At 65.2% G+C, this 226,636-nt stretch carries 214 protein-coding genes, 4 tRNA genes, 3 rRNA genes, 5 pseudogenes and 1 other annotated feature (2 of these 227 only partly in view); of the genes and pseudogenes, 141 read left to right on the forward strand and 85 right to left on the reverse strand.

The features are described from left to right. The 4 genes from R4823_RS07780 to R4823_RS07795 all read left to right on the forward strand — a co-directional run. Positions 1-523: the end of an FAD-dependent oxidoreductase gene (locus tag R4823_RS07780; RefSeq protein ID WP_087839837.1), read on the forward strand. 1,229 nt of this gene lie to the left of the window's left edge; the window shows 523 of its 1,752 coding nt (coding positions 1,230-1,752); the start codon falls outside the window, past its left edge; the stop codon is at positions 521-523. 102 nt (positions 524-625) lie between these two features. Next, positions 626-1,948, forward strand: a complete 1,323-nt coding sequence (serS, locus tag R4823_RS07785; RefSeq protein WP_338618159.1) for a serine--tRNA ligase — start codon at positions 626-628, stop codon at positions 1,946-1,948. Between the two features lie 69 nt (positions 1,949-2,017). Next, positions 2,018-2,194, forward strand: a complete 177-nt coding sequence (locus R4823_RS07790) for a DUF1328 family protein (protein WP_087783244.1) — start codon at positions 2,018-2,020, stop codon at positions 2,192-2,194. Positions 2,195-2,287: 93 nt separating this feature from the next. Then, positions 2,288-2,378 (forward strand) — tRNA-Ser (locus tag R4823_RS07795). Between the two features lie 15 nt (positions 2,379-2,393). On the opposite strand, the gene R4823_RS07800 is transcribed toward R4823_RS07795, so the two are convergent. From R4823_RS07800 to R4823_RS07825, 6 genes are all read right to left on the reverse strand, one after another. Beyond that, positions 2,394-3,464, reverse strand: coding sequence for a site-specific integrase (locus R4823_RS07800; RefSeq protein WP_338618160.1), 1,071 nt, complete (start codon positions 3,462-3,464; stop codon positions 2,394-2,396). A 219-nt stretch (positions 3,465-3,683) separates the two neighbouring features. Further along, positions 3,684-3,848 (reverse strand): hypothetical protein, encoded by a 165-nt coding sequence (locus tag R4823_RS07805; protein WP_338618161.1) that lies wholly within the window; start codon positions 3,846-3,848, stop codon positions 3,684-3,686. Then, positions 3,848-4,036 (reverse strand): hypothetical protein, encoded by a 189-nt coding sequence (locus R4823_RS07810; protein ID WP_338618162.1) that lies wholly within the window; start codon positions 4,034-4,036, stop codon positions 3,848-3,850. Before R4823_RS07810 ends, R4823_RS07805 begins: the two co-directional genes overlap by 1 nt. Further along, on the reverse strand, positions 4,033-4,263 hold the full coding sequence (locus R4823_RS07815; RefSeq protein WP_338618163.1) for a hypothetical protein: 231 nt from the start codon (positions 4,261-4,263) through the stop codon (positions 4,033-4,035). The genes R4823_RS07810 and R4823_RS07815 overlap by 4 nt, the downstream gene beginning before the upstream one ends. Further along, on the reverse strand, positions 4,260-4,757 hold the full coding sequence (locus R4823_RS07820; RefSeq protein WP_338618164.1) for a hypothetical protein: 498 nt from the start codon (positions 4,755-4,757) through the stop codon (positions 4,260-4,262). Before R4823_RS07820 ends, R4823_RS07815 begins: the two co-directional genes overlap by 4 nt. Next, the gene (locus R4823_RS07825; RefSeq protein WP_338618165.1) at positions 4,754-5,278 is read right to left on the reverse strand and encodes a hypothetical protein; all 525 of its coding nucleotides are present in this window, start codon (positions 5,276-5,278) and stop codon (positions 4,754-4,756) included. The genes R4823_RS07820 and R4823_RS07825 overlap by 4 nt, the downstream gene beginning before the upstream one ends. Positions 5,279-5,399: 121 nt before the next feature. On the opposite strand from R4823_RS07825, the gene R4823_RS07830 reads away from it, so the two are divergent. Genes R4823_RS07830 through R4823_RS07840 form a run of 3 tightly spaced genes read left to right on the forward strand, consistent with a single transcriptional unit; the run spans position 5,400 to position 6,719 of the window. Next, positions 5,400-5,744: a hypothetical protein gene (locus tag R4823_RS07830; protein WP_338618166.1), complete on the forward strand. Its 345-nt coding sequence runs from the start codon at positions 5,400-5,402 to the stop codon at positions 5,742-5,744. Next, a complete protein-coding gene (locus tag R4823_RS07835) occupies positions 5,725-6,438 on the forward strand; it encodes a hypothetical protein (RefSeq protein ID WP_338618167.1) in 714 nt (237 codons plus the stop codon). Before R4823_RS07830 ends, R4823_RS07835 begins: the two co-directional genes overlap by 20 nt. A gap of 8 nt (positions 6,439-6,446) precedes the next feature. After that, positions 6,447-6,719, forward strand: coding sequence for a DUF1064 domain-containing protein (locus tag R4823_RS07840; RefSeq protein ID WP_338618168.1), 273 nt, complete (start codon positions 6,447-6,449; stop codon positions 6,717-6,719). Positions 6,720-7,295: 576 nt separating this feature from the next. Here R4823_RS07840 and R4823_RS07845 read toward each other — a convergent pair. Together R4823_RS07845 and R4823_RS07850 are read right to left on the reverse strand one after the other, a co-directional pair. Next, positions 7,296-8,117 carry an IS3 family transposase gene (locus R4823_RS07845; protein ID WP_338616397.1) on the reverse strand — a complete coding sequence of 274 codons (822 nt, stop codon included), beginning with the start codon at positions 8,115-8,117 and terminating at the stop codon, positions 7,296-7,298. Beyond that, positions 8,114-8,428, reverse strand: a complete 315-nt coding sequence (locus R4823_RS07850) for a DUF1153 domain-containing protein (RefSeq protein WP_338616399.1) — start codon at positions 8,426-8,428, stop codon at positions 8,114-8,116. Before R4823_RS07850 ends, R4823_RS07845 begins: the two co-directional genes overlap by 4 nt. A gap of 137 nt (positions 8,429-8,565) precedes the next feature. Between R4823_RS07850 and R4823_RS07855 the strand changes: the two genes are divergently transcribed. Beyond that, positions 8,566-8,946 (forward strand): hypothetical protein, encoded by a 381-nt coding sequence (locus tag R4823_RS07855; RefSeq protein ID WP_338618169.1) that lies wholly within the window; start codon positions 8,566-8,568, stop codon positions 8,944-8,946. A gap of 577 nt (positions 8,947-9,523) precedes the next feature. Here the strand turns inward: R4823_RS07855 and R4823_RS07860 are convergent. Genes R4823_RS07860 through R4823_RS07870 form a run of 3 tightly spaced genes read right to left on the reverse strand, consistent with a single transcriptional unit; the run spans position 9,524 to position 10,524 of the window. Next, positions 9,524-9,907 (reverse strand): hypothetical protein, encoded by a 384-nt coding sequence (locus R4823_RS07860; RefSeq protein ID WP_338618170.1) that lies wholly within the window; start codon positions 9,905-9,907, stop codon positions 9,524-9,526. A gap of 16 nt (positions 9,908-9,923) precedes the next feature. Beyond that, positions 9,924-10,313 (reverse strand): type II toxin-antitoxin system HicB family antitoxin, encoded by a 390-nt coding sequence (locus tag R4823_RS07865; RefSeq protein WP_338618171.1) that lies wholly within the window; start codon positions 10,311-10,313, stop codon positions 9,924-9,926. A gap of 28 nt (positions 10,314-10,341) precedes the next feature. Continuing rightward, on the reverse strand, positions 10,342-10,524 hold the full coding sequence (locus R4823_RS07870; RefSeq protein WP_338618172.1) for a type II toxin-antitoxin system HicA family toxin: 183 nt from the start codon (positions 10,522-10,524) through the stop codon (positions 10,342-10,344). Between the two features lie 56 nt (positions 10,525-10,580). On the opposite strand from R4823_RS07870, the gene R4823_RS07875 reads away from it, so the two are divergent. The 15 genes from R4823_RS07875 to R4823_RS07945 all read left to right on the forward strand — a co-directional run bounded on the left by R4823_RS07875 (position 10,581) and on the right by R4823_RS07945 (position 23,244). Beyond that, positions 10,581-10,961 (forward strand): hypothetical protein, encoded by a 381-nt coding sequence (locus R4823_RS07875; RefSeq protein ID WP_338618173.1) that lies wholly within the window; start codon positions 10,581-10,583, stop codon positions 10,959-10,961. A gap of 75 nt (positions 10,962-11,036) precedes the next feature. Further along, on the forward strand, positions 11,037-11,825 hold the full coding sequence (locus tag R4823_RS07880) for a hypothetical protein (protein ID WP_338618174.1): 789 nt from the start codon (positions 11,037-11,039) through the stop codon (positions 11,823-11,825). Continuing rightward, entirely contained in the window at positions 11,822-12,313 is a 492-nt protein-coding gene (locus tag R4823_RS07885; RefSeq protein WP_338618175.1) for a terminase small subunit, read from the forward strand. The genes R4823_RS07880 and R4823_RS07885 overlap by 4 nt, the downstream gene beginning before the upstream one ends. After that, the gene (locus R4823_RS07890) at positions 12,313-13,911 is read left to right on the forward strand and encodes a phage terminase large subunit family protein (RefSeq protein ID WP_338618176.1); all 1,599 of its coding nucleotides are present in this window, start codon (positions 12,313-12,315) and stop codon (positions 13,909-13,911) included. Before R4823_RS07885 ends, R4823_RS07890 begins: the two co-directional genes overlap by 1 nt. A gap of 32 nt (positions 13,912-13,943) precedes the next feature. Next, positions 13,944-14,357 (forward strand): hypothetical protein, encoded by a 414-nt coding sequence (locus tag R4823_RS07895; protein ID WP_338618177.1) that lies wholly within the window; start codon positions 13,944-13,946, stop codon positions 14,355-14,357. Positions 14,358-14,425: 68 nt separating this feature from the next. Further along, complete coding sequence (locus R4823_RS07900) at positions 14,426-14,746, forward strand: DUF1799 domain-containing protein (RefSeq protein ID WP_338618178.1); 321 nt, start codon at positions 14,426-14,428, stop codon at positions 14,744-14,746. 19 nt (positions 14,747-14,765) lie between these two features. Next, the gene (locus tag R4823_RS07905; protein ID WP_338618179.1) at positions 14,766-17,153 is read left to right on the forward strand and encodes a phage tail length tape measure family protein; all 2,388 of its coding nucleotides are present in this window, start codon (positions 14,766-14,768) and stop codon (positions 17,151-17,153) included. 45 nt (positions 17,154-17,198) lie between these two features. Next, entirely contained in the window at positions 17,199-18,440 is a 1,242-nt protein-coding gene (locus tag R4823_RS07910) for a hypothetical protein (RefSeq protein ID WP_338618181.1), read from the forward strand. A 71-nt stretch (positions 18,441-18,511) separates the two neighbouring features. Next, positions 18,512-18,790, forward strand: coding sequence for a hypothetical protein (locus R4823_RS07915; protein WP_338618182.1), 279 nt, complete (start codon positions 18,512-18,514; stop codon positions 18,788-18,790). A gap of 63 nt (positions 18,791-18,853) precedes the next feature. Further along, positions 18,854-19,204, forward strand: coding sequence for a putative holin (locus R4823_RS07920; RefSeq protein ID WP_338618184.1), 351 nt, complete (start codon positions 18,854-18,856; stop codon positions 19,202-19,204). Between the two features lies 1 nt (position 19,205). Next, positions 19,206-19,475 (forward strand): phage holin family protein, encoded by a 270-nt coding sequence (locus R4823_RS07925; RefSeq protein WP_338618185.1) that lies wholly within the window; start codon positions 19,206-19,208, stop codon positions 19,473-19,475. Further along, positions 19,472-20,005: a hypothetical protein gene (locus tag R4823_RS07930; RefSeq protein WP_338618187.1), complete on the forward strand. Its 534-nt coding sequence runs from the start codon at positions 19,472-19,474 to the stop codon at positions 20,003-20,005. The genes R4823_RS07925 and R4823_RS07930 overlap by 4 nt, the downstream gene beginning before the upstream one ends. Beyond that, the gene (locus tag R4823_RS07935; RefSeq protein ID WP_338618188.1) at positions 20,002-20,517 is read left to right on the forward strand and encodes a hypothetical protein; all 516 of its coding nucleotides are present in this window, start codon (positions 20,002-20,004) and stop codon (positions 20,515-20,517) included. The genes R4823_RS07930 and R4823_RS07935 overlap by 4 nt, the downstream gene beginning before the upstream one ends. Positions 20,518-20,777: 260 nt before the next feature. Then, the gene (gene nhaA, locus R4823_RS07940) at positions 20,778-22,106 is read left to right on the forward strand and encodes a Na+/H+ antiporter NhaA (RefSeq protein ID WP_338618189.1); all 1,329 of its coding nucleotides are present in this window, start codon (positions 20,778-20,780) and stop codon (positions 22,104-22,106) included. Between the two features lie 13 nt (positions 22,107-22,119). Continuing rightward, entirely contained in the window at positions 22,120-23,244 is a 1,125-nt protein-coding gene (locus R4823_RS07945; RefSeq protein ID WP_338618190.1) for a HAMP domain-containing sensor histidine kinase, read from the forward strand. Positions 23,245-23,563: 319 nt separating this feature from the next. Here R4823_RS07945 and R4823_RS07950 read toward each other — a convergent pair whose 3' ends face one another. Together R4823_RS07950 and R4823_RS07955 are read right to left on the reverse strand one after the other, a co-directional pair. Then, positions 23,564-23,782, reverse strand: coding sequence for a hypothetical protein (locus R4823_RS07950; protein WP_338618191.1), 219 nt, complete (start codon positions 23,780-23,782; stop codon positions 23,564-23,566). A gap of 589 nt (positions 23,783-24,371) precedes the next feature. Beyond that, on the reverse strand, positions 24,372-25,925 hold the full coding sequence (locus R4823_RS07955) for a UbiD family decarboxylase (protein ID WP_338618192.1): 1,554 nt from the start codon (positions 25,923-25,925) through the stop codon (positions 24,372-24,374). Between the two features lie 159 nt (positions 25,926-26,084). Between R4823_RS07955 and R4823_RS07960 the strand changes: the two genes are divergently transcribed. Together R4823_RS07960 and R4823_RS07965 are read left to right on the forward strand one after the other, a co-directional pair. After that, the gene (locus tag R4823_RS07960) at positions 26,085-27,077 is read left to right on the forward strand and encodes a tripartite tricarboxylate transporter substrate binding protein (protein WP_338618193.1); all 993 of its coding nucleotides are present in this window, start codon (positions 26,085-26,087) and stop codon (positions 27,075-27,077) included. 92 nt (positions 27,078-27,169) lie between these two features. Further along, on the forward strand, positions 27,170-28,237 hold the full coding sequence (locus R4823_RS07965; protein ID WP_338618194.1) for a linear amide C-N hydrolase: 1,068 nt from the start codon (positions 27,170-27,172) through the stop codon (positions 28,235-28,237). A gap of 100 nt (positions 28,238-28,337) precedes the next feature. Here R4823_RS07965 and R4823_RS07970 read toward each other — a convergent pair whose 3' ends face one another. Further along, positions 28,338-28,541 carry a cold-shock protein gene (locus R4823_RS07970; protein WP_087836835.1) on the reverse strand — a complete coding sequence of 68 codons (204 nt, stop codon included), beginning with the start codon at positions 28,539-28,541 and terminating at the stop codon, positions 28,338-28,340. A gap of 239 nt (positions 28,542-28,780) precedes the next feature. Between R4823_RS07970 and R4823_RS07975 the strand changes: the two genes are divergently transcribed. The 17 genes from R4823_RS07975 (at position 28,781) to R4823_RS08055 (ending at position 46,239) form a co-directional block, all read left to right on the forward strand. Next, on the forward strand, positions 28,781-29,677 hold the full coding sequence (locus R4823_RS07975; RefSeq protein WP_338618195.1) for a LysR family transcriptional regulator: 897 nt from the start codon (positions 28,781-28,783) through the stop codon (positions 29,675-29,677). A gap of 115 nt (positions 29,678-29,792) precedes the next feature. Beyond that, positions 29,793-31,247, forward strand: coding sequence for an aldehyde dehydrogenase family protein (locus tag R4823_RS07980; protein ID WP_087836837.1), 1,455 nt, complete (start codon positions 29,793-29,795; stop codon positions 31,245-31,247). A 36-nt stretch (positions 31,248-31,283) separates the two neighbouring features. After that, positions 31,284-32,240, forward strand: a complete 957-nt coding sequence (locus R4823_RS07985) for a tripartite tricarboxylate transporter substrate binding protein (RefSeq protein ID WP_087836838.1) — start codon at positions 31,284-31,286, stop codon at positions 32,238-32,240. A gap of 32 nt (positions 32,241-32,272) precedes the next feature. Beyond that, positions 32,273-33,235, forward strand: coding sequence for an ABC transporter substrate-binding protein (locus R4823_RS07990; protein WP_087836839.1), 963 nt, complete (start codon positions 32,273-32,275; stop codon positions 33,233-33,235). Positions 33,236-33,398: 163 nt separating this feature from the next. Then, a complete protein-coding gene (locus R4823_RS07995) occupies positions 33,399-34,199 on the forward strand; it encodes a citryl-CoA lyase (RefSeq protein ID WP_087836840.1) in 801 nt (266 codons plus the stop codon). A 1-nt stretch (position 34,200) separates the two neighbouring features. Then, positions 34,201-35,178 (forward strand): tripartite tricarboxylate transporter substrate binding protein, encoded by a 978-nt coding sequence (locus R4823_RS08000; RefSeq protein ID WP_165963369.1) that lies wholly within the window; start codon positions 34,201-34,203, stop codon positions 35,176-35,178. Positions 35,179-35,183: 5 nt separating this feature from the next. Beyond that, positions 35,184-36,326: an acyl-CoA dehydrogenase family protein gene (locus tag R4823_RS08005; protein WP_165963370.1), complete on the forward strand. Its 1,143-nt coding sequence runs from the start codon at positions 35,184-35,186 to the stop codon at positions 36,324-36,326. 21 nt (positions 36,327-36,347) lie between these two features. Then, on the forward strand, positions 36,348-37,049 hold the full coding sequence (locus tag R4823_RS08010) for a dienelactone hydrolase family protein (RefSeq protein ID WP_165963371.1): 702 nt from the start codon (positions 36,348-36,350) through the stop codon (positions 37,047-37,049). Then, entirely contained in the window at positions 37,046-38,212 is a 1,167-nt protein-coding gene (locus R4823_RS08015) for a CaiB/BaiF CoA-transferase family protein (RefSeq protein WP_087836843.1), read from the forward strand. Before R4823_RS08010 ends, R4823_RS08015 begins: the two co-directional genes overlap by 4 nt. Before the next feature lie 30 nt (positions 38,213-38,242). Then, the gene (locus tag R4823_RS08020; RefSeq protein WP_165963372.1) at positions 38,243-39,217 is read left to right on the forward strand and encodes a tripartite tricarboxylate transporter substrate binding protein; all 975 of its coding nucleotides are present in this window, start codon (positions 38,243-38,245) and stop codon (positions 39,215-39,217) included. After that, a complete protein-coding gene (locus tag R4823_RS08025; protein WP_087836845.1) occupies positions 39,217-40,329 on the forward strand; it encodes an enolase C-terminal domain-like protein in 1,113 nt (370 codons plus the stop codon). The genes R4823_RS08020 and R4823_RS08025 overlap by 1 nt, the downstream gene beginning before the upstream one ends. Then, positions 40,326-40,808, forward strand: coding sequence for a MaoC/PaaZ C-terminal domain-containing protein (locus tag R4823_RS08030; RefSeq protein WP_087836846.1), 483 nt, complete (start codon positions 40,326-40,328; stop codon positions 40,806-40,808). The genes R4823_RS08025 and R4823_RS08030 overlap by 4 nt, the downstream gene beginning before the upstream one ends. Beyond that, a complete protein-coding gene (locus R4823_RS08035) occupies positions 40,805-42,358 on the forward strand; it encodes a long-chain-fatty-acid--CoA ligase (protein WP_087836847.1) in 1,554 nt (517 codons plus the stop codon). The genes R4823_RS08030 and R4823_RS08035 overlap by 4 nt, the downstream gene beginning before the upstream one ends. Positions 42,359-42,383: 25 nt before the next feature. Next, positions 42,384-43,361, forward strand: a complete 978-nt coding sequence (locus R4823_RS08040; protein ID WP_087836848.1) for a tripartite tricarboxylate transporter substrate binding protein — start codon at positions 42,384-42,386, stop codon at positions 43,359-43,361. A gap of 13 nt (positions 43,362-43,374) precedes the next feature. Continuing rightward, a complete protein-coding gene (locus R4823_RS08045; RefSeq protein WP_087836849.1) occupies positions 43,375-44,547 on the forward strand; it encodes an acyl-CoA dehydrogenase family protein in 1,173 nt (390 codons plus the stop codon). A 53-nt stretch (positions 44,548-44,600) separates the two neighbouring features. Then, entirely contained in the window at positions 44,601-45,560 is a 960-nt protein-coding gene (locus tag R4823_RS08050; protein WP_087836850.1) for a LysR family transcriptional regulator, read from the forward strand. A gap of 79 nt (positions 45,561-45,639) precedes the next feature. Further along, positions 45,640-46,239 (forward strand): aldolase/citrate lyase family protein, encoded by a 600-nt coding sequence (locus R4823_RS08055; protein WP_243724700.1) that lies wholly within the window; start codon positions 45,640-45,642, stop codon positions 46,237-46,239. Positions 46,240-46,281: 42 nt separating this feature from the next. Here R4823_RS08055 and R4823_RS08060 read toward each other — a convergent pair whose 3' ends face one another. After that, a complete protein-coding gene (locus tag R4823_RS08060) occupies positions 46,282-47,358 on the reverse strand; it encodes a permease (RefSeq protein ID WP_087836852.1) in 1,077 nt (358 codons plus the stop codon). A gap of 309 nt (positions 47,359-47,667) precedes the next feature. Here R4823_RS08060 and R4823_RS08065 point away from each other — a divergent pair, with 309 nt between their 5' ends. From R4823_RS08065 to R4823_RS08085, 5 genes and pseudogenes are all read left to right on the forward strand, one after another. After that, on the forward strand, positions 47,668-48,162 hold the full coding sequence (locus tag R4823_RS08065) for an MHYT domain-containing protein (RefSeq protein ID WP_243724701.1): 495 nt from the start codon (positions 47,668-47,670) through the stop codon (positions 48,160-48,162). Next, complete coding sequence (locus tag R4823_RS08070) at positions 48,050-49,708, forward strand: EAL domain-containing protein (RefSeq protein WP_338618200.1); 1,659 nt, start codon at positions 48,050-48,052, stop codon at positions 49,706-49,708. Before R4823_RS08065 ends, R4823_RS08070 begins: the two co-directional genes overlap by 113 nt. 111 nt (positions 49,709-49,819) lie before the next feature. Beyond that, positions 49,820-50,542, forward strand: a pseudogene (locus R4823_RS08075) (MFS transporter); the annotation flags it as partial. Positions 50,543-50,592: 50 nt separating this feature from the next. After that, a protein-coding gene (locus R4823_RS08080) for an IS5 family transposase (RefSeq protein ID WP_132980470.1) occupies positions 50,593-51,365 on the forward strand; the annotation gives its coding sequence in 2 pieces (ribosomal slippage) (positions 50,593-50,917 and positions 50,917-51,365; 774 coding nt in all). Beyond that, positions 51,362-51,862: pseudogene (locus tag R4823_RS08085) on the forward strand (IS630 family transposase); the annotation flags it as partial. The gene R4823_RS08080 and the pseudogene R4823_RS08085, both read left to right, overlap by 4 nt. Here the strand turns inward: R4823_RS08085 and R4823_RS08090 are convergent. Then, positions 51,843-52,622: a porin gene (locus R4823_RS08090; protein ID WP_087836656.1), complete on the reverse strand. Its 780-nt coding sequence runs from the start codon at positions 52,620-52,622 to the stop codon at positions 51,843-51,845. The pseudogene R4823_RS08085 and the gene R4823_RS08090 overlap by 20 nt on opposite strands. A gap of 41 nt (positions 52,623-52,663) precedes the next feature. Here R4823_RS08090 and R4823_RS08095 point away from each other — a divergent pair, with 41 nt between their 5' ends. Next, positions 52,664-52,846: a hypothetical protein gene (locus R4823_RS08095; RefSeq protein WP_132980755.1), complete on the forward strand. Its 183-nt coding sequence runs from the start codon at positions 52,664-52,666 to the stop codon at positions 52,844-52,846. 82 nt (positions 52,847-52,928) lie between these two features. Here the strand turns inward: R4823_RS08095 and R4823_RS08100 are convergent, their stop codons facing one another. The 3 genes from R4823_RS08100 to R4823_RS08110 all read right to left on the reverse strand — a co-directional run bounded on the left by R4823_RS08100 (position 52,929) and on the right by R4823_RS08110 (position 56,152). Beyond that, the gene (locus tag R4823_RS08100; protein ID WP_087836657.1) at positions 52,929-54,116 is read right to left on the reverse strand and encodes an alpha/beta hydrolase; all 1,188 of its coding nucleotides are present in this window, start codon (positions 54,114-54,116) and stop codon (positions 52,929-52,931) included. 254 nt (positions 54,117-54,370) lie between these two features. Then, positions 54,371-55,663, reverse strand: coding sequence for a citrate/2-methylcitrate synthase (locus R4823_RS08105; protein WP_165963383.1), 1,293 nt, complete (start codon positions 55,661-55,663; stop codon positions 54,371-54,373). A 327-nt stretch (positions 55,664-55,990) separates the two neighbouring features. Next, complete coding sequence (locus R4823_RS08110; RefSeq protein WP_165963384.1) at positions 55,991-56,152, reverse strand: hypothetical protein; 162 nt, start codon at positions 56,150-56,152, stop codon at positions 55,991-55,993. 80 nt (positions 56,153-56,232) lie between these two features. Here R4823_RS08110 and R4823_RS08115 point away from each other — a divergent pair, with 80 nt between their 5' ends. The 5 genes from R4823_RS08115 (at position 56,233) to R4823_RS08135 (ending at position 62,740) form a co-directional block, all read left to right on the forward strand. After that, positions 56,233-57,306 (forward strand): fumarylacetoacetate hydrolase family protein, encoded by a 1,074-nt coding sequence (locus tag R4823_RS08115; RefSeq protein ID WP_087836659.1) that lies wholly within the window; start codon positions 56,233-56,235, stop codon positions 57,304-57,306. A gap of 110 nt (positions 57,307-57,416) precedes the next feature. Continuing rightward, on the forward strand, positions 57,417-58,781 hold the full coding sequence (gene hmgA / locus R4823_RS08120; RefSeq protein WP_087836660.1) for a homogentisate 1,2-dioxygenase: 1,365 nt from the start codon (positions 57,417-57,419) through the stop codon (positions 58,779-58,781). A 20-nt stretch (positions 58,782-58,801) separates the two neighbouring features. Beyond that, positions 58,802-59,977: an aromatic ring-hydroxylating dioxygenase subunit alpha gene (locus tag R4823_RS08125; protein WP_087836661.1), complete on the forward strand. Its 1,176-nt coding sequence runs from the start codon at positions 58,802-58,804 to the stop codon at positions 59,975-59,977. Beyond that, the gene (locus tag R4823_RS08130; protein ID WP_087836662.1) at positions 59,974-61,698 is read left to right on the forward strand and encodes an FAD-dependent monooxygenase; all 1,725 of its coding nucleotides are present in this window, start codon (positions 59,974-59,976) and stop codon (positions 61,696-61,698) included. Before R4823_RS08125 ends, R4823_RS08130 begins: the two co-directional genes overlap by 4 nt. A gap of 61 nt (positions 61,699-61,759) precedes the next feature. Then, positions 61,760-62,740, forward strand: coding sequence for a tripartite tricarboxylate transporter substrate binding protein (locus R4823_RS08135; RefSeq protein ID WP_165963385.1), 981 nt, complete (start codon positions 61,760-61,762; stop codon positions 62,738-62,740). A 150-nt stretch (positions 62,741-62,890) separates the two neighbouring features. Here R4823_RS08135 and R4823_RS08140 read toward each other — a convergent pair whose 3' ends face one another. The 3 genes from R4823_RS08140 to R4823_RS08150 are packed head-to-tail and all read right to left on the reverse strand — an operon-like array spanning position 62,891 to position 64,352. Beyond that, a complete protein-coding gene (locus R4823_RS08140; protein WP_087836664.1) occupies positions 62,891-63,301 on the reverse strand; it encodes a PIN domain-containing protein in 411 nt (136 codons plus the stop codon). Beyond that, a complete protein-coding gene (locus tag R4823_RS08145; protein WP_087836678.1) occupies positions 63,288-63,521 on the reverse strand; it encodes an AbrB/MazE/SpoVT family DNA-binding domain-containing protein in 234 nt (77 codons plus the stop codon). The genes R4823_RS08140 and R4823_RS08145 overlap by 14 nt, the downstream gene beginning before the upstream one ends. Before the next feature lie 57 nt (positions 63,522-63,578). Continuing rightward, positions 63,579-64,352 (reverse strand): IclR family transcriptional regulator, encoded by a 774-nt coding sequence (locus R4823_RS08150; protein ID WP_087836665.1) that lies wholly within the window; start codon positions 64,350-64,352, stop codon positions 63,579-63,581. A gap of 170 nt (positions 64,353-64,522) precedes the next feature. Between R4823_RS08150 and R4823_RS08155 the strand changes: the two genes are divergently transcribed. The 13 genes from R4823_RS08155 to R4823_RS08215 all read left to right on the forward strand — a co-directional run bounded on the left by R4823_RS08155 (position 64,523) and on the right by R4823_RS08215 (position 78,214). Continuing rightward, positions 64,523-65,491 carry a tripartite tricarboxylate transporter substrate binding protein gene (locus tag R4823_RS08155; protein ID WP_087836666.1) on the forward strand — a complete coding sequence of 323 codons (969 nt, stop codon included), beginning with the start codon at positions 64,523-64,525 and terminating at the stop codon, positions 65,489-65,491. Positions 65,492-65,502: 11 nt separating this feature from the next. Then, positions 65,503-66,693, forward strand: coding sequence for a CoA transferase (locus tag R4823_RS08160; RefSeq protein ID WP_243724706.1), 1,191 nt, complete (start codon positions 65,503-65,505; stop codon positions 66,691-66,693). Next, complete coding sequence (locus R4823_RS08165) at positions 66,690-69,047, forward strand: acyl-CoA dehydrogenase (RefSeq protein ID WP_087836667.1); 2,358 nt, start codon at positions 66,690-66,692, stop codon at positions 69,045-69,047. The genes R4823_RS08160 and R4823_RS08165 overlap by 4 nt, the downstream gene beginning before the upstream one ends. After that, entirely contained in the window at positions 69,040-69,819 is a 780-nt protein-coding gene (locus tag R4823_RS08170) for an enoyl-CoA hydratase/isomerase family protein (RefSeq protein ID WP_087836668.1), read from the forward strand. Before R4823_RS08165 ends, R4823_RS08170 begins: the two co-directional genes overlap by 8 nt. Positions 69,820-69,936: 117 nt before the next feature. Then, a complete protein-coding gene (locus tag R4823_RS08175; protein WP_207958702.1) occupies positions 69,937-70,794 on the forward strand; it encodes a transporter substrate-binding domain-containing protein in 858 nt (285 codons plus the stop codon). A gap of 19 nt (positions 70,795-70,813) precedes the next feature. Next, the gene (locus R4823_RS08180) at positions 70,814-71,467 is read left to right on the forward strand and encodes an amino acid ABC transporter permease (protein WP_087836669.1); all 654 of its coding nucleotides are present in this window, start codon (positions 70,814-70,816) and stop codon (positions 71,465-71,467) included. 8 nt (positions 71,468-71,475) lie between these two features. Further along, a complete protein-coding gene (locus R4823_RS08185; protein ID WP_087836670.1) occupies positions 71,476-72,231 on the forward strand; it encodes an amino acid ABC transporter ATP-binding protein in 756 nt (251 codons plus the stop codon). Then, complete coding sequence (locus R4823_RS08190) at positions 72,228-72,905, forward strand: amino acid ABC transporter permease (RefSeq protein WP_087836671.1); 678 nt, start codon at positions 72,228-72,230, stop codon at positions 72,903-72,905. The genes R4823_RS08185 and R4823_RS08190 overlap by 4 nt, the downstream gene beginning before the upstream one ends. Before the next feature lie 404 nt (positions 72,906-73,309). Beyond that, complete coding sequence (locus R4823_RS08195; RefSeq protein ID WP_087836672.1) at positions 73,310-74,170, forward strand: SDR family NAD(P)-dependent oxidoreductase; 861 nt, start codon at positions 73,310-73,312, stop codon at positions 74,168-74,170. Positions 74,171-74,429: 259 nt separating this feature from the next. Further along, positions 74,430-75,125, forward strand: coding sequence for a class I SAM-dependent methyltransferase (locus tag R4823_RS08200; protein WP_087836673.1), 696 nt, complete (start codon positions 74,430-74,432; stop codon positions 75,123-75,125). Positions 75,126-75,909: 784 nt separating this feature from the next. Continuing rightward, positions 75,910-76,248, forward strand: coding sequence for a transposase (locus R4823_RS08205; protein WP_132980624.1), 339 nt, complete (start codon positions 75,910-75,912; stop codon positions 76,246-76,248). Next, entirely contained in the window at positions 76,245-76,580 is a 336-nt protein-coding gene (tnpB, locus tag R4823_RS08210; RefSeq protein ID WP_165963348.1) for an IS66 family insertion sequence element accessory protein TnpB, read from the forward strand. Before R4823_RS08205 ends, tnpB (R4823_RS08210) begins: the two co-directional genes overlap by 4 nt. Before the next feature lie 62 nt (positions 76,581-76,642). Next, the gene (locus R4823_RS08215; RefSeq protein WP_087836530.1) at positions 76,643-78,214 is read left to right on the forward strand and encodes an IS66 family transposase; all 1,572 of its coding nucleotides are present in this window, start codon (positions 76,643-76,645) and stop codon (positions 78,212-78,214) included. A gap of 31 nt (positions 78,215-78,245) precedes the next feature. On the opposite strand, the gene R4823_RS08220 is transcribed toward R4823_RS08215, so the two are convergent. The 3 genes from R4823_RS08220 to tnpB (R4823_RS08230) all read right to left on the reverse strand — a co-directional run bounded on the left by R4823_RS08220 (position 78,246) and on the right by tnpB (R4823_RS08230) (position 80,504). After that, on the reverse strand, positions 78,246-78,509 hold the full coding sequence (locus R4823_RS08220; protein ID WP_338618207.1) for a putative toxin-antitoxin system toxin component, PIN family: 264 nt from the start codon (positions 78,507-78,509) through the stop codon (positions 78,246-78,248). A gap of 20 nt (positions 78,510-78,529) precedes the next feature. Further along, positions 78,530-80,086 (reverse strand): IS66 family transposase, encoded by a 1,557-nt coding sequence (locus tag R4823_RS08225; RefSeq protein ID WP_087836675.1) that lies wholly within the window; start codon positions 80,084-80,086, stop codon positions 78,530-78,532. Between the two features lie 82 nt (positions 80,087-80,168). Continuing rightward, positions 80,169-80,504 (reverse strand): IS66 family insertion sequence element accessory protein TnpB, encoded by a 336-nt coding sequence (tnpB, locus tag R4823_RS08230; RefSeq protein ID WP_087836676.1) that lies wholly within the window; start codon positions 80,502-80,504, stop codon positions 80,169-80,171. Positions 80,505-80,646: 142 nt separating this feature from the next. Here tnpB (R4823_RS08230) and R4823_RS08235 point away from each other — a divergent pair, with 142 nt between their 5' ends. From R4823_RS08235 to R4823_RS08260, 6 genes and pseudogenes are all read left to right on the forward strand, one after another. Beyond that, on the forward strand, positions 80,647-80,970 hold the full coding sequence (locus R4823_RS08235) for an IS66 family insertion sequence element accessory protein TnpB (RefSeq protein WP_132979295.1): 324 nt from the start codon (positions 80,647-80,649) through the stop codon (positions 80,968-80,970). A 3-nt stretch (positions 80,971-80,973) separates the two neighbouring features. Continuing rightward, complete coding sequence (gene tnpB / locus R4823_RS08240) at positions 80,974-81,345, forward strand: IS66 family insertion sequence element accessory protein TnpB (protein WP_132979296.1); 372 nt, start codon at positions 80,974-80,976, stop codon at positions 81,343-81,345. Beyond that, positions 81,342-82,931, forward strand: a complete 1,590-nt coding sequence (locus R4823_RS08245) for an IS66 family transposase (protein WP_087836677.1) — start codon at positions 81,342-81,344, stop codon at positions 82,929-82,931. Before tnpB (R4823_RS08240) ends, R4823_RS08245 begins: the two co-directional genes overlap by 4 nt. Positions 82,932-83,528: 597 nt before the next feature. Then, positions 83,529-84,128 (forward strand): annotated as a pseudogene (locus R4823_RS08250) (IS630 family transposase); the annotation flags it as partial. A 50-nt stretch (positions 84,129-84,178) separates the two neighbouring features. After that, positions 84,179-84,951, forward strand: a protein-coding gene (locus R4823_RS08255) for an IS5 family transposase (protein WP_132980470.1) whose coding sequence is annotated in 2 segments (ribosomal slippage) — positions 84,179-84,503 and positions 84,503-84,951 — 774 coding nt in all. Because the reading frame shifts where the segments join, the coding sequence is not laid out codon by codon here. After that, positions 84,945-85,502, forward strand: a pseudogene (locus tag R4823_RS08260) (MFS transporter); the annotation flags it as partial. The gene R4823_RS08255 and the pseudogene R4823_RS08260, both read left to right, overlap by 7 nt. 21 nt (positions 85,503-85,523) lie before the next feature. On the opposite strand, the gene R4823_RS08265 reads toward R4823_RS08260, so the two are convergent. The 3 genes from R4823_RS08265 to R4823_RS08275 form a co-directional block, all read right to left on the reverse strand. Next, on the reverse strand, positions 85,524-86,492 hold the full coding sequence (locus tag R4823_RS08265; RefSeq protein ID WP_338618208.1) for a tripartite tricarboxylate transporter substrate binding protein: 969 nt from the start codon (positions 86,490-86,492) through the stop codon (positions 85,524-85,526). A 71-nt stretch (positions 86,493-86,563) separates the two neighbouring features. Further along, positions 86,564-87,589: an LLM class flavin-dependent oxidoreductase gene (locus R4823_RS08270; protein ID WP_338618209.1), complete on the reverse strand. Its 1,026-nt coding sequence runs from the start codon at positions 87,587-87,589 to the stop codon at positions 86,564-86,566. A gap of 43 nt (positions 87,590-87,632) precedes the next feature. Then, complete coding sequence (locus R4823_RS08275) at positions 87,633-88,109, reverse strand: flavin reductase family protein (protein ID WP_087836856.1); 477 nt, start codon at positions 88,107-88,109, stop codon at positions 87,633-87,635. Between the two features lie 145 nt (positions 88,110-88,254). On the opposite strand from R4823_RS08275, the gene R4823_RS08280 reads away from it, so the two are divergent. Beyond that, the gene (locus R4823_RS08280) at positions 88,255-89,067 is read left to right on the forward strand and encodes a helix-turn-helix domain-containing protein (RefSeq protein ID WP_338618211.1); all 813 of its coding nucleotides are present in this window, start codon (positions 88,255-88,257) and stop codon (positions 89,065-89,067) included. 48 nt (positions 89,068-89,115) lie between these two features. Here the strand turns inward: R4823_RS08280 and R4823_RS08285 are convergent, their stop codons facing one another. The 8 genes from R4823_RS08285 to kdpF form a co-directional block, all read right to left on the reverse strand. Further along, positions 89,116-89,439, reverse strand: a complete 324-nt coding sequence (locus R4823_RS08285) for a DUF4148 domain-containing protein (RefSeq protein ID WP_176400637.1) — start codon at positions 89,437-89,439, stop codon at positions 89,116-89,118. A gap of 160 nt (positions 89,440-89,599) precedes the next feature. Further along, positions 89,600-90,814 carry a GGDEF domain-containing protein gene (locus R4823_RS08290; protein ID WP_279820039.1) on the reverse strand — a complete coding sequence of 405 codons (1,215 nt, stop codon included), beginning with the start codon at positions 90,812-90,814 and terminating at the stop codon, positions 89,600-89,602. A 133-nt stretch (positions 90,815-90,947) separates the two neighbouring features. Beyond that, complete coding sequence (kdpE, locus tag R4823_RS08295; protein WP_338618212.1) at positions 90,948-91,640, reverse strand: two-component system response regulator KdpE; 693 nt, start codon at positions 91,638-91,640, stop codon at positions 90,948-90,950. Further along, positions 91,613-94,399: a sensor histidine kinase KdpD gene (locus R4823_RS08300; RefSeq protein WP_087836861.1), complete on the reverse strand. Its 2,787-nt coding sequence runs from the start codon at positions 94,397-94,399 to the stop codon at positions 91,613-91,615. Before R4823_RS08300 ends, kdpE begins: the two co-directional genes overlap by 28 nt. 27 nt (positions 94,400-94,426) lie before the next feature. After that, positions 94,427-95,029 carry a potassium-transporting ATPase subunit KdpC gene (gene kdpC / locus R4823_RS08305; RefSeq protein ID WP_087836862.1) on the reverse strand — a complete coding sequence of 201 codons (603 nt, stop codon included), beginning with the start codon at positions 95,027-95,029 and terminating at the stop codon, positions 94,427-94,429. A 23-nt stretch (positions 95,030-95,052) separates the two neighbouring features. After that, complete coding sequence (gene kdpB / locus R4823_RS08310; protein WP_087836863.1) at positions 95,053-97,179, reverse strand: potassium-transporting ATPase subunit KdpB; 2,127 nt, start codon at positions 97,177-97,179, stop codon at positions 95,053-95,055. 20 nt (positions 97,180-97,199) lie between these two features. Beyond that, positions 97,200-98,909: a potassium-transporting ATPase subunit KdpA gene (kdpA, locus tag R4823_RS08315; protein ID WP_338618215.1), complete on the reverse strand. Its 1,710-nt coding sequence runs from the start codon at positions 98,907-98,909 to the stop codon at positions 97,200-97,202. Beyond that, positions 98,909-98,998 carry a K(+)-transporting ATPase subunit F gene (gene kdpF / locus R4823_RS08320; protein WP_132980717.1) on the reverse strand — a complete coding sequence of 30 codons (90 nt, stop codon included), beginning with the start codon at positions 98,996-98,998 and terminating at the stop codon, positions 98,909-98,911. The genes kdpA and kdpF overlap by 1 nt, the downstream gene beginning before the upstream one ends. A 316-nt stretch (positions 98,999-99,314) precedes the next feature. Between kdpF and R4823_RS08325 the strand changes: the two genes are divergently transcribed. From R4823_RS08325 to rrf, 12 genes are all read left to right on the forward strand, one after another. Further along, positions 99,315-100,019, forward strand: a complete 705-nt coding sequence (locus tag R4823_RS08325) for a riboflavin synthase subunit alpha (protein ID WP_087836866.1) — start codon at positions 99,315-99,317, stop codon at positions 100,017-100,019. A gap of 88 nt (positions 100,020-100,107) precedes the next feature. Continuing rightward, positions 100,108-100,749, forward strand: coding sequence for a TetR/AcrR family transcriptional regulator (locus R4823_RS08330; RefSeq protein ID WP_087836867.1), 642 nt, complete (start codon positions 100,108-100,110; stop codon positions 100,747-100,749). An 11-nt stretch (positions 100,750-100,760) separates the two neighbouring features. Next, the gene (locus R4823_RS08335) at positions 100,761-101,912 is read left to right on the forward strand and encodes an acyl-CoA dehydrogenase family protein (protein ID WP_087836868.1); all 1,152 of its coding nucleotides are present in this window, start codon (positions 100,761-100,763) and stop codon (positions 101,910-101,912) included. A 25-nt stretch (positions 101,913-101,937) separates the two neighbouring features. Continuing rightward, the gene (locus R4823_RS08340; RefSeq protein WP_087836869.1) at positions 101,938-103,452 is read left to right on the forward strand and encodes a 3-hydroxyacyl-CoA dehydrogenase; all 1,515 of its coding nucleotides are present in this window, start codon (positions 101,938-101,940) and stop codon (positions 103,450-103,452) included. Positions 103,453-103,545: 93 nt separating this feature from the next. After that, positions 103,546-103,767, forward strand: a complete 222-nt coding sequence (locus tag R4823_RS08345; protein WP_087836870.1) for a hypothetical protein — start codon at positions 103,546-103,548, stop codon at positions 103,765-103,767. A gap of 7 nt (positions 103,768-103,774) precedes the next feature. After that, on the forward strand, positions 103,775-104,704 hold the full coding sequence (locus tag R4823_RS08350; RefSeq protein WP_087836871.1) for a hypothetical protein: 930 nt from the start codon (positions 103,775-103,777) through the stop codon (positions 104,702-104,704). Positions 104,705-104,863: 159 nt separating this feature from the next. Beyond that, positions 104,864-105,766, forward strand: a complete 903-nt coding sequence (gene nadC, locus R4823_RS08355; protein ID WP_087836872.1) for a carboxylating nicotinate-nucleotide diphosphorylase — start codon at positions 104,864-104,866, stop codon at positions 105,764-105,766. A gap of 586 nt (positions 105,767-106,352) precedes the next feature. Continuing rightward, positions 106,353-107,883 (forward strand): 16S ribosomal RNA (locus R4823_RS08360). Positions 107,884-108,010: 127 nt separating this feature from the next. Beyond that, positions 108,011-108,087: transfer RNA gene (locus tag R4823_RS08365), tRNA-Ile, on the forward strand. 24 nt (positions 108,088-108,111) lie between these two features. Then, a tRNA-Ala gene (locus tag R4823_RS08370) sits at positions 108,112-108,187 on the forward strand. Positions 108,188-108,460: 273 nt separating this feature from the next. Then, positions 108,461-111,339 (forward strand): 23S ribosomal RNA (locus R4823_RS08375). Between the two features lie 148 nt (positions 111,340-111,487). Then, a 5S ribosomal RNA gene (gene rrf, locus R4823_RS08380) occupies positions 111,488-111,600 on the forward strand. The 16S, 23S and 5S rRNA genes sit together here with 2 tRNA genes alongside, the layout of an rRNA operon. A gap of 67 nt (positions 111,601-111,667) precedes the next feature. Here the strand turns inward: rrf and R4823_RS08385 are convergent. The 3 genes from R4823_RS08385 to R4823_RS08395 form a co-directional block, all read right to left on the reverse strand. Continuing rightward, a complete protein-coding gene (locus R4823_RS08385; RefSeq protein WP_279820974.1) occupies positions 111,668-112,276 on the reverse strand; it encodes a hypothetical protein in 609 nt (202 codons plus the stop codon). A 78-nt stretch (positions 112,277-112,354) separates the two neighbouring features. Then, positions 112,355-113,383 carry an ABC transporter substrate-binding protein gene (locus R4823_RS08390; RefSeq protein WP_087838160.1) on the reverse strand — a complete coding sequence of 343 codons (1,029 nt, stop codon included), beginning with the start codon at positions 113,381-113,383 and terminating at the stop codon, positions 112,355-112,357. Between the two features lie 27 nt (positions 113,384-113,410). Further along, on the reverse strand, positions 113,411-114,439 hold the full coding sequence (locus R4823_RS08395) for an ABC transporter substrate-binding protein (RefSeq protein WP_338618222.1): 1,029 nt from the start codon (positions 114,437-114,439) through the stop codon (positions 113,411-113,413). Positions 114,440-115,048: 609 nt separating this feature from the next. Here R4823_RS08395 and R4823_RS08400 point away from each other — a divergent pair. The 14 genes from R4823_RS08400 (at position 115,049) to R4823_RS08465 (ending at position 129,384) form a co-directional block, all read left to right on the forward strand. Then, positions 115,049-116,023: a hypothetical protein gene (locus tag R4823_RS08400; RefSeq protein ID WP_338618223.1), complete on the forward strand. Its 975-nt coding sequence runs from the start codon at positions 115,049-115,051 to the stop codon at positions 116,021-116,023. Positions 116,024-116,142: 119 nt separating this feature from the next. Then, complete coding sequence (locus tag R4823_RS08405) at positions 116,143-117,354, forward strand: ABC transporter substrate-binding protein (RefSeq protein WP_338618224.1); 1,212 nt, start codon at positions 116,143-116,145, stop codon at positions 117,352-117,354. Between the two features lie 3 nt (positions 117,355-117,357). Continuing rightward, positions 117,358-119,301 (forward strand): ABC transporter permease, encoded by a 1,944-nt coding sequence (locus R4823_RS08410; protein WP_338618225.1) that lies wholly within the window; start codon positions 117,358-117,360, stop codon positions 119,299-119,301. Next, positions 119,298-120,053 (forward strand): ABC transporter ATP-binding protein, encoded by a 756-nt coding sequence (locus R4823_RS08415; RefSeq protein ID WP_338618226.1) that lies wholly within the window; start codon positions 119,298-119,300, stop codon positions 120,051-120,053. The genes R4823_RS08410 and R4823_RS08415 overlap by 4 nt, the downstream gene beginning before the upstream one ends. Then, positions 120,050-120,718: an ABC transporter ATP-binding protein gene (locus tag R4823_RS08420; RefSeq protein WP_338618228.1), complete on the forward strand. Its 669-nt coding sequence runs from the start codon at positions 120,050-120,052 to the stop codon at positions 120,716-120,718. Before R4823_RS08415 ends, R4823_RS08420 begins: the two co-directional genes overlap by 4 nt. Before the next feature lie 111 nt (positions 120,719-120,829). Next, entirely contained in the window at positions 120,830-121,597 is a 768-nt protein-coding gene (locus R4823_RS08425) for an enoyl-CoA hydratase/isomerase family protein (RefSeq protein WP_132980369.1), read from the forward strand. After that, positions 121,590-123,233: an AMP-binding protein gene (locus R4823_RS08430; RefSeq protein ID WP_132980370.1), complete on the forward strand. Its 1,644-nt coding sequence runs from the start codon at positions 121,590-121,592 to the stop codon at positions 123,231-123,233. Before R4823_RS08425 ends, R4823_RS08430 begins: the two co-directional genes overlap by 8 nt. A gap of 4 nt (positions 123,234-123,237) precedes the next feature. Then, complete coding sequence (locus tag R4823_RS08435) at positions 123,238-124,176, forward strand: hydroxymethylglutaryl-CoA lyase (protein WP_087838169.1); 939 nt, start codon at positions 123,238-123,240, stop codon at positions 124,174-124,176. Then, on the forward strand, positions 124,169-124,633 hold the full coding sequence (locus R4823_RS08440) for a PaaI family thioesterase (RefSeq protein WP_132980371.1): 465 nt from the start codon (positions 124,169-124,171) through the stop codon (positions 124,631-124,633). Before R4823_RS08435 ends, R4823_RS08440 begins: the two co-directional genes overlap by 8 nt. A 35-nt stretch (positions 124,634-124,668) precedes the next feature. Continuing rightward, the gene (locus tag R4823_RS08445; RefSeq protein ID WP_087838171.1) at positions 124,669-125,145 is read left to right on the forward strand and encodes a MarR family winged helix-turn-helix transcriptional regulator; all 477 of its coding nucleotides are present in this window, start codon (positions 124,669-124,671) and stop codon (positions 125,143-125,145) included. Between the two features lie 175 nt (positions 125,146-125,320). Continuing rightward, complete coding sequence (locus R4823_RS08450; protein WP_243724620.1) at positions 125,321-126,058, forward strand: enoyl-CoA hydratase/isomerase family protein; 738 nt, start codon at positions 125,321-125,323, stop codon at positions 126,056-126,058. Continuing rightward, positions 126,055-127,254, forward strand: a complete 1,200-nt coding sequence (locus R4823_RS08455) for a CaiB/BaiF CoA-transferase family protein (RefSeq protein WP_087838172.1) — start codon at positions 126,055-126,057, stop codon at positions 127,252-127,254. The genes R4823_RS08450 and R4823_RS08455 overlap by 4 nt, the downstream gene beginning before the upstream one ends. A gap of 31 nt (positions 127,255-127,285) precedes the next feature. After that, on the forward strand, positions 127,286-128,251 hold the full coding sequence (locus R4823_RS08460) for a tripartite tricarboxylate transporter substrate binding protein (protein ID WP_087838173.1): 966 nt from the start codon (positions 127,286-127,288) through the stop codon (positions 128,249-128,251). A 2-nt stretch (positions 128,252-128,253) separates the two neighbouring features. Beyond that, positions 128,254-129,384 (forward strand): enolase C-terminal domain-like protein, encoded by a 1,131-nt coding sequence (locus tag R4823_RS08465; protein ID WP_338618230.1) that lies wholly within the window; start codon positions 128,254-128,256, stop codon positions 129,382-129,384. Between the two features lies 1 nt (position 129,385). On the opposite strand, the gene R4823_RS08470 is transcribed toward R4823_RS08465, so the two are convergent. From R4823_RS08470 to R4823_RS08480, 3 genes are all read right to left on the reverse strand, one after another. Further along, the gene (locus R4823_RS08470; RefSeq protein ID WP_338618231.1) at positions 129,386-130,426 is read right to left on the reverse strand and encodes a nitronate monooxygenase; all 1,041 of its coding nucleotides are present in this window, start codon (positions 130,424-130,426) and stop codon (positions 129,386-129,388) included. After that, entirely contained in the window at positions 130,380-131,111 is a 732-nt protein-coding gene (locus R4823_RS08475) for an enoyl-CoA hydratase/isomerase family protein (protein WP_338618233.1), read from the reverse strand. The genes R4823_RS08470 and R4823_RS08475 overlap by 47 nt, the downstream gene beginning before the upstream one ends. A 69-nt stretch (positions 131,112-131,180) precedes the next feature. After that, entirely contained in the window at positions 131,181-132,080 is a 900-nt protein-coding gene (locus tag R4823_RS08480; RefSeq protein WP_087838177.1) for a helix-turn-helix domain-containing protein, read from the reverse strand. Between the two features lie 109 nt (positions 132,081-132,189). Here R4823_RS08480 and R4823_RS08485 point away from each other — a divergent pair, with 109 nt between their 5' ends. Beyond that, on the forward strand, positions 132,190-133,167 hold the full coding sequence (locus R4823_RS08485; protein ID WP_132980373.1) for a tripartite tricarboxylate transporter substrate-binding protein: 978 nt from the start codon (positions 132,190-132,192) through the stop codon (positions 133,165-133,167). A gap of 3 nt (positions 133,168-133,170) precedes the next feature. Then, positions 133,171-134,919 (forward strand): thiamine pyrophosphate-binding protein, encoded by a 1,749-nt coding sequence (locus R4823_RS08490; protein ID WP_087838179.1) that lies wholly within the window; start codon positions 133,171-133,173, stop codon positions 134,917-134,919. A 16-nt stretch (positions 134,920-134,935) separates the two neighbouring features. Here R4823_RS08490 and R4823_RS08495 read toward each other — a convergent pair whose 3' ends face one another. Then, positions 134,936-135,805 carry an alpha/beta hydrolase gene (locus R4823_RS08495; protein WP_087838180.1) on the reverse strand — a complete coding sequence of 290 codons (870 nt, stop codon included), beginning with the start codon at positions 135,803-135,805 and terminating at the stop codon, positions 134,936-134,938. A 63-nt stretch (positions 135,806-135,868) separates the two neighbouring features. Continuing rightward, positions 135,869-136,282 carry a YchJ family metal-binding protein gene (locus R4823_RS08500; RefSeq protein ID WP_087838181.1) on the reverse strand — a complete coding sequence of 138 codons (414 nt, stop codon included), beginning with the start codon at positions 136,280-136,282 and terminating at the stop codon, positions 135,869-135,871. 17 nt (positions 136,283-136,299) lie between these two features. Between R4823_RS08500 and yaaA the strand changes: the two genes are divergently transcribed. Next, positions 136,300-137,073 (forward strand): peroxide stress protein YaaA, encoded by a 774-nt coding sequence (gene yaaA, locus R4823_RS08505; protein WP_087838182.1) that lies wholly within the window; start codon positions 136,300-136,302, stop codon positions 137,071-137,073. On the opposite strand, the gene R4823_RS08510 is transcribed toward yaaA, so the two are convergent. Then, positions 137,016-139,280: a heavy metal translocating P-type ATPase gene (locus R4823_RS08510; protein WP_087838183.1), complete on the reverse strand. Its 2,265-nt coding sequence runs from the start codon at positions 139,278-139,280 to the stop codon at positions 137,016-137,018. The genes yaaA and R4823_RS08510 overlap by 58 nt on opposite strands. 109 nt (positions 139,281-139,389) lie before the next feature. Here R4823_RS08510 and cadR point away from each other — a divergent pair, with 109 nt between their 5' ends. Then, positions 139,390-139,842 (forward strand): Cd(II)/Pb(II)-responsive transcriptional regulator, encoded by a 453-nt coding sequence (gene cadR, locus R4823_RS08515; RefSeq protein ID WP_087838184.1) that lies wholly within the window; start codon positions 139,390-139,392, stop codon positions 139,840-139,842. Between the two features lie 42 nt (positions 139,843-139,884). On the opposite strand, the gene R4823_RS08520 is transcribed toward cadR, so the two are convergent. The 3 genes from R4823_RS08520 to R4823_RS08530 all read right to left on the reverse strand — a co-directional run bounded on the left by R4823_RS08520 (position 139,885) and on the right by R4823_RS08530 (position 145,097). Then, complete coding sequence (locus R4823_RS08520) at positions 139,885-142,104, reverse strand: FUSC family membrane protein (protein ID WP_338618237.1); 2,220 nt, start codon at positions 142,102-142,104, stop codon at positions 139,885-139,887. Positions 142,105-142,176: 72 nt separating this feature from the next. Further along, the gene (locus R4823_RS08525) at positions 142,177-143,775 is read right to left on the reverse strand and encodes a glucan biosynthesis protein D (RefSeq protein WP_338618238.1); all 1,599 of its coding nucleotides are present in this window, start codon (positions 143,773-143,775) and stop codon (positions 142,177-142,179) included. A gap of 155 nt (positions 143,776-143,930) precedes the next feature. Beyond that, on the reverse strand, positions 143,931-145,097 hold the full coding sequence (locus tag R4823_RS08530; protein WP_132980376.1) for an MFS transporter: 1,167 nt from the start codon (positions 145,095-145,097) through the stop codon (positions 143,931-143,933). Between the two features lie 284 nt (positions 145,098-145,381). Between R4823_RS08530 and R4823_RS08535 the strand changes: the two genes are divergently transcribed. Continuing rightward, positions 145,382-145,930 carry a DNA starvation/stationary phase protection protein gene (locus tag R4823_RS08535; RefSeq protein WP_087838189.1) on the forward strand — a complete coding sequence of 183 codons (549 nt, stop codon included), beginning with the start codon at positions 145,382-145,384 and terminating at the stop codon, positions 145,928-145,930. 18 nt (positions 145,931-145,948) lie between these two features. On the opposite strand, the pseudogene R4823_RS08540 reads toward R4823_RS08535, so the two are convergent. Then, a pseudogene (locus tag R4823_RS08540) lies at positions 145,949-146,950 on the reverse strand (phospholipase D-like domain-containing protein); the annotation flags it as partial. Between the two features lie 120 nt (positions 146,951-147,070). On the opposite strand from R4823_RS08540, the gene R4823_RS08545 reads away from it, so the two are divergent. From R4823_RS08545 to R4823_RS08565, 5 genes are all read left to right on the forward strand, one after another. Further along, on the forward strand, positions 147,071-148,039 hold the full coding sequence (locus tag R4823_RS08545) for a tripartite tricarboxylate transporter substrate binding protein (protein WP_087838191.1): 969 nt from the start codon (positions 147,071-147,073) through the stop codon (positions 148,037-148,039). Positions 148,040-148,049: 10 nt separating this feature from the next. Beyond that, positions 148,050-149,225: an alpha-hydroxy acid oxidase gene (locus tag R4823_RS08550; RefSeq protein ID WP_087838192.1), complete on the forward strand. Its 1,176-nt coding sequence runs from the start codon at positions 148,050-148,052 to the stop codon at positions 149,223-149,225. Between the two features lie 15 nt (positions 149,226-149,240). After that, a tRNA-Ala gene (locus R4823_RS08555) sits at positions 149,241-149,316 on the forward strand. Positions 149,317-149,528: 212 nt separating this feature from the next. Further along, complete coding sequence (locus R4823_RS08560) at positions 149,529-149,852, forward strand: helix-turn-helix transcriptional regulator (protein WP_087838193.1); 324 nt, start codon at positions 149,529-149,531, stop codon at positions 149,850-149,852. Continuing rightward, positions 149,849-151,075: a type II toxin-antitoxin system HipA family toxin gene (locus R4823_RS08565; protein WP_130360014.1), complete on the forward strand. Its 1,227-nt coding sequence runs from the start codon at positions 149,849-149,851 to the stop codon at positions 151,073-151,075. The genes R4823_RS08560 and R4823_RS08565 overlap by 4 nt, the downstream gene beginning before the upstream one ends. Here R4823_RS08565 and R4823_RS08570 read toward each other — a convergent pair. After that, complete coding sequence (locus R4823_RS08570) at positions 151,062-152,162, reverse strand: NAD(P)-dependent alcohol dehydrogenase (protein ID WP_338618244.1); 1,101 nt, start codon at positions 152,160-152,162, stop codon at positions 151,062-151,064. The two genes, R4823_RS08565 and R4823_RS08570, sit on opposite strands and share 14 nt — an antisense overlap. A 266-nt stretch (positions 152,163-152,428) precedes the next feature. Here R4823_RS08570 and R4823_RS08575 point away from each other — a divergent pair, with 266 nt between their 5' ends. Beyond that, positions 152,429-153,205: a ferredoxin--NADP reductase gene (locus R4823_RS08575; RefSeq protein ID WP_087838207.1), complete on the forward strand. Its 777-nt coding sequence runs from the start codon at positions 152,429-152,431 to the stop codon at positions 153,203-153,205. 6 nt (positions 153,206-153,211) lie between these two features. Here the strand turns inward: R4823_RS08575 and R4823_RS08580 are convergent, their stop codons facing one another. Together R4823_RS08580 and R4823_RS08585 are read right to left on the reverse strand one after the other, a co-directional pair. Continuing rightward, positions 153,212-153,700 carry an SRPBCC family protein gene (locus R4823_RS08580; protein ID WP_087838208.1) on the reverse strand — a complete coding sequence of 163 codons (489 nt, stop codon included), beginning with the start codon at positions 153,698-153,700 and terminating at the stop codon, positions 153,212-153,214. Between the two features lie 59 nt (positions 153,701-153,759). Continuing rightward, positions 153,760-155,730, reverse strand: a complete 1,971-nt coding sequence (locus tag R4823_RS08585; protein ID WP_338618245.1) for an APC family permease — start codon at positions 155,728-155,730, stop codon at positions 153,760-153,762. Positions 155,731-155,937: 207 nt separating this feature from the next. Between R4823_RS08585 and R4823_RS08590 the strand changes: the two genes are divergently transcribed. The 5 genes from R4823_RS08590 (at position 155,938) to R4823_RS08610 (ending at position 161,818) form a co-directional block, all read left to right on the forward strand. Continuing rightward, complete coding sequence (locus tag R4823_RS08590) at positions 155,938-156,327, forward strand: Rid family detoxifying hydrolase (protein WP_338618247.1); 390 nt, start codon at positions 155,938-155,940, stop codon at positions 156,325-156,327. Between the two features lie 70 nt (positions 156,328-156,397). After that, positions 156,398-158,404 (forward strand): ATP-dependent DNA helicase RecG, encoded by a 2,007-nt coding sequence (gene recG, locus R4823_RS08595; protein WP_338619142.1) that lies wholly within the window; start codon positions 156,398-156,400, stop codon positions 158,402-158,404. 13 nt (positions 158,405-158,417) lie between these two features. Further along, a complete protein-coding gene (locus R4823_RS08600) occupies positions 158,418-159,362 on the forward strand; it encodes a LysR substrate-binding domain-containing protein (protein WP_338618249.1) in 945 nt (314 codons plus the stop codon). An 82-nt stretch (positions 159,363-159,444) separates the two neighbouring features. Continuing rightward, the gene (locus R4823_RS08605; protein ID WP_279813579.1) at positions 159,445-159,981 is read left to right on the forward strand and encodes a Dps family protein; all 537 of its coding nucleotides are present in this window, start codon (positions 159,445-159,447) and stop codon (positions 159,979-159,981) included. 199 nt (positions 159,982-160,180) lie between these two features. Beyond that, a complete protein-coding gene (locus R4823_RS08610) occupies positions 160,181-161,818 on the forward strand; it encodes an AMP-binding protein (protein ID WP_087838213.1) in 1,638 nt (545 codons plus the stop codon). Between the two features lie 33 nt (positions 161,819-161,851). Here the strand turns inward: R4823_RS08610 and R4823_RS08615 are convergent, their stop codons facing one another. Continuing rightward, positions 161,852-163,711, reverse strand: coding sequence for a hypothetical protein (locus tag R4823_RS08615; RefSeq protein ID WP_087838214.1), 1,860 nt, complete (start codon positions 163,709-163,711; stop codon positions 161,852-161,854). A gap of 72 nt (positions 163,712-163,783) precedes the next feature. On the opposite strand from R4823_RS08615, the gene ubiA reads away from it, so the two are divergent. The 5 genes from ubiA (at position 163,784) to edd (ending at position 169,420) form a co-directional block, all read left to right on the forward strand. After that, positions 163,784-164,668, forward strand: a complete 885-nt coding sequence (ubiA, locus tag R4823_RS08620) for a 4-hydroxybenzoate octaprenyltransferase (RefSeq protein ID WP_087838215.1) — start codon at positions 163,784-163,786, stop codon at positions 164,666-164,668. A gap of 57 nt (positions 164,669-164,725) precedes the next feature. Next, positions 164,726-165,424 carry a YggS family pyridoxal phosphate-dependent enzyme gene (locus R4823_RS08625; RefSeq protein WP_087838216.1) on the forward strand — a complete coding sequence of 233 codons (699 nt, stop codon included), beginning with the start codon at positions 164,726-164,728 and terminating at the stop codon, positions 165,422-165,424. 34 nt (positions 165,425-165,458) lie between these two features. Continuing rightward, positions 165,459-166,289: a pyrroline-5-carboxylate reductase gene (gene proC, locus R4823_RS08630; RefSeq protein WP_087838217.1), complete on the forward strand. Its 831-nt coding sequence runs from the start codon at positions 165,459-165,461 to the stop codon at positions 166,287-166,289. Then, a complete protein-coding gene (locus tag R4823_RS08635) occupies positions 166,273-167,502 on the forward strand; it encodes an MFS transporter (protein ID WP_087838218.1) in 1,230 nt (409 codons plus the stop codon). Before proC ends, R4823_RS08635 begins: the two co-directional genes overlap by 17 nt. Before the next feature lie 97 nt (positions 167,503-167,599). Then, positions 167,600-169,420: a phosphogluconate dehydratase gene (gene edd, locus R4823_RS08640; protein WP_087838219.1), complete on the forward strand. Its 1,821-nt coding sequence runs from the start codon at positions 167,600-167,602 to the stop codon at positions 169,418-169,420. A gap of 14 nt (positions 169,421-169,434) precedes the next feature. On the opposite strand, the gene R4823_RS08645 is transcribed toward edd, so the two are convergent. Together R4823_RS08645 and R4823_RS08650 are read right to left on the reverse strand one after the other, a co-directional pair. Continuing rightward, positions 169,435-170,724 carry an NCS2 family permease gene (locus R4823_RS08645; RefSeq protein WP_087838220.1) on the reverse strand — a complete coding sequence of 430 codons (1,290 nt, stop codon included), beginning with the start codon at positions 170,722-170,724 and terminating at the stop codon, positions 169,435-169,437. Positions 170,725-170,952: 228 nt separating this feature from the next. Continuing rightward, positions 170,953-171,291, reverse strand: a complete 339-nt coding sequence (locus R4823_RS08650) for a BON domain-containing protein (RefSeq protein WP_165963278.1) — start codon at positions 171,289-171,291, stop codon at positions 170,953-170,955. A 245-nt stretch (positions 171,292-171,536) separates the two neighbouring features. On the opposite strand from R4823_RS08650, the gene rlmJ reads away from it, so the two are divergent. The 3 genes from rlmJ to R4823_RS08665 all read left to right on the forward strand — a co-directional run bounded on the left by rlmJ (position 171,537) and on the right by R4823_RS08665 (position 174,546). Next, complete coding sequence (rlmJ, locus tag R4823_RS08655; RefSeq protein WP_279813604.1) at positions 171,537-172,394, forward strand: 23S rRNA (adenine(2030)-N(6))-methyltransferase RlmJ; 858 nt, start codon at positions 171,537-171,539, stop codon at positions 172,392-172,394. A 187-nt stretch (positions 172,395-172,581) separates the two neighbouring features. Further along, positions 172,582-173,529, forward strand: coding sequence for a fumarylacetoacetate hydrolase family protein (locus R4823_RS08660; RefSeq protein ID WP_087838223.1), 948 nt, complete (start codon positions 172,582-172,584; stop codon positions 173,527-173,529). A 60-nt stretch (positions 173,530-173,589) separates the two neighbouring features. Further along, a complete protein-coding gene (locus tag R4823_RS08665; RefSeq protein WP_087838224.1) occupies positions 173,590-174,546 on the forward strand; it encodes a tripartite tricarboxylate transporter substrate binding protein in 957 nt (318 codons plus the stop codon). A 21-nt stretch (positions 174,547-174,567) separates the two neighbouring features. On the opposite strand, the gene R4823_RS08670 is transcribed toward R4823_RS08665, so the two are convergent. The 3 genes from R4823_RS08670 to R4823_RS08680 form a co-directional block, all read right to left on the reverse strand. Then, the gene (locus R4823_RS08670; RefSeq protein ID WP_087838225.1) at positions 174,568-175,233 is read right to left on the reverse strand and encodes a GntR family transcriptional regulator; all 666 of its coding nucleotides are present in this window, start codon (positions 175,231-175,233) and stop codon (positions 174,568-174,570) included. Positions 175,234-175,357: 124 nt separating this feature from the next. After that, on the reverse strand, positions 175,358-176,353 hold the full coding sequence (locus tag R4823_RS08675; RefSeq protein WP_338618259.1) for a tripartite tricarboxylate transporter substrate binding protein: 996 nt from the start codon (positions 176,351-176,353) through the stop codon (positions 175,358-175,360). A 66-nt stretch (positions 176,354-176,419) separates the two neighbouring features. Beyond that, a complete protein-coding gene (locus R4823_RS08680; RefSeq protein WP_087838227.1) occupies positions 176,420-176,869 on the reverse strand; it encodes a carboxymuconolactone decarboxylase in 450 nt (149 codons plus the stop codon). Between the two features lie 88 nt (positions 176,870-176,957). Between R4823_RS08680 and R4823_RS08685 the strand changes: the two genes are divergently transcribed. Next, positions 176,958-177,638 carry a GntR family transcriptional regulator gene (locus tag R4823_RS08685; RefSeq protein ID WP_087838228.1) on the forward strand — a complete coding sequence of 227 codons (681 nt, stop codon included), beginning with the start codon at positions 176,958-176,960 and terminating at the stop codon, positions 177,636-177,638. Between the two features lie 43 nt (positions 177,639-177,681). Then, positions 177,682-178,221: an AAA family ATPase gene (locus R4823_RS08690; protein WP_243724621.1), complete on the forward strand. Its 540-nt coding sequence runs from the start codon at positions 177,682-177,684 to the stop codon at positions 178,219-178,221. Positions 178,222-178,276: 55 nt separating this feature from the next. Here the strand turns inward: R4823_RS08690 and ahpF are convergent, their stop codons facing one another. From ahpF to R4823_RS08705, 3 genes are all read right to left on the reverse strand, one after another. Beyond that, positions 178,277-179,866, reverse strand: coding sequence for an alkyl hydroperoxide reductase subunit F (gene ahpF, locus R4823_RS08695; protein WP_087838230.1), 1,590 nt, complete (start codon positions 179,864-179,866; stop codon positions 178,277-178,279). Positions 179,867-180,021: 155 nt separating this feature from the next. Further along, complete coding sequence (ahpC, locus tag R4823_RS08700; RefSeq protein ID WP_087838231.1) at positions 180,022-180,585, reverse strand: alkyl hydroperoxide reductase subunit C; 564 nt, start codon at positions 180,583-180,585, stop codon at positions 180,022-180,024. Positions 180,586-180,828: 243 nt separating this feature from the next. Then, entirely contained in the window at positions 180,829-181,524 is a 696-nt protein-coding gene (locus R4823_RS08705; RefSeq protein ID WP_338618264.1) for a glutathione S-transferase family protein, read from the reverse strand. A 105-nt stretch (positions 181,525-181,629) separates the two neighbouring features. Between R4823_RS08705 and R4823_RS08710 the strand changes: the two genes are divergently transcribed. Beyond that, on the forward strand, positions 181,630-181,875 hold the full coding sequence (locus tag R4823_RS08710) for a hypothetical protein (RefSeq protein WP_132980378.1): 246 nt from the start codon (positions 181,630-181,632) through the stop codon (positions 181,873-181,875). 79 nt (positions 181,876-181,954) lie between these two features. After that, positions 181,955-182,494, forward strand: a complete 540-nt coding sequence (locus R4823_RS08715; protein ID WP_087838234.1) for a DUF4142 domain-containing protein — start codon at positions 181,955-181,957, stop codon at positions 182,492-182,494. A gap of 34 nt (positions 182,495-182,528) precedes the next feature. Here the strand turns inward: R4823_RS08715 and ogt are convergent, their stop codons facing one another. From ogt to R4823_RS08730, 3 genes are read right to left on the reverse strand one after another with little or no spacing between them, the layout of a single operon-like run. After that, positions 182,529-183,083, reverse strand: a complete 555-nt coding sequence (gene ogt, locus R4823_RS08720) for a methylated-DNA--[protein]-cysteine S-methyltransferase (protein ID WP_176400689.1) — start codon at positions 183,081-183,083, stop codon at positions 182,529-182,531. Beyond that, positions 183,080-183,457 carry a DUF488 family protein gene (locus R4823_RS08725; RefSeq protein WP_087838235.1) on the reverse strand — a complete coding sequence of 126 codons (378 nt, stop codon included), beginning with the start codon at positions 183,455-183,457 and terminating at the stop codon, positions 183,080-183,082. Before R4823_RS08725 ends, ogt begins: the two co-directional genes overlap by 4 nt. An 11-nt stretch (positions 183,458-183,468) precedes the next feature. Continuing rightward, positions 183,469-184,344, reverse strand: coding sequence for a pirin family protein (locus R4823_RS08730; protein ID WP_087838248.1), 876 nt, complete (start codon positions 184,342-184,344; stop codon positions 183,469-183,471). 182 nt (positions 184,345-184,526) lie between these two features. Between R4823_RS08730 and R4823_RS08735 the strand changes: the two genes are divergently transcribed. Beyond that, positions 184,527-186,299 carry an alpha/beta hydrolase gene (locus tag R4823_RS08735; protein WP_338618266.1) on the forward strand — a complete coding sequence of 591 codons (1,773 nt, stop codon included), beginning with the start codon at positions 184,527-184,529 and terminating at the stop codon, positions 186,297-186,299. Positions 186,300-186,366: 67 nt separating this feature from the next. Here the strand turns inward: R4823_RS08735 and R4823_RS08740 are convergent, their stop codons facing one another. Together R4823_RS08740 and R4823_RS08745 are read right to left on the reverse strand one after the other, a co-directional pair. Then, the gene (locus tag R4823_RS08740; protein ID WP_338618268.1) at positions 186,367-186,714 is read right to left on the reverse strand and encodes a Rap1a/Tai family immunity protein; all 348 of its coding nucleotides are present in this window, start codon (positions 186,712-186,714) and stop codon (positions 186,367-186,369) included. A gap of 68 nt (positions 186,715-186,782) precedes the next feature. Then, on the reverse strand, positions 186,783-187,106 hold the full coding sequence (locus tag R4823_RS08745) for a hypothetical protein (RefSeq protein WP_087838238.1): 324 nt from the start codon (positions 187,104-187,106) through the stop codon (positions 186,783-186,785). A gap of 125 nt (positions 187,107-187,231) precedes the next feature. Between R4823_RS08745 and R4823_RS08750 the strand changes: the two genes are divergently transcribed. The 5 genes from R4823_RS08750 to R4823_RS08770 all read left to right on the forward strand — a co-directional run bounded on the left by R4823_RS08750 (position 187,232) and on the right by R4823_RS08770 (position 192,722). Further along, positions 187,232-187,651, forward strand: a complete 420-nt coding sequence (locus R4823_RS08750; protein ID WP_087838239.1) for a GNAT family acetyltransferase — start codon at positions 187,232-187,234, stop codon at positions 187,649-187,651. A 358-nt stretch (positions 187,652-188,009) separates the two neighbouring features. After that, positions 188,010-190,247 (forward strand): phospholipase C, phosphocholine-specific, encoded by a 2,238-nt coding sequence (locus R4823_RS08755; RefSeq protein ID WP_338618272.1) that lies wholly within the window; start codon positions 188,010-188,012, stop codon positions 190,245-190,247. 446 nt (positions 190,248-190,693) lie between these two features. Beyond that, on the forward strand, positions 190,694-191,815 hold the full coding sequence (locus R4823_RS08760) for a Fic family protein (protein WP_029577187.1): 1,122 nt from the start codon (positions 190,694-190,696) through the stop codon (positions 191,813-191,815). 87 nt (positions 191,816-191,902) lie between these two features. Then, positions 191,903-192,121, forward strand: coding sequence for a DNA-binding protein (locus R4823_RS08765; protein WP_125076807.1), 219 nt, complete (start codon positions 191,903-191,905; stop codon positions 192,119-192,121). Then, on the forward strand, positions 192,105-192,722 hold the full coding sequence (locus R4823_RS08770; protein ID WP_147653767.1) for a DUF6088 family protein: 618 nt from the start codon (positions 192,105-192,107) through the stop codon (positions 192,720-192,722). The genes R4823_RS08765 and R4823_RS08770 overlap by 17 nt, the downstream gene beginning before the upstream one ends. A gap of 419 nt (positions 192,723-193,141) precedes the next feature. On the opposite strand, the gene R4823_RS08775 is transcribed toward R4823_RS08770, so the two are convergent. Next, positions 193,142-193,903 carry a hypothetical protein gene (locus tag R4823_RS08775; protein WP_338618277.1) on the reverse strand — a complete coding sequence of 254 codons (762 nt, stop codon included), beginning with the start codon at positions 193,901-193,903 and terminating at the stop codon, positions 193,142-193,144. Positions 193,904-193,949: 46 nt separating this feature from the next. After that, on the reverse strand, positions 193,950-194,405 hold the full coding sequence (locus R4823_RS08780; RefSeq protein WP_338618279.1) for a hypothetical protein: 456 nt from the start codon (positions 194,403-194,405) through the stop codon (positions 193,950-193,952). Between the two features lie 219 nt (positions 194,406-194,624). Between R4823_RS08780 and R4823_RS08785 the strand changes: the two genes are divergently transcribed. Genes R4823_RS08785 through R4823_RS08810 form a run of 6 tightly spaced genes read left to right on the forward strand, consistent with a single transcriptional unit; the run spans position 194,625 to position 204,809 of the window. Continuing rightward, positions 194,625-195,518: a WYL domain-containing protein gene (locus R4823_RS08785; protein WP_338618280.1), complete on the forward strand. Its 894-nt coding sequence runs from the start codon at positions 194,625-194,627 to the stop codon at positions 195,516-195,518. A 13-nt stretch (positions 195,519-195,531) separates the two neighbouring features. Further along, the gene (locus R4823_RS08790) at positions 195,532-197,028 is read left to right on the forward strand and encodes a class I SAM-dependent DNA methyltransferase (RefSeq protein ID WP_338618281.1); all 1,497 of its coding nucleotides are present in this window, start codon (positions 195,532-195,534) and stop codon (positions 197,026-197,028) included. Further along, positions 197,025-198,542, forward strand: a complete 1,518-nt coding sequence (locus R4823_RS08795; RefSeq protein WP_338618282.1) for a class I SAM-dependent DNA methyltransferase — start codon at positions 197,025-197,027, stop codon at positions 198,540-198,542. Before R4823_RS08790 ends, R4823_RS08795 begins: the two co-directional genes overlap by 4 nt. Next, positions 198,535-199,719: a restriction endonuclease subunit S gene (locus tag R4823_RS08800; protein WP_338618283.1), complete on the forward strand. Its 1,185-nt coding sequence runs from the start codon at positions 198,535-198,537 to the stop codon at positions 199,717-199,719. The genes R4823_RS08795 and R4823_RS08800 overlap by 8 nt, the downstream gene beginning before the upstream one ends. 8 nt (positions 199,720-199,727) lie before the next feature. Next, a complete protein-coding gene (locus R4823_RS08805; protein ID WP_338618284.1) occupies positions 199,728-202,700 on the forward strand; it encodes an HsdR family type I site-specific deoxyribonuclease in 2,973 nt (990 codons plus the stop codon). 9 nt (positions 202,701-202,709) lie between these two features. Beyond that, positions 202,710-204,809: a DUF262 and DUF1524 domain-containing protein gene (locus tag R4823_RS08810; protein ID WP_338618285.1), complete on the forward strand. Its 2,100-nt coding sequence runs from the start codon at positions 202,710-202,712 to the stop codon at positions 204,807-204,809. Positions 204,810-204,848: 39 nt separating this feature from the next. Here the strand turns inward: R4823_RS08810 and R4823_RS08815 are convergent, their stop codons facing one another. The 5 genes from R4823_RS08815 to R4823_RS08835 form a co-directional block, all read right to left on the reverse strand. Then, positions 204,849-207,842 carry a hypothetical protein gene (locus R4823_RS08815; protein ID WP_338618286.1) on the reverse strand — a complete coding sequence of 998 codons (2,994 nt, stop codon included), beginning with the start codon at positions 207,840-207,842 and terminating at the stop codon, positions 204,849-204,851. Between the two features lie 146 nt (positions 207,843-207,988). Then, positions 207,989-209,223, reverse strand: a protein-coding gene (locus tag R4823_RS08820; RefSeq protein ID WP_338618288.1) for an IS3 family transposase whose coding sequence is annotated in 2 segments (ribosomal slippage) — positions 207,989-208,932 and positions 208,932-209,223 — 1,236 coding nt in all. Because the reading frame shifts where the segments join, the coding sequence is not laid out codon by codon here. Continuing rightward, positions 208,829-208,945 (reverse strand) — a sequence feature (AL1L pseudoknot). It overlaps the preceding gene by 117 nt. Before the next feature lie 47 nt (positions 209,224-209,270). Next, positions 209,271-209,915 (reverse strand): hypothetical protein, encoded by a 645-nt coding sequence (locus R4823_RS08825; protein ID WP_338618290.1) that lies wholly within the window; start codon positions 209,913-209,915, stop codon positions 209,271-209,273. Beyond that, positions 209,908-211,134 (reverse strand): hypothetical protein, encoded by a 1,227-nt coding sequence (locus R4823_RS08830; protein WP_338618291.1) that lies wholly within the window; start codon positions 211,132-211,134, stop codon positions 209,908-209,910. The genes R4823_RS08825 and R4823_RS08830 overlap by 8 nt, the downstream gene beginning before the upstream one ends. Before the next feature lie 10 nt (positions 211,135-211,144). Beyond that, complete coding sequence (locus R4823_RS08835) at positions 211,145-212,191, reverse strand: DNA cytosine methyltransferase (protein ID WP_338618293.1); 1,047 nt, start codon at positions 212,189-212,191, stop codon at positions 211,145-211,147. Positions 212,192-212,537: 346 nt separating this feature from the next. Between R4823_RS08835 and R4823_RS08840 the strand changes: the two genes are divergently transcribed. Both R4823_RS08840 and R4823_RS08845 read left to right on the forward strand, forming a co-directional pair. Beyond that, a complete protein-coding gene (locus tag R4823_RS08840; protein ID WP_338618294.1) occupies positions 212,538-213,011 on the forward strand; it encodes a very short patch repair endonuclease in 474 nt (157 codons plus the stop codon). A 12-nt stretch (positions 213,012-213,023) separates the two neighbouring features. Next, the gene (locus R4823_RS08845; protein ID WP_338618297.1) at positions 213,024-216,179 is read left to right on the forward strand and encodes an ATP-dependent DNA helicase; all 3,156 of its coding nucleotides are present in this window, start codon (positions 213,024-213,026) and stop codon (positions 216,177-216,179) included. Positions 216,180-216,181: 2 nt separating this feature from the next. Here the strand turns inward: R4823_RS08845 and R4823_RS08850 are convergent, their stop codons facing one another. The 12 genes from R4823_RS08850 to R4823_RS08905 all read right to left on the reverse strand — a co-directional run. Next, entirely contained in the window at positions 216,182-216,646 is a 465-nt protein-coding gene (locus R4823_RS08850) for a lysozyme (protein ID WP_338618299.1), read from the reverse strand. Beyond that, the gene (locus R4823_RS08855; protein ID WP_338618301.1) at positions 216,643-217,119 is read right to left on the reverse strand and encodes a hypothetical protein; all 477 of its coding nucleotides are present in this window, start codon (positions 217,117-217,119) and stop codon (positions 216,643-216,645) included. The genes R4823_RS08850 and R4823_RS08855 overlap by 4 nt, the downstream gene beginning before the upstream one ends. After that, complete coding sequence (locus R4823_RS08860) at positions 217,116-217,415, reverse strand: DUF6127 family protein (RefSeq protein WP_338618303.1); 300 nt, start codon at positions 217,413-217,415, stop codon at positions 217,116-217,118. The genes R4823_RS08855 and R4823_RS08860 overlap by 4 nt, the downstream gene beginning before the upstream one ends. Before the next feature lie 66 nt (positions 217,416-217,481). Beyond that, positions 217,482-217,835 (reverse strand): DUF2793 domain-containing protein, encoded by a 354-nt coding sequence (locus tag R4823_RS08865; protein ID WP_338618306.1) that lies wholly within the window; start codon positions 217,833-217,835, stop codon positions 217,482-217,484. Position 217,836: 1 nt separating this feature from the next. Next, positions 217,837-220,059, reverse strand: coding sequence for a phage tail protein (locus tag R4823_RS08870; RefSeq protein WP_338618308.1), 2,223 nt, complete (start codon positions 220,057-220,059; stop codon positions 217,837-217,839). Then, positions 220,056-220,256 carry a hypothetical protein gene (locus R4823_RS08875; RefSeq protein ID WP_338618310.1) on the reverse strand — a complete coding sequence of 67 codons (201 nt, stop codon included), beginning with the start codon at positions 220,254-220,256 and terminating at the stop codon, positions 220,056-220,058. Before R4823_RS08875 ends, R4823_RS08870 begins: the two co-directional genes overlap by 4 nt. Next, a complete protein-coding gene (locus R4823_RS08880) occupies positions 220,253-220,483 on the reverse strand; it encodes a hypothetical protein (RefSeq protein ID WP_338618311.1) in 231 nt (76 codons plus the stop codon). The genes R4823_RS08875 and R4823_RS08880 overlap by 4 nt, the downstream gene beginning before the upstream one ends. Before the next feature lie 9 nt (positions 220,484-220,492). Next, positions 220,493-221,290: a DUF2163 domain-containing protein gene (locus R4823_RS08885; RefSeq protein WP_338618313.1), complete on the reverse strand. Its 798-nt coding sequence runs from the start codon at positions 221,288-221,290 to the stop codon at positions 220,493-220,495. Further along, positions 221,287-222,951 carry a hypothetical protein gene (locus R4823_RS08890; protein WP_338618314.1) on the reverse strand — a complete coding sequence of 555 codons (1,665 nt, stop codon included), beginning with the start codon at positions 222,949-222,951 and terminating at the stop codon, positions 221,287-221,289. Before R4823_RS08890 ends, R4823_RS08885 begins: the two co-directional genes overlap by 4 nt. A gap of 18 nt (positions 222,952-222,969) precedes the next feature. Beyond that, positions 222,970-224,109, reverse strand: a complete 1,140-nt coding sequence (locus R4823_RS08895; protein WP_338618316.1) for a hypothetical protein — start codon at positions 224,107-224,109, stop codon at positions 222,970-222,972. An 11-nt stretch (positions 224,110-224,120) separates the two neighbouring features. After that, on the reverse strand, positions 224,121-225,095 hold the full coding sequence (locus tag R4823_RS08900; protein WP_338618318.1) for a hypothetical protein: 975 nt from the start codon (positions 225,093-225,095) through the stop codon (positions 224,121-224,123). A 2-nt stretch (positions 225,096-225,097) separates the two neighbouring features. Continuing rightward, positions 225,098-226,636, reverse strand: the end of a protein-coding gene (locus R4823_RS08905) for a tape measure protein (RefSeq protein ID WP_338618320.1). The gene runs 1,851 nt beyond the window's last position; 1,539 of the gene's 3,390 nt are visible here — the last part of the coding sequence; its start codon lies off the right edge, out of view — the gene reads right to left on this strand; its stop codon occupies positions 225,098-225,100.

The raw sequence follows: 226,636 nt of genomic DNA on the forward strand, positions 1-226,636 counted from the left end.
CGTGCTGCATACCGGCTTCCAGCTCGGCACGGTCTACGATTCCGCCGCCGTGATCCGCGACGGCGACCAGCCGCCGCGCGCCACCCTGGAGCACTACGAGGAAAGCACCGTGCCCGGCGTGCGCGCCCCCCACGTCTGGCTGTACGACTCCGCCGGCCGGCGGCTGTCCACCGTCGACCTGTGGGGCACCGCCTTCTCGCTGGTCGTGCAGCGCGATGTCCAGGCCTGGACCCAGGCCGCCCGCGCCGTGGGCCGGGAATTGGGCGTGGCCCTGCGCGTCGTGCATATCGGCCCCGAGGGCCACTACCGGGCCGACGAACCCAAGTTCGGCCGGCTGTATCCGGTGGCGGACGGCGGCGCCGTGCTGGTGCGGCCCGACGGATTCGTCGCGCGCCGCCTGCCGGCGCAGGCCGAGGGCGCCGCCGGGCCGGCGCTGCGCGACACCCTCCGGCGCCTGCTGACCCTGGAACCGGACACCCGGGCGGCAGCAAGCCTGCCCGGACAAGAGGCCCCCTTGGGGTGAAGGCCGGCCGGGGAGGCTAAAATCGGAATACCCCGGCCGGGCCGCCTCGCGCGCCGCCCGCCGGGGCGACCTTTTTTCCTCCTCCCAACACGGCTTTTTCCCATGCTCGATATCGCTCTGCTGCGCAAAGACACCCAGGCGGTGGCCGCCCGGCTCAAGGACCGGGGCTACACGCTAGACCTCGACGGCTTCAACTCGCTCGAGTCGCGGCGCAAGTCGGTGCAGACGGAGACCGAAACCCTGCAGGCCCGCCGCAACGCGCTGGCCAAGCAGATCGGCATGCTCAAGGCCAAGGGCGAGGATGCCTCCGCCGTGCTGGCCGAATCCCAGGCCATCCCGGCCCGCCTGAAGGCGCTCGAGGAAGACCTGGCCGGCATCCAGCGCGACCTGCAGGACCTGCTGCTGGCCGTGCCCAACCTGCCGCACGCCAGCGTCCCCAACGGCGCCTCCAGCGACGACAACGTCGAGGTGCGCCGCTGGAGCCGCGACGGCAACGACCCCGCGCCGCTGCCCTTCGAGGCCAGGGACCACGTCGCCCTGGGCGAACCGCTGGGCCTGGACTTCGAGACCGCCGTCAAACTGTCCGGCTCGCGCTTCACCCTGATGCGCGGCCCCATCGCCCGCCTGCACCGCGCCCTGGCGCAGTTCATGCTGGACGTCCAGACCGGCGAGCACGGCTACACCGAGTGCTACACGCCCTACATCGTCAACACCGCCACCCTGATCGGCACCGGCCAGCTGCCCAAGTTCAAGGACGACATGTTCTGGGTCACCAAGGGCGGCGAATCGGTCGACGAGAACGGCAACGCCGTGCCGCGCGAAGACCTCTACCTGATCTCCACCTCCGAGATCACCCTGACCAACACCGTGCGCGGCGAGATCGTCAACGCCGAATCGCTGCCCATCAAGCTGACCGCCCACACCCCGTGCTTCCGCTCCGAGGCGGGCAGCGCCGGCCGCGACACCCGCGGCATGATCCGCCAGCACCAGTTCGACAAGGTCGAGATGGTGCAGATCGTCCATCCCGAGCGCTCGTACGACGCCCTGGAAGAAATGGTCGGCCATGCCGAAGCCGTGCTGCGCAAGCTGGAACTGCCGTACCGCGTCGTCCTGCTCTGCACCGGCGACATGGGCTTCGGCGCCGCCAAGACCTACGACCTGGAAGTCTGGCTGCCGGCCCAGGGCGCGTATCGCGAGATTTCTTCGGTGTCCAATTGTGAGGCCTTCCAGGCCCGGCGCCTGCAGGCGCGTTTCCGCAATGCCCAGGGGAAGCCGGAATTGCTGCATACCCTCAACGGTTCCGGCCTGGCCGTGGGGCGGGCGCTGGTTGCGGTACTGGAGAACTACCAGCAGGCCGATGGCAGCATCGTCGTGCCTCGGGCGCTGCGGCCCTACATGGGCGGCGTGGAGCGACTCACTCCGTAACACTCGCGGCATGCCGCGGCCTCCGGGGTGCGCTAGGGTGGAAGGACGTGCATCCCGGAGGAGCCAGCCATGCTGAAGTGGGCACTGATCTTTTTCGTGATTTCCATCATCGCGGCGCTGTTCGGATTCACCGGCATCGCCGCCGGCGCGGCCGCCATCGCCAAGTTCCTGTTCTTCCTGTTCCTGATCCTGTTCGTGATCTTCCTGGTGCTGGGCTTGACCGTATACAAGAAGATCACCGATTAGCGGATGGCCAAGACAGACGGCCGAATTTCATGCTATAGTAATGGGCTGTTGTCTGGTTCCGGCCACGGGCCAGGCAAGCACTGAAAGGTGCACGGAGAGGTGGCAGAGTGGTCGAATGTACCTGACTCGAAATCAGGCGTACGGTAACCCCGTACCGTGGGTTCGAATCCCACCCTCTCCGCCAGTTTGTACTGCTAGATCAAGCACTTAGCGCCGCCCTGCCAGGCGGCGTTTTTATTTCCAGCGTGCCTTCTTCGGCCTGCTGTGACCAAAACGTGACCGCATCGGCGTGCGCGGCCAGGTGGCTTTTGCCGAGGTGGGCATACTTCTGCACCATCTCGATGGTTTCCCATCCACCCAACTCCTTCAACACCATCAGCGGAGTGCCGCGCTGGACGTGCCAGCTTGCCCACGTGTGGCGCAGGTCATGGAACTTGAAGTTCGTGATGCCTGCCACTTCGCATGCCCGCTGAAACATCCTTCGGTCCACCTCGTTGATGACGTTTCCGCCGCGCGTGAATACGTGGGTCTGGTGCTGGCCGAGGCGCCGCCGGATCACGGCCATTGCATCGCCAGAAAGCGGAATCGACCGTGCCCGCGCCGACTTTGTTTCGTCAGCTTCGAGCCAGGCGGTACGCTCTGGTGCATTCACCTGGGACCACTGCAAACCCAGGATCTCGCTCATGCGCGCACCCGTGGCCAGCGCGAACGCCACCACATCCCGCAGCCAGTCCTGCGTCACGGCCGCAATCAGGTCCGTGGCCTGGTCCTGCGTTATCCACCTGATCCGCTTTTTCGGCTCGTGCAGGTCGGCCAATTTCGGCGCCCTGGCGAGCCACTTCCATCCCTCGCACATATTCAACATGGTGCGCAGCGTAGCCACGTACCGATTGACCGTCGCCGGTGTCAGCGGGGCGGGCGCGCCTCCCTTGCCTACCTTGTGGGTGGGCAGGTTGTCTGCGACAGCATCCGCTGTGATGTTCACCAGCGGCCAGCCGCCGAACTTCGTACGCCAGTAGGCGATGTATCGGGCCTTGGAATCGAAGTCGGCTTGGCCGGCGTAATGCTTGAGGAAGCGCACCGCGGCTTCCTCATAAACCCGTTCTGGCGCTTCGCCCAGCTTGGCCTGGGCCCACATCTGGGCCTTCAACCGGTCGTGGTATTCCTGCGCTTTGCGCCGGTCCGAGGTTTCAGTAGATCGTCTAATTCGCTCGCCGCCTGGCGTGCGGATATCGATCCACCAAGTATTGCCGCGTTGTCTGATCGGCATGATTTCTCCATGTCAGACCGCAGCGTCAGCCGGGTCACTTTGTACTGCCTCTCGGAGAGGCTGGCAAGGCGGGACGGCCAGACCCGCCAGATTCGGGAGCCCGGCAGCCGGAATGCAATGTCCCCGCGCCTTTGCCAGACCGTTTGATAGGACACACCCAGCCGGCGGGCGGCGTCTTGCAGGGAAATGGCGGTCTCGGCGGTTTCCTGGGGAGCGGCGTCAGCTTCCATGCCCAGGGTCTCCGGAGGCGGCCAAGATCGCGTCCCGGACCAGCTCCTTGATGGCGGCCAGGTGCTGGTCATGGCCGCCGGGCATTGCAATGGGGTCCAGGCTCTTGATTTCGCGGGCCACGTCGAGCGCGATCGCGTCGATGTCTGTCGTCATCACAGGAGTCCTTTCGTTGCATCCAGAACCGCAGCGCCGTGGGTGGACTCGGTTCCATCCCGGACATCGGCAACAGATGCGATATCGGTTCCCAGTCCGCTCCATCCGCCGCCGTCAGGGTGTTCGACCAGCACACTCCAGTGAGCGGGGAACCTCTGTAGTTCGTTGATCAACTCGGCGACGGTCATCGGTGCCCTCCAGCAGCGAATTTGCACCGACACCCGGCGCAGATGTCGGTGGGATCGCACTCTGGCGAAGGGTCGCCGAGGGGCACGCCGCACGTGACGCCGAGGCCCGACATATCCAGCATGCCGTCCTCGCTGAACGCGTGGTCGTAGCCGGCGGCCCGCAGCTCGGCGGCAATCTCGCCGTATGCGATCGGGGACAGCTCCAGGATTGCGAGCGTGTGGGTCATGGCTGCGCCCTCGCTGGGCGCCCGCCGCGGCCGGCGTTGTACTCTGCCCAAGCCTCGTCTTCGGCTTTCTGGGCTTTCGAGTAGGGGCCTGGCGGCGGCAGGGTGCTGAGCCGGCCTGCGGTGTGACATTTCCGGCCGTATGCCTCCATGTCGGCGGCGGTGTAGATCAACGGCTCGCGGCCAACCTGCGTTTCTGCTGACCCGATGGCCTTCCTGGCTCGGGGGAGGATTGGCAGCCTGGCAGCCGGCCCATCGCCCCGCGGTTCTTTCTCAACATCGACGCCAATGGCGCGCAGGTCGTCGTCAATGGCATCGATGCGGGACTCCAGCACCGCGACGACGTGCTCGCGGACGGCGTCCAGAATTTCGTCATCCTGGTAGTTGCCCTGAATTGTGACGCCGAGGCCATTCCCACGCACTAGGGTAATTTTGAACGCCAGTTCGCGCCGACGGTCGTCGAGCAACTTTGCTTGTTGAATGTCTTCGAGCTTCATGCGCCCTCCGTCTTGCTTGCAGGGATGGGACCGGAGGCGTCGATGTGTCTCTGAACCCATGCCCGCATGTGCGCCCAGCGGGCTTCTTCCGCATCCTTGCGGGGTTGGCGCACCGTCACGTAATGCCTGCCGTACTCTGGGTACCAAGGCCTCACGGGGCCGAAAACCGGCACGTCGACATATTCGTCGGCGCTGAAGGCTTCGTCGTTCTCGAAGACGATTTCCTGGACCATGCACGCGGCGAGGCCGAAGGCGTTCGCCACTTGGTCATAGTCCTCGGGGTCGATATTCGCCATGTCGATGCCACGCGCGGAGCCGACAACGCCCAGTGCGCAAAACTCGCCGTCGAATTGCAGTTCATCGGCGATCAGTCGCTTCTCCGGCATGGCGTCCATCGCGGCCGCAAGCTCTCTCAGGAAAGCTTGGCCGCGCTTACCGCGCAGGGCACTCGCTACCATGCCGCGCCAACGGCCGAGCGCCAAATAATCATCGCAATCGTCGTTGTATCCGCTTCGGCTCATCACTCTCCCCCTTCCGGCAAATCCGACACTAACAAGTACTGAAGTTAAACAAGAACTGAATAGAACAAGTACTGAAAAGACCAAGGCGCGCAAGCGCGCACCGGATCCGGGGTTCGACCCGTTGGACGTGGTGCTGCCGGACTGGCTTGGCGCCGACGACTGGGCACGCTGGTGCAGGCACCGGAAAGCCCTCCGCCGGCCGCTCACCGAGGATGCGGTCCGCTTGCAACTTCTGGAGCTGGACAAGCTGCGTCAACGCGGGGTGTCACCTGCCTCCGTGATCGACCACAGCATCGGCAACGGCTGGACGGGGCTGTTCGCTCCAAAGGGGGCCGTGGTGCCGCAGAGCCGTGCCGACCGTAACGCCGAGTGGAGCCGAGGCATGGACGAAGCAATCGCCTCGGCGCGCGCCGGTGGTCGACCGATGAAGGACATGGGAGTAGCGGATGTCACTCGAAATCACTGACCGGGCGGTCGCGTCGCCTCAAGCCTTGGCCGCTGCCGCGGAAATCGTGGACTACATGCGCTGCGAGTACGGCGGCAAGTTCGTCCAGCTTTGGGGCGACATCAGCAATGCCAAGCTGCTGGAGCACTTGGCGCTTCGTTTGGCCGGATACACCGCCGGCGAGGTCCGCCGTGGCATCCAAGCCTGCGCTACCAGGCCGTTTCCGCCGACCATTCCCGAGTTCCTGGTGCTCTGCCGTCCGCCAGTCGAGCCCGAGGCCGCGTTCCACGAAGCGGTGACGGGCATGCAGGCCCGCAAACACGGCGAACTGGGCTACTGGTCGCACCCGGCCATCTATTGGGCTGCCGTCCGTATTGGCATGCACGACCTGCTCGCGAACGGTTACCCGGCACTCAAGGGGCGCTGGGAGAACGCGCTGCGGGACATCCTGGGAAAGGGCCGGTGGCCGGAGATCCCCATGCCCGCGGTGGCGCTGCCGGCACCTGGCGCAGCGGTGACCTCGGATGAGGAGGCTCGCCGCCGAATCGCGCAGCTCGGCGCCAGCGGCGTGCTGCGCAGCCTGCCAAATGAGCGTGACATCAGCTGGGCGCAGCGAATCCTCGACCGCGAGGCGGCAGGCAAGGATAAGCCCTCGCTGGCAGCGCTGCGGATGGCGCGCCGGGCGATGGGAATCGCCGAGGAAGTGCAGGCATGAGCGCGGGCATGCACAAGAGAATCCAGGCGTTGGGTCGCCTCAAGGCTGGCGCGATGAACAAGACCGAGGCTGCCTACGCCGCCCACCTCGAGGGGCGTCGCCAAGCAGGGGAGGTCGCTTGGTGCAAGTTTGAAGGGGTCAAGTTGCGGCTGGCCGACAACACCTTCTACACGGCCGATTTCGCCGTAATGCTGGCCGACGGCCAGATCGAACTGCACGAGGTAAAGGGCTACTGGCTTGACGACGCCAGGGCAAAGATCAAGATCGCGGCCGACATGTAGTCAAGAGCCCCGAGAGCGGTCTAATAAAGATCGGAAAATCCATCTCACCTGCGCTCAGGATTCGGGCGCTGGAAACGGCGGCAGGGTGTCAATTGCTCGTTCTCGCAATCATTGATAGGGACATTGAACGTCAGCTTCACGAACAGTTTGAATGTCTCCGTGTGCGAGGTGAATGGTTTCGCGACGATGGCAGCATCGCGCGGTTTGCTAGGGAAAACGCATGAAGCGCGTGAAACCTCGGCTACGGATGGAGCGTGGCGTCTGGAGCTGCGCCGGTGGCGGCTGCACGCGTTACGGCATCACGTTCATGCAGGCGCACTCCCGGTGGCTCATGGCGACCGCGCCGCGGGCGGAGCCGTGCGCGCGCCGGGCAGTCAGCGAGCCGCTGGACCGTGTTCCCGCGCGCGTCCTGAATGCCATTGCGGCCAATGCCGCGAGAGCCAAGCCGCCAGCCCCGCCGTGTCCCGCATATCCAGAATCCATGGTTCAGCGCGTGGTGGGAACGGAGGCGGGGAAGCGCGGAACGGCATCCCCGGAAATGGACTGGCTGTAATGACCCAGCAGAACCTGCTCAGGTTAAGCGGCTAAAGCAAATGTCTCAGCCGGAGTCTTCATGCCGAGCGCTTGGTGCGGTCGTCGGTCGTTGTAAAAGCGTATCCAGTCGCCGATGACGCGGCTGGCATGTTGGATCGTCTCGAAGCGGTGCCGATGCACGCATTGTTCCTTGAGCGTGCGGATCACCCGTTCGATCATGCCGTTCTGCTGCGGGCAGTGCGGCGTAATGAACTCCTGGCGCAAGCCGTAGCTGCGCACGAGGGCAGTGTAGCTGCGCGAGGTGAAAACCAAGCCGTTGTCCGAGCGCAGGAGAAACGGCATCGGCACGCGCCCCAGCGTTCCGAAGCGAGCGATCAGAGCGTGTTCGAGTGCAGCACCCGCCGTGCAGGCCCTACCGCTTCGCGACAGATGCCAGCCAAGCAACTCACGTGTGTGGCAGTCGATCACCAGCGCCAGCGTTGCCCAGCCGTCCCGTCCGGCCCACACGCGACACAGGTCCGTAGACCAACGTTCATTGGGCATCGTCGCTACCGAAGGCAGAGCCTGGATCCGAGGCCTGAACCCGATCGGCCGCTTGCGAACCTGCCAGCCCATCAACTGGAACACGCGCTGCACGGTGTTCTTGTTGAACCCCAGCAGGTGCGCCACCGTTCGGTACCCGAACGACGGCGATTCCTCGATCATTGCCTTGATCGGCACGGCGAACTTGGGATCGACCTTGGGCGCGGACTTCACCGGCTTGTAATACACCGTGCGGCGCGGCACACCGAACCAGCGGCACAACTTGGCGATCGAGACGGTGATGCCGTCGGCTTGCAGTCCCTGGCGGATCGTCTCGATCACTTCTCGTCCTCGCCCAGCAGGGACTGCAATTTTTTTCTGGCGCGTAACTCCAGCATCGCCTCGCCATAGGCCTCTTGCAGGTCCTTGAGCTGGCGTTCGTACTGTTCGCGCACGTCCTGCGGATTGGCGCGCAGGGCGTTCTCCATGCCCCGCTTGCCGTCATCCACCCACTGTTCCACCTCCGACGGCGACAGGTCGTACTGACGGCTTGCCCCAGCCACGGTGGTCTTGCCCTGAATAATGTCCAGCACCAGCGCGCTTTTGCGCTTGGCTGTCCAGCGTTTGATGTCTTCTTCCATCTTCGTGCTCAACGTCGTTTCCTCGATTATGACGTGAGCAGGATTTCACTGGGTCAATACATGGCAACGTAGGGCGCTCGCGATCAACCAATCGCGCGCATCGGCGGTTCAGCCGAGCGTGCCGGGAATCATGGGCAAGGGAGGCGCGCTTGGCCGTTGAAGAGCGGGAGAACCGATCCCTGTCTGTCGATGACGTCATGTGGAGCTGGGCCCGCTGGTGCTGGTCCGGCGAGACCCCTGGGAATCTGCTGCGGTACTACGCCGACGAGATCGATGCGCGGCCCATCGTCATGGAGCACGCACACGGCGTGGACGCCTTGCACCGTGCGCTTCCCCATCACGAGCGCATGGTCATCATCGCCGAGTATCCCCAGCGCAATGTGCGCTTCTGGGACCTGGAGCACGATGCCCGCCGCAGTGCCGCCCGACGCTGGATCTCCAGCGTTACGGGGGTGTCGCTGACCGACCACCAGTACAGGCTCTATCTGGGCCTCTTCATCGATGCAGTAAAGCGGAGGTTTTATCTGTGAAGTACGCACCTCAAGTGATTGAGCTGCTGGCGGCATACCCGGGGCGGGGGTTCCGCATGGCTGACATCGTTCGGCACGTCTCTCGCGGACGCGGCCTATCCCCCATCGAGCGCAACGCAGTGCGGCAGGCGCTGTTGCGCGTGCTGTCGCACCTGGTTGCGTCGGGCCAGGTCGAGAAAGAAGAGAGCGCGGCCAACTCGTGCAGCTATGCGTGGTGTCGCAAAGTGCGACACGGAGTTCTGGAAAAGTGCGACGTGAATTGCGACAATACGTGCGGGAACTTGCGCCCATAGCGAACGAAGCCCGCCAGTCATACAGACGGCGGGCTTTTTTATCCTGGGAAAGCTCGTGACGCAACCACTAGTAGTGCGGCAGCGCCTGCCGCATATGGCGCCAGTACCTCAAAGGCGCCCTCGCTGAACAGAATTCTAAGAAGCCATGCTCTTGTTCCGATCCAGAATCGAGGCCACCAAGGCAACGAGTAGTGTGGTCCAGAATACTCGCTCGGGTCGAACCCATCTGTTTCGCGATTGGCGTAGTGGGGCTCATCGTACCAGACTGATTCGTAATAGCCTGACTAGGTGGCGTTTTCGGAAAGTTTGATCCAAATCTCGCTTCGTTCGAACGTAACTTCGCTGCCGCTTTTTCTCGCGATGCGATTGCGTTTTGCGAGTTCTTGATCGGCAATCCAGTTTTTCACGTCCTTCTGAATCTGGCGCAAATATTCGGCCTTGCTATCCTGATATTGCTTACGTCTTCCCTCGCTAAAGTGATACCTCATGCCGCAATAGAGAATCGCGACGCCAGCGGCTGTCCAGAGCCTATCTCGATCGTGTGAGGCGAGTGTGGTTCCTAGGATAGACAGAGTTCCGGACGGCTCGGCCCGCAACCACCATGCTGCGAGCGTTAGCGCGGAAACGAAGATGAGGTTTCGGCGAAGTTTGTCCGGAGTGTCGTCCATGCTGGTTTAGCGCTCTTCAGGCTTCCGACATTTCATGTTCAGCAGCCAGGGCCAGGAACGCGGAACGTGACAGCCGCCGTTGTTTGGCTGCTGCATCGATACGCTGCACTAAGCCCTCGGGGAGGCTGATGTTAAGCCGCACCGCTCGGGACCGGACCTGCGCAAGGTCGATATCCACCAACATCCAGAATCCCCCCTGATAGTCGGGATCATCAGACCATGCGTCAGGGGTGCTGGGGGCGGGTACAGGATCTTCATCCGCGCCGAAGTGGGCCTCGACCGCTTCCTGAGCGGCGCCGGGGAGATCCTTCAGTTTGTCGGCGGCTGCAAAGCAGCCGGGAAAGTCAGGGAAGGCCGCGCCGTACGCGCTGTCGTCTTCCTTGTGGACATAGATGGGATAGAGCATTTGGTTCTCCTTTTCTGGGCGGGTCGGCTTACCTCAGGCCGGCCTGCTTGAGAATGCTGCGCACTGTCGGTAACGGCAGATCCTTCTTCGGATGCGGCACTGTGACCTTGCCGGGTTTGGTCTGGTGCTTGAACTGGTGATGCGATCCAACCGTGTGCACCAAGTACCAGCCGTCGGCTTTCAATCGTTTGATGAGGTCTGCGCTGTTCATGTGTGTAATTCTACACAATACACACAAATACACAACCCTATTTTGAAGAGAACGTCATGACCCAACCGAACCGTCCGATGCTGAGGCGCGCCACCGGTTATCTGTGCGCGTATGCAACGTCGCACCAGGTCAGCAACCTGGAGAACCAGAACTCCACCAATATCGCGCTCCACCTGCATGGCGGCGAAGTGGCGCCCAACGAGGACGGTGGGTACACCGTCGAAACGCTGGCACTTGCGACGGTGGTAATGACGCCTGCCCTGGCCCGCGAGATCATCGCATCGCTGAGCGCGGCCGTCGACCGCGCGGATGGGCGCGGCACCCCCGAGCCCGAGGCGGCAGCCGGGCCCGTGGCCCAGGCCGGGGCGGCGCAATCGGGCGCGGCGGCCGGGCGGGCAGGGAAAACCCGGGGGCCCCTGGGAAAAACGGCCGGGTAAGGGGAGTTCGAACCCCGAGCGCGCGCTAGTCACGAGTTGCGGCATAGGGGGTAATAATTTTCTGGTGGGGCTGGGATGCGGGTCGGCTACAAAACCGATTTGCCGAAGGCGGTCGATTACATCGATCGAGCCGGCAGGCAGGTACCGTATGCGACCGCGCTGGCCCTGACCCGGACGGCTGCGGCGATCGGCGAGGCGATCAGCGCCGATATCGCCCGCGTGTTCGACCGGCCGACGCCGTACACCATGAGCGCGGTGCGGGTCATCCGGGCCACGAAGGAAAGCCTTTCGGCTCGTGTCGACTTCAAGGATGTGTCCGGCAAGGGCATCCCGGCGGATCGATATCTGTGGCCGCAGGTGTTCGGCGGCGAGCGTGGATTGAAGCGCTCCGAGAAGGCTCTGGCGAGGGTGGGCCTGCCGACGGGCTCCTTCGCCATTCCGGCGGCTGGCGCCGAAATGGATGCGTACGGGAACATGTCCCGCGGACAGATCGTGCGCCTGCTGTCTTATCTCCAGGCGTTCGGCGAGCAGGGCTACCGAGCGAACTCGACCGCGAAGTCTCGGGCCCGGACGGCAAAGGTCGGAACGTCCCAGGATGGGTATCGCCGAATCAACGGCGTCGTGTATTTCGTGTCGCGTGGCCGCGGGTCCATGTCGGGCAATCGCCGGCAAACCCTCCCTGCGGGCGTCTGGGCGAAATCCGGAACGCATGGCGTCGATGTGAAGCCCGTCCTGATCGCGGTCAGGGATGTCGAGTATCGCCCCTTGCTGGAGTTCTTCGAGACGGCTGACCGGGTGGCGAACGAGCGGTTCGAGGCTGAATACGCAACGGCACTGGATCTGGCGCTGGCAACTGCACGATGAACGTCGATCTGGACAAGAAGATCACGCAGGCGCGCTTCGCTCAGCTCGTGGGTGTGACGCAGCCGGTGATAAGCGGCTTGCTCTTGCGCGGGGTTCTGCGGTCGAACGATACCGCCGGAAACTGGCTGCTGGCCTACTGCGCCAGCCTGCGTGAGGTCGCCTCTGGTCGACAGCCGACCGGCGAGAAGCTGGACCTGGACGTGCAGCGTGCGCGTCTGGCAGCGGCCCAGGCTGAGCGGATCGAGCTGGAGAACGGGGTGAAGCGTGGCGATCTGGCGCCGGCGACGATCCTGGAGCAGGTGTTGGCGGCGGCTGGGTCGAAGGTTGCAGCCGCTCTGGATGCCATCCCATCGGTGCTGAAGCTGCGTTTACCCATGCTGAGCGCCGCAGATATTGCCGTCGTGCGAACCGAGATCGCAAAAGCCCGCAACGCGGTTGCAGCGCTGTCGCTTGAGGAAATTGAGGACGAGTCGTCCGAGGAGCCGTAATGCAGGTGCCGGCCCAATATCGGGCCGTGATTGCCCAGAATCTGCGGCGAGGCCTGGCGTCGTTCAAGGTTCCGGAGCCCATGACGCTCCGGCAGCATGCGGAGCTGCACTTCTACCTGTCGGCGGAATCGTCGTACGTCGAAAAGAGGTGGGAGGCCTGGCCGTTCCAGCGAGCAATCCTCGCCTGCGTCGGAAACGACGACATCCAAGAGGTCGATGTCCAGAAGTCGGCGCGCGTCGGCTACACGAAGATCCTGCTGGCCGCGATTGCATATTTTGCGGAGCATCGGCGCCGCAACCAAGTGCTGTGGCAGCCAACCGACTCGGCGCGCGACGAATTCGTCAAGACCGAATTGGAGCCGATGCTGCGGGACGTGAGGGTCATGCACCCGATATTCCCGACTCGGCTGGCGCGGCACAAAGACAATACGCTGCTGGTGAAGAAGTTCATCGGCAGCATGCTCCACCTTCGGGGCGGGCGCTCGGCGGACAACTATCGGCGCCTCTCGCCGAGCGTCGGGTACCTGGACGAGTTCAGTTCGTTCGACTCGAACATCGACGGCGAAGGCGATCCTGGCGACCTGGCTGCCAAGCGATTGGAGGGGGCGACGTTTCCCAAGCTGGTGGTCGGATCGACGCCGAAGATTGCCGGGGTGTGCCTCATGGAAAAGCGGGCGAATGGGGCGGTCGCGCGGTACGACTACCACATCAACTGCCCGCACTGCGCCGGCCACCATGCGCTGACCTGGGGCGGCAAGGATGAGCCGCACGGCTTCAAATGGGTCGACCGCGATCCCGATTCGGTTCGCCACCTGTGCCCGCACTGTGGCGCGCAGATCACGCAGGCGGAGTACCTGGACGCCGCGGAATCCGGCTTCTGGTATGGGGACGACGGTACAACCATCGATCACGATGGCGTGTTTCGCAACGCCGTCGGCGAGGTCATTCCACCGCACCGGCGTATTGCATTCAGGGTATGGACCGGGTACACGCCTATCTCCGACGACGTGAAGGCGCTCACGCTCCACTACTACCTGGACGGTCTTTTCCACAAGATCATGGACGCCAGGGGTACCGTCAGCTTTGACATCACCGCCAAGGGCATCCCCTTCATGCGGTACCGCTTCATGGGGGCATACTCGCCCATCGCCGACGGCGCGAACCCGTCGAACGTCGATTACGCGGCGTTCATGAAGCCGCTGGGGGTCAACAAGGCCAACACGCCGACCTGGGCTCTGGGCGCCTATACCGGTTGCCTGCAACAGCTGACGTTCGACGTTGCCAACCAGCTCGTCTGGAGGTCGCTGGTCAGCTGCGAGGGCGCCGAAATTACCGAGCGACAGCCGACCGGCAACATCCTGCTGGAGCTGCCGCGTATCGCCCAGCTCAACTGGCCCCAGATGGTGCTGGACGCGCAGGAGCAGGCCGTATCCATCACGCACGGGAAGGTGGCAGGCAACATCATCGACGTTCGTCTGCCGAAGGCGCAGTTGACCAATCCCGCGTACTCCGACCAGGACGGTACCGCGATGCTGGGCCTGAACCTCAACGTCAACCCGGACCAAGGCAACGACGAAATCGAGATCGTCGTCCGCTGATTCGTACTCTCTATTCAGTTTCGGAGCACTTCATGCCCTTCGTTCGCGCAAAGCGGCCCGTGGCCGCCGCACCCATTTCCTTTTCCATCTACGACGAGTTCGGTCAGGTTCAGAAAGTCGAGTTCGTCGCGCAATATCTCCGCCACGACCACGGCCAGGTCGCCGACCTCCAGGACTCCGTGACGAACCACGCGCGCAAGGCGACCGGCCAGCCGCCGATCGTGCGCGGCGACGGTACGCCAATCCCCGAATGGGGGTTCCCGAGCGACATGGCGTTCATCAGGGCGAAGCTCGCGGGCTGGCGTGAGATGGTGGGCCCTGATGGTCAGCCGGTCGCCTTCTCCATCGAAGAGCTCGACGCGCTGGTCGAGGAAGTTCCGGAGGCGATTGTGCCTCTGTTCAACGGCTTCTTTGCAGCCCACCAGCAGGCCCGAGAAAAAAACTGATCGAGGCGGCGCGCTGGTGGGCGCGCGATAGCGCCAGCGGAGCGCGGGACTTTGCTGCGGATGACCTGGTGCTGGAGGCGCTCAAGGCCGCCGGCGCGCCGCCTGAGGTCATCGCGGCCGCGTCGTCCACCACTGATTCCGAGGTTGATGACTTCGAGGTGTGGCCGGAGAACTGGCTGGCGGTCCGCATATTCGTGGACCTGGAGACCAGTTGGACGCTGGTTGTGCCCGGATTCGGCGCTGGGCCGCGCCGGGTTGGGTTGCCGGCTACGGAGATCCACGCCGCCGTGAGCCTATGCGGCGTTCGGAAGCGCGACCGCCCGAATCTTTACCGAGACCTACGCACGATGGAGCGCGCCGCCATCGAGGCCATGGTCAATGCTCGATAGATCCCACTGAAGGTTGGAAATGGACGAAAAGCGTATCGCCTATGTGCTGACGGGCGATCCGTCGGGATTGGTGCGCGCATTTTCTTCGAGTTCGAGCGCAGCGGCGCAGCTTGGTACGACTGTCCAGACGGAACTGGGGCGCGCGAGTTCGGCATCGTCGGCGTTCGTCAGTCAGACGGGGCGAGTGACCGCCAGCCTAAACCAGGCTGCGACTGCCGAGCGGGCGCGGGAGGCCGCGGCATCGAGGTTCATCCAGACGCTTGAGCGACGCATCGCGATAGCCGGAAAATCCGAGACCGAACTGCTCAAGATGCAGGCGGCCGAGCTGGGTGTCTCCGAAAAGGTGAAGGGCCTGATCCAGCAGCTCGAAGCCGGTTCGAGGGGGTTTAACGCCTACGGGATGAGCGCTGCCCAGACCGCGGCCGCGCTGCGTGGCGTGCCCGCGCAGATCACCGACATCGTTGTCGGTCTACAGGGCGGACAGAACGTTATTACGGTTATGTTGCAGCAGGGTGGTCAACTGCGCGACATGTTCGGCGGTCTCCGGCCCGCGCTCGCCGCGCTGGCAACAACCGCGCTGTCCCTGGTCACGCCGTTTACCCTCGGGGCTACCGCCTTGGCGGCGGTCGGCTTTGCTGCCGCAGGCGTGGAATCGAAGCTGCGCGGCCTGCAATCCCTCTACGTCCAGTTCCTGGCGACTGATCGGCAGATCTCCACGGTGGGGATCGACAACCTGATCAGTTCCATATCGAAGCTGCCGGGCGTCTCGCGCGACGCCGCCAAAGCCATGGTGCAGGAGTTCGCCCGGCTGCGGGACATCGCGCCTGCGGACATGACCGGCTTCGCGTCCCTGGCGACCAACCTGGCGGCCGCGCTCGGGGAGGTGCCGGAGGATGGTGCGGAGCGGCTGGCCGCGGCCCTGGAGGAGCCCACGCGCGGGGCCAAGGCGCTTGATGAAGCGCTAGGGATCCTGTCGGCCGAGCAGCTGCTCTCCATCCAGCTGATGGAACGCCATGGCGACAAAGCGGGCGCGCAGAAGGTCCTGTTCGACGCTTTGCGGGCATCCGTCGGGGGATTGGCAGATCGGGGAATGACCCCGTTGCAGCGCGCTACGCACGATTTTGGCCTTGCCTGGGACGAAACCATGGGCAAGATCGGCGGCAGCTCGGTCCTGCGCGGCATGAATGAATGGCTCGCCGAGGGCATACGGAACGTTGCATCGTTCGTCCGGTGGCTCGATAGGTTGACGGATTCGCCGGTGTGGCGGTACGCGCTGACGCCCGGCGGCCCGTTCGGCTGGGCGATGCGAGCAGCAAACGAAGCAAAGGCCGCGGGTGGTGGTGGCGGTGGGGGCAACACCGGCGGCGCGTCAGGGTCGTGGGGGCCGCCAAATGGGGGTGCTTCAGCGTCTTGGGGCGCTTCAGCTGCCGCAGCGGCCGCGAACGAGGACGATGACCGTCGGAAGAAGGTTCTGGAGCGGACCGAGTCCTACAAGTCGCAGTCCGCAGAGGTGCGCCGGCTGACGTTGGATCTTGGCGACCTTCGCAAGATGCTCGGGGAATTGCAGCGCACCGGGCAGGGCGAATCGCCCCTCGCGAAGGAGCTGGAAGACCGGATTGGCGGGATATCGGAGAAGCTGGAATCGCTCCGGCAGAAAGCCGAGCGGTCGGTCCGCGACGACGCGGGCCAGCGCATGCTCCAGAACATCCGCGAGCAGAACGCGGCCCTTGAGGCGCAGCTGCTGGAACGGGACAAACTTGGCGCGGCTGCGCGGGCGCAGGCGGCGTTTGAGCAGCAGTTGGCAGACCTGCGTGGTAAGGCAAACCTGACTGTCGACCAGAGGGCGATCCTGGCGAAAGCGGACCAGATCCGCCTTGAGCTGGAATGGGGCGTCGCGCTGGAGAAGGCGAGGGCGATTCAGGAAGACCTCGCGAAGGCGGAGAAGGAACGGCTCAAGAACGTTGAGCAGTTTCAGCAGCGGCGCGATCAGTTGCAGTCGTCGATGAGGTCGGCTGCGGAACTTCGTGCTGAGCAGTACAACCGTCGACTCTCTGCCTTCACGATGGGGGATCTGGCGTTTCAACGGAACCAGGAAAGCGAATCGCTGTATCGCGAGTATCGGAGGTTCCAGGAACAGCAAGACAAGGGAACATCGAAGGGCCTGCTCAACAGCAACGAATACAAGCGGGCTTCAGTTGTTCGGCTCCGGAGCATTCTCCATGCACATGAGGAACGTCAGGTTCTACGGGAGCAGGAAGAGCATCACCACGATGACTTCACGCTGAGATCCAAGGGAGCCGCATCGGGCGGCCTTTATACAGGCGCTGCATTGAGCAGGCCTATTTCTGAGGTTCCTATGAAAAAAATCGTCTTCGTTTCGTACGTAAAACGCGGGGGGGGGGGGTAGCCTACCTGCCTACCTGAGTCAAGCATTTTTTCAAGGGGCGTAACCATGTCGCTCCTTGGACCTATCTCGACGCTGGGCCGCTGGCGCGAAGAGGCATTCAACGTCGATTTCCTGGGGGGGCGGTTGCCCGTTGGCGCGACGCTCTCCCGAGCGGGGTCGGCCCTGTACTGGGATGCGGACGGGCGGCTGCGCACCGCCGGCGAGAACGAACCGCAGTTTGAATATGACGCGAATGGCCGCCCTTGTGGTCTGCTGCTCGAGCCGCAGTCGACCAACATGGTGAACTATTCCAACGACGCGCTGCATAGCAGCTGGGTCGTTTCCGGTGCTACCAAGACCGGCGGGTACGAGGCCCCCGACGGCACGCCAACGGGGGTGCGAATCGATCCTGTGGGTGGCAGCGTGGCGGGCCTGTATAAGGGATTCACCCTGTCGCCGCTGGCGGCTTCGATCACATTGAGCGTTTACATCAAACCCATCCCAGGGCAGCTCGGCCAGTTGGCGTTCACGATGCGCAACGACACGCGCTCAACGACCATTTCGCCATACGGATACTTCAGCACCGAAACCATGAGCGTGTCTGGAGGCGCCGAGTACTGGAGCGTCCAGCGTTGCCCTCGCGGCTGGTATCGAATGATCGGCGTCTTTCCGACCACGAACTATCAGGCCGGTGACCAGCTCAGGTTCTACTGGGGAAGCACGAGCGCTTCGCCACGGCCGGCGTTCATCGTCCACGGGATGCAAGCCGAGGCGCGCGCGAACGCAACATCATTGATCCCCACGGCGGACGTGGGCGGGGTGTCTCGTGCGCTATCGATGGTGTCCATTCCTACGCCGTTGTTCTACCGGCCCGATGTGGGTGGCGCCTTGCTCATCGAGGCTGTTCCTCTCGGGCCTCCGGCAGCCGATGGGGATCTCGGCTACCTGGCGGTGATGAATGATGGCACCAACGGCAACCGGGTCGGCATCTATACCCGGCGAGATTCTGGCGGGGTGTTCAAGGTTCAGGCGGTGGTTACTACTGGCGGTTCCACCATCATCAGCACCACGTCGCCCACTATGGCCAATCTCTACGATGGCCGCCCTCTGAAAATGGGGGTGAACTTCGGCGCGAGCGGTGCCGAGTCCTGGGTGAACGGGACCGCGATCGCGTCGTCCTCCTCGTCGGCGTTGCCCGTGGCGCCGACCGTCCTAGAGCTGCGGAAGACGGGCCAGACCGGCTTCTATTACCGCACGCTGCGCTACTACGACAAGGCCGTCGACATGGCCACCCTGACCGCTCGCTAATTTTTCATCGCCGCCTCGCGGCTTTCCACCATGCCCGCTTCAAGCGGGCATTTTCATTTCAAGGACTACACATGACCTTCACGCCCATCGACAAACTCGCCGCCTTCCGCCTGGAATCCCTGGCGATCAACGCCGACGACAACACCCGCCTGGTGTGCCGCTACACCGTGGGCATCGTCGACGACAACAACAACTACGTCCCGAAGGCCGAACGCAGCTACGTGCTGCCAGCGGCGGAGGCGGACCCGCTGCTGAATGCCGCGGTGGACGCGGACGGGCCCGGCTTGCTCGATCAGATGCAGGCCGCCATCTCTGAGCATTTGAGCCTGCGGCCGGACTGGGTCGCATAGCCAGTCGGCACGCAACCATCCGCCCGCATTGCGCGGGCTTTTTTTCGCCCATAGGAGGGGCAAATGGCAGAGCCTACGAGTACCGCCACGGGAATTCTGGCGGTGGCCGCCGGCGCGGGCCTAGCGACGCTGGTGCCCGGCGTCGACGGGAACGCGCTGATCGGAGCATTTGCAGGGGCCGCCATGGTGGCCCTCAGCAGCAAAGAGCCGCGCGTACTGGCCCGCCTGGCCTACGCGTTGATTTCGCTGGTGGTGGGGTACCTGACCGCCCCGGATATCACCCATCTCACGCCGATCCGTGAAAGCGGCGTAGCGGCGTTCCTTGCCGCCGCTACGGCAGTCGCTGTCGTGCAGATCGGCATCGACAAATTGCGGACATTCGACATCGCGTCGATATGGCGCAGGGGGAGCTGATATGGCGGCCATCATCGCTTTCGTGGTCATTATCGCCAATGCCGCGACGGCTCTGCGGCTGCTGACCTATCGCCGGGGGCCGGCGAGGTACCGGCTGTGGGCGAGTTGCGCCGCCTACGTGCTGATCGTCTGCACGGGCGGCCAAGCGCTGTCCGTCTTCGTTCACGGAACGCCGGTCACCATCTGGCAGGCCGGGATATCGGTGGTGCTGGCAATGCTGGCCCACCGCGCCCGGGGCAACGTCGCTCGCATCGTCAGGGTGGCTCCATGAGACCGATCGAGTTCATACGACGTGAGATCGACAAGGGGCTGTGCCTGCTGCCTGACGCGATGGACTCGCGCGAGGCGGTGCTGATGCTCCTCGCCATCAGCGGTCAGGAGTCAAACTGGGAGCATCGCTGGCAGGTCGTCGACAAGATGCAGCCGTGGCGCAAGGGGCCGGCGCGCAGCTTCTGGCAGGGAGAGAAGGGTGGCGGGATGGTGCACGGCGTACGCACGCATCGCGCCTCCCATGCGCTCGCTGCTGACCTGTACGCGCATTTCAGCGTGCCGGCGACCGACGAGGCGATCTGGACCGCGATCGAGACCAATGACCCGCTCGCGGCCGCGCTGGCGCGCTTGCTGCTGTACACGGATCCCGCTCGACTGCCGAAGCTGGGCGACGAGGAGGGCGCCTGGCAATACTACCTGCGGCTGTGGCGGCCCGGGGCGTGGAGGAACGGCACGCCGGCGGAGCGCGCGGCCCTGCGCGCGAAATGGGGTCGCTACTATGCCCAGGCCGCCGCCGAGGTGTCGCCATGAACCTGATGTCGTTCATACCGCCGTGGGCGCGATACGGGGCCGTGGCGGCGCTCGCGGCGGCGGCGACATGGTACGGGCCCGCCATAGTCCAGAAATCGCGCCTAGAAGCCAGGAACAGCGACCAGGCCGCCGAGATTGCCCAAGAGCGGGCGGCCCATGCCGATGTGGCCCGGACGGCCGAGGCTGACCAGCGAGCAATCGAATTCAACCGAATGGAGGCCAACGCCCATGTTACGTACCAAACCCAGCAGCGGCTGGATGCAGCGGCTGCTGCTCTGCGCGATCGCGAGTTCGCTATTGTCGGCCTGCGCAACGCCCTCGCCGCCGCCGAGTCCCGTAGCAGTCAGGCCGGCGGCGATCCCGGCTCCCGCATCGGCGCTGATGACCCCGCAACCCTACGAACAGTGGTCCGCGAGTGCACAGCGGAATATTCAGAGATGGCGGGAAATGCTGTCGGCGCCGGTGTTGCCGCAACAGGGCTCCAGGAATACGCCGTAGGCATCCAGCAATGACGAGTGCCCGATGCAACTGTGCCCAGTGACACTGACGTGCCACTGGGCACAGTTGTTTCAAATGAGGAATGGATGTCCAATTTTGGCTCGTGTATGGTGAATACGGTAAGGCACCACGCAGGACTGGGCTGATCCCGGTCAACCCGACCGGAGCATGAAGCAAGGCCATGCGAGGCCAGATGTAGATTCAGCGGCATCGCAGACAGGCCTGTGGGATGGGTGCTGAACCACGAACTCCAACGCTTCAGGCGCCGGTGCCAATGATGAACCGAGAGCCGGATCAGTTACCCACGGAGCTGGTCGACCGCTTCACGCAGCAATTCGTGCGCTTTCTCGGCATCGAGGCGGTGGCAGGCGCCATCCTGCTGGTATGCATCGTCATTGCGTTGGGTATGGCCAACTCCCCATTCTCGGAGAAATATCTCGCCTTTTGGGAAATGGAACTCGGGTTCTCGGTGAGACATGCTGACTGGTCGCGCTCGCTACAGCACTGGATCAATGATGCGTTGATGACGCTGTTCTTCTTCGTCGTTGCACTGGAGTTGAAGCGAGAGATGGTCCTCGGGGAATTGAGGACTCCACGGCTGGCAGCATTGCCGCTAGCTGGAGCGGTGGGTGGCATGGTCGTTCCGGTGGGCGTCTATCTGATCTTGTCGAGCACTGGCGCCGATGCCCAGGGATGGGGCGCCGTTATGTCCACCGATACGGCTCTTGTCGTAGGGGCCCTTGCTGTCCTGGGGCGCCGCGTACCAGAGGCTTTGCGTTTGTTCTTGCTGGCGCTTGCAATCTTCGATGACATTGGGGCCATTCTCGTGGTCGCCGCGAAGTACGGCACGGCGTTGAATTGGTTCTTTCTCACCTGCGCGGGAGCCGGATGTGTCCTGGTTGCTTGCGCGACATGGGTGGGAATCCGAAGCCTCGGATTCTACGCTGTCGCGGGCTTGGCCATCTGGTGCGCATTCGACGCTTCGGGTGTGCATGCGACAGTTACGGGAGTCATACTTGGCTTGATGACTCCGGCGAGAAGCTGGGTCAGTGGCAATCGTCTACATGCCATCCTTGGGCGTGTGGTCGCACATGCGCCCATAGAACGCGGAAAGGTCGATGTCCAGGGGCGTCTCGACGTGCATCGGGCTGGCATAGCAGCGCGGGAGTCGGAGTCTCCAATCGAACGCTTGGAGTTCGATCTACATCCCTGGGTCGCGTTTGCGATCCTACCTCTTTTTGCCCTTGCCAATGCGGGTGTTCACTTCGATTCGGCCGATCTCCGGGGGTCCGTAATAGTAGCGACCTTCGGGGCGTTCGTGATCGGCAAACCGGTCGGAGTACTGCTGTTCAGTCTTGTGGCGGTGAAGATGCGACTGGCCCTACGCCCGGCAGACCTGCCCTGGAAGTCGATTGCCGCGGGCAGTATGTTGACGGGCGTAGGGTTCACCATGGCGCTGTTTATCTCTGGACTGGCGTTTCCACCGCAGGTCCTGCCGTCTGTGAAGCTGGGCATTCTCGTTTCATCAGCGGTGGCGATGCTGGCCGGCCTGGGGGCGTTGTGGTGGATAGACAAAGGCATGAAGTTGCGGTCAACCGTATAGCCGGAGGCGAGGCATGATGCACGACTTTCTATCGAACAACCTTGACGAGCTTATCGACAGATGTCGATTGAAGGTCGCGTGCCGGCCAGCCCGCAATGCCACGGACGCTCAATTGCAAAACGGAATTCCGCTATTCCTGGATCAACTGATTCAGACGCTACGTGTTGAACAGACTGCCGAACCAATGGGCCGCCGGAGAATTTCCGGCCTGACTAGCGGCGGAGTGTCGTTTTCGACGATGGGCGAACATGGGCGACAGCTTCTGGAACTTGGCTTTTCCGTCGACCAAGTAGTTCACGAGTATGGCGACTTGTGCCAGGCGATTACCGATCTGGCCTATGAGTGCGATGTGCCGTTCGAAATAGAGGAATTCCGGACGCTCAACTGGTGCCTGGACAACGCCATCGCCGATGCGGTGACGGAATTCAGCTATCAGCGCGATGCGGAATCCACCGACAGGCATGTGTGGGACATGAACGAACGGTTGGGTTTTTTCACCCACGAACTACGCAATTTTCTGCAAACGGCGACGCTCGCTTTCGCCGCGGCGAAAGCCGGAAACCTGAGTCTATCGGGCGCGACTGGGGCGGTCCTGGAGCGGAGTCTAACCGGCCTGCGTGACTTAATCGACGAATCCCTGGCCGATGTACGTTTGACCGCTGGCGCGACGGAATCAGCACAACTGTTTTCTCTTGCCGATTTCGTGGCTGATATCAAGGAAATGGCGACCCTTTCTGCCCAAGCTTACGGATGTGACTTCACGGCGCCCGGCGTTGACGCAAGGCTGGCAGTCTCTGCCAACCGGGAGCTCCTGCTTTCTGCTACCGGGAATCTGCTGCAGAACGCCTTCAAGTTCACTCGGCACAACACCGAAGTCACGCTGAACGCGTATGCGGTGGGAGATCGCATCTGGATCGATGTGACGGACCATTGCGGCGGCTTGGCTGCTGGCGATGTTGAAACCATGTTCGAGCCCTTTCGGCAAAATGGAGTGGATCGTACTGGCATCGGGCTTGGGCTTTCCATAGCCCGGCGCAGCGTTGAGGCAATTGCAGGCAAGTTGAGTGTTCGCAACATTCCCGAATCGGGCTGCGTCTTCACCATAAGCTTGCCACGCTACGCTCTTCCGGAAGAATGAATCCATGAGATCGCCGCGCCGCCGGCACGACAGCTCTATCTGAGTCGTTGTAGCGTTACCCACAGCCCGCTTTTATGATCATCCACGATGCCTTTCCCCTGGATGATCGCTCCATCAACTCCTTCTGCTTTCGTGCGATATCGATGATCGTCCGGAAACCGTTCGGACCCGGATATTCCCGTGCGTCCGATCCTGGTCGCGCACGCCCAGCTACTGCCCAGAGGCCCGCAATCTGCCTCGACCCAATAGCCTTCGTATTCTTCCCGTCTCATGTTGCCTCCGGGTAATGAGCGCAGCGAGTAACTCGGCCCGAGCAAGGTCAGCCTCCATTTCCCCCGTCGGACTGAAGGCGGTCCTGTTGGCGCGCATCCTCATCGCGTTTGTCTTGATCCGATTTGGATATATCGTCCGCATCCTCGTTGGGTTGGGGTTGTGCTTGAGGGACTTCTTTTTCGACCGGCTTATCCGTCTCAGTGGGCTTACTACCCAGAGTCCAGTTGGACCGCTTGAAGAGTGAAGAAAGTTCGTTGGTTTTCATGCTGGTACCTCGGTGGTTTCATGGCGGTTCGCCATGTCTTCACCATACGCGGATGACATTGAATAACCTACGCCTCATTTGAAACAAGGAGGGGCGAACATCAGCGCTTGAACGTCCCTACGGCGAACGTGGTTAGGCGTAGGGCGGCCATAGAGTCGGTGAGGTGGCCTGCGGGAGACGGTGGGATTGCTGACGCCAGAGATGGGGCTGAGTGCTCTGGAGCTCTCGGTGCGGCGGTGGAGATGACCATGGATGCGCTGGCTCAAAAGGCCGGCGGCTGTGGCCAGCATCTGGCGAGGGTGGAGAGTGTGACCAAAACGTGCCCAGAGTAGACGGAAGTGGGCACAAAAACACATAAAACACCGGTGCGATGTACAATGGCTGACGCCGCAAGCCTTTGATTTAAAAGAATTTCTATTGCTGCCTATTTAGTGCCCTGGCGACTCGAAATCAGGCGTACGGTAACCCCGTACCGTGGGTTCGAATCCCACCCTCTCCGCCAGTCATCGCAAGAACCCCTTGATTTCATCGATCAAGGGGTTTTTTGTTGCCGCGGTCAAAATAAATAGCCGTGGCCTCAGGCGGATCGCTACGAACCAAACCGATACCGCCCCTGGTCATCACGCACAATCGCGCGCCGGGCGGCAATATCTTCCAGCCCGCATACAAGCTCCCGCCCATCACGCGTCCCAACAGCCGCCATAAGCTCCGCAAAAAACTTGGGCCCGCTCTCCAGCGCAGCCTCCAGGGATGCATGGCTGGGCGCCCCGAACCTCGGGGGATGCGGAACTTCATGCTCGATGGGACGCCTGGCCCCAGGCGCCAGCCACGGCAGCGTCAAGTCGAATCCGGTCTTGTCGGTCGTTCGCGAACCCTCCAACGAAGGATCTAGTGGGACCGTCCTCAAGCCGCTTTGGACGACCAAGTCCCTGCTCGCCTGAAAACGCGTCGCCAGCGCCCATTCCATCTGGGCGTCGGAATAGATATCGATGTCCGGGTCGACCACGAACACATTCTTGACATTGCCCAGACAGCCGAATGCGGCCGCGATGGCATTGCGCGCTTCGCCCGGCACGCGTTGCTGCAAAGCGATACGGACGTTGAACGATCCTCCCGCCGCGGGGGGCGCGTAGACCGCCCGCACTTCGCGCACGGCGGATTCGAGCGCTTTCCAGACCAGGACCTCCGTGCGCAGGGAGCAAAGCTGCGCCGTATCCGTGCAGTGCATGCTCGGCCCGCCGATGGAGGCGGTTTGAAAGATGGCGTCCCGGCGGTGGGTGATCGCGGTCAAGTGGAAGAGCGGATTGCGTTTTACCGCTCCGTAGTAGCCGAGGAACTCGCCGAAAGGACCTTCGGGTTCCACATGGCCGCGCTCGTCGAAATAGCCTTCGAGGATGAACTGGGCATCGGCGGGCACCATCAGATCGTTGGTCACGCACTTGACGACGCCCAAAGGCTGGGCGCGCAAGGCCGCGATAAGCGCCAGTTCGTCGCCGGGAAAGCGAAGCGTGGCGGCGAGTTGATCGATGGGATGGCTGCCGATGGCGAACGCCACCGGCGTGCGCTCGCCGCGTTCCGCGCGCGCCATGTAGATGGCGCGCAAATCGGAAGGCGCGACCAGATCCACGCCCGCCGACCGGCGGCCGCGCAGCATGAGGCGGCGCATGCCCACGTTCGTATGCCCGGCGAAGGGATCGTGGACGAAGTCGACCGACGCCGATATGTAGGGCGCGCCGTCGAATTCGTGCTGCAGGTGCACCGGCAGGGCGGTCAAGTCGCATTCGTCGCCGGTCAGCACGACCTCCTGGACCGGCGCATGCGCGCGCGGCACTTCCACCAGCTCGCCCGGCTTGCGCAGCCGAGCGAGCACCTCGGACAGCACCTTGTCCGCCGTGGTCCCGAAGGCGGCGGCCAGGCGGGCTCGGCTGCCCGCGACGTTGCCGCACAAGGCGAAGCGGCTCCCTTCGATGTTTTCGAACCATGCCGCGCGCGGATTGCCCTCCAGGCGGGCGGCGACATCGGCAAGCGCGACGGGCGCGGCATGTCGTTCCAGGTCGTCGGCGGGCAGGGACGCAAGAAAGGTACGCAGGCCGAATCGTTGTAGATCGGGACGGCTTTCTGATCGGGGAAGGGGCGCGTTCATGTTTCTCCTCCTTGTTGCGACGAAGTATTTGTAAAGATTGTTTATATAAAATATTCTTATATTAGTCTCGGCAACAGAGAAACGCCACGACCATCCGCAGATGGCGGTGTAAACCACGACGCGCATGAAGCGCCCGCTTTGCCCCTAGGAGGAGACGACATGAAGACACGCTTAGGAACAAGAGCCGGGACCTGGCTGGCCCTGGCAGCAGCGGTGCTGGCACCGGTTGCCGCGCCCGCCCAGGACCAGGCCGGCCGGTACCCGGACCGCATGATTAAGCTCATCGTGCCCTATACGCCCGGCGGCCTGGTGGACACGTTCAGCCGTGCCCTGGCCGAAGACATGGCCAGCCGGCTGGGGCAACCCGTGGTCGTGGAGAACCGCCCCGGCGCCAACCAGGCCATCGGGGCCAATGCCGCCGCCCGTGCCGCGCCCGACGGCTACACCCTGTTCGTCAGCTCGCAAACCGGCATGATTCTGAATCCGCTGACGACCAAGGGGCTGCTCGTCGATCCGGCGAAAGATTTCACGCCTATTGCCACGATGTTCTCCACCCCGTTCTATCTCGTGGTCAACAGTTCCGTTCCGGTGAAATCCGTCCAGGAACTGGTCGCGCTGGCGAAATCCAAACCCGGCAAACTCACCTACGGTTCTCTGGGCCGCGGCGGCACCCACCATCTGGCGGGCGAAATGTTCACGCGCCGTACCGGTACGAATATCCTGCACGTGCCGTACAAGGGCAGTGCCCCGGCCATGAACGATTTGCTGGGCGGCCAGATCGACATGATGTTCGAGGGCGGAACCTCGACGCTTCCCTATGTCCAGGCCGGCCGGCTGCGGGCCCTGGCCTCCACCGGCCAGACGCGCAGCGAAGCCATGCCCGATCTGCCGGCGCTGAACGAAATCATTCCCGGGTTCTCGATGACGGTCTGGATCGGCCTGGTCGCGCCGAGCGGCATTCCCCAGCCGATCGCGGACAAGCTGAACGCCGCCGTGCAGGCCATGCTGAAACTGCCTTCCACGCACGAGAAATTCGCGCCTGTCGGCATAGAAATGATGCCCGGCTCGCAAGCGGATTTCGCCAGGTTGATTCAATCCGATCTTCCGACCTGGGCCAAGATCGTCCAGGACGCGGGCATAGAACCGCAGTAGGACTCTTCCTGACCCGCCATCCGGCCGCCGCATCGGGCCTGCTTTCGGTTCCGATGCGGTAAAGTCCATCGACACTTCGGATGGAGCGTTTGATGAACCCGAGAATGCCCCGCTACGCGTCCGCCTGCGCCGCCTTGCTTGCCTGCGCAAGCATGCTGGCTGTTTCGGCGGCGCAAGCCTGCACCCGCTTTGTCTATCTCGGCGCCGGCGGACAGGTCGTCACGGCGCGCTCGATGGACTGGAAGGTCGACGTCGGCACCAACCTGTGGGTGTTTCCGCGCGGCATGAAGCGATCCGGCGAAGCCGGCCCGAACTCCGTCCAATGGACCTCGAAATACGGAAGCGTCATCGCGTCGGGCTATGACATCTCGACAACGGACGGCATGAACGAAGCGGGGCTGGTGGCCAACGTCCTGTGGCTGGTCGAGTCCTCCTACCCGGCCTACGACGGCAAGACGCCCGGCCTGACGCTCGCGGCCTGGGCGCAATACGCGCTCGACAACTTCGCCACCGTCCAGGAGGCGGTCGACACCTTGGCGAAAGAGCCTTTCACCGTCGTCACCGACAACGTTCCCGGCGAAGCCCGCCTGGCGACCCTGCACCTCTCGCTCTCGGATGCCAGCGGCGACAGCGCCATCATCGAGTACATCGACGGCAGGCAAGTCATCCACCACAGCCGCGACTACCAGGTCATGACCAACTCGCCGACCTTCGACAAACAACTGGCGATGGAGGAATACTGGAAGCAGATCGGCGGGACGGTCATGCTGCCCGGCACCAACCGGGCATCCGACCGGTTTGCCCGGGCGGCTTTCTACGTCAACGCGATCCCCAAGACGGAAGATCCGCTGGAGACGATCGCCAGCGTCTTCAGCGTCATCCGCAACGTCTCGGTGCCCCTGGGCATCACCACGCCGGACCAGCCCAATATTTCGTCGACCCGCTGGCGCACCGTCGCCGACCACAAGCGCAAGCGCTATTTCTTCGAATCGGCGCTGACGCCCAACATTTTCTGGGTCGATCTGGCGAAGCTGGATTTCTCGCGCGAGACCGGACAGGTGATGAAACTCGACCTCGGCCCGAACCAGGCGAACATCTACTCGGGCATGGCCAACGGGGGGTTCAAGCCGGCGGCGCCGTTCAAATTCCTTGGGATCTGAATCGATCGGCCTCATTTCGACCGCCCATAGCAAACAAGCCCTCTTGCGAGGGCTTGTCGTTTTTGAACCTACGCCGTTACCAACCGGCGTATGTCAAGCGTTACAGCGGCGTGATCTTGGTCGCCTGGGGACCCTTGGGGCCCTGGCCGGCGATGAAGCTGACGCGTTGGTTTTCCTGCAGCGACTTGTAGCCGTTGCCCTGGATTTCGGAGAAGTGCGCGAACAGGTCCTTGCCGCCGTTGTCCGGCATGATGAAGCCGAAGCCTTTTTCAGCGTTGAACCACTTGACGATACCGGTTTCCATAATTGTTTCCTTGATGAGAGATGGGCACACGCCCGGGAACAGACGATCAAGGAGGGACTAGAACAATTTATGGCGCACTATCGGATCGCACACAACCGCAGGAATCGCAACACTTGAAGATCTGCATACACTATCAGGCATGCGGCCTCCACCGTCAAGGCGTATTGTGTGACAGGACTCGGCGGCTCCGGTGGCGGATATGCAATGATTCTTCCGAAACCGCCACTCCCCACCGTCCCATGCTCCAGCCACAGGCTCTTCGCTACTTCGCCGAAGTCGTCCGCACAGGCTCCCTGCGCCGGGCGTCCGAGCTCTTTTTCGTTGCCCCCAGCGCCATCAGCCGCCAGATCGTGAACCTGGAGCAGGAATTGGGCGCGCCGCTGTTCGAGCGCTCGCCGCGCGGCATGCTGCCTACCGAGGCGGGGCGGATGCTGTTCGAGTTCGTCCGCGACTGCGACCATCGCATCGAACGCATTCGCTCGGATCTGCACGACCTGACCGATTTGCGGCGCGGCACGGTCCGGCTGGCGGTGATCGAGGCCGTGACCGGGGATTTCCTGCCGGCGCTGATGACGCGCTTCAGCGCCGAGTACCCGGGCATCGATTTCCACGTGGAGGTGTGCGGCACGCATCAGATCGCCGACCGGGTGGTGGGGGAATCGGCCGAGATCGGGCTGGCGTTCGACGTGCTGAGCCGCGAGGACCTGGTGCTGCAAGGGCGGCTGGCGCAGCCGTTGCAGGTGATTTGCCGCCCTTCGCATCCGCTGGCGCGCCGCAAGTCGTTGCGCATGGCGGATCTTGCCGGCGAACGGATGGTGTTGCCGGATGAGACCTTCGGCACCCGCTATCTGATCGACCACGCCGCCATGCGCGCCGGCGTTACGTTGTCCGTCCATTGCGTGGCCAATTCGCTGCAATTGCTCAAGACGCTGGTGGCGGGCTCGGATGTGATCTCGTGCATGCCGCCCCTGACGTTCGCACACGAAGAGGCCGCTGGGCTGCTGGCCGGGGTGCCGGTTTCGGACAAGTCGTGCCGGCAGGCCAGCCTGGACATCATCACGGCTCGTCACCACAAGCTATCGGCCGCGGCCAGGGCTTTTCTCGAGCCGTTGCTGGCGAAGTGCAAGGGGCGGTGATTCCGCCCAGGTGTTCTATTTTTCAGAACGCTGCCATCACTTGTTCCCCGCTTCCGTGGCACAGGCCTGACGCGTTTAATGAAAGTACTTTCATGGAACGCCTGGAGCCCGCGGCATGACTTTAGAGAAAATCCTGTCTCCCTATGACGGCAGTGTGGTGGGCGAAATGCCGGTTGCCGGTCCCGCCGACGTGGAGCAGGCCATCGTCCGGGCGCAGCGCGCCTTCGAGGTCATGCGCAAGCTGCCGCGCTTCGCGCGCGCCGACATCCTGTCGCGAGCGGCGGAATTGCTGAAGGTGCGCCGCGACGAGTTCGTGCGCACCATCGCCGCGGAGGCGGGCAAGCCATTGTTCGATGCGCGCGGCGAGGTGTCGCGGGCGATCTTCAACCTGACCAACGCGGCGGCGGAGGCCCGGCTCCAGCATGGCGACGAGGTGCCGCTGGACGCGGATGCCGGGGTGTTCGAGTACCAGACCACGGACGCCGATGGCCGCCCAGCTTCGCTGGCGGACCTGGACCACGCGGCGCTGGCGTCGATGCGCCGCCGTGTGGGAATCGCGCGTCGCTTCCCGATCGGCACCATCCTGGCCATCGCGCCCTTCAATTTCCCGCTGAATCTGGTGATGCACAAGGTCGCCCCGGCGATCGCGGTCGGCAACAGCGTGGTGCTCAAGCCGGCGCCGCAGACGCCGCTGACCGCGCTGCTGCTGCAAGAGCTGTTGGCCGACGCGGGGCTGCCCGCGGGCGCGCTGGAGGTCGTCCATTGTCCGGTGGACCTGGCCGAGGCCATGGTGCGCGACGAGCGCTTCGCGATGGTGACCTTCACCGGGAGCGCCAAGGTGGGCTGGCACATCAAGGCCATCGCCGGCCGCAAGAAGGTGGCGCTGGAGCTGGGCGGCAACGGCGCGGTGATCGTGGCCGAGGATGCCGACCTGGATCTGGCCGCCGCGCGCTGCGTGCGGGGCGGGGTGGTGTACGGCGGCCAGTACTGCATCGGGGTGCAGCGCATCCTGGTGCAGGAGTCGGTGGCCGATGTCTTCATCGAGAAGCTGGTCGCGAAGGTCGGGGCCTGCCGGGTGGGCAATCCAATGGAAGAGGGCGTCGACGTCGGTCCGGTGATCGACGAGAACTCGGCCAGGCGCATCCAGTCGTGGGTGGACGAGGCCGTGGCGCAGGGCGCGCGCGTGCTGGCGGGAGGTTCGCGCGAGCGTGCGGTGGTGATGCCGACGGTGCTGACAGACACGCGGCCCGGCATGAAGGTAGAGGACGAGGAGATTTTCGGGCCCGTCGTCACCGTGAATCGCTACCAGGATTTCGACCAGGCGGTGCATCGTGCCGCCGATTCTAAGTACGGATTGCAGGGCGGCATCTTCACGCAGGACCTGCGCCGTGCCTTCCGGGCGATCGAGGATTGGGAGGTCGGTGGCCTGATGATCAACGACGTGCCGATCTACCGCATCGACAACATGCCCTTCGGCGGGTGGAAGGAGTCGGGCACCGGCCGTGAAGGCACGCGCTACGCCATGGACGAGATGTCCGAGATCCGCCTGATGGTCATCAACTACGCCTGACTTTTCCTCTGCCGCACTGACGCCAGGAGCCTGCCCATGAAACGCTTGACCGTATTCTGCTGGATCGCTGCCTTTTCCCTGCTGTCGGGCGCCGCCCGCGCCGATACCTATCCCTCCAAGCCCATCAAGATGCTGGTGCCGTTCCCGGCAGGCGGCACGGTGGATTTCTTCGCCCGAACGGTCGGCCCGCGGCTGGCCGAGGCGCTGGGCCAGCCGGTGCTGATCGAGAACCGCTCGGGCGCGGGCGGCAATATCGCCGCCGAGGCGGTGGCCAAGTCGCCAGCCGACGGCTACACGCTGCTGATGGGGTCCGAGATCGTCTCGATCAACATCACGCTGTACGAGAAGCTGGGCTACGACCCGGTGAAGGACCTGGCGCCGGTGATCCTGGTCGGCACCGTGCCCAACATCCTGCTGGTCAGCCCTTCGCTGCCGGTCAAAACCACGCAGGAGCTGATCGCGTATGCCAAGTCGGGCAAGAAGATGTCGTACGCGTCCACGGGCCTGGGCACTTCCAGCCAGTTGTCGTCCGAGTTGTTCAAGTCGGTGGCGGGCATCGACGTGCTGCACGTCCCGTACAAGGGAGGGGCGCCGGCTATCGTGGACCTGGCCGGCGGCCAGGTCGAGATGATGTTCGTCAACATGCCCACCGGGCTGCCCATGGTCAAGGGCGGCAAGGTGCGCATCCTGGCGGTGACCAGCGCACAGCGCGCGCCGCAGGTACCGGACGTGCCCACCATCGCCGAGACCCTGCCGGGCTTCGAGACCGCGGCATGGTCCGCCATCTACGCGCCCGCCGGCACGCCCAAGGCGGTGATCGACAAGCTCAACGCGGCCATGGTGAAGATCCTGCAGATGCCCGACGTGAAGGCGGCGCTGGCCGAGCAGGGCGCCGTGCCGGCGGGCGGCACGCCCCAGGCCCTGGGCGATTTCACGAAGTCCGAGATCGTCAAATGGGAAAAGATCATCAAGGCGTCCGGCGCCAAGATATAGTCCGTCGATCCATTCCCGCCACGAGGTCCCGCATGTCCCAACCCTCCATTCGCATCGCCGTCGGCGACTACGACCGCACTCGTGCCCTGGTCGACGGCAGCGTCGGTGTCGAGGGCTTCGAGACCCGGTTCGCGACCGGCGACCTCGAGGCCATCTTCTCGCAGGCTTTCCAGACCGCCGAGTACGAGGTCACCGAGCTGTCGTTCAGCAACTTCCTGATCGCCAGCGTGCGAGGCGGCTGCCCCTATGTGGCCTTGCCCATTTTCCCGTCGCGCTCGTTCCGCCACTCGGCCATCTACGTGCGGGCCGGCAGCGGTATCGCCACGCCGGCCGGCCTGGCGGGCAAGAGGATCGGCCTGCGCGAGTATTCCAACACGGTGGCGCTGGTCGCCCGCGGCATGCTGTCGGACGAATACGGCTTCGATCCGGGCAGTTGCGCGTGGTTTGCCGGCGACGTGGACCACGTGGAGCGGGACACGATCGACCCGCGCAACTGGCCCAAGGGGGTGAATATCCAGGCCGTGCGGGGTCGCACGCTGTCGTCGATGATGGAGGCCGGCCAGCTCGATGCGCTGATCGCCTACACGCCGCCGGCGATTTTCGGCCGCGCCGGCGTGGGCCGGCTGTTTCCCGACTGGCGCGACGTCGAAAAGGACTACTACGCGCGCACGCGGCGCTTTCCGATCATGCATGTGATCGCGCTGCGGCGCGACGTGGCCGAGGCGAACCCCGGCCTGCCCAAGGCGCTGCTGGCCGCATTCAACCAGGCCAAGCAGGTGGCGCAGGACCGCCTGGCCATCCACCAGGCGCTGCCCGTCATGCTGCCATGGATGCAGGCCGAGGCCGAGAGCACGCAGGCGCTGATGGGGCAGGACTTCTGGCCCTACGGTTTCGAGGCCAACCGCGACATGATCGAGACGCAGATCCGCTGGTCGCACGAGCAAGGGCTGATTCCGCGCCGGCCGGCCGCCGAGGAGCTGTTCCCGGGCTGGTAAGCCTGCGCCGGCTCGCATCCCCGCCCACCACTATTCGTTCCCCGCATACAGGGAATGACCGCCTTCTATTGGACGCCGGCCAATAGGAGCGCCTATCTTTCGTCTCCAACAGGCGGCGCATGCCGCCCCCAAAAGAATCCACCGAAGTGGAACAGGAGACGACATGAGCCGGAACCGGCGGCCGATACGCAGCGGCATGGGCCGCAGCACCCCCGAACGCATCTTCGTCCAGGGCCTGGACCTGGCCCGGGACATCATCGGTACCCTCAATTTCGGCGATATGGCGTACCTGGAGCTGACCGGACGCCTGCCCGATGCGCGGCAATCCCGAGTATTCAACGCCATTCTCGTCACCCTGGTCGAGCACGGCATGACGCCCATGTCCATCGTCGCGCGGCTGACCTACCTGGGGGCGCCGGAGTCCCTGCAGTCCGCGGTGGCCGCGGGGCTGTGCGGGATGGGAACCACTTTCGCCGGTACAGCCGAAGGCGCGGCACGGATGCTGGAATCCGCCTGGGCCGCTACGCCGGAGGGCTCGCCAGAAGAGCTTGCGCGCGGCGTGGTCGCGGATTTCCGGAACCGCAGGCAGTCCGTCCCGGGTATCGGCCACAACCTGCACAAACCCGTTGATCCGCGCACGGGCCGCCTGTTTCAGGTCGCGGCAGAAGAAGGTTATTCCGGACGGTATGTCGACCTGATGCGCGCCATCGGCCAGGAAGCCGAGGCGGTTTACGGCAAGAGCCTGCCCGTCAATGCCACCGGCGCCATCGGCGCGCTGTGCTGCGAGCTTGGGATCTCCTGGCGCGCGGCGCGCGGGATCGCGGTCATGGGCCGGGCAGTGGGGCTGGTCGGCCATCTGGTCGAGGAGCAGGCGCATCCGGTGGCCGCCGAGATCTGGCTGCGTACCGAGGAAGAGGCTGGCGAACATGACACGCCGCCCGCGGGCGGACGACAAGGAGGGTGACATGCGGCGACTATCGATGCGATGGCTGGCGGTTGCGGTGGCGGGCCTGGCCTGGTGGGGGCCGTCCACCGCGCATGCGGAGTGGCCCGACAAGCCCATCCGCTTCATCGTGCCTTATCCGGCGGGAGGCGGTACCGACATCGTGGCGCGCGCCGTCGGCAAAAGGATGGCGGAAAACCTGGGCCAGCCCGTCATCATCGAGAACCGGCCCGGGGCCAGCACCATCATCGGGACCGAGGCGGTGGCCCGGGCCGAGGGGGACGGCTACACGATCGGCCTGGTGACGGATTCCCACGCGTTGAACCCGATCTTCTTCGGGCAGAAGCTGTCCTACGACTCGGTCAAGGATTTCGCGCCGGTCAGCCAACTGGTCTTCGTGCCGTTCATCCTGGTGGCCAATCCCAAGGCGCAGGTTTCCACCGTGCACGAACTGATCGCCGCCGCCAAGGCGCGGCCCGGGAAGATCACCTATGCCTCTATCGGGAACGGCACCCCGCACTATCTCGCCATGGAGTGGGTGAAGGCGCTGGCCGACATCGATCTGACCCATGTTCCCTACAAGGGGGTCGCCCCGGCCTTGGCCGATGTGGTGGGCGGGCAGGTGGACGTGATGTTCACCGGCATGTCCTCGGGCGTGCCGCACGTGCGTTCGGGCCGGCTCAAGGGGCTGGCCGTCTCGGGCAAGGAGCGGTCGGCGATCGCGCCGGACATTCCCACGGTGGCCGAGTCGGGCCTGAAGGCGTTCTCTTTCATGACCTGGTACGGGGTGGTCGCGCCGGCATCCACGCCGCCAGCGATCGTGGGGCGCCTGAGCAGGGAGATCCGCAAGGCGCTCGAGAGCCCGGAGGTCAAGGAACAGTTCGTGAAGCTGGGCGTGGAGGGGGCTCCGTCCACGCCGGAGGAGTTCGGCGCTTTCCTGCAACGGGAGTCGGCGCACTACCAGCACATCATCAAGTTGACCGGCGCAAAGGGCGAATAGTGGAATTGACTCAGGAACAACGGCTGATCCGGGACACGGTCCATGCATTGGCGAGCGAACGGTTCGCGCCGGGCGCGGCGGCGGCCGACCGGCAGTATCGGCCTCCGCTCGACAACCTGAAGGTGCTGGCCGGGCATGGCTATACCGGCATTTTCCTGCCCGAGAGCTACGGCGGGACAGGCCTGGGGCTGCTGGAGACGGTGCTGGTGGTGGAGCAACTGGCGCGGTCCTGCGCCAATACGGCCATGCTGTATTCCTGCACCGACGGCGCGACGCCGCGCGCCATCCTGCACATCGGTTCCGAACCGCTCAGGCAGCGCTACCTGCCTGCCTTCGCCAAGGCGGAGCGGTATGCGGCCTGGAGCATGTCGGAAGCGAATGCGGGCTCCGACGTGGGCAATGTGCAGACCCGCGCCGTCGGCGATGGCCAGCATTACGTGATCAATGGCAGCAAGCTCTGGTGCACCGCCGCCCAGGTGGCGGACGTGTTCCTGGTGCTGGTGCGGCTGACCGACGAGCCCGGCATGAAGGGCGTGGGGGCGGTGCTGGTCGAGCGCGGCACGCCCGGGTTTTCGGTGGGCAAGCATCTGGATCTGCTGGGGCTGCGCGGGACGGGCATGGCCGAACTGGTCTTCCAGGACTGCCGTGTGCCGGCCGAGAACCTGCTCCTGCCGGCTGGACGGATGAAGGATTTGCTGCAGGTGCTGGACGCCGATCGCATCACCGGCAACCCCCCCATCTGCCTGGGGCTGGCCCAGGCGGCGCTGGGCCATGCCGTCCAGCATCTGAAGGACCGTTCCCAGTTCGGCCGCCCGCTTGCGGAGAACCAGGGATTGCAGTGGAAGCTGGCCGACATGGCGATGGATATCGAGGCGGCGCGCGCGCTGGTGTACGGGGCCGCGCAGGCCATCGACCAGGGGCGGCAGTCGGTGGCGCAGGTTTCCATCGCCAAGACCTATGCCAACGAGATGGCGGTGCGCGTGACCAACCAGGCCATGCAGCTTGCCGGCGCATACGGGCTGTCGGAGGAATATCCCTTCGAGCGCTACTTCCGCGACGCGCGCGGCATGTCCATCGGCTACGGAACGACCGAGATCCATAGAAATTCCATCGCGCGGGAACTGCTCAAGGGCAGCTACCTCGTCTGACGCCTGATGCGCGGGAGGACCATGATGTCAGAAGCAAAGACCACCATCGACGCCGGCGACGGGCGCGGTTTCGCCGCTTATGTCAGTCGACCGGGGAAACCGAACGGCCATGCCGTGATCGTGCTGCAGGAGATATTCGGCGTGACCGACGCGATACGCGGCGTCGCCGATCGCTATGCGGCCGAAGGCTATCTCGCGCTGGCGCCCGATCTCTATTGGCGCATCGAGCCGGGCGTCGAGCTGAGCCATTCGAAGGCCGACATCGAGCGCGCGTTCCAGTATCTGGAGCGGTTCGACGAAGAGGCGGGCCTGGCCGACATCGGCAGGGTTGCCGCGCACATCCGCGCCATGCCGGGATTCCGGGGCCGCGTGGCGGTGGTGGGCCTGTGCCTGGGAGGAAAGCTGGCATTCCGCTGCGCCGCCAGACTGGAGGTCGATGCGGCGGCCGTGTTCTATGGCGTGGGGGTGGAGGACCATCTGGACGAGGCGGCCGCCTTGCGCTGCCCGGTGGTGCTGCACTACGGCGACCAGGACCGCTACGCGTCCGCCGAGGCCCAGGCCAGGATAGAAGCTGCGCTGCCGCCCACGGCAGGCGGAGGCTTTCACCGATACCCCGGGGTCGGCCACGGTTTCTATACGCGCGGCGAGCTGGCGGCGGCCGAGCTGGCCCACGAGCGGACCACGGCGTTCCTGCGGACCGCGTTGGGGGCAGGCAATCGATGAAAGTCCTTCAAGGGATCCGGGTGCTCGACCTGGGGAATTTCATTACCGCGCCGCTGGCCGGCATGTCGCTGGCCGAACTGGGGGCGGATGTCGTGAAGATCGAGCGGCCGGGCAGCGGCGACCCGTTCCGCGCATTCAAGGGGGGGCTCTACAGCCCCCAGTTCCAGGCGCACAACAGGAACAAGCGCAGCCTGGCGCTGGACTACACCCGACCCGAGGGGCGGGCCGTGCTGGACAAGCTGGTGGAAGACGCCGACGTGCTGCTCCTGAACATGCGTCCGGGCGTGGAGGAGCGGCTGGGCCTGGGCGCCGAGCGTCTGCGTCGGCTCAATCCCCGCCTTGTTTATTGCGCCATCACGGGCTTCGGCGCCAGCGGCCCCTATGCCGGCCGGCCGGCCTACGACAACGTGGGGCAGGCGGTCTCGGGATGGCTGTCCATGTTCCACCGCGGCGAGGACCCGCGGGTGGCCGGCCCCGCGGTATCCGATGCGGTGACGGGCATCTACGCCTGCCTCGGGATCCTGGGCGCCCTGGTGGAGCGGGCATCGACCGGCCTGGGGCGCAAGGTCGAGGTCAACATGCTCGAAGCGATGATCGCCATGGCGTGCGAGCCGCTGGGTTCGATGCTGGCAACCGGCCAGACGCCCACGCTGTATGGGCGGGCAGCCATGTCGCAGTCGTACATCCTGACCTGCCGTGACGGGCGCCGCATCGCCCTGCATCTTTCGTCGCCCGACAAATTCTGGCGCGGGCTGGTCCAGGCGATCGACCGCCCGGACCTGCTCGCGGCCTATCCGGCACGCCACGATCGCGTGGAACGCTACGACGAACTGGCGCGCACGCTGGCCGAGGTGTTTGCCCAGCGGGAGCGGGAGTACTGGCTGCCCCGGCTCGAGGCCCATGACGTTCCGTTCACCCCGGAGCGGACGCTGGACGAACTGGACGAGGATCCGCAGGTGCGTCACCTGGGCGTCTTCTATACGCAGCAGCATCCGCGCCACGGCACGTTGCGCGCCGCGCATCGCGCGATCCGTTACGACGGCGACCACGACAGCAATTTCCTGCCTCCGCCCGACCTGGGCGAGCACACGGAAGAAGTCTTGCGGGAGGCCGGTTTTTCCGAAGCCGCCATGAGCGAGCTCAGGCAGGCCCGAATCATCTGACGCGGATCTTTCCGCACGAAGGAGATGGCGATGAAGTTGGCACGCTTCACGGGAACGCTGTGCGCGCTGGGCCTGGCGGTTGCCGCCGGCCCGGCGGGCGCGGCCGGGTGGCCGGATCGGCCGGTGCGCATCGTCGTCTCGTCGGGGGCGGGGGGGACCGCGGACATCGTTGCCCGCCTGCTCGCGCAAAAACTGGAGGCGGCTTTCGGCCAGCCATTCGTCGTCGAGAACAAGCCTGGGGCGGGCGGACATGTTGGTGCCGCCCAGGTGGCCCGCTCACCCGCGGACGGCTATGTATGGCTGATGAGCGGCAGTCCGACGCACTCGGTCGGGCCGCACCTGTACAAGAACCTTCCGTATGACCCGATGCGCGACGTGCCGCCCGCCGCCATGGTCGCCATTGCGCCGAACCTGCTGGTCGTCAATCGCGAGCTACCCGTGCGATCGGTGGCGGAACTCGTCGCGCTGGCGCGCGAGAAGCCCGGCGAGCTGACCTACTCGTCGGCCGGCAACGGCACGTCGGGACATCTGGCGGGGGCCTTGTTGCAGAGCATGGCCGGGATTCGCCTCAAACACGTTCCGTACAAGACCGGTCCGGACGCGGTGACGAGTGTCATCGCCGGCGATGTCTCCATGACCTTCTTTACCGTGCCCGCGGTGATGAAGCAGGTGCAGGCGGGCCGGTTGCGGGCGTTGGCCGTGACATCGAGCGCGCGCACCCCGCTCGCTCCCGATTTGCCCACGGTGGCCGAGGCAGGCTATCCGGGATTCGATGTGCTGGGCTGGTACGCCTTGTTCGCGCCCAAGGATACGCCCGCGCAGATCGTCGACCGCTTGAGCGCGCAGGTCGAGCGTATCCTGGCCCAGGCCGACGTGCGCGAAAGACTCCAACAACTCGGCGCGGAACCGCACTACCTCGATGCCAAAGACCTGACCGCTTACATCGCGGTCGAATCACCGAAGTGGAAGACGCTGATCGAAGCATCGGGCGCACGGGTGGACTGATGGCCGAAAACAGTCAGATCGAGCGCATCGTGCGCTGGGACGTGTTCGTCCGCAGCCTTGCCTACGCTCGCGAGGTCCGTTGGAGCGACATGACCGAGGCGGCCGCGCAGTTCGTGATCCTGCGCATCGAGACCGAGTCCGGCGCGGCGGGGGCGGCCGAGGTCGTGGTCAAGCCGACGTGGGTCGGCGCCACCGCAGCCAGTCTCGTCGCCACGCTGCGCGAGGTGTTCGAGCCCTTGGCCCGGCAAACGGGGTTGTCGGGGCCGGGGCAACTACGCGGGGCGCTCGAATCCATCCCGGGCAACACCGTCGCCAAGGCCTTGATCGACAACGCATGCTGGGACTGGGAAGCAGCCCGCCAGGGGCAGCCGTTGTGGCGGCTGTGGAAGGGGCGGTCCGAGGTCGAACTGTCCTGGGCCGTTACCCGGCAGGCGCCCGACGCCATGGCGCGCGAGGCCGCCGCGATGGTGCAAGCCCATGGCTTTCGGACCCTGAAGATCAAGGGCGGGCAGGGGCTGCATCTGGACCGGGCCAGCCTGGCGGCGGTACGCCGGGCACTGGGCGATGCCACGCGCCTGTATGTGGATGCCAATGGCGCCTATCCGTTCGAAGAAGCCGCGGACTACGTGCGAGCCATGGCGCAGGAAGGCGTGGAGGTCGTGGAAGATCCTTCGCCTTTGTCCCCGGATGGCGCGTTCCAGGCCCTGCAACGGGAGGCGGGCCTGCCGCTGCTGGTCGATTTCGGGATGACCTCGACGCGGGACGCCCGGCTTTTCCTGGAGCGCGGCGCCGGCATCCTGAGCGCGAAGCCGGGGCGCTTCGGCCTTTCCGATGCGCAGGCCATGCGCGATCTTGCCGCCCGGGCACGGGCCGGCACGGTAGCAGGCCTCATGGGCGAGAGCGCCATGGGCACGTGGAGCGGCCTGCAATTCGCCGCGACGCTGCCGGCCGGCTCGCTACCCGCCGAACTGAGCTGGTTCCTGGCCATGCGGGAGCAGTACGTCGGGCACGTGCCGGCGATCGTCGACGGCATGGTGGCCCTGCCCGAGACCCCCTCCGTTGCCGAACTCGTGGACTGGGAAAGCATGAAAGATTTCAAGGTGCCGTCATGAGCAATGTCCGAATGGGCAGGCACGCCATCGCCTATGACGAACTGGTCGTGGGCGAGCGTTACGAGGGAAGCGCCCGAACGTTGACGCAGACCGATCTTTCCCTGGCCTGCATGTTGAGCGGAGACTGGCACCCCATTCACGCCGACGTCGAGTTCTGCCGTGCGGCAGGCATGCCGGGGCCGATGTTCCAGGGCCCCTACGGCATCCTGCTGGCCATGGGCATGGCGACGCAACTGCCTGTATTCGCGGATCCTGTCGTCGGCGCGACCGGCCTGGCGCAGTGGCGATACAGGCGGCCGTTGCGGGTGGGGGACACGGTGCATGTCAGGGCGACGATCAATGGCAAGCGGGTGACATCCGACGGACAGCGAGCCATCGTCGACAGACGCTTCGAACTGCTCGGCCCGGACGGGGAGTCGTTCCAGGAAGGGTATGGAGGAACCATGCTGCGGCTCTCATCCAGGGGGGAACAATCATGATTCTCGGCGACATCGTCGACCACAACGCGCGCTGCCTGCGCGATCATCCGGCCTTTCTTTTCGAAGGCCGCGTCATCACGCACGGAGAGTTCGGGCAAAGGGTGAGACGGCTCGGCAATGCGTTGCTCGCCCAGGGCCTGGCGCGCGGCGACCGCATTGCGATCCTGGCCCAGAATTGTCCCGAATACATGGAGATGTACTGTGTGGCGGGCATGTGCGGGTTCATCGCGGTCGGGATGAATTACCGGCTGTCGGCGGCGGACCAGGTTGCCATCCTGCGTGATTGCGCTCCTGCCCTGCTGGTCTATGACCCGGAGTACGAGGACCGGGTGCGGGAGTTGTGCACCGCCTTGCCTGCGCAGGTCCAGACCATGAAGCTGGGCGGCGATGCGGGCGATTCGGGCTACGAGGCGGCCATCGCCCGCGCGGACGCCGTGCCGCCGCCGATGCGCGCCCGGGACGACGACACCGTTTTCCTGATCTATACCAGCGGCACCACTGGAACCGCCAAGGGTGTCATGCTGGGCAACGCCGGCCAGGTGGAGCAGGCCCGCATGCTGGCGCTGTCGCACGGCGCGCAGCCCACTGACCGCATGCTCATCGTCATGCCCGCCTATCACATAGGGGGTACCACCGAGCTGCTCAGCTACCTGATCTGCGGTGCGACGATCGTACTGCACCGCCGGTTCGACGCGCGGGAGATCCTGGACAGCATGGCGCGCCATCGCGTGACGGCCGCCCACTTCGCGCCGATCATGATCCAGGCCCTGCTGGACGAGCAGGAAAGGCAGGCCGTGGACCTGTCCAGCCTGAAGACGATCTGCTATGCCTCCGCGCCGATGTCGGTGGCGCTGTCCCGGCGGGCGCATCGCGCGCTTGGCCGGATTTTCATGCAGGTCTATGGGATGACCGAGCACGGGCCCGGCACCGCTCTCCTGAAGCACCAGCACGAACCGGAGGGGGACTCGGCCCAGGCCGCCCGCATGGCGTCGGCAGGCCAGCCGATCCCCGGCGTGGAAATCAGGATCCTGGACGAGCAGGGCCGGGAACTGGAACAGGGGCGAATCGGCGAAATCGCCATGCGCTCGGCCGCCATCATGCAGGGCTATTGGGGCAGGCCGGCGGAGACCGCGGCGGCGCTGGACGGCGGGTGGATGAAGACGGGCGATCTGGGCTATTTCGACGAGGACCACTACCTGTTCATCGTCGATCGCAAGAAAGACATGATCATCTCCGGGGGCGAGAACATCTATTCGCGGGAAGTGGAGGAGGCGTTGCTGCTTCATCCCGCGGTCCTGGAAGCAGCGGTGATCGGCGTGCCCGATGAGAAGTGGGGGGAGTCGGTGAAGGCATTCGTCGCCCTGAAGGCGGGCGGGCAGGCCGACGAGCGCACGCTGATCGAACACTGCCGCCAGAGGCTGGCCAGCTACAAGAAGCCGCGCAGCATCGAATTCATGGCTGCGCTGCCGCGCCTGCCCAGCACGAACAAGATAGACAAGAAGGCATTGCGCGCGCCGTACTGGGCAAACAAGGCCAGGCAAGTCGCCTGAGCAGACAGACCAAAAGGAGACGAGCATGAACCTACGCAGGATTCTCGCCGGCGTTGCCGCGCTGGCATGGTTGGCGGCAGCCGGAGCGGCGCACGGCGAGGCGTTTCCCGCCAGGATGGTGCGCATCGTCGTACCCTTCACCGCCGGCGGCCTGGCGGATGTCGTGGCGCGTGGAATCGCCCAGGAGTTGACGAGCCGCTGGTCGCAGCCTGTCATCGTCGAGAACAAGCCCGGGGCCAATACCATCATCGCCGCCGAACACGTGGCCCGTGCGGCGCCGGATGGCTACACGCTGCTGATGGCCAACGACCCGACGCTCTCCTCCAATCAATATCTCTATCGCAAGCTTTCCTACGATCCGGTCAAGGATTTCGTGCCGGTGGTCAATCTCGTACAGACGCGGGAGATTCTGCTGGCGAGCAGGAAGTCAGGTCTGGCGAGCGTGGAGGCGCTCGTGGCGCGCGCGAAGGCGCGTCCCGGAGAGGTGACCTACGGCTCGTATGGCGTGGGAAGCAAGGCTCAACTCGATGCCGAGGCCTTTTCGTCGCTGGCGGGCATCCGGATGAATCACGTTCCCTACAAGGGCGTCGCCGACGTCATGGCCGCCCTGGTGGGCGGCCAGATCGACGTGGCCTGGGTAGGCGTGCCGCCATCCATTCCCATGGTCCAGGGAGACAAGGTCAGGCTGCTGGCGGTTGCGGCGCCGAGGCGGATCACCGCCTTTCCTGCCGCGCCGACGTTCGCGGAGCTGGGGTTTCCGGAGATGGTCTCGCAAGCCTGGTTCGGCCTGGTCGCGCCCAGGGACACGCCGGACGCCATCGTGGGCAGGATCGCCGCCGACGTGTCGGCCGTCGTCTCGCAGCCGGCTTTCCTGGACAAGTACGTGACGGGCGTCGGGCTCGAGCCGTTGAACCAGGGGCCCGAGGAGTTCGGCCGTTTCCTGGTCCGGGACCGGGCGGAGTACGAGGCCAGCATCCGCAATGCCAAGGTGAAGCTGGACTAGCCGGAGAAGAACGATGGATTTCGAGCTGGAACCGGAATTGCGCATGCTGCGCGACGCCGTGCGCCGTTTCGTGGAAAACGAGTTGTTGCCGCTGGAAGGTCGTTACGCCAATGAGTATGACATTCCCGACGATGTCCGGCTGCGGTTGCAGGACAAGGCGAAGGAATTGGGCTTTTGGGCTTTCGATCTGCCGGAGGAGGCGGGCGGAGGGGGCGTCGGCGTTGTCGGCATGTGTGTCGTGTTCGAGGAACTGGCCCGGTGCAACGTCCCCTCGTTCCGTGCCCCCACGGTTCTGACGCCCTATCTGGGGCCGGTATTGTTCCGTGGCAGCCAGAAGCAGAAGGAAACGTACCTGCTGCCCGTCGCCCGGGGCGAGAAGCGCACCTGTTTTGCGCTGACCGAAGCGGGGGCCGGGTCCGATCCGGCCGGCATGCGGACGACCGCGATCGCCGACGGCGATCACTTCGTCATCAACGGCGCCAAGGTCTTCATCACCGGCGCCGACAAGGCGGATTTCGCGCAGGTGTTCGCGCGCACCATCAAGGATGGACAGGAGCTGGGTGTCAGCTGTTTTCTGGTCGACCGGGGCACGCCGGGGATGCGCTTGGGCCAGAGCTTCGAGCTGATGTCGCCGGACCGGCCATGGGAACTGCTGTTCGACAATGTTCGGGTTCCGGCGGACAGCATGGTGGGCGTGGCCGGGCAGGGCTGGGAGCTGGCGCGGGAATTTCTCGACATGGGCCGCCTCATCCACGGCCCGAAGGCGCTGGGGCGCGCGCAGCGGGCCCTGGACATGGCGATCGCCTACGCCAACGAACGCTGTACGTTCGGACAGCCCCTGGCCCGGCGCCAGGCCATCCAGTGGATGATCGCCGATTCCATGGTGGAGCTCCATGCAGCCAGATCCATGGTGCTGCACGCCGCGTGGAAGGCGGACCGCGGACTGGACTATCATCTCGAGGCGTCCGCGGTGAAGCTCTACGCGGACGAAATGTTGATACGCGTCGTCGACCGGGCCATCCAGATCTACGGCGGCGTGGGGTTGTCTCGCGAATTGCCGCTGGAACTCATGTATCGAGATGCGCGCAGCCGCACCATTACCGAAGGTTCTTCCGAAATGCAGCGGATGATCATTGCGTCGGGGGCGCTGTCCGGCCGGTACGGAACCAATCGCTTCGAAACTTGAACAGGCAGTAGGCATTGCCGCCGGCGACCGATCGCATTCCACGGAGGGCGGCAATGAACATCGAGAGCATCGATCTGAACCTGTTGGTGGCTTTCGACGCAATGATGCAGGAGCGCAACGTCACGCGGGCCGGATTGCGCGTAGGCCTGTCCCAGCCTTCGATGAGCCATGCCCTGACCCGCTTGCGCCATCTGTGCGGCGATCCGCTGTTCGTGCGGGTGAAGACGGGAATGGAGCCCACGCCGTTCGCGCAGCGTATCGCTCCCAGCGTGCGGGCCGGGCTGGCCATCATGCGCGCGGGACTGGAGGAAGCCGTGGCGTTCGATCCGGCGCGGTCGGAGCGGATTTTCCAGATACTGCTGAGCGACATCGGCGAAGTGGTCTACCTGCCTCGCCTGATGCAGCACCTGAAGAGCGTGGCGCCGGGCGTCGGGCTGCGCATACTGCAATTGCCGCGCGAAAGCTACCGCGAAGCGCTCGAATGCGGGGACGCCGACCTCGCGGTGGGTTTCCTGCCCGGATTGAGTGCGGGGTTCTACCAGCAGCGTCTGTTCAGCGACCGCCATGTCTGCCTGCTGAGGTCGGATCACCCGCGCATCGGCGCATCGCTCGGCCTCCAGAGTTTCAGCGAGGAATTTCATATCATGATCGAGCCGGCGGGGACGCGGTATAGCCGCGCCTCCCTGCATTCCTCGACCACGACGCTGATCGAGCAGTACCTGGAGAAGAACGGGTTGCGCCGCCACATCGCGCTGCGTGTGCCGCATTTCACCATCGTGCCCGAGATCCTGGCCGCTACCGAACTGCTGGTGGTCATCCCCGGTACCGTGGCGCGTCTCATGATGCCCTGGCGTCACGTCAAGATGCTGCCGCTGCCTTTCGAGGTGCCGGAATTCGAGGTCAAGCAGTTCTGGCATGAACGCAGCCACCAGGATGCCGGCACTCGCTGGCTGCGCGGCGTCTTCGCGGACTTGTTCCTGGAGCAGGGCGCGCAATTGCGGACGGCAGGCTAGCTCGGAAGCCGTAGTCGTTGCAGACCATTTCCCTCGCCGCTCCTGGCGTCAGCTGTGCGTCGCGGGCCTGAGCCTGGGGGTGACGCCATTTGTCCGGGTGCCATCGCTCGCGCCCGACTGCATCGCCCGGGTACTGGATGGCGGGGCCCTCGGTGTCATTGCTCCCCACGTCCAGGGCGCGGACGAAGCCGCCCGGGTGGTACGCGCCGCGAAATATCCTCCCTCCGGCTCGCGCTCATTCACCGCGGCGCTGCCTCACTTGAGATTCCGGAGCTTTCCCGGCGCGGAAGCCGGGGCGGCGATCGATGCCGCCACCATGGTGGTCATCATGATCGAGTCGGCCGTGGCGCTGGAGGCGGTGGATGCCATCGCCGCCGTCGACGGGGTGGACATGCTGTTCATCGGCACCAACGATCTCTGCGCGGAACTGGGTATCCCCGGGCAACTGGACCATCCGCTGATTCGCCAGGCCTATGCCGCATGCATGCGTGCCTGCGAGGTGAATGGCAAGCACCTGGGCATAGGCGGACTGAACGCGCACCCCGCGCTCGCGGCCGAGTTCGTCGAGCTGGGTGCCCGCTACGTATCGACGGGTACGGACCTGTCGTTCCTGGCCACAGGGGCGGCGTCCAGGGCCAGGCAGATGCGCGAGCGTTTTTCCGCGCCTCCTCACACTTGAAGACGGCCCATGGCCCCGGCCTGGCCGCCGTCGCTGGCGCTTCTAGAACCCCAGCGCCACCGCCAGCCCCCCGCCCACCACGCCGATCCCGACCACGCCCGCCACCAGCACGGCCAGTTCCACCGGCCTGAACGACTTCGCCACCATCGCCAGCGAGGGCAGGCTGATGGGCGGCAGGGTCATGATCAGCGCGGCGGCGGGGCCTGCGGCCATGCCCAGCGACAGCATCGCCTGCACGATGGGAACTTCGCCGGCGGTGGGGATGACGAACAGCATGCCGGCCACGGCCAGGCCGACGATCCAGAGCACGCTGTTGTCCACGCCGGCGCCGACTTCCGGGAACAGCCAGGCGCGCGCGGCGCCCAGCAGCAGGACCAGCACGATGTATTCGGGCAGCAGGCGCAGCGTCATGCGGGCCAGGATGCGCATCCAGCGCCGGAATACGTTCGGGTCTTCCGGGCCCGTCTCGCCCGCGGCCTGCATGGCTTGCATCTGCGCGACGTCGAAGGTGCCGGTGCGGCCCTGGCTCATGCGGTTGAGCAGCCAGCCCAGGCCCAGCACCATCACGAGGCCCAGTCCCAGGCGCAGCCCCATCCAGTGCCAGCCCAGCACGAAGCCCATGAAGATCAGCGTGGCGGGGTTGAGCACCGTGTTGCCCAGCCAGAACGCGGCGGCGCTGCCGGGCGCCGCCTGGCATTTGCGCAGGCCGGCCACGACCGGCGCGGCGCAGCAGGTGCACATCATGCCGGGCAGCGAAAGCAGGCCGCCGGCCACGACGCTGCCCAGGCCGGTGCCGCCCAGCAGGCGCAATATCCATGCGCGCGGCAGCAGGGCCTGCACGCCCGATCCCAGCAACAGGCCCAGCACCATGGCCTTCCAGATGGCCAGGCCGTAGGCCACTGCATAGTCCAGCGCCGCCTGCATCGATGGCGCGGGCGGGGCGGACTGCCCGCCCATCAGGATGGACCGGCCGATGGAGTGCGTGTCGGCCGCGACGAAGGCGCGGTCGTAATAGGGCGACCATTTCACGTAGAACAGGCCGGCGATCGCGATCAGCGCGAACACCGCGATGGCCCAGGCGGGGTGGGGGGCGGAGCGTGGGGAGGCGTGGGTACTCATGAAGGGCTGCGCAAGGTGCCGTCGTTGGCGAGGAGGCACCATTTTAGTGGCTGCGCAGGCCTTTTCTTTCGCGGTGCCACGATTCCCGGCCGAGCTGGCGGCCTACCGTTTTTACAAATAGTCATCTGAACTGCAACTATTGACATTTGGCGCGAACCGATGCAGTCCGGCAGACAAAATCACTTACAATCGCCGGTCATGCGAGCCCGGTGGCGTTTCCGCCATGCCCGGCCCGCAAGCCGTTCCAGCCCGTGATCGCATGGGCTTTTTTATTGGGCGCGGCAGCCCACGCGTAGGAAGCGCGATCAGATGATGACCGTATTGGGATGTATCGTCGACAGCCACAATCCCTGGCTGGTGTTACTTGCCGTCCTGATCGGTTGCGCGGGGTCCTGGGTGGCCATCCGCCTGTTTCTGCGCGCCGCGCGTACGGCCGGCGTCCAGCGCCTGGGCTGGAACGTGTTGACGGTCGTGGCGGCCGGCTCGGCGATCTGGTGCATGCATTTCGTGGCGATGATCGGCTTCGATCCCGGGGTGCCCATCGCGTTCGATCCTACGGTGACCGTGCTGTCGCTGCTGGCCGCCATCGTCGGCGCGGTGCCCGGCTTCGCGCTGGCGAGCAGCCGCCGGTGGCGGTTCGCGCCCGCCCTGGGCGGGGCCGCGGTGGGGCTGGCCATCGTCCTGATGCACTATGGCCTATCGGGTCCAGGGCATCGTGTCCTGGCACATGGGCTATCTCGCGGCGTCCATCGCGATCGCCGTCGTATTCTCCGGCCTGGCCCTGCACCTGGTCGTCAGCGATGACCGGCCCGCGTACCGCTATGCCGGCGGCTGCCTGTTGGGACTGGGCATCGCCGGCCTGCATTTCACGGGCATGACGGCTTTCCAGGTGTCCCCCATGTTGGTGGAGGGGGTGTTTTCCCAGCCGCAGGCGCTGCAGGCACTGGCCCTGGCGGTCACCGGCGTGGCGCTGGTCATCGCGGCGGCGGGCGTGGCCAGTTATCTGATCGACGACAGCGTGCGTTCCGAGTCGCTGGAGCAATTGCGCCACATGGCGATGACGGACAGCCTGACGAACTTGCCCAACCGCAGCAGTTTCAACGAGCGCCTGGACAACGAGCTCTATCTTGCCGATCAGATGGGCGGCAAGGTGGCGCTGGTGGGCATCGACCTCAACCGCTTCAAGGAAATCAACGACCTGCACGGCCATGCCGCGGGAGACAGGGTCCTGGTGATCCTTGCCCAGCGCATGAGAAGCCTGCTGCAGGAAGGCGAATTCGTCGCGCGGCTGGGCGGAGACGAGTTCGTCGCCATCCACCGCCTGCGCGAGGGCAGCCTGCTCGACTTCCTGTCGCGGCTGGAAACCTCGCTGTTCGCCCCGATCCAGGTCGACGACTGGGAAGCGGTGCCGGGCGCCAGCCTGGGAGTGGCCATCTATCCGGACGACGCCCGCGACAAGAGCATGCTGATCGGCAACACCGACCTGGCGATGTACCGGGCCAAGTCGGACATGCTGAAGAACGTCTGCTTCTACGAACCGTCGATGGACGAGGCGGTGCGCGCCCGGCGCACCCTGGCCAGCGAGCTGCGCGAGGCGCTCGAGAGCGGCCAGCTCGACATTCACTACCAGGTGCAGACCTCTGTCGAGACGCGCGAGATCCGCGGCTACGAGGCGCTGCTTCGCTGGCAGCATCCCCGGCGCGGCTACGTTCCGCCCGCCGAGTTCATTCCGCTGGCCGAGGAGAACGGCCTCATCCTGCAGCTGGGAGAATGGGTGCTCAGGCATGCATGCGCCCGCGCCGTGTCCTGGGATCCGCCCTACAAGGTCGCGGTCAACCTGTCGCGCGCGCAGTTCGCCCATTCGGACCTGCCGGCGCTCATCCAGGACGTGCTGGCGGACACCGGACTACCGCCGGCGCGGCTGGAGCTCGAGCTGACCGAGTCCACGCTGTTCGCCGACCGCGAACGTTCGCTGCGCATGCTGCGCGAGATCAAGGCCCTGGGCGTGAGTATCGCGCTGGACGATTTCGGCACCGGCTATTCCTCGCTCGAGACGCTGCGCGCCTTCCCGTTCGACACGATCAAGCTGGACTGCTCGTTCGTCAGCGAGGTGGAGTCCAGCCCGCAGGCGCGGGCCATTGTGCGCGCGGTCCTGGCCCTGGGCAAGAGCCTGGACATTCCCGTGCTGGCCGAAGGCATCGAGACCCAGGGGCAATTGTCGCTGCTGCGCAAGGAAGGCTGCGACGAAGCGCAGGGTTATCTGCTCGGCCGTCCTGCGCCGCTGGGCCAGATCGTCGACAGCGGCCAGATATGCCTGGCCGCCGTGGCTGATAAGCTGGTGCATCCTTAGGAAAGCACGGACCGACCGGACAGCGGACGGCGGCGCCCGGCGGTTGAGGGTATCCTTGCGGCAGGCCAGGCAGCGCGCCGTGGCGGCTCGAATCAAGGCAAGGGGACACAATTGGCAGGGCAACGCATCGGCAACTGGTATTTCGGCTGGACCATCGTGGCGGCGGCCACGGTGCTGACGCTGCTGACCGTCGGCATGCGCATGGGTATCGGCCCGTTCTTCCTTCCCATCACCGAAGACCTGGGCTTCAGCCGCAGCATGCTGGCCGGCATGGTCGCGATCGGCATGCTGTGCTATGGCCTGGCCATGCCGCTGGCCGGCTATCTCGTGGCCGCGCGCGGCACGCGCTTCGTGCTGCTGACCGGCATGGCGGTGGTCGTGGCTTCGTCCATCGCCACGGTACTGGCACGTCATCCGCTGGCGTTCTTCCTGGCGTTCGGGGTGGGACAGTCGGTGGGGCTGGGGCTGACCAGTCCGGTGGCGCTCACGCCCATCCTGACCCGCTGGTTCACGCGGCAGCGCGGCATGGCGCTGTTCTTTCTTTCCACCGGATCGATGGCCGGCATCGCGCTGATGACGCCGGTGTTCACGTCGTTCATCGCCTGGCTGGGCTGGCGCGCGACCATGCTGGTCTTCGCGGCGGCCTTCGCCCTGTTCACGGTGCCTGCCGCGCTGCTGATCTTCCGCGACAATGCGCCGCCCGAAGCGGACCTGCGTCCCGAGGACCTGGCGGCGCGCGCCGCTGCCAGGTCCTCGCAGCCCGGGCCGGCCGCCGCCACCTTGCGCGTGGGCGATGCGCTGCGCTCCGCGCCTTTCTGGCAGATCGCGCTAGGTCGTGTTAACACTAATGGTGTTAATCATGAAAATTAAGAGATACTTCGGTGATGGAAATCAGCGAAGCCCAATTCAAGCAGATAGAGCATTGCCTTCCTCGCCAGCGGGGCAATGTGAGCATGAGCAATCTGAACGTGCTGAACGCGATCCTGTACGTGGCCGAGCACGGCTGCAAATGGAGAGGGTTGCCGGAGCGTTTTGGCAACTGGCACACGATCTATACGAGAATGAACCGGTGGTCCAAGAGCGGCGTTCTGGATCGGGTGTTCGAGCAACTGCAGCAGTCGCAGATTGTCCGGATACGCATCGAGGCGGTGTCGCTGGACAGCACGATAGTCAAAGTGCATCCGGACGGTACGGGGGCCCTCAAAAAAAAGGCCGCCAAAGCATTGGCAAGTCTCGAGGAGGCTGGACCACCAAGATTCATCTGGTTGCCGCGGATGCTCGAACGGCAGTGATCTTCGCGCTGTCGCCGGGCCAAGCCGGCGATGGCCCGCAGGGGCGGGCACTGTTGCGCCGCCTGGGCAGACCGAATCGGCCACTGCACTTGCTGATGGACAAAGCCTACGAAGGCAACGAGACTCGGCAACTGGCCTTGGATTTGGGATACATCCCAGTCGTGCCGCCATTGAAGACGCGTGTTCAGCCATGGCAGTACGACCGGGAGATGTATAAGCGGCGCAACGAGGTCGAGCGCCTGTTTCGGCGACTCAAAGGCTTCCGCAGAATCTTCTCCCGCTTCGACAAACTCGACGTCATGTTTACCGGGTTCATCAATTTCGCCCTGATTGCAGATGGGCTGCGTTGTGTTAACAGGCCCTAGGCTATGTAGAAGGCGTCACGCACGATTACATCCGCCACGGCACGACGACGCTGTTTGCCGCGCTGAACGTGATGAATGGCGAAGTCTTGGCGCAGTGCCGGCCACGCCACCGCCATCAAGAATTCCTGGCGTTCTTGCGCATGATCGACAAGGCCGTTCCCGCCGAACTGGACATCCATTGCGTGGCCGATAACTACGCCAGTCATAAGCATCCGAAGGTACGCGCCTGGTTGGCCGAGCGACCCAGATGGCACATGCACTTCGTGCCCACCTATTCCAGTTGGCTCAATCAGGTCGAACGCTTTTTCTCCATCATCACTTCACGCGCCATCCGCCGCGGCTCGTTCACCAGCGTCAAAGACCTCATCGGCAAGATCCAGAACTTCGTGCACAACTACAACCAATCCTGCAAGCCCTTCATCTGGACTGCCACCGCAGACTCCATCCTTGAAAAAATCGTTCGATTATGCGGGCGTATTAATGGGGCAGAACACTAGGTGTTGCTTGCCGATAAATCGCTTGTGCTCGAGATCGACCGGCGATCGTGCCTCGTCCCAAGGGCGCGGATATGCCTGCCGAATAGGCTTGGTCGTCGTTGCGCCAGGCGGTGAGCCAACCGGGATTGGACAACGCCCTGCCAGAAGGCTCGGTCTGCGTGTTCCTCAGGCGGCTGTAGCCCACATGCACCTTGAGCAGTCGGAAGTCGTAGCTGGCTCCCACCGTTATCGCTGACGGATCGGCCTGGCTGGTGGCGCTGGCCGCGACGTCCGTGCGCATGTAGCTCACGCCCGCCTGCACCGGGCCGCCAGTATATCGAGCGCCCAGATCGAGCATGCGGTTGTTGTTCTTCGAACCGGCGGCCTCGTTGACGATGTTCGCGCCCGGAAGAGGCGTGCCGATATTAAAGCTGTAGCCGCCGGCGGCCTGCAAGCCGCCCATCGATGGCGACGTGTAATAGACGGAATTGTCGACCCGACCGTTGCCGAACGAATCGTCGTCGAAGCCGAAGGTGGAACCCACGGTGTTGCGCCCCATCGCCAGCCCGAAGGGGCTGGCGATGCTGGGCAACCAGGAGAATGCCAGGTTGAGCGTACGGCCGAGTTTCAACTCCCCCAATTGATCCGAATTCAAGCCCACGTAGGCATTGCGGCCGAAGAGCCGGCCGCCGTTGCCCAATGCGCCCGTATCCGGAGAGAAGCCGTTCTCGAGTACGAAAACGGCTTTGAGGCCGTCGCCCAGATCTTCGCTGCCAAGCAATCCGACGGTGCGTACAACCCGTTATCGATCGCGGTGCTCGAATGATTGCCTTCGATCTTATCGTTGATAAGTCCCAGATCGACTCGGCCGTAAAGCCGCAGGCTGGTCGATTCCTGTGCCTGGATCGTTCCAGCGCCCGCCAGGGTTACCATCGTGGCGACGGTACCCAACAGAATTCTCCTCATGCTACCCCCTTTGGTGAGCCGGACTTCGCCGGCTATTGATATTGAATGTGCTGGTCGCTAAAGGCGATCAGCTGTTTCCTCCTGCCCTTGTCAACGATGTGGTCCCCAGATTGTTGCGTTCTCAGGCAGCCCAGTTCCGCTCGCGCAGCCAATCGATGCAGAACTTCGCCGCGGTGGCCAGGTGTTCGGGCTGGCCAGCGTAATAATGGTTCGCGCCTTCGACGACCTTGTAGGTCTTGTCGGTGGACCCGGCAGCGTTGTAGACCAGTTTCGTATGAGGTTGAGGGACCGCATCATCAGCGGAATTCTCGATGGCAAGCAGCGGCGCGCTTATTTGGGCGGCGCACTTTTCGCCATCCGCCTGCGAGTCCTCGATGGACCATTGCGACAACCACGAACGTAGTGTCGAGAATCGGCCGACACCTATCGGACTTGAATTGACCGTTTCGGGATTACCTAAGAAACAGGTTCCTGGAATACGGAGATTCGGGTCGATTGCCGGATCGAGAAAGCGCGGGTCGGCCATGGTGCGATGGGTAACGAAGCCACGTTCGACTTCCTTGCCACCAGCAGCGGTCAAACGACGCAGCGTTTCCTTGACCCAGGCCGTCCGCCTCCTTATACGAGCCAGTTGCGCCGCGCGAAAACGTTGCAAATACTCCGCGGAATAAGGGGTCTGGTTCGGATTGGCGGGGTTGTAGAGGTCAAGTTCGACGTCTCTACGGTCGGGATCGTCCTCGTCTAGAACAGAGGGATCAATCCATTCGCGGAGCAGACGGGCGCGCGAGAGGTGGCTTGCCGGAAGGATTATTCCATCGGCTGGAATGAGACAGCCCTTCTTGATGTCGATGGGATCGCCCGCCGGCGTCTCGGTAATGGTTGGATGCTCGGCTTGCGATTGATATAGCAGCGACAGCGAGCCGCCGCCCGACCAGCCGACGATAAGGACGTTCTTATAGCGCCAGGTCTCTCTTGCATGGCGCATGAAGGCGCCAAGGTCCAGAAGGACTTTCTCGAAGATCAAGGCCGTATCGTTGCGGGCATAGCGGCTCGCCGCGCACAGCACATGCAAGCCTTGTTGCACCATGGCCTTGGGCAGAGGCAGCAGTTGCAGGGTAGACGCCGGGTGCATATAAATAAGAAGCGTGTCCGACGAATGATCGGACGATGCACCCGAAGGCATGTATCGGATGCCTTCCAGATGAACGAGGCCCTGGCTGCTGTTAAACCCGTAGGTATCCCGAAAGGCGGATGATTCAGGATATTGCAGGTGAACCCAATCGGCGACAATTGGTTGAAGGGGCGGCATCAGTGGGATTCCGTTGGCGATTCGACTCGAATCGATAGCCGAGTCTAAGTCGCGGCGCGGACATTCCCACGTTAAGGTCGATTCCCGATCGATGACGGCGGCGGCCTATTGCAGCCGTTTCGACACCGACGGCGTGACGCCTCTTCGAGGAAACCCAGGGTGCGTGGCCGACGCATTCCTGGAACGACATAGGGCGAATCCAAAGGGCACGCGTGTATGGATCGTCTCTAAGGCTGGCGTATGAGGCGGCCAGCTCATTTCAAGACGAACATGGCCCGCGGCCTCAGTACGAAGCCGGCTTCCCGCTGTTCGATGACGTGGGCGATTTGGCCAGCGGTGCGGGCGATTCCCCAAACGGCGACAGCGCTCTTCGAGGGCAGCCCCAGGGCGGCGGTGAGCGTCACCAGGCCTGCAGGCAAACCCGGATGCAAATCAAGATCAGCCTCGATGCGATCGAGAAAACGCAGCATGTTCTGGAGCACGGGCGTCTCGGCCCGGGGCAAGAGTGCTCTGGCCTGTTTGATCATCCAATATGCGCGGGGATCGCCATCAGGCGCCAGCGCGGGGTTGAATCCATACAGCGTGGCGCCAAACTTTCTTATTTCGTTCAGCCGCCGGTCCTGGTTCTGATTTCTCGCCCCTCCGGAAAGCAGCTCGGTCAGCCGGTCACAGATGTGGCCGGTCAGAAGGCCCGAGTGCGCGCACAAGCCCGCGGCCACGCTGGCGTAGAGGTCGGCCCCCGACGAGGCGACCACTCGCGCCGTGAAACTTGCTGGCGAGAGTTCGTAGTCGGCGCACAAAACCATCATCGCGTTGAGAGCCGCGATGGCCTCGGGATCGGCCGCGCGGCCCAGGATCCGGTGAATGCTGGCGGCCAGCGGCTTGCCCGCAAGCACCGCGATGTACTTGCGCTTGCTCGACAGCAGACCCAGCATGCCCGTCAGGATCTGGATGATCTGCCGGGCAGCATCCAGCGTGGTGCCAAGCTTGAACTGTTCGGGGCCTGGCGGCGCCACGCCCAGCGCCAGAACGACGCCCGCCAGGGTCTTTACGATGTCGCAGGTGCCCCCATCGGACAGCCCGGTCACCGGCGGCGGCTGGAACTCGGGCACGTCGTTCCAACAGACCCGGTCCTCCAGCCACACCCCCGTCCACAGCCATGAAGCGACGGCCTCGAAGGTACAGCCCTGATCCGCCAGGTCCACGGCAAGCCGTCCGCGATAGCGGGGACCCTGCAACGTGATTTCGGAGATGCGGCTCGTTATGACCGGCTCGCCATAGCGCATGACCGTTTCAGCGACGGCGCCGATGCCCGAGCGCGCCAGGCTCTTGGCCCGCAAGCGCTCGACGTCGGCACGCGCGAACACATGCGCGCGGCCTTCGTTCGACGGAAAGCTGCGGATCCAGCCGCGGCTGACGTAGGTATACAGGGTTTCTTTTTTTACGCCCAACAGTTGCAACGCGGCATCGCGCGAAATGTTGTCTTCGTCTTCCAGAGGAACTTCAGGCTCGGCGGAAGACTCCGGGAGCGCGGTCGATTTTGACATGGCGGGGAACGGATTCGGCCTTGGACATCGATCGGAATTTGGGCTGACTGCACTATGTTCTGACACGTCTACGCCACAAGTCAAGGTCCAACAAGGGCCCGCCTCCGACAGCGGCCTCGAACGGCAGCCATACGTCGATCCGCGATCGATGCTATCTCTTGGCATGCCCTCAGCGAGCTAGTATGGCCTCCCTACAGCGTCGAGCTGGCTACATTGGAGAAACCCTATGGGCAGCAGATGGAATGGCCTGGAATTAAGAAGCCAAACGAACGAGGGCGCGCCTGCCGATGCCCAGACAACGCCGCTGGCTACCAGGCGACAACTTCGTCAAAAACCAATGTCTATGGGCTTGCTTATTACTACAGCCTGAGCAAACGCACCGGCCTGTACGCTTTCGTCAACGCCGGACACTCCCGGGATTTCAACAGGAACACCGATATATCGCGGCGGCAGGTTGCGCTTGGCGTTTCCCACGCTTTCTAGCTTCATGGCGAATATATCGCCATTAGGATCTGGGCCTCCAGGGCCGAGATCCGTTGACCTTCACGATCCGCCGCGGAGAGCCTTGAATGAAACTCGCAACCCTCAGTACATCCTGCCGCGACGGTCAGCTCGTTGTCGTATCGCAGGACCTGGAACATTGTGTCGCGGTGCCAGACATCGCGGCCACCGTGCAGCAAGCCCTGGATGACTGGAATCACGCCGAACCCGCTTTGCGCGACGTCTATCGTCGGCTCAGTGACGGCGCACTGCCCGACACCCGGCGCTTCGACCCTCAGGCATGCCATTCGCCGCTGCCGCGCGCCTATCAGTTTCTGGACGGTTCGGCCTATCTGAATCATGTCGAGTTGGTTCGCAAGGCGCGCGGCGCCAAAGTGCCCGAGTCGTTCTACAACGATCCCCTCATGTACCAGGGTGGATCCGATAGTTTCATTCCACCCTATGCGGCCATGCGTGCCGATGAATCCTGGGGCATCGATTTCGAAGGCGAGATCGCGGTGATTACCGGCGACGTGCCGCTGGGCGCCGCACCCGCCGATTGCACGGGTGCGATACGCCTGGTGACGCTTATGAATGACGTATCGCTGCGCGAGCTGCTGCGCACGGAAATCGCCAAAGAGCTTGGCTTCGTGCAGTCCAAGCCGGCGTCTTCGTTCGCACCGGTGGCCGTTACTCCCGATGAGTTGGGCGGTGCGTGGCGCGATTCCAAACTGTACCTGCCCGTCTGTGTGCACCTGAACGGCAAGCTCTTCGGCAAGCCGAATGCAGGCCTCGATATGAATTTCGATTTTTCGCAGCTTGTTTCGCACGCTGCCCTTACCCGTGATCTGGAAGCCGGATCAATTGTTGGCAGCGGCACAGTTTCCAATAAGCAAGATCTGCGGTGGGGTTCCAGCATCGACCAGGGCGGGGTGGGCTACTGCTGCATCGCCGAACTGCGAATGTACGAAATCATTGAACAGGGCCGGCCCATCACGCCTTTCATGAGGCATGGCGACACGGTTAGCCTGGAGGTACTGGACGAAAACGGCAAGACAGTCTTCGGGCGAATCGAAAACCATGTACACGCGATCGGCCGTGACGCCGACCGCCTGGCAACAGATTTCCCTTCCAATACTCGATCGAGTATCGACCAATCGTAGATCTTCAACAACGCTCGCTCCACACTGCCATTCATCCCGTGCCGGTTGCCGCGAGATGTCGGTGCCATCGCTGTTTTCCGGGCCCAGGCACGTGTCCCCGAGGAGAAGAAATGTTGGAAGCCACAAGAATCGACCGCATTACACGGCTCGCACCCTATCGCTCGGGAGCCCGGCTGGCCGAAACCGCAGAGCTGCGATATCAGACGGGCTTCGCCAATGAACTGGCCAGCGAGGCCCTGCCCGGCGCATTGCCGGAAGGGCAGACGAGCCCCCAGCGCCCGACATATGGGCTATATACCGAGGGCCTGACCGGTACGTCGTTCACCTCGCCGCGCCAGGAAAGCCGGCGTACGTGGGTTTACCGGATCCAGCCTTCGACCGTAAGCGGCCCGTTCGTGAAAACGGACAGCGGCTTGATCCGGACCGCGCCGTTGGCCTTAGGGTGGTCGCCCAATCCGCAGCGCTGGGCACCTTTTCCCATCCCGGATACTCCCGCCGATTTCGTCCAGGGATTGATTACGCTCGCGGCCAACGGAGATCCGGCCACTCGACTCGGCATGGCCGTGCATATTTATCTGGCGAACCGATCGATGACCGATCGCGCGTTCGCGAATCTTGACGGCGAAATGCTGATCGTGCCGCAGCAGGGTTCGCTGCTGGTTACCACCGAGCTGGGCATATTGGCGGTCCGCCCCACGGAAATCCTGGTCATCCCCAAGGGACTACGCTTCAAGGTGGAATTGCCCGATGGCCCCTCGCGCGGGTATGTATGCGAAAACTACGGGGCGCCGTTCCGTTTGCCTGAACTAGGGCCCATCGGTTCGCACGGGTTGGCCAATATCCGCGATTTTCTGGCTCCGGTGGCGGCGTTTGAAGAACCCGACCGGCCTTATGAAATTATCGGCAAGGCGGGCGGAAGCCTCTGGGCGGCCCAAACGAATCATTCGCCATTCGATGTCGTGGCATGGCAAGGCAATTCGGTGCCGTGCAAGTACGACCTGAGCCGGTTCATGACCGTATCGTCCGTCAGCTTCGACCACACGGACCCTTCGATCTACACCGTCCTGACCGCTCCGTCGGATACGCCGGGAACGGCCAACGTGGATTTCGTCGCATTTACCCCCCGCTGGATGGTCTCGGAGCACACCTTCCGGCCACCATATTTCCATCGCAACGTGATGAGCGAATTCATGGGCCTGATCGAGGGCCGCCACGAAGCCAAGGCGGACGGATTCCTGGCGGGCGGCGCGAGTCTGCACAATTCCGGCGTCGCGCATGGCCCTGACGCCGCCACGACGAAGCTGGCAATGGCCGCTGACCTCGTGCCGCAGAAATTCGATCATTCCTACGCATTCATGTTCGAAACGTCTTATCCCCTGCGGTTGACTGAATACGCCTTGAATTCGCAGCAGTTGCAGCAAGACTACGCGCAATGCTGGCAGGGAATCGAATCCTTGTTCACCGGCAAGCCTTGACCCTATGGAACGGAGATCTCATGAACGCACCCGTCGAACTTACGCTCGCCGCGCCGGAGCCTTTTGCCCACCTGTGCGACGCCATCGAAAAAACGCGCCTGCCCCCAGCGCAAGCCTCGCAGCTGCCTGGGGAACTCTATTGTTCCAAGCAGGTGGCGCAGCTTGAAAAAGACCGTATCTTTCTGCATACATGGCTGTGTATAGGCCGAGAGGAGCAGATTCCCAACCCCGGCGATTATTTCACGCAAAGCATCGCGGGCGAGCCATTCATTGTCAGCCGCGATGACAACGGCAATGTCAGCGCATTCTTGAACATGTGCCTGCACCGTGGCGTGCCCGTCGCGTCGGGCCACGGTAACGCCCGCGGCTTCCGCTGTCCCTATCACGCTTGGAACTACGACATAAAGGGAAATCTGCGCGCCGCGCCCTATATGGGAAAGAGCACCATGACCAGCACCGAAGGTTATCGGCTCAAGCCCATCCAACTGCAGCTGTGGCGCGGCTGGATATTCATCAGTTTCAACGACAATCCGCTCGGCTTTACCGAGTTCATCGAGCCGTATGAGCGAGAACTGTGGTGGTTCCGAACCGAACAATGCAGGTCGGCGGAGAAAGTCGTGCTAGAGGTGAACTGCAACTGGAAGCTGCTGGTCGAAAACTTGATCGATATCTACCACGTACCAGTGATACACAAGACGTCTTTCGGCAGCTTCCTGAAGACTGACCGCAATGCGATCGAGTTCGAATTACTGCCGCGCGGCGGGTGGATATACGAGCAGGAAGCGCGGCCGCATTCGAAGGATGGCGAGCCATTGTTCCCGATCTTGCCCTGGCTCGAAGGCATGAGTTCCAGTACGTCGATCAAGGCGGGGATATTTCCCAATCTGAATCTTTCGTTGCGGGCTGACAGCTTGCGCATGTGGCAGGTCTGGCCGGTCGCCGTTGATAAGACTGAAATCCACTTGTACAGTCTGTTTCCGTACGCCGTGTTCGAGCGCCCCGACTTCCAGACCCGCTATGAAGAATACAAGGACTTCATTGTGCATGCCATTACCGACGAAGACGGTCCGATGGTCGTGGAACTGCAAAAGGCGGTTAACTCGCGGTTCTACAAGCCTGGCCAGATGTCGCATTTGGAAGGTGCGGTGCACCATCTGATGAATTATTACCTGGATGCGATGGGAGCCCCCGCGTGAAGACCGTTGATACCTCGGTTCTGATCGTGGGAGCGGGCCCAGTCGGGCTGGCGTTGGCCATGGAACTTGGTTGGCGCGGCATCGACTGCATGGTCGTCGATCAGCACGATGGCAAGTTTCTCTTGCCGCGCGCTTCGGGAATATCGGCTAGAACGATGGAATTCTGTCGCCGCTGGGGAATCGTCGATCGTGTACGTGCGGCAGGATTTCCCAATGATTTCAAGCTCGACATCATATTTTGTACCAGCCTTGCCGGCCATACGCTGGAACGCGACCCGTATCCCGCATTGAAAGACCTTTCCCCTCTGGACTTCAGCCCCGAGAACAAATATCGCTGCCCACAACATATGTTCGATCCGGTTCTGGAGCAGTCTGCCAAGGAGTTCCCCAGCGTTCGCATTGAAAGGTGCTGCCGCTTGGAGGATTTCGAACAAGATAACGAAAGGGTGCTCGCCACAGTTACCCGGCTTGAAGAATCTCTGGCCTACGATTTCGATGCGGACGCCCGGACCGCGGCGGGGGGGGCAAGGGCCGCCGCTGGCAAGCAGTACGCCATTCGCGCGAAATATATGGTGGGCTGCGACGGTGTCAATAGCGGAGTGCGCGCAGCATTGGGCATAGACGTGGAGGGCAACCCCGCCCTCAGCTATTCGATCAGTGCCCTGATAACAATTCCCCATCTTGAGCGATATCACGAAAAGGGAACCGCCGAGCGCTATATATTTGTCGGACCGGAGGGGGTGTGGGGCAATCTGACGGTGGTGGATGGACGGGGCGAATGGCGCTTGACCATCGCCGGAACGGAAGAAAAGCTGGATCTGAAGCGGTTCGATATGACAGCCGCCGTGCGCCGTTGCCTCGGCCGCGATGACATACCCTTCGAAATAACGACGGTAACTCCATGGCGGCGGCGACAGATTGTGGCCCGCCATCTTCGCAAGGGCCGGGTCTTTTTGGCCGGGGACTCCGTGCATGCTATGTCGCCGACCGGCGGCTTTGGCATGAGCACCGGCGCAGCCGACTCAGTCGATTTGGGATGGAAGCTTGAGGCCGTATTGCGCGGCTGGGGCGGCAGCGACCTGCTCGACACTTACGAAATCGAGCGCCTGCCCGTGGCAGTGCGCAATACCGCGGCGGCGGCGAACAACTTCAAGCCGTGGCGGCTTGCCTTGGATTATTCACACATATTGGAAAATACGTCCGCGGCGGAGGAGGACCGCCACACGGTTGGTGCCGCACTCAAGCAGGCATTCAAGCCCGAATGGGAAACCTGGGGCACCACGATGGGATACCGATACGATACATCGCCCATTTGTATTTCCGACGGTACGCCAGCGCCCCTCGACGATTCCACGATATACGAGCAGTCGGCTCGGCCGGGCTCGCGCGCGCCTCACGCGTGGCTGGCCGACGGCCGCTCGACCCTCGATTTGTTCGGACGGGGGTTCGTCCTGCTGTACTTCGGCTTGGACAAGGCTCGGGCGGAATCCCTATCGGCCGCCGCCGCCGCGGTCGGCATGCCTTTGCAGGTCGTCGCCATCGACCAGCCCGATATTTCCGCGCTCTATGAAAGGAAGTTGGTGCTGGTCCGTCCGGACGGCCACGTCGCGTGGCGCGGCGATCGATTGCCGGACGATGTCACGGGCCTTGTCGATACGGTGCGCGGCAATCTGCGGAACCAGCAGGTTCGAGCACCCCAAGCGCAGGCTACTGGTAGATAGATCGAAGATCAAACGACGAGGCGGCCAGCCTTGCGGAAGAAAGTTCAATCGAGGAGACACGATGTTGAAGAGCTTCAATCGCCGCATGGTTCTGACTCTCCTGGCGGCCGCCTGCGGCGCAGGCATGGGCGGTATCGCCCGTGCACAAGGCTATCCCGACAGACCCATTCGCATGATCATTCCCTTTCCTCCGGGAGGCGGGCTGGATACGATCGGCCGCGTGGTGGCAGCCGAGCTGTCGAAACAATTGAATGTCTCTGTCGTAGTGGACAACCGGGGTGGTGCTTCGGGCGCCATAGGCGTGGAAGCGGCCGTGCGCGCTCCCAGCGACGGCTATACGATCTTGTTCTCCAGTTCAGACACGCTAACCATTCTTCCGCTACTCAGAAAGCTGCCATTCGATACGGCCAAGGATCTTCGACCGCTGGCCAAGGTGGCCGATTTGTACATCGTCTTCGCAACGAATCCGGCGGTGCCGGCCAAATCAGTGCAGGAACTGGTCACGTTGGCGAAGTCCGAGCCCGGCAAACTGCGCTTTGCCTCGCCTGGCATCGGGTCCGTATCGCACATGACTTTCGAAGGTTTTAAGCTGCGCACCCATACGAATATCCAGCATGTTCCCTACAACGGTGGCGGGCCGGCGCAGGTTGCGGTCATGGGCAATCAGGTCGAGATTCTTTCCGGTGGTGCCAATCTGTACAAAGTGATCAATGCCGGAAAATTGCGAGGCATTTCGATCAGCTCGGCCACCCGCAATCCGCTTCTGCCGGACGTGCCAACTTTGGTGGAAAGCGGTTTGAAGGACTATGTTTTTGGTTCGTGGTTCGGTTTTTTTGTTGGCATTCACACGCCCGACCCCATCGTCGCCAAATTGCAGGAAGCATTGCGGAAAACGACGCAGACGCAAGAATTCAAGGAAATGGTGGAAAGCGGTGGTGGTGTGCCGGGCTATTCCGCGGGCAAGGAATTCAGCGACTACATGGCCAAGGAGTCGGAGCGCTGGAAGGAAATTGTGGACCAAGCGAATATCAGGATGGACTGACGAGGGTCTCGATGCGGCCGCCGTATCTTGTGCAGGCTCCGTCAGCAAGAATGAATGGAAACCAGAGCACGGGCACCGTTTCGCGTGAGTAACTGTCAGGCTAAGCGCGGGCCAGCGTTTTCGCTTGTCGATAGCTGGCTTCCACCAAAGTCACGCAAAGGGGTTTCTCAATGTCAGACTGTCTTCAATGATCAGGCCGTGATGCATGTCTTCGGTATACAGTGTCCGGCAGCCTTCCATCGAAGCCGTAGCTACGATGCAGGCATCATAGAAGGCCAGCCCATGGCGCTCGGCGACCCGTCGGGCCAGGTCATGGGTTTCGATGGTCAGCGGTACGAGATTGCACAAGCTTTTCACTACATCAAGAAGCTGTCCCACCTCGCTCCAGGTCATTCCGAGCTTGCGAATGCAGACATTCGTGACTTCGTTGAGCACCTGGACACTGATGGTCGGCCTGAGCCTGAGCAACGCTTCCGAACGATCCGCCTTGGCAGTGTCTTCCGACAGCAAATAGAGAACGATATTGCTGTCGATAAACACCTTGGTCTTAGCCCCGCTCATTCGCCTCGTCCCGACTGAATTTGAAGTCGGACGGCAGCTTGCCACGGAAGCGGCGTAGACGCTCCAGCAATTCATCTGTCCCCGGCTTTTTGCGCACGGCGAAGGTCCGCGGGCTGTCGACCACGATTTCGATATCGTCCCCCTCCCGCAATCCAAGCGCTTCAACCAGGCTTGACGGGAGCCGCACGGCCAGGCTGTTGCCCCACTTCGCGACTTGCATGGAATCGTCCTTTTGGATATACATTTTCTATTGTATATCCTGGAGGCCGAGGCGCAACTAAGTCGCGGCAACCGAGAACGCAGAATCCGCGGCAAGCGCAAGGGCCGTTTCCCGGAGCAAGGCGAGCACGCGGGGCCGTCGATCCGCTCCGCACTTCTCGCTCGGGACCATGACGCCAATCGACGCGATGGGCCGCTTGAACCGGTCGACCACGGGCACCGCGATGCCCGTTGTTCCCTGGGTGATGTCCCCCTCGTTCAAACCGAAACCGCAGCGACGCGAACGCTGGAGGATTCTCCGATAGGCCGCTGCGCGTTCGCCTTTGGCGGCGTGGGGATCACGCCGGTTGGCGGCCAGCAACAGTTCGCGTTCTTGCCTGGGCATGGCAAAAAGCATCGAGATTCCGAACGTCGATTCGGACAGCAGCCGCCGCGTGCCCACTCCGGTGATGGCAGGCACGGCGGCGTCGCCGACCCGATCGATGCATACCGCCTCTTCGCCCGACCTGAGATACAGGAACGCAATTCCGCCAAGCCGCTTGGACAGCTGTTCCAGACCAGGATGCGCGGCGTCTTTGAACGCGGCGTAGGAAGGCAAAGCGAGCGCCAGTTCATAGAGCAACTGGCCCGGAATATATCGACGATCGTCCGGCCGTTGCTGAAGCATGCGCTCCGAACAGAGGCAGGCGACGATCCGATATGTCGTCGATTTTCCGAGACCGCAATGCGCCGCCAGATCGGTGAGCCGCCATCCGATCTCCCGGCGGTCTGCCACGGCCTTCAAGATATTGATTGTGCGGATGATGCTCTGGGTGCCGGCGGGTGCATTCATATCATCGGGATGAAGAGGCGCTTCATGAGTGGTTGAGCTGATGTTTTACATTATGGAACAACGATGGCAACCGTGCGGCAGCGGGACAGTCTGCGACCATAAACTGAGCTGCGTTCAAAAAAATCGCGCGGCACTCGCCTCGCGAGCCCCGGTTTCGTGGAGGAGACACCATGCGAAAGCTCACGCTCGCCGTAGCCATCTTTGCGGTTCTATTCAGCAATATGGCGTTCTCGCAAGATTGGCCGAATCGACAGACTGTCCGCATCATCGTTCCGTTTACCGCGGGCGGGGTCACTGACGCTGTCGGTCGATTGCTCGCCGATGCATTGACGCAGCGATATGGCAAGACCTTCATCGTCGAGAACCGGCCCGGCGCCGGACAGAATGTCGGCGCGCTTGCCCTGGCCAAATCGGCCCCGGACGGATACACCCTGATGGTGACGGCTCCGGGTCCTCTCGCCATCAATCAGTACCTTTATCCGAAGCTTGAATACGATCCACAAGCGTTTGCGCCGATCACCCTGCTGTCGAGCGACCCCCTGGTTTTTGTCGTGAACAGCAAAAGCAAATATCAATCGCTGCAAGACTTCCTCGCGGCCGCCAGGGCGAACCCGGGAAAACTTTCCTATGGTTCATCAGGCGTGGGCGCAACGAGTCACATGATGAGCGCCGTTCTGTTCGCCAAGGCGGGCGTGCAAGTCCTCCACATTCCCTATAAGGGAGGTTCCGAGGCGGCGACGGCGTTGATGGGCGACCAGATCGACATGATCGCCATCGATCCGGTCGCTGCCGTGCCCCAGATTCGTGGCGGCCGCCTGCGGCCGCTGGGCATTAGCGCGGCGAAAGGCACGCCGGTGCTTCCCGATGTGCCGTCCGTCGCCGCTGCTGGCGTTCCAGGCTACGACTATGCCACCTGGCTCGCGCTGATCGGGCCCCCGGGCCTCCCGCCGGAACTGGCCAACCGCATCGCCAGCGCGGTGGAGGACGCCTTCAAGTCGCCGGAATTGCAAAGCAAGCTCGCGGCCTACGGCTCAAGCTATGAAGGAGGCGGCCCGAAGCAGCTTGCCGACTGGATTCGCAAAGAACAGGTCAAGTGGAAGGCGTCCGTTGAGGCGTCTGGCGCAAGAGCCGGACAATAGGCCGCGACGACATGGAAGCGATGAAGCAACCGCTGGACGGCGTGACGATTCTCGATCTCACGCAGATATTCAATGGGCCGTATGCCACCTTCTTGCTGGCCATGGCCGGAGCGGAAGTGATCAAGATCGAGCCGCCCGGGGGGGAGCATCTCAGGAAGCGGCAGGGATCCGCGAAAGGCGCGGCGATGCCGTTCGCCATGCTCAATGCGAACAAGAAATCCGTCGTACTCGACCTGAAAGCCGAAGAGGGGAAATCGGCGCTGATGGCCATGGCACAGCATGCGGACGTCCTGGTCGAAAATTTCGCCCCGGGCGTCATGGCGCGGCTCGGACTGGACGCCTCGCGATTGCAGGCGGCCAATCCGAGACTGATCTACGCGTCGAGCAGCGGTTACGGCAGCAGCGGCCCTTACCGTGACTACCCCGCCATGGACCTGGCTGTGCAGGCGATGTCCGGGCTCATGGAAACCACGGGATATCCCGAGAACCCGCCAGTCAAGGCGGGCGCCACGGTATGCGACTTCGCGGCGGGCTCCCACCTTTTCGGCGCGGTTTGTCTGGCGCTCTATGACAGGGAACGGACCGGGCGCGGACGGCAAGTCGAGGTCGCGATGCTCGATGCGATCTTCCCGACCCTCGCCTCGAGTCTCGGGATGTATTACGGCTCCGGGGGCAAGGAAGCGCCGCGCACCGGAAACAGGCACAGCGGGCTGGCCGTCGCGCCATATAACGTTTATCCAGCGTCCGACGGCTACATCGTGATCATCGCCAGCAACGAAGCGCGATGGATCGCCCTGGCCGACGCACTTGGCCATCCCGAGCTAACGCGCGACGCGCGCTTTCGCACGATGCGCGACCGATGCGCAAACCTGGACGACCTGGATCATGCGCTCGGGCAAATCACCCGCACGCAAACCAAGGAGCAGCTCTTCGCGAAGCTGATCGAGGCCCGTATTCCGAGCGCGCCGGTTCGATCGCTCTTGGAAGTCGTCAATGACCGGCATCTCCATGAACGAGGCATGCTGCACTGGATCGATCACGCCGAATATGGCCGCATGGTGGTCCAGGGCACTCCGATCCGGTTCGAAGGTTTGCCGATGCCGCCCTATCTTCCGAGTGTCCCGCTGGGCGCCGATACGGCTTCCGTGCTGGCGGATAGGGTCGGTGCGCAGGAGCCAACGAGAGCAGGCAAGATCCCATGAGCAACGTTGCCCGACAAGTACCGGAGGATAGCTTCGAGCTGTCGATGATCCGGCAAAGCGCGCGCGACTTCGCGGCACGCCACGCACGAAAGAAGGGCGCTTGGCTGCGGGACGTCGCGGATGACTATATCGAAGAAATCCGGCGACTGGGATGGCTGGCGATGTTCGTTCCGGAGCAATACGGCGGACTCGATCTTGACTTCAAGACCATGGCGGCCCTGGTCGAGGAGCTCGGCAGGGGCCTGGTGGCTGAACCGCTGGTCGCCATCGCCGTGCTGGGAACCCGAAGCCTGGTCCTGGGCGACAAGGAAGTCTTGAAGGAGCGGCTCCTTCCCCGATGCGTCTCCGGTGACGAACTGCCAGCCTTGGCGTGGCAGGAACTGCGCGGCGAATACGATCCCGGTGTCGTGAGTACCAGGGCATCCCTGGAGAGCGGCGATTGGCGTATCGACGGCGGAAAGAATTTCATCCTCGGCGCCGGGATGGCCACCGGGTTCGTGGTCAGCGCACGTACTGACAGCGGAATCGCGCTCTTCTGGATCGATCGCCACGCAGCGGGAGTGGAACTCTCGTTCGAATCGAGAGTGGATGGATCGAAGCTCGGAATCCTGAAGTTGACCGGCGTCGTCGTTCCCGCCGGGAACATGGTTGCTTCGGCAATGGTAGGCCATCGCGTGTTGGAGCAGGCCTTGGACGAGGCCGTCGTGATGACGTCGGTCGAGGCTTACGGCGTGTTGAGCGCGGCCCTTGACGTCACGTTGGCGTTCATGCGGGCTCGCGTGCAATTCGACCGCCCGATCGGAACGTTCCAGGCGCTTCAGCATCGCGCCGTCGATCTATATCTGCTTCAACAGCTCACTTCCGCCGCCGTGGGCGAGGCTGTCGAGGCCATGGACGCCACGTCGGATTCCCGTGAGCGGAGCATTGCCGCGAGCAGGGCCAAATGCCGCAGCAGCATGGCCGGGCTGAAGGTCGGGAAAGAATCGATCCAGCTGCATGGCGCGATCGGGTACACCGACGAATACATCATCGGGCATCATCTCAAACGCCTACTCGTCCTGTCCGCGGTTCTCGGGAACGCCGGAACGCACCGAACCCGGCTGCGCGCGCTGGGCTTGCACCTGAAAGACGATACTTTCGCGGCCGCTCCGCCTCTTTCCCTCGGATCGCCGTCCAGCGCAGAGCCTGGTTCGCAAGACTGGAACGACATGGACGATGCCGAATTCAGGGAAAGCGCTCTTCGCTTCTTCGATGAGCACTGCCCGCGGTCCTTGCGTTTCATGCCGAACCGGCCGCGTTGGGACGAGGTGAGAGAATGGTACTCAACGCTCTCCCGGAAAGGCTGGCTCGCGCCGGGACTGCCCAGGGAATACGGCGGCATGGGCCTTGCGCCGGGCAAGCTCCTGATCTACTTCGAGGCGGCCGCGATGATCGGCCTTCCACGCCTGCACGATCAAGGAATCAACCAGGTCGCGCCGATCCTGATTGCCCGCGGTACGCAAGCACAGCGCAAGGCATTCATACCAAAAATCATTTCGGGCGACCACGTCTGGTGCCAGGGGTACTCCGAGCCCGATGCCGGTTCGGATCTGGCGGCGCTGCGTACCCAGGCACGGCTCGAGGGTGAATACTTCATCGTCAACGGACAGAAGACATGGACGTCGATGGCGCATGACGCGACGCACATGTACGCGCTGGTGCGTACGGACCGCTCCGCAAAAAAGCAAAAAGGAATCAGCTTCCTGCTGATCGACCTCGACCAGCCAGGCGTGACGATCAGGCCAATCAAGAACCTGACCGGGGACGATGAATTCTGCGAAGTATTCCTGGATGACGTCCGTACCCATTGCTCGAATCTCGTCGGCGAAATGAACGATGGCTGGAGCGTGGCCAAATCCTTGCTCGGCTTCGAAAGAACCGTGGCGGGTTCTCCACGCCGCTGCTTTCTGATGCTGAACCATCTGCATACCGTCGCGCGACACACTGGAAAAATCCACGACGCCGTGTTCGCGGACCTCCTGGCCCAGCTCGAACTGGATGTCCTCGATTTGTCCGCCTTGTACGAGCGCCTCGGTGCCAAGCTCCGTGGCGGAGGTTTGCCTGGATCGGAAGTTTCCGGCATGAAGATCCTAGCAACCGAAACGCTTCAGCGCCTGACGGATTTGCTCGTGAGCGCGGTGGATGACGCCGGCGGACTCTACGGCGAGCAAACATTCGGCGCAGAGCGGATCGACGTGCTGGCGCATTACTTTACGGCGCGTCCGTTCACCATCTTCGGCGGCTCCAATGAGATCCAGCGCAACATCATCGCAACGCGGGTTTTGGGACTGCCGAAGGAGGACAGACATGGATGAACCCAACGTCCGTGTGGCGATCGAGGATTTCATCGCTGTCGTCACGCTCGACCGGCCGCCGGTCAACGCGACGTCACGAGCCATGGTGCTCGAAATTCAGGCCGCATTCGACAGCTTCAACAACAACCCGAATGTACGCGTCGCGATTCTGGTCGGCGCGGGAAAAATCTTCTGCGCGGGGGCGGATGTGAAGATGCGCGCGTCCAGCCTCGAGTCGGGCCAGGCCGGCCAACCGGGATCGCACGCCCTTCATGCACGGATTGGCCGTGAAGGGTTCTATTCCATCATGGATTGCGAGGTACCGGTCATTGGCGCGCTGAACGGCGCGGCGGTCGGCGCCGGATTGGCTTTCGCCGCATCCTGCGATTACCTCATCGCTTCCGAGACGGCGTTCATCGCGTTGAATGAAATCAACGTCGGGCTTCTTGGAGGCGGCCGCCACGCGCAAAGACTGCTGGGGACATTTGGCGCCAGGCGGCTCATGTATTCCGGCGATCGCATCCACGCCGCCGAGCTGCTTGAACGCAATGTGGTGGAGAAGGTCGTGCCCGCCGGCGCGCTGATGCAAGAGGCCCTGGCGATGGCACGGGTGATCGCCGAAAAGAGCCCGACCGCGATCAAGATGGCCAAGCGCGCAATGAACGCGGTCGAGTTCATGTCGATTCGCGATGGCTATCGCCTCGAACAGACCATGACAGGCGAACTGTCCCGGACCGAAGACGCGGCAAATGCTTTCGTGGAGAAACGCAAGCCGATTTTCAAAGGCAGCTGATAGGCGATTGTTGCGGGTGGCGTCCCGGCCACTTGAAGTGGGATTCGTCCAGCCATGAGGGGTTTGTCGCCGGTTCGGCGCCGAACTCAACCCGAGTTGCGAGGCCAAGGAAAGCGCTTGCCTGCGAAGGCCGGTTTTACATCGGCCTTGCAGCAACGTTCTGATACTATTGCTTCGGCTTTTTACCTCGGTAGCGGGCCCGCCAATAACCCGTATTTCATGGAGAATCACATGCGTATGCTCACAGGTCTGTTGAGCGTTCTTCTGCTGGTCCTGGCAGGATGCTCCGCAAAGGACTCGGGCGATGTGATCCGGGTGGCCGTATCGCCAGCGTCGCCGCCCAACCTGTACGAGGAGAACGGCCAAACCAAGGGCCTCGATCTGGAGATTTTCGAGGGCTATTGCAAGGCCAGGGGTTGCACCTTGCGCATTACCTCGTACGACTGGCAGGGCATGCTCGGTGCCGTTGTCAGCCGCCAGGCGGACGTGGCCTTTTCGGGTATTTCCATCACTGCGCAGCGCGAGGAGGTCATGGATTTTTCCAAGCCCTATATGGAAAACACCTGGAACCTGGTAAGCCTGAAAAAACAGGACATTCATTTCGACGACCTGGCCGAAATGAAGCAATACACCATCGGCTACCCGCGTGGCATGGCCTACAGCGATTTCATCACGAAGGAGCTGGAGCCGAAGGGCATTTACCGGCTCAGCCAGGTGAAAATGTATCCTTCCTATAACGAAGTGCTGTCGGATCTGCAGAACGGCAATCTGGACCTCGCCTTTCTCGACGGCACCGTCGCCTCGGTGTATCGCAAGACATTGCCGATCCGCGACAGCTACGTGTTCACGGGTTTCGACCGCTTCGGATTCGCCTTTCCCAAGGATTCCGCGTTGCGCAAGGACTTCGATCACTACCTGAGCGACGAACTGGGGCCGGAAGGGTTGAAGGCCATTATCCACAAGTGGCTCGATTGACGGAACCGATCGGCATCCGATGAGTTTCCTGGATATTCTCGGCCTGCTGGCGACAGGAGCCGGCTACACCATCCTGGTCACTCTGTTGTGCAGCGCAACGGGGATTCTGGTGGGCCTCGCCGTCGCCATCCTCTACCGCCTGGGCTGGCGGGCGCTCAATCTTTTTCTGGATGCCTTTACCTATGTGTTCCGGGGCATTCCGGTGCTGGTGCTGCTGTTCATCGTCTTCTTCGGGTGGCCTGGCATTGGCATCAGCGTGCCGCCACTCGTTTCGATGATGTTAAGTCTCGGATTGATCGCGGGCGCCTATCTGGGCGAAGTGTTTCGGGGCGCCTTCGACTCGGTCGACGCGAATGAGATCGTGGCGGCGGAGGCAATGGGCATGAGCCGGATGCAGGCGCTCCTTTACATAGAGATTCCGCAAATGCTGCGGTTCTCCGTGCCCGGCATGATCAACGAGTTCACCACGGTGCTGAAGTATTCGCCCTTTGCCTATACCGTGGGCATTCCCGAAGTGATGAAGCAGGCCATGGCCTTGTCCGCCGCCACACTGCGTGGGGTGGAAATCTACGTTGCCGTGGGCCTCATCTATTTCGCGATCTACAAGGTGCTGGTGACAGTGGTGTGGGCGCTGGAAAAACACTACCGCGTGCCTGGCCTGACGGGGCATTGAGAGAAAACATGGCACTGCTGACAGTCCGCAACCTGGTGATGGAATACGAGGGCAAGGCCGTCCTCAAGGGGATCGATCTCGATCTCGACGAGGGCGAGCTCAAGGTGGTGATGGGCCCCTCCGGATGCGGTAAGTCCACCCTGCTGCGCTGCCTGAACCGGTTGATTACGCCGACTTCGGGGCAGGTGATTTTCCGTGGCGAGGATGTCACGCTGCCCGGAACCGATGTGCGCGCCCTGCGCCAGCGCATCGGGTTCGTATTTCAGAACTTTGCCCTGTACCGTCATCTGACCGCCCTCGAAAACGTGACCCTCGGGCTGCGCAAGCTGCGCCGCATTCCGGCCGCCGAGGCCGCCGAGCGCGCCAAACACGAATTGCGCCGCATGGACATGGTCGAGCACCATCACAAATATCCGGCCCAGCTCTCGGGCGGGCAGAAACAGCGGGTGGCCATCGCGCGGGTGCTGGCGATGGACCCGGCGGTGCTGTTCTTCGATGAGCCGACCTCGGCCCTCGACCCGTTGATGGCCCGGGAGATCATCAACGTGATCAACCAATTGCGCCGGGATAATGTTTCGATGCTGTGCGTGACCCACGACCTGTTCCTGGCGCGCTCCGTCGGAGGCCGGGTGCTGTTCCTCGACCAGGGGGTGATTCACGCGGAAGGCGATGCCGAACAATTGTTCGGCGACCATGCGGATCCGCGCATCCGCGCCTTCTTCAGCCAGGAGTCCCGCGATGACCGGGAGGCCGGCAGCCCATGAGCGGCCTGGCTGTCTTTCTGCGGCAAGTGGCGGATTTCGGTCCGCAGATCCTGGCGGGCCTTGGCAATACGCTGTTGCTGGCTTGCATCATCACGGTTACCGGATTGCTGGGCGGCATCGGGGTTTTCTATCTGACCCTCAGCCAGAATCGCATCTGTCGCAGGCTTACCGAAGGCTATATCTCTTTCTTCATCGGCACGCCGCTTATCGTGCTGCTGTTTTTGATGTATTACGGGCTGCCGCAATGGGGACTGCGCCTGTCGCCGCTGACAGTCGCGGTCATCGGCTTCACCATGAATGTAGCGGCCTACAACGCGCGCTACCTGATGACGGCCTACCGCGGGCTCGATCAGGATGAACTGGAGGCGGCGCGGGCGCAGGGCTTCACGGCGGGGCAGGTGTTCCGCCTGATCACTTTGCCGCAGGTGCTGCGCCTCTCGGTTCCCGCCCTGTCGAATCAGGTGATCCTCAACCTGAAGGACAGCTCGGTGGCTTTCCTGATCCAGTACACCGAATTCTTCGCCTATGTGCAGGACTTCGCCATACGCAATTTCCAGTTCTTCAAGGCCTATGTAATGGCCGGGCTGGTGTACCTGGCGCTGGTTTCGGTCATCGTGTTCGCGGCGCGCGCGTTGGAGCGGCGCTTTGTCCTTCCGGGCACGCGACGGTTGTAGTCGCTCCATCCGATGGCTTCTCGCGCACGGGGATTTAAACATTAATCTGGTTCAGGGCCATGGAGACCGTGCCGCGAATACCGTGGCCGGTCAGTTGGTCTTGGTCGCCGTTTGCGTTTGCGAGTTGGGATGGAGCGCTCGGTACGGGGTATGTTTGGCGAGCGGGTGTCTGGCAGGTTCGGGCCTATGGCCGGATCGACAGTCTCTTTGACCAGCAATACGCTGGCTCGGGTTATCGTGAACGAGGGAAATGGGCGGTATTTCGAGCCAGCGCCGGGTCGCGGCTGGAGCGCGGGCATCGGAGCGACCTACACCTACTGATCATGCCGCCGCTGTCGGAGTCGGTGCGCTGCGCTGAGCGTTGCCCCATCGGGTAACGGCCATTTTTCGAAAGGAGCAAATCCATGTCATCGAAGCGCCTTGAAGGAAAGGTTGCCATTGTCACGGGTGCCGCGCGCGGCATCGGGCGCGCCACCGCAGTTGCTTTTGCGCGCGAAGGTGCAGCCATCGTGGGGATTGATATCGCAGGCCCCGTCAGCAAGATCCTGGAGGTGACGCCGGCCACCGCGGACGAACTGGCGGAAACAGGAAGGCTTGTGGCGGCGGCCGGTGGGCGCTGGGAGGCGCGCCGGCTCGACCAGCGTGACTTGCCAGCCCTTCGTGAAGCCGCTGCGTGGACGGCTGAGACCTTTGGCAAGATCGACATCCTCTTTGCCAACGCCGGCATCCAGGCGTTCAAGCCGCTCCTCGACATGGAGGATGCGGATTGGCACGATCAGATCGACGTCAATCTCACTGGCACCTGCAACGCCATCCGCGCTATCGCCCCCTATCTTGTGAAGAATGGTGGTGGCCGCATCATCGTTACGTCATCGACGCAGGGGCAGCACGGCACCAAGTACGGTGCGGCCTATTCGGCCTCAAAGTGGGGGATCATCGGCCTGATGAAATCCGCAGCCCTGGAGCTTGGACAATACGGCATCACGGTCAACGCGGTCATCCCCGGCCTGATCGACACTCCGCTCACACGCCACCGGCAACGGTACGCGCAAGCTGTCGATGACTTGAACAACACCGAACCTCTGGACCAGCTCGAAGCCGAAGCGAAGCAAAAGCTCACGGCCAAGTCGCCATTGGGTGTTCCCTGGCTCCCGCCAGAATCCATTGCGCCGGCTGTCGTCTTTCTTGCGAGCGACGACGCCTACATGGGTTCGGGCGCTACCTACGACGTGACGGGGGGCGACAGCGCCAACAACACTGCATGATCCAGGCATCGCGGGATTCCAGCAGCGCCGTGGCACAAGCTCGCACGGCATGACGACCATAGCGACGGCTGACGAACGCAAGTCGGTCGGCATTGAGTCTTCCCCGCAACGTCCAGCATTTGCTCACTTGCGCCTCTGCCACGGCGGCTCGCAATGCGGCCAATGATCGCAGCGAGAGGAACGGTGGGCGCGAGCGAGTCCCCCTGCGTGGCCAAACTGCGTTGGCAGGAGAGCAGCCATCCACATAAGGAACGTATGAATGATTGAAAATAATTACGATGCATTTGCGGATGCCTATCAAACAGACAATGAAACCAACGCCTGGAATTCCTATTACGAGCGGCCGGCAATTCTCTCGATGGTTGGTGATGTCAATGGACATCGGGTGCTCGACGCGGGATGCGGTGGCGGAGTTCATGCCGCAGCACTCCTTGATCGAGGGGCAATACTGACGGGGATAGATTCGAGCGCTGGCTTACTGGAGATCGCGCAACGTCGCCTTGAAGGGCGCGCGCGATTATTATTGGCTAATCTCAACGAGCCATTGCCCTTTGAAGATGGCGCTTTCGATCTGATCCTCGCTTCGCTTGTCATGCATTATTTGCCCGACTGGTCTATGCCTCTCTCGGAGTTCAACCGTCTGCTGTCCCAAGCCGGTCGCCTGGTCTTTTCAACGCACCACCCCTTCATGGATCACCAGTTAGCCGGTCGCGACAATTACTTCGAAACTTATAGTTTCGATGAAACGTGGCAGCGCGACGGAAGGGATATCGAAATGCGCTTCTGGCATCGGCCACTCCACGCCATGTTTGATGCCCTCAAGTCGGCCGGTTTCCTGATCGACATACTGAGCGAACCACAGCCCGACCCGCGCGCCCGCGCGCTCTTCCCGGATGCATACCAGAGCCTGACGACCAAGCCTCGCTTCATCTTTTTCTCAGCCGTGAAATTATGAACCCGGCACGATTGGTCGAGATGCAGTGATTCTCGGCAGCGGATTTCATCTTGTCCCGCAAACGGCGAACTCAAGGTCGAAAAATCAGCCTTTCGGCCTTTAAGCGCCGTGTTCTTCGCTTCCGCACCCCGCACGCCGAGCGAACTCGCGCAGGCGGTGCAGGCATAGTGCGGTGGCCGCATGCCCCCCGCGAGGGCGGTGTGCCCTATGCGCCGTCCAGGGCTACCGCGCTGTCTGCCAGCCGGCAAACGCTCTGCCGGCCTTCAGCTCGCGATTGATCTGGTGCACACCCGGTTCCGATCCGATTCCAGCAATAACCCGAACCGACACCAACCGCATTCGTTGGTGTATCACTTGGGCTGCACTTCAAGTCGATCACGGCCAATTTGAAGCCTTCAGGCTACAAAATTGCCATAACTCCAGTTCTTAGGAGAGCGACGCATCCTATCGTGGACGCTTGTATGAATGTCTCGTGGGCTACATTTTCACCATAGAAGCCATTTTTGATGCCATTTCTCTAGAGCCTGCGCTGGCGATAGGATTTCGAATCCGCAGTCAGCCGGTCGAAGCTCCAGCAAATTCTTGGCGCCACTGACTAGCCACACGGCCTTGCCATGCAAGGCCGTGTGGAGAAACACATCGTCATCGGGATCGCGACTGTACGCTGGTCTGGGAGTCGGAGGCAGATCAACCCACCGAGCCGCCGCAGCGTAAGCGCCCGGTGATCCCGTCTTGAGCCACGGCGTTGTCCTCGATTAGTGTCCACCATTTTTTGGTGGACACCATGGCAAAGACAGAATTAGTGCCGTTGCGTAAGCGCCGGTCTTATCCGAAGACGCTGAAGGCCCAGATCGTGGCGCAGTGCAATCAGCCGGGGGCATCCATTGCCAGCGTCGCGCTGTCGCACGGCGTGAACGCGAACCTGGTGCATAAATGGATCCGACTTGCCTGCCGCGCGCCGGCCGCTACGCCCGCGTTTGTGCCCGTGGTGGCACCGCCGCTGCCGGCACCGGGCCGGCATATTGAAATCCGGCTGTCGCGCGGCCCGGTGCAAGCGACGGTGCAATGGCCCGTGAGCGAAGCCGGTGCCTGCGTGGCGTGGCTGCGGGAGTGGCTGCGGTGATCCGCATCGATGCGATCTGGCTGGCGACCGAGCCGCTGGACATGCGTGCCGGCACCGAGACAGCGCTGGCGCGGGTGGTGGCGGTGTTCGGTATTGCACGCCCGCACCACGCCTATTGTTTCGCTAACCGACGCGCCAACCGCATGAAGGTGCTGGTGCACGACGGGATCGGCGTGTGGCTGGCCGCGCGCCGGCTGAACCGCGGCAAGTTCGTGTGGGCCGATGCGCTGCGTGGCCCCCACATCGCGGTCGACAGTGAGCAGTGGCAGGCGCTGGTGCTGGGCCTGCCCTGGCAGCATGTGGGCGCGGCAGGCGCGATCTCGGTGTTGTAGCGCCGGACAATCCGGCAAGACGCCAATACCGCCGCGGGGAGCCCTGCGGCATACTGGTGGCCATGAGTACCGCATCCCTGGACCACCTCGACGCGCAGCAGCTACGCGCGTTGGCAGAACGCCTGATGGGCGAGGTTGCCGCGCGTGACGCCCAGATAGCGGCGCACGATGCGGTGGTTGCCGATCGGGATCGCGTACTGCACTTCAAACAGACGCACATCGACCAGCTCATGCAGGAGCTGGCGCTGTACAAGCGCTGGCGCTACGGCAAGCGCAGCGAGCAACTGAACCCGGCGCAGGCAAGCCTTCTGGAAGAGACGATGGATGCCGACATGGCGGCTATCGAAGCGGAAGTGAACGCGCTGCGCGAAGCGATCGCCACAAAGCCTGCGCCGTCGCAAGCGCCGCGTCGCATGCGGCTGCCGGCCGAGTTGCCGCGCACCGACATCCACCACGAACCGGCGTCCACGACGTGCCGCTGCGGCTGCGGTTTGAAGCGCATCGGCGAGGACGTCAGCGAGAAGCTGGATTACCTGCCGGGCGTCTTTACGGTCGAGCGCCACATCCGCGGCAAGTGGGTGTGCGAGCACTGCGAGACGCTCACGCAGGCGCCCGTGCCCGCGCAGGTCATCGACAAGGGCATCCCGACGGCGGGGCTCTTGGCGCAGGTGCTGGTGGCGAAGTTCGCCGATCACCTGCCGCTGTATCGCCAGGAAAGCATCTTTGCGCGCGCCGGGCTGGCGCTGCCGCGCTCGACGCTGGGCGAATGGGTCGGCGTGTGCGGGTTGCGGCTGCAGCCCTTGGTCGATGCGCTGAAGGCCGAAGTCCTGGACAGAGCAGTGCTGCATGCCGACGAGACGCCGGTGCAGATGCTCAAGCCCGGGGCGGGCAAGACGCACAAGGCTTACCTGTGGGCCTACACGCCGACCTCCTATGACAGCCTGCGCGCAGTGGTCTATGACTTCACCCCCAGCCGCGCCGGTGAGCACTGCCGCACGTTCCTTGACGACTGGCGCGGCAAGCTGGTGACTGACGATTACGTCGGCTACAAGGCCGGGTTCGCGGCCGGCATCACGGAGCTGGGTTGCATGGCCCATGCCCGTCGCAAATTCCATGACCTGCATGCTAGCAACCAAAGCCAGATTGCCGGCCAGGCGCTGGAACTGTTCGGCGCCCTGTATGGTGTCGAGCGCGACGTGGCTGATCTGCCCGCCGACGAGCGGCAGCGAATGCGAGAAGAACGCGCGCGGCCGATCGCCGAGACGCTGCACCGGTGGCTGATCGCGCAGCGCCAGCGCGTGCCTGACGGATCCGGCACGGCTCGCGCCATCGACTACAGCCTCAAACGCTGGGAGGCACTCGCGCGCTATCTAGACGACGGCCACGCGCCGATCGACAACAATTGGGTCGAGAACCAGATCCGTCCCTGGGCGGTCGGACGTGCGAACTGGTTGTTCGCGGGGTCGCTGCGCGGCGGCCAGCGCGCGGCCGCCATCATGAGCCTGATCCAGTCGGCACGCCTGAACGGGCATGATCCGTATGCCTACTTGAAGGACGTGCTCACGCGGCTGACAACGCAGAGGAACAATCGGATCGCCGAACTGCTGCCACATCGGTGGACACCGGCCACCTGATTGCCGTCGTCAAGGCGTGATTACCGGCCGCTTACGCCGCAGCGAAGTCATGCAACAGCAGGCGTCGGCGATCCATGTCCAGATAGCGGTCAAATTTTGGCCGCCAAAGCCTGGTTTCAAGTTCCTCGAAGGTTTCCCGTGAGAACACCAACGTAGCGTGTTGCAGAAGACAATCCACGATCTGCGCAGGGGCAGACCGAGGCGATAGCGCAGCACTTATCAGGACGTTGGTGTCGATGACAGCGCGTTCAATCCTCATCGGCCAGGAGCTGTTCCAGCGTAAGCGGCTGGGCATCCCATCTTGACCTTGCAGGGCTACGCTGCCTGCGTTGAGTACGCCGTCGTAAGCGGGTGCCACCGATGGGGTAAGAGTTGGTCGATGTCGCAGAACTTGTGTGTCGGCAAACGCGTGAGTACGTCTTTCAAGTAGGCGTACGGATCATGCCCGTTGAGCTTGGCCGATTGGACCAGGCTCATGATGGCCGCCGCACGCTGGCCGCCGCGTAACGACCCGGTGAACAGCCAGTTCGAGCGCCCGATGGCCCAGGGCCGGATCTGGTTTTCGATCCAGTTATTGTCGATGGGGACATCGCCATCGTGCAGATAGCGCGTCAGCGCTTCCCAACGCTTCAGGCTGTAGTCCAAGGCTTTGGCGATGGCTGAACCTTCCGGCACCAATTGCCGTTGACCGATCATCCACGTATGCAGCGCATCGGCGACCGCCGTAGCTTTGTCGTGGCGTACGCGTTGGCGCTGGTCGGCACCGACGTCACCGATGTCTCGCTCGATATCGTAAAGACCGCTGAAGAATTTCAGCGCCTGCTCGGCGATCTGGCTCTTGTTGCTGGCGTGCAGATCGAAGAACTTTCTACGTGCATGGGCCATGCAACCGATCTCGATCACACCTTGGCCGAAGCTCGCCTTGTAGCCCGCGTAGTCGTCGCACACGAGCTTGCCGCGCCAGTCCTGCAAGAAGGCTCGCGCGTGTTCACCCGCCCGGCTCTCGGCGAAGTCATAGACCACGGCACGCAAGTCGTCGAAGCGTGTCGGCGCATACGCCCACAGGTAGGCGCGGTGCGTCTTCTTCTTGCCCGGCGACAGCATTTGCACCGGCGTCTCGTCGGCGTGCAGCACGCCGCGGGCCAGGATTTCAGCGCGCAGTGCATCGACCAGCGGTTGCAGACGAACGCCGCATACGCCCACCCATTGACCCAGCGTGGAGCGCGGCAGCGCCAGGCCGGCACGGGCAAAGATGCCTTCCTGCCGATACAACGGAAGGTGATCCGAATATTTCGCCACCAGTACCTGGGCCAGCAGGCCGGTGGTCGGGATGCCCTTGTCGATCACATGCGCCGGCACCGGCGCTTGGATCAGTGTCTCGCATTGCGTGCAGGCCCATTTGCCGCGTACATGGCGCTCGACCGTGAACACGCCGGGAAGATAGTCGAGCTTCTCGCTGATGTCTTCGCCGATACGCTTCAAGGCGCAGCCGCAGCCACAGGTGGTCGATGCCGGTTCGTGACGGATCTCGGTGCGCGGGAACTGCGCCGGCAAGGGGGTGCGCTTGGGTTGCTGGGGTGTCGGTTTGCTGGGCTGCGAACCTACGGTGAGCTGTTGCAGTTCGTCCTCGATCGCGGCCAGGTCCGCGTCCAGCGTCTCGTCCAGCAGCGAGGCTTGGGCCGCAGGGAGTTGCTCGCTGCGTTGACCGAACCGATATCGCTTGAGCACGGCGATCTCATGGGTCAGTTGATCGATGCGGACCTCGCGGTACTTGAGTTCGCGGTCCTTGTCGCTGACCTGCGCCATCAGCCCGGCCGCCAGCTCGCGCAATTGCTGCGCGCTCAGGGCGTCGAGGTCGTTGGCTTGGATCATGCCGAGAGTTTGCCATCGGCGGGCTGCTCACCGCCATCGGCACAAGACCCAATTGCTGGGTGCTACGATCCAGGTGGCGTCGTTATAGGACAGTGATCACGCCGTCGGGACCGACGCGCTGCCACGGCAACCCCAGCACCAAGGCCGCAAGCTGTTCATCGCTCAGTGACAGATGTCCATGCAATGCTGGGTGCGCCCATACGAAGCTGCCTTGGTGCAGTCGGCGGGCCGCCAGCCACGTGCCGATACCGTCGTGCGTCAGCACCTTGATGCGGTTGGCCCGGCGGTTGGCGAACAGATAGGCATGGTGCGGCTGCGCTGCACCGAAGACCTTGATCACCCGAGCCAACAGCGTATCGAAGCCGGCGCGCATGTCTACCGGTTCGGTGGCGAGCCAGATCGCATCGACGCGAATCACTTGAACCACTCGCGCAGCCACGCTGCGCAGCTTGCAGCTCCCTCCAGCGGCCAAGCGTAAGCGTCCAAACCGAGGCGTTCTATTTGTATGGTGTCCGAGCAGGTAATGTGCGGCCTTCGGTTCATCGAGAAGGAGCAGGAAGATGTCGAAATCCCAAGCGTTGGAACCCGACGCACGGCAACATCGGCGTACGGCGCAGCAATGGAGTGAGTTGGTGAGCCAGCAGGTGGCCAGCGGTCTGAGCGTGGCAACCTGGTGTGCTGAACAAGGTTTGAGCGCAGCCTCGCTGTGGAACTGGAAGCGGCGTTTGCACGATGAGGCGACGGGTCATGCGATGGGCACGTCGGTCGGTGAACGTGCGTCCTTCATCGAGCTTGGGCAGACGGGCTCCGCCGTCCTGGCTTCTGGGATCAAGCTGCGCCTGGAATTGGGCGATGGCCTGGTGCTGGAACTGTCGCGGTCGTAGGGCATGCTGCCCACCGGCGTACGCGTGTTGTTGTGCACGCGAGCCACCGATATGCGCAAGAGCTTCGACGGGTTGATTGCCGCCACCCGTTCGGTACTGGGCGAGAACCCGTTGTCGGGTCACTTGTTCGTGTTCGTGAACCGGCAGGGCAATTATGCAAAGGTCCTGTACTGGTCGCGCGGCGGATATTGTCTTTGGGCCAAGCGTTTGGAGCGGGGGCAGTTTGCCCGGCTGGGATCGGATGGTGTATCGATCGTGCTCACCGATACGCAGTTGATGATGTGGCTCGACGGGATCGATCTGTCTCGCACAGTACAAAGAAAACGCTTCGAGCTGCCCGTGGCGGCGCAGGTCTCTGGGATAATGCACACATGACCCGAGCCCCTGTCACGAATGAGGCGATCGCCATGCCGCGCGAGCAGTTGGATGCGCTGCAGTCGCTGCTGCGCATCCAGGGCGATGAGATCGTCGAACTCAAGCGGCAACTGGACTGGTTCAAGCAACAGGTGTTTGGCCAGAAGAGCGAACGGCGTATCGTGGCCGATGGTCAACAGGATGGCCTGTTCGAGGCGCCGGCGGCGGCCGCTATCGGCACGGCGCCCACGGTCGATGTGCCGGCGCACACGCGCAACAAGCACCGCACGGGCGATGAAGTCAACGACAGCGGCATCCGCTTCGATGCGAACGTGCCGGTCAAGGAGATCGTGCTGTCGTGTCCCGAGCTGCAAGGCCCGGATGCCGCGCACTACGAGATCGTCGACTACAAGGAAAGCCTGAAGCTGGCGCGCCAGCCCGGCAGTCATGTGATCCTGAAGTACCGCCGGCCGGTGGTGCGCCACAAGGATCAAGGCCGCCTGGTGACGGCGGCTGCCGTGCCCGGCGTGCTCGATCACGCCCAGGTCGACGTGAGCATGCTGGCGGGCATGGCCATCGACAAGTTCGTGTACCACCTGCCGGTGTACCGCCAGCACCAGCGCCTGAAGGACGAAGGCATCGTGGTGTCGCGCACCACGCTCGATGTGTGGCTGCGCCGAGCGATCCAGTTGCTCGAACCGGTCGCCAAGGCGGTGTTCCAGCAGATCCTGCAGGGACGCTACCTGAAGATCGACGAGACGCCGATCAAGGCGGGCCGCACGAAGGTGGTCGGCGGCGCCAAGGCGGGCCAGGGCAAGATGAAGCCGGGCTGGCTGTGGCCGGTGCTAGGCGAGTTCGGCGACATCGCCTTCGGCTACTCGGAGCAGCGCGGTGCCGCGGCGGTCAAGGCCTGGCTGGGGGAGGCCTTCAACGGCACGATCCAGACCGATGGCTACCAGGTCTATGCGCAGTACGCGCAGAAGCTGCCCGGGTGCACGCACGCGCTGTGCTGGGCCCATACACGCAGGGCCTTCCTGAAGGCTGAGCAAAGCGATCCGCAGGCGGTGGCCGAGGTGCTCGAGCAGATCCGGGCGCTGTATGTCATCGAGCGGCGGCTGCGCGATACCGCCGCCGACCCGGCCACGATCCTGGCAACGCGGCAAGCGCAGAGCGCTGGTCTGGTCGATGGCATCTTCCAGTGGATCGATGCGCAGATCGCCCAGCCTGGTCTGACCCCGCGCAGTCCGCTGGCGCGGGCGCTGGCCTATGCCAAGCAACGGGAAACGGGACTGCGGGTGTTCCTGACCGATGCCTGGCTGGACCTGGACACCAATGACCTGGAGCGGGCGCTGCGGGTGATACCGATGGGTCGGAAAAATTGGCTCTTCTGTTCCACTGAGATCGGTGCCCGCTACGTAGCGGCGATCCAGACGCTGCTGGCAACCTGTCGCGCTCACGGCGTCGATGCCTACACCTACCTGGTCGATGTCCTGCAGCGCGTCGGCCAGCATCCGGCTAGCCAGATCGAACAACTCACCCCGCGTGAGTGGGCAAAACGCTTCGCGGTCGACCCCTTGCGATCAGATCTGCACTACGTGCGTCAATAACGTCCGCGTTTGGACGCTTACGTGGCTCCAGGTGCATTGGCAGACGGGCCGCTGGCTGACGTCGTGGCGATCGGCGGATATGCACTGGGAAGCCCGCCCATGTGTTGGGCTATCATGTTGGCGACGCCTACGCCCAGGTGGGGCGCGGCAGGATCGCCGTCATTTACACCCCAGTTTGGTACTGCTATAGGTCTTCTGGAATAGCCGATACATCAGGACAAATTGAAGTAGCGCAATAACTCAGACTTGATCTGACACACATTGTCTGATCAGGTTTCAGAGCCTCAGGACGCCTGCTTTCGGCCAGAAGCAGCCAGTCAGCTAATTTTTGCGCACGTCCGCCTCAGACCGATCTGAGGTTCGCGGTTCGAGACTGAGCGACGGCTTCCTACATGACCGGCCACTGAACGTCGCAGCCTTGCCGGCTCCTCTCTCCCGGAAGCGACCTCTCCACAGGGGCGATTGTTGCGTCCTTGCTCGAACGAACGCTCACTCACTGAGTGATAGGCTGAGGTTCGACTAGCTAGTGTTCTGCCCCATTAATTTATCCCGAATTGATGAGAGAATATCTGTTCCTGCGGAACCGAGATCAGAGATATGGGCAGATCAACCAATGCGCCGAGCGTAGAGATAGATGAGGCGGAACGAAAGCAACTGACATCGTTGGCTCGTTCTCGTTCGCTGCCTGCGGCATTGGCGCTTCGGGCACGAATCGTACTGGCATGCGAGGGGTCTGAGCAGACGCTGACACAACTGGGTGCAAGCCTTGGGGTGGATCGCGGCACCGTGCGCAAATGGCGCACGCGCTACATGGAGCATGGTCTTGCCGGCCTATACGATGAACTGCGCCCGGGGCGGCCGCGTACGATCGATGATGAGCGGGTTGCAGCGTTGATCAACAAGACGCTGCACAGCAAGCCAGCAGATGGCGGCACGCACTGGAGCACCCGTGTTCTGGCCTCGGCCACGGGCATCAGCAAAAGCACCGTACAACGCTATCTCCAAGCGTTGAACATCAAGCCGCACCGGGTTGAGTCCTTCAAGCTGTCGACCGATCCGCTGTTTATCGAGAAGCTACGCGACGTCGTCGGGCTTTACCTGAACCCGCCGGACAATGCCCTGGTGCTGTGCGTCGATGAGAAGAGCCAGTGTCAAGCCTTGCAACGCACCCAGCCGATGTTGCCGCTGGGGCTAGGTCGTGTTAACACTAATGGTGTTAATCATGAAAATTAAGAGATACTTCGGTGATGGAAATCAGCGAAGCCCAATTCAAGCAGATAGAGCATTGCCTTCCTCGCCAGCGGGGCAATGTGAGCATGAGCAATCTGAACGTGCTGAACGCGATCCTGTACGTGGCCGAGCACGGCTGCAAATGGAGAGGGTTGCCGGAGCGTTTTGGCAACTGGCACACGATCTATACGAGAATGAACCGGTGGTCCAAGAGCGGCGTTCTGGATCGGGTGTTCGAGCAACTGCAGCAGTCGCAGATTGTCCGGATACGCATCGAGGCGGTGTCGCTGGACAGCACGATAGTCAAAGTGCATCCGGACGGTACGGGGGCCCTCAAAAAAAAGGCCGCCAAAGCATTGGCAAGTCTCGAGGAGGCTGGACCACCAAGATTCATCTGGTTGCCGCGGATGCTCGAACGGCAGTGATCTTCGCGCTGTCGCCGGGCCAAGCCGGCGATGGCCCGCAGGGGCGGGCACTGTTGCGCCGCCTGGGCAGACCGAATCGGCCACTGCACTTGCTGATGGACAAAGCCTACGAAGGCAACGAGACTCGGCAACTGGCCTTGGATTTGGGATACATCCCAGTCGTGCCGCCATTGAAGACGCGTGTTCAGCCATGGCAGTACGACCGGGAGATGTATAAGCGGCGCAACGAGGTCGAGCGCCTGTTTCGGCGACTCAAAGGCTTCCGCAGAATCTTCTCCCGCTTCGACAAACTCGACGTCATGTTTACCGGGTTCATCAATTTCGCCCTGATTGCAGATGGGCTGCGTTGTGTTAACAGGCCCTAGGCCTTTTCGCCTGTGGCTTCAGCATGAACCTGCTGGGGTCGCACGGCGTGCCCATGCTGATGGACCACGGCTTCGATGCGATGACCAGCGCGCTGGGCATCGGACTGATCGGCGCGGTGGCCGTGTTCAGCACACTGGTGCTGGGACGCCTGGCCGACGTGCTGCCCCGGCGCGACATCCTGGCCACCATCTATCTCGTGCGCGGCCTGGGGTTCTTCGCGCTGGTCGTGGTCGGCACGCACTGGGAGCTGTATACCGCCGCCACGCTGGGCGGCATCGTCTGGTCGGGCAGCATCGCCCTGTCGTCGGCCTTGCTGGCCGATGTCTACGGCGTGAAGCTGGTGGGCATCCTGTACGGCTGGGCCTATCTGGGACACCAGTTCGGCGGCATGATCAGTTCGTGGCTGGGAGGCTGGGGCTACGAGACCTTCGGCACGCACTGGGTGTCGTTCGGCGCGGCCGGCACGCTGCTGGTGGCGGCCGCGCTGCTGTCCATGCGCCTGCCCCGGCGCGCGACGCTGATGGTGCCGCGCGCCACGCCGGCGAGCTGACTCGCCGGGCGGCTGGCGGCGTCAGTTCACCGAGACGTTGAACTCCTTGATCAGTTTTTCCCATTCGCCGGCCTCGCGCTTCATCGACTGCCCGAAGGCTTCGGAGCTTTCGAAGGCCGGCTCCAGTCCCTGGTCGCGCAGCCACTTCGTCACGTCGGCCTCTTTCAGGATGGCCTGGACGTCGGTGCGTATCCGGTCGACGATGGGCCTGGGCGTGCCGGCGGGCGCCAGGATGCCGAACCAGCCGCCCGCGCGCAGTCGGGGGAAGCCCAGCTCGATGAAGGTGGGGACGTCGGGCAGGACCCGGGACCGCTTGGGTGCCAGTACGGCCAGGGCGCGCACACGGCCGTCGCGGATATGCGGAAGGGCGGTACCCACCGAGTTGAAGCTGGCTTCCACGTGGCCGCCCATCATGTCGGTCAGGGACAGTGCCTCGCCCTTGTAGGGCACCGGCAGTACGTCGATGCCGGCGCCCTGGCCCATGATCAGGCTGTAGAAGTGGAAGCTCGAACCGTTGCCGAAGTTGCCGACCCCCAGGGGCTTGCCGCGCGTCTTCACGCCTTCGACCAGTTGTGCGAACGTCTTGTAGGGCGAGTCCGAGCGCACGACCAGCACGGTCTCGGTATCGACGAGCTGCACGACGGGCGCGAAGTCGTTGATGGGATCGTAGGGCGTCTCGGGGTAGAGCAGTTTCACCATGCCGTGCGAGACGAAGGTCGACAGCAGCGTATAGCCGTCCGGCGCGGCGCGCGCGACGATTTCGGCGCCGATGCGGGTCGTGCCGCCGGGACGGTTCTCGATCACCACCGGCTGATTCCACTTCTTGCTCAGATGCTCGGCCAGGAGCCGCGTGATGCGGTCGGGGCTGCTGCCGGGCGGGCCGGGCAGCACGATGCGCACGGATTTTTCCGGCCAGGACTGGGCGGCCGCGGTCGCGCTGGCGGCGGCGAGGGCGCATGCCCACAGCAGAGGGAACAGGCGGGGCTTCATTCGGGTGTCTCCTTGTCGGGATGTCTTGTACGTGTCGGGGAAGCCGGGGGAAAGCAGGGACCGGACAGGCCTCATGCGGGCGCGGCGGTAGTCTCCAGCGCGGGCATGACCTGTTCGGCGAACAGGCGGGTCGAGTGCAGGGATTCGTCGCGGCTCAGGTCGCCGAAGGCCAGGCGGCAGACGAAATAGTTGATGCCGGCCTGGGCCGACTGGTCGGCGATCCAGTCGCGCACCTGGTCGGGGGTGCCGGCGATGCCCAGGCCGGCGCGCTGGGCGTCGTCGAACTCGTCCGGGAAGGCCAGCGTCTGGGGGCGGGTGCCGTGCTTGACCCACAGATGCATCAGGTGGCCGTGCCAGCGCCGGTAGGCGCGCCGGGCCGCGTCCCGCGCCTCGGCCTCGGTATCGGCCACGACCACGTGCCGGCTCATGCCCATGAACGGAATGGCGCTGGCGTCGTGGCCCAGTTCCGCCCAATGCCTGCGGTACTGGTCGGTGATGGCGCGCACCTGGGCGGCCAGTCCGTTGCAGACGATGTTGATGCGCTGGGCGGCGGTCCACTGGGTGGAAGCCGGCGTGCCCGCGCCGTACCAGATCGGCGGGGTGGGGCGCTGCACGCATTGCAGTTCGACCGGTACCTTGCGCAGGTCGAAGTGCTTGCCCTGGAAATCGACGACGGACCCGGTCAGCCCCTGCATGATGATCTGGTAGGACTCGTGGTAGATGTCCTGGGCCTGGGCCGGATCGACGCCGTAGTAGCCCAGCTCGTAGGGCGAGATGCCGCGTCCGAAACCGACCTCCAGGCGGCCGCCGCTCATCTGGTCGAGCATGCAGATTTCTTCCAGCACCCGCAGCGGGTGGTGCATGCCCAATGTGTAGACCAGCGGTCCGAAGCGCAGGCGGCGCGTGCGCTGGGCGACGGCCGACAGGTAGACGCCGGGCGAGGGCGAGATGCCCAGCGGCGTGGAATGATGCTCGGCCACGTGGTAGGCGTGGAAGCCGGCGCGGTCGTAGGCCTGCACCAGCGCGAGCCGGTCCTCGTACTGCTGGGCCAGGGAGACCGTGCCGCGGTCCATGTGGTCGAAGACGGCGAATTTCATGGGCTGCTCTTGCTAGGGAAGTGAAGGGAAACGGGGCGGGCGTTCAGGCTGCGCTGAACAGGCCGCTCTTGTAGAGCAGGGACAGGTCGTCCTTCTGGGCGAGGGCGACGATTTCCCCGATGTAGATCGTGTGTGTGCCGCAGTCGATAGCCTGGGCCACGCGGCATTCGAAGGCTGCGAGCGCCTGGCGCAGCAGGGGCGCGCCGGTGCTGCCCGATGTCCAGTCGCCGGTGCGGAAGCGGTCTTCCGGCGCGCCGGCCGGCGCGGCGAAGGCCTGGGCGATGTCGCCCTGGTCCTGGCTGAGATAGCTCACGCCGAAATGGCCGGCAAGGCGGATGTGGTCGTGCGCGCGCACGCGCTTGTTCACGCAGACCAGCAGTTGCGGCGGTTCGGCGCTGACGCTGCAGACGGCGGTCGCAGTCAGGCCCCGGCGTTCGCCCTGGTGGGCCGCGCCGACGATGGCGACCGCGCTGGGGACGCGGCGCATGGCCGCCTTGAACGAGTCCGCGCTCGGAATCATGCCGATTCGTCTCCCTAATTCAATAATATTGAATTGTTTGATATAGTTTAATTAATCGTAGGGGCAGGCGGCCAGGCTGTCAAGGTGCCCCTGGGTACAATGCGGCACTCTTCCGGCTTCGTGCCCCTGCTCGCGTATCGGCTCCATGACATCAAGCAAGACGGCTAGCGCACCCGTGCCGGGCCCCGGACCGCGCGGCATCCAGTCCATCGAGATCGGTTACCGCATCCTGGTCGCGATCCAGATGGGGCCGGGCGCCGTGGCCCTGAAGGTCGTTGCCGCCCGTGCCGGCATCGCGCCCAGCGCGGCGCACAACTACCTGGCCAGCTTCGTGCGCACCGGCATGGTCAAGAGCGATGGCCGCGGCCTGTACCGGCTGGGTCCCAGCCTGGCCGCGCTCGGCATGACCGCCGCCCGCGACGTCGACCATTTCGAACTGGTGCGCGAGGCGGCCGTCGCGCTGAGCGAGGAAACCGGCCTGGGCGTGGCGGTGGTCATCTGGAGCAACGGGCCCGTCATCCTGGTCAATCAGTCGGCGGTGCGCGGCCGGGTGTTCGAATTGCGCAATGGTCCCGTGGAGATGCTGCACACGGCGGCCGGCCACGTGTTCGCGGCGTATCTGCCGGCCGAAGCGGTGCTGCCCGTGCTCAAGCGGGAGCTGGAGGCGGACGGGCTGGCGCCTACGACGCAAGATGCCCAGGCCCGGCTGGCGGCCATACGCGCGGCGGTGTTGGAGCGGGGATATTCGGTGGTGGAACTGCGGGCCTTGCCCACCTATCTGGCCGTCAGCGTCCCGGTCTGGAACGTGCATGCCGAGGTGGCCTATGGCTTGACGATCACGTCGCCCATGGCCTTGCTGGATACGAGCGCCGACAGCGCGCAGGTTCGCGCGCTCAGGGAAAAGGGCCGGGCCTTGTCACGCCTGCTGGGCGCGCCGGCCGGTCTTTGGGCCGGGTGAATGCGCGTGCCGGGGGCTCGCCCCGGCACGGTTCACGCGCAGGACTGCTTACATGTTGGCGGGGTATTCGCCGGGGCCGCCGGCGCGGTTGGACGCCTCGTAGTTCCTGACTTCCTGCCGGACTTGCGCGCGGTCGACCGGCTTGCCGGCTTGTTGGAGCGTCTGGTCGGGGAAGCCTTCCTGGCCGTAGACGATGCCGCCGTTGGCCTTGGCCTGCGCCAGTTCCTCAAGGACCTGGGCGCGGGTCAGCTGGGACGTGGTCGAGATGGCGGGAGGCGGGAAGTCGTTACCGTAGTTGTTGCCCTGGTCGGCATGGGCGGCGGCGCCGAACAGAGAGGCGGCGATCACGGCGGTGTAGGCAATGGCTTTCATGGCATATCTCCAAAGTAGGTGTGTCGGGCGGCTGGACATCGTGTCAACCGCCGTGCTTTGAAGATGGGCGCGCAAGAATCCTTTTAAATATCGAAGATCTGGAAATGACTTTTCCAGTTCCGCCAACAATCGGATGGTCCGCAGGCTGGCGAAGCGCAGACTAGAGCGAGAGCATTTCCTCGCCCTCGCGCGCCATGGCGTCGCGGGCGTCGCCCCGTTCCTGTCCGGGGGCACAGGCGATCCGATCGCGTCCCTGCCGCTTGGCGGCATACAGCAGGACGTCGGTGCGGGCGAAAAGCTCGTACAGCGGCTCGTCCACCCGGGACTGGGCGATGCCGAAGCTGGCCGTCACGGCGAAATCGCCTCTCGGCATTTCCAGGCGCGTCAGGGCCAGTTGCGCGCGTATGCGCTCGGCAACCTGGACCGCGCCGGCCGCCGGCGTGCCGGGCATCAATATCGCGAATTCGTCGCCGCCCAGGCGCCAGGCCATGTCGCCGGTGCGGGTGCAGTCGCGGATGATCCGGCCGATTTCGGCCAGCGTCGCGTCGCCGGCGGCGTGGCCATAGGTGTCGTTGATGGCCTTGAAGGTGTCCAGGTCCAGCAGCACCAGGCTGAACGGATACTCCGGATGCCGCTGCAGGCGCTCGAGACTCAGGTCTTCGAAATTGCGGCGGTTCTTCAACTGGGTGAGCGGGTCGGTGATGCGTTCGTGCTTGAGCGGCGTGATGACGTCGGACAGCGCGCTGGCGAAGAGCGAGCCGCCCAGCACCAGGACGAGGCCGGCGGGCGGAAGCGCCCGCAGCCAGGCATTCGGTTGCACGAATTCCCCGGCCCGGGGCGCGACCGAGCCGGCGGCCCAGGAAATGCCCAGGAACAGGCAGGCGGAAACGAGCGGAAGCACCCAGTACAGGACCTGGTCGGCGGTGCCGCCGCGGCGCAGCGCACCCAGCCGCATCCATGCCAGGAGCAGCAGCGCGCCCAGGCCGACGCCCAGCGTATAGGCGAACGCGGGGACATCGTTCTGCATGATGTGGAAATGCAGCAGCAGGACCAGGACGGCGATGCCCAGCGCGCCCAGCGGCGAGCCTTCGGCATCGATGCCGCAGCGCGAAAGCAGGCCGCGGGCGAGCAGCAGCGCGCTGCCCACGTAGAGGACAGCGGCGGCCAGGTCGTCGCCCGTCACGTCGGCCTGGTCGAAGATGCGCAACAGGGTACCGGCGGCGTAGACGGCGAAAGCGGCCGCGTACAGCAGCAGATAGGCGCGCGCCCGCTCGTGGGCCCACAGGCAGGCGAAGCCCAGCGCGAACAGCAGGCACATGGCGGGATTGCCCAGCGCCAGGGCCTGGCTGGCGGTAAGAGGCAGGGATGAGTCCAATTTGATACTCCTGAACGACCCGGCCATGAAGCCTTGCCGGGAACAGGTAGCCGTATCTTAGAAAGGGCCGCCCAGGAATGAAACTGCTTGTAAAGAATCGTTCACCTTTGCGCGCGCGTCGTGGCCGTGAGGTTCAACCCGCGAAACGGTAGCCGACGCCGACCTCCGTCAGCAGATAGACGGGCTGGGCGGGATCGGCCTCGAGCTTCTGCCTGAGGTGGCCCATGTAGATGCGCAGGTAGTGATTGTTGCCGACGTAGGCCGGTCCCCAGACCTCGCGCAGAAGCTCGCGGTGCGTCATGACCTTGCCGCGGTGCGCCGCCAGGGTGGCGAGCAGGCGGTACTCGCGGTTGGTCAGGTGGACGGCCTTGCCGCCGCGGGTCACGGCACGCCGGGCGAAGTCCAGGGTGATCTCGCCGAAGTGGATTTCCGCGGGCTGGCCGGCTCCCCCCCGGCCATGTCTGCGCAGCAGCACGCGCACCCGTGCCAGGAGCTCGCCCACGCCGAAGGGCTTGCTCAGATAGTCGTCGGCCCCGGCGTCCAGCGCGCCGATCTTGTCGCCTTCGGCGTCGCGGGCGGACAGCACCAGCACCGGCACCTCGGTCCAGCCACGCAGTTCCCGGATCAGGGTCATGCCGTCGGCATCGGGCAGGCCCAGGTCCAGGATGACGAGGTCCGGGTGCCGGGTTCCGGCCTCGACCAGCCCGCGCTGCACCGTCTCGGCCTCGAAGATCGCGGCGCCTTCGCCTTCCAGGGCGGTGCGCACGAAGCGGCGGATGGCCGCATCGTCCTCGATGATCAGGATGTTGGGTCGGTAGTCGAACATGGAACGTCCGGTTCAGGATGGATGTCCGGCGGCGTGCCCAGGGGCAGGGTGAACGCGAAGCGCGCGCCGTGCCCGTCCGGAGCGGCCTCCAGCCGGATGTCGCCGCCATGGGCGCGGACGATGGCCTGGCAGACGGCCAGGCCCAGGCCCACGCCCGGCGTGGATGATTCACGCTCGCCGCGAGCGAATTTGTCGAAGATGCGTCCGGCGGTGTCCGGCGGCACGCCGGGGCCGTCGTCGGTCACCAGGGTGGCAAGCTGGCCACCGCGGATTTCGGTGTCGATGCGGATGATGCTGGACTCGGGGGTGTACTTGATGGCGTTCTCGAGCAGATTGCACAGTACGCGTTCGATCAGGACGCCGTCGCATTCCACCAGCGGCAGGTCGGACAGGCTGCCTACGATCACGCGCCGCTGGCCGAGCGCATCGCGCATGTAGGCCAGCGCCGATCCGACCAGTTCCTCGATGGATTGCCACTCGCGGTGCAGCGGGGCATCGCCGCTTTGCAGCCGGGCCATGTCCAGGATGTTGTCCACCATCGCGTGCATGCGGCGGGCCTGCACCGTCAGCCCGTGCAGCGCTTCGAGCACCGCCTGCGGCAGTTCCGGATGCTGGCGCTGCAAAGTCTGAGAGGTGCCGACCAGGCTGGTCAGGGGCGTGCGCAGATCGTGCGAGACGGCCGCCAGCAGCGAGTTGCGCAGTTTCTCGGACTCGACGCTCAACAGCGCGTGCTGGGCGACTTCCACATAGTGCAGGCGCTCCAGCGCGATGGCCACCAGCGTGCCGTAGGCCGTCATCTGCCGGCGGCTTTCCGCGTCGTCCAGGCCGGGGCGGCCGCCGCAGGCGATCGCCAGCACGCCGCGCGTGCGCATCGATGCCTGCAGGGGCAGGTAGTAGAAGGCGCTGGTGGACAGCGTGGCGGTGCCGGCGCCAGCGGGCTGCCCGTGGTCGTAGGCCCACTGCGCCAGGGCCGGCTCCAGGCCCGTCGGGACATCGGCCGGGGCCGCGGGCCGCAGGTGGTCGGTGGTGTCCAGGACGTACAGCACGCAATGCGTGTCGAAGGCCGCGCGGACATACGAGGACGTGGCCTCGACGATCTGTTCCGGCTGCAGCGCCGACGACAGCTCGCGCGCGAATTCGTACAGCCCGTGGGCCTCGGCCTCGCGGCGGACGGAGGTCTCGGCCTGCAGGCGCAGTCCCGCGGTCAACTGGCCGACCACGAGGCCCGCCGCCAGCAGGACGAGGAAGGTCAGCGCGTACTGGATGTCGGAAATGGCAAAGGACCACAGCGGCTGGACGAACAGGAAGTCGAACAGCGCGACGCTGACCAGCGAGGCCAGGGCGGCCGGCCCGCGGCCGTGGCGAAGCGCCACTCCGATCACCGCCAGCAGGAACAGCATGACGATGTTGGTCTGGTGCAGCACCGGGAAGGCCAGCGAGGACAGCGCGGCCGCGGCGCCGCAATACGCCAGCGCCCAGAGATAGGCGGGCAGGCGGGAAGCGCCGCGCGGCTCGCGCTCGCCTGCAGGCGGCGCCGCCACGCGCGCCTGCGCGGGCAGGGGCGGGGCGGCGATGCGGATCACGTCGATTTCCGGGCAGGCGGCCGCCAGCAGGTCGGCGAAGCTGTGGCGATGCCAGATCCAGCCCGGCGCCAGCAGGCGCGACAGCAGGCCCGACAACGACAGGCGCAGGCGCCGCAAGCCGCCCGGCGCGGAGCGGCCCAGCACGACCTTGGTGATGTTGTGGCGCCGCGCATAGCGCACCACGGCCTCGACCAGGTCGGTGCCGCCCAGGACCTCGGTGCGCGCGCCCAGCGACTCGGCATGCGCCAGCACGCGCCGCAGGTAGTCGTGCCGGGCGGCCGGCTGGGGCTGGACGCTCAGGCTTTCTACGGTGACCACGTGCAGTTCGCAATCGAGCTGCTGGGCGAGCCGATGTGCATTGCGCACCACGTGGCCGGCATCGTCGGCGGCGACGCAGGCCAGGACCGCTTCGCGCGTGCGCCAGATGTCGGTGATGGACCGATCCAGCCGGTAGGCCTGCACGTCGTCGTCCACGTGCTCCGCGGTGCGCCGCAAGGCCAGTTCGCGCAGCGCGATCAGGTTGCCCTTGCGGAAGAAGTGGCTGGCCGCGTGCCGGGCCTGCTCGGGCAGGTAGACCTTGCCCTGGCGCAGGCGGCGCAGCAGTTCGTCGGCCGAGGTGTCGACCAGGATGATCTCGTCGGCGTCGTCGAACACGGCGTCGGGCACGGTCTCCCGTATCCGCACGCCGGTGATGCCGCCCACCGCCTCGTTCAGGCTGTCCAGGTGCTGCACGTTCAGCGTGGTCCAGACGTCGATGCCGGCCGCGAGCAATTCGTGCACGTCCTGCCAGCGCTTGTCGTGGCGCGACCCTGGAACGTTCGAGTGGGCCAGTTCGTCCACCAGCACCAGGGCGGGCCGCCGGGCCAGGGCGCCGTCCAGGTCGAATTCCTTCAGCGTCCGTTCGCGGTAGCGGATCTCGGCCTGGGGCAGCGTGGGGATGCCGGCCAGCAGGGCCATGGTTTCCTTGCGCCCGTGCGTTTCGACGACGCCGGCCACCACGTCCGCGCCTTGCTCCATCCGGTGACGCGCGGCTTCCAGCATGGCGTAGGTCTTGCCGACGCCGGCCGAGGCGCCGAAATAGATGCGCAGCCGGCCGCGCGCGGCCGGCTGCCCGGCGGCATCGAGGTTCCTGAGCAGGGTATCGGGATCGGGACGTCCAGGGGCGGCGGATGCCATGTATGGGATCGGGGCGTGATCGGCGGGTCAGGGGCGGGGCAGCCGGTCCAGCGCCAGGTTGAGCTGGAGTACGTTTACCACGGGTTCGCCCAGTATGCCGATGAATGGCCGCTCCGTATGCGCGGCGATCAGTTGCTCTACCTCGTCCGCCGGCAGGCCGCGCTCGCGCGCGACCCGGGGCGCCTGGTAGCGGGCGCCCGCCACGCTGATGTGGGGGTCCAGGCCGCTGCCCGAGGCGGCGACCAGGTCGACCGGGATGGGCGCCGCGTTGCCGGGGTCGGCCTGTCGCAGCGCCACGGCGCGTTCGCCCGCCAGGCGCGCCAGGTCGGGGTTGCGCGGCCCCAGGTTGGAACCGCCCGAGGCTTGCGCGTTGTACGGGCGTTCGGCGGTGGCCGAAGGGCGGCCCCAGAAATAGCGGGGCGAGGTGAACGACTGCCCGATCAGCGCCGATCCGACCGTCGTTTCGCCTGACTGGACGGGCGATCCAGCCGCCTGGTGCGCAAAGGCCAGTCGGGCGAGGGCGGTGGTGGCCAGCGGATAGAGCAGGCCGGTGACGAGGGAGAGCGCGGCGAATACCGCCAGCGCGGGCCGCAGCACGCGTTGCCGGGCGAGAGAGGAATCAGGGGGCATGGGAGTCTCCGAAAGCGGGTGGGTCAGGCCAGTCCGGTGGCGGCCAGGATCATGTCGATCAGCTTGATGCCGGCGAAGGGCACCAGCAGGCCGCCCAGCCCGTAGACCAGCAGGTTGCGGCGCAACAGCGCGGCCGCGCCCAGCGGCCGGTAGCGCACGCCCTTCAGGGCCAGCGGGATCAGCACGATGATGATGAGCGCGTTGAAGACCACGGCCGACAGGATGGCCGACGACGGCGAGGCCAGCCGCATGACGTTCAGCGCGGCCAGTTGCGGGTAGACGCCGGCGAAGGCCGCCGGAATGATCGCGAAATACTTGGCCACGTCGTTGGCGATACTGAAGGTGGTCAGCGCGCCGCGCGTCATCAGCATCTGCTTGCCGGTCTCGACCACCTCGATCAGCTTGGTCGGGTCGGAGTCCAGGTCGACCATGTTGCCGGCTTCCTTGGCGGCCTGGGTGCCGGAATTCATCGCCACCGCCACGTCGGCCTGCGCCAGCGCGGGGGCGTCGTTGGTACCGTCCCCGGTCATGGCCACCAGCCGGCCGTCGGCCTGGTAGCGGCGGATCAGCGCCAGCTTGGCCTCGGGCGTGGCCTGCGCCAGGAAATCGTCCACGCCCGCCTCTGCCGCGATGGCCGCCGCCGTGAGCTTGTTGTCACCGGTGATCATCACCGTCTTGATGCCCATGCGGCGCAGTTCTCCGAACCGTTCCCGCATGCCGGGCTTGACGATGTCCTTGAGCTCTACCACGCCCAGCGCGGCGCGGCCGTCGCACACCACCAGCGGCGTGCTGCCGCGCCGGCCCGCATCGTCCGCCGCGCGCGCGACGGCCTCGGGCAGCATGGCGCCCTGGCCGGCCAGCCAGTCCTGCATCGCGTCGACCGCGCCCTTGCGTATGCGGCGGTCCGCCAGGTCCACGCCGCTCATGCGGGTATGGGCCGAGAACGGTACGAATGCGGCGCCGGCGGCCGCTTCTGGCATGTGCCCCAACTGGCGGGCCGCCAGCGCGGCGATGCTGCGTCCTTCGGGCGTCTCGTCGGCCTGCGATGCCAGGCAGGCGGCGCGCGCCAGCACGTCGGCCGCCACGCCGGGCGCCGGATGGAAGGCGCTGGCCTGGCGGTTGCCGAAGGTGATGGTGCCGGTCTTGTCCAGCAGCAGCACGTCCACGTCGCCGGCCGCCTCCACGGCCCGGCCCGAGGTGGCGATCACGTTGGCGCGCATCATGCGGCTCATGCCGGCCACGCCTATCGCCGAGAGCAGGCCGCCGATGGTGGTCGGGATCAGGCAGACCAGCAACGCGACCAGCGCGGTGATCGCGATGACCGTTCCCTGGCCGGCGGCGGAAATGGCGAAGAACGAGAAGGGAAGCAGCGTGGCGACGACCAGCAGGAAGACCAGCGTCAGGCCCACCAGCAGGATGTTCAGCGCGATCTCGTTCGGGGTCTTCTGGCGCCGCGCGCTTTCCACCATCGCGATCATGCGGTCCAGGAAGCTTTCGCCGGGATTGGCCGCCACCTGCACGATGATCCAGTCCGACAGCACGCGTGTGCCGCCCGTCACCGACGAGAAGTCGCCGCCGGCCTCGCGGATGACGGGCGCCGATTCTCCGGTGATGGCGCTTTCGTCCACCGAGGCGATGCCGGCGATGATCTCGCCGTCGCCCGGGATGGTGCCGCCCGCCTCGACCAGCACGATGTCGCCCTTGCGCAGGCTGCCCGACGGGCGTTCCGTCACGTGACCGCGATAGGCCTCGGCCGTTGCCGGCGTGCCGGCGGGCACGCCCTGCACCACCCGGGCGATCACGGTGGTGCGCAGCCCGCGCAGCGCGGCGGCCTGCTGTTTGCCGCGTCCCTCGGCCAGCGCCTCGGCGAAGTTGGCGAACAGCACGGTGAACCACAACCATGCGGAGACGGCGAACATGAAACCCGTATCGGCATCCGCGTGGCCGAACAGGCCGGCGATCCACAGCAGGGTGGTCAGCATGCTGCCCACGTATACGGTGAACATGACCGGATTGCGGACCTGGGTCGAAGGCCGCAGCTTGAGCAGGCTCTCTTTCAGGGCCGTGCCGAGCGGGATGCCGGACAGCGCGCGCCGGCCAGGCACCGCGGCGGCGGGGTGGGGAAGGGAAGGTTCCAGGTGCGTAGACATGAGGATGCCCGTCCAGGCGTTCAGGGTTGCAGGTGTTCCGCCACCGGCCCCAGGGCCAGCGCGGGGATGTAGGTCAGCGCGCCCACCATCAGCACGGCGCCCATGAGCAGCACGACGAACAGCGGCCCCGTGGTGGGCATGGTGCCCGGGCCGGCGGGGATGCGCCGCTTGGCGGCCAGCGATCCGGCCAGGGCCAGGACCGGCACGATGATCCCGAAGCGGCCGCACCACATCGCCAGGGCCAGCAGCACGTTGTAGAAGGGGGTGTTGGCCGACAGGCCGGCGAAGGCGCTGCCGTTGTTGTTGGCGGCCGAGGACAGCGCGTACAGCACTTCCGAGAAGCCGTGGGCGCCCGGATTGAATATCCCCGCCTGTCCGCCCGGCAGCGACACGGCCGCCGCCGTGCCCAGCAGCACCAGCAGCGGCGTGGCCAGCAGCACGATGGCCACCATCTTCATGTCGTGGCTTTCGATCTTTTTGCCCAGGTATTCGGGCGTGCGGCCTATCATCAGGCCGGCGATGAACACGCCGGTGATGGCGAAGACCAGCATGCCGTACAGGCCGGAGCCGACGCCGCCGAACACCACTTCGCCCAGTTGCATCAGCAGCAGGGGCGGGAAGCCACCCATCGCCGTCAGCGAATCGTGCATGGCGTTGACCGCGCCGCACGAGGCCGCTGTGGTGATCACCGCGAACAGGGCGCTGGCGGCGATGCCGAAGCGGCTTTCCTTGCCCTCCATGTTCCCGCCGGCCGACAGCGCGGAGGGCGCGGCGTCGATGCCCGGCTGCGCCAGCATGGGGTTGGCCTGTTGTTCGAAGTAGCCGGTGGCGAGCACGGACAGCACGAACAGCACCGTCATCGCGGCCAGGATCGCCGCTCCCTGGGCGCGGCTGCCCACCAGTTCCCCGAACGCCATGCACAGCGCGGCGGGGATCAGGAAGATCGCCAGCATCTCCAGGAAGTTGCTGGCCGCCGTGGGGTTCTCGAAAGGGTGCGCCGAATTCGCGTTGAAGAAGCCGCCGCCGTTCGTGCCCAGCAGCTTGATGGCTTCCTGCGAGGCGACCGGCCCCATGGGCAGGGTCTGCGCCGCGCCCTCCAGCGTATGCACGGTCTGGTAGGCGTCGAAGTTCTGGATCACGCCCTGGCTGACCAGGAACAGCGCGAGCAGCAGCGACAGGGGCAGCAGCACGTACAGCGTCGAGCGCACCAGGTCGGCCCAGAAGTTGCCGACCGTGCCCGCGCCGTGCCGCGCCAGTCCGCGCATCAGCGCGAACAGCACGGCGATGCCGGTGGCCGCCGACACGAAGTTCTGCACGCCCAAACCCAACATCTGGGTCAGGTAGCTCATGGTCGTCTCGCCCGCGTAGCCCTGCCAGTTCGTGTTGGTGACGAAGCTCACCGCCGTGTTCAAGGCCGAGTCCGGCGCCACCGCCCCGAGGCCGGCGGGGTTCAGCGGCAGCCATCCCTGTACGCGTTGCAGCGCATACAGCGCGGCCAGGCCGACCAGATTGAAGGCCACGGCGGCCACCGCATAGGCCTTCCAGCCGGTTTCCAAGGCCGGATCGATGCCGGCAAGCCGGTAGATGACCCGTTCGGCGGGGCGGCCCCAGGCGGTCCACCGCGACGGGCCCGCGTCCATGGCAAGACGGATGTAGCGGCCCAGGAAGGGGGCGATCGCCAGAAGGACCGCAAGGTAGAGCGCCAGCAGAAGGAGCAGCTTGGTATCCATCAGAATTTCTCCGCCTTGAACAGGGCGACGAGCAGATAGACGAACAGGGCCGCGGCCGCCACCGCCCCGGCCAGGTGCAGCCAGGTCATGGCGTTTCTCCTTGCGACAGCGCCGCGCAGAACTGAATCAGCCCGATGGTCGCGCGCGCGATGACGACCAGGCCCAACAGGTAGATGAGATCCATTTTTTCCCGCCGATGCGGACTCCACGATGGGCGGGGGCGGCTTGTTCGTCCCCATGCCCGACGCCTGCCAGCGTAAGGAGACGGGCGTAAAAACGGGGTATAGCTTGGGCGGACGGGTATAAAAATGGCGTAAAAATCGCGGCGGTCGGCGGCGCGTTAAGCTATCGCCCATGACCAATGCGGGGACCGCCGTGCGCGTTCCCCACGTGCCGAGGAATATCGTGTTTACCGGAATCATCCAGGGCACCGCCCAGATCGCCGCCATGAACGACCGCGAGGGCCTGCGCACCTTCACGATCGAGTTTCCGCCGGGTTTCTGCCAGGACCTGGCCATAGGCGCCAGCGTCTCGGTGGACGGCGTCTGCCTGACGGTCACCGAGATCGCCAGTCCCACCGCCGCCTCGTTCGATGTCATGCTGCAAAGCCTGAACATCACCACGTTGTCCGAGTACGGCGTGGGGTCGCGCATCAACGTCGAACGCGCCGCCAAGGACGGGGCCGAGATCGGCGGCCACCCGTTGTCCGGCCACGTCGACTTCACCACCACCATCGCCAGCATCCGCAGCTCGGACACGAACCGCGTCATGCGCTTCACCATTCCCGAGGCCTTTCGCAAATACGTCTTCGCCAAGGGCTACATCGCCATCAACGGCGCCAGCCTGACGGTGGCCGAGGTCAACCGGGCCGAGGGCTGGTTCGAGGTCTGGCTGATTCCCGAGACGCGGCGCATGACCACGTTCGAGGAAAAGCAGGTGGGCGACCGGCTCAACATCGAGATCGAACGCGGCACGCAGGTGGTGGTCGATACCGTGCGCGAGACCGTGCAGGAAAGCCTGGGCAAGCTCCAGCCCCTGCTGGAGGCCGTGCTGAAAGAACGCGGGATCGAGCTGGAAGACCTGTTCCCCGCGCCCAAGTCGCTGAAGTAGCCGGGGCCGGCTCCGGGTTTGCGAGAGTTGCGGCCTCGCATGCCGCTGGTATTATTTACCTACCGTTCGGTAAGTAAATAAGCCTGCCATGTCCGCACCCGCTTCCCACCCCGCTCCCCGGCGCCGCCAGGGCCGCCCGCCCGTGGTGGCCGACGCGCGCGAGCGCATCCTGCTGGAAGCCTCGAAGCTGTTCGCGCAAAGCGGCTACGAAAGCAGCTCCATCGGCGAACTGGCCGCCGCCATCGGTGTCTCTAAGCCGGCCATCTATCACTACTTCGCCACCAAGCAGGACATCTACGACGCCATCATCCTGCAGGCGCTGCAAGGCCTGACCGATGTCGTCGTGCCGGCCGTGAACGCCCAGCCGGCCCCGCTGGACAAGCTGCGCGTCTTCATGACGGCGCATGCCGCCTACCTGGAACGCAACTACTGGAGTTTCGTCGCCATGCTGGTGGGCTTCAGCGGCATGAGCCCCAGCTACCGCGACGACGCCGCGCGGCTGCGCGACGCCTACGAACGGCTGCTGCGCCAGATCCTGGAGCAGGGCGCGCGCGAAGGCGTGTTCCGGCCGGGGCAGGTCGTGACCTCGGGCCGCGCCGTGCTGTCCCTGCTCAACTGGATGGCGCGCTGGTTCAAGCCCGGCCACGGCAGCACGGCCGAACAGATCGCGCTCGACTATTTCGAACTTCTATCCGCCGGCCTGTGCGTCAGGCCGGCGGCCACTTCCTGATGGGGACTGTCATGTCGTTGGATGCCGATACCTTGAATTTGCTGATCGAGGCCACGCGCACGTTCGTGGCCGAGCGCCTGGTTCCGCTCGAGGCCGAAGTGGCCGAAACCGGCGTGATTCCGCCGCAGGTGCGCGAAGAGATGCAGGCGCTGGGCCTGTTCGGCCTGTCCATCGCGCCCGAATACGGCGGGCTGGGCCTGAACATGGAAGAAGAGGTGTTGATCGCGATGGAGCTGGGCCGCACGTCGCCGGCCTTCCGGTCGCTGGCGGGCACGAATATCGGCATCGGTTCGCAGGCCATCGTGCTGGCGGGTACCGACGAGCAGCGCAAGCACTACCTGCCGCGCCTGGCCAGCGGCGAACTGATCGGCTCGTTCGCGCTGACCGAGCCGGACGCGGGGTCCGATGCGCTGTCGCTGCGGACCTCGGCGCGCCGCGACGGCGACCATTACGTCCTGAACGGCACCAAGCGTTTCATCACCAACGCCCCCATCGCCGGCCTGTACACCGTCATGGCCCGCACGGGAGAGGGGCGCGGGGCGGGTGCGATCTCGTGCTTCCTGGTCGAGGCCGGCACGCCCGGCATCACCCTGGGCAAGCCGGACCGCAAGATGGGCCAGGCCGGCTCGCTGACCTGCGACATCGTATTCGACGATTGCCGCGTGCCCGCCAGCGCCCTGCTGGGCGGGGAAGAGGGCAACGGCTTTCGCACCGCCATGCGCGTGCTGGACAAGGGCCGCCTGCACATCTCGGCCGTCTGCGTCGGCATGGCCGAACGGCTGATCGCCGAATCCGTGCGCTACGCCACCGAACGCAAGCAGTTCGGCCAGCCCATCGCCGATTTCCAGTTGATCCAGGCCATGATCGCCGACAGCCAGACCGAAGCCTATGCCGCCCGGACCATGGTGCTGGACGCGGCCCGCAAGCGCGATCGGGGCGAACCGACGACCCTGGAGGCTTCCTGCTGCAAGCTGTTCGCCACCGAAATGGTCGGGCGGACAGCCGACCGCGCCGTGCAGATCCACGGCGGATCGGGCTACATTGCCGAATACGCGGTCGAACGCTTCTATCGCGACGTCCGCCTGTTCCGCCTGTACGAGGGAACCTCGCAAATACAGCAACTCGTCATCGCGCGCGAAACCATCAAGGCGCACACGGCCTGAGGGCCGCCAAGGGAGGCAGGAATAAATGGCACGGATCAATAGCGTGGGGATAGTCGGCGCGGGCGCCATGGGACGGGGCATCGCCCAGATCGCGGCCCAGGCGGGGCTGCGCGTCTACCTGTACGACACCGCCCAGGCGGCGCTCGCGTCGGCGCGCGACAGCCTGCGCGACACCTGGGACAAGCTGGTGCAGAAGGGCAAGCTGGAAGCGCCCCGGGCCGAGGCGGCACTGCAGGCGCTCACCCTGTGCGAGGACCTGGGACGGTTGCGCGACTGCGAGCTCGTGGTCGAGGCCATCGTCGAACGGCTGGATGCCAAGCAGGGGCTGTTCCGGCAGCTCGAGGACATCGTTGCAGAAACGTGCATCCTGGCCTCGAACACCTCGTCCCTGTCCATCACCGCGATCGCCGCGGCATGCCGGCTGCCCGCGCGCGTGGCGGGCTACCATTTCTTCAACCCCGTCCCGCTGATGAAGGTGGTGGAGGTCATCGACGGCCTGCGCAGCGATCCGGAGGTGGGCGACGCGCTGGCCGAACTGGCCCGCCGCATGGGACACACGCCCGTGCGCGCCAAGGACATGCCCGGCTTCATCGTCAACCACGCCGGCCGGGGCCTGAATACCGAAGGGCTGCGGGTGCTGCAGGAAGGCGTGGCCGATTGCGCCCAGGTCGATGCCATCATGACCGGCCAGGCGGGGTTCCGCATGGGGCCCTTCGAGCTGATGGACCTGACCGGCCTGGACGTCTCGCATCCGGTCATGGAGTCCATCTACCGCCAGTTCTTCGACGAGCCGCGTTTCCGCCCCTCGCCGCTGACCACGGTGCGCCTGGCCGGCGGACTGCTGGGCCGCAAGACGGGCCAGGGTTTCTACACCTATGCCGATGGCAAGAAGCAGGCCGCGCCCGAGGTCCCGCCCCCTTCGGTCGCGCAGATGCCCGAGGTCTGGGTATCGCCGGCGCGCCCGGAGGCGCGGGCGGTGGTGGTCGAGCTGCTGGAGCGCCTGGGGGCGCGGGTGCAGCAGGGCGACCGTCCCGGCGACGATGCCTTGATCGTGGTCACGCCCCTGGGCGAGGATGCCACCACGGCGGCGTGCGACCAGGGCCTGGATGCCCGCCGCACGGTGGCGGTGGACGTCCTGCACGGCCTGCCCGAGGGGCGCCGCCGCACCCTCATGGCTACGCCGCTGACCGCGCAGGCGTGGCGGGACGCCGCCGTGGCCCGCTTCGCCTCCGACGGCGCGCCGGTGACGCTGGTCCAGGATTCGCCGGGCTTCGTCGCCCAGCGCATCGTCGCCACCATCGTCAACATCGCCTGCGAGATCGCCCAGCAGGGCATTGCCACGCCCGAGGACATCGACCGCGCCGTCACGCTGGGCCTGGGCTATCCCAAGGGGCCGCTGGCCATGGGCGACGCGCTGGGCGCCCCGCGCATCGTCGAGATCCTGCGCAACATCGTGCGCGTGACCGGCGACATGCGCTATCGGCCCAGCCTGTGGCTGCAGCGCCGGGCCCAGCTGGGGATGTCGCTGCTCGATCGCTAGCCCCGTGCACCGCGCGCGGGCGCGGTCACGAAAGAGATCGGCGGGGACGGCGCCATATCTTCTAAAATGCGGCGCTGTTTGATGGAGGATGTAATGGGACTCTTCATGGACCCCCGCCGGCAGCCCGAGGACACGCGCAGCAGCTACGCGCGCCGCCGCGCGCCATGGCTGGTGCTGGTGGCGATCGGCTGCAGCGCCTATGTGCTGTCCAGGGGCTACCCCAGCTATACCGGCTGGCTGGCGATGATGGTGACCTGGGTGGCGGCCGTGCTGGCCATCACCACCGCGGACTGGAGCGACTTGCGCAGGAAATGAGACGCCCTTGACTGTCGCCAGCCAACACCCCCTGGCGGCCGAGCTGGTCGCGGTGCTCGTCGCCGCCACCGACGCCGAGCCGCTGGTCCTGACCACGCACGATGGACGCATGCTGCCGTCCGGACCCTTCGAGTCCGGCCACCGCTCGCTGCAGGCCGGCCTGCGGGCCTGGGTGGAGGAGCAGACGCACCATCCGCTGGGCTACGTCGAGCAGCTCTATACCTTCGCCGACCGCGACCGCACCGAACAGAACACCGAGCAGCGCGTCATTTCCATCAGCTATCTGGCCCTGACCCGGCAGGGGCCGGTTTCCGGCGCCGATGCCGCCTGGCACGGGTGGTACCGCTATTTCCCCTGGGAGGACAGGCGCGCGCCGTCGGCCGAACTGGGAGAACTGATCGATGGCGCGCTGCGCGCATGGTGCCGGGCGGGCGCCGATGCCGCGCAGCGCCGGGCCCGGCTGCAACGGGCCGAGGTCTGTTTCGGCCTGGACGGCCGTGCCTGGAACGAGGAACTGGTCCTGCAGCGCTACGAACTCCTGTTCGAGGCGGGGCTGGTGCACGAAGCCATCCGCCGCGCCGGCAGGACCGGGCTGCCCCACCTGGGCGAGCCCATGCGACACGACCACCGCCGCATCCTGGCCACGGGCATCGCGCGCCTGCGGGCCAAGATCAAATACCGCCCGGTGGTGTTCGAGCTGATGCCGCCGTCCTTCACGCTGCTGCAATTGCAGCAGGCCGTCGAGGCGCTGGCCGGGCGGTCGCTGCACAAGCAGAACTTCCGCCGTTTCATCGAGCAGCAGCAGCTGGTCGAGGAAACCGGCGCGCTGTCCACCGAGACGCCGGGGCGCCCGGCCAAGCTCTTCCGCTTCCGCGGCGACGTGATGCTGGAGCGTGCCCTGAGCGGCAGCAAGCTCCCGCTGGTTCGCGGCAACTAGGGCCCATTCCCGGCCTGTGCCCGCCTCCTTTTGGCGGGAGCCGGCCTAAGCCACTGGATCGTCTCTTTCAGGTTTCCACGTATTGACAGCCCTTATGCTCATATCTAGCATAAAGAGCACGGCTAGAGCCGCGATTTTTTTCAACGGAAAATACTCATAATGAGCATAAATAACCTCAGCGCCCATGCCCGGGGTGCCCACGAGGCCTGGGACATCGCGCCGCTGCCCTCGGTCATGATCGAGCCCCTGGTGCGCGCCACCCTGTTGGAAGACCTGGGCCGCGCCGGCGACGTCACCACGAATGCCATCGTGCCCGCCGGCCATCGCGGCCGTACGGCCATGGTGGCGCGCCAGCCCGGCGTGGTCGCCGGCATGGACGTGGCGCGCGTGGCGTTCGGCCTGATCGATCCCGACATCCGTGTCGACGTGCGCAAGCCGGACGGCAGCCGTATCCAGCCGGGGGACGTCATCGCGGTGGTGGAGGGCAACTCGCGCGCCATGCTGACGGCCGAGCGCACCGCGCTCAATTTCCTGTGCCACATGAGTGGCATCGCATCGGCGACGGCCTCGGTGGTCGATGCCATCGGCGCTGCGCGGTCGCGCGTGGTGTGCACGCGCAAGACCATGCCGGGGATGCGCATCGTGCAGAAATACGCGGTCCGCGTGGGTGGCGGCTCCAACCATCGCTTCGGCCTGGACGACGCGGTGCTGATCAAGGACAACCATGTGGCGATCGCCGGCAGCGTCGCCGAAGCCGTGCGGCGTGCGCGCGCCGGCGTGGGGCACCTGGTGAAGATAGAACTGGAAGTCGATACGCTGGAACAGCTGGACGAGGCGCTGGAATTGAAGGTGGACGCCATCCTGCTGGACAACATGAGCGTCGAGACCATGGCCGAGGCGGTGCGCCGCGTGGACGGCCGCGCGGTGACCGAGGCCTCGGGGCGCATCACCCCCCAGACCGCGCCGGCCGTGGCCCGTACCGGCGTGGACCTGATCTCGATCGGCTGGCTGACGCACAGCGTGGGCGTGCTGGACATCGGGCTGGATCACGCGCCCGCATAGTCGCTATATATAGGGAAGGAAGCTGCGGGAGCGGCTTTCTTCCCGTTCCCCGGGGCGAGTTGCACGCGCCAGAAAAACCGTGCTATAGTCTCTTTCTCGACGCAAACAACGCAGCGATGCGAAGCAAGCGAAGAGTGAGGAAGGCAGTTTTGGCAGCGGTTACGCGTTAAGCGGGCGCAGCGAATCAGCCGACCGAAAGAAGGAGCCTTGCGGCAGGGTGGTAGCGCGGCAAGGGTCTAGCGAATCGAAATTGGCAGCGCTAACGACGATTTGACAGACGTAAAAAACTTCTTCATAATCTCGTTTCTCTGCTGATGACGCAGCGCTAGCAAGACAGCGCAGCGAACGGCAGGGAAGTGAAGCAGTAGGCAGTGCCGCTCTTTAACAAATAAACAGCCGATAAGTGTGGGCGCTTGGTTGGGCGCGAGACGGTTGGGTCGGGTAACCGGACCAGTCGATCGACGCAAAAGAAATCAAGTGCTCATATGAAGAAGTTTGTAGGTAAATCATTTATCTGCAATTTCTTTGAGTACGCAAGCGATCGTGCCATGGGTTTCGACCCATAGTACGAACAAATCTAGAGATTGAACTGAAGAGTTTGATCCTGGCTCAGATTGAACGCTAGCGGCATGCCTTACACATGCAAGTCGAACGGCAGCGCGGACTTCGGTCTGGCGGCGAGTGGCGAACGGGTGAGTAATGCATCGGAACGTGCCCAGTAGCGGGGGATAACTACGCGAAAGCGTAGCTAATACCGCATACGCCCTACGGGGGAAAGGGGGGGATCGCAAGACCTCTCACTATTGGAGCGGCCGATGTCGGATTAGCTAGTTGGTGGGGTAAAGGCCTACCAAGGCGACGATCCGTAGCTGGTTTGAGAGGACGACCAGCCACACTGGGACTGAGACACGGCCCAGACTCCTACGGGAGGCAGCAGTGGGGAATTTTGGACAATGGGGGCAACCCTGATCCAGCCATGCCGCGTGTGCGAAGAAGGCCTTCGGGTTGTAAAGCACTTTTGGCAGGAAAGAAACGGCGCCGGCTAATATCTGGCGTAACTGACGGTACCTGCAGAATAAGCACCGGCTAACTACGTGCCAGCAGCCGCGGTAATACGTAGGGTGCAAGCGTTAATCGGAATTACTGGGCGTAAAGCGTGCGCAGGCGGTTCGGAAAGAAAGATGTGAAATCCCAGGGCTCAACCTTGGAACTGCATTTTTAACTCCCGAACTAGAGTGTGTCAGAGGGGGGTGGAATTCCACGTGTAGCAGTGAAATGCGTAGATATGTGGAGGAACACCGATGGCGAAGGCAGCCCCCTGGGATAACACTGACGCTCATGCACGAAAGCGTGGGGAGCAAACAGGATTAGATACCCTGGTAGTCCACGCCCTAAACGATGTCAACTAGCTGTTGGGTTCTTCGGAGCTTGGTAGCGCAGCTAACGCGTGAAGTTGACCGCCTGGGGAGTACGGTCGCAAGATTAAAACTCAAAGGAATTGACGGGGACCCGCACAAGCGGTGGATGATGTGGATTAATTCGATGCAACGCGAAAAACCTTACCTACCCTTGACATGTCTGGAATCCCGAAGAGATTTGGGAGTGCTCGAAAGAGAACCGGAACACAGGTGCTGCATGGCCGTCGTCAGCTCGTGTCGTGAGATGTTGGGTTAAGTCCCGCAACGAGCGCAACCCTTGTCATTAGTTGCTACGAAAGGGCACTCTAATGAGACTGCCGGTGACAAACCGGAGGAAGGTGGGGATGACGTCAGGTCCTCATGGCCCTTATGGGTAGGGCTTCACACGTCATACAATGGTCGGGACAGAGGGCAGCCAACCCGCGAGGGGGAGCCAATCCCAGAAACCCGATCGTAGTCCGGATTGCAGTCTGCAACTCGACTGCATGAAGTCGGAATCGCTAGTAATCGCGGATCAGCATGTCGCGGTGAATACGTTCCCGGGTCTTGTACACACCGCCCGTCACACCATGGGAGTGGGTTCTACCAGAAGTAGGTAGCCTAACCGTAAGGAGGGCGCTTACCACGGTAGGGTTCATGACTGGGGTGAAGTCGTAACAAGGTAGCCGTATCGGAAGGTGCGGCTGGATCACCTCCTTTCAGCGCGTAAAGCGCTTGATCAAGTGTCCACTCTTATCGGTTGTTCGTTAAGCTGGATCGGTGAGGAAAAGGGGCAAGCGCAAGATGCTTGACGTTCCTTGGCCTGGGATGCAGATCCGAAGAATATGGGTCTGTAGCTCAGTCGGTTAGAGCACCGTCTTGATAAGGCGGGGGTCGTTGGTTCGAATCCAACCAGACCCACCAGTATGCAGAAGCGTGAGTTTCTGTGGGGGTTTAGCTCAGCTGGGAGAGCACCTGCTTTGCAAGCAGGGGGTCGTCGGTTCGATCCCGTCAACCTCCACCATTTTCGGTGGGAATTCCTCGGATCACCAGAATTCAGGTTTAAGCGCAGCGTGCTGTGCTTAAAGCTGGGCTTTGGCTCGGTGTAGTACGATTTGGCTGTTCTTTAACAATTTGGAAGAAGCAACAACAGTAATGTTGTTCGACACGCTGGTGAAGAGCCAGTGGAGTATTGTCGGACAACGGGTTGTGATTGCATATATCAGTTCCAGAATGCTCATGTTCTGGAACGGCACAAACGCTAGAGTAAACCAGCCTATAGCCGCTACGGTTATAGGATCAAGCGACTAAGTGCATGTGGTGGATGCCTTGGCGATCACAGGCGATGAAGGACGTAGTAGCCTGCGATAAGCTGCGGGGAGCTGGCAAACAAGCTTTGATCCGCAGATTTCCGAATGGGGAAACCCACCGCTTCGGCGGTATCGTTAACTGAATCCATAGGTTAACGAGGCGAACCGGGTGAACTGAAACATCTCAGTAACTCGAGGAAAAGAAATCAACCGAGATTCCGAAAGTAGTGGCGAGCGAAATCGGAAGAGCCTGTACGAGTTAGCTTCGGTGATAGAAGAACGGTCTGGAAAGTCCGGCCATAGCAGGTGATAGCCCTGTATTCGAAATCTCTGAAGTGGGACTAGGCGTACGATAAGTAGGGCGGGACACGTGTAATCCTGTCTGAAGATGGGGGGACCATCCTCCAAGGCTAAATACTCGTGATCGACCGATAGTGAACCAGTACCGTGAGGGAAAGGCGAAAAGAACCCCGGAAGGGGAGTGAAATAGATCCTGAAACCGCATGCATACAAACAGTCGGAGCCTCCTTGTGGGGTGACGGCGTACCTTTTGTATAATGGGTCAGCGACTTACATTCAGTGGCAAGCTTAACCGAATAGGGGAGGCGTAGCGAAAGCGAGTCCGAACAGGGCGTTCAGTCGCTGGGTGTAGACCCGAAACCAGACGATCTATCCATGGCCAGGTTGAAGGCACGGTAACACGTGCTGGAGGACCGAACCCACTAGTGTTGAAAAACTAGGGGATGAGCTGTGGATAGGGGTGAAAGGCTAAACAAGTCTGGAAATAGCTGGTTCTCCCCGAAAACTATTTAGGTAGTGCCTCGAGTATTACTCCAGGGGGTAGAGCACTGTTATGGCTAGGGGGTCATGGCGACTTACCAAACCATTGCAAACTCCGAATACCTGGAAGTACAGCTCGGGAGACAGAGCACCGGGTGCTAACGTCCGGACTCAAGAGGGAAACAACCCAGACCGCCAGCTAAGGTCCCCAAATATCGCTAAGTGGGAAACGAAGTGGGAAGGCATAGACAGTCAGGAAGTTGGCTTAGAAGCAGCCATCCTTTAAAGAAAGCGTAATAGCTCACTGATCGAGTCGTCCTGCGCGGAAGATGTAACGGGGCTAAGCGATATACCGAAGCTGCGGATGCACAGTTTACTGTGCGTGGTAGGGGAGCGTTCTGTAAGCCTGCGAAGGTGGCTTGTAAAGGCTGCTGGAGGTATCAGAAGTGCGAATGCTGACATGAGTAGCGATAAAGAGGGTGAAAGGCCCTCTCGCCGTAAGTCCAAGGTTTCCTACGCAACGTTCATCGGCGTAGGGTGAGTCGGCCCCTAAGGCGAGGCAGAGATGCGTAGCTGATGGGAAGCTGGTTAATATTCCAGCACCGTCGTTTAATGCGATGGGGGGACGGATCGCGGAATGTCATCGGGGTGTTGGAAGTCCCCGTTGCTGCATCGAAGAAGGCACTTAGGCAAATCCGGGTGCGTAATTCAAGGGTGTGGCACGAGCGAACTTGTTCGCGAAGTGATTGGAAGTGGTCCCAGGAAAAGCCTCTAAGCTTCAGTTAAACGAGACCGTACCGCAAACCGACACAGGTGGACGGGATGAATATTCTAAGGCGCTTGAGAGAACTCAGGAGAAGGAACTCGGCAAATTGATACCGTAACTTCGGGAGAAGGTATGCCCTGGTAGCGTGAGGCGCCCGCGCGCTGAGCGTGAAAGGGTCGCAGAGAATCGGTGGCTGCGACTGTTTAATAAAAACACAGCACTCTGCAAACACGAAAGTGGACGTATAGGGTGTGACGCCTGCCCGGTGCCGGAAGGTTAAGTGATGGGGTGCAAGCTCTTGATCGAAGCCCCGGTAAACGGCGGCCGTAACTATAACGGTCCTAAGGTAGCGAAATTCCTTGTCGGGTAAGTTCCGACCTGCACGAATGGCGTAACGATGGCCACACTGTCTCCTCCTGAGACTCAGCGAAGTTGAAATGTTTGTGATGATGCAATCTACCCGCGGCTAGACGGAAAGACCCCATGAACCTTTACTGTAGCTTTGCATTGGACTGTGAACCGGTCTGTGTAGGATAGGTGGGAGGCGTTGAAACCGAGTCGCTAGATTCGGTGGAGCCGTCCTTGAAATACCACCCTGATTTGTTTGCGGTTCTAACCTTGGCCCGTTATCCGGGTCGGGGACAGTGCATGGTGGGCAGTTTGACTGGGGCGGTCTCCTCCTAAAGGGTAACGGAGGAGTTCGAAGGTACGCTAGGTACGGTCGGAAATCGTGCTGATAGTGCAATGGCATAAGCGTGCTTAACTGTGAGACTGACAAGTCGAACAGGTGCGAAAGCAGGACATAGTGATCCGGTGGTTCTGTATGGAAGGGCCATCGCTCAACGGATAAAAGGTACTCTGGGGATAACAGGCTGATACCGCCCAAGAGTTCATATCGACGGCGGTGTTTGGCACCTCGATGTCGGCTCATCTCATCCTGGGGCTGTAGCCGGTCCCAAGGGTATGGCTGTTCGCCATTTAAAGAGGTACGTGAGCTGGGTTTAAAACGTCGTGAGACAGTTTGGTCCCTATCTGCCGTGGGCGCTGGAGATTTGACGGAGCCTGTTCCTAGTACGAGAGGACCGGAATGGACGTACCGCTGGTGTACCGGTTGTCATGCCAATGGCATTGCCGGGTAGCTATGTACGGAAGAGATAACCGCTGAAGGCATCTAAGCGGGAAACTCGTCTGAAGATAAGATCTCCCGGGGGCTTGACCCCCCTGAAGGGCCGTTCGAGACCAGGACGTTGATAGGTCGGGTGTGGAAGCGCAGTAATGCGTTGAGCTAACCGATACTAATTGCCCGTGCGGCTTGATCCTATAACCCTGGCGGTTGTAGCGTGTGCCGCAGTCACACACCAGGTAGCCTCGCTACCAACACTGTTGTGCTTCTTCCAATTGGGCAGGTTGTTCGAGCCTGCGACGCAGCAACCCTGCGCGCGATCAACAGCCCGCCAACAAGTTAAAGCCTGACGACCATAGCAAGGTGGTCCCACTCCTTCCCATCCCGAACAGGACAGTGAAACGCCTTTGCGCCGATGATAGTGGACGGACGTCTGTGAAAGTAGGTCATCGTCAGGCTACCCTCCCTCAAAACCCCCGACCGGAAACCCGGCCGGGGGTTTTGTCTTTCAAGCGTCGCTTTTTCTCAATCGCGGATACGCGAACCGTCGGGAAGAAAACGTTCGCTTCCAATGACGGCACCGGATGCATCGTAGCTGCGTTCCGATGAACGGTTGCCGCGTGCGTCATAGGTCACTTCCCGCTTGAGCTTGCCCGCCGGGTCATATTCCCGGTGTGTGCCCACTGGACGGAACTGTCCCTGGAATACGCCCGCGGACTGCAGCTTGCCCTGGTCGGAAAAGCGTTCCACGTACTTGCCGGGCAGGCCGCCGGGTTCGCGCAGGGATTGATCCACGCGGGTTTCCTTGACCTGGCCGTTCAGATACCAGGTCGTTCCCTTGATCTCGTTGCCGCCCAGGAAGGTTTGATCGCGCAGGGGCTTGCCGTCTTCGCTCCATTCCCGCTCGACGGCTTCCGTGGCTGTCTTGCCGCCGCGGCTCCGTTGGCGCTCGATGACTTCATAGATCAACTGGCCGTTGCGGCCGTATTCCTTGGTATGTCGGCCACCTTCCACGGATTGGACGATGGTCTGGCCAGCCAGGGAGGGGTTGCGTTCGGCGTGGGCGGTAGCGCCCAGCAGCGCGATGGCAAGCGCGGTCGCGCAGGCAGCCAAGCGGCGCGGTGTAGACATCATGGACGAAGACCTCTGAATGCGATCCCCAACCATAACTTCCCGGGCGGCCGCTTGTCGCGACCACCCCGTAAAGCAGTGTTACCGCGTACCGAGGATGGATGCGTCGTAGATCGCCGACAGGGGCGCCGACTCGGGGGTGATCAACCCGTTCTCGATATAGTGGTTGCGCATTTTCTCTATGGTCGACAGCTTGGTCTTGCCCGAAGGATTCAGCGAGACGGTGGCAAACAGCCTTTCGGCCATGGCCTGGTCCACCTTGAACAGCTTCATCAGGCGATCGAGGCTTTCCTGGCGCGGCGCCTTGCCGATGTGTTGCACGGCTTCGAAGATGGCCGTGGCCGCTTCCCGGACCAGCCCGGGTTTCTCCTTCAGCGTGCTCCGCTTGGCCAGAACCACGTAGGGGTCCCAGTCCGTGCCCACGTAGTCCGAGACCTTCGCCATGCTGCGCAGCAGATTGTCCCTGTCGGTCAGGATGCCCGTATGTTCCGTCGTGACCCAGATATCGGCCTTGCCTTCCTTGAGCGCCGTGTAGTTGGTGCCCACGCCGCCGGTGGGCACATAGACGATGTCGTCCTGGCTGACATCGAGCGACTTCAGGAAGAGGTCGACATAGAAGCGGTCGGTGCCCGCCAGCTGGGTGACGGCGAAACGCTTGCCCTTGAGGTCGATGAGCGCGATGGGGTTGTCCGCCAGCGTCCACATGTGCCACTCGGCCCGGGTGCCCAGGTCGCCGATGATGGTGAACTGGACGCCCTTGCTCAGATAGTTGATGGTCGCGCCCATGCCGTAGAGCCGGACGTCGCAGTTGTTCTCGGCTTCGGGCGTCCACTCGCGGCGATCGTCGATGGGCACGGGGTCGACGGGCTTGATGCTGTGCTTGTCCCAGAGCCCCAGGTCCTGGATCGTCGCGTTGATCAGGGCCGTGCCGGGGACGGTCCGTACGCCTATCTCGTAGGTGAAGGGAGTGGGTTCGCTGGGGACCGGCGCGGGATCGCCGTCGCCGCCACAGCCCGGAAGCCAGGCGGCGGCCGGGAGCACGGCCATGGTCTTGAGCAGGCGCCGGCGTGCCGGCTGGAGGATGAAGGGGGGAAGCGGAAGGCGCTGCATGGGATTCTCCTGGGTGGAAGGGGGATGTCAGGCAACCGTGCCGACGACCGAGGCATCGAAGATCGCGTCGATGGGCAGGGCATCGCGTTTGATCACACCGGTGTCCACGTAGTGGTTGCGCATCTTTTCTATCGTCGACAGCTTGATCTTGCCGGTGGGGTTCAGCGATACGGTGGATAGCAGCCTGCCGGCGACGGCCTCGTTGACCTTGAAGCGCTGCATGAGGCGGGCCACGTTTTCCTGGCGGGGGGCCTGGTCGATGTGCCGGACGGCCTCCAGGATGGTGGCGACGGCTTCCTTCACCAGCGCGGGCCGTTCGGCCAGCGTGCGCCGCTTGGCGACGATGACGTAGGGATCCCAGTCCTTGCCGACGAAGTCGGAGATCCTGGCGACGCTTTGCAGGCGTTGCTCACGGTCGATCAGGATGGCGGCGTGTTCGGTGGTTACCCAGATGTCGGCCTGGCCGCTGCGCAGCGCCTGGTAGTTCTGCGGCACGCCGCCGGTGGGCACCAGGGTGACGTCGTCCTGGCTGACGCCCAGCGACTTCAGGAACAGGTCGACATACAGCCGGTCCGTGCCCGACAACTGCGTGACGGCGAAACGCTTGCCCTTGAGCTGCCGCGCATCGACGGGCCGATCGGCCATCGACCACATGTGCCATTCGGCCCGCGTCCCCAGATCCGCGACGATGACGAAATCCACCCCCTTGCTGAGGTAGTTGATGGTCGCACCCATGCCATACAGGCGCACGTCGGAGTGGTTTTCTTCCCCCGGACTCCAGGTCCGCCGGTCGCCGCCGCCCAGGGGAGGCGGCACGACCGGCTTCAGGCCGTGCTTGCGCCACAGGCCGAGGTCCTGGGCGGTAGCGTCGATCAGCGCCGTACCCGGCACGGTATTCACGCCCATGGTGAAGGTGAACTCGGTCAGGTCGCCCTGGGCGGCACGTGCGGGGCCCAGCCAGCAGGCGGCGGGGAGAAAGGCTGCCGTGGCCAGCAGCCTGCGGCGGGCAGCCTGCTGCGGCGAGAGCGAACTGCCAAGGAATGGCGCGATGAGCATGGTCGTTGTCTCCTGTCTGATTGTTTTGTATATAAAAATAGTTTTCGAATACTAAACTTGACGCAAGCTTGCCGGCAAGTCAGGTCATTCCCTGCGTTCGTGGAGGTCACAATTCGGACCAAATGGTTCGATACGCTATGGAAGCGAGAGAGACAGGGCGTGAACAGGACCCGGGGGGAGGTCCCGGCCAGGCGCGTGTCGGCCGTGCGGATGGCGGAAGCGCCGATGCCGGGAGCTAAGTGGTTTCTCTAGGGAGGCGGGAGAATGCCGGCAACAATGAATGTTGCACTTTCATCGGAAATCGCTGGCGAGCGCTTACCATCGAATGGTGGCCGGCCTTGCAGGAAGATGGACGCGTCGCGGATTTCGCAGGGAGGGCATGAAACCGGAAATGTCGTATTTTTTTACATGTTGAATTGTGGGCGCAATTATGTAATAACGCTCATACGCCAAAGTTAACGGCAGTGCTGCGCAAAACTTTAGCGCTGGTTCGCCTTCCAGTCGCTGCGTATCACGTCGTTCTCCGTGTGGGCTTTGCTTCGATCGGCTGTGTCTCCATGGCGTGCCGCAGGCACGCTGGTACCAATTTAGTCATTGAGCTGTCCCGCCATGTCCTACCTCACGGATTCTTCGAAGTTGTCCGGCTTCTGGAACGCGCGCTCGCAAGGCCTGCACCGGTTCTGGTGGGGGCTGCGGTATGCCCAGCCCATGACCTTGCTGGGAACGCACCTGGGCCGCAAGGACGAATACCTGGCCTGGTTCAACACGGTCGAGACACCGGTGCTGCGCCATCCGGCCAGCCGCTGGAGCTTCTGCCAGCGGCCGCCCAGCATGGTGGGGGCGCAGGCTTTTCACTTCTTCGGCGTGGAAAGGGTGCTTTCCGACAATCGTGGCTGGCACTGGCGGCCCTGGGGCGAGAACTGGCTGCACAATCTCCATGCCTTCGACGATCTGGTGGCAGACGGCGCGGATGGCCGCTTCGAGTGGCACGAGAAGCTGGTCACCAACTGGATCGTGGCCAATGCGCCCGGCAAGGGCGTGGGCTGGCGGCCTCCCAGCCTGTCGCGCCGCATCGTGAACTGGGTCAAGTGGGACCTGGACAAGCATGGCTTGAACGAAGTGGGGCGGCGCAATCTGGTCGTGCAGGTGCGTTTCCTGCGCCAGCGGCTGGGTGTGTCGATGACGGCGGCCTATCCGACGAAGGCGGGCAAGGCGCTGCTGTTCGCCGGCGCGTTCTTCGATGGAGCGGAAGCCGCGGCGTGGCGCAAGACCGGGCTGTCGGTGCTGCGCACGGCACTCAAGCCCAGCTATATGCGGGCCAGGCTGGGCGGAGGCGATGGCTATCGCATCGCCATCATCGAGGATCTGCTGGACGTGATCCAGCTCGACAAGATCTATCCAGGCACGCTGGGACGGGACGAGCTGGCTCGTTCGCAGGATCTGGTGCTGCCGCTGCTGGCGATGGAAGGCGAGCGTCGCGCCGCGCCCGGGCTGGACGGGGCCGAGCCGGTATTCTTTGCCGAGCCGAAGGTGCACGCGCTGCGGCAGTACGCGCAGCGGCTGGGCCTGAACGCACCGGCCTGATCCTTCCGGCGGCTTCTTACCCCCTTACAATAGGCGCTCCTCCGCAAAGGAGGGGTGCCGGCGTCTGCCTGCCCCGCATGCCGGGCATCTTCTTCGTGGGGCCTAGTCCGAGTCTGTCCATGCTTCGCATATCGCTTGCTTCCGGTTTCCTCGGTCTGTCGGTCCTGCTGGCCGCGCCCGTGCACGCCGCCGACCCGTTGCGCATCGGCGAGATCAACAGCTACAAGGCGCAGCCCGCCTTCCTCGAACCCTATCGCAAGGCCATGCTGCTGGCCCTGGACGAAGTCAACGCCGCGGGCGGCGTGAACGGGCGTCCGCTGGAGCTGGTGATCCGGGACGACAACGGCGTGCCGGGCGATGCGGTGCGCGCGGCCGAAGAGCTGGTCTCGCGCGAGCGCGTGGCGATGCTGGCCGGCGGCTTCCTGTCCAACGTCGGCCTGGCGCTGGGCGACTATGCCCGGCAGCGCAAGGTCCCGTTCCTGGCCAGCGAGCCTTTGACCGACAAGATCACCTGGGCCAACGGCAACCGCTACACCTTCCGCCTGCGGCCGTCGACCTGGATGCAGGTGTCCATGCTGGTGCCCGAGGCGGCCAAGCTGAGCAAGAAGCGCTGGGCCATCGTCTATCCGAACTATGAGTACGGACAGTCCGCGGTGCAGACCTTCAAGACGCTGCTGCAGGCCGCGCAGCCCGGCGTCGAGTTCGTGACCGAGCAGGCGACCCCGCTCGGCAAGCTCGATGCGGGGCCCGTGGTGCAGGCGCTGGAGGCCAGCAAGCCGGATGCGATCTTCAACGTGCTGTTCGCCACCGACCTGACCAAGTTCGTGCGCGAAGGCGCCACGCGAGGTCTGTTCAAGGGGCGCGAGGTGGTCAGCCTGCTGTCGGGCGAGCCCGAGTACCTCGAACCGCTGAAGGACGAGGCGCCCGAGGGCTGGATCGTGACGGGCTATCCCTGGTATGCGATCAAGACGCCGGAGCACCAGCGCTTCCTGGACGCTTATAGGAAGAAGTACGGCGAGCCGCCGCGCCAGGGCTCGGTGGTGGGCTACGTCACCATCCATGCCGCCGCCGAGGCGCTGCGGCGCGCGGGCAGCGCCAATCCCGAGAAGATCGTCGACGCGTTCCGCAACATGCCGTTGTCCTCGCCGTGGGGACCCATCGTCTTCCGTGCGCAGGACAACCAGTCGACGCTGGGCGCCTTCGTCGGACGGACGGCGTTGCAGGGCAGCGGGGCGCAGCGCACCGGCGTGATGGTGGACTTCCACTATGCCGACGGCGCCAAGTACCAGCCCACCGATGCCGAGGTGGCGAAGCTGCGGCCGGCGCGCTGAGCGGTGCTGGCGCAACTGCTGAACGGGCTGGCCAGCGCCAGCAGCCTGTTCCTGCTGTCGCTGGGGTTGACGCTGATCTTCGGCGTGTCGCGCGTGGTCAACTTCGCGCATGGCTCGCTCGCCATGCTGGGGCTCTACCTGGGCGTCACCCTGGCCCAGGCGTTGATCCCGCCATGGGGCGGCCCGGGGTTCTGGGCCGCGGTGGCGGGCGCGGCGCTGGCGGTGGCTGCGGTGGGCGCGCTGATCGAACGCGTCGTGCTGCGCCGGCTCTATGGCAGTCCCGAACTCTTCCAACTGGTCGCGACCTTCGCGCTGGTGCTGATCATCCGCGATGCGACGCTGGCCACCTGGGGCGCAGACGACCGGCTCGGACCCAAGGCGCCAGGGCTGGCGGGCGTGCTGGCGCCCGGCATGCTGAACCTGCCTTCGTATGATCTCGTGCTGATGGCGATCGGCCTGCTGGTGCTGGCCGGCGTGCAATGGATCATGACGTCCACGCGTTGGGGCCTGCAATTGCGCGCCGCCACCGAGGATCGCGAGATGGCGCTGGCCGTGGGCGTGGACGAGCGGCGGCTGTTCACGCAGGTATTCGCGCTGGGCGCCGGCCTGGCGGGGCTGGCGGGGGCGTTGCAGATGCCGCGCGAGCCGGCGTCGCTGGCCTACGACCTGCAGGTCGTGGCCGAGGCCTTCGTGGTGACCGTGGTGGGCGGCATGGGCAGCGTGATCGGCGCCTTCGTGGCGGCGATGATGATAGGCGTGGTCAAGGCGGCCTGCGTGGCGTTGGGGACGGTGTCGATAGGCGGCCTGGAACTGGTGCTGCCCAAGCTGACGCTGGTGATCGAGTTCCTCTTGATGGCCATCGTGCTGGCCTTCCGCCCCTGGGGACTGTTCGGGCGCCCCGTGGCGCCGCCGCGCGCGGCGCGCGCCGAGTTCAATCCGCTGCCGCCGCCCTCGCGCCGCGGCAGCCTGTTGCTGGCCGCGGGCATGGCGGCGCTGGCGCTGCTGCCCTGGCTGGCGGGCGACATGGCCTACGTACTGGTCCTGGCCGTGGATGTCCTGATCGCCGGCCTCTTTGCCGCCAGCCTGTATGTGCTGATGGGGCCGGGGGGCGTCCATTCGTTCGGCCATGCGGCTTTCCTGGGGCTCGGCGCCTACGGCGGGGCGCTGGCCGCGCACTGGGTGGCGGCCGTGCTGCCATGGCTGGCTGGCTCGGGGCCCGGCGGCATCGCCACCATCCTGCTGTGTCTGGCGGCGGGCATGCTGCTGGCGCTGGCCGGCGCTGCGGTGTTCGGTTTCGTCGTGCTCCGGGCGGCGGGAGTCTACGCGGCCATGCTGACCCTGGCCTTTGCCCAGATCACCTGGTCCGTCGCCTTCCAGTGGGATGCGGTGACGGGGGGCAGCAACGGCCTGTTCGGCTTCTGGCCCCAAGGCTGGCTGGCGACGCGCGAAGGATATTACTGGTTCGTCCTGGCGGTGGCCGGCGCCGGCGGCCTGCTGCTGCGGCACCTGATGCACGCGCCCTTCGGGCTGACGCTGCGCATGGTGCGCGACGCGCCGTTGCGCGCCGAGAGCCTGGGCCTGCCGGTGTTCGCGGTGCGCTGGACGGCCTTCATGCTGGCGGGGGCGCTGGCCGGAGCCGCTGGCGTCCTGACGGTGTTCGCCAAGGGATCGGTCGCGCCCGACCTGCTGGCCATTCCCCGTTCGGTCGACGCGCTCGTCATGGTCCTGCTGGGCGGCCTGCAATCGCTGGCCGGCCCGTGGCTGGGCGCCCTGGCCTATACGGTGGGGCAGGATTTCCTGGCGCGCGCCACCGAGTACTGGCGCGCCGCGATCGGCCTGGCCATGCTCGCGGTGATCCTGCTTGCCCCGGGCGGCCTGACCGGCGTCCGGCGGCTGGGGCGCCTTGCCCCAGCGGGACGGCCGGATGACGGGAGGGCGCCGCGATGAAGCTGGTCGTCACGGGCTTGTCCAAGTCGTTCGGCGCCGTTCGGGCGGTGGACGACGTCGGGTTCACGCTGGAAGGCGGCCAGATGCTGGCCTTGATCGGACCGAACGGCGCGGGCAAGAGCACCTGCTTCCAGTGCATCAACGGTCAGCTCCGGCCTGATGCCGGACGCATCGAATTCGATGGGCGCGATCTGGCGCGCCTGGGTGTCGCCGCGCGGGCCCGGCTGGGTCTGGGACGGACGTTCCAGATCGCCCAGGTGGCCGCGTCGCTGAGCGTGGGCCAGCACGTCGCGCTGGCGCTGGCCGCCCGCGATCCCGGCGTCTGGCACGGGGTCCGGGGGCGAGGGGCGGGGGCGGACCCGGCCGAGCTGCGCGCCTGGCTGGAACGCTTCGATCTGAAGCCGCTGGCCGGCAGGCTGTGCGGGGAGCTGCCTTATCCCGAGCTCAAGCGCGTGGAGCTGGCCAGCGCGCTGGCCCTGAGGCCCCGGGTGCTGCTGATGGACGAACCCACGGCCGGCATGACCCGCGCCGACCGGCGCGGCCTGATGGCCATCGTGAAGCAGGAGGCCGCGGGCGGCCTGGCGGTGTTGTTTACCGAGCACAGCATGGACGTGGTGTTCGGCTTTGCCGACAAGGTCCTGGTCCTGGTGCGCGGCCGCGTGATCGCGGACGGGGCGCCCGCGCAGATCGCCGCCGACCCGGCGGTGCGGGCGGCCTACCTGGGCACGGCCGCGGCGGGAGAGCCGGCATGACGGCGCTGTTGCGCACGCATGCGCTGTGCGCCTTCCATGGCCGGGCGCAGGCGTTGTTCGACGTGGACCTGGAGGTCGGGGCGGGAGAAATCGTCGCCCTGGTCGGACGCAACGGGGCCGGCAAGAGCACGCTGATGCGCGCCTTGGCGGGCCTGGTGGAAACCACGGGCGAGGTGCTGCTGGCCGGCCGCTCCATGGCCGGCTGGCGTGCCGACAGGCGGGTGCATGCGGGGCTGGCCTGGGTGCCCGAGGATCGGCGTATCTTCACCCAGCTCACGGCGCGGCAGAATCTGGAGGTGGCCGCGGGCCGGCCGCGTCCCGGCGCGGAACCCTGGACCGTGGAACGGGTCTGTCGCCTGTTTCCCGAACTCGAGCCGCTGGCGCATCGCCCGGGAGGCGCGCTGAGCGGTGGCGAGCAGCAGATGCTGGCGATCGGCCGGGCGCTGATGACCCAGCCCCGGGTAATCCTGCTGGACGAGCCGTCCGAGGGCGTGGCCCCCATCGTGGTGCAGCGGCTGGTGGAGGTGATACGCGTCCTGCGCGGGCAGGGGTTGGCGATCCTGCTGTCCGAGCAAAACGAGGCCCTGGCCGCGCCGCTGGCCGACCGCAGCCTGTACCTGGATGACGGCGTGCTGGGGGGAGCGCCCCCAGGGGCGCCAGGGTAGGGGCGCCTCCCGCGCTGGCGGCGCCCGACGCTCGTCCATATAGTTGTTATCGTCAACAAAGTAGTGTATAAAAACAACTATCGTAGGCCACCAGACAATCCAGGGGTTCGCATGAGCAGTGCATATTCCACCATCCGCGTCGAGGTCGAGGACCACGTCGCCACGCTGACGCTGAACCGGCCCGAGAGCCGCAACGCGCTCAATACGGCCATGTGCGGCGAGTTGATCGCCGCGGCCGAGGCGCTTGCCGCCGACGACGCCGTGCACGTGGTCGTGATCCGCGGAGAGGGGCCGGTGTTCTGCGCCGGCGCCGACCTGAAGGAGCGGCAGGGCATGTCCACCGCCGAGCTGACCGCGCGCCGCGTCAAGGGCTTCACCGCCTACGCCGCCCTCGAGCGCCTGCCGCAGGCGGTGATCGCCGTGGTGCATGGCGCGGCCTTCGGGTCGGGCTGCGAGATCGCTGGCGCCAGCGATTTCATCCTGGCTTCCACCGAGGCGAAGTTCCGCTACCCGGAAGTCGGCTGGGGCACCATAGGCGCGACCCAGCGGCTGCCGCGCATGGTGGGCACGCGCATGGCCAAGGAGCTGCTGTTCACCGGCCGCACGGTGGACGCGCACGAAGCCAAGGCCATCGGGCTGGTGAACCATGTGTACGAGCCGGCGGAGCTGGAGGCGCGCGCCATGGAAATGGCCCGCCATATCGCCGCGGCCGCCCCGCTGACGGTCCGGCTGACCAAGCGCTGCGTGGACCAGGGCGTGGAGACCACCCGCGAGGGCGCGATGGCCGTGGAGCTGCTGGCCATCGAGGAGAACCTGCGCCACAGCGACTGGAAGCGCGCGATCTCGGGCTTCGGTGCGGGAGCGCAGAAAAATGCTTGACCGGCCCACTACGCTTTATCGCACGCTGGAACGCACGGCCGGGGAATACGGCGCGCGCGAGGCCTTCGTCTGCCAGGCCGACCGCCTGACCTGGAACGAGGTGCTGGCAGGCACCCGCCGCATCGCCGCCGCCTTGCACGCCAGCGGCGTGCGCAAGGGCGACCATGTCGGGATCATGCTGGGCAACGGCGCCACCTGGCTGCAGACTTTCTTCGCCTGCGCGACCCTGGGCGCGGTGACCGTGCCGGTCAATACCCGCTTCAAGACCGACGAACTGCAGTTCTGCCTGAAACAGGCGGACGTGAAGCTGCTGGTGTTCGCCGACACCTTCCTGGGCATCGATTTCGTCCAGTTGTTGACCGCGGTCGAGCCGGCACTGGATACCGGCCTGCCCGGCCAGGCGCTGCCCGAGCTGCGCCGCGCCGTCATGGTGGGCGACGGCCCCTGCCCGGCGGGCGCCGAGCGCTACGCGGATTTCCTGGCGCGGGGCCAGGAGGTCGCGCCCGGGACCATCGAATCGCTGGCCGCCGACATCACGCCCGACGATCTGCTGCTGATGCAGTTCACTTCGGGCACGACCTCGTTCCCCAAGGGCGTGATGTTGACCCACGCCAACATGCTGCTCAATGCCTGGGCCGCCGGGCAGCGGATAGGCGTAAGGCACGACGACCGCTATTTCAGCATCCGGCCGTTCTTCCACGTCTCGGGCACCACGCTGTCCGTCCTGGTCAGCCTGGTGGCGGGCTGCTGCCTGCTGACGCTGCCCAAGTTCGACGTGGCCGAGACGCTGCGCGTGATGGACGAGGAAAAGTGCACGCTGACCTCGGGCAACGACACCATTTTCCTGATGATGATGGGCCATCCCGACTTCGATCCCAAGAAGCTGCATCTGCGCGGCGGCTGGGCGGCGGCGGGGCCCGAGGTCATGCAGCAGATCCGCGACGTGATGGGTGTGGACCACGTGTGCAATGCCTACGGGCAGTCCGAGGCTTCGCCCAATGTGATCATGTCGTCGCGGGACGACCCGTTCGAGTTGCGCGCCCATGGCTGGGGGCTGCCGCATCCCGGCACCGAGGTGCGCATCGTCGACCAGGACAGCGGCGAGGTCCTGCCCCCCGGAAGCCAGGGCGAGATCCAGGTGCGTGGCTGGCACGTGATGCGAGGCTATTACAAGATGCCGGAGGCGACCGCCAAGGCGCTGACGCCGGAAGGCTGGCTGCGCACCGGGGACCTGGGCGAGATGTCGCCGGAAGGGCGGTTGCGCATGGTCGGCCGGCTCAAGGACATGTACCGGGTAGGCGGCGAGAACGTCGCGCCGGCCGAGGTCGAGGAGACCCTGCACGCGCATCCCGCGGTGCAGATGGCCCAGGTGGTCGGCGTGCCCGACGCGCGCCTGGGCGAGGTGACGGCGGCCTTCGTGCTGCTCAAGGAAGGCAAGCAGGCCGGGCGCCAGGAGCTGATCGACTGGTGCAAGGCGCGCTGCGCGAACTTCAAGGTGCCGCGCTACCTCGAGATCGTGGATACGTTCGACAATATCGGCATGACGGGCAGTTCCAAGGTCCAGAAGAACAAGCTAAAGGCGCATGCCATCGAGCTGTTCGGCCTGGCGAACGTCCACGGCGCGAAGGGAGGCTAGAACCATGAGCGACGTCACGCTTTGCGAATGTTTCGCCCGGGATGGCCTGCAGCACGAGGAGACCTTCATCCCCACCGCCACCAAGGTGGCATTGATCGACCGCTTCGCCGCCATCGGCTTCCAGCGTGTCGAGGCGACTTCGTATTCGAATCCCAAGGTCGTGCCCCAGTTCGGCGATGCCAGCGAGCTGCTGCGCGCGCTGCCGCGCCGCGACGGTGTCTGGTACAAGGCGACCTGCGCCAACGTGCGCGCCGTGGAGCGCGCGGTGGCCGACCTGGACGCAGGCTTCGGCGCCAACGAGATCAGCCTGCTGGTGTCGGCCAGCGAATCGCATTCGATGAAGAACCTGCGGCGCAGCCGCGCCGACCAGTGGCAGAACGTGGCCGACATGGTGGCGGCGTCGCAGGGGCGTTTCCGCATGATCGGCACGGTGTCGGTCGCCTGGGGCTGCCCCTTCGAGGGCAAGGTATCGGCGGACAGCGTGCTGGAGGACGTCAGGCGCTTCGCCCGGCTGGGCGTCATGCACGTGGCGCTGGGCGACACGACAGGCATGGCTGCGCCGCGGACCGTCAAGCAATTGATGTCGGCGGTGCACGCCGAACTGCCGGAGGTGACGACCGTGGCGCACTTCCACGATACGCGCGGCACCGGCCTGGTCAACTACGTGGCGGCGCTGGAGGCGGGCTGCCGCTATTTCGACTGCGCCTTCGGCGGCGTGGGCGGGCATCCGGCCAAGGTCAAGTACGGCGGCGGCCATACCGGCAACGTCTCGACCGAGGACCTGGTGAACCTGTTCGAATCCATGGGGGTGTCCACCGGCATCGACCTGGAGGGACTGATGGCAACCGCGGCGATGTGCGAGGAAGCCCTGGGCCGCACGCTGCACAGCCGTGTCGCCCAGAGCGGGTTGAATCCCTTGCTGGGAGTGGCGGCGCATGGATAGTCCCGAGTCCTGCGCGGTGCTGGAGCCGGAAGCGGTCATTCCCACCGGCCCCCTGGCGGGCTCGGCCCTGGCGCCGTTCGCCGCATGGCTGGGCATTTCCGTGCGCGAGGCCGATCATGGCCGCTCGCTGCTCGTCATGACCGCCAGCGCGCGGCTGGCAAACCGGCGCGGGGTCATCCATGGCGGGGCCATCGCCACGCTGATGGACTCCAGCATGGCCATCGCCACCCGCACGATCGAGTCCGGCATGGAGACTTCCGGAACGGTAGACCTCAACATCCATTTCATCGCGCCGGGACGGGGTGACCTGACGGCCCGCGCCGAGGTCCGGCATGCCGGCGGGACCATCGCCTTCTGCCAGTGCGAAGTGCGGGACGAGGCCGGCACGCTGGTGGCCACGGCCATGAGCAGCTTCAAGCTGAGGCGGGCCAAGCCGTCCCCGGCCGGGCCCGAGTAAGGTAAATTCCTGCGTTCACCTATCGAGAAAGACGTATGACAAGACCCGTTCCCGCGAATCTCAAGGAATTGTTTTCCTACCGCCTGAACCGCCTGGCCTTCGTCTCCAGCCGCATCGCCGCACGGGTGAACGAGAGCCAGTACGAACTGGGCTCGCGCGACTGGCGCATCATCGGGTTGCTGGGCGCCTTCGCCCCGCTGTCGCTCAATGCGCTGGCACACGAGGCCAACATCGACAAGAGCCAGGCCAGCCGCAGCGTGGCCGAGCTGATCGAGCGCGGCCTGGTCAAGCGGGGCGCCGACGAATCGGACGGCCGGGGCGTGCGGCTCGACCTGACCCCGCAGGGCCGGGCGCTGTACCGCAAGGTTTTCCCCAAGGCCGTCGATCGCAACGAGAAGATGCTGTCCGTGCTGACCGACGAAGAGCGGGAAGTGCTCGAGCGCGCGATCGACAAGCTGACCGAACATACGATCGGGTTGTTGGAAGAATTAAAACCCCCCCGTACGCGCTGACGCGCGCCCCCCAGGGGGCGGGCGGCGGGGACCGGCGGAGCCGGATCCTCCGTGCCCTGGTCTGGGGCGATTTTCTCAGGGGGTGGCAACGGGGCTGTGGGGGGAGTTTCCGCCAAAATAGTTGAATTTATCAATTAAGTAGTATATAAAATCAACTATATTGGAAACCACGAGCATGAGCATGTCCGAACTCCTGATTGAGAACCGAGGGGCCGTCCGTATCCTGACGATGAACCGGCCGGAGAAGCACAACGCGTTGAATACCGCGCTGACGCAGGCGCTGGTGGATGCGCTGTGGCAGGCCGAGCGGGATGCCGAGGTCCATGCGGTGGTGCTGACGGGGGCGGGCAAGTCGTTCTGTGCCGGCGCCGATACCTCGGAGTTCAGCGCGCTGGTGCCCGAGGATCCCCAGGCCGTCAACGCGCGCGCCGACCTGACCACCGGGCTGCACCTGGCCTTCTCGCGCATGTCCAAGCCCGTCGTGGCCGCGGTGCGGGGTAATGCGCTGGGCGGGGGCGCGGGGCTGGCCATCGCCTGCGACCTGGCCGTCATGGCCGAGAACGTGCGTTTCGGCTATCCCGAGCTCAAGCACGGCATCGTCGCGGCCGTGGTCATGTCCAATCTGGTCCGCCAGTTGGGCCGCAAGCATGCTTTCGAGCTGCTGGCCATGGGCGAGCCCATCGACGGTCCGCGCGCGCTGGCGCTGGGCCTGGCCAACCGGGTCGAGCCCGACGACCGGGTGCTGGAGGCCGCGCTGGAAATCGCCGCCAGGCTGGCGGGGTGGAGCCCCATCGCGATGGGGACCACCAAGCGGCTGTTCCATCGCGTGGCCGAGCTGACGCTGGAGGAAGGCCTGGCCGCCGGGCGCGACACCAACGTCATCATGCGGGGCTTCCGCAAGGCGGCGAAATGACGCGTCCGCTGGAGAACGTCACCATCCTGGACCTGTCGCGGGTCCTGGCGTGCCCCTTCGCCACGATGATCCTGGCCGAGCTGGGAGCGACGGTGATCAAGGTCGAACAGCCCGGCACCGGCGACGAGACGCGCAGCTTCGAACCCAAGGTGGAAGGCGAGGGCGGTACCGAATCGGCCTATTACATGGCCTTCAACCGCAGCAAGCAGTCCATTACCGTCAACCTGCGCAGCGCCGAAGGGCAGGACCTCATCCGCAAGCTCAGCGCCCAGGCCGACGTGGTGCTGGAGAACTTTCCGGTCGGGACGCTGCAGCGCTACGGGCTGGACTACGCCCGGCTGTCCCAGGACAATCCCGCGCTGGTCTACGTGTCGTGCACGGGTTTCGGCATGACCGGCCCCTACGCGCCTCGCAAGGGCTACGACACGGTGTTCCAGGCCATGGGCGGCATCATGAGCCTGACCGGCGAGCGTGGCGGCGGCCCGGTCAAGCCGGGGCTGCCTGTGGCCGACCTGACCTCGGGCCTGTGGGTCGCGATCGCCATCCTGTCGTCCCTGATGGGGCGGCAGGCCACGGGCAAGGGCTGCCACGTGGATTTCTCCATGCTGGACGGCCAGGTCGGCCTGCTGTCGCTGGCCGCGGCGCGTTTCTTCGCGCTGGGCGAGGTGCCGCCCCGGCTGGGCACCGAGCATCCGGGCCGCGTGCCGTCGGCGGCGTTCCGCTGCCGCGACGACAAGTGGGTGCAGGTCACGGGCAGCGACCAGCACTGGCAGCCGCTGTGCGACCTGCTCGGGCTGCATGAGTGGGCGCAGGATCCGACCCTGGTGCGCAACATCGACCGGGTCAACCGCCGCGAGGAAGTGATGGCCGGCCTGTCGGCGGCCGTCGCCCGGTTCGACCGCGACGAATTCTGCCGGCTGTGCGACGAAGCCAAGGTGCCGGCCGGCCCCATCCTGAGCGTGGACGAGGTGCTGAGCAACGAGCACGTGCTGGCGCGCGGCATGGTGCGCGAATTCGCCCATCCCCAGCTCGGTTCGTTCAAGGCGCTGCCGGTGCCGTTCAAGTTCGACGGCTTCGACGACCCCAGCCTGGGGCGGCCGCCGCTGCTGGGCGAGCACACCGACCAGGTGCTGGCGGACAGGCTGGGCCTGGGCAAGGAGGACATCCAGGCGCTGCGCGAAAGAAAGGTCATCTAAGGCCGTGCCGGCCTAAAACCAGGAGACATACATGAAGCAGTTCAAGCAATCGTTGTTGGCGGCGGCGCTTGTGCTGGCCGCCTCGGGGGCGCAGGCCCAGTCCTATCCGACCAAGCCCATCGTGCTGGTCAACCCCTATGCCGCGGGCGGTCCGGCCGATCTCGTGGCGCGCAGCCTGGCCAAGGAGCTGGGCACCGAACTGGGGCAGCAGGTGGTGGTCGAGAACAAGGCGGGCGGGGGCGCGACCATAGGCGCGGCGTACGTGGCCCGGGCGGAGGCCGATGGCTATACGCTGCTGTTCGGCACCGCGGCGGCCCACATCGTCACGCCGCTGATCCAGCCCACGCCCTACGATGGCATCAAGGATTTCACCTTCATCGCGCTGGCGGCCAACCAGCCCAACCTGCTGGTGGTGAACCCCTCGGTCAAGGCCAACACCGCGAAAGAGCTGATCGAGCTCGCGCGCAGCAATCCCGGCAAGCTGAACTACGGTTCGTCCGGCACCGGCACCTCGCCCCACCTGGGCGGGGAGCTGATCAAGCAGCAGGCCAGGATCGAGATGGCGCACATCCCCTATGGCGGCGCGGCGCCCGCGATTACCGATCTGGTGGCCGGGCGCCTGCAGGTGGGCGTGATGAACCTGTCGGGCGAACTGCCCTATGTGAAGGCAGGCAAGCTGCGGGCCCTGGCCTACGCGTCCAAGACCCGCTCGCCGCTGCTGCCCGACGTGCCCACGTTCGCCGAGGCGGGCCTGGGCGGCGCGGAGTCCGCGTCGTGGTACACGGTGGCGGCGCCCAAGGGCACGCCCGCCGCGGTCGTCAACAAGCTCAACGCGGCGCTGAACGCGGTCACCAAGAAGGCGGAGTACCGCAAGCTGATGGAGGCCCAGGGTACCGAGCTGGCCACGCTCACGCCCGAGGAGACCACGCGCTTCGTCGTGGATGACGCCCAGCGCACCAAGGACCTCATCAAGTCGGCCAACCTCAAGCTCGAATGACCATGACCGCCAATACCCCGCGCATCCCGGCCCCGGCCGGGTTGGCTTCCACGATAGACCGCGTGGACATCATCGCCTGCTCGCAGCGCCAGGACGACCCCAGCTGGCGCTTTGCGCGCGGCACCATCACCCACGTGGACGGCTGGATCGTGGCGCTGACCGCGCGCAACGGCCAGGTGGGGTATGGGCACGTGCTGGGCACGCCCATCTTCAAGCCCGACACGGCACGCATCGAGCCGGTCCTGGAGGCGCTCCGGCGCGAGGCCCGGGGGCAGGACGCATTCGCGCTCGAAGCCCTGCACCGCCGGCTGGAAGCCGTGGCGGGGGTGGAAGTCTGCGCGCTGTCGGGTTTCGTCTGCGCGATCTACGACCTGCAGGCGCGGATGCTGGGCGTTCCCCTGCACGTGCTGCTGGGCGGCAAGGTACGCGATACCGTCGAGGCCTCGCGCATCGTCTCGATCAAGCCGCCCGAGGACATGGCCGAACAGGCCGCCAAGCTGGCGCGCCAGGGCTATCGCTATCTCAAGCTGAAGCTGAGCGGCGAGTCGGAGCTTGACGTCGCCCGCGTGCGCGCCGTGCGCGAGCGGCTGGGCGAGGCCGTCACGCTGACGGTGGACGCCAACCAGGCCTACCAGGCCGACGAGGCGATCCGCGTGTGCCAGGCGCTGCGGCCGATGGGCGTGGCGATGATGGAGCAGCCGGTGCCGGCGGCGGACATCGAAGGACTGTGCCGCGTGCACGCCGCGGGCACGCTGCCCATCGAGGCGGACGAGGCCATCGCCGGGCTGCCGGGACTGGTGCGCCTGATCGGCATGGGGGCGGCCGACTCCTACAACCTCAAGGTGCATTACCTGGGCGGCATACGCAACACGCTGATCGCCGTGCGCCTGTGCGAGGCGGCGGGCGTGGGCTACCGGTTCGGCGCGATCTTCGGGCCGCGCCTGCTGGCGGCCCAGGGCGTGCATGTGGCCAGTGTCGCCGGCAGCATCCATGCCGGTGCCGAACTGGCGGAGTTCGATCACCTGCTGGACGACCCGTTCGTGGGCCTGGAGGTCGAATCGGGCGAGCTGGCGGTGCCCGAGGGCCTGGGGTCGGGCGTGGACTACCAGCCCGCCAGCATCGGGCAGGCCTGAATCAGCGTATGCAGGAGGCGGCGCCGCTCAGGGCCGCTTCCGCTTCGCGCGCCAGCCGCTCGACCAGTTCACCGGCGGGCTCCAGTTTGTCGATCAGGCCGGCGCTTTGCCCGGCTTCCACCTTGCCCTGCGCCACGTCGCCGTCCTTGGCGGCCTGCCGCAAGGAACTGCGGGCGAACAAGGCATCCAGCTCGGCATCGTCGGCGCCGCGGTTGGCCGCCGCCTCGTACTCGGTCGAGAAGGCGTTCTTGACCATGCGGATGGGCGAGCGGCCACGGCCGACGATGGCGGTGTCGCCGATGCCGGCGTTCAGCACCAGGTCCTTGTAGGCGGCGTGCAGGCCCGATTCGGGCGTCAGCAGGAAGCGCGTGCCCAGTTGCGCGCCGCTGGCGCCCAGCGCCAGCATCGCGGCGATGCCCGCGCCGTCGGCGATGCCGCCCGCGCCGATGACTGGCACCGTCACCGCGTTGACCGTCGCCCGCACCAGCACCAGCGTGCCGACCTCGTCCGGGCCGGGATGGCCGCCGGCTTCGCCGCCCACCGCGATCACCGCGTCCACGCCCGCGTCCTCGGCCTTGCGGGCGTGCAGCGGGTTGGCCGTGACCTGTATCCACGTGACGCCGGCCTCCTTGAAGCGGCCGATGTGGGCCTTGGGGCCGCCCTGCGAGGCGATGATCACCGGCACCCCGGTTTCCAGCACGATGTCCAGGAATTCCGCCGCGCGCTTGTTGTACAGCGGGACGTTGACCGCGAAGGGCTGGCGCGTGCCGGCGCGCACGCGGGCGATGGCGGCGCGCAGGTCGTCGGGATACATGGGGCCGGCGGCGATCACGCCCAGGCCGCCGGCCTCGGAAACGGCCAGGGCCAGCTCGGCGTTGGACGAGGCCCAGCTCATGCCTCCCTGGACGATGGGGTGGCGGATGCCCAGGAGGGCGGTCAGTCGGGTAGCAAGCATGATTCGAGAGGGCAGTGTGGGAGGATTCGTAGGGATGCGCTCAGCCGGCTGAGGCACGGATCCGGTCGTTGACGTCGCGCGCGGCACGCACGGCGTCTTCCAGGGACAGCTCGTAGGCCTGCTGGAAGGCGCGCTTGGAGGCCGACAGGCCGGCCGGCGCGAACTGGGCCAGGCGCTCGGCCAGCGCGAGCGCGGCGGGGACCAGTTCGGCTTCCGGGACGATGCGGTTGATCATGCCCAGCGCGTAGGCGCGTTCGGCGTCGATGGGGTCGCCGGTGGCCACTAGTTCGAAGGCCGCCTTGGGGCCCACCTGCCGGATCAGGTTGGGAATCAGCATGCCGGCCGAGATGCCGTGCTTGACCTCGGGATAGCCGAAGCGGGCGGCGGGGGCGGCCAGCACCAGGTCGCTGCCCAGCGCCAGGCCGGCGCCCGCGCCGATGGCCGGACCGTTGACGGCGGCGATGACGGGCGTGCCCAGGCGCGCCACGATGGTGTTGATGTCGACCAGCAGGTCGCTGCGCCGGCTGGCCAGCTCCGGCTGCTCGCGCGCCAGGCGGCGGGCTTCTTCCAGGTCGGCGCCGGCGCAGAAACAGCTGCCCCGGGCGGCGATGACCACGCATCGCGTGTCGGGATCGGCATCGGCGCCATTGAAGGCGTCGACCAGGCCTTGCAGCATCGCCAGGCCGAGCGCGTTGCGCTTAGGATGGCGGTTCAGCGTCAGCAGCAGGACATGGCCGTATCGCTCGGCCAGCAGTTCGTTTTCCTCGACCACGGTGGCGTTTCCTTGAAATATAGTTGAGAAAGTAAACTATGTAGTTAATTTCGTCAACTTTATGGCGGCTCAGGCGTCCGGCGGCACGGCGCGCCCCTGCTGGAGCGAGCCGCGGTAGGCCTGGGGAGAGAGTCCGGTGCGCCGGGAGAAGAAGCGGCTGAAATAGGCCGCATCCGAGAAGCCCAGGTCCTGCGCGATGCCGGCGACGGTGGCGTCGGTGGCCGCCAATTGGCGCCGAGCCTCGCGTACCAGCCGATCGTGCAGCATGTCGAGCGCGGAGAGCCCGCATACCGCCCGGCATATCCGGCTCAGGTGGTCCGGCGTGACCTGCAGCGCCGCGGCGAAGAAGGCCAGCGCATGCTCGCGGCGGAAGTGCAGTTCCAGCAACGCACGGTACCGCTGTACCAGGGTGTCGCGCACCGCCTGCCGGGCATGAGCGGGTTCCCCCGAACTGGCCTGCCTCAGGAACCAGGTGGCGAGCAGGATCGCATGAGCCTTGAGCACTTCGGTGCGCCCCGGTTCGGCGCGGGCGAACTCGGCCCCCAGCCCTTCGAACAGGCTGGCCGCGCGTCCGGTTTCCTGCGCGAGTTCCTCCGGGCCGATGATCAGCGGGACGTCCAGCAGGCTGGCCAGGGCGGGAGCGGACGAGAAGGCGGCCTTGAGCAGGGCGGTGGGGACGGTGACCTGGCTGCCGGCGCTGCCGGGCCGGTAATGGAAGGCGTGGACGGTGCCGGGAGGGATCATCAGCGCGGCGGGCGCGGCAAGTCCGTGCCGCGCGCCATTCATCACGGCTTCGGCTCCGCCGCGCTCGATCAACTGGAACTGGTGCAGGCCTTCGTGCCGGTGGGCGGGAATCGTCCAGTCATGCAACACGCCGCGCACATCCATGGGTTCCCAGTGCAGGCAGTCGTCCGGCATGAAGTGCCTGACTTCCCGGAAGGCGACGGCGATCGGGGCGGGCGGTTTCATGGGAGGTCGGATATGTGCAAGGCTCGCCGGTATTGTCCATTATTTTCCGTCCCTGTCCTATCTATAGTTCCCTCTACCGAGCCCGCAGAGGCAGAGCAAAGGAGACACCATGGGCAGCAGGATGGGATGGATAGGGGCGGGCGCGGCGGCATGGGTGCTTTCCTGCTCCGCGGCGTGGGCGCAGCCCGCCAGTACCGTGGTTTGGTCGGGGTTTCCGGTCGGCGGGCTGGGAGACCAGGTGTCGCGGCCGCTGATCGAGCAGTTGCGCTCGCGCTATCCGGGCACCATCGTGCTGGGCAGCAAGCCGGGCGCGGGCGGGCGCATCGCCGCGGAGTTCGTCAAGCGGGCGGCGCCGGACGGGGCGACCCTGTTGCAGGGGCCTTCGTCACCCATCGTCCTCTATCCGCACACCTACGGAGCCAGGCTCGCCTATTCGCCGCAGGCCGATTTCGTGCCCGTCGCGCCGCTGGCCTCGTATGCCATCTCGATGACGGTCGGGCCCGGCGTGCCGGACGAGGTCCGCACGCTGGCCGACTTCATCGCCTGGGTGAAGCGCCATCCCGAGAAGGCCAACTACGGCATCCCCGCCGCGGGTTCGGCACTGCATTTCGTCGGCGCCACCTTTGACCGGCTGGCAAGCCTGGACATGAAGAGCGTGGCCTACAAGGGGGGAGCGCCGTTGCTGACCGATCTGCTGGGCGGCCAGGTGCCGGTGGCGTTCAACGTGATCAGCGAAGTGTTGCCGCACCTCAAGACGGGGCGGCTGCGCTCGCTCGCCGTCAGCAGCCCGGAGCGCTGGCCCGCCGTGCCGGAGGTTCCCACCTTCGCCGAACTGGGGTATCGCGACATCGCGATGGTCGAATTCCTGGGCTGGTACGCGCCCGCGCGCACGCCGCCCGAACTGGTGGGCAGGCTCAATGCGGCCGTGCGGGACGCCTTGCAGACTCCGGAAATGACGGCCGTCTTCGCCAAGAATGGACTGATGCCGCTGATCGAAACGCCCGAGGCGTTCGCCGAACGGGTGCGCGAGGACACCGCGCGCTGGGCTCCCATCGTCAAGGCCACAGGCTTTACTCCCGAGGATTGAAACATGACGCATGACCAGGCGCCCGGAAGGCCGCCAACGACCAGCCTGACCGGAGCGCAGGTCCTGGTGCGCCTCCTGCAGGCCGAAGGGGTGCCCTATGTCTTCGGCATAGTGGGAGGCAAGCTGGCGCCCTTGCTGCACGCGTTATCGCGCTCGTCCATTCCCTTCGTGGGCGTGCGCCACGAAGCCGCGGGCGCGATGATGGCGGCGGCGGTGCGGGCCGGATCCGGCCGCGTGGCCGTGGCGCTGGGGGAAATGGGGCCCGGGGGCCTGAACCTCGCGTCCGGCGCCGGCGTGGCTTTCAATAACAATCTCGCGGCCCTGCTGATCACGACCAACCAGCACCGGGCCGCCGCCTATCCGCATCATGGCATGTTCATGGACATGGATACGCGGGCGGTGCTGGCGCCGCTGACCAAATGGAATGCCGTGGTCCATGATGCCCGCCGCCTTCCCGAACTGGTCAGGCGCGCCTTCCGCGAAGCGCTGGGAGGGCGCCCCGGACCGGTGCACCTGGACATTCCGCAGGATGTGCTGGCCAGCACGCATGATTGGCCGCTGGATGCCTTGGCGATCGCGCCGTCCCGCTACCGGGGCGTGGCCGGGCCGCGGCCCCCTGCGGCCCAGGTGCGGGAAGCGGCGAGCCTGCTCGCCCAGGCGCGCCGCCCCCTGATCGTCGCCGGCGGCGGCGTGGTCCAGGCGGGCGCCGCCGGCGGCGTACGCACGCTCGCGCAGCGCCTGCGCGCGCCTGTCGTGCCGACGCAGATGGCGCTTGGCGTCATATCCAGCGACAGCCAGCACTTCATCGGGCATGGCGGCTTGATCGCCGGCGCCGCGGTGGCGCGCGCGTTCGACCAGGCCGATGTCGTCGTCAGCCTGGGATGCAGGCATTCCTCATGGATGTGGGACGAGCGTGGTCCGCTCGTGCGCAGCCGGCACCGGGTGCTGAACGTCAATATCGATCCGTCGGCGCTGGGGGCGCCGGCGCTGCACGAGATCGGCATGCACAGCGATGTCCGCGAAGCGCTGGACGATCTGCTGGCGTGCCTGCCGCAAGAGCTGGCGGCGGTCGAGGACGGCTGGCTGGCGGGACTGCGGGCGGTGCGCGCCCGATACGAACAGGCCCTGGCGGCCATGGATGCGCCCGTGGGGCAAGCCATGCATCCGGCGGCGCTGGCGCGCGCGATCGGCCAGGCCATCCCGGACGACGCCGTCGTGGTCTTCGATGGCGGACATACGAGCTTCTGGAGCAATGACCTGACGCCGGTGCGCGAGGTGCGTTCCCGGTTCCACGAGCCGGGCATGAGCCACCTGGGATTCGGGTTGCCGTATGCATTGGCCCTGAAGCTCCTGCATCCGGGGCGCGCCGTGTTCAACGTCACGGGGGACGGTTCGTTCGGCTTCACGCTGCAGGAGCTGGATACCGCCCGGCGTCATGGCCTGCCCGTCGTCAATATCATCCACAACAACGAGGCCTGGGGCATCATCCGCGCAGGACAGCGGGCGCAGGCGGATTTCGAGCTGGGCACGGGGTTGGAGGGGACGGACTATGCCGCCATCGCGCGCGGATTCGGCTGCCACGGCGAAACCGTGGCGCAGCCCGGCGACCTGGCGCCTGCGCTGGAGCGGGCGCTGGCCTCGGGGTTGCCCGCGGTGCTCGATTGCCGCACGGCATTCGTTCCGCATCCGGCGATGGCGGCGTTCGGCAGCATGAACCGCTACGGATTCGAGGCGCTGACCCGGCCGGCCTGAGCGCGGCGGCGCCGGGCTACACGCCCAGCAGTTCGCAGGCCGCCGCGAACAAATCCTGCGCCGGATCGGCCAGCCGGTCGCAGATGTCCAGATGGTGGCAGTCGGGTATTTCCAGCGTGCGCGTGACGTTGCGCGGCCAGCAGGCGGCGATCAGCCGGTTCTGGCGGCGGAACTCGTCCGTTTCGGATGCCCCGACCGCGGCTATCAGCGGCACGCGGCGTTCAGGCACGAAATAGGCGGGCGACAGCGCGTCCACGCGCGCCGGCGTCAATTCGAGGTTGGCCAGGAACGGCGCCTTGGCGACCGGTTCGAGGTCGTACAGCCCGCTCAGCGCCAGGCCGCCGCTGACGAGGTCGGGCGGCAGGTCCGTGGACCAGGCCTGCCAGCGCGCGGCCAGCATCATCGCGGTCAACTGGCCGCCGGCCGAGTGTCCGCTGGTCACGATGCGGCGGGCATCGAAACCCAGTTCGGCGGCATGGCGGTACAGCCAGGCATGGGCGCGCAGCATCTGCCGCACGATTTCCTCGATGGGCGTGGCGGGCGCCAGCCCGTAGTCGACGATGGCGACGGCGGCGCCGCGCGCGACATAGGCGGGCGCGATCCAGGAAAAATCGGACTTGTTCAGCGCGCGCCAGTAGCCGCCGTGGATGAAGACCAGCAGCGGGGCGCCGGGCTCGCGCGGCGGAAAATAGTCCAGGGTTTCGGCCGGCGTTTCGCCATACGGCAGTCCCAGCTGCGCGGCTTGCGTGCGGCGGGCCAGCGCGCCGTCGGCGGCCCAGCGGGCGGTATAGGTGGGATGGTCGGGAATGCGGGCGAGGTTGTTGTACTCGTGTTCGCAGAATTCGGAGGTGAAGGCCGGATGGTCGTGCAGCGGATGGACGGGCATGGCGTGTAGGTCGGATCGGGACGGCGAAGGCCGGAAGCGGCGCCTGGGGCGCCGCCCGGCAGTTTAACCATTCCGCGCGGGGAAGGTCCCGTCCACGTAGTACCAGCGTCCGTCCTCGCGCACGAAGCGGCTGTTCTCGTGCAGCCGCTGGGCGCGTCCCGCCAGCCTGCTGCGGGCCACGAATTCCACCGTGGCGTGGTCGGCGTCCGCCTGCGCCGAGGCCCGCACCTCCAGGCCCAGCCACTTCAGGCCCGGTGGATCGGGTTCCAGGGCGGCCGGCCGGGTGGAGGGATGCCAGGTCGCCAGCACATAGTCATGCCTGCCGAGCACGTAGGCGCTGTAGCGGGACCGCATCAGCGCCGGCGCGTCGGGCGCCTGCAAATGGCCGGGACCCTGGTGCCACCGGCCGCAGCATTGCGCATACGGACGGGGCAGCCCGCAGGGACACAATTGGTCTACATTAACGCCTGACTTCATTTGCTCCGGTATCCGCCATGCTGTTTCTTCTTTCCCCCGCCAAGAAACTGGATTACGACACGCCCGCGCACGTCGAGACGTCCACCCAGCCCTTGTTCGTGGATCGCGCCAAGAAGCTCATCTCGGTGTTGAAAACCAAGTCCGCCGACGACGTCGCGAGCCTCATGGACCTGAGCCCGGCGCTGGCCGAATTGAACGTGGCCCGCTACGCCAAGTGGACGCCGAAGTTTACGGCGGAAAACGCCAAGCAGGCGGTGCTGGCCTTCAACGGCGACGTCTACGAGGGGCTGGACGCTGGCACGCTGACGGCCCGCCAACTGGACTGGGCACAAGAGCACGTGGTCATCCTGAGCGGCCTGTACGGCGCGCTGCGGCCGCTGGACCTGATGCAGCCGTACCGGCTGGAGATGGGGACGCGGCTGGCGACCCCCAAGGGCAAGAACCTGTACGAATACTGGGGCAGCGAACTGTCCGACTACCTGAACCAGCGCCAGGAGGCCGACCGGCATCCGGTCGTGGTGAACCTGGCTTCCGAGGAGTACTTCAAGGCGGTCGACCGCAAGGCGCTGAAGGCCCGCGTGATCCAGTGCGTGTTCGAGGACTGGAAGGGCGGGGCCTACAAGGTGATCAGCTTCCACGCCAAGCGTGCGCGGGGCCTGATGGCCCGCCACGCCATCGAGAAACGCATCGCCAAGCCCGAGGGCCTGCAGGGCTTCGATGCCGACGGCTACGGCTACGACGCCTCGGCATCGAGCCCGGACCGGCTGGTGTTCCGCCGCAAGGCGGCCTGATCCGGCTGCGGCTGGCGCAGCAGCCGCAGCCCGTTGAACACCACCAGCAGGCTGGCGCCGGCGTCGGCGAACACCGCCATCCACAGGGTGGCCTCGCCGGTGAAGGTCAGCACGAAGAACACCAGCTTGATGGCCAGCGCGAACACGATGTTCTGCCACAGCACCCGCGAGGTCCGGTGCGACAGGCGGATGAATTCGGGCAGCTTGCGCAGATCGTCCTGCATCAACGCGACGTCGGCCGTTTCGATGGCGGTGTCGGTGCCCGCCGCGCCCATCGCGAAACCGATGTCGGCGCGGGCCAATGCCGGGGCGTCGTTGACCCCGTCTCCCACCATGCCCACGGGCGCCGCCCGGCCCAGCGCCTCCACGGCGGCCAGCTTGTCGTCGGGCAGCAGGTTGCCCCGCGCATCCTCGATGCCCAGTTCCGCCGCCACCGCGCGCACCGTGGCGGCGTTGTCGCCGGACAGGACCACCGGCTCCACGCCCAGCCGGCGCAATTCGGCCACGGCGGTCCGGCTCGAGTCGCGGATCGTGTCGGCCACCGCCAGGATGGCCACGGCCACGTCGTCCTCGCACAGGATGACGGCGGTCTTGCCCTGGCGCTCCAGCGCTTCCAGTCCGGTTTCCAGCGCGTCGTCCGCCGCGCCCAGCTCGCGCGCCAGGCGCAGGCTGCCCAGCGCATAGGTCCGGCCCTCGATCCTGCCCGTGACGCCGCGCCCGGCCAGCGACGCGAAATCCTCGACAGGCAGCGCCGCGCCCGCGTGGGCCGATACGATGGCGTGCGCCACCGGGTGGGACGACAGCGCGTCCAGGCTGGCGGCCAGTTGCAGCGCACGGGCACGGGGCAGGGGCGAGGCGCCCAGCGTCACCACGTCGGTCAGGGCCGGCTTGCCGTGGGTGAGCGTGCCCGTCTTGTCCAGGGCCAGGCGGCGCAGGCGCCGTCCCTGCTCCAGGTACAGGCCGCCCTTGATCAGGATGCCGCGCCGCGCGGCCGAGGCCAGGCCGCTGACGATGGTGACCGGCGTCGAGATGACCAGCGCGCACGGGCAGGCGATGACCAGCAGGACCAGCGCGCGGTAGACCGAGTCGAGCCAGGCCATGTCGAACGCCAGCGGCCCTGCCACGGCGACGATGATCGCCACCACGAACACGGCGGGCGTGTAGACCTGGGCGAAGCGATCGATGAAGCGCTGCGTGGGCGCGCGCTTGCCCTGGGCGTCCTGCACGGTCTGCGCGATGCGGTCCAGCATGGTGTGTCCCGCGGCCGCCGTGACGCGGTATTCGAGCACGCCCTGCTGGTTGACGGTGCCGGCATACAGCGCGTCGCCTTCCTGCTTGGCCACCGGCATGCTTTCGCCGGTGATGGGGGCCTGGTCCACGCTGGACGCGCCGCCCACCACGATGCCGTCCAGCACGATGCGCTCGCCCGGCCGCACCCGCACCACGGCATCCACGCCGATCAGCCGCGCGGGCATTTCCTGCCACGAGCCGTCGCCCTGGCGGACCAGGCCGCGCTCGGGCGCCAGCGCCGTCAGGCTGCGTATGGCGTTGCGGGCGCGCGTCAGGCTGAGCGCCTCGATCATCTCGGCCACGCCGAACAGCCAGATCACCATGGCCGCCTCGGGCCACTGGCCGATCAGGGCCGCGCCGATCACCGCCACGGTCATCAGCAGGTTGATGTTGAGGGTGACATGGCGCAGCGCCAGCCAGCCCTTGCGCAGCGTGCCCAGGCCACCCAGCAGGATGGCCGCCAGCGCCAGCGCGGCCACGGGCAGCGAGGTGTCGGCGCCGGTGGCGTAGGCCAGCACTTCCGAACCGATCGCGAAGGCGCCGGCCAGGCCCATGCGGGCCCACGGCTGGCGCGGCGCGGCCTCGGCCGGCTGGTCCTCGGGCGCGGCGGCCGCGTCGATCGGCACCGGCGACATGTTCAGGCCGGCGATGGCCGCCATGATGGGTTGCGGGTCGTCCAGCACATGGCCGACTTTCAGCGTGCGGCCGATCAGGTCGAACGACAGCGTGCGCACGCCGTCCATCGATTCGAGCGCCTTGCGCAGCAGCCGTTCCTCGGTCGGGCAGTCCATCTGCTCGATCTTGAATAGAGACGTGCGCAGTCCTTCGTCCGTGGCCGGCAAGGCATCGCGCGGGCGAGTGGTTTCAGGCGCGGCTTCGTGGCCGTCGCCGTGGCAGTGTTTGCAGGAATCGGACATCCGTCTGCTCCAAAGGCGTTACGGATCCATTTGAAACCCTGTAGCCGGTATAGAGTCAAGCGGGGACATTGGCGTATCCTGGGAGGTGGAAACAGCCGCGGGGAATGCGATGAAGATAGGAGAACTGTCCACGCGGACCGGCACGCCGGTCGAAACGATTCGTTACTACGAGCGCGAGGGCCTGCTGCCGCCGCCGGCCCGCACGGCCGCCAACTACCGCATCTACGGCGAACCGCACGTGGAACGGTTGCTGCTGGTGCGCAACTGCCGCGCGCTGGACATGACGCTGGAAGAGATCCGGCGATTGCTGCGCTTCTGCGACGATCCCGCGGACAACTGCGGCGAGATCAACGCCTTGCTGGACGAACACATCGGCCACGTCGCCACCCGCATCGCCGAACTGAAGGCCCTGGAGACGACGCTGAAGACCTTGCGCAGCCAATGCTCGGACGAACGCGCCGCGCGCGATTGCGGCATCCTGCAGGGGCTGGCGGCCGCACCGGAGCCGGCGCGCCGCGACGCCGAGCACAAGCACGGGCTGCTGGGGCCGACCCACGGCTGAGCCGTCCGGCCTGTGCGAGCCTCCTTTTAGCGGGAACTGGCCCTAGTGCACCTGCGGGACCGTGGCGCGTATCAGCAGCGCGGTCTTGGCCATCTGCTTGATCTGGTAGGCGAGCTGCTGCAAGACCAGCACGCGCTCGGCGTCGGCCGGCGCGGTGCCGGCCTGGGCGGCCGCCACGGCGCCGTCCATGTCGCGGGTCAGCTGCTTGAGCTGGTCGTCCTCGTCCGGCTGGGGCGGCTTGCCGGCGTTGGCGTCGCGCAGCAGGCGGTCCACCGTCGCGACCGTCTCTGTCATCGGCGGCGGCAGCGAAGGCAGCGCGGCGATCAGCGGCGCCGCCGCGCCCACCTGCGCGGCCATGTCGTGCAACTGGATGACCAGGCTGTTCAACTGCGCCGGTGAACGCTGCTTGGACTTGGGCTCCAGCATCATCCGGTAGAACGAGTTGGTGAAGTTGCCGAACGCGATGTGCACGTTCTTGCGCGCCAGCCGGTAGTCGACGTTTTCCTGGTGCATCTCGACGTTGTCGACCGAAGTGCCGGCCAGTCCCAGGCTGGCCATCAGGTAATGGCGATTGGCCTCGATCGCGCGCCGCAGCAGCGGCCGCAGCATCCGGTATTCCCAATAGGGGAAGACGTAGCTGCAGGCCAGCGCGATGGCCGAGCCGACCAGCGTGTCGATGGCCCGCTCGCCCACCACCATGAGCGAGCCCGGCGCCAGGAAGTGGAAGCTCAGCAGCACGAAGGCGGTATTGAAGGCGGAGCTGCCGACGTAGTACAGCAGCACCAGGCTGTTGGCCATGACGACCGCCACGAACATCGCCGCCAGCAGCACGAACTTGTTGTGCACGAAGAACAGGAGGGCCAGGACCAGGGCGCAGCCGATCAGCGTTCCGGCCAGGCGCTGCAGGTTGCGCTGCTTGGACAGGGCGAAGCCGGGCTTCATGATGACGAGTATGGTCAGCACCACCCAGTAGCCGTGGATGGCATGGTGCGGCATCAGCCACTCGCTGGAGATGGTCATGCCTATCGCCGCCGCCAGGGTGACCCGCAGTGCGTGCCGGAGATACGGCGAGCTCCATCGGAAGTTGCTGCTCAGGCGGCCCAGCTTGAAGTCCTGGCGGGACAGGAAGCGCTGCAGCGAGGCGTCGACCTGGAGCGAGCCCGGTTCGTCCAGGTGAGCGACGTCGGTGTGGCGGCGCAGCCGGTCGACGATGTAGGCGGCGTTGCGGGCGCGGCGGAAGGTCGAGATCAGCGCGGCGTAGGCTTCCGGCTCGGCCTCGGGGAAGCCGCGCTGCTTGAGCAGTTCGATCTCGTATTCGATGGCTCGCACTTCGGCCTTGACGGTGACCCTGCTCTTGCTGGGCATGCCTTGCGTCACGGCCAGGCCCACGGCCTCGGTGTCCTGCGAGAGCTTGTGCAGCAGGTCGCGGAAAAAAACCAGCAGGTCGGAATCCTTGAACATCCTGCGCAGCAGCAGGTAGTCGGTATGGACCGCGACCATGGTCTCGTGCAGGTCGACGATGTCGATGAACAGATTGAACAGCATGGTCCGGTACTGGTCGCGCCGGCGATCGGAGCGGCGGGGCAGTTCGCGCAGCACCACGTCGCGCGCGGCTTCCTGCTGTTCGGCCACGGCGGCCTGGCGGGCGATCAGTTGCCGGTAGTTGTCTTCGATGTCGACGTCCGGATCGTAGAAGCGGGCCTTGGCTTCGAGGTACTCGGCCGAGGCGAAGATGCAGACGGCGATCGCCTGCTGCGCCTGCCGGTACCAGAGGAGCCGGTTCACGGCCAGGCTGAACGCCGTGTACCACAGGCCGCCGACCAGGACGGCGGCGGTGTGCAGGGCGGCGGCGCGCGCGTCCAGGACGTCGTGCATGGTCAGCGTCATCAGCAGCAGGCAGCCGAAGCCGATCAGCCCGCCCTTGCGGCCGTACACCGCCAGCAGCGAGAAGCCGAAGCACTGCGCGATCACCGCGATCCTCAGCGCCAGCGGGTAGGGCGAGGCGAGCGCGGTGATGGCCGCCGCCAGTGTGCCCAGCAGTGCGCAGCCCAGCATCTCGTTGCGCCGGTGCCGGAAGGGCCCGGGCTGGTCGACGATGGCCACGCACATGGCGCCAAACGTCGCCGCCAGCCCCAGGGCCGCGTGATGGAACAGCCCCAGCAGCACCAGAGCAGGCATGAGCACGCCCAACGCCTGCCGGATCCCCATGTAGAAGTACTGGCTGTAGATGAATTTCTTGATGTTCTTGGTGGAGTAATCCATCGAAGCGGATTCCGGGCGGTGTTCTGCGAGTCTATTGGAAAACCCGCCGGCCGGGGGAGGTCCCCGGCGCGATCAGGCGCCGCTGCCCGGCGGATGGTATTGGTACAGCCACGTCTCCGACAGCGTCAGTTCGCCGCTCTTCAGGTAGAGGCGCATCTCCACGGGGTCGGTGCCGTCCACCGTCAGGTCGAACTGGGCGCGCCAGTGGCCGGGGATGTCGTCGGGCACCGCCTCGACGTATACGTAGGAAAAGCTGCCGCGCGACGCCCACAGCACGGCTTCGGGCGCGACGCCGTAGGGCAGGCCGGCCAGCGGGCCACCCAGGAATTCCACCATGAACTTGCGCACGCCCTGCGGCCGAGGCTGGCCCGGCTGTCCGCCGTTGCCCAGGCGCGTGGCGACGCAGCGCGCGGTGGCCGGCGGGTAGGGCTCGCGGTCGGTCCAGTGCAGGCGGTACTTCAGCCGGTGCTCGTCGCCTTTTCTGGCCGGGGAGGCCGGGACCCACATCGCGACGATGTTGTCGTGGATCTCGTCATCGGTGGGAATCTCCACCAGGTGCACGGCGCCCGGGCCCCAGTCCCCCAGCGGTTCCACCCATAGCGAGGGGCGGCGCTCGTAGTGGACGCCGTCCAGGTAGTGGTCGAAGTTCCGGTCTCGCTGGAGCAGGCCGAAGCCGCGCGGATTATCGTCGCCGAACGCCGAGGCCATGATGCGCGGCGGATTGTTCAGGGGCCGCCAGATGTACTCGCCGCCGCGGGTCCACATCGCCAGCCCGTCGGAGTCGTGCACCTCGGGCCGCCAGTCGATGGCGGTGGGCTTGGAGACTTCCGAGAACCAGTACATGGACGTCAGCGGGGCGATTCCCAGGCGCGCGACGTCCCCGCGCAGGAACAGGGCCGCGTCGATGTCCATCAGCACCGCCTTGCCGCGCGTCATGTCGAAGCGGAAGGCGCCCGTGATGCTGGGACCGTCCAGGCGGGCGTAGACCGTGACGGTATCGCTGCCGGCCGCCGGCGGGACGAAATAGATGTGCGTGAATGCGGGGAATTCCTCGGCGCGGTCGGGGACGGCGATATCGATCGCGATGCCGCGCGCCGACAGGCCGTATTGATAGAGTTCGCCGATCGCGCGGAAGTAAGAGGCGCTCAGGAACGCGACCCAGTCGTTCGTGCGCCAGTCCGGCGCGGCCGGGCCGGCCACGCGGCTTTCCTGGAAGCGGAAGCCGGCGAAGCCGATGCCGGGGGGCAGCGCGTGGGCGGGGCTGTCGGCGGGCATGTCGAAATAGCTTTCGTCGTACAGGATCTCGCGCGCCTGGCCGGCCCCGTCTCCGTCCAGGACGTACATGCGCACCGGCGTGGGCGAGAACCGGCCCAGGTGGAAGAAGGTGACCGGAAACCGGCCCGGGCCGTCGGCGAACAGGGCATGGTCCGGCTTGAAGCGTATTTCTCCCACGGCGGCATAGTCCAGGCGTTCCAGGATGGGCCAGTTCGGCATGGGCGTGGCCTGGAACGGGCGTGTGGCGGCCTCGCGCGCTTGGCGCACAAGGTGGTCGAACGAGAAAGGCGCGCGTGCGCCCAGCCTGAGCGGCGCCGCCGCACCGGCCGGTGCGTAGCCCATGGCGGCCATGGCCAGGGCGCCGGCGGTAACGAGAAAGGTACGTCGGTCGGTCATAGGGGGAGAGCCATCCGGTTTCATCGGCGTGCCCAATTTTTCATCACGTCGGGTAAGTCGTTGGTGAAAAAAGGTTTTTTTGTGTAGTCCCACGGCTGTCCCCAAAGTTGTCCACACCGGGGGTGGGTAACTTGGGACAGCGGACCGCGCGTTCGTCAGGAGCGGACAGGCAGCAGCCGGCGGGACAGGATCACGAAACCCGCCGATGCGGCGATGGCGGTAAGGAGCAGCGTCATCGCGGCGGTCATGGGACCGGCGTGGTCGGTGATGAAGCCCAGCAGCATGGGCCATGCGTTGCCGATGTAGCCCGCGATGTAGAACAGCGAGACCATGAGGCCGCGCCGCTGGGGCGGCGCGATCTGGTTGACGATGCCCGCGGCGCCGATGAACGCCGCGCCGAACCCCAGGCCGGTGACCAGGACCGCCAGGCCCATCAGCCAGGCCTGGGTGGCCAGCAGCGAGGCGACGGCGCAGGCCAGTCCGCTGGCAAATACCACGTTGCCGTAGCGGAAGGCGGACGTGCTGGACGTACGCTGGCTGAGGAATTGCGCGGTGCCGGCGCAGGCCGCCAGCAGCGAGCTGGCATAGCCGCTGAGCGCATAGTCGTGGATGCCCAGCAGTTTCTCGCCCAGCGACGGTCCCATCGCCATCAGCGACGAGCCGACCCCCCAGACGATGGACAGCGTGATGCAGCAGAGCAGCATCAACTGGGTGACGCGCCGGGCGGGCAGGGCGCGGGCGGACGCATGCACGGCCTGCGGCGAATGCTGCGCCGGAGCCGGCGGGGCGGTCCGGCGCAGCGGCAGGCGCCACAGCCCATGACCGACGGCGAGGGCGATCGAGACGATGACCAGGAAAGGGAGGACGGTGGGGTAGAGCCCCGCTTGCAGGGCCACGCCGCTCAGGATCGGCCCGAGGATGGAACCCAGCGTGAAGGCCGCCGTGCCGAACAGCGCGGCGCGCTGCTTGTGCTGCGGCGGTTCCAGATCGAGCAGCGCGGCGTTGGCCGCGCCGGTCAGCGTGCCGGTGCCCAGGCCCGCCAGCAGGCGGCCTGCCAGCAGCATGCCCAGGTTATGGGCGAGGGCCAGCAGGATCGCGCCGGTCGCCACCATGGCCAGCGCGGGCAGCAGCAGCCGGCGGCGGTCCGCGACCCTGTCGGCCAGGCGGCCGCCGACGAGCAGCGCGCTCAGCACGCCGACCACATAGGCGAAGAAGATCGCCGTGGTGGTGAACGAGGGCAGGTGCAGTTGCGCCTGGTAGAGCGGATAGAGCGGCGTGGGAACGCTGCTGCCCATGACGCCGGTCATGAGCGAGATCGTCACGAGCGCGCGGGCTTTCCAGAGCGAGCGCGTCGATGCCGGAAGCGAAGGGGAGTCGGAGTTCAAGCGGCAGGGCTCAGGATGGGGCGGCGGGCGGTGGAGTCCTTGCCGCCGGCCGGAATACGAGAGCGCACTAGTCTACACCCATTCATGGATGGGCTACGGGTTTACCATTAGTCGGGCGCTCGGTTGATCTGGCGTCCCATGCCTTTCATAATCGGACGGCGGGTACGGCCATCGCGGCCTGCGCCCCCGCGCCCCGCCTCACCTCTCCCCTGGAGCATGCCATGAAGCGAATGGACACCGAACGTCAAGGCAAGTTGAAGAAGCGCCGCGCGGCCCCGCTGGCCACCCCCACCGACCTCGGCGCGGAAGCGACGCGCGAACTCAGCGGCGTGCTCAACGGTATCCTGGCCGACGTCTTCGCCCTGTACCTGAAGACCAAGAATTTCCACTGGCACATGAGCGGTCCGCACTTCCGCGACTACCACGTATTGCTGGACGAGCAAGGCGTCGAGATCTTCGCCATGACCGACGTCATCGCCGAACGCGTGCGCAAGATAGGCGGGCCCACCATCAAGTCCATCGGCCATATCGCCAAGCTGCAGCGCATCCTGGACAACGACGCGGACTACGTCCAGCCGCTGGACATGCTCGCCGAGCTGCGCGAGGACAACAAGACCCTGGCCAGCCACCTGCGCGAGGCGCACGAGATCTGCGACACCCATCGCGACATCGCCACCGCCAGCCTGATCGAGAACTGGATAGACGAGGCCGAGCGGCGCACGTGGTTCCTGTTCGAGGCCAGCCGCAATTCCGACGGCACCGGGCATTGACGGCGGGACCGGCCCGCGTCACAGCAGGGGTTCGATGGGCAGCCATGACATCAGCCGGATCGCCAGCCGCTTGAGCAGGCCGGTGCCGGGTTCGGTGTCGTGCCGGATGGTGCGGCCGTCCCGGCGCTCGAGCCAGTACAGGCCGCCTTCCGGCGCCAGGCCGACCTCGTAGGCACTGTCCGGTATGGTGGTGTCGAATGCCTCGGAAATCCGGCTGGCGAGCTCGGGGCTGTCGATGACGAAACCCAGCTCCGTGTTCAGGTTGGCCGAGCGCGGATCGAAATTGAAGGATCCGATGAAAGCCCGGGTACGGTCCACGCCGAAGGTCTTGGCGTGCAGGCTGGAGCCCGAACTGCCGAACAGCGGCTTGCCTTCGGGCCTGCCGCTGTGGTGCGAGTTGCTGCGCATTTCATACAGGCGCACGCCCGCCTCCAGCAGGTCCTTGCGCCGCCGGGCATAGCCCGAATGCACGACAGGCACATCGGTGGCCTCCAGCGCATTGGTCAGCACCCGCAGCTTCACCCCCTGTCGCGCCATGGCCGCGAAAGCTTCGGTCCCCTGGGCGCCCGGCACGAAGTAGGGCGACACCAGGTCCAGTTCCTTTTCCGGCGTGCCGATGATGGCGGCCAGTTGATGGGCCAGCAGTCCATCGGGCGTGGCCTGGCCCTGCGCCTTGGCCGGGTCGTCGCTGACCATGCGCGCGGGGGCCCAGGTCAGCGGCAGCGTGCCCGCCAGCAGGTCGCGCACGAAGGGTTGCTCGCGCATGGCCCGCACATAGGCGGCCGCGGCCGGGCTGGCCTCGATCGAGGCCGAATCGGTCGCCAGCTCGTCCAGCCTGGCGGCCGGGACGGGAGCAAGCAACTGGGCGACCGGATAGGCCGAGACGCTGGCCCAGTAGCGGTCGAAGTCCGCCGAGACCTCGTTCACGATGCCGCCCACGGCCAGCACGTCGAGGTCGGCGAACAGCACGCCATCGGTGGCGCCGAAGTATTCGTCGCCGATGTTGCGGCCGCCCACGACACAATGCCGTGGCCGACTATGGCCCGGACGAGCCCCGCCTGATCAAGCGCTGCCAGGTCATGGCCGACCGGTATTTCGTTGCGGCGGCATGACGCTGGAGACCACGAGGAGGAGACCCCAATGAAAAAGACATCGACACTGTTGCTGGCCGCCACGCTGGCCGCCGCCGCGGGATCGGCCGCCGGCGCCTATCCGGACCGGCCCATACGCATGATCGTCGGCTTCGCGGCCGGCGGGCCCACCGACGTGATCGCCCGGGTGCTGGCGCAGGAAATGACGCGTTCGCTGGGGCACCCCGTGGTGGTGGAAAACAAGGCGGGCGCCAACTCGCTGATCGCCACGCGCGAGGTGGCGGCGGCCGGGGCGGACGGATACACCGTGCTGTTCGCCTCGCTGTCGCACAACGTCAACTGGCTCCTGCTGGGCGCCAAGGCCGGCTACGACCCGCTGAAGGACTTCGCGCCGGTTTCCAACGCGGCGTCGCTGCCCATGGTCGCGGTCACCGCCTACCAGTCGCCCATCCAGTCCATGAAGCAGTTGATCGAGCAGGCGCGCGCCAAGCCGGACACCATCAGCTATGGTTCCGCGGGCAACGGCGGGTCGGCCCACCTGGCGGGCGCCATGCTGTCGACCATGGCCAAGGCGCGCATGATCCACGTGCCGTTCCGCGGCAACGGCCCGGCGCTGACCGAGGTCATCGCGGGGCGCGTCTCGTTCATGTTCTATCCCATCATAGGCGTGGCCGCCAACGTCCAGGAGAAGCGCCTGAAAGTGCTGGCGGTGGGGACGCCGCAGGCCGGCGCCGAGTTTCCCGGCGTGCCCACGATGGCCGACGTCGGCTTCCCCGACTTCCAGGACACGGCGCCGTGGGTGGGATTGCTGGCGCCGGCCGGCACGCCGCAGCCGGTGGTGCGGAAGCTGAACCAGTCCATGGTCGACGCGCTGCGGCAGCCCGACGTGCAGAAGCGCCTGAAGGAACTGGGGGCGGAGGTCATCGGCGATACGCCCGAGGCGTTCGGCAAGTTCCTGGTCCAGGACCAGAAGCGCTGGGCCGAGGTGATCAAGGCCGCCGGCATCACGGCGGAATAGGCGCGAGGCCATGACCGGACTGCCACGTGCCTGCAGTATCGAAGACCTGCGCCGCGCGTCGCGGCGCCGCCTGCCCCGCGCCATTTTCGATTTCTTCGACGGTGGCGCCGAAGACGAACTGACGCTGGCCGACAATTGCGCGGCCTTCCGGCGCGTACGGCTGGCGCCACGCGCGCTGGTCGACGTCTCGGCGGTAGACACCAGCGCGCGGGTACTGGGCGCCCCGTCCAGCCTGCCGCTGGCCGTCGCACCTACCGGCGCGGTGGGGTTCGGCCGCCGCGGCGGCGACATCGCCATCGCCCGCGCCGCCGCCCGGGCGGGCGTGCCCTATACGCTGTCGACCTCGGCCACCGCCTCGATCGAGCAGATCGCCGATGCCGCGCCGGGACGTCTGTGGTTCCAGGCCTACATCCTGCGCCACCGGCCGTTGCTGGAGTCGCTGATCGCCCGCGCGCGGGCGGCGGACTACGAAGGCCTGATGATCACCGTCGACCTGCCCGTGGGCGGCAAGCGCGAGCGCGACTCCCGCAACGGCCTGTCCTTCCCCTTCCACTACACCGCGCGCAACCTGCGCGACTTCGCCAGCCGGCCGGTCTGGGCGCTGGACATGCTGTGCCGCGGCCTGCCCGTGATGGAAAGCCTGAAGGGCCTGGAAGCGCCCGGCGCCGACGCCACGCGCCTGGCCTCGTCGGTGGGCCGCAGCTACGATCCCTCGTTCGACTGGGCGCGCCTGGAGGCCCTGCGCGACCAGTGGCCGCGCAAGCTGATCGTGAAGGGCGTGCTGCGCCCGGACGACGCCGACAGGCTGGCGCGGATGGGCTGCGATGCCGTGGTCGTGTCGAATCATGGCGGCCGGCAACTGGACGGCGCGGCGGCGACGCTGGACGCACTGCCCGGCGTGACGCAGGCCGCCGCCGGCCGCATGGAGGTGCTGGTCGATGGCGGCGTGCGGCGCGGCGGCGACATCCTGAAGGCGCTGGCGCTGGGGGCGAACGCCGTGCTGGTGGGGCGGGCCACGCTGTGGGGCGCGATCGCCGCGGGCGAGGCGGGTGCCGCCCGTGCGCTGGACATCCTGCGCGAGGAGTTCCAGCGCGGCATGCAGCTTTGCGGCGCCCGCCGCGTGCCAGAGATCGGTCCGGATCTGTTGTTCGAGGCGCCACGCACGTATCGAAAAAATACGGTATAGTTGCTGTCTGCACGTGGGGCGGTAGCTCAGCTGGGAGAGCGTCGCGTTCGCAATGCGAAGGTCGGGAGTTCGATCCTCCTCCGCTCCACCAAGGTTTCATTCAAAAACGACGTACTGCATCTTGCGATGCGGACGTCGTTTTTGTTTTGGGCAATGCCTTCGATTTTATGTAATGAATATGAGACATTATGTTGTTCTGACCTCGTAATGTCTCAAATAAAGAGCATGGGCTTGCAGTTGCTATAATGTCTGATATACGATTCATTATCGCGTTTTTCGCTGATAGTGTCCCGGATATAGAACATGAACCTTGCCGAGTTGGGGGAAGCCTTCCGTAGCGCCCGCATGGCGGCCGATCTGACTCAACAGCAGGTCGCCGAGATGAGCGGCGTGGCGCGCGGCCGCATCAGCATGTTCGAGACGGGGGCGTTACCTGAAATCGGCGCAGTCAAAATGCTGAGCCTTTTCGACGCCGTGGGGCTGGAGTTGATCGCCCGTCCGCCGGGGCATCAGCGCACGCTCGACGACGTTCTGGCCGAGCCTGCCGAGGCGGGCGATACCTCCATGCGCCAGCGGGTGCGCAAGCGCTCCGCGCGCGGCCCGAAAACCACGAAGCGCCAGCCATGAGCCGCGCGACGCTCGATGTCCATGTGAGCGGCGAGCTGGTGGGGACGCTTGCCGAGGAAGCGGCCAGGTATGTCTTCAGCTATTTGCCCGATACGCCGCCGGATCGCTTCGTTTCGCTGCTCATGCCGGTGCGGGCGGCATCGTACGACTGGAAAACGCTGCACCCCTTCTTCCAGATGAATCTGCCGGAGGGCTTCAAGAAAGACCTGATGATTCGCCGCCTGGGCCCGCATGCTGACGTCAGCGATTTCGGCCTGCTTGCGCTGACGGGCGCCAACACGATCGGACGCGTCCAGGTGGTGCCGCGAGGCGCCACGCTCGCTGCGGCCTCCAGCAAGGCCGACATGGCCGGACTGCTCGCGTCGGCCAATTCGCGGGAAAACCTGCTGCGGCTGCTGGAGGGCGGGGTGGCGGAAGGGGTGTCCGGCGTCATGCCCAAGGCGCTCGTGCGGCCCGAGGATAGGGCGACGGTCTGGACGGACGAGTTCATCCTGAAGACGGGTTTCGATGATCTGCCGGGACTGGCGATCAACGAGTTCCTTTGCCTCGAGGTCGCCCGAGAGGCCGGTCTCGAGGTACCCGAGACCAGGCTGTCCGACGACGGGCAGGTACTGGCGGTACGACGCTTCGACCGTACCGCCGACGGCCGGATGCTTGCGGTCGAGGACTACTGCGCGCTCAAGCCCAATGACGCCGTCAATAAATACAAGGGGACGCTGGAGGACCTGGCCAAGCTCACCCGCGCCTACGTGCCGCGCGCGGCATTCAAGGAGGCGGCACGCCGCCTCTATGCGTTGATATTGCTGAACTACGCCGTTCGCAATGCCGATGCGCATCTGAAAAACTTCGCGCTGGTCTATACCGACGTCGACGACGTCCGGCTGGCGCCGGTCTACGACGTCCTGAGCAGCACCGTCTATCCGAGGTTTGCGACGAACCTGCCCGCGCTGCCCGTGCAAGGCAAGCGCGTGTGGGCGTCGGGCAGCATGCTTGCGATCTACGGGGCCACGCGGCTGGGCCTGAGCAAGGCGGACATGGACGAGGCGCGCGAACGGATCACGCAAGCCGTGCACAAGATCGCGCCGATGATAGCTGGTCATGCCGCGCGTTACCCGGGTTTTCGCGATGTTGCGCAGAACATGCTGGCCGCGTGGGGGGCCGGGCTGGCGGACATAGGACCCCGCGCCAAGCCCGGAAAGCGCGTTCCCGTTAGTGCGGCTTGACCGCCACCTTCAGCACATTGTCCCGCTGGTTGGCGAACAACTCGTAGGCCGCCACGATGTCGTCCAGCTTGAACTGGTGGGTCACCAGCAGCCCCAGGTCCAGGCGTCCGGATTCCAGCACGTTGATCAGCCGCCGCATCCGTTCCTTGCCGCCCGGGCACAGCGCGGTATTGATCTTGTGGTCGCCCAGCCCGGCGGCGAAGGCCGACAGCGGCAGGGTCAGGTCCTCGGAATAGACGCCCAGGCTGGACAGGGTGCCGCCCGGCTTGAGCACGCGCAGCGCGGACGCGAAGGTCGACTGGGTGCCCAGGGCCTCGATCGAGGCGTCCACGCCGCGGCCGCCGGTCAGCTTCATGATCTCGTCCACCACGTCGCATTCGCGGAAGTTCAGGGCGACGTCCGCCCCCAGCTTGCGGGCGATGTCCAGTCGGTGCGGGTTGCCGTCGACGGCGATGATGGTCGTCGCCCCCGACAGCCGGGCGCCGGCGGTGGCGCACAGGCCGATGGGGCCCTGGGCGAACACGGCCACGACGTCGCCGATGCGGATGTTGGCGTTCTCGGCGCCCTTGAAGCCGGTGGACATGATGTCCGGGCACATCAGCACCTGTTCGTCGGTCAGGCCGTCCGGGATGGGGGCGAGGTTGGCCTGGGCGTCGGGCACCAGCACGTATTCGGCCTGGGTGCCGTCGATGAGGTTGCCGAAGCGCCAGCCGGCGGTGGCCTTGTAGCCGTGGCAGCCGCACAGGCCCTGCGGCACCAGGTAGCTGCCGTCCTGCGAGGGCGCGCCGTCCTGGGCGGCGTAGGAATTGAAGTTGGGGCAGATCGCGCCGGCGATGACGCGCTGGCCTTCCCGGTAGCCGGCCACGGCGCTGCCGAGCTTCTCGATCACGCCCACCGGCTCGTGGCCCACGGTCAGGCCCGGCGCGACGGGGTATTCGCCCTTCAGGATGTGGATGTCGGTGCCGCAGATGGTGGTGGTGGTGATGCGGACCAGGGCGTCGTTCGGGCCCACGTCGGGGATGGGCTTGTCCGCGATCTCGATGCGCCCGGGTGCAACGAACACGGCGGCTTTCATCATGGCAGTCATCGTCAGGCCTCCGGAAGGTAAGGGGGGAGGAAACATTACACAGGAGATCTTCGACAGTCTGATTGATACAGATCAGTCGCGGCCATGATTTGAAGGAAACAGTGGGTTACCCGGGCCATTGGCAATATGCTTAAAACCCATGTTCATAAGATGCGGCCAATTTCGCCTTACTGCCCGCTAATCCGCATAAAATCTAAGGTTTACGTCCGACGGCCAGTCCTGGTTTGGTAAACTGGCCCGACTATCTAGATGGGATCCGACAGGCCATGGCCGCTTTCAATACCGAACGCGTCACGAGCGTTCACCACTGGAACGAGACGCTTTTCAGCTTCAAGACCACGCGCGATCCCGCGCTGCGTTTCCACAACGGCCATTTCGTCATGATCGGCCTGGAAGTCGAAGGCAAGCCGCTGATGCGCGCCTACAGCATCGCCAGCGCCAACTACGAGGAACACCTCGAGTTCCTGAGCATCAAGGTGCCCAACGGCCCGCTCACGTCGCGCCTGCAGCACCTGAAGGAAGGCGATTCCATCCTGGTCAGCCGCAAGCCCGTCGGCACCCTGGTGGTGGACGACCTGCTGCCCGGCAAGAACCTGTACCTGTTCGGCACGGGCACGGGCCTGGCCCCGTTCATGAGCATCATCAAGGATCCCGACGTCTACGAACGCTTCGAGAAAGTGGTGCTGGTGCATGGCGTGCGCTGGGTCAGCGAACTGGCCTATTCGGACTACATCGGCAGCGAACTGCCGGGCAACGAATATTTCGGCGAAATGGTGCGCGACAAGCTGATCTATTACCCCACGGTCACGCGCGAGCCGTTCCGCAACCAGGGCCGCATCACCGATCTCCTGACCAGCGGCAAGCTGGCGGCGGACATCGGCCTGCCTCCCATCAATCCCGAGCACGACCGCGCCATGCTGTGCGGCAGCCCGCACATGCTGGCCGACGTCACCGCCATCCTCGATGGCCTGGGCTTCAAGGCGTCCGAGCATACCGGCCATGCCGGCGACTACGTGGTCGAGCGCGCTTTCGTCGAAAAGTAAGCCGGGTCAGTGCACGAGCCGGCCCGACTCGGCCAGCTCCCGGATGCGCTGGACCGTGTCCATGTCGGCTGCGATGTAGGCCTGCTTGCGCAGGGCCACCACGGTATCGTCCAGTTCGCTGTGGCCGTCCTGCAGGTCCAGTTCGTAGATGAAGCGCAGGAACAGCACGTCGGGCTCGGGTTCCTCGATGCGGACCGTGGCTTCGCTGCGCGGCCACAGCTCGGTGGCGGTGGCCAGCACCTTGACCTGGCGCATGGGCGTCAGCGTGACCTCGTCGTGGACCTGGAAGGGCCCGAAGTCGAGCACGCGCTTGAGCACGGTGTGCTCCTGCCCGACCGCTTCCGCCTCGATGGTGCAGCTTTCCAGTCCCATGACGAATTCCGTGGGTTCGTGGGCCCGGATGAACAGCCCGCGCCAAATCTGCTCGCGCGTCAGCGGCGTGAGCAGGGGCACGAGCGGATCGTTGATCTGGATGAGGTGTTCGAAGCGAAGCATGGAGAGCGCGGTTCCCGGAAGATTCTCCTAAGGATACCGCGCTCCGGCGCGCCCGGGCGCTAGTCGATGAGCATCGGCAGCACCATCAGCTGCTGGCCGTTGACGTGCATGCGCCGCTGCAGCGAATTGATGGCCTGGTTGTGCAGCAGGCGGGTGACGAAATTCTCGCGCTTGAACACCAGCTTGCTGGCGAAGACGATGGTGTTGGGGTATTCCTGCAGCACTTCGGTGATGAGCTTTTCCAGGGTCTGCACGGCATCGGTGCCGAACCCCAGGCGACTGGTCGCGGCCATGCCGTAGCTGTTGCAGAAACGCTCGAAGAATTTCAACGAGGTGGTGGCCTGCAGCTTCATCGCCTCCATGGCTTCGGGACCGCCGTAGACCTGCGCGTCCACGGTCCGTGCGTTGATGAAGATGAAGTTCTTGAAGTGATCCGGGAACATGCGCTGTACCCACAGCAGCGCATGCAGGCCGCCGCCGCGGCTGGAGCCGACCAGGAAGGCGGCCGTGGGCGCGTAGGGGTCGAGCGCGGGCGGCGAGCAGTCCGAGCCGAAGGACTGGTCGGCGAAGATGTCGTCGATCGCGGCGATGCGTCGCCGCGTTTCGCGGTAGTGGGCCCGTATCCCCAGGCAGATGAAGATCAGCACGCTGGTGATCAGCAGCGTGGCCCAGCCGCCTTCGAAGAATTTTTCGACGATGGTGACGACCAAAATGGAGCTGGTGATGGTGACGGCCACCAGCGACAGGGCCAGGCGCTGGCGCCAGTGCTTCTTGTGCAGGGGCTTGTGGCGGTTCCGTATCCAGTACAGCGACAGGCCGGCCAGCGACAGCGTGAAGGTCAGGAACACGTTGATCGAGTACAGCACCACCAGGACGGATACCTTGCCGCCGGTCAGCAGCAGGATGGCGAAGGCGGAGATGCCCATCAGCAGGATGCCGTTCTCGGTGACCAGCCGGTTCGACAGGTAGCGGAACCGGTGCGGCATCCAGGAGTCGGAGGCCATGTTGGACAGCACCGAGGGGCCGCCCAGGAAGCCGGTGTTGGCGGCCACGAACAGGAGGCCGGCCTCGAAGGCCAGCACCACGGTCAGCGCCCCGACCAGGTTGCCGTCGCCGAAGCCCATCTCGCTCAGCACGTTGCCGAACACCACGGCGTTCAGCGTCTGGCCTTCCACGGGCGTGGCGTTCCACAGCAGGTACAGCAGGATGATGCCGCCGGCGGTGAAGGCCAGGCTGATGGCCATCAGCAGCATGGTCGCCTTGCCGGTGTGGACGACCGGCTCGGCCAGGCGATCGACGTTGTTGGAGACCGCCTCGATCCCGGTATAGGTACCGCCGCCCAGCGAATAGGCTTTCAGGAATACCGCCAGCACGAAGAACCAGCCGGCCTCCTGCGAGAACTCGCGTACTTCCCTGATCGTGTCGGGAATCAGCAGCGGCAGGCCCTCGGCGTGGGCGAAGATGCCCCAGGCGATCAGGATGGCGTGCGTGACCACGAAGCCGGCGAAGATGGGCAGGAGGACCTTGATGCTTTCCTTGGCCCCACGCAGGTTCAGCCATATCAGCAGGAGCACCATCACACAGGCGGTCCACAGCTTGAAGGTCTGCCAGCTGGCGGGCAGCAGCGAAAACAGCGCGTCGGTGCCGCTGGCCACGGAAATGGCGATGGTCAGCACGTAGTCCACGATCAGCGCCGAACCGGATACCAGCCCGGCCGTCGGGCCGAGCAGCGCGGTCGAAACCCGGTAGCCGCCGCCGCCGGTGGGGAACAGTTCGATGACCTGGTTGTAGGCCAGCGCGACCACGAACACCGTGATGGCCGTGGCGATGGCCAGGAACAGGGCGAGATGGGTATGGGTGCCCAGGGCGCGGAACGCTTCCTCGGGGCCGTAGGACGACGAGGACAGGCCGTCCGCGCCCAGCCCCACCCAGGCCAGGAAGGCCGCCAGCGCGAGGGAATGCCGGGTATCCGGGGACAGCGGGTCCCGGGCCTTGCCCAGCAGACGCTCGCGCCATGAAGTTGCTTTCATACGAAGGGGTTCCTGCTGCCTGGTGTCGGTGGCTTCTTGATCGCGCGGCGCGCAGCGTACGCTTTTGGAAGAAATCGCGCTTTGAAGGCCATTCTAGCAACAGGGAAATTGTTACCCTGTGGCGGGGCGGGCACTATGACAAACGAATTTCTGATAGCTTTATGCATAGGCGTCCATGGGCGCGATCCCCCAATTCTCGAGGCAAGCATGAGCAAGCAGATCATCCATACCGACGCCGCGCCGGCGGCCGTCGGCCCGTATTCCCAGGCCGTGGCTGTGCGCGCTTCCGGCAGGACCGTGTACCTGTCGGGCCAGATCGGCCTGATTCCCGCCACCGGCCAGCTCGAGACGAGCAGTTTCGAGGCCCAGGTGCGCCAGGCCTTCGCCAACATGGAAGCGGTGGTGCGCCAGGCGGGCGGCACCTTGGACCAGATCGTCAAGCTGACGCTGTTCCTGACGGATCTGTCCAAGTTCGGCACGGCCAACGACATCATGGCGCAACTGATTCCCCAGCCTTTCCCCGCCCGCTCCACGGTGGGGGTGGCCGCCTTGCCCAAGGGCGCCGAGTTCGAGGTCGAGGCGATCCTGGTCATCTGAACCGGGCCGGTACATGAGCGCGCGCCCCGCCGTCCAGGACGAAAGCGAACTGACGCCGCAGCAGCGCAAGATGCGCAAGCTCGGGCTGCGCGTCGCGGACGACTTCGTCCTGCACCTGCCCATCCGCTACGAGGACGAGACGCAGCTGACGCCGATCAAGCGGTTGCTGCCGGGCATGTGGGCGCAGGTCGAGGGCGTGGTGACGCGCTGCGAGGTCGCCTACCGGCCGCGGCGCCAACTGGTGGCCGCGATCGAGGACGACACCGGCGAACTCGCGCTGCGCTACCTGAATTTCTATCCCAGCCAGCAGAAGCAACTGGCGGTGGGGCGCCGCATTCGCGCCCGGGGCGAGGCGCGCGGCGGTTTCTTCGGCATGGAGATGGTGCACCCGCGCACCACGGTCGCCGACGGCGACACGCCCTTGCCGGATCGCCTGACGCCGGTCTATCCCACCACCGAGGGGCTGCCGCAGGCCACGCTGCGCAAGGCCGTTGCCGCGGCGCTGCAGCAGGCGGATCTGCGCGACACGCTGCCGGAGGCGCTGCTGCAACGGTATGGCCTGATGCCTTTCGGCGAGGCCGTGCGCCTGCTGCATGCGCCGCCGCCCGACGTGGCCACGCAGCCCCTGATCGATCGCGCGCATCCGGCCTGGCTGCGCATCAAGTTCGACGAGCTCCTGGCCCAGCAACTGTCGCTGGCGCGTGCGCGCGCCGCCCGGCTGGACAAGCGGGCGCCGCCGCTGGCGCGCTCCACCGCGTCGGACGGCCTGGTGGCGCGGCTGCTGCGCGCGCTGCCGTTCGAGCTGACCGGCGCCCAGCAGCGGGTGCGGGACGAGATCGCCGCCGACCTGGCCCGGCCGCACCCCATGCAGCGGCTGCTGCAGGGCGACGTGGGCAGCGGCAAGACCGTGGTGGCGGCGCTGGCCGCCGCGCAGGCGATAGACAACGGCTACCAGGCGGCGCTGATGGCGCCCACCGAGATCCTGGCCGAACAGCATTTCCGCAAGCTGGTCGGCTGGCTGGAGCCGCTGGGCGTGAAGGTGGCCTGGCTGACCGGCAGCCTGACCCCCAAGGCGCGGCGCGAGGCGGCCGCGCTGATAGAAAGCGGCGAGGCGCCGCTGGCGGTGGGCACGCAGGCGCTGATCCAGCAGCACGTGCAGTTCGCGCGGCTGGGCCTGTCCATCGTCGACGAGCAGCACCGCTTCGGCGTGGGCCAGCGGCTGGCCCTGCGCAACAAGGGCGGCGAAGACGAGGTCTTCCCCCATCAACTGATGATGTCCGCCACGCCCATTCCCCGCACGCTGGCGATGACCTTCTTCGCCGACCTGGACGTGTCGGTCATCGACGAGCTGCCGCCGGGCCGGGTGCCGGTCATCACCAAGCTGCTGTCGGACACGCGCCGCGACGAGGTGGTCGCGCGCATCCACGAGGCGGCCCGGTCCGGTCGCCAGGTGTATTGGGTGTGCCCGCTGGTCGAGGAAAGCGAGACGCTGGAACTGCAGACCGCCGTCGACACTTTCGAGACGCTGCGGCAGGCGCTGCCCGAACTGCGCGTGGGACTGGTGCATGGCAGGCTGCCGACTTCCGAGAAGGCGGCCGTCATGCAGGCCTTCAAGGATGGCGAGCTCGACCTGCTGGTGGCCACCACCGTGATCGAGGTCGGCGTGGACGTGCCCAATGCCTCGCTGATGGTGATCGAGCACGCCGAACGCTTCGGCCTGGCGCAACTGCACCAGTTGCGCGGCCGGGTAGGGCGGGGCGCGGCCGAGTCGGTGTGCGTGCTGATGTACCAGGCGCCGCTGTCGCAGGTCGCCAAGGCCCGGCTGCGCACCATGCATGAAACCACCGACGGCTTCGAGATCGCGCGGCGCGACCTCGAACTGCGCGGGCCCGGCGAGTTCCTGGGCGTGCGGCAATCGGGCCTGGCGCTGATGCGGTTCGCCGACCTGGACGCCGACCTGGAGATCGCCGAGCAGGCGCACGAAGCCGCCGCCGAGTTGCAGGCGCGCGCGCAGGACGTGGTGTCCGCCCACCTGGCGCGATGGATGCGCGGGCGCGAAGATTTCCTCAAGGCTTGAAAAGAGGCGAGAGATGACCCTGACTGAACTGAAGTACATCGTGGCGGTGGCGCGGGAGCGGCATTTCGGCCGTGCCGCCGAAGCCTGTTTCGTCAGCCAGCCCACGCTTTCGGTGGCCATCCGCAAGCTGGAGGACGAACTGGGCGTGACGCTGTTCGAGCGGGGCGGCACCGAGGTGGGCGTGACGCCCATCGGCGAGCGCATCGTGGCCCAGGCCCAGAAGGTGCTGGAGGAAAGCGCCAACCTGAAGGAGATCGCCAAGCAGGGGCACGATCCCTTGTCCGGCGCGCTGCGGGTGGGCGTCATCTACACCATCGGTCCCTACCTGCTGCCGCAACTGGTGCCGCGCCTGATCGAGAGCGCGCCGCAGATGCCGCTGCTGCTGCAGGAATACTTCACCACGCGGCTGCTGGAGCTGCTGCGCCAGGGCGAGATCGATTGCGCCATCATGGCCCTGCCGCTGCCCGACGCCGGGCTGACGATCCAGCCGCTGTACGACGAACCCTTCGTGGTGGCCGTGCCCAAGGGCCATCCATTGGCCAGCCGCAGCCACGTCAAGGCCGAGGAGCTCAAGAGCGAGACCATGCTGCTGCTGGGCACGGGCCATTGCTTCCGCGACCAGGTGCTGGAGGTGTGTCCCGAGCTGTCGCGCTTTTCGGCGACCACCGAGGGCATACAGCGGACCTTCGAGGGGTCGTCGCTGGAGACCATCCGCCACATGGTGGCCTCGGGCATAGGCATCACGGTGCTGCCCATGTCGTCGATCCCGGCCCAGCCCGACGATCGCGACCTGCTGCGCTACATCCCCTTCGAGGACCCGGTGCCCGATCGGCGCGTGGTGCTGGCGTGGCGCAAGAGCTTCCCCCGCACCGCCGCCATCGACACCCTGATCGCCGCGATCCATGCCTGTCGGCTGAACGGCGTGACCATGCTGGAGTCCAGCGCGCAGACGGCCTGAGCCGGGCGGCGCTTGTCATGCCACGTATCATCCCAATCTAGTATCCTGTGACGTCGGTTTCGACTTTGACAAGGAGTCAACAATGGTGAAGAAAGCATCTGCCAAGAAACCCGCAAGCAATGGCGGTGCGGCCCGCTCGGCCGCCGGTGCGCTGCGCATCGACATCGGCATCTCGGACAAGGACCGCGCCGCGGTGGCCGGGGGCTTGTCCAAGCTGCTGGCCGATACCTATACGCTGTACCTGATGACGCACAACTTCCACTGGAACGTGACGGGGCCGATGTTCAACACCCTGCATGCCATGTTCATGACCCAGTACACCGACCTGTGGAACTCCATCGACGACGTGGCCGAACGCATCCGCGCGCTGGGGCACTTCGCGCCGGGCACCTACCGCGAGTTCGCCAAGCTCACCACGATCAGCGAGCCGGCCGACGTGCCCGAGGCACTGGAAATGGTGCGCCAACTGGTGGTGGGGCACGAGGCGGTGGCCAAGACCGCCCGCAACATCCTCAAGGTGGCCGATGCCGCCAACGACGAGCCGACCGCCGACCTGCTGACCCAGCGCCTGGAATTCCACGAGAAGACCGCCTGGATGCTGCGCAGCCTGCTGCAATAACCCCGAGGCCCGGGCGCCGGTCCCGGCGCCGCGTCATGGAAATCCCTGCCTCGCGGGCGACGCGATGCAGGGATTTTTTCTATGTTTTTTCCTTGTCCGGATGCGGAAAATTATTTGAGGTTTAAAAATTTTAAGTTAAATTAATCTTCGACCCGTCACTGCCCGGCCAGGAGGCCGCGCATACCGCTGGAGACCACTCATGGAACGCTCGGGGCATCTCGATACCTTTGCGCGCGATCATCTGCCGCCGCCCGAGGCCTGGCCGGCATTCCTGCTCGACCATCCCGCCGTCCGCTATCCCGCCCGCTTCAATTGCGCGGCCGAGCTGGTCGACGGCGCGGTGGCGGCGGGGCACGGCCGGCGCCCAGCCATCTGGACGGTGACCGACGGCAAGCCTTCGGCCATCACCTATGCCGAGTTGCAGCAGCGGGTGGACCGCCTGGCGCATGTCCTGGTCGAGGACATGGGCCTGGTGCCGGGCAACCGGGTCCTGCTGCGCGGCCCGAACAATCCGGCCATGGCGATCGCCCTCCTGGCCACGATCAAGGCGGGTCTGGTGGCGGTGCCCACCATGCCGCTGCTGCGCGCGGTGGAGCTCAAGCCCGTCATCGACAAGGCGCAGGTCAGCGCGGCGCTGTGCGACGTGCGCTTGCGCGACGAGATCGACGCCTGCATGCGGCCCGGCCCGACCCACTGTCCCACCTTGACCCAGGCCCGTTTCTTCAATGACGACGGTCCCGAATCGCTGGAGGCCCTGGCGCGCGACAAGTCCGCCTCCTTTCCCGCCTGCGACACGGCCGGCGACGACGTCTGCCTGATCGCCTTCACCAGCGGCACCACGGGCAGCCCCAAGGGCTGCATCCATTTCCACCGCGACGTGCTGGCGATGTGCGACCTGTTCCCGCGGTCGATATTGCAGGCCACGCCCGACGACATCTTCTGCGGCACGCCGCCGCTGGCGTTCACCTTCGGCCTGGGCGGCATGCTGTGCTTCCCGCTGCGCGCGGGCGCGTCCACCGTGCTGTCCGAGAAGCTGACGCCGGCCTCGCTGCTGGAGACCATCCAGGCCACCCGCGCCACCATCGTCTTTACCGCGCCTACCTTCTACCGCCAGATGGCGGCCCTGGCCTCGGGCTACGACATCTCCAGCCTGCGCCATTCCGTCTCGGCCGGCGAGGCGCTGCCCGACGCCACGCGCCAGAGCTGGAAGCAGGCCACGGGCGTGGAAATGACCGACGGCATCGGCAGCACCGAGATGATCCACATCTTCATCTCCAGCGCCGGCCAGGACGTGCGCCGCGGCGCCATCGGCAAGGTGGTGCCCGGCTACGAAGCCTGCGTCGTCGACGAATCCATGCAGCCGCTGCCGCCCCGCACCGTCGGCCGCCTGGCCGTGCGCGGCCCCACCGGCTGCAAATACCTGGCCGACGACCGCCAGGCCAACGCCGTGCGCCAGGGCTGGAACCTGACCGGCGATTCCTTCATGATGGACGAGGACGGCTACCTGTACTACCAGGCCCGCACCGACGACATGATCATCTCGGCCGGCTACAACATCGCCGGCCCCGAGGTCGAAAGCGCCTTGCTCCAGCACGAGGCCGTGGCCGAATGCGGCGTGATCGGCGTCGCCGACGAAGAGCGCGGCCAGGTCGTCACCGCCTTCGTCGTGCCGCGCCCCGGCTTCGCGCCTGGAGACGATCTGGCCAAGACCCTGCAGGAGCACGTCAAGCGCACCATCGCTCCCTACAAGTACCCGCGCGTCATCCGCTTCGTCGACGCCTTGCCCCGTACCGAAACGGGCAAGCTCAAGCGCTTCGCGCTGCGCGGGCTGAACTAGCGGTGTCCGGGGCCCGGCAGGGCCCCGCCGCTGTTATTGGCAGGTGGTCACGTTCGTGACCTCGACCACGGCTTCCCGCACGTCGCAGGCCAGCTTGCGCGGCAGGTCGCCGGTTTCGGTGCAATTGCCCATGCCGTTGTAGGCCCAGATCGACCCGGTCATTCCCGTGCCGGGACGGTCGGCGGGGCAGCGGGCTTCGAAATGCACCGTGATGCAGTTGGCGACCTTGGGCTGCACGCGGGGCCGGATGCCGATCACCGAGGGCAGTCCCCCCTTGGCGGGGCATTGGGCCGCCTGCAGGCGTATGGCGCGCCGCTCGGCGGCGAGATGATCCAGCAGCGCCTGGGTCCGGCGTTCCTGTTCCTGGCGGGCGAGCTCCGCCTTCCTGCGGGTTTCTTCCTCGCGCTGTTTTTCCTTGGCCAGCCTGGCCTGTTCCGCGGCGCGGGCTTCCTCGGCCTTGCGCTGTTCTTCCTGCTTGCGCTGGGCTTCCTGCGCGCTCGCTGATGCCGCCGGTGCCGCGGCCGCGGTTCGTTGCGGCGGGGAAGAGGCCGTGGATGTCGGCGCGGACGCCGCGCGGGTCTGCGCAGCCGCGGCGTTGGCCGCCATGATCCGGTCGGCATGCGCGGCGGCTTCGCGGTCGCGCTGCTGTTTCTGCTGTTCGATCTGCCGCAGCTTCTGGTTCAGGTCGCGTTCGAAGTCGCGGGACTGCTGCGCCATGCGCTGGTTGCTCTGGTTGGCCTGCTGGAAGCCGCTGGCCAGGCCGCTCAGTATGGCGTTCGTCGTGGCCTGGGATTCGGCCGCCCGCTCGGCGGCGCGGCGCTGGGCATATATGCGGTCCCGTTCGCGCTCGACTTGCTGGCGCTCGCGGTTTTCCATCGCCGCGGCCAGGCGCTCGCGGGTCACGGGAAGATAGATATTGTTCCCTGTCGACGGCGAGTCATCGTCCGGCCCCTGCGCCCGGCTCATGATCCGGATGGAATCGCCGCGGTTGATGTAGATGTTCAGATAGTCGCCGTTGTAGGTGAAGATGTTTTCCGTGCCCGTGAATCGGTGGATCAGGCGGTCATCCGCCGACAGCGTCAGTTGCCTGCTGTCGAAGGAACCCGCGGGCCGGTTCGGCATGCTCAGTACGCGCAATGCCCTGGGGTCCGTACTGGATGGCGCCTGAAAGACCTCCCGGCCGGGGTTCGATCCGTCGGGCAGGCTGTACTGGAAAACCAGGTTGCCTGCGTCGTCCTTGTCGATTTTCAACAGGACGATGCGGCTGACGAAGGTCTGCCCCACGCTTTGTTCCCAGATGCCGAACGGCGAGGCGGCGCGCAATTGCTGGTAGGGGGAGGCCGGGTCCAGGCTGACGGGGATCGTGCCGCCGTCGGGCAGGGTATAGACGTCGCGGCGCAGCGGCTTGGGCCTCATGTGGAACGAGGCGGCCGACGCGCGATAGGAAAAATGCGCGGCAGCGTCGGCCAGGGACAGTTGCAGATCGTTCAGCGAGCCGTTCAGGATTTTCATGCGCCCGCTTTCGTCGAAGCGGATGGTCGCCTGGTCGTCGCTGAACATGCCGGATTGCTCGATCAGCATGTGGTAGGTGTCCGGCTGGGCCGTGGGGCGTACGAGTAGCCGGATCGCGCTGGAGTCTCGCAGGTTGTTGGCCGTGTAGAGCCTGATGGCGAGCGCGCCCTGGGCCGGGTCCGCCATTACCTGCAGCCAGTCGCCATCGTCGTTGACGTACAGGTGGCCGATGTAGGGCTGTAGAAAGCCCCATTGGATCTGCTGGAAGGCAGCTTGAGCCGCCGCCAAGGATTGGGATGACTGGGCGGTGCCGGCGGGCTCCACGGTGGCGCAGCCGGCGAGCGTCGCGCACAGCGCGGAGGCGAGCAGGATTTTTCTCATGCGCGGATTCTAGGCAACTCAGGGCGGGCACGCATCACCCGATCCAGTGAGAGGCGCTGGTACCATAACGCCATGGACCCTACGTTTCCCGTCTCCCTTTCCCACCGCCTGGGCCTGTACATGCGCCTGGTGCGCCTGGACAAGCCGATCGGCATCCTGCTGTTGGTCTGGCCCACGCTGTGGGCCCTGTGGGCCGCCAGCAAGGGCGGGCCGTCGCTGTATTTTGTGTTCGCCTTCGTGATGGGTACGGTGCTGATGCGATCGGCCGGCTGCGGCATCAACGATTATTTCGACCGCGACGTCGACCTGCACGTCGAGCGCACGCGCGACCGGGTGCTGACGTCGGGACTGATCTCGGGCCGCGAGGCGCTGGGCGTGACGCTGGCGCTGACGCTGCTGGCGCTGCTCCTGATCCTGCCCATGAACCACCTGGTCTGGGCCCTGTCCGTGGTGGCCGTGTTCCTGTCCGTCACCTATCCCAAGTTCAAGCGTTTCTTCGCCATCCCCCAGGCCTACCTGGGCATCGCCTTCGGCTTCGGCATCCCCATGGCCTATGCGGCCGTGCTCGAGACCGTGCCGCTGGAAGGCTGGATCATGCTGGCGGCCAACATCTTCTGGGCGATCGCCTACGACACCGAGTACGCCATGGTGGACCGGCCCGACGACCTCAAACTCGGCCTGCGCACCTCCGCCGTCACCTTCGGCAAGTGGGACGTGGCCGCCGTGGGCGTATGCTATGCGGCGACCCTGGCGCTGCTGGGCGTGGTCGGCGCCATGCTGGACTACGGATGGGCCTACGCGGCGGGGCTGGCGGGCGCCGCCGCCATCGCCGTGCGCCACCTGTGGTGGATCCGCCATCGCGACCGCGCGGCGTGCTTTCGCGCCTTCCTGCACAACACCTGGTTCGGTTTCTCGGTGTTCGCCGGCATCTTCGTGCAGACCACGCTGCTGGGCTAGCGCGGACGGTTCGGCGGGGTGGGCGGCCTATATAATCGTCGCTTTTCCCCTGAAGCCATGTCGCTCATCGCCGACAACCTGCGCGCCGTCCACCGGCGCATCGACCATGCCGCCCAGGCCTGCGGCCGCGCGCCGGGCGAGGTGGCGCTGCTGGCGGTGTCCAAGACCTTTTCCGCCCAGGCGGTGCGCGAGGCCCACGGGGCCGGGCAGCGGGCCTTCGGCGAAAGCTACGTCCAGGAGGCCGTCGACAAGCTGGCCGCGCTGGACGATCTGCGGGCCGGCACCGAATGGCATTTCATCGGCCCCCTGCAAAGCAACAAGGCCCGCCTGGTCGCAGCCCATTTCGACTGGGTCCACAGCATCGATCGCCTGAAGATCGCCCAGCGCCTGTCCGACCTGCGGCCGCCCGGCATGGCCGACCTCCAGCTGTGCATGCAGGTCAACATCGACGACCAGCCCACCAAGAGCGGCGTGGCGCCCGCCGAAGCGCTCGGGCTGGCGCGGGAAATCGCCGCGCTGCCGCGCGTGCGCCTGCGCGGCCTGATGTGCATCCCCGCCCCCCAGCAGGACCCCGTCCGCCAGCAGGCGGTCTTCGCCAGCCTGGCGGCGCTCATGCGCGACCTGAACCGGGAAGGCTTCGGGCTCGATACCCTGTCCATGGGCATGTCGGACGACCTGGAGGCCGCGGTGGCGGCCGGGGCGTCCATCGTCCGGGTGGGCACCGCCATCTTCGGCGCCCGGGATTACTCGTCCTGAGCGCGCGGCCACAACGCTTCCCAAGGAAACCTCAATGACCCAAGCGCTTTCCATCGCATTCATCGGCGGCGGCAACATGGCCGCCGCGCTGATCTCCGGCCTGGCGGGCAAATTCTGCCCCATGGGGAACATCCACGTCGTGGATCCGCATGAGTCCACCCGGCAGGCCTGGGCGGCGCGCGGCGCCTCGGTCGCGGCCGGGCCGGACGAGGCCTTGTCCCGTTGCGACATCTGGGTGTATGCGGTCAAGCCGCAGGTGATGAAAGAGGTTGCCGCGGCGAGCCGGCCCTGGCTCAAGGACAGTCTGGTGATCAGCATCGCCGCCGGCATCCGGGCCGCCGACCTGGCGCGCTGGCTGGGATCCGACACGCAGCCGTGGCTGCGCGTCGTGCGCTGCATGCCCAATACGCCCGCGCTGATCGGGCAGGGCGTGACCGGCCTGGCCGCGCTCGATGGCGTGGGCGAAGCCGACCGGGCGCAGGCCCAGGCCGTGCTGGAAGCCGTAGGCAGCACCGTCTGGGTCTCGCGCGAGGCCGACCTGGACGGCGTGACCGCGCTGTCCGGCAGCGGTCCGGCCTATGTCTTCCTGTTCATCGAAGCCCTGATCGAAGGCGGCAAAGCCGTGGGGCTGGACGACGAGCAGTCGCGCGCACTGGCGCTGGCCACGCTGTCGGGCGCGGCCAGCCTGGCTGCCGAGTCTTCCGAGCCGCCGTCGGTGCTGCGCGAGCGCGTGACTTCCAAGGGAGGCACCACGGCCGCGGCCCTGGACGTCCTGGCCCAGGCGAATTTCCGCCAGGCCGTGGTCCGAGCCATGCAGGCCGCAGCCCATCGCGCGCAAGAGATGGGTGATGAGTTCGGACGATAATCCCGCCGGCATCCGGTCGGTCGCGCGCCATCCTCCCTTCATCCTGTTCTGGTTCAGCCGGGTCATGTCGACCCTGTCGTTCCAGATGCTGTCGGTGGCCGTGGGCTGGCAGGTCTACGAGATCACCGGCAGCGCCTTTGACCTGGGCCTGGTCGGGCTGGCGCAGTTCCTGCCCATGGTGGTGCTGACCTTCGTCGTGGGACAGGTGGCCGACCGCTACGACCGGCGGGTCATCGCCAGCGTCTGCATGGTGGTGGAGTCGATCGCGGCGGGCCTGCTGGCCTTCGGTACATGGGAAGGCTGGCTCACGCGCGACGCCATCCTGGGGCTGGTGGCGCTGGGCGGCGCCGCGCGCGCCTTCGAGTCGCCCACCATGGCTGCGCTGGTGCAGGGCGTGGTGCCGCGCAGCCTCATCCCCCAGGCAGCGGCCTGGTCCACCTCCGCCACCCAGACCGCGCAGATCCTCGGCCCCGCGATGGGCGGGCTGCTGTACGGGTTCGGGTCCATGGTGGCCTACGTCGTGGCCTGCGTGTTCTTCTTCGTCGGTGGCGGACTGGTGGCGATGATCCGGGCGGAACGCACCGCATCCACCCGCGAGCCGGTCACGCTCAAGTCCGTTTTCTCGGGCATTGCCTTCATTCGCAGCCGTCCGGTCATCCTGGGGACGCTGTCGCTGGACCTGTTCGCGGTGCTGCTGGGCGGCGCGACCGCGCTGCTGCCCATCTACGCGCGCGACATCCTGCATACCGGCCCGTGGGGGCTGGGCTTGCTGCGCACGGCGCCCGCCCTGGGGGCGCTGGCCATGTCGGTCTTCCTGGCCCACCACCCCATCCATCGCAACGTCGGCCGCATCCTGTTCTCGTCGCTGGCCGTATTCGGCCTGGCCACGGTCGTGTTCGGCCTGTCTTCGCACCTGGCCGTTTCCATGGCGGCGCTGTTCGTGCTCGGGGCCTCGGACGTGGTCAGCGTCGTGATCCGCTTCACGCTGGTCCAGCTGCAGACGCCGCCGGAAATGCTGGGCCGCGTCAGCGCGGTGAACTCCCTGTTCGTCGGTACCTCCAATCAACTGGGCGAATTCGAGTCGGGCGTGACGGCCGCGCTGTTCGGCGTCGTGCCGGCGGTGCTGATCGGCGGCGCGGGCACGATCGCGGTGGCCCTGCTGTGGATGGTATTGTTTCCCCAGTTGCGCCGCTTGAAGTCGCTGGAAGGCTAGCCCGCCAGCCAGCTGGCGGGCCCGATACTTGCGTACGCGCCCACCGCCGGCGCCGCGGCGTCCGCCGCGCGCGCGAGCATCCCGGAGGTCGATCGCCATGTCCTTGCATCCCGTCCTACAGGAAGTCACCGACCGCATCATCGCGCGAGGCGGGGACCGCCGCGCGCAGTGGCTGGAGGAAACCCGCGCGCGGGCCGGCACGAAGGTCGAGCGCAGCCACCTGTCGTGTACCAACCTGGCGCACGGTTTCGCGGCCATGCCCGATCGGGCGAAGCTGATGCTCAAGGTGCAGGAGCAGCCCAACGTGGCCATCGTGTCGGCCTACAACGACATGCTGTCGGCCCACCAGCCCCTGGCCGATTTCCCCGCCTGGATCAAGGAGGCCGCGCTGGCGGCCGGCGCCACGGCGCAGTTCGCCGGCGGCGTGCCGGCCATGTGCGACGGCGTCACCCAGGGGCAGGCGGGCATGGAACTGTCGCTGTTCTCGCGCGACGTCATCGCGATGGCCACGGCCGTGGCCCTGTCGCACCAGATGTTCGACGCGGCGGTCTACCTGGGCGTTTGCGACAAGATCGTCCCCGGCCTGGTCATCGGCGCGTTGTCCTTTGGCCATCTGCCTGCCGTGTTCGTCCCCGGCGGGCCCATGACCACCGGCGTGAGCAACGACGAGAAGGCCAGGATCCGGCAGCTGTATGCCGAAGGCAAGGTCGGCCGCGCGGAATTGCTGGAAGCCGAGAGCCAGGCCTATCACGGGCCGGGCACCTGTACCTTCTACGGCACCGCCAATTCGAACCAGATGCTGATGGAGTTCATGGGCCTGCACCTGCCCGGAACGTCCTTCGTCAATCCCCATACCCCGCTGCGCGAGGCCCTGACCCGCGAGGCGGCCAGGCAGGCCGTATCGCTCTGGCACGGTGGCGGGCGGTATACGCCGCTGTGCGACGTCCTGGACGAGAAGGCCTTCGTCAACGGCATCGTCGGCCTGATGGCCACCGGAGGGTCGACCAACCATACCTTGCACCTGGTGGCCATGGCGCGGGCAGCCGGCATAGAACTGAACTGGGACGATTTCCACGCCTTGTCCGAGGTGGTGCCGCTGCTGGCTCGCGTCTATCCGAACGGCAAGGCCGACGTGAACGGTTTCCAGGCCGCGGGCGGCCTGCAGTTCGTCATCCGCCAGTTACGCAGGGGAGGGCTGCTGCACGAGGACGTCACCACTATCGTGGGCAAGGGGCTCGAAGCCTATTGCCGCGAACCCTGTCTTGAGGACGGCCGGCTGGCCTGGCGGGACGGCGCCGAGACCCCGGGAGACGACTCCATCGTGCGTCCGCTGGACCGTCCGTTCTCGCCCGATGGCGGGCTGCGCGTGCTGGAAGGCAACCTGGGCCGCTCCATCATCAAGATCTCGGCGGTGGCGCCCGAACATCAGGTGGTGGAGGCGCCCGCCATCGTGTTCGACGACCAGGACGACGTGCTGGCCGCTTTCCAGCGGGGCGAGCTGGAGCGCGATTTCGTCGCGGTCGTGCGCTGGCAGGGGCCGGCCGCCAACGGCATGCCCGAACTGCACAAGCTCACGCCCACGCTGTCGGTGTTGCAGGGGAGGGGATTCCACGTCGCGCTGGTGACCGACGGCCGCATGTCGGGGGCCTCGGGCAAGGTGCCCGCGGCCATCCACGTCACGCCCGAGGCCTTGAAGGGGGGACTCATCGGCCGGGTGCGAACCGGGGATCGGGTGCGGCTGGACGCGCGGCGCGGCGTGCTGGAGGTGCTGGCGGACCTGGGCGCCCGTCCCGCCCAGGCCGCGCCCGACCTGCGGCCGCATCGCCGCGGCGTCGGGCGCGATCTGTTCGGCCACATGCGCCGGGCGGTCAGCGCGGCCGAGGAGGGGGCCTGCACCTTGTTCGTCGACGAGGATTAGACCCCGCTCCTGGTTCAGGCCGCGAAGAAGGCGAAGCGGACCAGGAACAGGATGGCGATCAGCCAGGCCGCGGGATGGATTTCACGGACGCGGCCGGTGCATGCCTTGAGTACGACGTAGCTGATGAAGCCGAACGCGAGGCCGGTGGCGATCGAGTACGTGAAGGGCATGGCCAGCGCGGTCAGCGCGGCGGGGATGGCTTCGGTGATGTCGTCCCATTTCACATCGATCAGCTCGCGCATCATCAGGCCGGCCACGTACAGCAGCGCGGGCGCGGTGGCGTAGGCGGGCACCGAGCCGGCCAGCGGCGAGATGAACAGCGCGGCCAGGAACAGCGCGCCCACCACCAGGGCCGTCAGGCCGGTACGGCCGCCGGCCTGGACGCCCGAGGCGCTTTCGACGTAGGCCGTGGTGCTGCTGGTGCCCAGCAGCGAGCCCGCGGTGATGGCGGTGCTGTCGGCCAGCAGGGCGCGGCCGATGCGGTTCTTGCCTTCGGCCAGCAGGCCGGCGCGCTTGGCCACGCCCATCAGCGTGCCGGTGGCGTCGAATACCTCGACCAGGACGAATACCAGCACCACGTGCACGAAGCCCATGTGCAGCGCGCCCAGGATGTCCAGTTGCAGGAAGGTGGGAGCCAGGCTGGGCGGGGACGAGAAGACGCCGTGGAATTCGTTGATGCCCAGCACCATGCTGAGCACCGTGATGATCAGGATGCCCAGCAGGATCGCGCCGCGGACCTTCAGCGCATCCAGGATGGCGATGATGAAGAAGCCGAGTATGGCCAGCAGCGGGGCGGGCTTGTGCAGGTCGCCCATGGTGATCAGCGTGGCGGGGCTGGCGACCACGATGCCGGAGCTGCTGAGCGCGATGATGGCCAGGAACAGGCCGATACCGGCCGCGATGGCGCTGCGCAGGGAAGGCGCGATGCCGGCGATCAGCCAGCTTCGCACGCCGGTGACGGTCAGCACGATGAAGATGACGCCCGAGATGAAGACCGCGCCCAGCGCCTGCTGCCAGGTGAAGCCCAGGGTCGCCACGACGGTGAACGCGAAGAACGCGTTCAACCCCATGCCCGGCGCCATGCCGATGGGGTAGTTGGCCACGAAGGCCATCATCAGGGAGCCGATCGCCGCCGCGATGCAGGTGGCGGCGAAGACGGCGCCCTTGTCCATGCCCGTGGTGGACAGGATCTGCGGGTTGACGAAGATGATGTAGGACATGGTCAGGAACGTGGTGATTCCCGCCAGCAGCTCGGTGCGAGCATTGGTGCCGTGTTCGTGGAGTTTGAATAGGCGCTCTAGCATGGTGGCTTCCAGGTACGTGGACGAAGTGGGAAGCCATGCGCAGCGCCTGGTGCGGCGCGTCGCCATTGCTTGGCGCGTGCCGGTCTCGGCCCGTCGACGGCCTGCCCCCCAGGCGCATATTAGGGGCGGTTCATCAAAATGAAAAGCCAGGTCTGGCGGGACTTCTGGCGGGATGCCCGAGGCATCCCGCCCGAGGGCGGCGGCCGGCGGCGCGCCGCCCGCGGCGGGTCAGCGCTCGCCTTGTTTCTTGAGCTGGATGTCGTTCCTGACGTCCTGGACGCCGTCGATGCCGCGTGCCACTCTCACGGCGGAATCGATCTGCGCGGAGTCGTCGGCGGAGCCGGACAACTGCACCACGCCATTGACCGTCTTGACCTTGATGCTCAGCGATTGCGTGGCTTGTTCCTTGAGCAGCGCGGCCTTGACCTTGGTGGTGATTACCGTGTCGCTGGCGAACTTGCCCGCCGACTCCTTGGTGGCCTGGCCGTCGCCCTGGGCCATGGCCAGGGGCGCGGCGGCCGAGAAGGCTGCAATCATGGCGGCGATCATCAGGTTGCGTGTCCTCATCGATCTCTCCTTGAAAGCGGCCGTTCCGGCAAGGCGGATGTGGCCGGTGCTTTCAACATACGGGGCCGGTCCGCCGGGTGTCAAAGCAGCCTGTGTGCATTTGTAAGCCGTGGCGCCGGCATGGCCGGCCCCACGCGGGCGGTCCGTGCAAGCCGTCACGATTGCAAGGGATGCGTGGCACATGTAACGCGGTCGAGCGGCCACGCCGCCGGGGCGCCTACAATGAGCGCTCTTCTGGAAATCCCATGTTCAGCTATCGCCATGCCTTCCACGCCGGCAACCATGCCGACGTGCTCAAACACCTCGTGCTCGTGCAATTGCTGCGCTATTTCGCGCAGAAGGACGCGCCGTACTGGTACGTCGACACCCACGCGGGCGCCGGGATCTATGCGCTGGAAGGGGACTGGGCGGGCAAGAACGCCGAGTTCGAGACCGGCATCGCGCGCCTGTGGACGCGCGACGACCTGCCCGGCATCGTGGCCGAATACGTGGACGAGGTCGCCGCCTTCAACGAGGACGACCTGCTGCGCCATTATCCCGGGTCGCCCTTCATCGCCGCCCAGGCGCTGCGCGAGCGGGACCGCCTGCGCCTGTTCGAACTGCACCCCACCGAGATCGACGTCCTGCGGCGCAACTGCCGGCAACTGGGCCGGGAGATCGAGCGCCACACCATGATCTACGCCGCGGACGGCTTCGAGGGCGTGAAGGCCTTGTTGCCGCCCCCCACCCGCCGCGGCATCGTGCTGATCGACCCGTCGTACGAGGACAAGCGCGACTACGCCCGTGTCCTCCAGTGCCTGGAAGAGGGCTTGAAGCGTTTCGCCACCGGCTGTTTCGCGATCTGGTATCCGCAGGTGCAGCGGCTCGAATCGCAGCAACTGGCTGGAAGGCTGGCGCGCGTGCCGGGCCGGTCCTGGCTGCATGTCAGCCTGACCGTGCGCAAGCCTTCGGGCGACGGGCTGGGGCTGTACGGCAGCGGCATGTTCATCGTCAACCCGCCGTGGGTGCTGGAGTCGGCCCTGAAGGAAATCATGCCCTGGCTGACCGGCGTCCTGGCCCAGGACGCCGGCGCCACGTTCACGCTGGAAAGCCGCGAAGGCTAGGGGCCGCCCCCTTCAAAAGTCCACCCCTCAAAAGAAAGGCGCCGCGGGCAGATACTCCCCGTCCGCCGGTCACGCCGGGCCCTCTCGATTCGAGAGGGCCCGGTTTTTTTATGCATGAATTCAGTTGAATTCAATTGAATTCAGGCATAGCATCGCACCTTCGATACGATGATTGAGGCCCCGCCGCATGAGACTTGCCACTTTTACCGTTCCCGCCGAATCTTCCGCTGCCCGCGTCGGCGTGCTGTGCAAGGACCGCATGCTCGACCTGGCGCGCTGCGCGGCCGCCGTGGAGCCGCGGGAGGCCGCTTTTCCGTATTCCATGCGGGCGCTGCTGGAGGAGGGCGACGCCGGACTGGCGCGCGCGCGCCGGTTGCTGGACGCGGCGTCGAGCGACGCCGCGCTGCGCGAGCGCCATGCCTATGCGCTTGACGATGTCCGGCTGCTGCCGCCCGTGCCCGATGCCGAGAAGTTCCTGTGCGTGGGCAAGAACTACCGCACCCATCTCGAAGAACTCAAGCGCACCGATCTGATCAAGGAATTGCCGGAGGAGCCGACGGGCTTCATCAAGCTCAACGCCTGCCTGGTCGGCCAGGACGCCGAGGTGGAGCGGCCGGTGGACGTGGCGCACCTGGACTACGAGCCCGAACTGGTGTTCGTGATCGGCAAGCCCGCCTATCGCGCGCGCCGCGAGGACGCCTTCGGCTACGTGGCCGGGATCACCATCCTGAACGACCTGACCTGCCGCGATACCCAGAAGCGCGAAGTCGCATCGGGGTCGCGGTTCTGGACCGCCAAGAACGCCCCGGGTTTCGGTCCGCTGGGGCCGTACATCATCACCATGGACGAGGTGCGCGACGCCTACGACATCTGGGTGACTTGTCGCGTCAACGGCGAAGAGCGCATGCGCGTCAATACTTCCGACCAGATCTGGAAGCTGCCGGACATCGTCGAGCATTTCTCCAGGCTGCTGCCGCTCAAGCCCGGCGACATGTTCTCCACCGGCGCGCCCGGTGGCGTGGCGGTGGGCAAGCCCAATGCCGACGAATTGTTCCTGAAGCCGGGGGACGTCGTGGAGTGTGCGTTCGAGGAGCCCGCCATGGCCCTGCGCACCCGCATCGTGGCGGCGCGTTGAACCTCGCCGGGAAGATCAAGAACGACGCCCGGCGGTTGTTTTCATTGGAGGAGGTGGATCATGAAATGTGCTATCGATACGGCACGCCGCGCGGCGGCCTTGCTTGCGTGGGCCGTGGTGCTGCCCACGCAGGCCCAGGCGCAAGCCTTTCCGTCGCGGCCGGTCACCATCGTGGTGCCGTTCCCGCCCGGAGGCGGGGCGGATACGTTGGCACGCATACTGGGCGCCCATCTGACCAAGGTCTGGAAGACCCAGGTAATCGTGGACAACCGGCCCGGCGCCAGCGGGCATATCGGTGCCAATTTCGTGGCGCGGGCGCCAGCGGACGGCTACACGCTCATGATGAGTTCGACCGCCTCGCTCGACAAGAAGAACGTCGGGCAGTTCGCGCCCATCTCGCTGGTGTCGGCGTCCGCCTATGTGGTGGTGGTCAATCCCCGCCTGGGCATCAACAGTATCAAGGAACTGGTGGCCAGGGCCAAGGCCGAGCCCGGCAAGCTGAACTTCGGCTCGTCGGGCGTGGGCGCGGCCTCGCACCTGTCCGTTGAGCTGTTCAAGGAAGTGGCGGGCATCGAGATGATGCACGTGCCCTACAAGGGCACGGGCCAGGCCGTGACCGATCTCCTGGGCGGGACGCTGAGCCTGATGTTCGCGCCGGCGCAGACGGTGATGGGCTATGTCGATACGGGCCGCCTGAAAGCGCTTGCCGTGACGAGCGCCGAACGCTCGAAGGCCTTGCCCGGCCTGCCCACGGTGGCCGAGGCGGGAGTGCCTGGCTATGCGGCGGTGGGCTGGTTCGGCCTGCTCGCGCCGGCTGGCACGCCCGCCGCGGTAATCGACAAGCTCAACAAGGACGTGAACGCCGCGCTGCGCGAGCCCGAGATCGTCAAGCAGATGATGGAGCACGGCGCCGAGCCTTCCCTGACGACGCCGGCCGAGTTCGGGACCTTCATCCGTGCGGAACTGGAGCAGTGGACCCGCCTGATCGACAAGCTGGGCATCGTCGTGGGCGGATGAGCGGGCCCAGGTGGGCAGGCCCTAGTCGGACTGCCGATTGAGCAGATAGCTGACGCGGGCACGCTGTCCGCCGGTCAGGTGGCGCACCATGGCGGCGCGTGCGCCCTCGACGTCGTGCGCGGCGATGCATTCGACCAGTTCGGCATGTTCGGCGTACGCGTCCTGCAGGCGCTTGGGGTTGGTGGCCGTGGCTGGTCCCAGCAGGATCATGGGCGTCTGCAGGGCGCGCAGCGTGCTGATCACATAGCGGTTGTGCGCCGTGCGGTACAGCGCGTTATGGAAGCGCCGGTTGTGGCGTTCGCGCTCGATGGGATCGTTCAGGACGGAGCGCTCGAACTCGAGCATCTCGCGCAAGACGTCGATCTCGGCGTCGGTGGCGTTCTTGGCCGCCATGCCGACCGCCGCCGGCTCGATCACGAAGCGCAGCGCATAGAGCTCGTTCACCATCTGATGATCGAGTTCGGCGATGACGCGGCCAAGATAGGGCTGGTGCACGATCAGGCCGTCGGTCTCGAGCCACGCGATGGCTTCGCGGACCGGCGTGCGGCTGATGGCCAGCCGGTCGGCCAGGGCGTTCACGCTGACGCGGTCGCCCGGCTTGAGGACGCCGGTCTCGATGGCTTCCTGCAATTGCCGATAGGCGGCCTGGCCTAGCGATTCAGGCTTTTTTTCTGGGGTGTGTGGCATGGATCTACCGCTCGACGAGGAGGTACGGGCTGGGCGGTCGTAATGGTGCCACGTTTCGTGCTTGCGGTGGTTCGAGGGGCCGTTCCCGGGGGCAGGCCCCTTGCGGGGCCTGCATGCGCCAGCGTCAGTCCGCCCGGATGTTGTTGCTCCGGATGATGTTGCCCCACAGCGCGATCTCGCTCGCCACGTAGGTGGCGAAGTCGCGGCTGCCGCGGAACTCCACCTGGACACCGGTCTTGCGCATGACCTCGGCCACCGCCGGATCTTCCAGCGCGCGGCGATTGGCGTCCTCGAGCTTCTGCACGACGGCCGCGGGCGTACCCGCGGGCGCGAACACGCCGGCCCAGGTGGCCGACACCACCGAGGGGTAGCCCTTCTCGGCGAAGGTCGGTACGTCGGGCAGGGCGAAGTGGCGCGCGGGCGCGGCCACCGCCAGCGCGCGCGTCTTGCCCGCGCGCAGGTTGGGCAGCGACACCGCCACCGTGTCGAACATCATGGTGATGTTGCCGGCCAGCAGGTCGAGCGAGGCCGGGGCGCCGCCCCGGTAGGGGACGTGCACGAGATCGACCTTCGCGGCCTGCTTGAACAGTTCTCCCGCCAGGTGCAGCGAGGTGCCGTTGCCGGCGGAACCGTAGGTCAGCTTGCCTGGCTCGCGTTTGGCCTGGGCGACCAGGTCCTCGACCGACCGTATGCTGGAGGCGGCGTTGACCGCCAGCACGTTGGGCACCGAGCCCCAGTGGGCCACGGGAACGAAGTCCTTGACCGCGTCATAGGGCAGCTTGGCGTAGAGCGAGGGATTGACGCCGTGCGTGGCCGAGGTGCCGACCAGCAGCACATAGCCGGTGGGGGCCGCCCGCGCAACCTGCTCGGCACCGATGTTGCCGCCGGCGCCGGGCTTGTTCTCGATCACGATGGGCTGGCCGAGTTCGCGGCTGAGCGCCGCGCCCATGGCGCGGGCCATCTGGTCAATGGCGCCGCCGGGCGCGAACGGGACGATGAGCTGGACCGGCCGGGACGGGTAGTCCTGCGCGGCGGCGGTCAGCGGATGGCCGGCGAAGGTGCAAGCGAGGGCCAGCGCGAGCATGCCGGTCCGCCGCCCGGAACGGAGGGGCGAAGTCATGGTGTGTCTCCTGAGATCGTTCTAGGTCGTTGTAGTCGAGCCGGGCCGCAGCACCCGGCGAGGGGGTCAGCCCTGGGATTCCTTTTTGGCTTCGTGTTCGGCGATGTTGGCCAGCAGTTCGGCGCCGCGGTTGGCGGCCGAGAGCCCGCGGAACAGGAAGCACAGGCTGACGACGGCCTGCATTTCCTCCCAGGTCGCGCCGGCGCGGCGCGCGGCGATGCCATGCAGGACGGCGGCGTCGCTCAGATCCATCAGCAGCATGCCGAACAGCATTAGCTGCGCCGTCTTCACGTCGAAGCACTTGGGATACATCGCGTGCTCGCGCATTTTTTCCTGCAGGTCCACCAGCTTGGGATCGAGCGCGCCGGTAACGGCCAGGCGAGCCTCGATACGCGGCGGGACGAAGCCGATCAGTTCCTGGTAGATGGCGGCGCGCTCATCCAGCGTTTGTGCGGTGTCGGCGTAGGACCCGATACGGGCGTCGACGGCGGCGCGATCGATGCGTTTGGGAAGCATGGGAAAATTCTCCTGGTTGTCGATTTTCGTTTATATTTATTTAAATCGATTTTATAGTCAATATCGATTTTATGCCTGACGCCGGTCCATGAGCACATCCCTGACCTCCCAATTGACCCAGTCGCTGCGCGACGAATTGTTGAACGGCACCTTCCGGCCGGGACAGCAACTGCGCTTGAACCAGCTCAGCCAACAATTCAACGTCAGCCTCAGCCCGCTGCGCGAGGCGCTGTCCCGGCTGGCGGCCGAGGGGCTGGTCATCGCGCAGGACCAGCGCGGCTACCAGGCTGCGCCCGTGTCCGTGCGCAACCACCAGGAGATCACCGAGCTGCGCACCATGCTGGAGCCGCACGCGCTGCGGATTTCCATGCAGCAGGGCGGCGAGGACTGGGAGGTCGCGGTGCTGGCGGCCCATCACCGCCTGCAACAGGTCGAGAAGCGGGCCGCTTCCGACCCCGGGGCGCTCGCCGAATGGGAGATCCGCCATCGCGAGTTCCACCTGATGCTGATCGGCGGCGGCCAGATGCCCGTGCTGGCCCAGTTCTGCGAGAAGCTGCTGGCGTTCTCCGACCGCTACCGCCGCATCTTCCTGCGCGAGCGCCCGCTGGACCGCGACATTCCCGACGAACACGAGGCCATCCTGCGCGCCACCCTGGACCGCGACGAGGCGCGCGCCAGCGAACTGCTGGCCCAGCACATCGGCCGCACGGCGGCCAATATCGCCATCCTGCTCGAACAGTGGGAATCCGGCGACGATGCCGCCGCCTAGGTTTGAGCGGGGTTGTGCCGATGCCATAATGCCTGGCATGGAAATGGTTTTCATCTATGGACCCGTCGCATCCGGCAAGTTGACCGTTGCACGAGAGCTCGGTCGCCTGACCGGTTTTTCCGTCTTCCACAATCACCTGATTGTCGATGCCGTGGCGTCCGTGTTCCCCTTCGGTACCGAACAGTTTGTCAGGCTGCGGGAACGCATGTGGCTTGACATGATGCACGAGGCCGCGGTGGCCGCGCGCTCCCTTGTCTTTACGTTCGCGCCGGAGCCGTCGGTTGCCGAGGGCTTTGCCCTGCGTGCGCGGGACGTCGTGGAAGCCGCCGGTGGCAGGACACGGTTTGTCCGATTGAGCGTTCCCGCGGCCGAGCAGGAAAAACGTCTGGTCGCGCCGAGTCGTGCCGAGTTCGGGAAGCTGCGGTCGCTCGATCTTCTGCGGGAGTTGCGCGAGCAGTTTGCAGCGTCCGAGCGGGCCATGCCGGAGCCGCAAGTAGCCATCGATACCTGCACGCTGGCTCCCGCGGACGCGGCTCGCGCGATCGTCAAGGCACTGGCTTTGCCCTTGGCATCCACCAAATAAGAAAGGCCCGCGGGGCGAACCCCGCGGGCCTTGGACCGCCAACCCAGCAACGGAATCAGGCGGGCACTGCAGCCGTTTCCGGCGCATCGGCTTCCACCGACGAGCGGATCAGGTGATCGAAGGCGCTGAGCGCGGCCTTCGCGCCTTCGCCCGCGGCGATGATGATCTGCTTGTACGGCACGGTCGTCACGTCGCCCGCGGCGAACACGCCGGGCACCGAGGTCTGGCCCCTAGCATCGACCTCGATTTCCCCGTGCTTGCTCAGCGCCACGGTGCCCTTGAGCCATTCGGTATTGGGCACCAGCCCGATCTGCACGAAGACACCCTCGAGTTCGATGTGGTGCTCTTCGCCCGATTGCCGGTCCTTGTACGTCAGGCCGTTCACCTTCTTGCCGTCACCGGTGATCTCGGTGGTCTGCGCCTGGGTGATGACCGTGACGTTGGACAGGCTGTTGAGCTTGCGTTGCAGCACGGCATCGGCACGCAGCTCGGGGGCGAATTCCAGCAGGGTCACGTGCTCGACCAGGCCGGCCAGGTCGATCGCCGCTTCCACGCCCGAGTTGCCGCCGCCGATCACGGAGACGCGCTTGCCCTTGAACAGCGGGCCGTCGCAGTGCGGGCAGTACGCCACGCCGTGGTTGCGGTACTCGCGTTCGCCCGGCACGTTCACCTCGCGCCAGCGCGCGCCGGTGGACAGGATGACCGTGCGGCCCTTGAGCACGCCGCCGTTGGCCAGCCTGACCTCGATCATCTTGGCGCCCGGCACCAGGGCCTCGGCGCGCTGCACGTTCATGATCTCGACGTCGTAGGCCTTGACGTGTTCTTCCAGCGCGGTGGCGAACTTGGGCCCTTCGGTCTCCTTGACGGAGATGAAGTTCTCGATCGCCAGCGTGTCCAGGACCTGGCCGCCGAAGCGCTCGGCCACGACGCCGGTGCGGATGCCCTTGCGCGCCGCGTAGACGGCAGCAGCCGCGCCCGCGGGGCCGCCGCCGACGATCAGCACGTCGTACGGCTCGCGCGCGCTGAGCTTCTCGGCGTCGCGTTGGCCGGCGTTGCTGTCGAGCTTGGCAAGGAATTCCTCCACGCTCATGCGGCCCTGGCCGAACACTTCGCCGTTCAGGTAGACCGTGGGCACGGCCATGACCTGGCGCTTCTCGACTTCGTCCTCGAACAGCGCGCCGTCGATCGTGACCTGGCGGATGCGCGGGTTCAGCAGCGACATCACGTTCAGGGCCTGGACGACCTCGGGGCAGTTCTGGCAGGACAGCGACACATAGGTCTCGAAGGAGAAGTCGCCGTCCAGGTTCTTGATCTGCTCGATCACGTCGGCATCGAGCTTGATCGGGTGGCCGCCGACCTGGAGCAGGGCCAGGACCAGCGACGTGAATTCATGGCCCAGGGGAATGGCGGCAAAGCGGATGCCGATGTCCTCGCCGGGGCGATTGATGGTGAAGGAAGGCTTGCGCTCGTCGTCGTCGCGTCGCTCGATCAGCGTGATGCGTTCCGACAGGCCGGCGATTTCCTTCAGGAGTTCAGCGAGCTCGCGAGACTTGTCGCCGTCGTCGAGGGACGCGACGATCTCGATCGGCTGCGTGATTTTTTCCAGGTAGGCCTGCAACTGGGTCTTGAGATTGGCGTCCAACATATTCGCTCCCTTCGCTCCGTATCTTGTGTTCTCGGATGGCGCCCGGCTCGCTTGTGGCGTGCCGGGCGGTACTGCCTTTCTACTGCTTGACTGCTACGTTCCGTGCCGGATGACGGCCCCGCGGCGCGGCGCCGCCATCGAACGGCGGGCGGGACTTAGATCTTGCCGACCAGGTCCAGCGAAGGAGCCAGCGTCTTCTCGCCTTCCTTCCACTTGGCGGGGCAGACTTCGCCCGGGTGGTTGGCCACGTAGATGGCGGCCTTGACCTTGCGCAGCAGTTCCTTGGCGTCGCGGCCGATGCCTTCGGCGGTCACTTCCACGGCCTGGATCACGCCTTGCGGGTCGATGATGAAGGTACCGCGGTCGGCCAGGCCCTGGCCTTCACGCAGGACTTCGAAGTTCTGGGTGACTTCCCAGGTGGGGTCGCCGATCATCGCGTACTTGATCTTGCCGATGGCGGGCGAGGTGTCGTGCCAGGCCTTGTGCGAGAAATGGGTGTCGGTCGAGACCGAGTACACCTCGACGCCCAGCTTCTGGAATTCGGCGTAGTTGTCGGCCAGGTCTTCCAGCTCGGTCGGGCACACGAAGGTGAAGTCGGCCGGATAGAACACCACCACGGCCCACTTGCCCTTCAGGGTCTGGTCGGTGACTTCAATGAACTTGCCTTCCTTGAAGGCGGTCGCTTTGAACGGCTTGACCTGAGTATTGACTAGAGACATTGCGGTTTCCTCTCTTGCTGGGTTGAAAAGACGTATATGAATGGTATACGTCACTGGATAATTGATCAAATTGATTGATTCAATATGGTTGATCGTAAAATGCTATCGATCATCGTAGGCGACGGATGCTTCAGGAACGTGTCGGAGCAAGGCGCGGGCACCGTCCTGCGCCGCGCCGGATGGCAAAGGATATGAGGGCGAACCGCCCGTGTACAAGCGATGTTGCAGTTGGACGTGCCGGGCTCAGGACCGCAGGGAAGGCATGCGGCGTGCCGCCGGACCGGCGGCCTCGAGCATGCGTTCCAGCCATTGCGCGACGACGTCGCCTTCCGCAAGAACGGGAAAGTCGCTGACGCAGCGCGCCCACTGGAAGCCGCCGAAGACGATGTGGTCGGCATAGGCGGGAGCCTCGCCGCACAGGAAGGGCTGGGTCTTGAGCACCAGCCGCAGCGGTGTCAGGCTGGCCCGGAATTCCTCGACGCGGGTGTCGCGGTCGGCGCAGACGGCGGCCACGGGCATGCCCATGCGCTGCTCGCGGCTGCTGTGGAAGTAGGGCACGTCGTTTTCGTGCAGCGTGGCGGGGATGTCGACCAGCACCAGCCGCGTGAGCCCGGGCAGTTGCACGGAATCGGCCCAACTGTTGACGAACCTGGCGATGGCCTGGGCCTGCGGCCCGCCGAACAGCGACGGGGCATCGGGATAGGTCGTTTCAAGGTACAGCGCGATCTGCCAGGAGTCGGGCACGACCCGGTCGCCGTCGACCAGCACCGGCACGCGGCCCTGCCCCGAGAACGCGAGCTTGTCCTTTTCGGTGAAGCGCCACGGCACGGTTTCCACCTCCAGGCCCTTGTGCGCCAGCGCCAGCCGCGCGCGCCAGCAATAGGGGCTGAAGCGGAAGTCGGGATTGGCGCCGGCAAGGTCGTACAGGAGTCTGGCCATGGGTGCGGGTCTCGGGTGAAGGCGGGGAGCGACAACTATACCGCCGTGTGCGAGGAACGGGGCTTGCTGGCAGGAGCGGCCAACCGCACATCGAGTGAGCACATCATGGAATCGAAGAAAGAGGACGAGAAACTGCGCCCGTCGAACGAGCAGGGCGTGGGGCAGCTCGCGTCGCTGCCCGAAAGCACCGGTGCCGAGGACGGCGCGCCGCCATCCAGGCGGGCCGAGCACAAGCCGGCCACCAGCTACGACGGATCGCCGCAGCCGGACCCGCGGCAGGACCGGCCCGGCCTGAGCGCGCCGCAGGACGATACCCCCGCCGTTCTGGAGAAGCGGGAAGGGCCCAAATAGGGAACCGCGATCCGATGGCCGGGCTGCCCGGGTATGCGGATTGCTGAGCCACCAGGGTCTTCATCACAGGAGAATTGCCATGCATCGATTGCAGACCGCCGTATTGGCCGTTGCCCTGGCGTTCGGCGCCGGCTCGGCCGCCGCCGCCGATCTTGCCCGCAAGGACGCGCGCTTTCTACAAGATGCCGCGGAAAGCGGACAACTGGAGATCGGCGCCAGCCAGATCGCCGAGCGCAACGGCTCCCACCCCGATGTGAAGAGTTTCGCCAAGATGATGGTGGACGACCACACGAAGGTGGACGGCGAGCTGAAGACGCTCGCTTCCAGCAAGGGCGTGCAACTGCCGGCCGAGCCTACCCGCAAGGTGCGTTCGGCGCTGAGCGACCTGCAGAAGAAGAGCGGCCCTGACTTTGACAAGGAGTACGCCGACGACATCGCGGTGGACGCGCACGAGGACGCGGTCAAGCTGTTCGAAAAGGCCGCCAAGGACGCCGAGGACGCGGATGTGAAGGCGTTCGCCGCCAAGACGCTGCCCAACCTTCAGCAGCATCTGGCCAAGGGCAAGGAACTGCAAAGCCTGATCAAGTCCACGCACGACAACGCCAAGATGAAACGGTAGACATCGTCCGGGCGGCGCCCCGGGTAAAGGGGCGTCAGAACAGGCCCGGCTGGCGGCGGCTCTCGCGCGGCGCCAGCCGGACCCCTTCGTGTTCCAGCAGCCAGACCTTGCGGTGCAACCCGCCGCCGTAACCGGTAAGGCTGGCGTTGGCGCCGATGACGCGGTGGCAGGGGACGACGATGCTGACCGGGTTGGCGCCGTTGGCCAGCCCCACCGCACGTACCGCCTTGGGCCGCCCGATGCGGCAGGCGAGTTCGGAGTAGCTGATGGTTTGTCCGACCGGGATGCGCCGGAGTTCGCGCCAGACGTCGCGCTGGAAGTCCGTTCCGGCGGTGGCCACCTCGAGGTCGTCGATGGCCGGCAATTCGCCCGCCATGTAGGCCTCCAGGCGCCGGCTGGCCTCGCTGGGGGTGTCTCTGTCGCGCAGCGCGTAACCCTGCTTGCCGTAGTGATGGCCGAGCAGTTCATGCATGCGCGGCTGGTAGTCTTCCCAATCGACCGCCCGCAGGCGGCCGTCGCCATCGGTCAGGATGAGCATCTGCCCCACGGGAGTGGGACGGTACTCCACGAACAGCGTCAGCATGGTCATGAGGAATGGCGGGCCGCGCGCAGCAGCGCGTCGCGCAGCACGAGCGCATGGTTGTGGTCCGGGTCCTTCGCGCCGTACAGCAAGGTGATCGGGCGGCCACCGGCATCGCGCAGCAGCGCGGACAATTCCTGCCGCTGCGCATCGCCGCCGAGCTCGGACGCATAGCGCTGGTGGAACTCGGCCCACCGGTCGGGACGATGGCCGAACCAGCGGCGCAGTTCGGGACTGGGCGCGAGGTCCTTGGGCCAGGCGTCGTAGACCAGGTCCTCGCGGCGGACGCCGCGGGGCCACAACCGGTCCACCAGGACACGGTAGCGGCCCGGCGCGACGTCCGCGTGGTCGTAGACCCGGTGCAATTCGATGTCGGGTTTCATCTCGGTGTTTCTCAAGCCAGGCGGCCGTCGCGAAAGTCGCTCAGCGCCTGGAAGATTTCCTGCTGGTCATTCATGACGAACGGTCCGTACTGCGCGATGGGCTCGCGCAGCGGGTGTCCCGCGATCAACAGCGCGCGTGCCGGTCCGCCATGCGCGGCCAGGACGACGCCGTCGGCCTCGGGCGTGTTGGCCAGGATGGCCATGCGGCCGGACTCGATCCGGGTGGCGCCGATGGCGACACTGCCTCGATACACGTAGACGAAGGCATTGTGGCCGGGAGGCAGGGGCTGCCGGAATTGCGTGTCTGCCGGCAGGTGCACGTCAAGGTAATACGGGTCGGTGGCGGGACGGGACACGGCGCCTTCGACACCGTGGCTGCGGCCCGCGATGACGGTTGCCTCGACGCCCGAGGCGGTTCTGGCGCGGGGCAGGTCCGCGGCCTGGAAATCGCGATACCAGGGCGTCGACATCTTGTCGCGCGCGGGCAGGTTCAGCCAGAGCTGGAAACCTTCCATCACGCCTTCTTCCTGCTGCGGGAGCTCGGAGTGGATCACCCCCCGGCCCGCGGTCATCCATTGCACGCCGCCGTTCTCCAGCAGGCCCTCGTGCCCGGCGCTGTCCCGGTGGCGCATGCGGCCCGCGATCATGTAGGTGATGGTCTCGAAGCCGCGGTGCGGATGGTCGGGGAAGCCCGCGATGTAGTCCTCGGGATTGTCGGTGCCGAACGCGTCCAGCATCAGGAACGGATCCAGGCGGCGTTGCAGGTGCTGGTCGATGACCCGGGTGAGCTTGACGCCGGCGCCGTCCGACGTGGCGCGCCCGGCCACGATGCGTTCGACGTCGCGGGGGTGGTCGACCGTTTCGGAAGCGGCGAGGGGGGTGGGCATGATGGACTCCTTCATAGCCATCCAGCATAGATCCAAGTTGGCGAGGGGGGCAAAACACTCGCGCTTGCTCTTGAAAAGGCGTCCCCCGATAATAGGGTTAAATGAAACAAATTGATAAATAAGCAACCGGGGGTATCGAATTGGGACGACTTTGTGAATTCTCGAATTTGCGGGCACGCGCCATGGCCGCCGGGTTGGCGGCGGCAGTGCTGGCCGCGCTGGGTGCCTGCGGCGGCGACGGGGCGGTTCCGCCCCCGGTCGATCCCTTGCAACCGTACCGCGACCAGGTCGTCAACTGGCAGGCCTGCGATCCCGAAACCCTGGGTGGCGAATCCCCCGCCTATATCACCCTGAGGGACCGCTTGAGCTGCGCGACCATACGCGTGCCGCTCGACTACTCGAATCCCACGAAGGGCGATGCCGTCGTGGCCGTGTCCCGCGTGGCGGCGGGCGAGCCCACGCAGCGGCTGGGCGCCATCCTGGTCAATCCGGGCGGCCCCGGCGGCGACGGCCTGGGCTGGTCGCTGAACCTGGCCGCGCTGTGGGGCAACGCCAGCGCGTCCACGACCACGGGACAACAGCTTCGCACGATCGTCCAGCGCTACGACATGATCGGCTTTTCGCCGCGCGGCGTAGGGGCCAGCAGCCGCATGTACTGTGGCACGAGCGGCATGCTCAGGCCGGAGCATCATAGTTCGGACCGCAGCGAGGCCAACGTCGCGGCCATGCTGTTCAATGCCAATGCGCTGGGCGATGCCTGCCTGCGCAATCCGCTGGTCAAGTACATCAATACCGACGCCACGGTCCGCGACATGGACCTGATCCGCGAACTGCTGGGCGACGCCAAGTTCAACTACGTCGGCATTTCCTACGGCACCTGGCTGGGTGCCTGGTATGCGTCGCTGTTCCCCGAGCGGGTCGGGCGCATGGTGCAGGACAGTTCCATGGACGTCACCGGCAACATCGACGTCAACGTCGTGATGCAGCCCATGGCCATGCAGCGGGTGCTGGACGAATTCATCGCGCCCTTCGCGGCCCGCCATCCCGACCGCTTCGGGATAGGCACCAACGCAGCCGAGATCGCGAACGTCTATCGCACCCTGCCCGAACCCATGCGGGTGGCGTTCGGCCAGCAGGCAAGCCTGCACGCGATCCTCAGCAAGACCCATCGCGTGGCCAAGGGCGCGCAGCTCATCGCTGCCGCACGCGGCATGAACCAGATCCTGACCGACAACCCGGACGACATCCGTAACTTCACGGTGCTGGACGCGAAATTGATGGATTACGAGTTCGTGCCGGATTCCTTCGGCGACGATGCCGAGGTCCGGGGGCTGGCCCAGGCCATGCTGCAGCCGTATCTTCTGGCCTACGAACCGACGGCCTCGCCCGTGGAGCTCAGTACCTTCAACTCCGTGTTCAACACCGTGGTGTGCAACGACACGGTGGCCACGAGCACCGATCCGCAATACTGGGTGAAGCTGGGCAACGAGATGGCGGCCCGCTATCCCTACGAGGGCGGCTCGGTCACGCGCAGCCTGTGCGCGACCTGGGGCGGGCCTTCGGTCGCCAAGCCGCCGCTGTCGCGCGCCGGCTCGTCGGCTCCCATCCTGATGCTGCAAAGCGAGTTCGACGCCCAGACCGCGACAGAAGGCGCCCGGCGTTCTTTCGACCAACTGCCGCAGGCGCACCTGGTCCTGGTTACCGGCGCCTACTCGCATGGCGTGGTGCCGGAAAGCAATGCCTGCGTCGACGCGACGATCGGCACCTATTTCGCCAACGGCGTGGTGCCGGGGCGCAGCAGCACCTGCGCGGAGCCGCCGCTGCCCTACGAGGGAACGGCGGATGCCACCCGCATGGCCAAGACCAGTGCCGGCGAGACCGACGCGGCCGCCCAGGCGCGCGAGGCCCTGCGGCAGAGCCTGGACGCGATTGCCCACTCAGGCGCGCGGTTCTAGGCGGCCAGGCAGGCGTCTTTCCACCGCCCGGCTTCAGGCCGGGCGGTTTTTTTCGTCCCCGCGGTGCCTATTGCTTGCAGGGATAGGCGTCGCCCAGCGCGTTCACCAATATCACCACGGCGGGCAGGCCGTGATCCTGCGGCCGGCTGGCCAGCCGCTGCCGGAAGAGCTCGACCGTGCGTCCGGTGGACACATTGCCGGGCGCGCAGAACGGCAGCCGCGTCCTGGTGGCCATGGACTGGACGCGCATGCCGTCGATCGCGCCCATCACGAATGCCGAACAGCCCAGCGAGGCGTCTCCACTGGCGCCCGCGGCGCATTGTTCGTTCCAGAACGCGCCTGTCCAGGGTTCGGCGGCATGGGCCGGCCGGATCGCCAGCGCGGCGAACAATATCAGGGGGGCGGCGATTTTCATGGCAGTCATCGGTCGGGCGCAGGCTTCGCGAAGCCGGGCGCGGTTGAGTCGGAAAGGGGGGAATGGTCCTATTTGGCGCAGTTTGCCCGAGCCCGGTCGACATCGATCTTCCGCGCCTCCATGACCCGCACGAGCTGCAAGGTGGCGGTCAGGCAGGCATTGGCGGCGGGCGCGACGGTGCGCGGTCCGGCGTTCGGCCCGCCTGGCAACGAGGGCAGGGACGGTACCGCGGGAGCCGCACGCCCCGCCGACTGCGCACGCGCCTCGCAATAGGCGGCCTTCAGGTCGGCATCGCTCATGGCTTTCAATTCGTCGTCGGTGCGCGGCATGCACGAGGCCATGGCATTGTGCGCGGCCAGCGCGCAGGCGGCGAGGAGGGCGAGTCTCAGCATGGCGGTCCTGTATGGAGGGGGTACGCGATCCTGGACGGTCCGGCACGAGCGCGGACTGCCGTGGCAATGGCCATAGTATAAAAGTCATCCGCCCACCAACCGTACTCTTGCAAGTGCCGGAAAACATGCTTATTCGTTCGTACCGACCCGCCGACGAAGCGGCCATTATCGCCCTGTGGCAGGCCTGTGGGCTGACGCGGCCCTGGAATGATCCCAGAAAGGACATCGAGCGCAAGCTGACCGCGCAGCCCGAGTTGTTCCTCGTCGGGGAGTCCGACGGGGCGCCCATCGCGTCGGCCATGGTGGGTTTCGACGGACACCGCGGCTGGGTGTATTACCTCGCGGTGCATCCCGGCCACCAGCGATGCGGCCACGGCCGTCGCTTGATGGCGCATGCGGAACAGCTCCTGATCGAACGCGGGTGCCCGAAGATCAACCTGTTGGTGCGCACGGCCAACGGCCAGGTCATCGATTTCTACCGGGCACTGGGGTACGCGCAGGACGACGCGGTGAGCCTGGGCAAGCGGCTGATCCCCGATATCTGAGTCGGCGTTGCCTGGCGCGGCGGTCCGCGCGCTCGCATTTCGTTGCGAATCCGGCGTCCGATTTTCACCCCGTTGTCACCTGGGCTTTCTAGGCTTGCACCGCCGCACATTTCTCGTGCCTGGCCTGTCGCATCCCTTTTACTCTGCCCACCCATGCCCATACCGATCTTTGCGCGAGCCTTCGCCGTGGCGCTTGCCGTCGCCACATTCCTGACCGCCTGTGGCAGCGATGACGATTCATCGCCGCCTTCCTCCGGCCCGGGGACAGAGCAGCCGCCCACCACGCCATCGAAACCCGACCTGCGCTGCGCGCCGTAACGGCTGCACGACGTTTCCCACGACCCACGCACGGACATCCATGACTTCCCGCCGCCGATTTCTGCAAGCCACTTCGGGCGCCGGCCTCGCCGCCGGCGTACTCGCCACCTTTCCGCCCAGCATCCGCAAGGCGCTGGCCATCCCCGCCAACAACAAGACCGGCACCATCCGGGACGTCGAGCACGTCGTGATCCTGATGCAGGAGAATCGGTCGTTCGATCATTACTTCGGCACGCTCAAGGGCGTGCGCGGCTTCGGCGATCGCTTCACCATTCCCATGATCAACGGCCGCAAGGTCTGGCAGCAGGAGCGCAGCAACGGCGCGCTGCTCACGCCTTATCACCTGGACGGGACGGCCAACAACGCGCAGCGCGTCAGCGGCACCCCGCACGACTGGGGCGACAGCCAGCTTGCCTGGGACAACGGCCGCATGAGCCAATGGGCGCGCCACAAGACCAATACGTCCATGGGCTATTTCAAGGAACAGGAAATCCCCTTCCAGTTTGCCCTGGCCAATGCGTTCACCCTCTGTGACGCCTATCATTGCTCGATGCACACCGGCACCGACGCCAACCGGTCGTTCCATCTCACCGGCACCAACGGGCCGACCGCGCAGAACGTGGCCTACGTCACGAACGAGTGGGACGCCATTCCCGGCACGCCGGGCTCGGACGCGATCGGCTATACCTGGAAGACCTATGCCGAACGCCTGGAGGATGCCGGCATCAGCTGGATCTGCTACCAGAACATGCCCGACGAGTGGGGCGACAACATGCTGGGCGCCTTCCGCCAGTTCCGCGCCGCCAACCTGGCGTCGGGCTTCCCCGTGTCGAGCGGCGGCGCGCCCAATGCCCCATATTCCAACACGGGCCAGGGCCTGCCCTACCACGCCTACGATCACGCCACGGACAACGCCCGCAACCCGTTGTACAAGGGCATCGCCAATACCCTGCCGGGCACCACGCCGGATTCCTACCTGGACGCCTTCCGCCGCGACATCCGCGAAGGCCGCCTGCCGCAGGTTTCCTGGATCAATGCGCCGTCCATCTATTGCGAACACCCCGGGCCGTCGAGCCCCGTGCAGGGCGCCTGGTTCCTCCAGGAAGTGCTGGAGGCGCTGACCGCGGTACCGGAGGTCTGGAGCAAGACGGTATTGCTGGTTAACTTCGATGAGAACGACGGCTACTTCGACCACGTGCCGTCGCCGTCGCCGCCGTCGCGCAACGCCGACCTCTCCCTGGCGGGCAAGACCACGCTGCCGGAGGCGAGCCTGGCCTCCGAGTACTACACGCAGCCCGCGCCGGCCGGCAGCACCCGCCAGCCCGCTCCGGACGGCCGCGTCTTCGGCCCCGGGCCGCGCGTGCCGATGTACGTGATCTCGCCGTGGAGCCGTGGCGGCTGGGTTAATTCGCAAGTGTTCGACCACACTTCGGTGCTGCGCTTCCTGGAAGCGCGCTTCGGCGTGGAAGAGCCCCACATCAGCCCGTTCCGCCGCGCGGTCTGCGGCGACCTGACCAGCGCCTTCAACTTCGCCACGCCCAACGACGAGGCATTGCCTACGCTGGGCGGCCGCAGCACGCGCGCGGCCGCGGACCAGCTGCGTTCCAGCCAGCAATCGCTGCCCGCCATGCCCTTGCCGTCCGACCTGCAGATGCCGATCCAGGCGAGCGGCACGCGCCCGTCGCGGGCCTTGCCGTACGAACTGCATACCAGCGCGCGCTGCGGAGCGGACGGCCAGGTGAAGCTGCTGTTCTCGAATACCGGCAAGCAGGGAGCGGTGTTCCACGTCTATGACCGCCATCACCTGGACCGGATCCCGCGCCGGTATACGGTGGAAGCGGGCAAGACGCTGGACGACACCTGGAACGCGGGACTGGACAACCTGGGCCGCTACGACCTGTGGGTACTGGGCCCCAACGGCTACCATCGTCACTTCATCGGCGACACCGCGCGTATCGCCGATACCGGCGTGCAGCCCGAAATCCGCGTCTGCTACGACATCGCCAACGGGAACGTCTACGCGGAACTGATGAACGGCGGCACCCAGGCCTGCACCTTCACGGTCGCGGCCAGGGCCTACCGCGAGGATGGCCCCTGGACCGTTACGGTGGCGCCCGGCGCCCAGGAGTCCCTGCACTGGGAGTTGGCCGGCAGCGGTCGCTGGTATGACTTCGAAGTCAGCTGCAGCGCCGACGCGGCCTTCCGCAGGCGCTTTGCCGGCCGCGTCGAAACGGGCGAGCATGCGGTAAGCGATCCGGCGATGGGCGGGCAGGGCTGAGCCGTACACGGACGAAAAAAATCCCCAGGACAGCCGAGGCTTTCCTGGGGATTCTGGCGCCAGATGCTGGCGGTATATGGTGGTGGGGCGGCAGCCCGCGCCAAACGACCGTTGAAAGTACGCGATACCGGCGTTCCGGCAAGTTGATAAGTCCTGCTGGCTGCTGCGAAAAGCGGGGGTTGACAGGCCAGAGGCAGCGGACGATCAAGGGGTTTTTCCCGTGGATCGGTCACCGATATGGCCGTTCAAATTCGTATGCTTCTCTGGTCCGGTTCGATTCCGGAATCGGGAATTGAACCCGCGTCCGTCCCCCCGACCAAGAGCACACCCATTCACACCCATTCCGGGGTAAGGCAGCCCGGGGTGCGGGGAATCGCACCTTCTATCGCCGCATTATATGCGGTGAATAACTTGCGCATGCGGAGAATGGAGCCCATAATCTCCGCATGAACAGCGGCGATTACAAGTACATCTGGCAGGCCAGCGACTGGCCGGACTGGCGCTTCGACCTGGCGGCGCTCGCTGGCCCTATGGCGGATGTGAGTCGTGCTCAAGGGCTCTTGCTGGGGCGTCTGGCCGACGTGGGCATGGCGCTGCGCGATCAGGCCAGCCTGGCGGCGCTCACCGAAGACGTGGTCAAGACCAGCGAAATCGAGGGCGAGCAGCTCAACGTCGAGTCCGTGCGCTCAAGCATCGCTCGCCGGCTGGGCGTCGACATCGGGGCGTTGGCTCCAGTCGATCGTCATGTCGAAGGCGTGGTGGAGATGGTGCTCGACGCCACGGTCAACTGCGCGGCGCCGGTGACCCGCGAGCGGTTGTTCGGCTGGCACGCGGCGCTCTTTCCCACTGGTTACTCCGGCCTCTCCAGGATCAAGGTCGGCAGTTGGCGCGACGACGCCAGTGGCCCCATGCAGGTGGTCTCCGGCCCCATCGGCCGCCAGCGCGTGCATTTCGAGGCGCCGCCCGCCGATCGACTGGAGACCGAGACAGGTCGTTTCCTCGAATGGGTCAATGCGGACTCGGGTGAGCCACCGCTCGTCAAGGCGGGGCTTGCCCATCTGTGGTTCGTGACCTTGCACCCGTTCGACGACGGCAACGGCCGTATCGCCCGGGCCATCGGCGACCTGCTGTTGGCGCGCGCCGACGGCAGCCCGCAGCGCTTCTACAGCCTGTCGGCGCAGATCCAGCGGGAGCGCAAGGCCTACTACGATATTCTGGAGCGCACCCAGAAGCGGTCCATGGACGTCACCGAGTGGCTGGCCTGGTTCCTCGACACCCTGCATCGCGCCGTCGATCAGGCGCAGCACACCCTCGATGCCGTGCTGACCAAGGCACGCTTCTGGCAGCACTGGGCAGCCACACCTTTGAACGAGCGACAGGTGAAATTGCTCAACCGGCTACTCGATGGCTTTGAAGGTAAGCTCACCAGCAGCAAGTGGGCGGCGATCGCCAAGTGCTCGCCAGACACGGCGCTGCGCGACATCAACGACCTGCTCGCGCGCGGCGTGCTGCGGAAATCGAATGCGGGCGGGCGCAGTACCAGCTACGAGCTGAACGATCTCCCGTAGTAACCGCGCGTCTTCTGAATTGACTTGGCTGGCGGACCGAACAGCGCCTTCATGGACTCCTGCCAACTCATGCGGAAGGAGACCAAGATGGACGTCGTTCACCTCAATCAAAAACAACTGGCCGCCCGCTGGAGTATCAGCGAAGCCACCCTCGAACGCTGGCGTAGCGTGGGAATTGGGCCGAAATTCCTGAAACTCTGTGGTCGGGTGATTTACCGCCAAGTCGACATCGAAGCCTACGAGGAGTCGTGCCTGCAGATATCAACCAGCCAGTCTGCGGTCGTTGCCCATGGCCAAACAAACTGAGATCGTCAGCCGCTGGATCGATGCGCAGCCGGAGGGCGCCTTGCTCAGGAGCCTGGACCTGGAGCACTTGGTCAATCGCGATCAAGCGTCGCGGCAGTTGGTTCGCTTGGCACGGCATGGGCGTTTGAGGCGCGTGGCGCGCGGCATGTACGTCGCCGTGACGGCCAGCCGCTTCGGTCCAGTCCCGCCGCCCGCCGACAAACTGGTCCAGTCCCTCGCGCGCATCACGGGGCACGCCATCGTCCGTCATGGCGCGGCTGCGGCCAGTGCCCTGGGGCTGACCACGCAGGTCCCCGTCCGACAGATCTACCTGACCGACGGCCGCGCGCGGACGCTCAATCTCGGCAAGCAGGTCATCGAGATCCGCCGTGCCCCCAGGTGGATGTTGGTGCTGGGCGATAGTCTCGCCGGTGATGTCGTCAGAGCCCTTGAATGGCTTGGCCCGGACCTCGCCGAAACCACGGTCGGCAAGTTGGTTGGGCGCATCGGGCGGGATGACTGGAACGCCGTGCTCGAAACCAGGACTCACCTGCCGGCGTGGATGGTAGTGGCAATCCAGAAAGGTCTTCCCGCGTCGGCACTTGTTCCGTTTCGTCGGTAGATGTCGACAAGTACCGACGTTTCGAAACACGGCGGCATCCGACCACGGTTACAAGCGGATTGCCGGCATACCGAAAGTCCGCAGTCCGCAAGTGCGGACTGGTCAAGCAGGTTGTTCAAAATCAAGGACCTGCCATCAGACCGTGCGGGCTGGCGAGGGTTCCTGCGGGTTCGTGCGGAATGGTTCGGACTCCTGCGGGGAATCGGTGGGGTGGAACCCTGCGCCAAACCTATGTAACTCAGCACCTTAGAACCGCTGCGAACTACTGCGGAATGGTGCGGAATCCAGCCCTTCATGCCCTCAATCCTACCAGTTCTGCGCGGCCGGGGGTCACCAGCCTAGTGCATCAGACAGGACGCTAGTTCGATTCCCATCTGCGGAATTGAACCCGCGTCCGCATCCACTCATCCAACTTTCGTTCAGGCGGTGACGAACCGCTCCCGAAATGCTCGCCGGCCCTGGTCGTAAGGCACAGGGTTGGTGGCGTGCGGGACCGGCGCGCTTCTGTCGCCGATGAGGTAGTTGATTCGGTAGGTGCAGTTTCCGGAGGGGTGCAGCATGCCGCCAATCACCCGGTCGGGATTCAGGACCCGCTCCTGGATCAGACGATCCAGCACCTTCTGGACCTGCGGCCCGAGGCCAACGAACACGGCATCCATCAGTTCTTCGACCTCCGCCACGAAGTTCTCCAGCAGGTACTTCCGCAGCAGCGGATGCTTGGTCATATCTGGGGAGCCGCGGTAATCGTCGTCCTTGACGAATACCGGATAACGCAGGAGGGAGGTGGTCTGCACCAAGTGGCGCGACGTGGAGAACAGGTCGGCCGAATCGCCCAGACCGAGCCACTTGTGAAAGCCCCAATGGTTGAGCTGGTTGATCAGGTTGCTCCGTAACGGCTCGCCACTAAATGCGCCGACGCTCTTGGCGGCCTGGATCGCTTCCGTGTTGGACTTGCCGGCCTGAAGCGCGCGTCGCGCCTCGTTGTTGGCATTGACCATCTGGGTGGGGCCCGGTGTGATCCCGACCAGAACGATCCGCGCACTGGGGTTGATGTACTCGAACGGCGCGTAATACATCTTCACGTCGCCGCTTGCATCCATCAACAGGCGCGGGTCGCGCACCACCGGAGGCGTCGATCCACAAAGAATCGGCGCGTACTTTGCGATCAAGTCTGTTTTCATTGTTTGATGTGTCCTGGTCTACGACTGGTCCGACAGCCTGCTGGAATCAGTCCGAAGCCCACAGCCGGTCGTCATCCTGGGTCGCCGTCCAGAAGTCATCGAACAGAGCCAGCTTGGCTTCCTTGTCAGTCGGGTACGTCCTTGGCCCGAACCGATCTCCGATCTTGTAGCCCCAACGGCCGGTCTTGGTGGGGTACACCACGAGGTTGTAGCCCTCGAGGTTGAGGAAGCTGTTTCCCTTGGCGGAGATCCGCCACTTGCGATGTAGCCAGCGCGAGCGTCGGGCGGCGCGGTTACGTAGCCGAGCCTCGCGCCGCCTCGGCCCCTCGTAGTCGTCGCTCATCTTCTCGGCGCAGACACACCCGACCTCGAAGTGCTCATCCAGGTCAGGATGCTCCATGATGTGGACGTAGCGGATCTTCTCGTTGCCGCACATCTGGCAGGTTGCGTAATCGGTTTCGTCCGCCGGCTCGCCGTCGGCGCGCAGGTCGACGACGTCCACGCAGTGCCACCCCTTGTGGGGCACGCCCGGCTGGTCCCACCGATTTACGCTCATACCAGTTCTCAGGGCGCGGGACGAACCGTCTGGCGCCTTGGCAGATGGTAATCATAATCAGCCCCATGTAAGAATTGTGAAGGTGCGATGGACAGATTGTAGAGCGGACCATATACTGTCCGCAACAATCATCACAAGCGTCCGTTAACCCGTACGAACCCCAGGATGTCAAACGAACAGCTTGCCGATCTGACCCAGCCGCAGCGCGACCGCCTCGCGTTCGTGGAATTGCGCGTGCGCTTCATCGGGGAGATTCAACGCCAGGACTTGGTCTCGCGGTTCGGCATCCAGTCGGCTGCCGCCACGCGTGACCTGGCGATCTACAAGGAGCTGGCGCCGGGCAACATCGACTACGACGCCAAAGCCAAGTGCTATGTCCTCGGGCCGGACTTCAGGCCGCTCTTCGAGTTTCCGCCGGAGCGGGTGTTGTCGTGGCTAACGCAGGGCTTCGGTGATGGGGAACCCACTCGACTCAAGGCATGGGTGGCCAGCGAAATCCCCTCGCGGCTCACCCATCCGGACCTGGATGTGCTTGCGAGCGTGACTCGGGCGATCCATCAGGAGTGTCCGCTCGGCATCGAGTACCACTCGATCTCCAGCGGCCGCACAGAGCGCGAGATCGTGCCCTTTGCGTTGATCGACAACGGGCTGCGCTGGCATGTGCGCGCCTTCGACCGCAAGACGCAGGAGTTCCGGGATTTCGTGATCACCCGGATCAAGCGCCCGGTGGTGCTTAAAGGGCAGCCTGTGGTTACCCACGAAACCAGCGACCAAGACATTCAGTGGACACGCATCGTCGAACTGGAACTGGTCCCGCACCCCGCTCAGCCGCGCCCCGAGGTCACTGAGATGGACTACGGCATGCGGGACGGCGTCCTGCGGATGAAGCTCCGGGCGGCCACGGCGGGCTACATCCTGCGGAAATGGAGCGTGGACGCTTCCCCGGATCACAGCCTGAGCGGGCCGGAGTACCGCCTTTGGCTAAAGAATCCATTGGCACTGTACGGCGTCAGGAATGCGTTGCTTGCACCGGGCTACCGCGCACCTGACGAAGCATGACGAGAACAACTTGATGCGCGAAGCTCCGATCACCCTCAGTCAGCTCGAAAGCCACCTTTGGGAATCCGCCAACATCCTGCGCGGCCCGGTGGATGCGGCCGACTTCAAGACCTACATCTTTCCGCTGCTGTTCTTCAAGCGGATTTGCGATGTCTGGGACGAGGAGTACGACGAGATCGTCGATGAAACCGGTGACGCCGAGCTCGCCCTGTTCCCGGAGTCGCACCGCTTCCAGATCCCCGACGACTGCCACTGGAACGACGTCCGCGCGGTGGCGACCAACGTCGGCAATGCCCTGCAGCGCGCCATGCGTGAGATCGAGAAGGCCAACCCGGACACCCTGTATGGGGTCTTCGGAGACGCCCAGTGGACCAACAAGGATCGCCTCTCCGATGCGCTGCTCAAGGACCTGATCGAGCATTTCTCGCGCATCTCCTTCGGCAACAAGAACATCGCCTCCGATGTGCTGGGCGATGCCTACGAATACCTGATTAAGAAATTCGCTGATGCCACCAACAAGAAGGCCGGCGAGTTCTATACCCCGCGCAGCGTCGTGCGGCTGATGATCGAGATGCTCGACCCTAAGGAGGGCGAAACCATCTACGACCCCGCCTGCGGCACCGGCGGCATGTTGCTGGCAGCCGTTCAGCACGTGCAGGAGCAGCACGGCGACGTGAAGCGCCTGTGGGGCAAGCTCAACGGGCAGGAAAAGAATCTCACCACTTCGTCCATCGCCCGCATGAACCTGTTCCTGCATGGCATCGAGGACTTCCAGATCGTGCGCGGCGATACTCTGCGCAACCCGGCCTTCTTCGAGGGCGATCGCCTGGCGACTTTCGACTGCGTGATCGCCAATCCGCCTTTCTCTCTGGAGAAGTGGGGCGAGGAACTGTGGGTGAATGATCCCTTCGGGCGCAATTTCGCAGGACTGCCCCCGTCCAGCAGCGGCGACTTCGCCTGGGTGCAACACATGGTCAAGTCGATGGCCGAGGGCACCGGGCGCATGGCGGTGGTGCTGCCGCAGGGCGCGCTGTTCCGCAAGGGTGCGGAAGGCAGTATCCGGCAGAAGCTGCTGGAGATGGATCTGGTCGAGGCGGTCATCGGCCTGGCCCCGAACCTCTTCTACGGCACCGGACTGGCCGCCTGCATCCTGGTGCTGCGCAAGAAGAAACTCGCCGCCCGGCGCCAGAAGGTCATGATCGCCGACGCCTCGCGGCTGTTCCGACGCGGCCGGGCGCAGAACTATCTGGAGCCGGCGCACGCCCTCGAAATCCAGGGGTGGTTCGAGAAGTTCGAAGACGTTCAGGACGCGGTGCGCGTCGTCAGCATCGACGAAATCAAGGCCGAGGACTGGACGCTCAATATCTCCCGCTACGTTCTCCCGCCGCTGCAAGAGGATATCCCGCCGTTGCCGGAAGCCATCGAGGCCTTCAAGGAGGCGCTGGCGCGTTGCCGTGAGGCGGAAGGCCGGCTGGCCAAGGTCATGGTCGAGGGAGACTGGCTGCAATGAGTGCCCGTATCACCCAACAAGAACTCGAATCCTACCTGTGGGGCGCGGCGGTTCTGCTGCGCGGCCTGATCGACGCCGGTGACTACAAGCAGTTCATCTTCCCGCTGCTGTTCTTCAAGCGCATCTCGGATGTCTGGGACGAGGAATATCAGGCGGCGCTCAAGGAGTCAGGTGGCGATCTCTCCTATGCCGAGTTCGCCGAAAACCATCGCTTCCAGATCCCCGAGGGGGCGCACTGGAAGGACGTGCGCCAAGTCCCGAAGAACGTCGGCATGGCGATCCAGAGCGCGCTGCGGCAGATCGAAGCGGCCAACCCCGACATGCTGGCCGGGATCTTCGGCGACGCGCCCTGGACCAATCGCGAGCGCCTGCCGGACGAAACCCTCAAGAACCTGATCGAGCATTTCTCGTCCCAGACGCTGTCGGTCGCCAACGTGCCGGAGGACGAGCTCGGCAACGCCTACGAATTCCTGATCAAGAAGTTCGCCGACGACTCGGGCCACACGGCGGCCGAGTTCTACACCAACCGCACCGTCGTGCACCTGATGACCGCCTTGCTGGCGCCGCAGGCGGGCGAGTCGATCTACGACCCCACCTGCGGCACCGGCGGCATGCTCATTTCCGCGCTGGCCGAGGTCAGGCGCAGCGGCGGCGAGTACCGCACCCTCAAGCTCTACGGGCAAGAGCGTAACCTGATCACCTCCGGTATCGCCCGGATGAACCTGTTCCTGCACGGGGTCGAGGATTTTCAGATCATCCGGGGTGACACCCTGGCCGACCCCAAGCACATCGAAGGCGACCGGCTGCGTAGGTTCGACGTGATCCTCGCCAATCCGCCGTATTCCATCAAACAATGGGATCGTGAAGCCTGGGGCCAGGACAAATGGGGGCGCAACTTTCTCGGCACCCCGCCGCAGGGGCGGGCGGACTACGCCTTCCAGCAGCACATCCTGGCCAGCCTCAGTGACAGGGGCCGCTGCGCCATCCTCTGGCCGCACGGCGTGCTGTTCCGCAACGAAGAGCAAGCCATGCGCGCGAAGATGGTCGAGCAGGACTGGGTCGAGGCGGTGATCGGCCTCGGGCCGAACCTGTTCTACAACTCGCCGATGGAGTCGTGCATCGTCGTCTGCAACCGGCGCAAACCGGCCGCGCGCAAGGGCAAGGTGCTGTTCATCGACGCGCTGAACGAAGTCACCCGCGAGCGGGCGCAGAGTTTCCTCAAGCCGGAACACCAGCAGCGCATCCTGCAGGCGTTCCAGTCCTTCGCGCCGATCGAGGGCTTTGCGGCGGTGGCGACCCTGGACCGGATCGTCCGCAATGGTGCCAATCTGTCCATTCCGCTGTACGTGAAGCGGGCGGCGAGCGCGGCGAACGGGAACGGCGCCCAAGAGGCCGTCAGCCTGAGAGCGGCCTGGGAGAAATGGCAAAGCGACGGCCGTGCCTTCTGGCAGCAGATGGACGCCCTGGTGGAAACGCTCGATGGACTGGAAGCCGAGGAGGTCGAGCGTGGCTGAGAAGACCATGAAGGCCGGCTGGCGGCGGGTGAGCTTTGGCGACGTGGTACGCCTTTCCAAGGGGCGCAGCAAAGACCCCTTGGGCGATGGCTTGGAACGTTTCGTCGGGCTGGAGCATCTGGAGCCCGGAGATTTGCGTATTCGGGCCTGGGGGGATGTGGCTGATGGCACGACCTTTACAAATCGGTTCGAACCGGGGCAGGTGCTGTTTGGTAAGCGCAGGGCGTATCAGCGCAAGGTGGCAGTGGCCGATTTTGCGGGCGTGTGTTCCGGCGACATTTACGTCCTGGAGAGCAAGGACTCACAGGTCTTGCTGCCGGAGTTGCTGCCTTTTATTTGCCAGACCGATGCCTTTTTTGATCACGCCGTGGGCACGTCGGCGGGGTCGTTGAGTCCTCGCACAAACTGGACGAGTTTGGCGGACTTCGAGTTTTCGTTGCCGCCAATTGATGAGCAGCTGCGAGTAGTGGCGGCTATGGCGGTATTCGACGAGTGCTTTGAATCCTGTCGGGCGTTAAAGGCACATGGGAGTGCATTGTTGCAATCATTGCTCGATCGGATGTGGGGTGCGTTTCCGAGGCAAAAGATTGGAACTCTGGTCGATGACGGATTGATTGCGCCGCCCCAAGACGGTAACCATGGAGAAAAGCACCCAAAGTCCTCCGATTATGTTTCTGAAGGAGTGCCGTTTGTGATGGCCTCCGATCTGAAGGGCGGCGAAGTCGACTTTGCGAGCTGTAACAAAATTTCTGAAGGGCTAGCTCGCACTTTAAGGATTGGTTTTGCCAGATCAGGTGACATTCTGTTGAGTCACAAGGGGACTGTCGGCGAGGTTGCTCGGCTGGGGGAGCTGGCAACTGATTTTGTGATGCTTACCCCGCAGGTGACCTACTACCGCGTTATCGATCATTCGCGACTGTGTCCTGATTGGCTCTATTTCTCATTCCAAACGCCGGGATTCAGGCGGCTTCTTGACCAGTACGGAAGGCAGTCAACCAGGGCTTACGTCGGTATAACGACGCAACGCGAGCTCTCAATTCCAGTAGCAGATGCGCTGGATCAGTCGCGGATGCTTTCTGAACTTGTTTCTGCCGAGAAGGCTGTTTCAGCTGCGGCACTACGCGCGCGCTCTGTAGATGAAATGCGGCAGAGTTTCCTCGCAGAAGCACTTGCCTGAGGTGAGCGATGTTTACTGAATCCAACACCGTCGAAGCCTACCTCTACGACTTGCTCTCCGGCCCGGCCAAGTCCGCCCCCGCCAGTGTCGTCCGTGAGCCGGAAGCCGCCTACGGCCGCAGCCACAAGGGCATCGGCTGGCGTCGTGTCGCTAGCGCCGAGATTCCGCGCCAGCACCAGGACGTGCTGGTTGAATCCTGGGTGCGCGAGGCGCTGATCCGCCTCAATCCGGAAATTGCCGCCCAGCCCGATCGCGCCGACGAGGTGCTCTACAAGCTGCGCGCCATCGTGCTCTCGGTGCGCTCCGACGGCCTGATCCGCGCCAATGAGGAATTCACGGCATGGCTCAGGGGCGAGCGTTCTATGCCCTTCGGCCAGAACAACGAGCATGTGCCGGTTCGCCTGATCGACTTCGACAACCTCGACCAGAACCAGTACGTCGTCACCCAGCAGTTCACCTTCCGCGCCGGCAGCGCCGAGCGTCGTGCCGACCTGATCCTGCTGGTTAACGGCCTGCCGCTGGTGTTGATCGAAGCCAAGACGCCGACTCGCTCGGCGGTGAGCTGGGTGGATGGCGCGCTGCAGGTGCACGACGATTACGAGAAGCACGTGCCGGAGCTGTTCGTCTGCAATGTGTTCTCGGTGGCGACTGAAGGCAAGGAATATCGCTACGGCTCGCTCGGCCTGCCCATCAAGGATTGGGGACCGTGGAACCTGGAGGACGACGGCGATGCGCTCAAGCACCCGCTGAAGGGCCTGAAACTGGCCGCCGAGAGCATGCTGCGGCCGCATGTGGTGCTCGACATCCTGGCCAACTTCACCTTGTTCGCCACGGACAAGAAGAAGCGCCGCATCAAGATCATTTGCCGCTACCAGCAGTACGAGGCGGCCAACAAGATCGTCGAGCGGGTGCTGGCCGGCTACCCCAAGAAGGGCCTGATCTGGCACTTCCAGGGGTCCGGCAAGTCGCTGCTGATGGTGTTCGCGGCGCAGAAGCTGCGCCTGCATCCGCGCTTGAAGAATCCCACGGTGCTGATCGTGGTCGACCGTGTCGATCTCGACACCCAGATCACCGGCACCTTTACCGGGGCCGATATCCCCAACCTCGAGAAGGCCGACTCCCGCGATAAGCTGCGCCAACTGCTGGCGCAGGACGTGCGCAAGATCATCATCACGACGATCTTCAAATTCGGCGAGGCCGATGGCGTGCTGAACGATCGCGGCAACATCATCGCCCTGGTGGACGAGGCGCACCGCACCCAGGAAGGCGATCTCGGGCGCAAGATGCGCGATGCCTTGCCCAATGCCTTCCTGTTCGGCCTGACCGGCACCCCGATCAATCGCTTCGATCGCAACACCTTCTACGCCTTCGGCGCGGAGGAGGATGACAAGGGCTACCTGAGCCGCTACGGCTTCGAGGAGTCCATCCGCGACGGGGCCACGCTGAAGCTGCACTTCGAGCCGCGCCTGCTGGAGCTGCACATCGACAAAGCGGCTATCGATGCCGCCTTCAAGGAGATGACCGGCGGCCTCTCCGACCTCGACCGCGACAACCTCGGCAAGACCGCCGCCAAGATGGCCGTGCTGGTCAAGACGCCGGAGCGCATTCGGCGCGTGTGCGAGGACATCGTCCAGCACTTCCAGAGCAAGGTGGAGCCGAACGGCTTCAAGGGCCAGATCGTCACCTTCGACCGCGAATCCTGCCTACTCTACAAGCAGGAGCTGGACAAACTGCTGCCGCCCGAGTCCTCCGACATCGTGATGACGGTCAACGCCAACGAGCCGCAGTACAAGGCCTACGCTCGTTCGCGGGACGAGGAGGAACGCCTGCTCGACCGCTTCCGCGACCCCAACGACCCGCTCAAGCTGATCATCGTCACCTCGAAGCTGCTGACCGGCTTCGATGCGCCCATTCTGCAGGCGATGTACCTGGACAAGCCGCTGCGCGATCACACGCTGCTCCAGGCCATCTGCCGGGTGAACCGCACCTACTCCGAGCAGAAGACCCACGGCCTGATCGTGGATTACCTCGGCATCTTCGACGATGTGGCCAAGGCGCTGGAGTTTGACGACAAGAGTGTCACTGCGGTGGTGTCGAACATCCAGGAACTCAAGGATCGGCTGCCGGAGGCGATGCAGAAGTGCCTGGCTTTCTTTGCCGGCGTGGATCGCACGGTCGAGGGCTATGAGGGCCTGATCGCCGCTCAGCAGTGCCTGCCCAACAACGACGTGCGCGACAACTTCGCCACCGAGTACAGCCTGCTCAACAAGCTGTGGGAGGCCATCTCGCCCGACCCGATCCTCGGCGAACACGAGAAGGACTACAAGTGGCTGTCGCAGGTGTACCAGTCGGTGCAGCCCTCCAGCGGCCACGGCAAGCTGATCTGGCACTCTCTCGGGGCCAAGACTATTGAGCTGATCCACCAGAACGTGCACGTCGATGCCGTGCGCGACGATCTCGACACACTAGTGTTGGACGCCGATCTGCTGGAGGCGGTGCTTTCGAATCCCGATCCGAAAAAGGCGAAGGAGATCGAGATCAAGGTGGCCCGCCGGCTACGCAAGCACCTCGGCAACCCGAAATTCAAGGCGCTCTCGGAACGCCTGGATGCCCTGCGCGACCGCTTCGAATCCGGCGTGCTCAACAGCGTCGAGTTCCTGAAGCAGCTTCTGCAACTGGCCAAGGAAGTGCTGCAGGCGGAGAAGGAAACGCCTCCGGAAGAGGACGAGGACCGTGGCAAGGCGGCGCTGACCGAGCTGTTCAACGAGGTCAAGACCGCCGAGACGCCGATCATGGTTGAGCGGGTGGTGGCGGACATCGACGAGATCGTGCGCCTGGTCCGGTTCCCCGGCTGGCAGGACACGCTGGCCGGCGAGCGTGAGGTCAAGAAGGCGCTCAGGAAATCCCTGTTCAAGTACAAGTTGCATGCCGACGAGGAGCTGTTCGAGAAGGCGTACAGCTACATCCGGCAATATTACTGAGACACGAGCATGAAAGCGGAAGACACGCTGGTCACTAACCTGCTGGAGGGCGCGAAGCAGTTCATCGTGCCGATTTTTCAGCGTGACTACAGCTGGGGCACTAGGCATTGCCAACAGCTATGGAAGGATGTGATCCGTGTCGGTAGCGATCCCACCATCAAGGGGCACTTCCTGGGATCGGTAGTTTACGTGGCGGCGGAGGACAACACGGCCACCATCACGCGTTGGTTGCTGATTGATGGACAGCAGCGACTGACGACGTTGACACTGTTGCTGATTGCGCTCCGCGACCGGATGTCACAGCTTCAGGGGGATGACGATCCTGGTGAGGAAGAATCGACGCCTGAGGAGTTGGACGACTATTTCCTGCGCAACAGGCATGGCAAGGCGGATCGGCGCCATAAGCTGCATCTGCGCCGGGCTGATCACGAGACGCTGATTGCGTTGCTGGATGGCAAGGGTATGCCGGAGTCGGCGTCGGAACGCGTGAGGGAGAACTTCCTGTTCCTGCGTGATCTGGTGGCGCAGGCCGACGTGCAAACGGTGTACACCGGCATCAAGAAGCTGGTCGTCGTCGATGTCAGCCTGACGCGGGGGCAGGACGACCCGCAGATGATTTTCGAGAGCCTGAACTCCACCGGCGTGGATTTGACGCAGGCCGATCTCATCCGAAACTTCGTGCTGATGCGCCTGGACGAATCCTCACAGACCCAGCTCTACGAGGAGCACTGGCGGCCGATCGAGCAGGCCTTCGGCCCGCGCTACCGAACCGAGTTCGACAAGTTCGTGAAGGACTTTCTGACGCTGCAAATGCGTCCAAGCACGCCCTTGAAGGCCGCGGAGATCTATCACGAGTTCCGCAGCTACTTCTCGCGGACCGTCGGCAAGCGTGGGGTCGACGGCATCCTGAGTGACCTGCGACGCGCCGGCACCTACTACACGGCTTTCAGCCTGGGGCAGGAAAAGCAGCCGGTGTTGAGGGAAGCGTTTACCCGCTTGCGGTCACTGGTCGAGGTGGCTTCGCCGGTGGTCATGACCCTCTATGACTGTTACGACCGGGCCAAGACCCTCAGCCTCGACGAATTCGTCGAGGCCGTCGAGTTGCTGGAAAGCTTCGTCTTTCGGCGTTCCGTATGCGACATGCAGACGCGTAGCCTCGCGCAGATATTTGCGAGCATCGCCTACCGGATTACCGAGAATCAGCCGCTGGTCAGCCTGAAGGTGGCGCTGTACCGGCAGGGTAAGAAGCGCCGTTTCCCGAGCGACGTCGAATTCCGCGAGGCGCTTGAAACGCGGGATGTCTACGACATGCGCACCTGCTTCTACCTGCTGGATCGGCTGGAAAACTTCAGCAAGGAACGTATCGACACCTCGAATTTCTCCATCGAGCACGTCATGCCGCAGAACGAGGATTTGCGTCCGGAGTGGCGAACGATGCTCGGTAGCGACTGGAAAGCGATTCAGGAAACGTGGCTGCACCGCCTGGGCAATCTGACGCTGACCGGCTACAACTCCACCTACAGCGACAGGCCGTTTTCCGAGAAGAGGACGATTGCCGGTGGTTTCGATGATAGCCCGCTGCGCTTGAACAGGTTCATTCGCGAGCAATCGACATGGGACGCCAAGACCATCGAGCAGCGAGGCAAGTTGCTCGCCGAAAAAGCCGTGACCGTATGGCGTCCGTTGGTTGTCGATCTACTGGCCGTGAAGCAACGGGAGCTGGAGGAGCACAAGGCCCTGGCCGCCAACTACAGGATCGAGAACCTGGAGCTGGATGAGACCGCCAAGAAGCTCCTGGAGGCGCTGCGTCCACAGATCCAGGCGCTTGGCGCGGATGTTGTAGAGCTGCCCAATGACCGGAGCGTCATCTACCGTGTGTTTGATTTCTTCGTCGAAATCATCCCGCGCAAGCAGCGGCTGAGCCTCTTGCTGAACCTCGATTTTGCCGATTGCGAAGATCCGTCAGGCAAAGCTCGTGACGCAACGGAGTATGCCTTCATTATCGGCGCGACGGAGGCAGGTGGAGTGCTGTACAACCTGGAATCACAAGACGATGTGCCGGCCGCGATCAATGTGGTTCGGCAGGCGTATGAGCGCGTGACGGAGTAAGCCTGGCTAAGCATGCAGATGGCGCTACCCCGCGTAACGCTAACAAGATCTCCCTGGGATATTGATGTCGTAAACCCGAATCGAACCTACACCGCTGGAGAAGCGCTTTTCGTCGAATCTCTTCGGGCTCAGGTACCAGGCTTGTGACACCTTTCTGACAGAGCTCAAGACGGCGGCTGCAAGCGCCTGCGTTTTGGTGCCTGTCAGGCCGAGTTCGAAGTTGGCCCCGCCCGTGCCGTAGATTTCGAGGTATTTCGCGTCGAGATATTCGACCAGCCCGAGTAGATCGTCGTTTCCGAACCTGGTGACGGATGCATTCGGATAATTCTGGCAAATGAACTCTGCGGCGTATGCGGCCACCTTGGCGTGCGGTGGGTCTCCTTCCGGGGTGATGATCTCGATTTGATCGAACTCGCGGCGATCCAGCAGTGAGAAGAGGCGCTCGTGCTTAGGGGATGCGAATGCAAGTAGGGCGCGGTTTCGAGACGGATCGGAGGTGTCGTCAAGCAGCTTGACGTCCTTGTATGGTCCGTCCTCTCCAGTCAACAACTCCGCCAGGCTTTCGAGGAAGGCGACCGGATCCTCGGATTTCTCGGCGGCGAATAGTTTCTCAAGGTCTCCCTGGAGCGGGTAGTGCTTTTCGGCAGATGCATGACATACAAGAACCCGCCCTTTAGCGACCAGTTCACTGCGAACCGCCTTGAAGATCAGCGGCTTTGCGAGACCGGATATGTCCACAAGCGCAAGACCGTCCAGGCGCGGGAGGGCGGCGAGGGCCTCGTCATAGGCTGTCTCGACCACACTGGCCGCCGATTTGGTCCACGCATTTAGGATAGCCGGAGAGTGCCCTTCTACGGGATACCTGATTGCGTGTGCGGTCACGGGGTTGAGCACGCCGGAGAGGAATTCATTCGATGCAAGCGTCCGGTCCTCGAACCCCAATCCCACCAGGGTCGAACTCACAGGGAGCGTGGCGAGCTCATTCTCGGAAATTTGGCGGATCGAGATCGATACCTTGTCGGCCCATGCTTTCTGCTCCGGAGGCGTTGTCTCTCTCTCGACCGTGCCGAAAAGATCGGCTTGCCCTGGCGCCGTCCTCCGTACGGGGGCTTGCACAGCCGCGGGGGAAGTTGCCGCAGGCTGTTCCTGAATAGCGATTTCGGATTCCGGGCCGGGTTGGCCACTGCCTAGGGCGCCGGTCTCGTCAACTTCGTCGTTGATCTGGTTGCGCAACAGGATTTCCTTGGCGGCGGTCACGTCGTCCAATTCGAGCCATCTGCTCAAGTCGTCTCCGGACAACTCGAAGCGATCCCTGTCGGCAAGGCCGATGAATGCGGCCAGCCCGTAGATTTTTCGATAGCTCAGAATGAACTGCAGGATCGGGTCGGAGTCCTTGGTCTTGGAACGGGGCGCTCCGCCGGCGAAAACGAAGACCCCGGCATCGATGAGGTCGCGAAGTCTGTCGATCTGCTGTTTCTGGCTGTTCTCGTCCTCGGCGGTAACTCTGACGTAGATCGAAGAATATTGCCTCAGGCGGACTTTCGATTTTCCATCCTTCGGCGCGTTGCGGTACGACCGCACAAGCAGGTCATGCGCCGTCTGTGCAAACGCAAGGGCGTGGTTCTTGAGGTTCCTGGAGTAGGTGGCGCGCCGATTGAGATCGTAGAGCCGGCGTGCGCTCATCTCTTGGAAGCACTCGGACTGTGTTTGGTCCTCGATGGGATACGCGTTAGCGTTACCGCTTCGGCGAAGGATTTCTTCGTATAACTTGATGACGTCGCCGATGTCGCCGACGCAGACACTGGTGAGACAGGATAGGCCCCTGTACACGCGCTTTTTCTGGCCTGCGGCCTCGCTTGACGAGGCGATCTCTCTGGCAACCTGCTCCAAGGGTACGTCGCCGAGAATCACCCTCGGGTCACGCTGCCGGGGATGCTGTGCGTGGAGGTCTGCACGTAACTGGAGAATCCTGGTGATGAAGTCCTTGCCTGCGGAACCGGCGGCACTGATGGTTTTGAAGACGTCCTCGCCGAGATCGAATACCGTCAGATCACGACCGACCCGGATCGGATGATTTCTTCCGGGAGACCTGAGACCGAGTTCGATTGTCTGCCATTCCGAGGTGAATTTGAATGCACATGTCGGGCTCTGAAAAAGAAGAGCAGAAAGGAGCGCCTCTATCTTGTCGAGCTCCAAATATCGCGTAGATACATCGTCCAGAAGGTAAAAGATCGAGGCAGATTCGAACACCTCCGAGCATTCCCGAAGGCTGTCGGCCAGATGGTTGAACACTTCAGCGGGGGCCTGCTTGACAAGATGCTTCTCGTCGCCACTTACTGTGAGAACGGCAATCCGTTGCAACCTTTGCTCGAGATCGTCAAGGGAAATGGAATGTCGCAAGTCATCGGCCCCCTCCAGGTAATCGGCCACTGCCGAAGCCAAACGCGTGTGTGCACCAGGTGCGATGGCTGTTGAGTCGACATCACGGAGGTGCATCAACGCGCGGGCGGCCTGGAGGGCGTAGGCGACGAAGAGCCGCGTCAGACGATATTCAAGTTTGAGGAGCGATTGCTCCCGCAAATCCAGCAATCTTTGGGCGGAAACAAAGAGTCCGACGAAGCGATCATTCCGAATGCGCTGGATGACAGCCTCTTGTGTTTCGCTCTCCCGCTGTGTGGCGCGGGCGTGGATGTCCAACGCACGGAGCAGCATTGTCTTACCGCATCCCCGCATGCCGGTGATGATCTGTGGGCCGGGGCGAGTGATTTCGGTCAGCCAGCGGTTTGCCGGGTCGACCAGCAGCCTCGGTACGTCCCATGACTCCAGTGTCTGAGCGTTGTAATGGTCTGCGAAACCCTTGAGGCTGAGAGGGTTTCTCCATGGTCGCCAGTGATGTGATGCTCTATAGAAGGACTCTCGGACCTGAGCGACCATGTCGGCCGGATTAGGAAGGCGGAGATTCTGGGCATCTGTGCGCAGATTGCTGATGATTCCTTGCAGCGCCAAGGCAATCCGGAAATCCCGATCCTCCATCTGATCCGGCCGGGCCAGCAGCCCGGCAAGTAGAGCGTCGACATGCTCCGCGATAAAAGCCAGGTCTCCCTGACGGTCATCGGTGCTCTTGCTCTCATCGGAAACACTGCCGTGAATCGGCCCGGATTTCGTGGAGGTTGTTTGGTTTAAGTAGTGACCTCGGCAACTGACTGCTCGGCGAGTTGCCGGTAATAGTTTGCCTCAGCTTCCGCCGGCGTTATATAGCCAATGGGTTCCAGCAGTCGGTGGTGGTTGAACCAGGACACCCATTCCAGGGTGGCCAATTCCACAGCCTCACGGCTCCTCCAGGGCGCCCGCTTGTGGATCAATTCAGTCTTGTACAGCCCGTTGATGGTCTCCGCCAGTGCATTGTCGTAGCTGTCGCCACGACTACCGACCGAGGGTTCTATGCCGGCCTCGGCGAGGCGCTCGGTGTAAACGATGGAGACGTACTGCGAGCCTCTATCCGAGTGGTGAATCAATGCATCCGAGGGATCAGGCTGTCGGGCGTACAAGGCCTGCTCCAACGCATCCAGCACGAAGTCCGTGCGCATGCTGCAACTGACCCGCCAGCCCACGATGCGCCGGGCGAACACGTCGATGACGAAGGCGACATAGAGCCAGCCTTGCCACGTCGAGACATAGGTGAAGTCAGACACCCACAACTGATTGGGACGATCAGCCCTGAATTGCCGATGGACCCGATCCAGCGGGCAAGGCACTGATTTGTCCGGAACCGTGGTGCGCACGACCTTGCCGCGCCGGACTCCTTCCAGCCCTAAACGCTTCATGAGCCGCTCGACCGTGCAGCGGGCCACCTGCACCCCTTCGCGGTTGAGCTGACGCCAGACCTTGTCGGCGCCGTAGACCTGCATGTTGGCCTGCCAGACACGCTCGATTTGAGGGGCTAACACCTCATCACGCTTGGAACGGGCACAGCGTAATTCTGGATTGCGTTTGTGAGCGGCATGGCGCCTATACCCAGACGGGGCAATCTGCAAAACCGTGCAGATCGGCTCGACCCCGTGGGTGTCACGATGCCGGTCGATAAAGTCTCTCAGGACTTGAGTCGGCGGTCGAGCTCCGCCTGGGCGAAAAACGCGCTGGCCAGCTTCAGAATCTCGTTGGCCCGGCGTAGCTCCTTAACCTCGCGCTCCAGGGCTTTGATGCGGTCGCGCTCCTCGCTGGTAACTCCATCGCGCAGCCCGGTATTGATCTCGTGCTTGCGTACCCATTCATGCAAGGTCTGGGGAACGCAGCCAATCTTTGGTGCAATCGACTCAATGGCCGCCCACAGGGACGGATACTCGCCACGATGCTCTTGCACCATGCGGACAGCGCGTTCGCGCACTTCGGGGGAAAAACGGTTCGATTTGTTCATGGCTCCATTCTCTCAAGTTTTGGAGCCTCCTCAAAACCCGGGGCGATTCAGCCGAGGTCGATCGCCATGACGCGCAACATGGGATCGATTGCGTCGGGCCGCCGTGATTCCGGGCGAAGCCTCTCGACGATCAGGTTTTCTGCATGCAGGTCGTTGTGGTTCAGCTTGTTGGCCTCGAGCTCCGCGCGAAGCTGAAGGAGATCGATCGCGACCTGACATATCGACGCGGCGCTGGGCGGTGTACTGCTGTTGACGAAGTCCTTCAGGAGATCGCCTTCGACATAGTCGAGCACGGTGACGTGGCAGGGGATGCTACTCGCAGCGTCGTCAGTAAAAAATACGGTCTCGTCGATCGCATCGATGATGTCGACCACATGCGTCGCGCTGGCAGCCAGTTCGGCGTGCAGTCGGACTTCGTCTTGGAATGGCGTTTTCTTGAAGGGCTCAAAGCCATAAAAGGAGACAGGCGAGATCTTGATGACGTACTTCTTCCCGACGAATCCGGCTTCCGCGACGTATGCGGCGCCGTAGAATCCCCTGCCCAGATGCTTCGTGATCCGGTAGTTGCCTATATTGTTCGGCGGATGGTCCAGGACGAAGCCGTACGTGCGCCCGCAGGATGGGCACTTGTCACTCAGTTCCCTTTCCGAATAGTCCTTGGAAGGACAAAAGAAGCAGCAGTATTTAGCCATCGATCGCCTCGAAATCGGGTCCGCTGGGGAGAGAGGTCGGAGTGCCGACAATCTCGTCGAGCTTGAGAATCACGTCCGCCATCAGTGTCTCAGGCGCCCTTACCGTCGCGATCGGGGTGCCGCCGGACACCCATTGTCCCGGAGGGGCGAGTAAAACGAGTCCAACCGGATCTGGAAAAGGCATCTGTTCCGACCTGAACATGCCCTGCCATTCGATAAGCCGGTCGCGAAGCAGGTCCAGGCGGTAGAAGCAGAATCCGTCGTGCGCGGCCAGGACGTGTCCGGTGTGCTCCCTTCTTGTGTCGCGTACAACCGCGTCGAAGTCGTCGGGGGCTGCGCCTTGGGCGATGAGGTTGTCGTCGAAGTGCCGGCGAAGTTCTGCGGGAGATGCCTCTGCGGCCTTCGCGCGAAGGTCGGACGGAAGGCAGGCCAAGGCGAGTGCCCTGCAAGTCTCGACATGCCCTGCCAACCAGGGAGAGCATGCCCCTTTGAAAATGTCATCGAGCGCGAGCAGCGATTCACGCTTTCCGAGATATGGCTGGTATGGATGACGAGCGTCTGTCAGGACCGGTGACGCGTCTATGCCGAGAGCCCGCGCTGCATCCGAAAACAGCCGTGCGTTCGCCGCCGCAGCGCTCCTATCGGTACCGAAATTGCCGTGGGGTGCGACCCGGATGTCCAAGCCCGCATGTTTGACGCCGACGGCCAGCTTCTTGGACAAGAGGCTGCCGGTCACCAAAGACGGGACGGCTTGCGCATTCATTGCCTGTCGCAGTTTGAACATCCGTCCGTCGAGCGGCGCCATCTCGCCCTTAGCAAGGAAGTGTGCGTATCCGGAGCCGTTGACGATCTCCTCAATCTCGCGAAGGGAGAGTTCGGTGCGGTAACCCCGAATCTGGGCGAGGCAGTCGATGCCGCCGGCCGGGCGCCCGGGCACACCCAGTTTCGGGACGATCGCGCCGGCTGCGCGGAGAAACAGTGGGGCCAGAAGCGTGCTCAGCGATGCAGGGCCTCCCGTGGACGCCACGTCGGCGACAACCGCGCCGCCGGCGGATAGGCGCTCGCCAGAGGCGGCAAGAATCGTTGCCAACTCCGCCGCAACGGCAGTGTTTCTCGGGAATTGCGAAGCGACAGTTGCAATCGCCTCGCGGATAACGTCGTCCGACGGGTTTCGGCGAAGCGCAGAGAGAAACCGGGTGTCGGTCATCGGAGCGTCCATGGTCGGTTCCTCAGACGGCGACTGAACGCTCTACCAGGTGTCGCTTGATGACTTCTGCTTGCGTCCTGGAGAAGAGCGGAGGGAGCGCATTCCCAATCATTTCGGCGGCGGCATACTTGCCTCGACGCAGCGAGAACACATAGTCGGGCGGAAAACTCTGCAGGATCGCCGCCTCGCGAAGAGTGATGGCGCGATCTTCCGTGGGGTGCAGAAACCGCCCCTTCGACGGGTTGATGCATCCGCCGGTGATGGTGGGCGAGACATCGTCCCATTTCATCCGACCGTAGACGTCATAGAACCCATCCTGCTCTTCATGGCACTTGAGGATCAGCCCGGCGGACAGTGCTGTCCTGCTACCGCCGTCTTTCGGGATGGCCTTGATCAAACGGCGGATGCGCTCGCTGCGCTGCTCGCCCAGATTGTGAAGAGGATCGTTCTTTAGGATGTCCGCCGGGAGCTTGGCGATCGCGTCCCTTACCGTCCTGCGTCCGTCAACCGGATCGGGATGAAATATCTGCCCGAGTCGTGACGCCAGGACGACAAGACGCTTGCGACGCTGCGGGACCCCGAAGTCAGCGACATCAAGGACCTTGTCGACGACCTCGTAGCCCAGTTTGCGCAGATCTCTCTTGAAATTGAGATAGCGGGTATAGCGCGAGAGGTTGGGCACGTTCTCCAGCATCACGACCTTCGGCTGCATTTCGCTAATCAGCCGAAGGACCTCGTCAATCAGCCGGTTGCGGGGGTCGTCCATCCGCTCTCTCTTATTGTTCAGCCGGATGCGGGAGAAACCCTGGCAGGGCGGGCAGCCGGCAAGCAGGTCGAGCTCGCCCTTCTCGATGGCGCAGGCCTCCATAATCTGGGATGCCGAGACGTGGCGGATATCCGCATTGAACAGCTTCACGTCAGGGTGATTGGCAGCGTAGGTTTCCGCCGCGAGCGCGTCGATCTCCACGGCCGCACCGACGGTGAAACCCGCGTCGCGGAGACCTTGAGTCAATCCCCCGCAGCCCGAGAACAAATCGATTGCCGTGCGCACATTGGACTTCTTCTTCATTTTGCGGGCCGCCGTGTTGGTTCACCTTCTTGTTGCGGTTACAGGTTTCTTTCTAGTCCGGCTGGCGGGTCTCTCATCCTGAGCGACCGCTATGCCCCTGCTTTCGCAGTAATCGAGTACAAGCGCCTCGATCATGTTTGACAGCGTCCTGTGCTCACGCTCGGCCGCAGTCCGGAGCAATTCCTTCATCCGCGGGGAAAGCCGCAGGTTCACGGTCTCGGTCTTGCGTTCGATGTCGCCCATTGATTGACCCTCGTGCCTATCGCTGGCATCCTATCGGAATGTAACGCAGATGTAAAGATAATGTGCGCCGACAGACCCTGCTCGGGGCGGGAAAGATGATGCGATGCAACGAAAGCGAAAACGCAAGCCACATCCGCTGACCAAGTCGGAGCAGATGTCGCGTGTGCGCGGGGCGGACACCGGGCCGGAGATGGCCCTCCGGCGTGCGCTCTGGCGTGCGGGGCTGCGTTACAGAGTGCGTCCGAAGATCCCGGGGCGGCCGGATCTAGCGTTTGTCGGGTGCAAGATCGCTGTGTTCGTTGACGGATGCTTTTGGCACGGCTGCCCGGAGCACTACAAGGCGTCGGCCACCAACGTAGCCTTCTGGTCCGAGAAGATCGCACGTAACCAGCGGCGCGATCGGGAAGTGGAGATTGCGTTGACGAAGCTCGGCTGGACGGTCATGCGCTACTGGGAGCATGAGGTGGATGGCGATCTTGCCTCCGTCGTCGAGCGAATACGAGCGACGGTCGTCCGAGCGCGGGAGGACGGCGCCCGCAAAGCGAGCGATGGAAGTCGCAAAGCACGCATCGACTGACAAGGGGAAGCTATGGGTCGCGAACAAATCTCAACAGTCCTGCGGAGGGGTCTGACCGACGCCCAAAGCCGGGCCGTTACTTCACCGAAGCGCCATGTCCTTGTCGTGGCAGGGGCGGGGTCTGGGAAGACCGAAGTCATGGCGAGGCGGATTGCGTGGTGGGTCGGCATTGAGGGCGTGCCGAAGGATGCGATCGTGGCGTTCACCTTCACCGAGCGTGCAGCCGAGGAGATGAAGTTCCGCATCCGCAGCTGGCTGGAGGCGATCACACCGGCCGGTGAGGAGGTGTCGCTCGGCGGGATGTACGTGGGGACAATCCACGGCTACTGTCTGGCAAAGATCCGGGAGTACTGGCCGGACGAGTATCACAATTACGATATCCTCGACGAAGGTGCGCGTGTGGCGCTAGTCCTGCGTGGCTTCAACGGCCTATTGGGCTTGAAGTCGCTCAAGGAGGCGATAGGCAAGGGTCAGTACGCGACCCTCGAAAGCTTCATCCAGGCTTACGACCAGCTCCACGAGAGCGATTGCTTCGAAGTCGAGCTACCCTCGGAACATCCGCCGGCCGAGCTGGGGGAAGCGGAGAGTGAATGGTGCAAGGCGGCGCGACTGCTGACCGACGTGGGAGACACGGACGGTGCGGCGGCCTTCGCTCGGGCAGCTGCCCGCTACTACGCGTATCTTCGCTGTCGCCGCTTCCTCGATTTCAGCACGTCGCAGACCGAGTTCATTCGGCGCTTGAGAGCGGACGAGAAACGGCGTCAGGAAATCGCCGACCGACAGATCCATCTCGTAGTCGACGAAGTGCAGGACATCAACCCTGTGCAACACGAGCTGATCGACCTCCTGGTGGAGTCGGGCGGGCGTCTGACGGCGGTCGGCGACCATCGGCAATCGATCTACGGGTTTCGCGGCGCCAAGGTAGAAATCATCGCCGATCTGTGGGAGCGGTTCGCGAAGTCTTCGGAATCGCAGGTCGTCGACCTTCAAGAGAATTTCCGCTCGACGCCTCGGATCATCGCGCTCGCGAACAAGTGGGCCGAAAGCATCTCGCCAGTCCGGACGATGACGACGCCCGCCATGAAAGCGGGCAATAAGGCGCGGAAGGACCAGCATCAATCGCATCTTGCATTGGTGAGTTTTGGCGACCGCGGCCAGGAAGCCCACTGGATCGCTGAGGCCGTGCGCATCCTGGTCCCTTCCGAGGCGGAAGGCGCCTTGCACGACAAGAAGGACGGCTCCCATCGGGGGCTTACCCTTTCAGACGTTGCGGTCCTGGTCCGCTCCTCCACGGACGTTCGCACCTACATGCGGGCGCTTGAGGCTTCCGGCATCCCGTGCGTGGTCCGGGCCGGTCCGGACCTCTTTTCGCAACCGGAAATCCTATTCTTCGTGGCCGCGCTTGCGATTTCTGCGGGCTGTCAAGAGTTCTACGGTTCGGAGCACAACCCCAAGAGTCTCCCGAGGCGGATCGATTCGGTTCTCGGTTGCACGCCGCAACCGGAAACGGTGCTACGAGAGGCAGCCAAGGCGCTTCGGCAGACGGGCCTTCCTTTCGGCAGGGATGTGGAGGATCGCGTCTTGCTGGCGGCACGGGCAATCCGGCGTCGCATTGCCGAGGACGCGCGCCTCGGTGCAAACGAGGTCGCGATCTTCCGAACGCCCAGACTCCGCGCTTTCCTGAAGTCCCGCAACGTTCTGCGGCGGGTTTTCCCGCAGCAGCTCTTCCACCTCTTATTGTCCGAAGCCGAGGTCGATGCATGGGATGCCGATCCCGGCCGAGGCCAGGCTGCATTGTTCCACTTGGGGGCGCTGAGTTCGCTGATCACGGGAATCGAGACACCCGGCTGGACCAGTGCGAGGGATTATGCGTGGCAGATCATCGGACTGTGCCAGTACGGGGCAGAGGAAGGCCGGGTCGAGGAGCAACCACTCATGGTCCGACCGGATGCGGTCACCATCAGTACCATCCACGCCGTCAAAGGGCTGGAGTTCCCCGCCGTCTTTCTTGCGGACGTGAACGCCCAGCGATTCCCGAGCAGCTACGCCACGAGGATGCCGGACCTGCCTTTGGATGGAGACATCGTGAGGCAGATCGATGTCGTTGGACTCGCCGATAACAAGAACCATGACGGCGAGCGGCGTCTTATGTATGTGGCGATGACGCGGGCGGAACGGTTCCTGTTCATCAGCCACTCCGGGAACAGAATCTCGAAGTTCATCAAGGAACTTCGGCCTCTCGTCGCAGAGATCGGCGGGATGGTGACCTCCGCGTCCGATGAACTGCTTGACGCGCTCAAGTATGCGCCCAAGGAACACCGTCGCGACGTCAGGTTGAGCACGTCGTTCTCCGATCTGCGCTATTACCTGGAGTGCCCGCATGATTTCTATTTGCGTAAGGTGCTCGGCTTCGCGCCCACGATTGACCAGGCCTTCGGCTATGGGCGCGGCGTGCACAACCTGATGCGCGCGATTCATGCCGATCCGAAGAAATGGGCCGCACTGGCTTCGGATCGAAAGCGACTGGAACGGGAGATTCAACGACTGCTGGATCAGGGGCTCTTCTACCTGCGGTACACAACCGGCGACCCTGCCCAGAACATGAGGGCCAAGGGATTGAAGATTGTCGCCGATTACGTCCAGCGGTATGCCGCTGAACTCGGGAAGTTGACGTTTGAGCCGGAGAAGGAATTCGAGACGCTGATTGAATACGAGGACGGAAGCGGCGGTGCGCTTGTTTCCGGTGCAATCGACATCGTGCGGCAGGACGATCCGCCTCGGGTTACGCTTATCGACTTTAAATCCGGTGATCCTGATTCGGACAGGCATCAAAAGCTCGATGAGGAGGAGATGAAGCTGCAGGTCTCCCTCTATGCAGTCGCGGCCAAGAAAGAGCTCGAGTATCAACCCGAGCAGGGACTGGTCCGGTATCTCGATGCCGAAGATAAGGAGAAATCGGAATTGTGTGTCCCCTTGGACGAGCACGCGCTCGCCCAGGCCAAACAGGAGGTCGCCTCGACTGCGTCACGCATTCGAGATCGTGATTTCCATCGGGGCCCGACCGAACGCGGTGATGGAAAGCGCCGCTGCGTGGAGTGCGACTTCATCAGTGTCTGCGGGATGACCGAGGCAATGGTGGTCAAACGAGGCCGTTCGGGCGACTGGTGACTTCAATCACGATATATGAGCAGGGCTTCGGCTTCGCGCCTTACCACCAGCCCTGGCAGCACCTTCCCGCCGCCATACACCCACCGCCGCAGTTCCTTGGCAGCGCTCGACCAGTCGCGCTGGTTGACCCGGCGCCGTAGAGTCGAGGTCTGCAATCGCCCTGCGCCGAGGTTGAACGTGAAGTCCGCGATGGCCGCGAGCCGTTCCTCGGGCTCCGTCGCCAGCACCGGACAGTAGCGCAGTGTGGCGGCGAGTGCAGTGCGCAGGTCCTGACGCAAGTAGATCTCGCCCTCCTCCTCGTTGATCGGTGGATGGTCTGGCTTGCACAAACGCCCATAGCCGATGGTCCAGTAGCCGGCCGGGCAGATATAGGGGTGGGCGCGGCGTAGCGGGTCGGACTTGGGGACTCGGTGAAATCCCTCGAATCGTTTGGCCAGTTCGATCGCAGCCTGCGGTACTTCGATCACGGCCGCACCCGATCGAACACGCGCCCGAGGAACCAGAAGTTGAGGACGCCCGCCCACAGGGCCTGGTCGGCTTCGGTCCAGGCGTGGAGGACGGCCTCTCCCCAGCCGGCATCGGCGTTCAGTGCCGCCATGAACGCGGCGGCCTTGGCCGCGCAGTACAGTGCCATGAACCAGTAGGTGATCATCGGGCGCACGCTGCTGGAGAGGGCATCGGCCCAGCGCACGCCGCTCTTCTCGCCCTGGGTGCGCACGGCGTCGCGCAGCGTCTCGATGGCGCCGACGTTCCAGGCCGCCTCGGCAGTGGCGCCGATCTCGGCCATCTTCTGGGCGCCGCGCAGTTTCTCGAACTCCAGCGCTTTATCCTGCATCGCAAGTTCGTGGCTGCGCTCGCCTTTGCGGTCGAGCCACTTGAGGATCTCGGGGGCGATGCGGAAGGCGCCGCCCAGGAGGCCGCCGAGGAGCGTCTCGATCATTGGCCACCTCCGAAGAGCTTGAGCTTGACGGTGACGCCGATGAGCAGCGCCGCCAGGGCGCCGGTGGTCAGCACCTTCACGGCGGTCTGCCAGGCGGTGCGACGGGCGTCGCGCCACGCCTCAAGCAGGTCGCGCAGGTCACGGATGTCGCGCGCGGCATGGCCGTTCTCCAGACCGAGATGGGCGAGCACGCGCTCGGCCCCGCGCTCGGCGGCGCAGGCGAGCATTTCGTCGAGGTCTTCCTTGCGCAGGTGAAGCTGGTCGTCGGGGAAGATCGGTTTGTCGGGTTCGGTCATGGCGGTCTCCAGAAATGCAAAACCCGCCAAGGAGGCGGGTTCGGGGGAGTGTGGTGTGGGGGAGCGTCAGAGCGCGAGGCCCGGGCTCCAGCCGGTCGTCTTGTAGGCCGAGAGCACGGCCTCGTCCTCGATGAAAGCGAGCCAGCCGACCTGGGGGGCGTGAAACTCCCAGGCGCCCTCGATGCGCACGGCGATCTGCCCGGCCTTCCCGGCCCAGGCGTCGGCGGGGCTCGGGCCGACGATGTAGCGGTCGCCCTCGGCGGGGGAAGCCGGGGGCGTCGACTGCGCCCGCGATTTGACGCTGAGGTGAAGCAGCGCATCCACGCGCCGCAAGTTCGCGTCCATGCCGGTGTTCCAGCCCGACTCGCGCGCCGTCCAGCCGTAGCTCAGCCCCAAGTTAGGGCCCGATTTCGCTGCCATGTCATTCTCCGTAGTAGCTGCCGTAGAACATGCCGTAGCCGCGGCACTCCGGTGTTTCGATGCGCTGGGCCTGCCAGCTCGTGTAGCCGTCGCGCACCGCCTCGATGGTGACGGTCAGCCGCTCGTTAGGCCGGCCGAGTCCGCTCTCGGCGATCTCTGTTGCGAGGGGGTAGGTCCAGGCGGTGCCGGCGACGCCGCTCTCGGTGTGCACGAGCGCGCCCATCTCGCCATAGACCCGCACCGTGTAGGTGGTGCCCGGCTCGGGGCCGATGCTGCTCGCGCTCTGCGGCACGAGGTAGACGGTCTGTTGGAGGCGGCTGCGATGGGCCCAGGAGAGGGTGAGCGCACCGGTGATGAAAGGCGCCTCGTAGCTCTGACCGTTGAGCGTGACCTTGCCCGGCGGATAGGGACGGATCTGGCGCTGGGCGAAGGTGTAGCTGTCCGTGGGTGCCAGCGCCTCGGCGAGGCGCCCCAAGCCCGTCGCGGGCAGAAGCTTCACGTCGACCTGCTCGCCGGCGAGGTACTGCTCGGTGCGATAGAACTGCCAGCGCTCGACGAAGAAGATCCGGGCTCCGGCCGCATGGGCCGCGGGCACCGTATCGAGCACGCCACGGTCCACGATGACCTTGCCGGCGAGGGCATCGATCGCGCGCACCGCCACCAGCTCGCCCTCGATCGCCGCGTAGGTGTCGGTGGCGATGAGGTCCAGGTCGACGCCGGAGGCGATGTCGAGGACCGTCTCGCCCTGCTTGATGCCGGCCGCGAGCACGCACGAGGGGCAGAAGTCGCCGGTGCCGGCGTCCTGGAACGCGGCCGTGCCCTGCCGACGCAGCACCGCGTAGTTGATGCTGCCGCTGGTCGGGCGCACGGCGGCGACCGCGAGGAAACCGGCCTCCGGGTCGATCTCGGCCTGCAGCGCGGCCGACTCGCCGGTCAACTCGCGCACGATCGACCAGTACGGCAGCTCGCCGAGGGTGCGGAGCGGGGCGGCCATCGGCGGCTGGCGCGGGTCCTGCCAGGCGCTCGGTTGCGGCGCCACGTACACCGCCTGCGGCAGGGCGAAGACGTCCTCGACGCAGTCGATCTTCACCCGTCCGTCGGTGAGCGTACCGAAGCCGATCTGCGCCACCCGCAGCACGAGGCTGTCGATGCCGAGCTCCGGCCAGGTGAGGCGGAACACGTCGCCGATGTTCAGGCTCGCCGCCACCCGGCTGGCGACGAGGGTGACCTTGGCGAGCGGCGTGGAGAGCTGACGCAGCTCGCGCATCGCCACCCGCGCGGCCAGCTCGCCGTTGCCGATCCCCTCGTAGGTGACCTGCGTGTCCTTGAGCTCGCCCAGCGCCGTCTCGATGCCGGCGATGTCCTGCACGGCGATCGCCACCCGCTTGTCGGTGACACGGTCGTGGTAGGTGAGCGTGACCTGGTTTATGAGCTCCTCGGGCAGGGTGCGCTCGAAGGAGTCCAGGCTGACGACATTGGAGGGATCGAGCTGCAACAGGGACGCCGGGTCGTAGTCGTCACGCGTCAGCTTCAAGATGAAGAGCCCGGTGCGCGGTGAGACGTAGAGCGAGGCGTCGATGTGCTGGAGGATCCCTTCGATGAATTTGTCGATGTCCTGCTGCTGGTCCCACAGGAGCGACAGCCCGAAGCCCTCTTGGTAGAGCCTGTCCGCCGCCGCGCGAAAGGCGCCGTCGTCGAGCTCGGCGGGGCTGTAGCCGCGGCCCCAGACACGGTCGGTCAGGCACTCGCGCACGATGTGCGCCGGGTTCATGTCCCCGCCAATGTCGGCGGTCTGCGCATACCACTGCGGGCTGCCGTCGGATTGCGCGCGGGTGCGGGTGCATTCGACGCTCCAGGGCTTGATGTAGGGGTTCATCGCCGAGAGTTGCACCTGGCGCAGCACCAGCGAGACGATCCCGCGGAAGGCCGGCACCAGGCCGCCGAGCTGGGCGGCGAGGTAGCCGTTGGCCCCCTGCGCGGCATCGCCCATCAGCACATCCACGTCCCCGACGATGCCGCCCTCGCGGGCATCGCCTCCGAAGAGATCCGGCGCGTCGATGCGGATGGGCCCGCCCGTGGTGACCGGCCCGGTCCATGCAGTGCGCTCGCCCACGACGATCTTGTTCACGCTGTCGACCGGACCGTGGCAGAGGGCCAGGTGCATGCCGGCGTAGTAGCGGTAACCGACGGTGACCTCGCCGCCACCCTTGCCGCCGCCGCTCATGGCTCGTCCCCGCGGGCGCGCGCCTCGACCGCCTCGGCGAGGCGGATCGCCATCGCATCGCCGCTCGCGCGCAGCCACTCGGTGCTGACGCCGTGCGCGCGGAACTCGTCGAAGGTGATCCCGTCACGCGGGAACCAGCGGCGCAGCCCCTTGTTGCAGTAGCCGAGGGCCTTGGCGTCTTCATGGCGCGCGATCACTTCTTGCCCCCTCCGGACTGGCGGATGGGTGTGGTGCGGATATCGCCGTACCACACGCAGTTGGGCTGCTTGATCACCCGCGTACCGAACAGCACCGGGATGGGTGCATCGGCGGAGGCGAGCGGCGCCTCGACTTGCCCCGGCTCCGGCGTGGTGGTCTTGGGGCGCGGGGTGAGCAGCGCCGAGAGCACCGTGGTGACGACCCAAACGACCAAGTACTGCCACATGGGAAGACCTCACACGATCGCGTCGCCCGCGAACGGGTTCTTGATGGGGATGAACGGAAAGCCGCCGTAGTTGAGGGGGTTGGCGAACTTGGCGGCACAGGTGGCAAGCGTGTGGTCACAGCCGGGATAGGCCTCGAAGGCAAGGCCCGCCGCCAGGCCCGGGATGGGCGCGCTGAGCGTCACACTGCCGGTGCTGCTTTCGATGATCAGGCGCTGGGCGCCGCCTGCTGCCAGGCGCCCGCCCACGAACCACCCCTCGGGCTGCGCCAGGAACTCAAGGGCCGACACCGTGGTGCCGGCGACCGTCTCGATCACGCCGCTCACCCGGTGGTCGGCGGCGTTGACCTTGCACCCGGCCCCGTAGAGCGGGTGGCGACAGGTGATCTGATAGTGGGCGCGCAACCCCGAGCGCTTGAGCGAGGTGAAGATCGGCTCACAGCGCAGCCGCACCGTGCCGGGGCCGAACACGACCGCCACTACGCGCCCCTTCCACCAGGCGATGAACTCTTCGCTGCCGACGTGGCGGCGAAACACGGTGAGCGAGAGCACCCCATCGGGCGGGCTCACCACGAAGGGCCGGGCGACCGCCAGCTCCTCGGTCGCCTCCAGGGTGAGGGCCGCGCGCCCGAGCTCCCGGGTCTGCTCGATGGCCGAGCGGCGCAGTGGGGCCGGGGCATAGGACTCGCCCGCGTAGCTCACCGGCTCCTGGCCGCTGGTGTACCGCCACACCGTCTCGCCCAGCACGAAGCGGTAGAGCTCCTGCGGGGCGCCGGCATGGACGCTCGCCTCGAGGCTCTGGTAGGTCATTGGCTGATGCTCCGCACCGCAAGGCTCACGCGCGCCACGCTGTCGGTCTCGAAGAAGAGCTCCACCGCGTCGGCCTCCAGGCGCGCGAGCTCGAGGAAGCAGACCAGGGCGAAGTCCTCCGGCTGACAGGCCCGCCCCAGCGCCTCGTCGAGCACCAGCCGCTCTACCACGCCGCCGGCGTACTCGAACGCCTGGATGTGGCGGAAGTACCAGGTGCCGTCCCGATGCAAAAAGGCCACGTCCTGGCGCCCGGGCAGCCCCTGGAAATAGGTGGCAAAGCCGCGGTCCTCCACGAGCACGGCGATCTCATCGATGGCGATGGGGGCCGCCACCTCCAGGTTGCGCTCCCAGGTCGGCATCCAGAACGGCACCTGCCGCCCGGCGCGCGCATCGAGCCAGGCGCGCAGGGCGGCGATCTCGGCGCGGTCGGTGAGCAGGAACTGAAAGCCGCGGACCAGGAACGGCCGGTTGGGGATATCGGTGACGGCCGGCACCCCAGTGTCGTTGTCGAACAGGTCCACCAGGCGCTGGTACTGCGCGCTCACGTCCTCGCTGCGGTCGGGTCGGCGCACCAGCACCTCATAGCCGCGGTAGGTGGGCGAGGCGACCGGCACCGTGGTCGTTGCCAGGTCGTCGAGCTCAAACACCATCCGGGCGTGCGAGAACGCCGCGGTGGGACGGGTGACGCTCTGTCGCGAACCGAGCCGCCCCAGGCGCGCCGGCGCGATCCAGCTGCCCGCCGGCCAGTCCGCGGCTAGTGGACGCTTGAGGGTCAGCCGATCGGCCGCCACGGTTTCGATCTCGACCGCCTCGTTGTGGCGCGCCCCGCTGCCGATCACCGCAAGTCCGCTGGCGTGGTAGTCGCGGTGCGCGGTGTCGACCACCACCTCGCGCGTGCCGGCCGCGAGCGGCGCGGGCAGCACCGCCTTGTCGGGCCACAGCGGCACCGCGTAGGCGCGCGACTGCCAGGCGGCGAGCAGCAGGTCCAGGTGCCCGTAATCGGCGCCGTGCTCCCACACCTCGAACTCGAGCGCGCGCCGCGGCCAGGTGCGCAGCCGCACCCGCTGCTCGGCGCCACTGCGCAGGGTCAGCAGATCGGTCGCCCACTCCAACCGCTCGGTGAAGCCCTTCGCCCAGTTGGGGGCGAACGCGAACACCAGCACCCGCCCGTAGCTGACCGCCACGGTGCGCGTGCCGCCCAGCGAGAAGTGCAACGTGAGAAGCGTGTCGACGAAGCTCGCGCCGTCCAGGGTGGCCGTGACCGGATAGGCGACCCACTCCAAGGCGCGCAGGCGCTTGGGCGGCAAGAAACCCACCGCCAGCCCCTCGAGGTCGCCGTCGAGGGCGTCGATAGTGACCGCCTGCGGGTAGGCGTTCCACACCTCCACCATGCGGGTGGTCTGGGTGACGACGTTGCCGAAGTCGAGCCGCTCGGGCTGCAGGTAGATGCGGTGGTAGAAGTCATCGGAGAAGGCCCCGGCACGCCGCCCCGCCCTCGGCGCGAAGGCCTCCGCCGTGGGCTGACCGCTCGCGCGGGTGCCGATGCGGACGCTCGCCAGCCGGCTGTCACTGGCGGGGGCATAAAACTCGGGCCGCCCGTCGTCCCACAGCCGGTTGGCGCCACTGGGGGCCACCGCGCCGAGCGGCGCGCCGATGTGCACACCTGAGACCTCCGGCACTCAAACCACCTTGCGGTAGGCGAGCCCGTAGTCGTAGCTGATGGGCTCGGCGAGCACGCTGTACTCCTTGGCGAACACCGGAAAGACCTTCCACACGTCGGTGCCGAGGATGAGCTCGTCGCCGGGGTTGAGGTTGGCGATGTTCAGAAAGCGCACGTCGGGAAACTCCCCGAGCAGCGTCCAGTTGCCGTTGTAGGGCGCGCGAAAGACGCCCGCGTAGCACGGCAGCATCGGGGCGAGGCCGTTCCAGCTCTGGGGCGAGCAGTGGTAGGCGAGGTCATGCGCGAGTGCGCGCATCGTGGTCGTGCCCGATGGACCGCCGCGCGAGGTGGCCACGTTCGAGTAGGTTCCGCCTCCGTAGGCATCGCCGTTGGTCGCGTCCACCCAGGTGGAACCGCGGCTCAGCACCCGCCAGCCGACGCTCAGGCCGTCGATGTCGGCGCGCACGTAGGTGCCCGCGTAGGCGTAGTTGGTGAGATTCGCCTTGGTCGTGTTCTGGCCGTTCATCCCGAACGGGACGAGCGTGTTGGTGCCATTGAAGTCGTTGGCGGTGGTGGTGGCGCTCTCGATGGGGCAGCCGGCCGTGAGGTACTGTCCGCCCGGGAAGTCGGCGTACTTGGCGAGGAAGCCGAAGCTCAGGTGGCGGAAGCGCCCCGGCGTCTCCTCCACCACCAGGTGCACGTACTCGCCGTTAGAGAACAGGTGGTAGGCGTAGAGCGCGGTGGCGAGCGGGCCGATGAGCGCGTACTTGCGGTTGTTGGTCTGCTGGTGGGCGACGACGCCCCCGTTCCAGCCGTCGCACACCCACGCCTCCAGCACCGCATAGGTGCCGAGCACACCGTTCTTGTGGAACGACTTGTGAAAGCCGAAGAACTGGTAGGTCACGCCGGCGCGGGCGAGCACCACGCGCGTCGCCACCGCCGAGGTCGCCCCCTGCTTGTAGGCACTCGAAGAGCTCAGCGAGGAGACCAGCGAGTAGGCGTTGTCGTGGCGCGCGTAGCCGACCGAGGGGTAGGAGTTGTAGAAGGAGAGCGTGACCGTGTCCTGCCCGAGCAGGGCCCAGCCGTTTGCGACGGCGAAGTTCTTGAGCGCGGTGAGCAGCGCATCGATGTCGGCGGCGGCGCCGGTCTGGTAGGCCATGGCAGTCTGTCTCAGCTCAGCTGGATGGCGGCATAGCGCGCCGCGTTGGTGGAGGTGGCCTGCTGCACCACGAGATGGCTCGCCCCGCCCGCGGTGACCGTATCGCCCGCGGCGATCTCCTTGCCGGGAACGGCGAACACGCCGTCGAGCTCGCCCCAGATGTTGAAGGGGCGCGAGGTGGCGCAGTCATAGACGATGGCCGGCAGCAGCGGCGTTGCGCCGCCCGGAAGCGGGGTGAGCGAGGCCAGTTCGAACGGGCCGAGGGTGGTGCGACGCGATTCGATCGTGAGCCCCCAGGGCCAAATGCGCCCGGTGTTGGAAACGTCGAAGCGGTTGGCGCCGATCCAGCCGCCGCCGGACGCGAGGATCGCCGCGCTGTAGACGTCGCTGTAATCCCCGTCCGTGCGCCAGAAGGCGCAGTTGGCCACCTGCAGCGAGGAGGACTGGTAGTTGTCGCCCGTGGCGCTGTTGGCGCCGATGAATAGCGGGTAGGGATACTGCGCCGGGGTGCCGTAGGGCAGGATGAAGCCGGCATAGAGCGAGCCCCAATAGGCGCCGGATTTCGCCACCACGATGAAGCGCCGGCCGTTGGCCACGAACCAGTAGCTGATCGCGGCGTTGAACAGCGGCATGCGCGGCAGGATCCCAAGCGATCCCGCCCCCGTCTGTAGGCTGCCCGGCTGGCCCTCGGGCGTGGTGATTGGCACCGCACTCTGCCAGGACTGCGAGCCCAGCACCCGGATGGCATAGGCCGGCGCGGCCGGATCGACGTACAGGGCGAGCTGGACATGGATCGCATCGCTCGCCGAGGAGCCGGGGCCGCGCAGCTCGGCCAGGTCGCGCTTCGGATCGAGCACGAAGCTGTCGCGACGCAGCAGTGTCCAGGCCGCGCCGTCCGCCACCAGGGCCGTATCCGTGGTGAGGAAGGCGAGCAGTTTGTCGAACAGGTCGGCGGCATCGGCCGCCGTGCCGCTGGTCCAGGCCATGATCAGGCTCCGAGAATGGTGCGCACCGACTCGGCGTTGCGCTGGATGAGGTTCATCACCACACGCTCGCCCGCGCTGCTGTTGAGGTAGTCGGCGGCGAGCGCCGGATCGAGGACGTTGACGATGCGCACGCCCGGCGCCGGCACCTGCGCGGGCGCCGTGTCCGGCACCAAGCCGCCGGCGGCGAAGGCGAGCCGCCCGTGCGCGAGGCGCGGGCCGGCCGACAGGCCGTTGATCGCGTCGAGCAGCGTCACGCCCACACGGCTCACTGCCCCGGCGCGCACCACGTACTCGCCGGCCGAGAGCCGGGCCGGGATGGAATCCGAGGTGGAGGTGCCTGGGCCGCTCACCACGCCACCGGCGGAGAATTTTTTGACGTTGCCGAGCAGTGCCATCACGGCAGCGACCATCGCCACCATGGCCGCTACCGCGAGCGCCGGGCCGACGTAGGGAATGGAAGCCTGCGATGCGGCCGCGCCCGCGCCGGCCTTGGCCGCATCCATCGAGACCACCGCTGTGGTCTCGGCAGACTTCTGCGCGACCTTGGCGCTACTCGCGGCGGCGTCTGCCACTTGCTCCTGCTGGATGAAGCCGAGTTTGAGCGCCAGCATGCGCGCCTGCATGGCAATCCATTGCTGGAACGGCTGGATCACGATCTGCTGCTGGAATGCATCGGCCACCTGCCGGAACAGGGTGGCCATAGCGCTTCGCCACGTCTGCGCGCCGGTCAGTATCCCGTTGAGTGCGCTACCGAAGCTCTCGCCGATGCGGTTCCACAACGGGGCCATTTCGTCGACGACGAGGCGGGTAGCGGCCAGCTCGTTGCGCCAGGCCTGCACGCGGTTTACCGCCTCCGGGCCGATCGCCTGCGCCGCTTGCTGCATCGTCGGCAACAAGCGTTCCATCTCGGCGGCCGACTCCCGTTGCAGGGCGACGATCTTCTCCCGCGCTTGGGCCTCGGTGAGAAGGCCCGTCTGCTGCTGGATCCGGATGGCCTCCTGCGCGTTACGCATCCGCTCGGTGACCAGCCGCCACTGCGCCTCCAAGGCCGTGAGGTTGGCCTGGGCGGCCTTGACGTCGATGAGGCGGTCGACGAGGGAGACCCCCTCGGCATCGCCCTCGGCGGCGAGCCGCGCCTTCAACTCCGCATACTGGCGGGCGACGGCGGCGTGGCGGTCGGTATCGCTCGCCGCGCCGGTGAGATCGAGCAGCTCCGAGCGCACCCGGGCCAGTTCCTCGCGCAGTTCACGCTCGGCCTGGGCGGCCTTGCGCGCGTTGGCGACCTCGACCTCGGCGCGCTGGCTGTTGAGGACGGTGAGCTCGGCCTCGAGCTTGGCGACCTCCGCGCGCGCCTTCAGGCGGGCGTTCTCATCCTGCCCGGTCGCCGCCAGGCGCTGCTGCTCGGTGAGCGCCATTTGGGCACGCCGGATCTCCGCGTCGAGTGCCTGCTGTTCCAACTGGGTCTTGGCGGCGTAGTAGTCGCGCAGGGCGATGTGGCGATCTTCCAGCGCCCGATCCAACTCCGTCTTCGCGCGATTGAG

This window comes from Pigmentiphaga sp. CHJ604 (genome assembly GCF_036972535.1).
Classification (GTDB): Bacteria; Pseudomonadota; Gammaproteobacteria; order Burkholderiales; family Burkholderiaceae_B; genus Pigmentiphaga; species Pigmentiphaga daeguensis.

Coding starts and splice junctions, on each gene's coding strand:
- serS (WP_338618159.1), top strand. CDS start 626: ATGCTCGATATCGCTCTGCTGCGCAAAGACACCCAGGCGGTGGCCGCC.
- R4823_RS07790 (WP_087783244.1), top strand. CDS start 2,018: ATGCTGAAGTGGGCACTGATCTTTTTCGTGATTTCCATCATCGCGGCG.
- R4823_RS07800 (WP_338618160.1), bottom strand. CDS start 3,464: ATGCCGATCAGACAACGCGGCAATACTTGGTGGATCGATATCCGCACG.
- R4823_RS07805 (WP_338618161.1), bottom strand. CDS start 3,848: ATGACGACAGACATCGACGCGATCGCGCTCGACGTGGCCCGCGAAATC.
- R4823_RS07810 (WP_338618162.1), bottom strand. CDS start 4,036: ATGACCGTCGCCGAGTTGATCAACGAACTACAGAGGTTCCCCGCTCAC.
- R4823_RS07815 (WP_338618163.1), bottom strand. CDS start 4,263: ATGACCCACACGCTCGCAATCCTGGAGCTGTCCCCGATCGCATACGGC.
- R4823_RS07820 (WP_338618164.1), bottom strand. CDS start 4,757: ATGAAGCTCGAAGACATTCAACAAGCAAAGTTGCTCGACGACCGTCGG.
- R4823_RS07825 (WP_338618165.1), bottom strand. CDS start 5,278: ATGAGCCGAAGCGGATACAACGACGATTGCGATGATTATTTGGCGCTC.
- R4823_RS07835 (WP_338618167.1), top strand. CDS start 5,725: ATGTCACTCGAAATCACTGACCGGGCGGTCGCGTCGCCTCAAGCCTTG.
- R4823_RS07840 (WP_338618168.1), top strand. CDS start 6,447: ATGCACAAGAGAATCCAGGCGTTGGGTCGCCTCAAGGCTGGCGCGATG.
- R4823_RS07860 (WP_338618170.1), bottom strand. CDS start 9,907: ATGGACGACACTCCGGACAAACTTCGCCGAAACCTCATCTTCGTTTCC.
- R4823_RS07865 (WP_338618171.1), bottom strand. CDS start 10,313: ATGCTCTATCCCATCTATGTCCACAAGGAAGACGACAGCGCGTACGGC.
- R4823_RS07870 (WP_338618172.1), bottom strand. CDS start 10,524: ATGAACAGCGCAGACCTCATCAAACGATTGAAAGCCGACGGCTGGTAC.
- R4823_RS07875 (WP_338618173.1), top strand. CDS start 10,581: ATGACCCAACCGAACCGTCCGATGCTGAGGCGCGCCACCGGTTATCTG.
- R4823_RS07880 (WP_338618174.1), top strand. CDS start 11,037: ATGCGGGTCGGCTACAAAACCGATTTGCCGAAGGCGGTCGATTACATC.
- R4823_RS07885 (WP_338618175.1), top strand. CDS start 11,822: ATGAACGTCGATCTGGACAAGAAGATCACGCAGGCGCGCTTCGCTCAG.
- R4823_RS07890 (WP_338618176.1), top strand. CDS start 12,313: ATGCAGGTGCCGGCCCAATATCGGGCCGTGATTGCCCAGAATCTGCGG.
- R4823_RS07895 (WP_338618177.1), top strand. CDS start 13,944: ATGCCCTTCGTTCGCGCAAAGCGGCCCGTGGCCGCCGCACCCATTTCC.
- R4823_RS07905 (WP_338618179.1), top strand. CDS start 14,766: ATGGACGAAAAGCGTATCGCCTATGTGCTGACGGGCGATCCGTCGGGA.
- R4823_RS07910 (WP_338618181.1), top strand. CDS start 17,199: ATGTCGCTCCTTGGACCTATCTCGACGCTGGGCCGCTGGCGCGAAGAG.
- R4823_RS07915 (WP_338618182.1), top strand. CDS start 18,512: ATGACCTTCACGCCCATCGACAAACTCGCCGCCTTCCGCCTGGAATCC.
- R4823_RS07920 (WP_338618184.1), top strand. CDS start 18,854: ATGGCAGAGCCTACGAGTACCGCCACGGGAATTCTGGCGGTGGCCGCC.
- R4823_RS07925 (WP_338618185.1), top strand. CDS start 19,206: ATGGCGGCCATCATCGCTTTCGTGGTCATTATCGCCAATGCCGCGACG.
- R4823_RS07930 (WP_338618187.1), top strand. CDS start 19,472: ATGAGACCGATCGAGTTCATACGACGTGAGATCGACAAGGGGCTGTGC.
- R4823_RS07935 (WP_338618188.1), top strand. CDS start 20,002: ATGAACCTGATGTCGTTCATACCGCCGTGGGCGCGATACGGGGCCGTG.
- nhaA (WP_338618189.1), top strand. CDS start 20,778: ATGATGAACCGAGAGCCGGATCAGTTACCCACGGAGCTGGTCGACCGC.
- R4823_RS07945 (WP_338618190.1), top strand. CDS start 22,120: ATGATGCACGACTTTCTATCGAACAACCTTGACGAGCTTATCGACAGA.
- R4823_RS07950 (WP_338618191.1), bottom strand. CDS start 23,782: ATGAAAACCAACGAACTTTCTTCACTCTTCAAGCGGTCCAACTGGACT.
- R4823_RS07955 (WP_338618192.1), bottom strand. CDS start 25,925: ATGAACGCGCCCCTTCCCCGATCAGAAAGCCGTCCCGATCTACAACGA.
- R4823_RS07960 (WP_338618193.1), top strand. CDS start 26,085: ATGAAGACACGCTTAGGAACAAGAGCCGGGACCTGGCTGGCCCTGGCA.
- R4823_RS07965 (WP_338618194.1), top strand. CDS start 27,170: ATGAACCCGAGAATGCCCCGCTACGCGTCCGCCTGCGCCGCCTTGCTT.
- R4823_RS07970 (WP_087836835.1), bottom strand. CDS start 28,541: ATGGAAACCGGTATCGTCAAGTGGTTCAACGCTGAAAAAGGCTTCGGC.
- R4823_RS07975 (WP_338618195.1), top strand. CDS start 28,781: ATGCTCCAGCCACAGGCTCTTCGCTACTTCGCCGAAGTCGTCCGCACA.
- R4823_RS07980 (WP_087836837.1), top strand. CDS start 29,793: ATGACTTTAGAGAAAATCCTGTCTCCCTATGACGGCAGTGTGGTGGGC.
- R4823_RS07985 (WP_087836838.1), top strand. CDS start 31,284: ATGAAACGCTTGACCGTATTCTGCTGGATCGCTGCCTTTTCCCTGCTG.
- R4823_RS07990 (WP_087836839.1), top strand. CDS start 32,273: ATGTCCCAACCCTCCATTCGCATCGCCGTCGGCGACTACGACCGCACT.
- R4823_RS07995 (WP_087836840.1), top strand. CDS start 33,399: ATGAGCCGGAACCGGCGGCCGATACGCAGCGGCATGGGCCGCAGCACC.
- R4823_RS08000 (WP_165963369.1), top strand. CDS start 34,201: ATGCGGCGACTATCGATGCGATGGCTGGCGGTTGCGGTGGCGGGCCTG.
- R4823_RS08010 (WP_165963371.1), top strand. CDS start 36,348: ATGATGTCAGAAGCAAAGACCACCATCGACGCCGGCGACGGGCGCGGT.
- R4823_RS08015 (WP_087836843.1), top strand. CDS start 37,046: ATGAAAGTCCTTCAAGGGATCCGGGTGCTCGACCTGGGGAATTTCATT.
- R4823_RS08020 (WP_165963372.1), top strand. CDS start 38,243: ATGAAGTTGGCACGCTTCACGGGAACGCTGTGCGCGCTGGGCCTGGCG.
- R4823_RS08025 (WP_087836845.1), top strand. CDS start 39,217: ATGGCCGAAAACAGTCAGATCGAGCGCATCGTGCGCTGGGACGTGTTC.
- R4823_RS08030 (WP_087836846.1), top strand. CDS start 40,326: ATGAGCAATGTCCGAATGGGCAGGCACGCCATCGCCTATGACGAACTG.
- R4823_RS08035 (WP_087836847.1), top strand. CDS start 40,805: ATGATTCTCGGCGACATCGTCGACCACAACGCGCGCTGCCTGCGCGAT.
- R4823_RS08040 (WP_087836848.1), top strand. CDS start 42,384: ATGAACCTACGCAGGATTCTCGCCGGCGTTGCCGCGCTGGCATGGTTG.
- R4823_RS08045 (WP_087836849.1), top strand. CDS start 43,375: ATGGATTTCGAGCTGGAACCGGAATTGCGCATGCTGCGCGACGCCGTG.
- R4823_RS08050 (WP_087836850.1), top strand. CDS start 44,601: ATGAACATCGAGAGCATCGATCTGAACCTGTTGGTGGCTTTCGACGCA.
- R4823_RS08060 (WP_087836852.1), bottom strand. CDS start 47,358: ATGAGTACCCACGCCTCCCCACGCTCCGCCCCCCACCCCGCCTGGGCC.
- R4823_RS08065 (WP_243724701.1), top strand. CDS start 47,668: ATGATGACCGTATTGGGATGTATCGTCGACAGCCACAATCCCTGGCTG.
- R4823_RS08070 (WP_338618200.1), top strand. CDS start 48,050: ATGGCCTATCGGGTCCAGGGCATCGTGTCCTGGCACATGGGCTATCTC.
- R4823_RS08095 (WP_132980755.1), top strand. CDS start 52,664: ATGATTGCCTTCGATCTTATCGTTGATAAGTCCCAGATCGACTCGGCC.
- R4823_RS08100 (WP_087836657.1), bottom strand. CDS start 54,116: ATGCCGCCCCTTCAACCAATTGTCGCCGATTGGGTTCACCTGCAATAT.
- R4823_RS08105 (WP_165963383.1), bottom strand. CDS start 55,663: ATGTCAAAATCGACCGCGCTCCCGGAGTCTTCCGCCGAGCCTGAAGTT.
- R4823_RS08110 (WP_165963384.1), bottom strand. CDS start 56,152: ATGAAGCTAGAAAGCGTGGGAAACGCCAAGCGCAACCTGCCGCCGCGA.
- R4823_RS08115 (WP_087836659.1), top strand. CDS start 56,233: ATGAAACTCGCAACCCTCAGTACATCCTGCCGCGACGGTCAGCTCGTT.
- hmgA (WP_087836660.1), top strand. CDS start 57,417: ATGTTGGAAGCCACAAGAATCGACCGCATTACACGGCTCGCACCCTAT.
- R4823_RS08125 (WP_087836661.1), top strand. CDS start 58,802: ATGAACGCACCCGTCGAACTTACGCTCGCCGCGCCGGAGCCTTTTGCC.
- R4823_RS08135 (WP_165963385.1), top strand. CDS start 61,760: ATGTTGAAGAGCTTCAATCGCCGCATGGTTCTGACTCTCCTGGCGGCC.
- R4823_RS08140 (WP_087836664.1), bottom strand. CDS start 63,301: ATGAGCGGGGCTAAGACCAAGGTGTTTATCGACAGCAATATCGTTCTC.
- R4823_RS08145 (WP_087836678.1), bottom strand. CDS start 63,521: ATGCAAGTCGCGAAGTGGGGCAACAGCCTGGCCGTGCGGCTCCCGTCA.
- R4823_RS08150 (WP_087836665.1), bottom strand. CDS start 64,352: ATGAATGCACCCGCCGGCACCCAGAGCATCATCCGCACAATCAATATC.
- R4823_RS08155 (WP_087836666.1), top strand. CDS start 64,523: ATGCGAAAGCTCACGCTCGCCGTAGCCATCTTTGCGGTTCTATTCAGC.
- R4823_RS08160 (WP_243724706.1), top strand. CDS start 65,503: ATGGAAGCGATGAAGCAACCGCTGGACGGCGTGACGATTCTCGATCTC.
- R4823_RS08165 (WP_087836667.1), top strand. CDS start 66,690: ATGAGCAACGTTGCCCGACAAGTACCGGAGGATAGCTTCGAGCTGTCG.
- R4823_RS08170 (WP_087836668.1), top strand. CDS start 69,040: ATGGATGAACCCAACGTCCGTGTGGCGATCGAGGATTTCATCGCTGTC.
- R4823_RS08180 (WP_087836669.1), top strand. CDS start 70,814: ATGAGTTTCCTGGATATTCTCGGCCTGCTGGCGACAGGAGCCGGCTAC.
- R4823_RS08185 (WP_087836670.1), top strand. CDS start 71,476: ATGGCACTGCTGACAGTCCGCAACCTGGTGATGGAATACGAGGGCAAG.
- R4823_RS08190 (WP_087836671.1), top strand. CDS start 72,228: ATGAGCGGCCTGGCTGTCTTTCTGCGGCAAGTGGCGGATTTCGGTCCG.
- R4823_RS08195 (WP_087836672.1), top strand. CDS start 73,310: ATGTCATCGAAGCGCCTTGAAGGAAAGGTTGCCATTGTCACGGGTGCC.
- R4823_RS08200 (WP_087836673.1), top strand. CDS start 74,430: ATGATTGAAAATAATTACGATGCATTTGCGGATGCCTATCAAACAGAC.
- R4823_RS08205 (WP_132980624.1), top strand. CDS start 75,910: ATGGCAAAGACAGAATTAGTGCCGTTGCGTAAGCGCCGGTCTTATCCG.
- R4823_RS08215 (WP_087836530.1), top strand. CDS start 76,643: ATGAGTACCGCATCCCTGGACCACCTCGACGCGCAGCAGCTACGCGCG.
- R4823_RS08220 (WP_338618207.1), bottom strand. CDS start 78,509: ATGCCCAGCCGCTTACGCTGGAACAGCTCCTGGCCGATGAGGATTGAA.
- R4823_RS08225 (WP_087836675.1), bottom strand. CDS start 80,086: ATGATCCAAGCCAACGACCTCGACGCCCTGAGCGCGCAGCAATTGCGC.
- R4823_RS08235 (WP_132979295.1), top strand. CDS start 80,647: ATGTCGAAATCCCAAGCGTTGGAACCCGACGCACGGCAACATCGGCGT.
- tnpB (WP_132979296.1), top strand. CDS start 80,974: ATGCTGCCCACCGGCGTACGCGTGTTGTTGTGCACGCGAGCCACCGAT.
- R4823_RS08245 (WP_087836677.1), top strand. CDS start 81,342: ATGACCCGAGCCCCTGTCACGAATGAGGCGATCGCCATGCCGCGCGAG.
- R4823_RS08265 (WP_338618208.1), bottom strand. CDS start 86,492: ATGAAGCCCCGCCTGTTCCCTCTGCTGTGGGCATGCGCCCTCGCCGCC.
- R4823_RS08270 (WP_338618209.1), bottom strand. CDS start 87,589: ATGAAATTCGCCGTCTTCGACCACATGGACCGCGGCACGGTCTCCCTG.
- R4823_RS08275 (WP_087836856.1), bottom strand. CDS start 88,109: ATGATTCCGAGCGCGGACTCGTTCAAGGCGGCCATGCGCCGCGTCCCC.
- R4823_RS08280 (WP_338618211.1), top strand. CDS start 88,255: ATGACATCAAGCAAGACGGCTAGCGCACCCGTGCCGGGCCCCGGACCG.
- R4823_RS08285 (WP_176400637.1), bottom strand. CDS start 89,439: ATGAAAGCCATTGCCTACACCGCCGTGATCGCCGCCTCTCTGTTCGGC.
- kdpE (WP_338618212.1), bottom strand. CDS start 91,640: ATGTTCGACTACCGACCCAACATCCTGATCATCGAGGACGATGCGGCC.
- R4823_RS08300 (WP_087836861.1), bottom strand. CDS start 94,399: ATGGCATCCGCCGCCCCTGGACGTCCCGATCCCGATACCCTGCTCAGG.
- kdpC (WP_087836862.1), bottom strand. CDS start 95,029: ATGCCCCCTGATTCCTCTCTCGCCCGGCAACGCGTGCTGCGGCCCGCG.
- kdpB (WP_087836863.1), bottom strand. CDS start 97,179: ATGTCTACGCACCTGGAACCTTCCCTTCCCCACCCCGCCGCCGCGGTG.
- kdpA (WP_338618215.1), bottom strand. CDS start 98,909: ATGGATACCAAGCTGCTCCTTCTGCTGGCGCTCTACCTTGCGGTCCTT.
- kdpF (WP_132980717.1), bottom strand. CDS start 98,998: ATGACCTGGCTGCACCTGGCCGGGGCGGTGGCGGCCGCGGCCCTGTTC.
- R4823_RS08330 (WP_087836867.1), top strand. CDS start 100,108: ATGTCCGCACCCGCTTCCCACCCCGCTCCCCGGCGCCGCCAGGGCCGC.
- R4823_RS08335 (WP_087836868.1), top strand. CDS start 100,761: ATGTCGTTGGATGCCGATACCTTGAATTTGCTGATCGAGGCCACGCGC.
- R4823_RS08340 (WP_087836869.1), top strand. CDS start 101,938: ATGGCACGGATCAATAGCGTGGGGATAGTCGGCGCGGGCGCCATGGGA.
- R4823_RS08345 (WP_087836870.1), top strand. CDS start 103,546: ATGGGACTCTTCATGGACCCCCGCCGGCAGCCCGAGGACACGCGCAGC.
- nadC (WP_087836872.1), top strand. CDS start 104,864: ATGAGCATAAATAACCTCAGCGCCCATGCCCGGGGTGCCCACGAGGCC.
- R4823_RS08385 (WP_279820974.1), bottom strand. CDS start 112,276: ATGATGTCTACACCGCGCCGCTTGGCTGCCTGCGCGACCGCGCTTGCC.
- R4823_RS08390 (WP_087838160.1), bottom strand. CDS start 113,383: ATGCAGCGCCTTCCGCTTCCCCCCTTCATCCTCCAGCCGGCACGCCGG.
- R4823_RS08395 (WP_338618222.1), bottom strand. CDS start 114,439: ATGCTCATCGCGCCATTCCTTGGCAGTTCGCTCTCGCCGCAGCAGGCT.
- R4823_RS08400 (WP_338618223.1), top strand. CDS start 115,049: ATGTCCTACCTCACGGATTCTTCGAAGTTGTCCGGCTTCTGGAACGCG.
- R4823_RS08405 (WP_338618224.1), top strand. CDS start 116,143: ATGCTTCGCATATCGCTTGCTTCCGGTTTCCTCGGTCTGTCGGTCCTG.
- R4823_RS08415 (WP_338618226.1), top strand. CDS start 119,298: ATGAAGCTGGTCGTCACGGGCTTGTCCAAGTCGTTCGGCGCCGTTCGG.
- R4823_RS08420 (WP_338618228.1), top strand. CDS start 120,050: ATGACGGCGCTGTTGCGCACGCATGCGCTGTGCGCCTTCCATGGCCGG.
- R4823_RS08425 (WP_132980369.1), top strand. CDS start 120,830: ATGAGCAGTGCATATTCCACCATCCGCGTCGAGGTCGAGGACCACGTC.
- R4823_RS08430 (WP_132980370.1), top strand. CDS start 121,590: ATGCTTGACCGGCCCACTACGCTTTATCGCACGCTGGAACGCACGGCC.
- R4823_RS08435 (WP_087838169.1), top strand. CDS start 123,238: ATGAGCGACGTCACGCTTTGCGAATGTTTCGCCCGGGATGGCCTGCAG.
- R4823_RS08440 (WP_132980371.1), top strand. CDS start 124,169: ATGGATAGTCCCGAGTCCTGCGCGGTGCTGGAGCCGGAAGCGGTCATT.
- R4823_RS08445 (WP_087838171.1), top strand. CDS start 124,669: ATGACAAGACCCGTTCCCGCGAATCTCAAGGAATTGTTTTCCTACCGC.
- R4823_RS08450 (WP_243724620.1), top strand. CDS start 125,321: ATGAGCATGTCCGAACTCCTGATTGAGAACCGAGGGGCCGTCCGTATC.
- R4823_RS08455 (WP_087838172.1), top strand. CDS start 126,055: ATGACGCGTCCGCTGGAGAACGTCACCATCCTGGACCTGTCGCGGGTC.
- R4823_RS08460 (WP_087838173.1), top strand. CDS start 127,286: ATGAAGCAGTTCAAGCAATCGTTGTTGGCGGCGGCGCTTGTGCTGGCC.
- R4823_RS08465 (WP_338618230.1), top strand. CDS start 128,254: ATGACCGCCAATACCCCGCGCATCCCGGCCCCGGCCGGGTTGGCTTCC.
- R4823_RS08480 (WP_087838177.1), bottom strand. CDS start 132,080: ATGAAACCGCCCGCCCCGATCGCCGTCGCCTTCCGGGAAGTCAGGCAC.
- R4823_RS08485 (WP_132980373.1), top strand. CDS start 132,190: ATGGGCAGCAGGATGGGATGGATAGGGGCGGGCGCGGCGGCATGGGTG.
- R4823_RS08490 (WP_087838179.1), top strand. CDS start 133,171: ATGACGCATGACCAGGCGCCCGGAAGGCCGCCAACGACCAGCCTGACC.
- R4823_RS08495 (WP_087838180.1), bottom strand. CDS start 135,805: ATGCCCGTCCATCCGCTGCACGACCATCCGGCCTTCACCTCCGAATTC.
- R4823_RS08500 (WP_087838181.1), bottom strand. CDS start 136,282: ATGAAGTCAGGCGTTAATGTAGACCAATTGTGTCCCTGCGGGCTGCCC.
- yaaA (WP_087838182.1), top strand. CDS start 136,300: ATGCTGTTTCTTCTTTCCCCCGCCAAGAAACTGGATTACGACACGCCC.
- R4823_RS08510 (WP_087838183.1), bottom strand. CDS start 139,280: ATGTCCGATTCCTGCAAACACTGCCACGGCGACGGCCACGAAGCCGCG.
- cadR (WP_087838184.1), top strand. CDS start 139,390: ATGAAGATAGGAGAACTGTCCACGCGGACCGGCACGCCGGTCGAAACG.
- R4823_RS08520 (WP_338618237.1), bottom strand. CDS start 142,104: ATGGATTACTCCACCAAGAACATCAAGAAATTCATCTACAGCCAGTAC.
- R4823_RS08525 (WP_338618238.1), bottom strand. CDS start 143,775: ATGACCGACCGACGTACCTTTCTCGTTACCGCCGGCGCCCTGGCCATG.
- R4823_RS08535 (WP_087838189.1), top strand. CDS start 145,382: ATGAAGCGAATGGACACCGAACGTCAAGGCAAGTTGAAGAAGCGCCGC.
- R4823_RS08545 (WP_087838191.1), top strand. CDS start 147,071: ATGAAAAAGACATCGACACTGTTGCTGGCCGCCACGCTGGCCGCCGCC.
- R4823_RS08550 (WP_087838192.1), top strand. CDS start 148,050: ATGACCGGACTGCCACGTGCCTGCAGTATCGAAGACCTGCGCCGCGCG.
- R4823_RS08560 (WP_087838193.1), top strand. CDS start 149,529: ATGAACCTTGCCGAGTTGGGGGAAGCCTTCCGTAGCGCCCGCATGGCG.
- R4823_RS08565 (WP_130360014.1), top strand. CDS start 149,849: ATGAGCCGCGCGACGCTCGATGTCCATGTGAGCGGCGAGCTGGTGGGG.
- R4823_RS08570 (WP_338618244.1), bottom strand. CDS start 152,162: ATGACTGCCATGATGAAAGCCGCCGTGTTCGTTGCACCCGGGCGCATC.
- R4823_RS08575 (WP_087838207.1), top strand. CDS start 152,429: ATGGCCGCTTTCAATACCGAACGCGTCACGAGCGTTCACCACTGGAAC.
- R4823_RS08580 (WP_087838208.1), bottom strand. CDS start 153,700: ATGCTTCGCTTCGAACACCTCATCCAGATCAACGATCCGCTCGTGCCC.
- R4823_RS08585 (WP_338618245.1), bottom strand. CDS start 155,730: ATGAAAGCAACTTCATGGCGCGAGCGTCTGCTGGGCAAGGCCCGGGAC.
- R4823_RS08590 (WP_338618247.1), top strand. CDS start 155,938: ATGAGCAAGCAGATCATCCATACCGACGCCGCGCCGGCGGCCGTCGGC.
- recG (WP_338619142.1), top strand. CDS start 156,398: ATGCGCAAGCTCGGGCTGCGCGTCGCGGACGACTTCGTCCTGCACCTG.
- R4823_RS08600 (WP_338618249.1), top strand. CDS start 158,418: ATGACCCTGACTGAACTGAAGTACATCGTGGCGGTGGCGCGGGAGCGG.
- R4823_RS08605 (WP_279813579.1), top strand. CDS start 159,445: ATGGTGAAGAAAGCATCTGCCAAGAAACCCGCAAGCAATGGCGGTGCG.
- R4823_RS08610 (WP_087838213.1), top strand. CDS start 160,181: ATGGAACGCTCGGGGCATCTCGATACCTTTGCGCGCGATCATCTGCCG.
- R4823_RS08615 (WP_087838214.1), bottom strand. CDS start 163,711: ATGAGAAAAATCCTGCTCGCCTCCGCGCTGTGCGCGACGCTCGCCGGC.
- ubiA (WP_087838215.1), top strand. CDS start 163,784: ATGGACCCTACGTTTCCCGTCTCCCTTTCCCACCGCCTGGGCCTGTAC.
- R4823_RS08625 (WP_087838216.1), top strand. CDS start 164,726: ATGTCGCTCATCGCCGACAACCTGCGCGCCGTCCACCGGCGCATCGAC.
- proC (WP_087838217.1), top strand. CDS start 165,459: ATGACCCAAGCGCTTTCCATCGCATTCATCGGCGGCGGCAACATGGCC.
- R4823_RS08635 (WP_087838218.1), top strand. CDS start 166,273: ATGAGTTCGGACGATAATCCCGCCGGCATCCGGTCGGTCGCGCGCCAT.
- edd (WP_087838219.1), top strand. CDS start 167,600: ATGTCCTTGCATCCCGTCCTACAGGAAGTCACCGACCGCATCATCGCG.
- R4823_RS08645 (WP_087838220.1), bottom strand. CDS start 170,724: ATGCTAGAGCGCCTATTCAAACTCCACGAACACGGCACCAATGCTCGC.
- R4823_RS08650 (WP_165963278.1), bottom strand. CDS start 171,291: ATGAGGACACGCAACCTGATGATCGCCGCCATGATTGCAGCCTTCTCG.
- rlmJ (WP_279813604.1), top strand. CDS start 171,537: ATGTTCAGCTATCGCCATGCCTTCCACGCCGGCAACCATGCCGACGTG.
- R4823_RS08660 (WP_087838223.1), top strand. CDS start 172,582: ATGAGACTTGCCACTTTTACCGTTCCCGCCGAATCTTCCGCTGCCCGC.
- R4823_RS08665 (WP_087838224.1), top strand. CDS start 173,590: ATGAAATGTGCTATCGATACGGCACGCCGCGCGGCGGCCTTGCTTGCG.
- R4823_RS08670 (WP_087838225.1), bottom strand. CDS start 175,233: ATGCCACACACCCCAGAAAAAAAGCCTGAATCGCTAGGCCAGGCCGCC.
- R4823_RS08675 (WP_338618259.1), bottom strand. CDS start 176,353: ATGACTTCGCCCCTCCGTTCCGGGCGGCGGACCGGCATGCTCGCGCTG.
- R4823_RS08680 (WP_087838227.1), bottom strand. CDS start 176,869: ATGCTTCCCAAACGCATCGATCGCGCCGCCGTCGACGCCCGTATCGGG.
- R4823_RS08685 (WP_087838228.1), top strand. CDS start 176,958: ATGAGCACATCCCTGACCTCCCAATTGACCCAGTCGCTGCGCGACGAA.
- R4823_RS08690 (WP_243724621.1), top strand. CDS start 177,682: ATGGTTTTCATCTATGGACCCGTCGCATCCGGCAAGTTGACCGTTGCA.
- ahpF (WP_087838230.1), bottom strand. CDS start 179,866: ATGTTGGACGCCAATCTCAAGACCCAGTTGCAGGCCTACCTGGAAAAA.
- ahpC (WP_087838231.1), bottom strand. CDS start 180,585: ATGTCTCTAGTCAATACTCAGGTCAAGCCGTTCAAAGCGACCGCCTTC.
- R4823_RS08705 (WP_338618264.1), bottom strand. CDS start 181,524: ATGGCCAGACTCCTGTACGACCTTGCCGGCGCCAATCCCGACTTCCGC.
- R4823_RS08710 (WP_132980378.1), top strand. CDS start 181,630: ATGGAATCGAAGAAAGAGGACGAGAAACTGCGCCCGTCGAACGAGCAG.
- R4823_RS08715 (WP_087838234.1), top strand. CDS start 181,955: ATGCATCGATTGCAGACCGCCGTATTGGCCGTTGCCCTGGCGTTCGGC.
- ogt (WP_176400689.1), bottom strand. CDS start 183,083: ATGACCATGCTGACGCTGTTCGTGGAGTACCGTCCCACTCCCGTGGGG.
- R4823_RS08725 (WP_087838235.1), bottom strand. CDS start 183,457: ATGAAACCCGACATCGAATTGCACCGGGTCTACGACCACGCGGACGTC.
- R4823_RS08730 (WP_087838248.1), bottom strand. CDS start 184,344: ATGCCCACCCCCCTCGCCGCTTCCGAAACGGTCGACCACCCCCGCGAC.
- R4823_RS08735 (WP_338618266.1), top strand. CDS start 184,527: ATGGCCGCCGGGTTGGCGGCGGCAGTGCTGGCCGCGCTGGGTGCCTGC.
- R4823_RS08740 (WP_338618268.1), bottom strand. CDS start 186,714: ATGAAAATCGCCGCCCCCCTGATATTGTTCGCCGCGCTGGCGATCCGG.
- R4823_RS08745 (WP_087838238.1), bottom strand. CDS start 187,106: ATGCTGAGACTCGCCCTCCTCGCCGCCTGCGCGCTGGCCGCGCACAAT.
- R4823_RS08750 (WP_087838239.1), top strand. CDS start 187,232: ATGCTTATTCGTTCGTACCGACCCGCCGACGAAGCGGCCATTATCGCC.
- R4823_RS08755 (WP_338618272.1), top strand. CDS start 188,010: ATGACTTCCCGCCGCCGATTTCTGCAAGCCACTTCGGGCGCCGGCCTC.
- R4823_RS08760 (WP_029577187.1), top strand. CDS start 190,694: ATGAACAGCGGCGATTACAAGTACATCTGGCAGGCCAGCGACTGGCCG.
- R4823_RS08765 (WP_125076807.1), top strand. CDS start 191,903: ATGGACGTCGTTCACCTCAATCAAAAACAACTGGCCGCCCGCTGGAGT.
- R4823_RS08770 (WP_147653767.1), top strand. CDS start 192,105: ATGGCCAAACAAACTGAGATCGTCAGCCGCTGGATCGATGCGCAGCCG.
- R4823_RS08775 (WP_338618277.1), bottom strand. CDS start 193,903: ATGAAAACAGACTTGATCGCAAAGTACGCGCCGATTCTTTGTGGATCG.
- R4823_RS08785 (WP_338618280.1), top strand. CDS start 194,625: ATGTCAAACGAACAGCTTGCCGATCTGACCCAGCCGCAGCGCGACCGC.
- R4823_RS08790 (WP_338618281.1), top strand. CDS start 195,532: ATGCGCGAAGCTCCGATCACCCTCAGTCAGCTCGAAAGCCACCTTTGG.
- R4823_RS08795 (WP_338618282.1), top strand. CDS start 197,025: ATGAGTGCCCGTATCACCCAACAAGAACTCGAATCCTACCTGTGGGGC.
- R4823_RS08805 (WP_338618284.1), top strand. CDS start 199,728: ATGTTTACTGAATCCAACACCGTCGAAGCCTACCTCTACGACTTGCTC.
- R4823_RS08810 (WP_338618285.1), top strand. CDS start 202,710: ATGAAAGCGGAAGACACGCTGGTCACTAACCTGCTGGAGGGCGCGAAG.
- R4823_RS08815 (WP_338618286.1), bottom strand. CDS start 207,842: ATGGAGGATCGGGATTTCCGGATTGCCTTGGCGCTGCAAGGAATCATC.
- R4823_RS08825 (WP_338618290.1), bottom strand. CDS start 209,915: ATGGCTAAATACTGCTGCTTCTTTTGTCCTTCCAAGGACTATTCGGAA.
- R4823_RS08830 (WP_338618291.1), bottom strand. CDS start 211,134: ATGGACGCTCCGATGACCGACACCCGGTTTCTCTCTGCGCTTCGCCGA.
- R4823_RS08835 (WP_338618293.1), bottom strand. CDS start 212,191: ATGAAGAAGAAGTCCAATGTGCGCACGGCAATCGATTTGTTCTCGGGC.
- R4823_RS08840 (WP_338618294.1), top strand. CDS start 212,538: ATGCAACGAAAGCGAAAACGCAAGCCACATCCGCTGACCAAGTCGGAG.
- R4823_RS08845 (WP_338618297.1), top strand. CDS start 213,024: ATGGGTCGCGAACAAATCTCAACAGTCCTGCGGAGGGGTCTGACCGAC.
- R4823_RS08855 (WP_338618301.1), bottom strand. CDS start 217,119: ATGATCGAGACGCTCCTCGGCGGCCTCCTGGGCGGCGCCTTCCGCATC.
- R4823_RS08860 (WP_338618303.1), bottom strand. CDS start 217,415: ATGACCGAACCCGACAAACCGATCTTCCCCGACGACCAGCTTCACCTG.
- R4823_RS08865 (WP_338618306.1), bottom strand. CDS start 217,835: ATGGCAGCGAAATCGGGCCCTAACTTGGGGCTGAGCTACGGCTGGACG.
- R4823_RS08870 (WP_338618308.1), bottom strand. CDS start 220,059: ATGAGCGGCGGCGGCAAGGGTGGCGGCGAGGTCACCGTCGGTTACCGC.
- R4823_RS08880 (WP_338618311.1), bottom strand. CDS start 220,483: ATGTGGCAGTACTTGGTCGTTTGGGTCGTCACCACGGTGCTCTCGGCG.
- R4823_RS08885 (WP_338618313.1), bottom strand. CDS start 221,290: ATGACCTACCAGAGCCTCGAGGCGAGCGTCCATGCCGGCGCCCCGCAG.
- R4823_RS08895 (WP_338618316.1), bottom strand. CDS start 224,109: ATGGCCTACCAGACCGGCGCCGCCGCCGACATCGATGCGCTGCTCACC.
- R4823_RS08900 (WP_338618318.1), bottom strand. CDS start 225,095: ATGGCCTGGACCAGCGGCACGGCGGCCGATGCCGCCGACCTGTTCGAC.